Origin of the sequence: Agrobacterium sp. Ap1 (genome assembly GCF_017313375.1) — a bacterium.
Taxonomy (GTDB): domain Bacteria; phylum Pseudomonadota; class Alphaproteobacteria; order Rhizobiales; family Rhizobiaceae; genus Neorhizobium; species Neorhizobium cellulosilyticum.
In genome coordinates, this window is record NZ_JAFLMY010000008.1 from 55,112 (window position 1) to 250,150 (window position 195,039).

General features: G+C 58.5%; 187 protein-coding genes, 1 tRNA gene and 1 pseudogene (1 of these 189 running past the window's edge). 83 read left to right on the forward strand and 106 right to left on the reverse strand.

From position 1 onward, the window contains the following. The 6 genes from JZX87_RS16925 to JZX87_RS16950 form a co-directional block, all read right to left on the reverse strand. Positions 1-328 carry the 5' portion of a TadE/TadG family type IV pilus assembly protein gene (locus tag JZX87_RS16925; protein WP_206826914.1) on the reverse strand. It extends 191 nt beyond the left edge of the window, so 328 of the gene's 519 nt are visible here — the first part of the coding sequence; it begins with the start codon at positions 326-328; its stop codon lies off the left edge, out of view. Further along, on the reverse strand, positions 325-1,578 hold the full coding sequence (locus JZX87_RS16930) for a TadE/TadG family type IV pilus assembly protein (RefSeq protein WP_206826916.1): 1,254 nt from the start codon (positions 1,576-1,578) through the stop codon (positions 325-327). Before JZX87_RS16930 ends, JZX87_RS16925 begins: the two co-directional genes overlap by 4 nt. Positions 1,579-1,777: 199 nt before the next feature. Further along, a complete protein-coding gene (locus tag JZX87_RS16935; protein ID WP_206826918.1) occupies positions 1,778-2,260 on the reverse strand; it encodes a GFA family protein in 483 nt (160 codons plus the stop codon). 71 nt (positions 2,261-2,331) lie between these two features. Further along, positions 2,332-3,039: a glutathione S-transferase N-terminal domain-containing protein gene (locus tag JZX87_RS16940; RefSeq protein WP_206826920.1), complete on the reverse strand. Its 708-nt coding sequence runs from the start codon at positions 3,037-3,039 to the stop codon at positions 2,332-2,334. Positions 3,040-3,068: 29 nt separating this feature from the next. Beyond that, positions 3,069-3,428, reverse strand: a complete 360-nt coding sequence (locus JZX87_RS16945) for a type II toxin-antitoxin system RelE/ParE family toxin (RefSeq protein WP_206826921.1) — start codon at positions 3,426-3,428, stop codon at positions 3,069-3,071. Positions 3,429-3,433: 5 nt separating this feature from the next. Continuing rightward, positions 3,434-3,685, reverse strand: coding sequence for a ribbon-helix-helix domain-containing protein (locus JZX87_RS16950; RefSeq protein ID WP_206826922.1), 252 nt, complete (start codon positions 3,683-3,685; stop codon positions 3,434-3,436). 126 nt (positions 3,686-3,811) lie between these two features. On the opposite strand from JZX87_RS16950, the gene JZX87_RS16955 reads away from it, so the two are divergent. Further along, positions 3,812-4,204 (forward strand): YciI family protein, encoded by a 393-nt coding sequence (locus JZX87_RS16955; RefSeq protein WP_206826923.1) that lies wholly within the window; start codon positions 3,812-3,814, stop codon positions 4,202-4,204. Further along, positions 4,201-5,454, forward strand: coding sequence for an RNA polymerase sigma factor (locus JZX87_RS16960; RefSeq protein ID WP_206826924.1), 1,254 nt, complete (start codon positions 4,201-4,203; stop codon positions 5,452-5,454). Before JZX87_RS16955 ends, JZX87_RS16960 begins: the two co-directional genes overlap by 4 nt. Positions 5,455-5,549: 95 nt before the next feature. On the opposite strand, the gene JZX87_RS16965 is transcribed toward JZX87_RS16960, so the two are convergent. Further along, entirely contained in the window at positions 5,550-6,713 is a 1,164-nt protein-coding gene (locus tag JZX87_RS16965) for an ATP-binding protein (protein WP_206826925.1), read from the reverse strand. Next, positions 6,710-7,402, reverse strand: coding sequence for a response regulator (locus tag JZX87_RS16970; RefSeq protein ID WP_148145935.1), 693 nt, complete (start codon positions 7,400-7,402; stop codon positions 6,710-6,712). Before JZX87_RS16970 ends, JZX87_RS16965 begins: the two co-directional genes overlap by 4 nt. A gap of 192 nt (positions 7,403-7,594) precedes the next feature. Here JZX87_RS16970 and JZX87_RS16975 point away from each other — a divergent pair, with 192 nt between their 5' ends. Then, on the forward strand, positions 7,595-8,353 hold the full coding sequence (locus tag JZX87_RS16975; protein WP_206826926.1) for a phosphatase PAP2 family protein: 759 nt from the start codon (positions 7,595-7,597) through the stop codon (positions 8,351-8,353). Positions 8,354-8,429: 76 nt separating this feature from the next. Here the strand turns inward: JZX87_RS16975 and JZX87_RS16980 are convergent, their stop codons facing one another. Together JZX87_RS16980 and mqo are read right to left on the reverse strand one after the other, a co-directional pair. Beyond that, complete coding sequence (locus JZX87_RS16980) at positions 8,430-8,729, reverse strand: DUF1905 domain-containing protein (protein ID WP_206826927.1); 300 nt, start codon at positions 8,727-8,729, stop codon at positions 8,430-8,432. A gap of 131 nt (positions 8,730-8,860) precedes the next feature. Further along, complete coding sequence (gene mqo / locus JZX87_RS16985; protein ID WP_286194798.1) at positions 8,861-10,570, reverse strand: malate dehydrogenase (quinone); 1,710 nt, start codon at positions 10,568-10,570, stop codon at positions 8,861-8,863. A 202-nt stretch (positions 10,571-10,772) separates the two neighbouring features. On the opposite strand from mqo, the gene JZX87_RS16990 reads away from it, so the two are divergent. From JZX87_RS16990 to JZX87_RS17005, 4 genes are all read left to right on the forward strand, one after another. Beyond that, the gene (locus JZX87_RS16990) at positions 10,773-11,798 is read left to right on the forward strand and encodes an ABC transporter substrate-binding protein (protein ID WP_394353616.1); all 1,026 of its coding nucleotides are present in this window, start codon (positions 10,773-10,775) and stop codon (positions 11,796-11,798) included. Between the two features lie 17 nt (positions 11,799-11,815). After that, entirely contained in the window at positions 11,816-12,847 is a 1,032-nt protein-coding gene (locus JZX87_RS16995) for an iron ABC transporter permease (protein WP_148145931.1), read from the forward strand. Continuing rightward, entirely contained in the window at positions 12,844-13,605 is a 762-nt protein-coding gene (locus JZX87_RS17000) for an ABC transporter ATP-binding protein (protein ID WP_206826928.1), read from the forward strand. Before JZX87_RS16995 ends, JZX87_RS17000 begins: the two co-directional genes overlap by 4 nt. A gap of 111 nt (positions 13,606-13,716) precedes the next feature. Beyond that, on the forward strand, positions 13,717-14,178 hold the full coding sequence (locus tag JZX87_RS17005; RefSeq protein ID WP_183821320.1) for an SRPBCC family protein: 462 nt from the start codon (positions 13,717-13,719) through the stop codon (positions 14,176-14,178). A 67-nt stretch (positions 14,179-14,245) separates the two neighbouring features. On the opposite strand, the gene JZX87_RS17010 is transcribed toward JZX87_RS17005, so the two are convergent. Next, positions 14,246-15,787, reverse strand: a complete 1,542-nt coding sequence (locus JZX87_RS17010; RefSeq protein WP_206826930.1) for a cation:proton antiporter — start codon at positions 15,785-15,787, stop codon at positions 14,246-14,248. 192 nt (positions 15,788-15,979) lie between these two features. Here JZX87_RS17010 and JZX87_RS17015 point away from each other — a divergent pair, with 192 nt between their 5' ends. Then, complete coding sequence (locus tag JZX87_RS17015) at positions 15,980-17,041, forward strand: LLM class flavin-dependent oxidoreductase (RefSeq protein WP_206826933.1); 1,062 nt, start codon at positions 15,980-15,982, stop codon at positions 17,039-17,041. Positions 17,042-17,069: 28 nt separating this feature from the next. After that, positions 17,070-17,825 carry a type I methionyl aminopeptidase gene (gene map, locus JZX87_RS17020; protein WP_148145679.1) on the forward strand — a complete coding sequence of 252 codons (756 nt, stop codon included), beginning with the start codon at positions 17,070-17,072 and terminating at the stop codon, positions 17,823-17,825. A gap of 47 nt (positions 17,826-17,872) precedes the next feature. Here the strand turns inward: map and JZX87_RS17025 are convergent, their stop codons facing one another. Then, a complete protein-coding gene (locus tag JZX87_RS17025) occupies positions 17,873-18,091 on the reverse strand; it encodes a hypothetical protein (RefSeq protein ID WP_148145678.1) in 219 nt (72 codons plus the stop codon). A gap of 195 nt (positions 18,092-18,286) precedes the next feature. Between JZX87_RS17025 and JZX87_RS17030 the strand changes: the two genes are divergently transcribed. Both JZX87_RS17030 and bacA read left to right on the forward strand, forming a co-directional pair. After that, positions 18,287-19,465 (forward strand): YbfB/YjiJ family MFS transporter, encoded by a 1,179-nt coding sequence (locus JZX87_RS17030; RefSeq protein WP_286194811.1) that lies wholly within the window; start codon positions 18,287-18,289, stop codon positions 19,463-19,465. Between the two features lie 123 nt (positions 19,466-19,588). Beyond that, positions 19,589-20,863 carry a bacteroid development protein BacA gene (gene bacA / locus JZX87_RS17035; protein WP_206826935.1) on the forward strand — a complete coding sequence of 425 codons (1,275 nt, stop codon included), beginning with the start codon at positions 19,589-19,591 and terminating at the stop codon, positions 20,861-20,863. A gap of 435 nt (positions 20,864-21,298) precedes the next feature. Here the strand turns inward: bacA and JZX87_RS17040 are convergent, their stop codons facing one another. The 3 genes from JZX87_RS17040 to JZX87_RS17050 all read right to left on the reverse strand — a co-directional run bounded on the left by JZX87_RS17040 (position 21,299) and on the right by JZX87_RS17050 (position 23,388). Beyond that, the gene (locus JZX87_RS17040) at positions 21,299-21,658 is read right to left on the reverse strand and encodes a VanZ family protein (protein ID WP_206826936.1); all 360 of its coding nucleotides are present in this window, start codon (positions 21,656-21,658) and stop codon (positions 21,299-21,301) included. Positions 21,659-21,785: 127 nt separating this feature from the next. Continuing rightward, positions 21,786-22,790: a polysaccharide deacetylase family protein gene (locus JZX87_RS17045; RefSeq protein WP_206826937.1), complete on the reverse strand. Its 1,005-nt coding sequence runs from the start codon at positions 22,788-22,790 to the stop codon at positions 21,786-21,788. Positions 22,791-22,905: 115 nt separating this feature from the next. After that, positions 22,906-23,388, reverse strand: coding sequence for a hypothetical protein (locus JZX87_RS17050; protein ID WP_206826938.1), 483 nt, complete (start codon positions 23,386-23,388; stop codon positions 22,906-22,908). Positions 23,389-23,927: 539 nt separating this feature from the next. Between JZX87_RS17050 and JZX87_RS17055 the strand changes: the two genes are divergently transcribed. Further along, positions 23,928-24,599, forward strand: coding sequence for a tetratricopeptide repeat protein (locus JZX87_RS17055; RefSeq protein WP_148145672.1), 672 nt, complete (start codon positions 23,928-23,930; stop codon positions 24,597-24,599). A gap of 33 nt (positions 24,600-24,632) precedes the next feature. Beyond that, positions 24,633-26,060 (forward strand): ribosome biogenesis GTPase Der, encoded by a 1,428-nt coding sequence (der, locus tag JZX87_RS17060; protein ID WP_206826939.1) that lies wholly within the window; start codon positions 24,633-24,635, stop codon positions 26,058-26,060. A gap of 325 nt (positions 26,061-26,385) precedes the next feature. Here the strand turns inward: der and JZX87_RS17065 are convergent, their stop codons facing one another. Next, positions 26,386-27,423: a glycosyltransferase family 4 protein gene (locus tag JZX87_RS17065; protein ID WP_206826940.1), complete on the reverse strand. Its 1,038-nt coding sequence runs from the start codon at positions 27,421-27,423 to the stop codon at positions 26,386-26,388. A 235-nt stretch (positions 27,424-27,658) separates the two neighbouring features. Here JZX87_RS17065 and JZX87_RS17070 point away from each other — a divergent pair, with 235 nt between their 5' ends. Next, positions 27,659-28,222, forward strand: coding sequence for a dual specificity protein phosphatase family protein (locus tag JZX87_RS17070; RefSeq protein ID WP_353654204.1), 564 nt, complete (start codon positions 27,659-27,661; stop codon positions 28,220-28,222). Positions 28,223-28,249: 27 nt separating this feature from the next. Here the strand turns inward: JZX87_RS17070 and JZX87_RS17075 are convergent, their stop codons facing one another. Further along, on the reverse strand, positions 28,250-29,164 hold the full coding sequence (locus JZX87_RS17075) for a sugar kinase (RefSeq protein WP_206826942.1): 915 nt from the start codon (positions 29,162-29,164) through the stop codon (positions 28,250-28,252). A gap of 146 nt (positions 29,165-29,310) precedes the next feature. Here JZX87_RS17075 and bglA point away from each other — a divergent pair, with 146 nt between their 5' ends. Further along, a complete protein-coding gene (bglA, locus tag JZX87_RS17080) occupies positions 29,311-30,969 on the forward strand; it encodes a beta-galactosidase BglA (protein WP_206826943.1) in 1,659 nt (552 codons plus the stop codon). 196 nt (positions 30,970-31,165) lie between these two features. Here the strand turns inward: bglA and JZX87_RS17085 are convergent, their stop codons facing one another. The 4 genes from JZX87_RS17085 to JZX87_RS17100 form a co-directional block, all read right to left on the reverse strand. Continuing rightward, positions 31,166-32,407: a saccharopine dehydrogenase family protein gene (locus JZX87_RS17085; protein ID WP_206826945.1), complete on the reverse strand. Its 1,242-nt coding sequence runs from the start codon at positions 32,405-32,407 to the stop codon at positions 31,166-31,168. A 68-nt stretch (positions 32,408-32,475) separates the two neighbouring features. Beyond that, the gene (locus tag JZX87_RS17090; RefSeq protein ID WP_206826947.1) at positions 32,476-33,573 is read right to left on the reverse strand and encodes a carboxynorspermidine decarboxylase; all 1,098 of its coding nucleotides are present in this window, start codon (positions 33,571-33,573) and stop codon (positions 32,476-32,478) included. 151 nt (positions 33,574-33,724) lie between these two features. Further along, positions 33,725-34,258, reverse strand: a complete 534-nt coding sequence (locus JZX87_RS17095; protein WP_206826949.1) for an SRPBCC family protein — start codon at positions 34,256-34,258, stop codon at positions 33,725-33,727. Between the two features lie 21 nt (positions 34,259-34,279). Then, entirely contained in the window at positions 34,280-34,672 is a 393-nt protein-coding gene (locus tag JZX87_RS17100) for an ArsR/SmtB family transcription factor (RefSeq protein WP_206826951.1), read from the reverse strand. A gap of 211 nt (positions 34,673-34,883) precedes the next feature. Here JZX87_RS17100 and JZX87_RS17105 point away from each other — a divergent pair, with 211 nt between their 5' ends. After that, a complete protein-coding gene (locus JZX87_RS17105; RefSeq protein ID WP_206826953.1) occupies positions 34,884-35,726 on the forward strand; it encodes an alpha/beta fold hydrolase in 843 nt (280 codons plus the stop codon). Between the two features lie 172 nt (positions 35,727-35,898). Here the strand turns inward: JZX87_RS17105 and ade are convergent, their stop codons facing one another. Both ade and JZX87_RS17115 read right to left on the reverse strand, forming a co-directional pair. Beyond that, entirely contained in the window at positions 35,899-37,593 is a 1,695-nt protein-coding gene (gene ade / locus JZX87_RS17110) for an adenine deaminase (RefSeq protein WP_206826954.1), read from the reverse strand. An 80-nt stretch (positions 37,594-37,673) separates the two neighbouring features. Next, positions 37,674-38,633: a threonine ammonia-lyase gene (locus JZX87_RS17115; protein WP_206826955.1), complete on the reverse strand. Its 960-nt coding sequence runs from the start codon at positions 38,631-38,633 to the stop codon at positions 37,674-37,676. 98 nt (positions 38,634-38,731) lie between these two features. On the opposite strand from JZX87_RS17115, the gene JZX87_RS17120 reads away from it, so the two are divergent. Continuing rightward, positions 38,732-39,193: an Lrp/AsnC family transcriptional regulator gene (locus JZX87_RS17120; RefSeq protein ID WP_206826956.1), complete on the forward strand. Its 462-nt coding sequence runs from the start codon at positions 38,732-38,734 to the stop codon at positions 39,191-39,193. 97 nt (positions 39,194-39,290) lie between these two features. Here JZX87_RS17120 and JZX87_RS17125 read toward each other — a convergent pair whose 3' ends face one another. The 6 genes from JZX87_RS17125 to JZX87_RS17150 form a co-directional block, all read right to left on the reverse strand. Next, positions 39,291-40,394, reverse strand: coding sequence for a branched-chain amino acid ABC transporter substrate-binding protein (locus tag JZX87_RS17125; RefSeq protein WP_206826957.1), 1,104 nt, complete (start codon positions 40,392-40,394; stop codon positions 39,291-39,293). Between the two features lie 451 nt (positions 40,395-40,845). Then, positions 40,846-41,166 carry an ArsR/SmtB family transcription factor gene (locus JZX87_RS17130; protein WP_112456745.1) on the reverse strand — a complete coding sequence of 107 codons (321 nt, stop codon included), beginning with the start codon at positions 41,164-41,166 and terminating at the stop codon, positions 40,846-40,848. Positions 41,167-41,294: 128 nt separating this feature from the next. Then, positions 41,295-42,011, reverse strand: a complete 717-nt coding sequence (locus JZX87_RS17135) for a HugZ family pyridoxamine 5'-phosphate oxidase (RefSeq protein WP_183821341.1) — start codon at positions 42,009-42,011, stop codon at positions 41,295-41,297. 132 nt (positions 42,012-42,143) lie between these two features. After that, the gene (choV, locus tag JZX87_RS17140) at positions 42,144-43,217 is read right to left on the reverse strand and encodes a choline ABC transporter ATP-binding protein (RefSeq protein WP_206826958.1); all 1,074 of its coding nucleotides are present in this window, start codon (positions 43,215-43,217) and stop codon (positions 42,144-42,146) included. Then, entirely contained in the window at positions 43,214-44,074 is an 861-nt protein-coding gene (gene choW, locus JZX87_RS17145) for a choline ABC transporter permease subunit (RefSeq protein ID WP_183685214.1), read from the reverse strand. The genes choV and choW overlap by 4 nt, the downstream gene beginning before the upstream one ends. Positions 44,075-44,147: 73 nt before the next feature. Then, on the reverse strand, positions 44,148-45,101 hold the full coding sequence (locus JZX87_RS17150) for a choline ABC transporter substrate-binding protein (RefSeq protein WP_206826959.1): 954 nt from the start codon (positions 45,099-45,101) through the stop codon (positions 44,148-44,150). Positions 45,102-45,334: 233 nt separating this feature from the next. Here JZX87_RS17150 and JZX87_RS17155 point away from each other — a divergent pair, with 233 nt between their 5' ends. Both JZX87_RS17155 and JZX87_RS17160 read left to right on the forward strand, forming a co-directional pair. Beyond that, positions 45,335-46,048, forward strand: a complete 714-nt coding sequence (locus tag JZX87_RS17155) for a L,D-transpeptidase (RefSeq protein ID WP_148145653.1) — start codon at positions 45,335-45,337, stop codon at positions 46,046-46,048. 71 nt (positions 46,049-46,119) lie between these two features. Next, positions 46,120-46,491, forward strand: coding sequence for a YciI family protein (locus JZX87_RS17160; RefSeq protein ID WP_286194813.1), 372 nt, complete (start codon positions 46,120-46,122; stop codon positions 46,489-46,491). 21 nt (positions 46,492-46,512) lie between these two features. On the opposite strand, the gene JZX87_RS17165 is transcribed toward JZX87_RS17160, so the two are convergent. Continuing rightward, a complete protein-coding gene (locus tag JZX87_RS17165; RefSeq protein WP_206826960.1) occupies positions 46,513-47,340 on the reverse strand; it encodes an oxidoreductase in 828 nt (275 codons plus the stop codon). Positions 47,341-47,432: 92 nt separating this feature from the next. Here JZX87_RS17165 and JZX87_RS17170 point away from each other — a divergent pair, with 92 nt between their 5' ends. Continuing rightward, positions 47,433-48,341, forward strand: coding sequence for an AraC family transcriptional regulator (locus tag JZX87_RS17170; RefSeq protein ID WP_206826961.1), 909 nt, complete (start codon positions 47,433-47,435; stop codon positions 48,339-48,341). Between the two features lie 10 nt (positions 48,342-48,351). Here the strand turns inward: JZX87_RS17170 and JZX87_RS17175 are convergent, their stop codons facing one another. Continuing rightward, a complete protein-coding gene (locus tag JZX87_RS17175) occupies positions 48,352-49,383 on the reverse strand; it encodes a trans-3-hydroxy-L-proline dehydratase (protein ID WP_206826963.1) in 1,032 nt (343 codons plus the stop codon). Between the two features lie 123 nt (positions 49,384-49,506). Here JZX87_RS17175 and JZX87_RS17180 point away from each other — a divergent pair, with 123 nt between their 5' ends. After that, on the forward strand, positions 49,507-50,034 hold the full coding sequence (locus JZX87_RS17180; protein ID WP_206826964.1) for an AAA family ATPase: 528 nt from the start codon (positions 49,507-49,509) through the stop codon (positions 50,032-50,034). Positions 50,035-50,040: 6 nt separating this feature from the next. Here the strand turns inward: JZX87_RS17180 and JZX87_RS17185 are convergent, their stop codons facing one another. Then, positions 50,041-50,568, reverse strand: a complete 528-nt coding sequence (locus tag JZX87_RS17185; protein ID WP_206826965.1) for an NUDIX hydrolase — start codon at positions 50,566-50,568, stop codon at positions 50,041-50,043. Between the two features lie 105 nt (positions 50,569-50,673). On the opposite strand from JZX87_RS17185, the gene JZX87_RS17190 reads away from it, so the two are divergent. The 6 genes from JZX87_RS17190 (at position 50,674) to JZX87_RS17215 (ending at position 55,869) form a co-directional block, all read left to right on the forward strand. Continuing rightward, complete coding sequence (locus tag JZX87_RS17190; RefSeq protein WP_183821350.1) at positions 50,674-51,318, forward strand: DUF47 domain-containing protein; 645 nt, start codon at positions 50,674-50,676, stop codon at positions 51,316-51,318. Next, a complete protein-coding gene (locus JZX87_RS17195) occupies positions 51,318-52,322 on the forward strand; it encodes an inorganic phosphate transporter (protein ID WP_148145646.1) in 1,005 nt (334 codons plus the stop codon). Before JZX87_RS17190 ends, JZX87_RS17195 begins: the two co-directional genes overlap by 1 nt. Positions 52,323-52,406: 84 nt before the next feature. Continuing rightward, positions 52,407-52,988 (forward strand): thymidine kinase, encoded by a 582-nt coding sequence (locus JZX87_RS17200; RefSeq protein ID WP_183989876.1) that lies wholly within the window; start codon positions 52,407-52,409, stop codon positions 52,986-52,988. Between the two features lie 129 nt (positions 52,989-53,117). Further along, complete coding sequence (locus JZX87_RS17205) at positions 53,118-53,567, forward strand: pseudoazurin (RefSeq protein ID WP_148145644.1); 450 nt, start codon at positions 53,118-53,120, stop codon at positions 53,565-53,567. Between the two features lie 132 nt (positions 53,568-53,699). After that, complete coding sequence (locus JZX87_RS17210; RefSeq protein ID WP_206826966.1) at positions 53,700-54,563, forward strand: hypothetical protein; 864 nt, start codon at positions 53,700-53,702, stop codon at positions 54,561-54,563. 142 nt (positions 54,564-54,705) lie between these two features. Beyond that, positions 54,706-55,869 (forward strand): DUF2333 family protein, encoded by a 1,164-nt coding sequence (locus tag JZX87_RS17215; RefSeq protein WP_206826967.1) that lies wholly within the window; start codon positions 54,706-54,708, stop codon positions 55,867-55,869. A gap of 115 nt (positions 55,870-55,984) precedes the next feature. On the opposite strand, the gene JZX87_RS17220 is transcribed toward JZX87_RS17215, so the two are convergent. The 4 genes from JZX87_RS17220 to JZX87_RS17235 form a co-directional block, all read right to left on the reverse strand. Beyond that, positions 55,985-56,455, reverse strand: a complete 471-nt coding sequence (locus JZX87_RS17220; protein ID WP_206826968.1) for a PAS domain-containing protein — start codon at positions 56,453-56,455, stop codon at positions 55,985-55,987. Positions 56,456-56,488: 33 nt separating this feature from the next. Further along, positions 56,489-57,214, reverse strand: a complete 726-nt coding sequence (locus tag JZX87_RS17225) for a helix-turn-helix transcriptional regulator (protein ID WP_206826969.1) — start codon at positions 57,212-57,214, stop codon at positions 56,489-56,491. A gap of 339 nt (positions 57,215-57,553) precedes the next feature. Beyond that, positions 57,554-58,888, reverse strand: a complete 1,335-nt coding sequence (locus tag JZX87_RS17230) for a GGDEF domain-containing response regulator (RefSeq protein ID WP_206826970.1) — start codon at positions 58,886-58,888, stop codon at positions 57,554-57,556. 121 nt (positions 58,889-59,009) lie between these two features. Then, positions 59,010-59,543, reverse strand: coding sequence for a TIGR00645 family protein (locus JZX87_RS17235; RefSeq protein ID WP_183685211.1), 534 nt, complete (start codon positions 59,541-59,543; stop codon positions 59,010-59,012). A 292-nt stretch (positions 59,544-59,835) separates the two neighbouring features. Between JZX87_RS17235 and JZX87_RS17240 the strand changes: the two genes are divergently transcribed. The 3 genes from JZX87_RS17240 (at position 59,836) to JZX87_RS17250 (ending at position 64,363) form a co-directional block, all read left to right on the forward strand. Further along, complete coding sequence (locus JZX87_RS17240; protein ID WP_206826972.1) at positions 59,836-62,061, forward strand: TonB-dependent hemoglobin/transferrin/lactoferrin family receptor; 2,226 nt, start codon at positions 59,836-59,838, stop codon at positions 62,059-62,061. A 168-nt stretch (positions 62,062-62,229) separates the two neighbouring features. Beyond that, entirely contained in the window at positions 62,230-63,909 is a 1,680-nt protein-coding gene (locus JZX87_RS17245; RefSeq protein ID WP_206826974.1) for a formate--tetrahydrofolate ligase, read from the forward strand. Positions 63,910-64,051: 142 nt separating this feature from the next. Then, positions 64,052-64,363 carry a hypothetical protein gene (locus JZX87_RS17250; protein ID WP_148145635.1) on the forward strand — a complete coding sequence of 104 codons (312 nt, stop codon included), beginning with the start codon at positions 64,052-64,054 and terminating at the stop codon, positions 64,361-64,363. A gap of 6 nt (positions 64,364-64,369) precedes the next feature. On the opposite strand, the gene JZX87_RS17255 is transcribed toward JZX87_RS17250, so the two are convergent. Beyond that, positions 64,370-65,635: an extensin-like domain-containing protein gene (locus tag JZX87_RS17255; RefSeq protein ID WP_286194816.1), complete on the reverse strand. Its 1,266-nt coding sequence runs from the start codon at positions 65,633-65,635 to the stop codon at positions 64,370-64,372. Positions 65,636-65,729: 94 nt separating this feature from the next. After that, positions 65,730-65,975: a hypothetical protein gene (locus JZX87_RS17260; RefSeq protein WP_206826976.1), complete on the reverse strand. Its 246-nt coding sequence runs from the start codon at positions 65,973-65,975 to the stop codon at positions 65,730-65,732. Here JZX87_RS17260 and JZX87_RS17265 point away from each other — a divergent pair. Both JZX87_RS17265 and JZX87_RS17270 read left to right on the forward strand, forming a co-directional pair. Further along, positions 65,962-68,151 (forward strand): anthranilate synthase, encoded by a 2,190-nt coding sequence (locus JZX87_RS17265; protein WP_206826978.1) that lies wholly within the window; start codon positions 65,962-65,964, stop codon positions 68,149-68,151. The genes JZX87_RS17260 and JZX87_RS17265 overlap by 14 nt on opposite strands. A 178-nt stretch (positions 68,152-68,329) precedes the next feature. Continuing rightward, the gene (locus JZX87_RS17270; RefSeq protein WP_206826980.1) at positions 68,330-68,842 is read left to right on the forward strand and encodes a GNAT family N-acetyltransferase; all 513 of its coding nucleotides are present in this window, start codon (positions 68,330-68,332) and stop codon (positions 68,840-68,842) included. A gap of 48 nt (positions 68,843-68,890) precedes the next feature. Here JZX87_RS17270 and JZX87_RS17275 read toward each other — a convergent pair whose 3' ends face one another. Genes JZX87_RS17275 through JZX87_RS17285 form a run of 3 tightly spaced genes read right to left on the reverse strand, consistent with a single transcriptional unit; the run spans position 68,891 to position 70,581 of the window. Then, on the reverse strand, positions 68,891-69,364 hold the full coding sequence (locus JZX87_RS17275; RefSeq protein ID WP_206826982.1) for a cupin domain-containing protein: 474 nt from the start codon (positions 69,362-69,364) through the stop codon (positions 68,891-68,893). A gap of 48 nt (positions 69,365-69,412) precedes the next feature. Further along, entirely contained in the window at positions 69,413-70,093 is a 681-nt protein-coding gene (locus tag JZX87_RS17280; protein ID WP_206826983.1) for a GNAT family N-acetyltransferase, read from the reverse strand. Then, on the reverse strand, positions 70,090-70,581 hold the full coding sequence (locus JZX87_RS17285; RefSeq protein ID WP_183821363.1) for a MarR family winged helix-turn-helix transcriptional regulator: 492 nt from the start codon (positions 70,579-70,581) through the stop codon (positions 70,090-70,092). The genes JZX87_RS17280 and JZX87_RS17285 overlap by 4 nt, the downstream gene beginning before the upstream one ends. A gap of 229 nt (positions 70,582-70,810) precedes the next feature. On the opposite strand from JZX87_RS17285, the gene JZX87_RS17290 reads away from it, so the two are divergent. Beyond that, positions 70,811-71,770 carry a cation diffusion facilitator family transporter gene (locus tag JZX87_RS17290; protein ID WP_206826984.1) on the forward strand — a complete coding sequence of 320 codons (960 nt, stop codon included), beginning with the start codon at positions 70,811-70,813 and terminating at the stop codon, positions 71,768-71,770. After that, positions 71,767-72,231 (forward strand): preQ(1) synthase, encoded by a 465-nt coding sequence (queF, locus tag JZX87_RS17295; protein WP_183989854.1) that lies wholly within the window; start codon positions 71,767-71,769, stop codon positions 72,229-72,231. The genes JZX87_RS17290 and queF overlap by 4 nt, the downstream gene beginning before the upstream one ends. Positions 72,232-72,391: 160 nt before the next feature. Here the strand turns inward: queF and JZX87_RS17300 are convergent, their stop codons facing one another. Both JZX87_RS17300 and JZX87_RS17305 read right to left on the reverse strand, forming a co-directional pair. Then, entirely contained in the window at positions 72,392-73,225 is an 834-nt protein-coding gene (locus JZX87_RS17300; RefSeq protein WP_183821365.1) for a DUF2076 domain-containing protein, read from the reverse strand. 151 nt (positions 73,226-73,376) lie between these two features. Further along, complete coding sequence (locus JZX87_RS17305; protein ID WP_206826985.1) at positions 73,377-73,964, reverse strand: HupE/UreJ family protein; 588 nt, start codon at positions 73,962-73,964, stop codon at positions 73,377-73,379. Between the two features lie 178 nt (positions 73,965-74,142). Between JZX87_RS17305 and JZX87_RS17310 the strand changes: the two genes are divergently transcribed. Further along, the gene (locus JZX87_RS17310) at positions 74,143-74,772 is read left to right on the forward strand and encodes an ATP-dependent Clp protease proteolytic subunit (protein ID WP_246435729.1); all 630 of its coding nucleotides are present in this window, start codon (positions 74,143-74,145) and stop codon (positions 74,770-74,772) included. 134 nt (positions 74,773-74,906) lie between these two features. On the opposite strand, the gene JZX87_RS17315 is transcribed toward JZX87_RS17310, so the two are convergent. After that, a complete protein-coding gene (locus tag JZX87_RS17315) occupies positions 74,907-77,582 on the reverse strand; it encodes a bifunctional diguanylate cyclase/phosphodiesterase (RefSeq protein WP_206826986.1) in 2,676 nt (891 codons plus the stop codon). Between the two features lie 224 nt (positions 77,583-77,806). On the opposite strand from JZX87_RS17315, the gene JZX87_RS17320 reads away from it, so the two are divergent. From JZX87_RS17320 to leuA, 5 genes are all read left to right on the forward strand, one after another. Next, positions 77,807-78,490, forward strand: a complete 684-nt coding sequence (locus JZX87_RS17320; RefSeq protein WP_148145624.1) for a winged helix-turn-helix transcriptional regulator — start codon at positions 77,807-77,809, stop codon at positions 78,488-78,490. Between the two features lie 120 nt (positions 78,491-78,610). Beyond that, positions 78,611-79,456 (forward strand): class I SAM-dependent methyltransferase, encoded by an 846-nt coding sequence (locus tag JZX87_RS17325; protein WP_206826987.1) that lies wholly within the window; start codon positions 78,611-78,613, stop codon positions 79,454-79,456. 264 nt (positions 79,457-79,720) lie between these two features. Further along, the gene (gene eglC, locus JZX87_RS17330) at positions 79,721-81,157 is read left to right on the forward strand and encodes an endo-1,3-1,4-beta-glycanase EglC (protein ID WP_206826988.1); all 1,437 of its coding nucleotides are present in this window, start codon (positions 79,721-79,723) and stop codon (positions 81,155-81,157) included. Positions 81,158-81,267: 110 nt separating this feature from the next. Then, entirely contained in the window at positions 81,268-82,449 is a 1,182-nt protein-coding gene (locus JZX87_RS17335) for a benzoate/H(+) symporter BenE family transporter (RefSeq protein ID WP_206826989.1), read from the forward strand. Positions 82,450-82,802: 353 nt separating this feature from the next. Beyond that, positions 82,803-84,515: a 2-isopropylmalate synthase gene (leuA, locus tag JZX87_RS17340; RefSeq protein WP_148145620.1), complete on the forward strand. Its 1,713-nt coding sequence runs from the start codon at positions 82,803-82,805 to the stop codon at positions 84,513-84,515. 77 nt (positions 84,516-84,592) lie between these two features. Here the strand turns inward: leuA and JZX87_RS17345 are convergent, their stop codons facing one another. The 3 genes from JZX87_RS17345 to JZX87_RS17355 all read right to left on the reverse strand — a co-directional run bounded on the left by JZX87_RS17345 (position 84,593) and on the right by JZX87_RS17355 (position 86,977). Then, positions 84,593-85,447, reverse strand: coding sequence for an anti-sigma factor family protein (locus tag JZX87_RS17345; RefSeq protein ID WP_206826991.1), 855 nt, complete (start codon positions 85,445-85,447; stop codon positions 84,593-84,595). After that, a complete protein-coding gene (locus JZX87_RS17350; RefSeq protein ID WP_206826993.1) occupies positions 85,444-85,926 on the reverse strand; it encodes a sigma factor-like helix-turn-helix DNA-binding protein in 483 nt (160 codons plus the stop codon). Before JZX87_RS17350 ends, JZX87_RS17345 begins: the two co-directional genes overlap by 4 nt. A 91-nt stretch (positions 85,927-86,017) precedes the next feature. Beyond that, complete coding sequence (locus JZX87_RS17355; RefSeq protein WP_206827108.1) at positions 86,018-86,977, reverse strand: metallophosphoesterase family protein; 960 nt, start codon at positions 86,975-86,977, stop codon at positions 86,018-86,020. Between the two features lie 65 nt (positions 86,978-87,042). Here JZX87_RS17355 and JZX87_RS17360 point away from each other — a divergent pair, with 65 nt between their 5' ends. After that, the gene (locus JZX87_RS17360; RefSeq protein WP_206826995.1) at positions 87,043-87,531 is read left to right on the forward strand and encodes an NUDIX domain-containing protein; all 489 of its coding nucleotides are present in this window, start codon (positions 87,043-87,045) and stop codon (positions 87,529-87,531) included. Positions 87,532-87,606: 75 nt separating this feature from the next. Here the strand turns inward: JZX87_RS17360 and JZX87_RS17365 are convergent, their stop codons facing one another. Together JZX87_RS17365 and JZX87_RS17370 are read right to left on the reverse strand one after the other, a co-directional pair. After that, positions 87,607-88,056 (reverse strand): hypothetical protein, encoded by a 450-nt coding sequence (locus tag JZX87_RS17365; protein WP_148145616.1) that lies wholly within the window; start codon positions 88,054-88,056, stop codon positions 87,607-87,609. Between the two features lie 188 nt (positions 88,057-88,244). Beyond that, the gene (locus JZX87_RS17370; RefSeq protein ID WP_206826997.1) at positions 88,245-89,228 is read right to left on the reverse strand and encodes a glutathione S-transferase family protein; all 984 of its coding nucleotides are present in this window, start codon (positions 89,226-89,228) and stop codon (positions 88,245-88,247) included. 300 nt (positions 89,229-89,528) lie between these two features. Between JZX87_RS17370 and JZX87_RS17375 the strand changes: the two genes are divergently transcribed. Both JZX87_RS17375 and JZX87_RS17380 read left to right on the forward strand, forming a co-directional pair. Continuing rightward, positions 89,529-90,029, forward strand: a complete 501-nt coding sequence (locus JZX87_RS17375; protein ID WP_206827109.1) for a GNAT family N-acetyltransferase — start codon at positions 89,529-89,531, stop codon at positions 90,027-90,029. 70 nt (positions 90,030-90,099) lie between these two features. After that, positions 90,100-91,413 carry an MFS transporter gene (locus JZX87_RS17380; RefSeq protein WP_148145614.1) on the forward strand — a complete coding sequence of 438 codons (1,314 nt, stop codon included), beginning with the start codon at positions 90,100-90,102 and terminating at the stop codon, positions 91,411-91,413. A 42-nt stretch (positions 91,414-91,455) separates the two neighbouring features. On the opposite strand, the gene JZX87_RS17385 is transcribed toward JZX87_RS17380, so the two are convergent. Continuing rightward, complete coding sequence (locus JZX87_RS17385) at positions 91,456-92,430, reverse strand: MBL fold metallo-hydrolase (protein ID WP_206826998.1); 975 nt, start codon at positions 92,428-92,430, stop codon at positions 91,456-91,458. Between the two features lie 93 nt (positions 92,431-92,523). Between JZX87_RS17385 and JZX87_RS17390 the strand changes: the two genes are divergently transcribed. Further along, positions 92,524-93,510 carry a LysR family transcriptional regulator gene (locus tag JZX87_RS17390; RefSeq protein ID WP_206827000.1) on the forward strand — a complete coding sequence of 329 codons (987 nt, stop codon included), beginning with the start codon at positions 92,524-92,526 and terminating at the stop codon, positions 93,508-93,510. A gap of 3 nt (positions 93,511-93,513) precedes the next feature. Here the strand turns inward: JZX87_RS17390 and JZX87_RS17395 are convergent, their stop codons facing one another. From JZX87_RS17395 to JZX87_RS17420, 6 genes are read right to left on the reverse strand one after another with little or no spacing between them, the layout of a single operon-like run. Next, positions 93,514-93,927: a GNAT family N-acetyltransferase gene (locus JZX87_RS17395; protein ID WP_206827002.1), complete on the reverse strand. Its 414-nt coding sequence runs from the start codon at positions 93,925-93,927 to the stop codon at positions 93,514-93,516. Between the two features lie 38 nt (positions 93,928-93,965). After that, positions 93,966-94,382, reverse strand: coding sequence for a GNAT family N-acetyltransferase (locus JZX87_RS17400; RefSeq protein ID WP_206827004.1), 417 nt, complete (start codon positions 94,380-94,382; stop codon positions 93,966-93,968). A gap of 2 nt (positions 94,383-94,384) precedes the next feature. Beyond that, entirely contained in the window at positions 94,385-96,451 is a 2,067-nt protein-coding gene (locus tag JZX87_RS17405) for a hypothetical protein (protein ID WP_206827006.1), read from the reverse strand. 12 nt (positions 96,452-96,463) lie between these two features. Then, a complete protein-coding gene (locus JZX87_RS17410; protein WP_206827007.1) occupies positions 96,464-99,307 on the reverse strand; it encodes a DUF4159 domain-containing protein in 2,844 nt (947 codons plus the stop codon). Continuing rightward, positions 99,304-100,221, reverse strand: a complete 918-nt coding sequence (locus tag JZX87_RS17415; protein WP_206827008.1) for a DUF58 domain-containing protein — start codon at positions 100,219-100,221, stop codon at positions 99,304-99,306. Before JZX87_RS17415 ends, JZX87_RS17410 begins: the two co-directional genes overlap by 4 nt. 27 nt (positions 100,222-100,248) lie before the next feature. Then, on the reverse strand, positions 100,249-101,262 hold the full coding sequence (locus JZX87_RS17420; protein WP_206827009.1) for an AAA family ATPase: 1,014 nt from the start codon (positions 101,260-101,262) through the stop codon (positions 100,249-100,251). A 195-nt stretch (positions 101,263-101,457) separates the two neighbouring features. Between JZX87_RS17420 and JZX87_RS17425 the strand changes: the two genes are divergently transcribed. From JZX87_RS17425 to JZX87_RS17435, 3 genes are read left to right on the forward strand one after another with little or no spacing between them, the layout of a single operon-like run. Beyond that, complete coding sequence (locus JZX87_RS17425; protein ID WP_206827010.1) at positions 101,458-102,081, forward strand: DUF1285 domain-containing protein; 624 nt, start codon at positions 101,458-101,460, stop codon at positions 102,079-102,081. Beyond that, positions 102,078-102,728 carry a CoA pyrophosphatase gene (locus JZX87_RS17430; protein ID WP_148145604.1) on the forward strand — a complete coding sequence of 217 codons (651 nt, stop codon included), beginning with the start codon at positions 102,078-102,080 and terminating at the stop codon, positions 102,726-102,728. The genes JZX87_RS17425 and JZX87_RS17430 overlap by 4 nt, the downstream gene beginning before the upstream one ends. Then, a complete protein-coding gene (locus JZX87_RS17435) occupies positions 102,725-103,987 on the forward strand; it encodes a CCA tRNA nucleotidyltransferase (protein WP_206827011.1) in 1,263 nt (420 codons plus the stop codon). The genes JZX87_RS17430 and JZX87_RS17435 overlap by 4 nt, the downstream gene beginning before the upstream one ends. Positions 103,988-104,048: 61 nt before the next feature. Here the strand turns inward: JZX87_RS17435 and JZX87_RS17440 are convergent, their stop codons facing one another. From JZX87_RS17440 to hemF, 3 genes are all read right to left on the reverse strand, one after another. Then, positions 104,049-104,237: a DUF1059 domain-containing protein gene (locus tag JZX87_RS17440; protein ID WP_148145602.1), complete on the reverse strand. Its 189-nt coding sequence runs from the start codon at positions 104,235-104,237 to the stop codon at positions 104,049-104,051. A gap of 110 nt (positions 104,238-104,347) precedes the next feature. Further along, positions 104,348-104,620: a hypothetical protein gene (locus JZX87_RS17445; protein ID WP_148145601.1), complete on the reverse strand. Its 273-nt coding sequence runs from the start codon at positions 104,618-104,620 to the stop codon at positions 104,348-104,350. 127 nt (positions 104,621-104,747) lie between these two features. Then, on the reverse strand, positions 104,748-105,662 hold the full coding sequence (hemF, locus tag JZX87_RS17450; protein WP_206827110.1) for an oxygen-dependent coproporphyrinogen oxidase: 915 nt from the start codon (positions 105,660-105,662) through the stop codon (positions 104,748-104,750). Positions 105,663-105,841: 179 nt separating this feature from the next. Here hemF and JZX87_RS17455 point away from each other — a divergent pair, with 179 nt between their 5' ends. Continuing rightward, complete coding sequence (locus tag JZX87_RS17455; RefSeq protein ID WP_148145600.1) at positions 105,842-106,099, forward strand: hypothetical protein; 258 nt, start codon at positions 105,842-105,844, stop codon at positions 106,097-106,099. Between the two features lie 25 nt (positions 106,100-106,124). Here the strand turns inward: JZX87_RS17455 and JZX87_RS17460 are convergent, their stop codons facing one another. Both JZX87_RS17460 and JZX87_RS17465 read right to left on the reverse strand, forming a co-directional pair. Next, positions 106,125-107,777 carry a Na/Pi cotransporter family protein gene (locus JZX87_RS17460; RefSeq protein WP_206827012.1) on the reverse strand — a complete coding sequence of 551 codons (1,653 nt, stop codon included), beginning with the start codon at positions 107,775-107,777 and terminating at the stop codon, positions 106,125-106,127. Positions 107,778-107,903: 126 nt separating this feature from the next. Continuing rightward, positions 107,904-108,368 (reverse strand): tRNA (cytidine(34)-2'-O)-methyltransferase, encoded by a 465-nt coding sequence (locus JZX87_RS17465; RefSeq protein WP_206827013.1) that lies wholly within the window; start codon positions 108,366-108,368, stop codon positions 107,904-107,906. A gap of 357 nt (positions 108,369-108,725) precedes the next feature. Between JZX87_RS17465 and JZX87_RS17470 the strand changes: the two genes are divergently transcribed. The 3 genes from JZX87_RS17470 (at position 108,726) to JZX87_RS17480 (ending at position 114,718) form a co-directional block, all read left to right on the forward strand. Beyond that, a complete protein-coding gene (locus tag JZX87_RS17470; RefSeq protein WP_206827014.1) occupies positions 108,726-110,579 on the forward strand; it encodes an ABC transporter ATP-binding protein in 1,854 nt (617 codons plus the stop codon). 210 nt (positions 110,580-110,789) lie between these two features. Beyond that, positions 110,790-112,721, forward strand: a complete 1,932-nt coding sequence (locus JZX87_RS17475) for a methyl-accepting chemotaxis protein (protein ID WP_502711321.1) — start codon at positions 110,790-110,792, stop codon at positions 112,719-112,721. A 131-nt stretch (positions 112,722-112,852) separates the two neighbouring features. Continuing rightward, entirely contained in the window at positions 112,853-114,718 is a 1,866-nt protein-coding gene (locus JZX87_RS17480; RefSeq protein ID WP_206827018.1) for an ABC transporter ATP-binding protein, read from the forward strand. A 4-nt stretch (positions 114,719-114,722) separates the two neighbouring features. Here JZX87_RS17480 and JZX87_RS17485 read toward each other — a convergent pair whose 3' ends face one another. Further along, a complete protein-coding gene (locus JZX87_RS17485; RefSeq protein ID WP_206827020.1) occupies positions 114,723-115,667 on the reverse strand; it encodes an endonuclease/exonuclease/phosphatase family protein in 945 nt (314 codons plus the stop codon). Between the two features lie 378 nt (positions 115,668-116,045). Between JZX87_RS17485 and petA the strand changes: the two genes are divergently transcribed. From petA to JZX87_RS17505, 4 genes are all read left to right on the forward strand, one after another. Continuing rightward, positions 116,046-116,624 carry a ubiquinol-cytochrome c reductase iron-sulfur subunit gene (gene petA, locus JZX87_RS17490; RefSeq protein WP_148147486.1) on the forward strand — a complete coding sequence of 193 codons (579 nt, stop codon included), beginning with the start codon at positions 116,046-116,048 and terminating at the stop codon, positions 116,622-116,624. 11 nt (positions 116,625-116,635) lie between these two features. Continuing rightward, positions 116,636-117,970, forward strand: coding sequence for a cytochrome b (locus JZX87_RS17495; RefSeq protein WP_148147487.1), 1,335 nt, complete (start codon positions 116,636-116,638; stop codon positions 117,968-117,970). 20 nt (positions 117,971-117,990) lie between these two features. Then, positions 117,991-118,872, forward strand: coding sequence for a cytochrome c1 (locus JZX87_RS17500; protein WP_206827022.1), 882 nt, complete (start codon positions 117,991-117,993; stop codon positions 118,870-118,872). A gap of 183 nt (positions 118,873-119,055) precedes the next feature. Then, the gene (locus JZX87_RS17505; RefSeq protein WP_148147489.1) at positions 119,056-119,601 is read left to right on the forward strand and encodes an adenine phosphoribosyltransferase; all 546 of its coding nucleotides are present in this window, start codon (positions 119,056-119,058) and stop codon (positions 119,599-119,601) included. 37 nt (positions 119,602-119,638) lie between these two features. Here the strand turns inward: JZX87_RS17505 and JZX87_RS17510 are convergent, their stop codons facing one another. Together JZX87_RS17510 and JZX87_RS17515 are read right to left on the reverse strand one after the other, a co-directional pair. Beyond that, positions 119,639-120,052: an NUDIX hydrolase gene (locus tag JZX87_RS17510; protein WP_183821393.1), complete on the reverse strand. Its 414-nt coding sequence runs from the start codon at positions 120,050-120,052 to the stop codon at positions 119,639-119,641. Beyond that, positions 120,049-120,870, reverse strand: coding sequence for an arginase family protein (locus JZX87_RS17515; RefSeq protein ID WP_206827024.1), 822 nt, complete (start codon positions 120,868-120,870; stop codon positions 120,049-120,051). Before JZX87_RS17515 ends, JZX87_RS17510 begins: the two co-directional genes overlap by 4 nt. 205 nt (positions 120,871-121,075) lie before the next feature. Between JZX87_RS17515 and JZX87_RS17520 the strand changes: the two genes are divergently transcribed. Continuing rightward, positions 121,076-121,687, forward strand: a complete 612-nt coding sequence (locus JZX87_RS17520) for a LysE family translocator (protein WP_206827026.1) — start codon at positions 121,076-121,078, stop codon at positions 121,685-121,687. Here JZX87_RS17520 and JZX87_RS17525 read toward each other — a convergent pair. The 3 genes from JZX87_RS17525 to ychF all read right to left on the reverse strand — a co-directional run bounded on the left by JZX87_RS17525 (position 121,684) and on the right by ychF (position 123,795). Continuing rightward, positions 121,684-122,151: a MaoC family dehydratase gene (locus JZX87_RS17525; RefSeq protein WP_148147493.1), complete on the reverse strand. Its 468-nt coding sequence runs from the start codon at positions 122,149-122,151 to the stop codon at positions 121,684-121,686. The genes JZX87_RS17520 and JZX87_RS17525 overlap by 4 nt on opposite strands. Next, complete coding sequence (locus JZX87_RS17530) at positions 122,148-122,621, reverse strand: MaoC family dehydratase (protein ID WP_148147494.1); 474 nt, start codon at positions 122,619-122,621, stop codon at positions 122,148-122,150. Before JZX87_RS17530 ends, JZX87_RS17525 begins: the two co-directional genes overlap by 4 nt. Positions 122,622-122,691: 70 nt before the next feature. Continuing rightward, positions 122,692-123,795, reverse strand: a complete 1,104-nt coding sequence (gene ychF / locus JZX87_RS17535) for a redox-regulated ATPase YchF (protein WP_148147495.1) — start codon at positions 123,793-123,795, stop codon at positions 122,692-122,694. Positions 123,796-123,976: 181 nt separating this feature from the next. On the opposite strand from ychF, the gene clpS reads away from it, so the two are divergent. Next, the gene (clpS, locus tag JZX87_RS17540; RefSeq protein ID WP_148147496.1) at positions 123,977-124,285 is read left to right on the forward strand and encodes an ATP-dependent Clp protease adapter ClpS; all 309 of its coding nucleotides are present in this window, start codon (positions 123,977-123,979) and stop codon (positions 124,283-124,285) included. Positions 124,286-124,295: 10 nt separating this feature from the next. Here the strand turns inward: clpS and JZX87_RS17545 are convergent, their stop codons facing one another. The 5 genes from JZX87_RS17545 to JZX87_RS17565 form a co-directional block, all read right to left on the reverse strand. Continuing rightward, on the reverse strand, positions 124,296-125,204 hold the full coding sequence (locus tag JZX87_RS17545) for an oxygenase MpaB family protein (RefSeq protein ID WP_502711325.1): 909 nt from the start codon (positions 125,202-125,204) through the stop codon (positions 124,296-124,298). A 121-nt stretch (positions 125,205-125,325) separates the two neighbouring features. Further along, on the reverse strand, positions 125,326-126,054 hold the full coding sequence (gene pth / locus JZX87_RS17550; RefSeq protein WP_206827030.1) for an aminoacyl-tRNA hydrolase: 729 nt from the start codon (positions 126,052-126,054) through the stop codon (positions 125,326-125,328). A 67-nt stretch (positions 126,055-126,121) separates the two neighbouring features. After that, complete coding sequence (locus tag JZX87_RS17555) at positions 126,122-126,850, reverse strand: substrate-binding periplasmic protein (RefSeq protein ID WP_286194825.1); 729 nt, start codon at positions 126,848-126,850, stop codon at positions 126,122-126,124. 167 nt (positions 126,851-127,017) lie between these two features. Continuing rightward, positions 127,018-129,393: a putative bifunctional diguanylate cyclase/phosphodiesterase gene (locus tag JZX87_RS17560; protein ID WP_148147500.1), complete on the reverse strand. Its 2,376-nt coding sequence runs from the start codon at positions 129,391-129,393 to the stop codon at positions 127,018-127,020. 192 nt (positions 129,394-129,585) lie between these two features. After that, positions 129,586-130,194: a 50S ribosomal protein L25/general stress protein Ctc gene (locus tag JZX87_RS17565; protein ID WP_148147501.1), complete on the reverse strand. Its 609-nt coding sequence runs from the start codon at positions 130,192-130,194 to the stop codon at positions 129,586-129,588. Between the two features lie 356 nt (positions 130,195-130,550). Between JZX87_RS17565 and JZX87_RS17570 the strand changes: the two genes are divergently transcribed. Further along, a complete protein-coding gene (locus JZX87_RS17570) occupies positions 130,551-133,337 on the forward strand; it encodes a bifunctional diguanylate cyclase/phosphodiesterase (RefSeq protein ID WP_502711322.1) in 2,787 nt (928 codons plus the stop codon). Positions 133,338-133,368: 31 nt separating this feature from the next. Here the strand turns inward: JZX87_RS17570 and JZX87_RS17575 are convergent, their stop codons facing one another. From JZX87_RS17575 to lgt, 8 genes are all read right to left on the reverse strand, one after another. Beyond that, positions 133,369-133,626, reverse strand: coding sequence for a hypothetical protein (locus tag JZX87_RS17575; RefSeq protein WP_148147502.1), 258 nt, complete (start codon positions 133,624-133,626; stop codon positions 133,369-133,371). A 107-nt stretch (positions 133,627-133,733) separates the two neighbouring features. Next, entirely contained in the window at positions 133,734-134,252 is a 519-nt protein-coding gene (locus JZX87_RS17580) for a Kazal-type serine protease inhibitor family protein (RefSeq protein WP_183821400.1), read from the reverse strand. A gap of 114 nt (positions 134,253-134,366) precedes the next feature. After that, positions 134,367-135,299 carry a ribose-phosphate pyrophosphokinase gene (locus JZX87_RS17585; RefSeq protein WP_148147504.1) on the reverse strand — a complete coding sequence of 311 codons (933 nt, stop codon included), beginning with the start codon at positions 135,297-135,299 and terminating at the stop codon, positions 134,367-134,369. Between the two features lie 128 nt (positions 135,300-135,427). Further along, positions 135,428-136,213, reverse strand: a complete 786-nt coding sequence (locus tag JZX87_RS17590) for a hypothetical protein (RefSeq protein WP_353654205.1) — start codon at positions 136,211-136,213, stop codon at positions 135,428-135,430. 80 nt (positions 136,214-136,293) lie between these two features. After that, a complete protein-coding gene (locus JZX87_RS17595; protein WP_206827032.1) occupies positions 136,294-137,445 on the reverse strand; it encodes a M24 family metallopeptidase in 1,152 nt (383 codons plus the stop codon). Between the two features lies 1 nt (position 137,446). Next, complete coding sequence (gene pgeF, locus JZX87_RS17600) at positions 137,447-138,244, reverse strand: peptidoglycan editing factor PgeF (RefSeq protein WP_206827034.1); 798 nt, start codon at positions 138,242-138,244, stop codon at positions 137,447-137,449. Positions 138,245-138,377: 133 nt separating this feature from the next. Beyond that, a complete protein-coding gene (locus JZX87_RS17605) occupies positions 138,378-139,490 on the reverse strand; it encodes a class I SAM-dependent methyltransferase (protein WP_206827036.1) in 1,113 nt (370 codons plus the stop codon). 15 nt (positions 139,491-139,505) lie between these two features. Next, positions 139,506-140,357: a prolipoprotein diacylglyceryl transferase gene (gene lgt / locus JZX87_RS17610; protein ID WP_206827037.1), complete on the reverse strand. Its 852-nt coding sequence runs from the start codon at positions 140,355-140,357 to the stop codon at positions 139,506-139,508. A 189-nt stretch (positions 140,358-140,546) separates the two neighbouring features. Between lgt and JZX87_RS17615 the strand changes: the two genes are divergently transcribed. The 4 genes from JZX87_RS17615 to JZX87_RS17630 all read left to right on the forward strand — a co-directional run bounded on the left by JZX87_RS17615 (position 140,547) and on the right by JZX87_RS17630 (position 142,931). Further along, entirely contained in the window at positions 140,547-140,807 is a 261-nt protein-coding gene (locus JZX87_RS17615; protein ID WP_183821403.1) for an accessory factor UbiK family protein, read from the forward strand. A 445-nt stretch (positions 140,808-141,252) separates the two neighbouring features. Next, positions 141,253-141,753, forward strand: a complete 501-nt coding sequence (locus tag JZX87_RS17620) for a type III secretion system chaperone family protein (protein ID WP_112456667.1) — start codon at positions 141,253-141,255, stop codon at positions 141,751-141,753. A 2-nt stretch (positions 141,754-141,755) separates the two neighbouring features. Further along, on the forward strand, positions 141,756-142,571 hold the full coding sequence (gene proC / locus JZX87_RS17625) for a pyrroline-5-carboxylate reductase (protein ID WP_206827039.1): 816 nt from the start codon (positions 141,756-141,758) through the stop codon (positions 142,569-142,571). Positions 142,572-142,589: 18 nt separating this feature from the next. Next, positions 142,590-142,931: a tRNA-binding protein gene (locus JZX87_RS17630; RefSeq protein WP_148147511.1), complete on the forward strand. Its 342-nt coding sequence runs from the start codon at positions 142,590-142,592 to the stop codon at positions 142,929-142,931. A gap of 59 nt (positions 142,932-142,990) precedes the next feature. Here the strand turns inward: JZX87_RS17630 and JZX87_RS17635 are convergent, their stop codons facing one another. The 4 genes from JZX87_RS17635 to JZX87_RS17650 are packed head-to-tail and all read right to left on the reverse strand — an operon-like array spanning position 142,991 to position 146,044. Continuing rightward, complete coding sequence (locus JZX87_RS17635) at positions 142,991-143,470, reverse strand: GNAT family N-acetyltransferase (RefSeq protein WP_353654206.1); 480 nt, start codon at positions 143,468-143,470, stop codon at positions 142,991-142,993. Beyond that, complete coding sequence (locus JZX87_RS17640) at positions 143,467-144,846, reverse strand: ATP-binding protein (protein WP_206827041.1); 1,380 nt, start codon at positions 144,844-144,846, stop codon at positions 143,467-143,469. Before JZX87_RS17640 ends, JZX87_RS17635 begins: the two co-directional genes overlap by 4 nt. A 31-nt stretch (positions 144,847-144,877) precedes the next feature. Continuing rightward, the gene (locus JZX87_RS17645) at positions 144,878-145,573 is read right to left on the reverse strand and encodes a response regulator (RefSeq protein ID WP_148147513.1); all 696 of its coding nucleotides are present in this window, start codon (positions 145,571-145,573) and stop codon (positions 144,878-144,880) included. A gap of 9 nt (positions 145,574-145,582) precedes the next feature. Continuing rightward, positions 145,583-146,044, reverse strand: a complete 462-nt coding sequence (locus JZX87_RS17650; protein ID WP_183685845.1) for a MarR family transcriptional regulator — start codon at positions 146,042-146,044, stop codon at positions 145,583-145,585. Positions 146,045-146,323: 279 nt separating this feature from the next. Between JZX87_RS17650 and JZX87_RS17655 the strand changes: the two genes are divergently transcribed. After that, entirely contained in the window at positions 146,324-146,506 is a 183-nt protein-coding gene (locus JZX87_RS17655; RefSeq protein ID WP_148147514.1) for a hypothetical protein, read from the forward strand. Between the two features lie 70 nt (positions 146,507-146,576). After that, positions 146,577-147,233 carry an MBL fold metallo-hydrolase gene (locus tag JZX87_RS17660; RefSeq protein WP_183821406.1) on the forward strand — a complete coding sequence of 219 codons (657 nt, stop codon included), beginning with the start codon at positions 146,577-146,579 and terminating at the stop codon, positions 147,231-147,233. Positions 147,234-147,393: 160 nt separating this feature from the next. Here JZX87_RS17660 and JZX87_RS17665 read toward each other — a convergent pair whose 3' ends face one another. After that, the gene (locus tag JZX87_RS17665; protein ID WP_112456660.1) at positions 147,394-147,609 is read right to left on the reverse strand and encodes a cold-shock protein; all 216 of its coding nucleotides are present in this window, start codon (positions 147,607-147,609) and stop codon (positions 147,394-147,396) included. A 734-nt stretch (positions 147,610-148,343) separates the two neighbouring features. On the opposite strand from JZX87_RS17665, the gene JZX87_RS17670 reads away from it, so the two are divergent. Next, positions 148,344-149,546: a pyridoxal phosphate-dependent aminotransferase gene (locus JZX87_RS17670; RefSeq protein ID WP_206827043.1), complete on the forward strand. Its 1,203-nt coding sequence runs from the start codon at positions 148,344-148,346 to the stop codon at positions 149,544-149,546. Between the two features lie 72 nt (positions 149,547-149,618). Here JZX87_RS17670 and JZX87_RS17675 read toward each other — a convergent pair whose 3' ends face one another. From JZX87_RS17675 to JZX87_RS17695, 5 genes are all read right to left on the reverse strand, one after another. Further along, positions 149,619-152,084, reverse strand: a complete 2,466-nt coding sequence (locus tag JZX87_RS17675; protein WP_286194837.1) for a TonB-dependent receptor — start codon at positions 152,082-152,084, stop codon at positions 149,619-149,621. 111 nt (positions 152,085-152,195) lie between these two features. After that, complete coding sequence (locus JZX87_RS17680) at positions 152,196-153,149, reverse strand: FecR family protein (RefSeq protein WP_206827046.1); 954 nt, start codon at positions 153,147-153,149, stop codon at positions 152,196-152,198. A gap of 2 nt (positions 153,150-153,151) precedes the next feature. Continuing rightward, positions 153,152-153,712, reverse strand: a complete 561-nt coding sequence (locus tag JZX87_RS17685; RefSeq protein ID WP_206827048.1) for an RNA polymerase sigma factor — start codon at positions 153,710-153,712, stop codon at positions 153,152-153,154. Positions 153,713-153,878: 166 nt separating this feature from the next. Continuing rightward, a complete protein-coding gene (locus JZX87_RS17690; RefSeq protein WP_206827050.1) occupies positions 153,879-155,105 on the reverse strand; it encodes a PQQ-dependent sugar dehydrogenase in 1,227 nt (408 codons plus the stop codon). Between the two features lie 165 nt (positions 155,106-155,270). Further along, the gene (locus JZX87_RS17695; RefSeq protein ID WP_206827052.1) at positions 155,271-156,413 is read right to left on the reverse strand and encodes a calcium:cation antiporter; all 1,143 of its coding nucleotides are present in this window, start codon (positions 156,411-156,413) and stop codon (positions 155,271-155,273) included. 219 nt (positions 156,414-156,632) lie between these two features. Between JZX87_RS17695 and JZX87_RS17700 the strand changes: the two genes are divergently transcribed. Beyond that, entirely contained in the window at positions 156,633-156,899 is a 267-nt protein-coding gene (locus JZX87_RS17700; protein WP_206827054.1) for a DUF2188 domain-containing protein, read from the forward strand. A gap of 84 nt (positions 156,900-156,983) precedes the next feature. On the opposite strand, the gene JZX87_RS17705 is transcribed toward JZX87_RS17700, so the two are convergent. The 4 genes from JZX87_RS17705 to trxB all read right to left on the reverse strand — a co-directional run bounded on the left by JZX87_RS17705 (position 156,984) and on the right by trxB (position 160,885). Continuing rightward, complete coding sequence (locus tag JZX87_RS17705) at positions 156,984-158,105, reverse strand: alkene reductase (RefSeq protein ID WP_206827056.1); 1,122 nt, start codon at positions 158,103-158,105, stop codon at positions 156,984-156,986. 47 nt (positions 158,106-158,152) lie between these two features. Beyond that, on the reverse strand, positions 158,153-158,449 hold the full coding sequence (locus JZX87_RS17710; RefSeq protein ID WP_148147669.1) for an ArsR family transcriptional regulator: 297 nt from the start codon (positions 158,447-158,449) through the stop codon (positions 158,153-158,155). A gap of 556 nt (positions 158,450-159,005) precedes the next feature. Then, a complete protein-coding gene (locus JZX87_RS17715) occupies positions 159,006-159,908 on the reverse strand; it encodes a LysR family transcriptional regulator VtlR (RefSeq protein WP_148147523.1) in 903 nt (300 codons plus the stop codon). A 2-nt stretch (positions 159,909-159,910) separates the two neighbouring features. After that, complete coding sequence (trxB, locus tag JZX87_RS17720; protein WP_183821412.1) at positions 159,911-160,885, reverse strand: thioredoxin-disulfide reductase; 975 nt, start codon at positions 160,883-160,885, stop codon at positions 159,911-159,913. 317 nt (positions 160,886-161,202) lie between these two features. Between trxB and JZX87_RS17725 the strand changes: the two genes are divergently transcribed. From JZX87_RS17725 to JZX87_RS17740, 4 genes are read left to right on the forward strand one after another with little or no spacing between them, the layout of a single operon-like run. Continuing rightward, positions 161,203-161,670, forward strand: coding sequence for an Lrp/AsnC family transcriptional regulator (locus JZX87_RS17725; RefSeq protein ID WP_206827060.1), 468 nt, complete (start codon positions 161,203-161,205; stop codon positions 161,668-161,670). 57 nt (positions 161,671-161,727) lie between these two features. Then, a complete protein-coding gene (locus JZX87_RS17730) occupies positions 161,728-162,573 on the forward strand; it encodes a glycosyltransferase (RefSeq protein ID WP_206827062.1) in 846 nt (281 codons plus the stop codon). 20 nt (positions 162,574-162,593) lie between these two features. After that, the gene (locus JZX87_RS17735; RefSeq protein ID WP_206827064.1) at positions 162,594-163,259 is read left to right on the forward strand and encodes a glycosyltransferase family 29 protein; all 666 of its coding nucleotides are present in this window, start codon (positions 162,594-162,596) and stop codon (positions 163,257-163,259) included. 43 nt (positions 163,260-163,302) lie between these two features. Further along, positions 163,303-163,980, forward strand: coding sequence for an FkbM family methyltransferase (locus JZX87_RS17740; RefSeq protein WP_206827066.1), 678 nt, complete (start codon positions 163,303-163,305; stop codon positions 163,978-163,980). A gap of 18 nt (positions 163,981-163,998) precedes the next feature. Here JZX87_RS17740 and JZX87_RS17745 read toward each other — a convergent pair whose 3' ends face one another. After that, positions 163,999-165,021, reverse strand: coding sequence for a polysaccharide pyruvyl transferase family protein (locus JZX87_RS17745; RefSeq protein ID WP_206827069.1), 1,023 nt, complete (start codon positions 165,019-165,021; stop codon positions 163,999-164,001). Between the two features lie 174 nt (positions 165,022-165,195). On the opposite strand from JZX87_RS17745, the gene JZX87_RS17750 reads away from it, so the two are divergent. Then, complete coding sequence (locus JZX87_RS17750; protein ID WP_206827071.1) at positions 165,196-166,116, forward strand: glycosyl transferase; 921 nt, start codon at positions 165,196-165,198, stop codon at positions 166,114-166,116. A gap of 39 nt (positions 166,117-166,155) precedes the next feature. On the opposite strand, the gene JZX87_RS17755 is transcribed toward JZX87_RS17750, so the two are convergent. Together JZX87_RS17755 and greA are read right to left on the reverse strand one after the other, a co-directional pair. Beyond that, entirely contained in the window at positions 166,156-167,250 is a 1,095-nt protein-coding gene (locus tag JZX87_RS17755; RefSeq protein WP_353654208.1) for a glycosyltransferase family 4 protein, read from the reverse strand. A gap of 5 nt (positions 167,251-167,255) precedes the next feature. Next, the gene (gene greA / locus JZX87_RS17760) at positions 167,256-167,732 is read right to left on the reverse strand and encodes a transcription elongation factor GreA (RefSeq protein WP_148147529.1); all 477 of its coding nucleotides are present in this window, start codon (positions 167,730-167,732) and stop codon (positions 167,256-167,258) included. Between the two features lie 241 nt (positions 167,733-167,973). On the opposite strand from greA, the gene JZX87_RS17765 reads away from it, so the two are divergent. Both JZX87_RS17765 and JZX87_RS17770 read left to right on the forward strand, forming a co-directional pair. Further along, positions 167,974-169,206: a putative DNA modification/repair radical SAM protein gene (locus JZX87_RS17765; RefSeq protein ID WP_148147530.1), complete on the forward strand. Its 1,233-nt coding sequence runs from the start codon at positions 167,974-167,976 to the stop codon at positions 169,204-169,206. Continuing rightward, positions 169,206-170,654 carry a UdgX family uracil-DNA binding protein gene (locus tag JZX87_RS17770; protein WP_206827116.1) on the forward strand — a complete coding sequence of 483 codons (1,449 nt, stop codon included), beginning with the start codon at positions 169,206-169,208 and terminating at the stop codon, positions 170,652-170,654. The genes JZX87_RS17765 and JZX87_RS17770 overlap by 1 nt, the downstream gene beginning before the upstream one ends. Positions 170,655-171,049: 395 nt before the next feature. Here the strand turns inward: JZX87_RS17770 and JZX87_RS17775 are convergent, their stop codons facing one another. From JZX87_RS17775 to carB, 3 genes are all read right to left on the reverse strand, one after another. Continuing rightward, complete coding sequence (locus tag JZX87_RS17775; RefSeq protein WP_206827073.1) at positions 171,050-172,255, reverse strand: T6SS phospholipase effector Tle1-like catalytic domain-containing protein; 1,206 nt, start codon at positions 172,253-172,255, stop codon at positions 171,050-171,052. A 114-nt stretch (positions 172,256-172,369) separates the two neighbouring features. Next, positions 172,370-172,828: an SRPBCC domain-containing protein gene (locus JZX87_RS17780; RefSeq protein ID WP_206827075.1), complete on the reverse strand. Its 459-nt coding sequence runs from the start codon at positions 172,826-172,828 to the stop codon at positions 172,370-172,372. 103 nt (positions 172,829-172,931) lie between these two features. Then, the gene (gene carB, locus JZX87_RS17785) at positions 172,932-176,414 is read right to left on the reverse strand and encodes a carbamoyl-phosphate synthase large subunit (RefSeq protein WP_206827077.1); all 3,483 of its coding nucleotides are present in this window, start codon (positions 176,412-176,414) and stop codon (positions 172,932-172,934) included. A gap of 410 nt (positions 176,415-176,824) precedes the next feature. Here carB and JZX87_RS17790 point away from each other — a divergent pair, with 410 nt between their 5' ends. The 3 genes from JZX87_RS17790 (at position 176,825) to ypfJ (ending at position 180,144) form a co-directional block, all read left to right on the forward strand. Then, positions 176,825-177,781: a phosphatase PAP2 family protein gene (locus tag JZX87_RS17790; protein WP_206827080.1), complete on the forward strand. Its 957-nt coding sequence runs from the start codon at positions 176,825-176,827 to the stop codon at positions 177,779-177,781. A gap of 156 nt (positions 177,782-177,937) precedes the next feature. After that, a complete protein-coding gene (locus JZX87_RS17795) occupies positions 177,938-179,149 on the forward strand; it encodes an MFS transporter (protein ID WP_206827082.1) in 1,212 nt (403 codons plus the stop codon). Between the two features lie 89 nt (positions 179,150-179,238). After that, positions 179,239-180,144 carry a KPN_02809 family neutral zinc metallopeptidase gene (gene ypfJ, locus JZX87_RS17800; protein WP_206827084.1) on the forward strand — a complete coding sequence of 302 codons (906 nt, stop codon included), beginning with the start codon at positions 179,239-179,241 and terminating at the stop codon, positions 180,142-180,144. Between the two features lie 421 nt (positions 180,145-180,565). On the opposite strand, the gene JZX87_RS17805 is transcribed toward ypfJ, so the two are convergent. Together JZX87_RS17805 and JZX87_RS17810 are read right to left on the reverse strand one after the other, a co-directional pair. Further along, a complete protein-coding gene (locus JZX87_RS17805; protein WP_206827086.1) occupies positions 180,566-182,344 on the reverse strand; it encodes a diguanylate cyclase in 1,779 nt (592 codons plus the stop codon). 188 nt (positions 182,345-182,532) lie between these two features. After that, the gene (locus JZX87_RS17810; RefSeq protein WP_148147538.1) at positions 182,533-183,012 is read right to left on the reverse strand and encodes a DUF2938 domain-containing protein; all 480 of its coding nucleotides are present in this window, start codon (positions 183,010-183,012) and stop codon (positions 182,533-182,535) included. A 164-nt stretch (positions 183,013-183,176) separates the two neighbouring features. Between JZX87_RS17810 and JZX87_RS17815 the strand changes: the two genes are divergently transcribed. After that, positions 183,177-184,424 carry a TCR/Tet family MFS transporter gene (locus JZX87_RS17815; protein ID WP_206827087.1) on the forward strand — a complete coding sequence of 416 codons (1,248 nt, stop codon included), beginning with the start codon at positions 183,177-183,179 and terminating at the stop codon, positions 184,422-184,424. A 127-nt stretch (positions 184,425-184,551) separates the two neighbouring features. Further along, on the forward strand, positions 184,552-185,949 hold the full coding sequence (locus tag JZX87_RS17820) for an MATE family efflux transporter (protein ID WP_206827088.1): 1,398 nt from the start codon (positions 184,552-184,554) through the stop codon (positions 185,947-185,949). Between the two features lie 36 nt (positions 185,950-185,985). Here the strand turns inward: JZX87_RS17820 and carA are convergent, their stop codons facing one another. Further along, the gene (gene carA, locus JZX87_RS17825; protein ID WP_206827089.1) at positions 185,986-187,191 is read right to left on the reverse strand and encodes a glutamine-hydrolyzing carbamoyl-phosphate synthase small subunit; all 1,206 of its coding nucleotides are present in this window, start codon (positions 187,189-187,191) and stop codon (positions 185,986-185,988) included. Positions 187,192-187,493: 302 nt separating this feature from the next. On the opposite strand from carA, the gene JZX87_RS17830 reads away from it, so the two are divergent. The 4 genes from JZX87_RS17830 (at position 187,494) to JZX87_RS31800 (ending at position 194,028) form a co-directional block, all read left to right on the forward strand. Continuing rightward, complete coding sequence (locus JZX87_RS17830; protein ID WP_206827090.1) at positions 187,494-187,946, forward strand: GatB/YqeY domain-containing protein; 453 nt, start codon at positions 187,494-187,496, stop codon at positions 187,944-187,946. Positions 187,947-188,078: 132 nt separating this feature from the next. After that, on the forward strand, positions 188,079-190,097 hold the full coding sequence (gene dnaG, locus JZX87_RS17835) for a DNA primase (protein WP_206827091.1): 2,019 nt from the start codon (positions 188,079-188,081) through the stop codon (positions 190,095-190,097). Positions 190,098-190,578: 481 nt separating this feature from the next. After that, the gene (gene rpoD / locus JZX87_RS17840) at positions 190,579-192,639 is read left to right on the forward strand and encodes an RNA polymerase sigma factor RpoD (protein ID WP_148147544.1); all 2,061 of its coding nucleotides are present in this window, start codon (positions 190,579-190,581) and stop codon (positions 192,637-192,639) included. Between the two features lie 114 nt (positions 192,640-192,753). Next, the gene (locus JZX87_RS31800) at positions 192,754-194,028 is read left to right on the forward strand and encodes a DUF930 domain-containing protein (protein ID WP_206827092.1); all 1,275 of its coding nucleotides are present in this window, start codon (positions 192,754-192,756) and stop codon (positions 194,026-194,028) included. A gap of 11 nt (positions 194,029-194,039) precedes the next feature. On the opposite strand, the gene JZX87_RS17850 is transcribed toward JZX87_RS31800, so the two are convergent. Both JZX87_RS17850 and JZX87_RS32010 read right to left on the reverse strand, forming a co-directional pair. Next, positions 194,040-194,261 (reverse strand): hypothetical protein, encoded by a 222-nt coding sequence (locus JZX87_RS17850; RefSeq protein ID WP_206827094.1) that lies wholly within the window; start codon positions 194,259-194,261, stop codon positions 194,040-194,042. A 340-nt stretch (positions 194,262-194,601) separates the two neighbouring features. After that, entirely contained in the window at positions 194,602-194,736 is a 135-nt protein-coding gene (locus JZX87_RS32010; protein WP_502711323.1) for a hypothetical protein, read from the reverse strand. 23 nt (positions 194,737-194,759) lie between these two features. Here JZX87_RS32010 and JZX87_RS31805 point away from each other — a divergent pair. Continuing rightward, a pseudogene (locus tag JZX87_RS31805) lies at positions 194,760-194,948 on the forward strand (hypothetical protein); the annotation flags it as partial. Between the two features lie 14 nt (positions 194,949-194,962). Here JZX87_RS31805 and JZX87_RS17855 read toward each other — a convergent pair. Continuing rightward, positions 194,963-195,038, reverse strand: a tRNA-Ile gene (locus JZX87_RS17855). Between the last annotated feature and the right edge of the window lies 1 nt (position 195,039).

A 195,039-nucleotide genomic window follows, 5' to 3' on the forward strand; every position in this document is an offset into this window, starting at 1 on the left:
CGACGCAAGGCGTGTCCGAGGAGGGGAAGTCCGCTGCTGTATCGATCGGCGTCAGTTCCAGCCGCAACGCTTTCTCGCAATTGGCCAGGATGAAGGCTTCGTCACAGACCTTTTGCTTGTACTGGGTGTAGCTCATCGCGGTCGTGCCGATCTGCACGGCGCGCGATGCGCGACTGAGACCACGGTCGAGCATGATCGACTGCGTCATGATCCAGCCGGCCTCAAGCACGGAAAACAGGAGAGCGAGAACAAGCGGTACCAGCAGCGCGAATTCGACGGCGGCACTGCCGCTTCGGTCGGCCAGGTGAAGGCGAAGCCGGCGGGTCACTGGGTCAGTCTCAGCTTCTTGATCGAAATGGAGATCGATTTGAAGGCATCGGTGATGTTCGAGCCGGATGTCGGGTAGTAGTGCGCGGGGCTGGTGGCGCAGTTGGTCATCTGCGTTGTCGCATTGCCTGACACTTCAAAACCGATGGTGAAGATGGTGACACCTTTCGACTTGGCCGTGGTGCAGACATTGGCAAGGCGCGTCGCGTTAGTGGAGGAGGAGGATATTTCCTTGTTGTCCGGCTTCTGGGTTACCGGGCGGCTGTAATCCTTCGGCCGAAACTGCTCGGTAATCGCTCCATCGGTCTTCAGCACGATAACCTTCATCGTATCCGCATCATTGAAGGCGGCGGGTCGATCGGAGAACTTGCTGTCCATCTTTCCGGCCGCCAGCACCGCTGCAAAGACGCTCTTGGCTGAGGGGTTGAGCAGCGTATAGCCCCATTGCATGGCATTCTGGGTGCCGGTGCCGTCATGCATTTCGAGTGCGTCTATCTTGGTCTTCAGTGCGGTTGCATCATTGGAAAGATAAGTGATCGAGGTGCTTTCCATCGGACACCACCAGGGGCGCATGTCGGTTCTGCCGAAATTCCAGTGGGTGAAATGCGGCACCTGGGCGGCGCTCTTGAAGACCATCGGGTCGGCGCCATAGGCGGCATTCGTCTCGCCAAGCTCGAAGCAGGAGGAATTGGAGTGGTCGCGCTTGCCGCCCAGCTTGTCGAACACCGCTGCACCGACATTCACATGGCCGGCGTAAGGCACGATGCTGATCGTCGTGTATTCCTTGGTGTCGTCGGTCAGCATCTGGTCGATGAAGGCTTTTGCCGCCGTTCTCAGGTTCTTGATCCGGTTGTTGCTGATCATCGAGCCGGACATATCGAGCATCAGCGACATTTCGATATTCTGCTTGGCTTCCTGCGCAGTCGAGACGGCACTCACCGTCAGCTTGTCAACGCCGACGAGCTTGATGAAGGACGTGTCGATCGTATAGCTGGCGGAGGCCTTGACGAGGCGCTGGTTGAGGCTGTTCTGCCGCTCGAAATCGAGATTGACTTCATTGGCATAGCTCAGGTTCTTCAGGTAGTCCTGAAGCACGGCCTTGGCCTCGCGGGTCTGCGTCAGCGATGCGGCTGCGAGCACGCCGCGGTCCAGCCCATCCTGAAGCTCGACGCGGATCGTCTCATAACGGGCGACATCGACGCCCGCTCCGCCGAGCGCGATAAGCGGCACCATAGCCAAGCCAAAGATCATGCCCACGTTTCCGCGCGCATCCGCACGGAAAGCCTGAAACCGACGCCAGATCATGAATGCCCCCATCAAATCGTGGAGGATATTCGCGTCCTATAATTTACAAACTCGTGAATAACGCGCCGGGCCCGCAGGCAAATATTAGGGCTTGGTTTCTGACGAGTTACTGAATATTAGGCTTAATATATATCCATAAACATTGTCATATTTCTGTGTTGCCGCCGTCCGCATTGTTCCATTGTGCGAATTCCTTCATCAGCCCTTCGAAGGCATCGAGCGGCGGGAATTCCGGGTAACCGTGCACCGCACCGCTCTGTGCCCAGGGGAATTTCGTCGAGGTGTAGGTTTCAACGAAGGGGGCGAACCATGAGGCATCGTCGAGCATGGTTGGACGCAAGTTGACGAAAAAGTCCATGCCGACCATGCGGGTGAAGATCCAGCTCTTGCAGCGCGGGCAGTGGTAGTGGTGGATGTCATCGCCATGCGCACCGCCGATTACCGGTTCGCCGGCGATCACTTCGAAACCGGCGGTGGGGATTGCTGCCGAGCAGGAGAAGGCACTGGCGCTCATCTTCTGGCAGCCCCTGCAATGGCAGGCCATGGTGATCATTGGCGGGGCAGTGATCTTCACACGCACCTTGCCGCAGCGGCAGGAGCCTTCGGCGGGCAGTTTCATCTGTGGCATGGCTATCTCCTCCATCTTGGGTGAAGGAGATAGCGCAGGGCGGTTGTGAAGTCAGCCGTTCTCAGAGGATATCAGGCGGGGCGTTTCGGGATTTCCAGGCCACGCTGCACGGCCGGACGAGAAAGCCCACGTTCCAGCCATTTCGGCACGTTCTTCAGCTCGTCATAAGCGATAAGCTCACCGGCGCCGTAGAAACCGATCAGGTTACGCACCCAGCCGAGCATGGAAATGTCGGCGATCGTGTATTCGTCACCCATGACCCAGTCGCGACCTTCCAGCCGCGTTTCGAGCACACGGATCAGCCGGGCGCTTTCCTTGGCGTAGCGGTCGCGTGGGCGCTTGTCCTCGATGTCCTTGCCGGCGAATTTGTGGAAGAAACCGAGTTGGCCGAACATCGGGCCGATGCCACCCATCTGGAACATAACCCACTGGATCGTCTCGTAACGCCTTGCCGGATCTGCGGGCAGAAGCTTGCCGGTCTTTTCCGCCAGATAGATCAGGATCGCACCACTTTCGAAAAGTGCCAGCGGTTTGCCGTCCGGACCGTTCGGATCGAGAATGGCCGGGATCTTGCCGTTGGGATTGAGCGACAGATATTCTGGCTCCCAAGTCTCGTCGGCGCCGATATTGATGAAATGCGGCTCATAGGCCAGCCCGGTTTCCTCCAGCATGATCGACACTTTCACGCCGTTCGGCGTCGGGGTCGAATAAAGCTGCAGCACGCCCTTATCCTTTGGCGGCCATTTGGAGGTGATGGGGAAGGCGGAAAGATCGGTCATGGGCAGTTTCCTCACATGTCATTCGAGCTTCAAGACTCATTCGTGTCCTGAGGGGAGATGCGTAATAAATCCTCTGCCAATCTCACCGGCAAATCCATTCGTTCATGCAGAATGCTGATGACACCGATGCGACCGCCCGAGAGTTGGCGGAAGATAATATAGTGATGCTTGTAGCGGCTGAACCAGACGTCGATAGTGAGATCTTTGGGAGCGGACAGCGATGACGGCAGGCGACGCCAGAGGGACTTCTGTCGGGAGATTCTTTCGAGATGGCGATGCAGGCCGATGATATAGGTCTCGGCTTGTGCCTCTCCCCAGGTCGAGACCGTGTCCCACCACATTTGGTCCTGAGCCGCGTCTGCCGTAACGTAGAAAAGATAGGCGGCCATCCAATCTAGGCCCGCTTGTTACGGCGAATGACGTCTGCCGCAGATACCTCTCTGAATTCGCTTTCATCCGCCCGTAATCCGGGTTCGATGTGCTGTTTTAGCCAGTCCCAGGCTTCATCGTTTTTCTGGAGATCCTTGCGGATCAGCGCCCGAATATACTCACTGGCATTCTCATACAGTCCATTCTCGCCTGTCTGCTGGCGGATGTGATCCTGGAGCTTGCCCGTTACACGGACGTGAATGCTTTCCGAAGCCATTGCTTGTCCTTTCATTATGGCCACACTGTCGCAGATATTGCCAATAAATGCGACGCCTAGTTTTTCTGATGCATGCTGTCGGATCGGCGGTTACCTTCTCGTCTTCCAAGGGAGAAGGAGAGAAATATGCTGTATGCCATCCTGTGCTACGCCCATGAGGAAACCGTCTTTGCCTGGTCGAAGGAAGAGGAGGCTTCCGTCATGGAGAGGCTTCATGCGGTGCAGGAGCCGCTGGCGAAGGCCGGCAAGCTTGGCCCGGTCGGGCGGCTGATGCCGACAACGGCAGCGACCACGGTCAGGAAGGGCAAGGAAGAGCCATTGGTGCTCGACGGGCCTTTTGCCGAAACGAAGGAAGTGCTGCTCGGCTTCTATACGGCCGAGTTCGACAGTCTCGATGAAGCGGTGGCCTTTTCGAAAGAGCTGTCAGCGGTCAATCCCGGTTCGAGTTCCTACGAAATCCGGCCCTTCTATGTATTCCATCCGAACGAGATCAAAACGGCGGAAGGCGGATCGTCATGACGGATTTGGCCTATATCGAACTGGCGCTGACGGCGGCGCGGCCGCAGGCGCTTGGTGCTCTTCTGCGCTATTTCCGTGATCTGGATATGGCGGAGGAAGCGTTTCAGGAGGCCTGCCTTCGCGCAATCCGCACATGGCCCGACAAGGGACCGCCGCGCGATCCTGCCGCATGGCTGATCTTTGTCGGGCGCAATAGCGGCGTTGACCAGATCCGCAAACGGGCCAAGAATGAGCCGCTGCCGGAAGAGGCGGCGTTTTCCGATCTCTCCAATGCGGAAGAAGATATCGCCGACCGTCTCGATAATGCGCATTACCGAGACGATATCCTGCGGCTGATGTTCATCTGCTGCCATCCGGACCTGCCGAACACGCAGCAGATCGCGCTCGCGCTTCGGATCGTCTCGGGGCTGACGGTGCCGCAGATCGCCCGTGCCTTTCTCATTTCGGAAAGCGCCATGGAGCAGCGGATTACTCGCGCCAAGGGGCGTGTCGCCAAGGCCGGCGTCGCCTTCGAAACACCGGATGTACATGAGCGCGCCGAACGGCTGAAGACCGTCACGTCGATGATTTATCTGGTCTTCAACGAAGGGTATTCCGCCGGCATAACCAATCCGGACAGCGCTACCTTCTGTGATGAGGCGATAAGACTTGTCCGGCTGCTGCTGCGGATCTTTCCAGCCGAGCCGGAGGTCATGGGGCTGACCGCACTGATGCTGCTGCAGCATTCGCGTGCCGGGGCCCGGTTCGACGAACAAGGCCAGATCGTGCTGCTCGAAGATCAGGACCGCAGCCGCTGGGACAGGCAACTGATCACTGAAGCACTCGCCATGCTCGACAAGGCGATCCGCCACCGCAAGCCGGGACCTTATCAGGTACAGGCGGCGATCTCGGCGCTGCATGCGCGCGCTAGCCACCCGGAGGAGACCGACTGGGGTGAGATCACGCTGCTTTACGAACTTTTGGAAAAGCTCGCGCCATCACCTGTCATCACACTCAACCGGGCCGTTGCCCTGTCCAAGCTCAAGGGGCCGGATGCGGCGCTGGACCTGATCGCGCCGCTTGCGGAGAAGCTCGACGGATATTTTTATTTCCACGGTGTGCGCGGCGCCTTGCTGATGCAGACAGGCAAGAGTGGGGAGGCGCGAATTGCCTTCGACCGGGCGATCACGCTCGCCAATTCGCCGGCCGAATGCGCCCATATTCGCCAGCAGCTGGACAAGCTGAACATGCCGACGGCTCAGACCGTCTAGTCGAGAGTTTTACCGTCACACTGAGCTGACGAAATTAGATTCGTTGAAACCTGCGCTCGATCGTTGAACGGTGCAGGCCCACGATCCGCTCTCTATTAAGGACGCAGGTGGATGGTAACCATAGCCCCTCCGCCTTGCCGATTTTCGAGTTCCAGATGCCCGCCGTGAGCAACTGCAATGGCTTTTACAACTGAAAGGCCCAGCCCCGTGCCGCCCGTTTCGCGTGACCGGGACGGATCACCTCTCCAAAATGGATTGACGGCAACCGCCTCCATATCCTCGGGAAAACCGGGGCCGCGATCAAGCACGCGGATGATTACGCTTTCGTCCGGGAGTCGCTCTGTCTCACAACGCAGCCAACCGCCGGTTTCAGCATAGCGGCTTACGTTTTCCATGAGCGCCAGAACGGCCTGACGAATCCGTGAGGGGTCTGCGGATATGGGGGCGGGGTGCAGGCCTGTTTCGACCTCCAACCTGCTGGCGTCAAGCATGGGCTTGGCCGCCGAGAGAACGTTCTCCACGATTTCCGCCACATCGAGAATCTGGCGTTGCATCACGAGTTGCTGACCGATAGCCAACGACAGGGTGCGCAAGTCTTCCACAATCTTCCCCAGACCTTCCACCTGAAGCAGAAGATCGGCCAAGATTTTTCGATCCAATGGAAAAACGCCGTCGAGCATGCCCTGCAACGCGCCTTGCAGGATGGTAAGCGGTGTACGCAGCTCGTGCGCAACCGCCATGTTGTTGAAATGCAGTCTTTCTTCCATCCTTTCGAGGCTTGTCGCCAGCGCGTTGAATGTCTCGACAAGGCTTGATACTTCGGAAGTCCCGCTCGATGACGCAGAGACGCGAGCTGAAAAATCGCCAGACTTGAGGGCTTCGGCGGCAATCGTCAGATCTTCCAGTGGGCGTGCGATCCGTCTCGCCAGAAAGATGCCGATAACGGCGCAGACTAGGGCCGAAAGCAGGCCGCATATCAGAGCTGCAATCTGAATTTTGAAATCCGCCGGAGCTGCCTGCGCGTCAAAATATTCAACAAGGGTCTTGAGGGAGGCCTCATCCGGAACCCGACCCTCATTCAATATTCTGTATGCGGCCGCTGCTTCCGGCGGAAGACCATCGTTAATGCTCTCGTCTAGGTATTTGGAATACGATGTGACGCCAAGATAGGCGATGCCGACGCTCAGCATGAGCATTGTTGCAATCACAATCGCAGTAAGGGTGGCGAGCGGCAGGGCGCTGTATTTTCTCATATTCATTGGGGATCGGATAAACGATAGCCGACACCGCGCACGGCAGGGAAGAAACCAGTTTCTCCGATCTCTTCCAACTTGCGTCGAAGGTTGGAAATATGGGTGTCTACAGTCCGCACAAGCGCGTCACTTTCAGGCAAGCATGCGTCAAGGATATCGGCACGTCCGAATGCTTGGGTCGGGTGACGGATCATGTGTGCGAGAATCCGGAATTCGCTGAGCGTCAGGGACAAGGGGACACGCTGCCCGCCCCGGTTGATGAAGACCGCGTAGCTGCCGAAATCTACCTCTATCGTACGGAAACGGCGAATGGCGTCCTGCCGCTCTCCCAAAACTCGCCGCAGAACAGCCTTGACCCGCGCAACGACTTCCTGCGGGTTGAACGGTTTCACAACGTAATCGTCGGCACCCAAATGTAATCCGCTCAAGCGATCAATGTCGTCTGCAAGAGCCGTGACCATGATGACCGGCGTGGAACTCGTCTGTCGAAGGCGGGCCAGCACACCAAACCCGTCTATTCTGGGAATGCGTACGTCTAGCAATACAATGTCTGGCTTCAGAAGTGCGTGATGCTGCAGGGCGGTTTCACCGTCAGCGGCCTGCACGGTTCTGAAGCCCTCACGCAGCAGATATCCTTCAATTATCTTTGCTATTGCCGGCTCATCCTCGACGATGAGAACAAGATTGTTATTCATTTTAACGCCTTGCGGCCATTCATCTATTTTACATTGCGCCGCCAATACGTCGGACAATATGGGCTTCCGCAATTGCGGACAATCCTCAGACGGACGGATAACCGATTCCGGACAGGTCCTTGATCCGATCTTCGCCGTTTCTTGACACTCGGGTTCCACCTAGCCGCTGTCCCACAGTCAGGAGAGACCGGCATGCGAAGAACAGAAAACAGCTACTTGTCCGTAGCGTCCGATGACCTGTGGCGGTACGCCCCCCAAACAGGCGTCAATCGAGCGTTGACCGTCATCGCCAGGTCGATAATCTGCGTTAGCTTTGTTTTCATGATATTTCCGACGATCGATCTGGCTGTGTCGCGCTGGTTTGCCAATGGCGCGGTCTTCGTTCTGACGGAACAACCGGTTTTGAAAGGGCTGAGGGATTTCAGCCGCCAGAGCCTGATCTGCATTATCATTGCAATGCTGCTACTTATCGGCTTGCACATCTTCCTGCCAAGACGATACCGGTTCTGCCAACCCCACAAACCACTCTTCGTTCTCCTGAGCTTTTTCGTTGGCCCGATCATCGTTGTTGAAATCCTGAAAGTCTTAATCGGTCGAGCGCGTCCTCGAGATTTGGTCGAATTCGGCGGGAACGCGGACTTTACGCCAGTATTACAGTTTTCCGCCGCATGTGTTCGTAACTGCTCCTTCCCATCCGGAGAGGCTGCTGCTGCTGCTGCTGCGCTTTCCCTTCTGGTGCTCGTTCCTGCAAAGCTGCGCCGGATCGCGGCGATTGCTCTGACGCCGTGTCTTTTGTTTATTGCATTTAATCGCGTTTTCTTCGGCGCCCATTTCCTTTCAGATGTCGTCTTCGGCTGGCTTTTCACAATGCTGGCGATGGTCTGGATTTGGAGATGGATGGAAGCGCGGGCGAACGACATCGACAAATTCTTCGCGAGGACAAGACCTTAGCAGGCGAATAAGGTGCCAGAGCTGTACGAAAGGTCCCTTCGACGGAAAGTTCTGTGTGGGATGTTCAGCGCCTGATTCAGCGCTTCGGCGGACGCAGCGTCATCACGACCGAGATGATGTCGCCGGCGGTAATGCCGGTTTTCTTGCGAACGGCGTCCTTCAAGGGCAGGAAATAGGTGCCCTCCTTGGCGAAGAGTGCCGTGTAGAATTCAGTGCCGGAGATCTTAACGTCTACCGGGATCATGCCCCAGCCATAGGTGAGGAGCTTTGACAGGCGGGCGATTTCGTCGGCCTCATCCTTCGGCAGCGGGGCGAAGAAAAAAGGGGCGGGGCCGCGCCAGTGGATGACCTCGGCTTCGAACTGGATCGCCTTCATGGGCCACCTTTTTTATCGGTGTTTGCCGTTCATCGATGCTTGGCGGTGAAAGGTAGTGCTGTGGAGCCGGAAAGCAAAACGGCCCCGCGTGAGCGGAGCCGTTTCCAGTCTCTTTCGAGATGCGCCGCAGCTTAGAGGGCGATATCCGGAACTTTTTTGACTTCACCGGCCGGAGCAACCGCTGCCGGCTGGCCGTAGCTTGCCGAGTCGATCGTCGGGGCCTTGATGGCGAGCTGCAGGCGCTCTTCGGTTGCTGCCCATTCGCGGACCAGCATGTCCGGGTTCTCGTTGAGCTTCTTGCCGTAGCTCGGAACGATCGTGTGCAGCTTGTCCTGCCATTCCTGGGTCTTGAGCTTTTCGGCAAAGACCTTCTTCAGCACGTCGAGCATGATCGGCGCTGCGGTCGATGCACCCGGCGATGCGCCGAGCAGAGCTGCGATCGTGCCATCTTCGGCAGCGACGATCTCGGTGCCGAGCTTCAGCACGCCGCCCTTTTCGGCGTCCTTCTTGATGATCTGGACGCGCTGGCCGGCCTGCCAGAAGCGCCAATCTTCAGCCTTGGCGTTCGGGAAATACTTGCGCAGTTCGGCCAGACGGTCGTCGTCGGACATCATCAGCTGGCCGGCGAGATACTTGACCAGCGCAAACTCGTCGGTACCGACCTTGGCCATCGGCCAGATGTTGTCGAGCGTGATCGTCGAGGGCAGGTCGAACAGCGAGCCGTCCTTCAGGAACTTGGTCGAGAAGGTTGCAAACGGTCCGAACAGGATGTGGCGCTTGCCATCGAAGACGCGGGTATCGAGATGCGGGACCGACATCGGCGGAGCACCGGTTTCCGCCTGGCCATAGGCCTTGGCGAGGTGCTGGTTGACGATTTCCGGATTGTCGCAGACGAGGAAGGAACCGCCGACCGGGAAGCCGGCATAATCGTCGCCTTCCGGAATGCCGGACATCTGCAGCAGCGGCAGCGCGCCGCCACCTGCACCGAGGAAGACGAACTTCGCCTTGATCGAACCGGCCGAACCGCTCTTGGTATCGTCGAAGAAGACGGTCCAGGTGCCGTCCTCATTCTTCTCTATCGCGGTGACTTCGGAATTGGTGTGCAGTTTGAACGTGTCGCGGCTTTTCAGCGAGGCGACATATTGCGTGGTGATCTCGCCGAAGTTGACGTCGGTGCCGAGTGGGCTCCAGGTGGCGGCGAGCTTCTGGGCCGGGTCGCGGCCTTCGATCATCAGCGGAACCCATTTGGCGATCTCGGCCTGATCGGTTGAGAACTGCATGCCGGCAAACAGCGGGCTCGCCTTCAGCGCTTCGAAGCGCTTGCCGAGGAATTCGATGTTGTCGTCGCCCCAGACGAAGCTCATGTGCGGGGTGGAGTTGATGAATGAGCGCGGGTCCTTCAGGACGCCCGCGTCGATCTGGTGCGCCAGGAACTGGCGGGTGATCTGGAACTGCTCGTTGATGCCGACGGCGCGCGCGATCTGGACGTTGCCGTTCGAATCTTCCGGCGTGTAGTTCAACTCGGCAAGAGCGGAGTGACCGGTGCCGGCATTGTTCCAGCCGTTGGAGCTTTCCATCGCCACGTTGTCGAGGCGCTCGATCATTTCGATCTGCCAGGTCGGCTCAAGTTCGGAGAGAAGCACGCCGAGTGTGGCGCTCATGATGCCGCCACCGACGAGAAGGACGTCGACCGTCTTGTCGGAGCTTGCCTGTGCCCAGGAGGGGATTGCAGTGGTGCTGACGACGGCCGCACCGCCGGCTGCTGAACCGAGAAGCTGGCGACGGCTCAGGTTGAGACCGCTTGCAGAGGCTTTGGATGGGGTGTTCTTGCTGGAAGGCAACGGGAACCTCAAAACTGTTTGTTGCTCCTCCCGGCGCGGTGAATAAGGGAAATATGTTTTAGCGACAAGTGGGCGATGCGGCATTTTGTCAGGATGGCGCAGTGTCGCAGTAAAAAGATGATGAAAACGGTCTTGTTTCAATTCCGGCTCGTGGATATAGCGCGGGGCGCATTGTCGCGCCACTAACTCAGGAAACACCGTCGTGACTGTATCCAAGTCCATTCTGGCCGTATCCGGCTTCTGCGCGGGTCTGAGCCTGCTTGCCATGAGCCCGGCCAATGCCGCCACTACCTATCCACTGACGATCGACAATTGCGGTGCATCGGTTACCTTCAACAAGGCTCCGGAGCGGGCAGTCGGTCTGGGCCAGAACAGCGCGGAAATCCTGCTGCTGCTCGGCCTCGAGGATAAGATGGTCGGCACGGCATTCTGGCCGAGCAAGGTTCTGCCGCAGCTTGAGGCCGCCAATGCGAAGGTCAAGCTTCTGACCGTCGAATTCCCGACCTTCGAGAGCATTCTGGCGCAGAATCCGGATTTCGTTGCCGCCGCGCTGCCGAGCCTGATCGGCCCGACCAGCAAGGTTGCCAAGCGCGAGGATTTCGACAAGGTCGGCGTGCCGTCCTACATCTCGCCGAGCACATGCCTCTCCACCGAAAAAGTGAAGAACGAATATGGCAGCCGAGAGCAGCTTTGGAACATGGACCTGCTCTACAGGGAGATCTCCGAGCTTTCACAGATCTTTGACGTTTCGGATCGCGGCCAAGCCCTGATCGACGATTTCAAGAAGCGCGAGGCCGACCTGCGCGCCAGCGTTTCCAAGGACGGCAAGAAGCTCTCCTACGTCTTCTGGTTCTCCAGCCCGTCGCCGACCGCTGACGCCTATCTCGGCGGCAAGAATGGTGCGTCCGGTTTCATCGCCGATGTGCTTGGCGGCGAAAGCGCCATCAAGACCGAAGCGGAATGGCCGACGCTCGGATGGGAAAGCATCATTGCCACCAATCCCGACGTCATCGTCGTTGCCAATCTCGACCGCAACCGCTGGGAACTCGACAAGCCGGAAGCCAAGATCAAGTTCCTGACCACCGATCCGGCCGTCAGCCAGATCCAGGCCGTCAAGAACAAGGCTTTGGTCGTGATGGACGGCCAGGCGATGAACCCGACCGTGCGCACCATTTATGGAGCTGAACAGGTGGCCGAACAGCTCAAGGCACTTGGTCTCCTGAAGTGAGCGAGGATCGCCGTTCGATACATTCCCAGGGCCAGCAGTTCGTCGTGTTTTCGGCACTGTTGCTGGTCTCGCTTGCGGCGATCGCGCTGGTCGTCGGTGTCAGTGTCGGGATAGGCGATCTGCCGATCCCGCTGTCGACCACCTACGCGGCGATAAGCAATCGGCTGGGCTGGACGGCGATCGAACTCAACCGCATCCATGAGACGGTGATCTGGGATTACCGTCTCAGCCGCGCGCTGGTCGCTGCCTTCTGCGGCGCGGGACTGGCTCTTTCCGGCGCGATCATGCAGTCGCTGCTGCGCAATCCACTGGCGGAGCCTTACGTGCTTGGCATTTCCGCCGGCGCCTCGACAGGGGCGGTGGCGATCGTCATTCTCGGACTGGGTGCCGGTACGGTGTCGTTGTCCGCCGGTGCATTCGCGGGCGCCTTTGCTGCCTTCTTCTTCGTGGCGCTGTTGTCCAACGGCACGCGGGGCGGGGCGGATCGCACCATTCTTGCCGGTGTCGCAGCCTCGCAGCTTTTCAATGCTGCAACTTCCTATATCGTCACGACATCCGGCAATGCGCAGCAGGCGCGCGACGTGATGTTCTGGCTGCTCGGCAGCTTCGGCGGCGTGCGCTGGCCGGAATTCATGCTGGTCTCAGTCGTCGTCGGTATCTGTCTGATCGTCTGCCTGTGTTATGCGCGGGTGCTCGATGCCTTTGCCTTCGGGGATGAGGCGGCCGCCTCGCTCGGCGTCAATGTCGCTTGGGCGCGGATCATTCTTTTTGCGCTCACCGCCATGATGACGGCGACGATCGTCTCCATGGTCGGCACGATCGGTTTCGTCGGCCTTGTCGTGCCGCATGCGGCGCGGTTCGTCGTCGGGCCGCTGCATATCCGGCTGCTGCCGGCCTGCGCCGTGGTCGGGGCGATCTTCATGGTGCTGGCGGATATCGCGTCCAGGGCTCTGATCCCGCAGCAGGTCCTGCCGATCGGTGTCGTCACCGCACTCGTCGGCGTGCCGTTCTTTGCGGTTATCCTCTATCGTTTCCAGAGGGTGTCATGAGCATCAGGACCGAAAATCTCACCTGGAAGATCGGCGCCAAGACTATTCTCGACGGCGTCTCCTTCGAAGCGCAGCCCGGCCAGATGCTCGGGCTTCTGGGGCCGAACGGTTCCGGCAAGACTTCGCTTCTACGGCTGCTTGCAGGGCTGAAGAAGCCGCATTCGGGCAGCGTCACGCTTGAGGGTCGGGATATCAAACGCATCGGCCGCCGCGCGATGGCGCAGCGTGTCGCCTTCGTCGAACAGCATGCGACGACCAATTCCAATCTCAAGGTCATCGATGTGGTCAAGCTCGGGCGGTTTCCGCATCGCTCGATGTTTTCCGGCTGGTCGAAGACGGATGACGATGCGGTAGCGCAGGCACTGGAGCGTGCCGGCATGATCGAGAAGCGCCACGACCGCTGGCAGAGCCTTTCCGGTGGCGAGAAGCAGCGGGCACATATCGCCCGTGCGCTGGCGCAATCGCCGCAGGAGCTCATTTTCGACGAGCCGACCAACCATCTCGACATCCAGCACCAGATCAGCCTGATGCGTTTGGTCTCCAGCCTGCCGGTGACGAGCATCATCGCCCTGCACGACCTCAATCACGCGGCGATGTTCTGCGACCGGCTGATCGTCATGCAAAAGGGCAGGATCGTCGCGTCGGGTGCGCCGGAAGAGATCGTGACGCAGGAACTGCTGCGCGACGTCTTCTCGGTCGATGCACGGGTGGAAACCTCGCCGCATCACGCGCGACCGCATATCCATTATCTGCGATAGTCATTGAGGGCCGGAGAAAAAATCTCAGGCCCTGTCGGTTTCCTGTCTTCTCCTTCGTCCTAGGTTCACCATCCGATGCGATGAACAGGATTTCAGAAGGGAGACAGAACCATGACCGCCACCTATGCGCTGCAGCTTACCCGCGAATTCGACGTATCCGCCGAAAAGCTATTCAAGGTCTGGACTACGCCGGAGCGGTTCGGCGAGTGGTTCTGCCCACTTCCCTGGAAGGTCACCGAAGCGCGCTCGGACCTTCGCCCGGGCGGCGAAAGTTTCGTGCTGATGGAAGGCCCGAACGGCGAGAAGATCCACAATCCGGGCGTCTATCTGGAGATCGTTCCAGGCCGCAAGCTGGTCTTCACCGATGCCTATACCGCCGGATGGGTGCCGTCGGAAAAGCCGTTCTTGACCGGCATCCTCGAATTCGAGGATCTGGGCAACGGACGCTCGCGCTATACCGCGACTGCGGCTCACTGGAACGAAGAGGACATGAAGGCGCATCAGCAAATGGGCTTCGAAGAGGGCTGGGGGATCGTTGCCGATCAGATGGCCGAAGTGGCGAAAACGATCTGAGGAATTCGGAGTCGTTTCAAATGGATATCCCGGCAGCTTGACAGGATGATTCAGCCGCCGGATCCCGTCAGATCTCCTCGATCCGGCGCTGTTCTTCCGGCAGGACGGAAAGTTCGCGCCAGTCGATCTCCTCGAGGAAGAGATTGTATTCGTCGACGGTGAGCTTGTTGTCCTCGCGCAATTGTTCGATGGCTTCGCGCTGGGCATTGATCGCATCGAGCGCCAGCCGGCGATAGGTGGCGAGCGCGGTCGCGCCTTCCGCATGCAGGTTGCCGTGCTTTTCCAGCTTGAAATTGTTGCGCAGCATCTCCGCCTCCGGGCCGGTGGCGGTTTCGAGCTTCATGAATCCGGCCCGGGCGATATGGGCGCGTAGCTTGGTGACTTCGCGCAGGCTTTGCGCCGTCCGGTCGAGGCCGAGCCATCTGATCAGCGGGATGAGTGTCAGTCCCTGCGCCACGAGAGTTGCAAGAACGACGGCGAAGGCGGCAAGCACGACCATGTCACGCTGAGGGAAATCCGCCGGCAGGGCAAAGGCGGTGGCCAGCGTAACGAGGCCGCGCATGCCGCACCAGCCGGCAAGCACCGCCTGTTTCATGGTGGCCGGTTCGGGCCTCCCGGCGCGGCGGGCGTAATAGGCGTGGATGCGGTTGAAGCCGATGCAGACGATGAGCCTGACCACAATGACGGTGACGACGACAAGGCCGGCAAAGGTTATGGCATCGCCCAGATGGCCGGGCTCCATGTCGGACAGGATAGCGCGCGCCTGCATGCCCATCAGCAGGAAGGCCATGACGTTCAAGACGAAGACGGCGGCGCTCCAGACCGCATAGGACTGGACCCGCATGCGGGCCGATGAACGCGCCTCGGACATCTGCGCAAGCGTCATGCCGCAGGCAACGACGGCGAGGACGGCGGAGAGATGCAGTCTTGTGGCGATTATCCAGAGCAGAAAGGTCTGGGCAAACTGCATGACATTGCCGCCGAGCGTGCCGCTGACCGACTGCGTGAGGCGGCGGATCAGGCGGGCGGCGATAATGCCGAAGATGATGCCGCCGGGCACCGCGAGCGCCAGATGTAGGCCGACTTCGGTATCGAGATGACCGGCCGACTGGATCGCAAGCGCCGCATCGAAGATGAGCAGGGCTGCGGCATCGTTGAACAGGCTTTCGCCGCGCAGGATCGTGTCGGTTTCGCGCGGAATCGAAACGGCAGAGAGCATGGCCGTGGCGGCAGCGGCATCCGGCGGGGCGACGATCGCGCCGAGCACCACGGCTGCCGCAAGCGGCAGGCCGGCAAAGGTCGAACCGACCCAGGCGACGGATGCGGCGGTGACGATGACGCCGCCGATGGCGAAGGCGACGAGCGGCAGCCAGAAGCGCTTGGCCGTGCCGAGCGGGAAGTCGAAGGCTGCATCGAGAAGGGCGGGGGCAATGAACAGGGCCAGTGCGGTTGCCGGGTCGATGTTGATCACCGGCGTACCCGGAATGAGCGCCACGGCGGCTCCCGCCAGCGCCAGCATCGAGGGATAAGGCATCCTCAGCCGTCGCGACACCTGCAGAAGCATGATCGCCACAAGGATCAGGACGAGGAGGCTTTCGAAGAAGCTCATGTCATCTCCCGACTGAGCGAATAGGGACAGGTGCTGAACTTGATGATTGTCAGTGATATGGCACCTGAACTTAGGCCAGCTATCGAATTTGTCGAACGGTAAGTTCGATGGTTTGCGGTTTGCGCTTGGAGCCACCGCTCTCTATCTGAGGTGTAGAAACATTCCAGCTTTGTCCAGATGACAGGATCTTCCATGGAACTCGGGCTTCATACATTCGGCGATATGGACGCGGCTGCGCTCGACAAGGGTGTCGAGGGCGCAAGGCGGCTGAAAAATCTTCTCGAGGAGATCAAGCTTGCCGATGAGGTGGGGCTCGATGTCTTCGGGTTGGGAGAGCATCACCGTCCCGATTATGTGATCTCGTCGCCTTCGACGGTGCTTGCTGCAGCGGCCGCGATCACCAGAAATATCCGGCTGACCAGTTCCGTCACGGTCTTGAGCTCCGACGATCCGGTTCGGGTATTCCAGCAGTTTTCGACCGTCGACCTGATTTCCGGCGGGCGTGCCGAGATCATGGCCGGGCGCGGGTCGTTCATCGAATCCTTCCCGCTGTTCGGTTACGATCTGGGAGACTATGACGAACTCTTCACCGAAAAGCTGGACCTTCTTTTAAAACTTCGCGACGAAGAGATCGTCAGCTGGAAGGGGCAGATGCGGGCGCCGATCAACGGGCACGGTGTCTATCCGCGGCCGTTGCAGCAGCAATTGCCGGTCTGGATCGCGGTCGGCGGCACACCGCAATCGGTGGTGCGCGCCGGTTCGCTCGGCCTGCCATTGGCAATCGCGATCATCGGCGGCGAATATCCGCGCTTCAAGCCGTTTGCCGATCTCTATCGCGAAGCGGGCGAGAATGCCGGTCACGATCCGGCGAAATTGAAGACCAGCATCAATGTTCACGGTTTCATTGCCGACACCACACAGGTGGCGGCAGACCAGTTCTACGGTCCGCAGTCGGAAGTGATGAACCGGCTTGGCCGCGAACGGGGCTGGGGGCCGACGAGCCGGGCACATTTCGATCAGGCTCGCTCTGCGCTTGGCAATCTTTTCGTCGGCGAGCCGGAACTGGTGGCCGAAAAGATCATTGCCGCCCACAGCGTGTTCAAGATGGACCGGTTCCTGCTGCAGATGGCGATCGGGCTTATGCCGCACGACCAGATCATGCGCGGCATCGAGCTTTACGGCACGAAGGTGGCGCCGATCGTCAGAAAGGAATTGACCGGATCGGCTGAGCGGGCCACATCGCAGGCGAACTAAAAAGACGAAGACAAGGAAACGACCCGCAATGGTAATCTCCAGTGAAGATGAACTCGACAAGCTGAAAGCGATCGGCCGGCTCTGCGCCCAGGCGATGGAGACGATGGCGAAGTCACTGGAGCCTGGGATCACCACCAAGGAACTGGACGATATCGGCCGCAAGCTGCTTGAGGATAACGGCGCGCAATCGGCGCCCGAGACCTGCTACCAGTTTCCCGGTGCGACCTGCATCAGCGTCAACGAAGAGGTTGCGCATGGCATTCCGGGCGGCAGGGTGATCAAGGCAGGTGATCTCGTCAATATCGACGTTTCTGCCGTGAAGGACGGTTTCTTCGGCGATTGCGGCGCATCCTATGCGGTGCCGCCGGTTCGCCGCGAGATCGAGAAGCTTTGCCGCGACGGCAAACGGGCGCTCTGGACCGGATTGCAGCAGGTGAAGGCCGGAAACAAGATCGCAGGTATCGGCAATGCGATCGGCGCGTTCGCCAAAAAGAACCGCTATACGCTGATCACCAATCTTTCGAGCCACGGCATTGGCCTGACTCTGCATGACGAGCCGAAGGAAATCCCGACCTGGCCGGAAAAGAGCGAGCGCCGGATCATGGAGGAGGGCCTTGTCTTCACCGTCGAGCCGTTTCTTTCGCTCGGCGGCACATGGGCGGAAGATGGCGACAATGACGATCCGTGGACGCTCTACAGCGACCCGAACGCCCCGACCGTGCAATACGAACACACGATCGTCGCGACCAAGAGCGGGCCGCTTATCCTGACATTGGCGAATTAAGGATTGTCATAAGCCGGTCGCGGCGAAAGCGGCGACCGGAAACGCTTTTAGCGAACGCAGGATTCGGCGCGATTGGCCGCCTCGATAGCGCAATAGAAGGCGCTCACACGCTCTTCGCCTAGAGTATCGATCGAGCGGCGCGCATGAATGCGAGCGGCACTTTCCATCAGTTGAGCGAATGCGGCATTGCCGATCAGGTCCGCCTTGCGCAGCTGCGCGATCAGCGGGTCCACCAGCACTTCCGATACGGTCAGGTCACGATCCATTTTGCGCCTCCCGTCTGTTGATTTGGCACGAAGCAGACCATGACGATCATTCGTGTCAACAACAAGACAAATGACCGCATGCGGCGCACCAATTCGTTACTGCACCTGCTTTTCGCGTAGAATCATTCAAAATATTCCGACAACGATGAATAATGCTGATTTGTGCGGCCTATGTTGCGCTGCCATAAGCAGGCCATGGACACGACCCCTCGCTTGAACCTTCGTCTCGTCGGCCTTTCCGGCGCAATCGCCATGGCCGCGGCCATGGGCTTCGGCCGCTTCTTCTACACTCCGGTCCTGCCGGGCATGATTGCAGGGATTCCGATTTCGTCGGCCGATGCGGGTTATATCGCCGCGGGCAATTTTGCCGGATATCTGGCCGGCGCGATTTTGGCGGGGCAGGGCTGGGCGGCCGGGCGCGAACGAGTGATCGCTTTGTCCTCGCTGATGGCGACCGCGATCCTGCTGGCGGCGATGGCTCTCACCACATCGGTGCCGGCATTCGTCGTCATCCGCTTCCTCGCGGGGCTGGCAAGCGCGCTGGCGATGATCCTGACCTCGTCGATCGTGCTTCCCTTTGCACGCAACTGCGGCAGCCGAGGGCATGTCGTGAATTTCCTGCATTTCGGCGGGGTGGGGGCGGGGATAGCACTGTCCTCGGCGCTGGCGCTGATCGTCAATACATCGGCGGGTGATGCGGCGCATGGCTGGCGGATCAACTGGCTGGCGGGTGCCGCGATCACGCTTGCGGCGGTGCTTGTCGTGCAATGGATGCTGCCGCGCCCGCATGGCATGACGGAGCGTCGGGTGGAGCCTGCGCTCAGATGGAAGCTGCCGCTGGTGCTGCTGACGACATCCTATGGCCTGTTCGGCTTCGGTTATGTGATTACCGCGACATTCCTAGTGACGATCGCAAGGCAGGGCGATGCGGGGCCGGTGATCGAATTTCTTGCATGGTTCGTGACCGGCTGTGCCGCTGCCGTGTCACTTCTCGTCTGGCATCCGCTGGCAGTCCGTGCCGGGCTTGCCAGATCCTACACGGTGGCGATGACGGTGCTTGCTATCGGTGTCGTCTGTTCGGTTCTTCTGCCACCGACCGCCGGTGCGCTGTTTGGCGGATTGCTGCTCGGCGCAACCTTCATGGTGATTACCGCCTACGGGTTGCAGCTGGGCGGCAAGCTTGCGCCTGAAAGCCCGCGCCGGGCGCTTGCCGCAATGACGGCGGCTTTCGGCGTCGGGCAGATCGTCGGCCCGCTGGTGGCCGGCTGGGCTGCTGAGAAGAGCGGCAGTTTCGCGCTTCCGACGCTGATCGCGACGGGCGTGCTCGTCGTCTGCGTCGTGCTGGCGGCAATCGTGGCGAAACGTATTCCTTGAGTAGGAACGTGGTTACAAATGCGTAACAAAGCGGTGCGGCCATTGCCGCATCCACGCGATTGCCATAATTTCGCGCCCTAACACCGCACCCCGCAGCTCCGAACTCAGGAAAGCATCCGCTCCGTGTTCCATTCCTTCTTTCCCCGCCCGAAGTTTTTCTTCATTTCCGCGGCCGCCTGGTCATTGCTCTGCATCCTCTCCTGGTATGCAGGCGGTTCCCAGTTGGGCGCATATCTCGGTTTGGCTGCTCCTGAAGGAACTACCCCGCCTATCGGCATTGCTCTGTTCTGGTCCCGGCCGTTCTTGTGGTTCTATATCTACTACGCCGTTGCGACCGCGCTTTTTGCAGCCTTCTGGTTTGTCTATGCACCTCACCGCTGGCAGAACTGGTCCATTCTCGGCAGTGCACTGATCATTTTCGCAACCTATTTTTCTGTGCAGGTCAGCGTTGCGCTCAATGCCTGGTACGGACCCTATTACGACCTCATTCAGCAGGCGCTGGCAAAGACCGCTCCGGTTACGGCAGAGCAGCTCTACGTGGGTCTCTTGGGGGTTGCCGGCATTCTTTTCCTTGCCGTCACGGTCGGTGTGCTCAACCTGTTCTTCGTCAGCCATTACATCTTTCGCTGGCGCACGGCGATGAACGAATTCTACATGGCCAACTGGACCAAGCTGCGCCATATCGAAGGTGCTTCGCAGCGCGTTCAGGAAGACACGATGCGCTTTTCCTCGACCGTGGAGAGCCTCGGTGTAGGTTTCGTCCGCGCGATCATGACGCTGATCGCCTTTCTTCCGGTGCTGTTCACCTTCTCGGAAACCATCACGGAACTGCCGATCGTCGGCGAGATCCCTCATGCATTGGTATGGGCGGCAATCCTCTGGTCGCTGTTCGGAACGGGTTTTCTGGCTCTTGTCGGGATCAAGCTACCAGGTCTGGAGTTCCGCAATCAGCGCGTGGAAGCCGCCTATCGCAAGGAGCTGGTTTACGGGGAAGACCATGAAGACCGTGCAGAGCCGGCAACGGTTGCCCAACTCTTCGCCAATGTTCGCAAGAACTATTTCCGGCTTTACTTCCACTATCTCTATTTCAATATCGCCCGCATATTTTATCTGCAGGCTGACAATATCTACAGCCTCTTCGTGCTGATCCCGTCGATCGCTGCTGGCAAGGTGACGCTTGGTGTGTTCACCCAGATCGGCAATGTTTTCGATCAGGTGCGCGGCTCGTTCCAGTATCTCATCAATTCCTGGACAACGATCGTTGAGCTGATGTCCATCTACAAGCGTCTGAAAGCGTTTGAAGCGGTCATCTATGACGGGGACTTGCCCGCTATCGACCAGCGCTATCTGATGCGCGAAGCCGAAGGTGGCGAGATGGCGGCGAACAAGCCGACATGATCCTCCGTCATAGAAAGCACGCAGTTTTGGCCGCGCCGGATTTGTCGATCCGGCGCGGTTCTGCGTTTCGGGGATCGCGTTGGCCTGATGATCGAGAGTGGCCGGTGCGATCTGCCCGTGTTGGGAATGAGGCAGGCAGATATTCGATTGCATTGGGTGTTTCAGGTTTTGCCTGCCCCGACCGCTTCCGATGGCTTTTGGAGGGCTTGTCAGGCTCTCCGCTCACACCGTCCGCGACCATCACCGGAACCTGGCTCTTCGAACCCGTTGAGGAGGCCGGTTCGCGTTCCCGGTTTCCCATCCGATGACGGGCCGATTATCGCGCCGGTTTTGGGGGCGGGGACAAGGCGGGGATGAAAAAGACGTAAGCGATTGGAATTTGGAATGCCGGAACGCCTGATCGCGGCATTTGTCCACGGTTGGGTGGAAGATTGGTCAGGCCGCGACGGGTGCGCGAAAACGGGCGATCATGCGGTTGAGCGTCCAGCCCATCAGGCAGCCGATAGCAGCGCCTGCGGCCTTGACCACGGCATCATCGAGATGGGCATGCCGGGTCGGCGACAGGTATTGCAGCAGTTCGATGCCTCCGGCGCCGAGGATGACGAGGATGCAGCAAAGTAGCCATTGCCGCGGGTAGGCCAGCATGAAAAGCAGCGCCATGGCGGCAAATGCACCAGCGCGATCGATGTCCACCGAGGCGAAATCCTGCGGGCGCAGGCGTATCGGCGAGACCGTTGCAAAGATGATGGCCGCGAGCGCCAGCCATGGCAGAAGCTTGATCAGGCGTGACGTCATCAGTCGTGTCATGGAATTGTAATACCGTGCGCAGGAGGTGGTCGGAAGCGGCGTAAGCTACCGAGACTAGGGACAAGAGATAAATATCGCGTGAGCGGCAATTTTGCGGCAGTGCAGCAAATAGCGATTATCCGGCGGAATTGCTGGCGTTTGCCGGTGACGAATGGCGCTCACCCAGCATACGGATCGCTTCCGTATAGCTGACGCAGGCGACATCGGCCTTGTTGCAGACTTCCGAGGCGAGCCGTTCCATCGCCCGCCAATAGGCGCCGGCATTCATCTCGACGAAATGCAGGCCGATCTGCATGGGAATGCGATCTCCGTCATACTGCTTGTCGAATGCGGCGCGGAAGGCGGAATAGGCACGTTCCTCGAACTCGGCCGAGCGGCTGGGATTGTCGATGCCGGCCGAGTGGCGGACGAAGAGATTGTAGTCCATGGCGATGATCGGCCTCTGCTGCGGACCTTCGGGGATCAGCGGCAGGCCGAAGCGGATAAGGTCGCCTTTGGTCTCCGGCATCATTGGTCCCTTGGTGACGAGGCTTGCGTCATACTGGAAGCCCGTCTTCTTCTCCGCCTCCGTCATGCCAGTGCTGGTGGAGAAATAGGGCGCGCGGAAACCGCGAATGTCGTTGTCGATGAACTCGCGCCAGCCCTGGGGCTCGTCGGACGATGCGCCGATCGCCTTCCATGCGTTGGTCATCACGTCGTGGAAACTGGTCATCTCGTGCCGCCATTCGGCCTCGGACCAGTCCTTGCCGTCGAAATGGCCGCAGGTGTGGCTCGATATGTCGTGGCCTTCCTGATGCGCCTGCCAGATATGGCCGAGACGTTCCTTGGCCTCGGGAATATCTTGGGCAAAACCGATATTGGAGCGGCCGGCTTTTTTGTCCGGCCCCTGATACCGGGCCTTGTCTGCGCGTGGGATGACCAGCGTGCAGGAAAGAAAATAGGTGAAATGGGCATTGTTGTTGCGGGCAAAATCGCGGCTACGCTGCCAAAGGGCATTCGAGCCCGCGCCGTCAAAGGAGATCATCAGCAACTGCTTTGGCCTTTGCCCCACATCTTGCGCCATTGCACCTGTCGATAAGGTGAGGGCGGCAAGCAGGGTGGCCAAGGGTCGAAGACGCATCACTATTTCCTGATTCTACGAATGAACTGGCAATATCCGAGTGCTCTTGACCAGCGAATAAGGCGAAGCTTTGATTGCCTACACAGAGGATGCCGCTTATCAGCAATCAACGGCATCAGAACCGCAGCCGAAGCCCGATCGTCAAATACTGGACGCCGCCATCTGCATCGCTGACCAAACCATAGCCACCGGACCGATGATGAAAGCGGATGACAAGCTCTCTCGACTTGTTCTCAGGTAATGCGAAGGTGATTTCCGGGGCGAGATAATGCAGCAGCCGGTCGCCACGATCATTGCCTGCGCGGGCCTTTTCCTCCTGCGAAATACCGCTGGCGTAGTTGAGGCCGGTGGAGGCAGCTATGGTCGTGTAGATGTAATCGTTCCAGGGGAAATCGCTGTAGCGGAGAAACAGGGCCGCCCACACTTCGGATTCGTGCATGCTGCCAAACCGCTTGCCGACACCGAGTTCGGTTTCGATCGCAAAACGTTCCCGCCAGAAGCTCGCGACCGTACGGGATGTGGACAGGCCGATGAAACCGCTGTCGCCGTAATCCCAGTTGAAAGGGGAGAGATCACCTCGGAGAAAGATGTCCTCCATGGGTGTTTCGACAAACTTGCCCCCGAAAACCATAACGGCACACTTATCGTCACAGGGGCCGGTGATGCCGTACCACTGCCAATCTAACCAATCTCCGGCCTCTGCAGATAGTGGACACATAAACATTGCCAGTGTGGCAAAAGCCAGAGCTGCGTAAACTCTTTGCATCGAGCCGACCTCCCGAGTCTCCTCTGAGCGATCGCAATGACGAGATGCAGTCTGTCGGCACGAAGGCGGCAATAAGAGCTAAACACTGGCCGTCATGTCCAGAGATGCATGTCATTGCGCGAAATTTCGCCTTCGAAAGCATACGCTAATTGATTGTGGCGGCAAGGGGCAGAGTAACGCGTCCGTGATCGGTGGGTTTCGAGCTTTATCAGTGCGTTGCTTCAATAAGCTCTCTCGTTTTGCATGGGGGGCCTTACATCCTAAGGAAAATAGGCTAGAAGGCGCTTTCCCGACCAATTGTTTGCCTCAGGCGGAGCTTTGGCCGGACGACCGACCCAGGATTGGCCCCTTGACGCGGGCCGGAGACTTCGATGGCGCATAACGACGACAGTTTTTTCCGTGAAGTGAACGAAGAGCTTCGCTCAGACCAGTTGAAGAACGCCTGGAGGCGTTACGGCCGGATCGCGATTGGTGTCGCGGTGGCGATCGTCATCGGTACGGCTGCCTGGCGCGGTTATGAATATTGGGACAACCATGCCTCTTCGCAGTCTGGCGACCGCTTCATCGCGGCTCTGACGCTTGCTTCGGAAGGCAAGAACGACGAGGCGCTTTCAGCCCTCGCTGCAATCGAGAAGGATGGCACGGGCGCCTATCCGGTACTCGCAAAGATGCGCGCAGCTTCCGTGCAGCAGGCGAAGGGTGATGCAGCTGCTGCCGTCGAGATCTACCGCCAAGTTGGAAACGACAATGCAGCGCCACAGGCTGTCCGCGATCTCGCCAAGATGCGCGCCGCCTTCATTCTGGTCGATACCGGCACTTACGAGCAGGTTGCGGCCGAAGCGGAAATCCTTTCGGCGCAGGGCCATGTTCTGGCCAATTCCGCACGCGAAGCGCTCGGCCTTTCCGCCTACAAGGCCGGAAACATGCCGCAGGCCAAGCAGTGGTTCCAGCAAATCGTAAACGATGCGGGCGCACCTCGCAATGTTGTCAACCGCGCGCAAATCATGCTCGACAATATCGCCGCCACCGGCAAGGCGCCCTAATTCCGTTGCGGATAAGGGCTTGAGGAAAACACTATGAGCTTCACCGTCGCCATCGTTGGACGTCCGAATGTCGGCAAGTCCACGCTTTTCAACCGTCTGGTTGGCAAGAAGCTGGCGCTTGTCGATGACACGCCGGGTGTTACCCGCGACCGTCGTCCGGGCGATGCGAAGCTCGTTGACCTGCGTTTCACCATCATCGATACGGCCGGTCTGGAAGAGGCCGGTGCCGATACGCTCGAAGGCCGCATGCGCGCCCAGACGGAAGCCGCGATCGACGAGGCGGATCTGACGCTGTTCGTCGTCGATGCCAAGTCCGGACTGACACCGCTCGACAAGACTTTTGGCGAGCTGCTGCGCCGCTCCGGCAAGCCGGTCGTGCTGGTTGCCAACAAGTCCGAAGCCAAGGGATCGGATGGCGGCTTTTACGATGCCTTCACGCTCGGCCTTGGCGAGCCGGTTCCGATCTCGGCCGAACACGGCCAGGGCATGATCGACCTGCGTGACGCGATCGTCGAGGCGATCGGCAAGGAACGGGCGTTCCCGGAAGACAGTGACGATGATGAGGCGATCACGGATGTCGACGTCCGCGATTCGGTTCTCGGCGACGAAGCTGACGATGACGCGGAATATGACGAGACCAAGCCGCTGCGCGTCGCTATTATCGGCCGACCGAATGCCGGCAAGTCGACGCTGATCAACCGTTTTCTCGGGGAAGACCGGCTTCTGACCGGGCCGGAGGCGGGTATTACGCGCGATTCGATCTCGGTCGAATGGGACTGGCGTGGCCGCACGATCAAGATGTTCGATACCGCCGGGATGCGTCGCAAGGCGCGGGTGACTGAAAAACTCGAAAAGCTGTCCGTCGCAGATTCACTTCGGTCGATCCGCTTTGCCGAAACCGTCGTCATCGTCTTCGATGCGACGATCCCGTTCGAAAAACAGGACCTGCAGCTCGCCGACCTCGTTTTGCGCGAAGGCCGTGCCGCCGTGCTCGCGTTCAATAAATGGGACCTGATCGAAGATCCGCAGGCGGTTCTGGCCGAGTTGCGCGAAAAGACCGAACGGCTCTTGCCGCAGGCGCGCGGCCTGCGTGCCGTGCCGATTTCCGGCCAGACGGGCTATGGCCTCGACAAGCTGATGCAGGAAATCGTCGCCACTGACAAGGTTTGGAACAAGCGCATCTCGACGGCCAAGCTCAATAAATGGCTGGAAGGAACGCAGGTCCAGCATCCGCCACCGGCAGTTTCCGGCCGCCGTCTGAAGCTGAAATACATGACCCAGGTTAAGGCGCGCCCGCCGGCCTTCATGGTGTCCTGTACACGTCCAGATGCTTTGCCGGAAAGCTATATCCGCTACATGATCAACGGATTGCGCAATGATTTCCAGATGCCGGGCGTACCGATCCGCATCCATTTCAAGGCAGGTGACAACCCGTTCGAGAACCGCAGGAAGAAGCGCTAAGCTTCTTCACTGGCGGATCTGAACCGCTCCCGATATCGCTGAGGTCAACCATCAGGACGTCAGCTTGCACTTTTTAGTAAATCGTGATGCACTGCATCTCTGGCTTGTGCGGTTGGAGGACCTGCAAGCCGGATTTCGATCGGGCTGCCTTGCAGCGCCGATTCATGATCGGGAGGATCATCATGATTGCTGTGGGTCTCGTCGCGGCTATCTGTCTTGGTGTCGGCAGCGTTTTCTATTTTCGCCAGCGTGACGGGAATGGCGGCTGAACCGCTGTAATCCTAAAACTCGTTGAAGTGCCTATCGCATCTGCGATGATGGCAATTCATTCTGCTGCGGGCAACGCGCGGTTGGCCTGGGCTTTGAGGACATTGCCGAGAAACTGTTTCGAGGCCGCTTCCCAGGTGTAGCTGCGGGCAAGCCGGCTTGCGTCCTCGCGACGGCAACCGAGTGCTCTCAGGCATGCGGCCTTGAGATCGTCATCCAGCGCACCTGCGCCGGAACCTTGCTCGATAATGTCGACCGGTCCCATGACCGGATAGGCTGCGACGGGAACGCCGCTCGCCAGCGCTTCGAGAATGGTGTTGCCGAACGTGTCGGTCTTTGACGGGAAAACGAAGACGTCTGCCTGGGCATAGGCGCGGGCCAGATCCTCACCGGTCTTCATGCCGGTGAAAAGCACGTTCGGATAACGTCTCTTCAGGTCCGCGAGCGCCGGGCCATCACCGACCACGACTTTTGAGCCGGGCAGGTCGAGATCGAGAAAGGCGGGGAGGTTTTTTTCGACCGCAACGCGACCGACGGTCAGGAAAATGGGGCGAGGGAGATCGAAGGGACGTTCCTCAAGGTTCATCGGGTGAAACGTGGTCTGGTCGATGCCACGGCTCCAGCGCAGGAGATTGCGGATGCCTATCCTTGATAGTTCGCGCTCGAGGCTCGCGGTCGCGACCATGCAGCCATTGCCGGCATTGTGGAACCAGCGGACAAAGGCCTGCATCCAGCGGATAGGAACAGGAAAGCGGGCTGCCACATATTCGGGAAAGCGGGTGTGGTAGCTGGTCGAGAAAGGCATGCCGTTCTTCAGGCACCAGCGGCGGGCCATTAGGCCGAGTGGCCCTTCGGTGGCGATATGGACGGCGGTCGGCAGGGTCTTTTCGATTGCGCCAGCGACCTGCGCAAAGGTGGTGACCGAAAGCCGGATTTCTGGATAGGTGGGGCAGGGGATATTGTGAAAATCCTTCGGCGTGACCATGACCACCTCGACGCCCATGCGGGTCAGTTCGCGGTTGGTGTTCTCGATCGAGCGGACGACGCCGTTTACCTGCGGGTACCATGCATCTGTCACGATGGTAATTCTGGTCATGCGTGGCCCAAAGCCTCGTTGCCGATCCGGTGGTCGCTTCCTTGGCGACTCGCGCGAAAGGATGCGGTTACAGCCCTCTATCGGCAAAGTTCATGACAGGCGGATGAAGCATGCCCCGAAGGTCGTTGCATGGGGCTCCTCATCGCCTTCTCATCTGGTTAAATGATGCGGACCGTCATTTCGTGTTTGCAGTGCTGCAGATGAAGTCTTATCTCAGCGGCATATGATGTTGTGAGTGACTTCAGTGACCCTGCGTTCGATCAAGATTGCCGCTGCCGTTCTTATCGCCCCGATTGCCGCTATCGGCATCCATATGGGCGTCAACCAGATGATCGGTAATTTCCATGAAGTCATTCCGGGCGAGCTTTACCGCTCGGGCCAGCCGGGTGACGCGCAGATCGACAAGGCGGCGACGCGATACGGCGTCAAGACGATCATAAACTTGCGCAATGAGCGCCGCGGGGATTGGTATGAGGAAGAGAAGGCGTCGGCCGAAGAGAACGGCGTTACGCTGATCGATTTTCCGCTAAGCTCCGGAAAATTCGTGCCGGTCGAACAGAGCGAACGGCTGGCCGAAATCATGAGGACGGCAGAAAAGCCGATCCTGATACACTGCGAACACGGCGCCAACCGCACCGGGCTTGCATCGGCAATCTATGTCGGTGCGGTTGCCAAGCGTAGCGAGCTTTTCTCCGAACTGCAGCTTTCACCCTATTACGGGCATATCCCGATCCGCGGCATCGGCCGTTATGCGATGTACCAGTCCTGGGACGAGTTCGAAGAGACGATCGGTTTCTGACCGTCTCTTCTTCTCTATTGGTCTTCGTTACTTCGGCAGCAGATCCGGGCTGATCAGTGCGCCGTGATGGCAGATGACGGTGGATGCGACAGCGGCACCATAAGCGGCTGCTTCTGCCGGTGTGCCGCCCTTGGCGAGACTGGCCAGAAAACCGCCGTTGAAGCTGTCGCCGGCGCTTGTCGTGTCGACGACCTTGTCGACCTTGACCGACGGGACGTGGTCGACGGGCGTGGAACCGAATGCCAGCGTAACACCACCTGGGCCATCCTTGACCACGACGTTCTCGACACCCAGTGCCTTGTAGCGGGCAATCGTTGCGGCCACATCCTTGTCGCCGAAATGAACGGCTTCATCGTCGAAGCTCGGCAATACGAGCGTCGAGGCGCGGGCGCCGTCTTCGATCGTCTTCAGCATATGGTTCTTGTTTGGCCACAGGCGCGGGCGAATGTTCGGGTCGAAGACGACCGTCTTGCCGGACGCCTTGGCTCGGCGGGCCTCCGCGAGAAGCGTATCGACTGCTTCCGGTGCCAGAATGCCGAGCGTGATGCCGGAGAAATAGATGATCTGAGCACTCTCCATCGCGGCACGCAGGTGATCGGCGTCGTCGGCCAGCTTCTTTGCTGCAGCCGTGTCGCGCCAGTAGCTGAAGGTGCGCTCGCCGTCCTTCAATGTGATGAGGTAGAGACCGGGCGTCTTGCCAGCAATGCGCAGGATCTGGCTGGTGCCGATACCGGCGCCGTCCATCATGGCGAGCATTTCATTCGACATCGGATCATCGCCGACTGCGGTGAAATAGTCGATCGACCAGTCTGAAGGGAAGCAGGCGCGGGCATACCAGGCCGTGTTCAACGTATCGCCGGCAAAGCCCTTGCGCAGCAGGCCTTCACCCGCCTGCGACAGTTCCACCATGCATTCGCCAATAGAAAGAAGTCTGCCTGCCAAAATATCGTCCCTCCGGTAAAGTCCTGTGGTCGCATAAGCTTTCGCACCGTGTCTGACAAGTCCGTGCGGGGGGCTCAATACGCGTTGTCTTTTGTCGCAGGGGCTCTAGGTTGGGGCTGGAACATCGCATAAGGGAGCATGATCGTATGGCGACGGAAGTGCAGAAGAAAGCCGTAGGCGCAGGCACGGACTGGTGGCGCGGGGCGGTGATCTACCAGATCTATCCGCGTTCATTCCAGGACACGACCGGCGACGGACTAGGCGATATCAAGGGCATTACCCGGCGTCTGGCCCATGTCGCCTCGCTTGGCGTCGATGCAATCTGGCTGTCGCCCTTCTTCACCTCGCCGATGGCCGATATGGGCTATGACGTTTCCGATTATTGCAATGTCGACCCGATGTTCGGCACACTTGCCGATTTCGACGAGATGATCGACGAAGCGCACCGGCTGGGCCTGAAGGTCATCATCGACCAGGTAATCTCCCACACATCCGACCGGCATCCGTGGTTCATCGAAAGCCGCACCAGTCGCACCAATCCCAAAGCCGACTGGTTCGTCTGGGCCGACCCGAAGCCGGATGGGACCGCGCCGACCAACTGGCTCTCCATCTTCGGCGGGCCGGGCTGGGAATGGGATGGCGTGCGCAAGCAATATTACATGCATAATTTCCTGATTTCGCAGCCGGATCTCAACTTCCACAATCCCGAGGTTCAGGACGCGCTGCTGGATACGGTGAAATTCTGGCTCGATCGTCGGGTGGACGGGTTCCGGCTCGATACGGTGAACTATTATTTCCACGACAAGCAACTGCGGAACAACCCGCCGATGGTCTATGACACCGATGGCGCGGGCATGGAGACCGATACCAATCCGTATTCGATGCAGAACCATCTCTACGACAAGACGCAGCCGGAAAATATCGCTTTCCTGAAGCGGCTTCGGGCATTGCTCGATACCTATGATGACCGGATGACCGTGGGTGAGGTGGGTGATGGACCGCGCTCGCTGAAAACCCTTGCGGAATATACGACCGGCAGCGACAAGCTGCATATGTGCTACACGTTCGACTTTCTGGGCCCTGCCTTCGATGCGGGTTACATCCGCAAGATCATGACGACGGTGGCGGACACGGTGAGCGAAGGCTGGGTCTGCTGGGCTTTTTCCAATCACGATGTCATCCGTCACGTCACCCGTTTCATCGAGACGCCTGAGGAACAGGATCGGGTCGCCAAGCTGTCGATCAGCCTGATTTCGGTCTTGCGCGGTTCGATCTGCCTATATCAGGGCGAGGAACTGGGGCTGACCGAAGCGGAGCTTGCCTTCGAGGATCTGCGCGATCCCTATGGCATCCGCTTCTGGCCGGCCTTCAAGGGCCGCGACGGATGCCGTACGCCGATGGTGTGGGAGGCAAAGGCTCCTCATGCGGGCTTTACCGAGGGTTCCACGACATGGTTGCCGGTGCCGAATGAGCATGCCGCCCGCGCGGTCGATGTGCAGGAGAGGCTGGCGACATCCGTGCTCGCTCACTACCGGGCGACGCTCGCCTTCCGCAAGGCGCATGCGTCGCTCGTCGATGGCGACATGGCGTTCATCGAGACCAACCAGGATCTGCTGGCCTTCACACGCGAGAAGGACGGGGAGCGGCTGTTGTTCGTGTTCAACCTGACACGCGAGAGGCAGAAGTTCACGCTGCCGGCACGGTTCGCTTCCGTGACGCCGCTGGACATGCCGGGTTTTGTGTCGCGGCTGGAGAACGAGGCGGTGGTGCTGGATGCAGTGGACGTGTTCTGCGCACGGGTTTGAAGGCTAACTTGGAAGGCGGGCGCCAGTTTGCCACGCTCTTATCCTCGGGCTTGTCCTGAGGATCTGACCGTATCACCAGAACTGGGACGGCAGTAGATCCTCGGGACAAGCCCGAGGATGACGACCTATCAAATGGAAAGGCCCGCGATCGCTCGCGGGCCTTTCTTTAATTCAGCATGTAAACAACGCCTGCATCTCAATCGAAATGCAGTTCGCGCTCGCCCTGTTCGTCGCGGATGCAGGTCTGCAGGCCGATCTTGTTCAGGATGTTGAGGAACGGGCGCGGTGCCAGTTCTTCGACGTTTGCCATCTTCTTTACGTCCCATTCGCCGGTGGCGACGAGCATCGCTGCTGCGACCGGCGGAACGCCTGCGGTGTAGGAAATGCCCTGGCTGCCGACTTCGTTGAAGGCTTCCTTGTGGTCGGCGACGTTGTAGATGAACACCGTGCGTTCCTTGCCGTCCTTCGTACCCTTGACGAAGTCACCGATGCAGGTCTTGCCTTCGTATTCCGGTGCCAGCGACGACGGGTCGGGCAGGCAGGCTTTTACGACCTTGAGCGGCACGACTTCGGAACCGTCGGCCAGCTTGACCGGCTGTTCGGAGAGCAGGCCGATGTTCTTCAGGACGGTGAAGACGTTGATGTAGTGATCACCAAAGCCCATCCAGAAGCGCACGTCGGCGCCGTCCATGTTCTTGGCCAGCGAATGCACTTCGTCATGGCCGCAGAGATAGGCGCGACGCGTGCCGACGACCGGCAGGTCGTAGTCCTTGCCGATTTCGAACATCTTGTTGACGTTCCATTCGCCGCCCTGCCACGAGTAAACCACGCCGGTGAATTCGCGAAAGTTGATTTCCGGGTCGAAGTTGGTGGCGAAATATTTGCCGTGGCTGCCGGCATTGATGTCGACGATATCGACGTCGGTGACGGTGTCGAGATATTCGTCCTTGGCCAGACGCGCATAGGCGTTGACGACGCCCGGATCGAAACCGGCGCCGAGGATGGCGGTGATGCCCTTTTCCTCGCACTCAGCAGCGCGCTTCCACTCGTAGTTACCGTACCACGGCGGGGTCTCGCAGATCTTGTTCGGCTCTTCGTGGATGGCGGTGTCGATATAGGCGACGCCGGTATCCATGCAGGCGCGTAAGACCGACATGTTCAAGAAGGCGGTGCCGACGTTGATGACGATCTGGCTGCCGGTCTTCTCGATCAGGGCCTTGGTGGCTTCAATGTCGAGCGCGTCGAGCGCGTGACCTTCGAGCACGCCTTCCTGCTTCATCGCCTTCTTTTCGTGAACCGAAGCGATGATGGCGTCGCATTTCGACTTGGTGCGCGATGCGATATGGATGTCACCAAGGACATCGTTGTTCTGCGCACACTTGTGGGCAACGACCTGTGCGACGCCGCCGGCGCCGATGATGAGCACGTTCTTTTTCATTCTGGGGACCACTCCTTGCGTCCAATCGTCAGAAAGTCTTGTCCTGAGGGCTCCTCGAGCCCGGATAATCAGGAAAGGCTCTGTTCGTAGTCCGTGTAGTCAAACTCACGGACCGTCCTGAGGCTGCCATCCAGTTCCCGGATGGCGATTGCCGGCATTTTCACGCCGTTAAACCAGTTTTTCTTGACCATCGTGTAGCCGGCAGCATCCTGGAACGAGATGCGGTCGCCGACCTTTACTTCTTCGGGGAAATCGAATTCCCCGAAGATGTCTCCGGCAAGGCATGACTTGCCGCAGACCATCGCACGATGGGGTCCCTGGTTGGGGTGAACCTTGGCATTCTCACGATAGATCAGGAGATCCAGCATGTGCGCTTCGATGGAACTATCCACCACGACAAGGTTCTTGCCGTTGTAAAGCGTGTCGAGGACGGTGGTTTCCAGCGTCGTCGATCTGGTGATCGAGGCTTCGCCCGGCTCCAGATAGACCTGGACGCCATATTCGCCCGAAAAACGCTTGAGGCGTTCGGCAAACTGGTCGACCGGGTAGTCGTCGCCGGTGAAATGGATGCCGCCGCCGAGCGAGACCCATTCGGCCTTTTTCAGGAGCGGTGCGAACTTCTGTTCGATATCGCCGAGCATGCGGTCGAACAGGGCAAAATCCTTGTTCTCGCAGTTGTTGTGGATCATGAAGCCGGTGATCATGTCCATGACCGGCTCGACCTTTTTTAGATCCCATTCGCCAAGGCGCGAGAAGGGGCGGGCCGGATCGGCGAGGTCAAAGGACGATGATGATACGCCGGGGTTGAGGCGCAGGCCGCGGGTGATGCCGGAGGACTGGCTCTCGAACCGCTGCAGCTGGCCGATCGAGTTGAAGATGATCTTGTCGGCGTGCGACACGACCTCGTCGATCTCGTAATCGGCATAGGCGACGGAATAGGCGTGGGTTTCCTTGCCGAAACGTTCGTGGCCGAGGCGGACTTCGTTGAGCGACGAGGAGGTCGTGCCGTCCATGTAGTCGCGCATGAAATCGAAGACGGACCAGGTGGCGAAGCATTTCAGCGCCAGCAATGCCTTGGCGCCCGACTTCTCACGCACAGTGGCAATCCGTTCCATGTTCTGGAGCAGCTTGGACTTGTCGATGAGGTAGTAGGGAGTCTGCAGCATTTCGCGTGATCGGCCTTCTTACGGTTCTTCTAAAACTTGAAGGGGCCTATTGCCTGACGTAGATGACATCTTCAAGACCCCATGGCTTTTCGGGGTAAAGAAAAGCCCCGCAGCGAGGCTGCGGGGCGCGGTGTTTTCGAATTTCTACGTTTCATTCGGGGATAAGCCGTTCGTATTCCTCACGCAGTTTCAGCCAGCCCTGCCAGAAAGGTTCCGGTTTGCGGCCGGAGGCTTTGGCGGCAAGAATATCGAGATGCATGTGCCAGCCGGCGCCGACCATGGTCATGTTTTTGCGGTCAGAAATGCGCTTGTGGACGAGGGTGAGAAGGACGTCCGAACCTATCGCCTTCAACTCGATCGCCACTTCGCCGCGGGGCGGCCAGGTGAAGGCCAGGCGGTGGGGGGCATCGAAGAGGAGGATATCGCTGGTCATCCGCTGTTCTTCCGGAAAACCTTCCGGGCGTGCCTCCGCTCCATCGGTCAATTCATCGTTACGCCAGACGAGTTCGAACGTGCCGCCGGCTGTTTCCGGCATGATGCCCGAGGCAAGCCATTGGCGGCGCAGGTCGCTATCGGTCAGGTAATCCCAGATCCGCTCGATCGGGCCGGGCAACTTACGCTGAATGGTGATCTCGGCAGGTGCCGTCACGGTTCCATATTTTTCCAATAGATTCATGCTGTTCATCGGTCTTCTCCCAGTTTTGATTCAGGTGTCATTTCCAGGTTTCGATGGGGGCATCTTGGCGTTTTGATCGGCTGCGGCCTTGCGAGCGTCGTCCTGCTTCAGCAGGTGCTCCAGCGCATCCAGACGAGTCGTCCAGAAATGTTCGTAGAAAGAGAGCCATTCATGTGCGGTGGCGAGCGGACCGGGATCAAGCCGGCAGAGATGGGTGCGGCCCTGGATTTCCCGCCGCACCAGACCGGCGCCTTCCAGCACCTTGATATGTTTCGATGCGGCCGCAAGCGACATGGCGTGCGGTTCTGCCAGCTGCCCGACCGTGCGTTCGCCTCGCGTCAACTCGCGCAGCATATGGCGACGGGTGGCGTCGCTCAGCGCATGGAAGACGATGTCGATTTCGTGAGTGTGTAATTCAATCATGTGGTTGAATGTGTGCCTCTTTATTTTGATTGTCAACCGATTGGTTTAATATTTGCGAAGTGGGGGAAGTGAGTTCGCATTTCAGCCCTTTGTACCAATTCCCAAACGCGACAAGCCGTCATATCGTGACGCCGCGCCGGGGGCTGGGACAGCCACGTGCCGCAATAAAAGACTTCGCATGCATTTTGCCAGATCAACTTGAGGGAAAATCATGAGCAGCAGTTTCATCACCACCAAGGACGGCACGCAGATCTTTTACAAGGACTGGGGATCGAAGGACGCCCAGCCGATCGTCTTCCATCATGGCTGGCCGTTGTCCGCCGATGACTGGGATGCGCAGATGCTGTTCTTCCTTCACGAGGGATATCGAGTGATCGCGCATGACCGGCGCGGGCACGGGCGTTCCAGCCAGACGGCAACCGGTAACGAGATGGACACCTATGCCGCCGACATGGCGGAACTTGCGGCGCATCTCGACTTGAAGGGCGCAATCCATGTCGGCCATTCGACTGGAGGCGGGGAGGTGACGCGCTATGTCGCCAAGTTCGGCCAGCCGCAGGGGCGTGTTGCCAAGGCAGTACTGATCGGGGCGGTGCCGCCGATCATGGTGAAAAGCGACAAGAACCCCGGCGGGTTGCCGCTCGAAGTGTTCGACGGGTTCCGCAAGGCGCAGGCGGCGAACCGGGCGCAGTTCTTCCTCGATATCCCGACCGGCCCTTTCTACGGCTATAACCGGCCGGGAGCGGAGGTTTCCGAAGGGGTGATCCGCAACTGGTGGCGGCAGGGCATGATGGGCGGCACCAAAGCCCATTACGACTGCATCAAGGCGTTTTCGGAGACGGATTTTACGGAAGACCTCAAGGTGATCGATGTGCCGGTGCTGGTGATGCACGGGACGGATGACCAGATCGTGCCATTCGAGGATTCCGCGCCGCTCTCGTCCAAGCTTCTGAAGAACGGGGTGCTGAAAGTCTATGACGGGCTGCCGCATGGTATGGCGACGACGCATGCGGATATCATCAATGCCGATCTGCTGGCGTTTTTTAAGGGGTAGGCGGACGTTGCTGTGGTTTGCCCCTCACCCTAACCCTCTCCCCGTAATGACGGGGAGAGGGGACGTGGCCGATTTCGGCACTGAGGTTGCGGCTGGTGTCCTTCTCCCCGCTTGCGGGGAGAAGGTGCCGGCAGGCGGATGAGGGGCTTTGGGTGAGGCGAATTTGGGCCCCTCAAATCAGCTGGAACTTGTCGACATCCACCATACCCATATCCGAAATCTTCAGGTGCGGGATGACCGGCAGTGGCAGAAATGCGACCTGCAGGAATGGCTCTTCCAGAGTCGTTCCAAGGGCATAGGCGTGTTTTCTCAAGTCGTGCAGCGTGTCGCGAACCCACTCATACGGTTCGAGGCTCATCAGTCCGGCGATGGGAAGCGCGATCTCTCCCGTCACCTTGCCGTCCTCGACGACGACGAAGCCGCCGTTGATTTCTCCCAGCCGGTTGGCGGCGAGCGCCATGTCGTCTTCGGAGACGCCGACGACGCAGATATTGTGGCTGTCATGGCCGACTGTGGAGGCGATCGCGCCCTTTTTCAGCCCAAAGCCCTGAACGAAGCCGTTGGCGTGGTTGCCGTTCTTGCCGTGGCGCTCGATGACGGCGACCTTGATGATGTCGCGGTCAAGATCGACGCCCGCCTGGTTGCCGGCGGCGGGAAGGCGGTAGCGGCGGTGTTCGGTGATGATTTTTCCGGGCATGACGCCGATGACCGGGGTTTCCGATTCCGAATAGGGGACGCCGAACTGCATGGCCTGGACGGGACGCGCCTTGACGCTGTCAAGGCCGACCGGGGCGATCGGCTTGCGGGTGGCGAAGAGTTCGTCGGTCACGCGGCGGCCGGCGGAGAAAACGATCTCTGCCTTGCAGTTTTCGAGCGTGTCGACAATGACGAGATCGGCGCGCCAGCCGGGCGCGACGAGGCCGCGATCGGTGAGGCCAAAGGCTTTTGCTGCCGAGATCGAGGCGGCGCGATAGATTGCAAGCGGTTCGACGCCCGCCTTGATCGCTGTGCGGATCATGTAGTCGAGATGGCCCTGTTCGGCGATATCGAGCGGATTGCGGTCGTCGGTGCAAAGCGCCAGATAGGGCGACAAGCGCTCGGTGATGATCGGCATCAGGGCTTCGAGATCCTTGGAGACCGAGCCTTCGCGGACAAGCACGTGCATGCCTTTGCGGATCTTTTCGAGCGCTTCTTCGGCGGTGGTGCTCTCGTGTTCGGTGCGGATGCCGGCGGCAAGATAGCCGTTCAGATCATTTCCACGCAGCAGCGGGGCGTGGCCGTCGATGTGATCGCCGTAAAAGGCATCGAGCTTGGCGAGGCAGATTGGATCCTTATGGATGACGCCCGGAAAATTCATGAATTCGGCAAGGCCGATGACCTTCGGGTGATCGCGGAAGGGCAGAAGCTTTTCGATCGGCAGATCGGCGCCGGCCGTCTCCAGATGCGTGGCTGGTACGCAGGAGGAAAGCTGGACGCGGATATCCATGATCGTTTCGAGAGATGAATCGAGGAAATAGCGGATGCCTTCTTCACCGATGACATTGGCGATCTCGTGCGGGTCGCAGATCGCGGTCGTCACGCCATAGGGCAGGACGCAACGGTCGAATTCGTGGGGCGTGACGAGAGAGCTTTCGATATGCAGATGCGTATCGATGAAGCCGGGGACGACGATCTTTCCGGAAATGTCGATCTCGGTCTTGCCGGTGTAATCGCCGCAAGTGCCGACAATACGATCGCCGCAGATGGCGATGTCTGAGGCGACAAGCTCACCGGTGACGAGATCGAAGAATTTGCCGCCTTTCAGCACGATATCCGCGGGCTCGCGGCCGGTGCCCTGATCGATGAGGGTTTCGAGGCGCGTGGTCATGGGGTGCTCCTGGCAGTTTCGATTCCCCCTACTTAGCCCTTCAATGTGAAAACGGGGAGAGGGAACCGGAAATACCCTGTTTATGGCGCAGTGACCCTGACATTGCCGCCGCAGAGTATCGTGGCGACGGTCTTTCCCTTGAGGCTGACGCCGTTCTCGATCAGGCCTGCAAGGCCGGCAACGCCTGCCTCTTCGACGACGAGGCCGTAATGGGTGAGAGAGAGAGCTCGCGCGCTGCGGATCGCCTCCTCGCTGACTGCCCAGACCTCATCGACGGTCGTCTTCATGCAATCCAGCGCATAGGCGACGCATTCGCGCACGGCGATGCCGTCGGCGGCGGTATCGGCCGTTTCTGTCGAGACGAGCCGGCCGGTTTCCCACGACTGTTTCATTGCCGGCGCATTGGAAGCGACGATGCCGATCACTTTGCAGGCCGGTGCCTTGGCCCTGATCCAGGTGCCGATGCCGGTCAGTAATGCGCCGTTGCCGAGCGGGACGATGATTGCGTCGAGAGTGATCTTGTCTTGCGACAGGCGCTCGGTGATTTCCAGCGCGATCGTGCCGGCACCTTCGGCGATGGTGCGCAGGGCGCCGTCTTCGACGAAAGGGCAGCCGTGTATGTCGGCGTAGGCGCGGGCGGCGGCCTTGGCGGCATCGAAATCATCACCTTCGAGCCGCACTTCCGCTCCGAGCCGGCGCATAGCCTCCACCTTGCCGGGATTGGCAGTGGTGGCGGAGAAGATCACCACCTTGCGACCGCGGGCGCGGCCGGCATAAGCGAGGCCCTGGCCGAAATTGCCGGCCGAGGCGGAAACGACCGGATGATCGCTAGGCTGCTCGCTCTGCATCCACCAGTCGGTGCCGCGGCCCTTGAAGGAGCGGATAGGGTTGAGCGTTTCCACCTTGGCGAAGGGCCGCAGGCCGAGTTCGGCATTGGCCGGCTGCTGTTCGATCAGCGGGCTGTTGGTAAAAACCGGATCAATGGCGCGGAAGGCGGCCAGAATGCCGTCGGCGGAGGGAGCGAGCTGTTGTTGAGTCATTTCAAAAGCATGGCAAGGAAAAGCTGGCGTTATTCCTGAAGATATCGGAGCATGCGGAAATATCTCCCGATTAGCGATTTGAGATGGGAAAATTACCCATGGCGTTGACCAAGGCGGACCGCAATATCCTCAGGCTGATGCAGCAGGACGCTACCATCACGCTGAGCGAGCTCGCCGAGCATGTCGGGCTGTCGCCGTCCTCGGCACAAAGGCGGCTGCAGAAGCTGCGCGAGGACAAGGTGATCCTGCGCGATGTTTCGATTGTCGATCCGAAGAAAGTCGGCGGTGCGGTTTCGATGCTGGTCGAGGTGGAACTGGAGCGTGATCGGCCCGAGCTTCTGCCGCCTTTCCAGCGCTGGGTGGCGGAGACGCCGGAGGTGCAGGAGGCTTGGGGCACGTCCGGGCGAGGGGATTATACGCTTGTGATTCTTGCTCAGTCGGTGGATCACTTCGATGCGCTGGCCGACCGGATGATGGAGCTCAATCCGAATATCCGCAAATTCACCACCAGCGTGGTGCTGAAGACGCTGAAACGCGGGCTGGTCGTGCCGGTGGAGTGATGTCGCAGCGGGCTGATGGGGTTTCCCTGTGGCGGTGATGAACCCCAAACGAAAACGGGCGCCCGAAGGCGCCCGCTGACTGTTTTTTCGGATACGATTACTCGGCGGCGACGATCTTGCCGCCTTCCCACTTGTAGAGCGAGAAGCTCTGCGAGGTGAGGTCGCCGGTTTCGCCGTAGGTGAGCTGGCCGATGGCGGTCGGGATGGCGGAGCCGTCCTTCAGGGCTGCGGTCACGGCTTCTACGTCTTCGGCGGTCTTTGCCTTTTCGATGCCGGCCTTGATGACCTGGACAGCGGCGTAGGCATTCAGCGTGAAGGCTTCGGCCGGGATGTTCTTCGCGGCGAGCGAATCTGCTGCGGCCTTCGAATCCGGGCTCTTCAGGGCGTCGGATGCGTTGGTAAACAGCGTGCCGGCTGCCGCTTCGTTGCCGATCGTCCAGTATTCGGAGTTCGACAGGCCGTCGCCGCCGATGATCTGGGCATTGAGCGAGAGATCACGCAGCTGGCGGGCCAGAAGTCCGCCTTCCGGATGGTAGCCGCCAAAATAGATCACATCGACTTTTTCCGACTTCAGGCGGGCGGTCAGCGCGCCGAAATCCTTGTCGCCGGGGGTAACGGCTTCGTTGACCACTTCGGTGGTGCCGCCTGCGTTCAGGGTTGCCTTGAAGGCGTCTGCGAGGCCCTTACCGTAAGCGCCCTTGTCGTTGATGATGGCGACGCGCTTGTCCTTGAGCTTGTCGAGCACGTATTTGGCGGCAACTTCGGCCTGCTGGTCATCGCGGCCGCAGGTGCGCAGAACGTTTGCGAGGTCACGCTTGGTGAGATCCGGCGCGGTTGCGGTCGGGGTGACCATGAGTATGCCGTTTTCGGCAAGGACGTCGGAAACGGGAATGGAAACGCCCGAGGTGACCGGGCCGACGACGAAGTGAATGCCTTCGCCGACGATCTGGTTGGCGGCGGAGACGCCCTGCTTCGGTTCGCCGGCGTCGTCGGCCAGTTTCAGCACGACCTTTTCGCCAAGAATGCCGCCTGCCTTGTTGATGTCGTCAACGGCCGTCTGCGCGCCATTCTTGACCTGATCACCGTAAGCGGCGACCGGGCCGGTCAGCGGTGCGATGAGGCCGATGGTGATGTCGGCATGAGCTATCGGCGCAAAGGCCAGCGAGGCAGCAAGTGCTGCCGTGATTGTCTTCAATGTCATGTCTGTCTCCTTGGGGCATCGGCAGAATTCTTTGGCGGGCCTCCCTGGCCGCCGTTCACGACGTTCGGCGCGTCCTGCCGCAGCCGCAAACGCGGCGTGCAGGATTGGACGTACAAAACCTCGGCCTCAGCGCGGCCATGTTTGGCTCGCGCATCCGGCAGCAATTTTTGTAGAAATCTTGAGGCCGTCGCGCAAGAAGATAACCGAAACTGCGACACTTCGGTGGGGATATTTCAAGGCGAGGTTGAAGAGATGCGGGGATGACCTGCGTCTGCAAATTCAGCACTACTCGCAGGGCGCTGTTGGATCTCGCCACGAAGCGACGCCGGAGATCAAGCGATGCCCGGTGTATTCGATATCAATCAGACAATCCCTTGTTGGCGATTTTGATGCACAAAAGCAAAAAAGCCCGGGTGTTGCCCGGGCATTTTTTTAGACCGATCCAAAAGGATTATGCAGCTGCGGAGGTTTTCCGCTCGGCGGCAATGTAGATGTCCTCAAGACTGTCGAGGATCTTCAGCACAGATTCCGAAGAACTGGAATAATAGATCGTCTGTGCGTCGCGCCTGGTCTTTACCAGCTTTTGTGCGCGAAGCTTTGAGAGATGCTGTGACAAGGCAGACTGGCTCAAGCCGACGCGCGTCGCCAGTGCACCCACTGCCACCTCTCCCTTAACCAGGCAGCAGAGAATCATCAGCCGCTTGGGGTTGGCCATTGCCGACAGCAGGCCCGCTGCTGCGTTTGAATGCTCAGAAAGTGCTACCTTATCCATAAGTTCTCTTCACCTCGTCTCCAAAGTGGCCGCGCAATTCACCAAATATTCTTATCCGGTGATGTTAGGCGGCACAGGCGGAATTTGTACATCCCCTAAATTTCGGGTAGTTCAAGCTACATTTTAGTTTATTTGCAGATATAATGTATGACGTCTTCCGGCAAGTCTAGTCGATGCTGAAACTCGTGCCGGACGAGTACATCGCTCGAAACGAGGTCAATCCCGGCGGGATCAACCAATCCGAATCTCCAATTCTTGTCTCCAAGCCCCAGGCGATGCGCAAAATTCGCAGCTTCCAAAGGCTTTTCTGCCAGTTCGTTCTGCAGTTTCAGCCACGATGATTCGTCTGCCGAGAGCGGAAAAAGCAAATCTTCGCCACCCAATGCATAGGCGCGCCCGAAGCCTCCGTTCAGCGACGCTTGAACGGGAACCAATCGGTAAAACCTGAAATCAGGAAAATCGACGTAGAGTTGCGCCTTGGCATGGCGTCTCAGGAAACGCGCGCGAATCCTTTGATGGATTACGCTGTCCCTGGCAACCGGCTGGGCCTCGCAGAAAACGGTAATACGGGCATGGGCCAGCGGATCACCCTTACCCGGTTCGCCTGCAAGCAGCGAGCAACGAGAATCGTCCTTCAGGCCTTTGGTGTGGCCCGAGAGGGCAGAAACGAGCACGACCGGAACACCATCGAGATCGATGGCGGTCAGCGCCCTGCTCACGGATGGAAAGCCGGTTACCGGATCAAGAACACCGAGTGACATGTAGCGTGCACTGCGCAGAAGCGTGCGAGCAAGCTCGCGTGCCTCGTCATCTGTCGGGCGCAATAACTGGGCCTGTTCGGCCATCCGTCACTCTCTGGTTGAATTTCGAGGTTTGAATTTTGATAATGCTTTATTTTCATATCATTTAATTCGCTGCCGCAAAAGAGGCCTTGCCGCGTCAAGTTTGCGCACCATCTACTTGCGGTTAACGTTCATCTATCCACGGTTGTCGCGCAGCCGATGCCGTGTGAGGCCGGTGACAACATCATCGGCGGTTATCGAGCCGACCACGCTGCCGTTATCAACGATGGCGATGGTGCCGCGCTGACGAGCCAGCCCATCCATGATGTCGATGAGAGGCGTATCCGGAGAGGCGGAAGCGGAGATCGGGACCGCGCTTGTCGCGGCCGAGACGCCTTTCGTCATGATGTCGCCCGCCGTCAGCATGCTGATCGGGTTCATGTGGCGGACGAAATCGGCGACGTAATCATCAGCCGGATCGCGGACAATTTCCTGCGGCGTGCCGCACTGGATGATCTGGCCGCCTTCCATGATGGCGATGCGATTGCCGATGCGGAAGGCTTCGTCGAGGTCATGGCTGACGAAAAGGATCGTCTTTTTCAACCTGTGCTGGAATTCCAGCAATTCATCCTGAAGTTTCGTGCGGATCAGGGGATCCAGCGCCGAAAAGGGCTCGTCCATCAGGAGGATGGGCGCGCCGGTGGCGAAGGCACGGGCTAGGCCGACTCGCTGCTGCATGCCGCCTGAAAGCTCTCCGACGCGCCGGTCCGCCCATTGGCTGAGGCCGACCAGTTCAAGCTGTTCGCCGATTCGCCGCTTGCGCTCCGTTTCCGATACACCCGCAAGTTCGAGGCCGAAGCCGACATTTTCGGCAACCGACCGCCACGGCAGAAGTCCGAACTGCTGGAAGACCATGGAGACCGTGTGCATGCGCAGTTCGCGCAGTGTCCGGGCGTTGGCCCTGTAGGGATCGACCGGGCCGGCGGGTGTCGCGACGCTGACGTTGCCGCGCACCACGGGAGCAAGGCCATTGACTGCGCGCAGAAGCGTGGACTTGCCAGAGCCGGAAAGCCCCATCAGGACGAGGATTTCTCCTTCGCGGATCGACAGGGAGGCATTCGAGACGCCGACGACGATGCCGGTCTGAGCACTGATCTCGTCGCGGCTTCGGCCAGCATCGAGCAGCGGCAGCGCGGCTTTAGGCTCGTTGCCGAACACGATGTCGACATTACTGAATGTGACGCAGTCTCGGGTCGAGTTGACGGTCATGGCGCATCTGCCTTTCCGCTCTTGAATAGGCGATCGAGGATGATGGCGAGGATGACGATGCAGAGCCCGGCTTCGAAGCCACGGGCGATGTTGACCGTATTAAGCGCCCGCACGACCGGAACGCCGAGGCCGTTTGCGCCGACGAGCGCGGAAATGACGACCATGGACAGGGACAGCATGATGGTCTGGGTCAGCCCGGCCATGATCTGCGGCATCGCGTAGGGGAGTTCCACCTTGCGCAGCACCTGGCCGGATGTGGCGCCGAATGCGACGGCCGCTTCGGTGAGCGCCCCCGGCGTGGAAATGATGCCGAGGCGGGTAAGCCGGATCGGTGCGGGAATGGCGAAGATGACGGTGGCAATCAGGCCCGGCACCATGCCGAGGCCGAAAAGGATGAGTGCGGGGATGAGATAGACGAAGGTCGGGATGGTCTGCATCAGGTCGAGGACCGGGCGCATGCCCTGATAAATCCATTCACGCCGTGCCGCTGCGATGCCGAGCGGTATGCCGATCGCCATGCTGACTACGGTGGCCGCCAGCACGAGCGCCAGCGTCTCTGTCGTTTCCTTCCAGTAGCCGAGATTGTAGATCAGCAACAAGCCGAGACAGGTGAAGGCTGCGACGCCGAATGAGCGGCGCAGGCCGTAGGCAAGGGCGGTGAAGATCGCGATGAGCAGAAACGGGTGCGGATATTGCAGCACCGCCAGAAGCGCGTCGATCACCTTCGACAGAATATGCGACAGCCAGTCGAAAAACCAGCTTGCATTGCCCGTCAGCCAGTCGACGGCATTTTTCGCCCAGTTGCCCAGGCGCAGCTTTCCACTCGAGTCAACGAGCCAGTCGGGTAGCCAGTTCACGTCCGGTACCACCTCAAAATATTAAACGGGCTTGGGGACAAGGGCCGGAGAACCGGCCCTTGCCGTCGAACGATCAGAGACCGAGTTCTGCCTTGACGGCATCAAGGCCCGGCTTGCCGTCCTTGGTCGTGACACCGGCCAGCCATGGCTCGATCGCTGCGCCATTGGCCTTCAGCCAGTCGGTCGCAGCGACTTCCGGCTCTTCTGCGTCATTCAGGATGCCGCCCATGATCTCGTTTTCCATCGGCAGCGAGAATTTCAGGTTCTTGATGAAGGCGCCGACATTGGGGCATTCCTCGGTGAAGCCGGAGCGCACGTTTGTATAGACTTCCGCACCACCGAAATTCGGACCGAACACGTCATCGCCGCCGGTCAGATAGGTCAGCTTGAAATTGGCGTTCATCGGATGCGGTTCCCAGCCGAGGAAGACGACCGGTTCGCCGGCCTTGTCTGCACGGGCGACCTGGGCGAGCATGCCCTGCTCGGAGGATTCCACCACTTCCAGCTTCTTCAGGCCGAACGTGTCCTTCTCGATCATGCCGAGGATCAGGCGGTTGCCGTCATTGCCCGGCTCGATGCCGTAGATCTTGCCGCCGAGAGCGTCTGCATGAGCGGCGATATCCTTGAAATCCTTGATGCCGAGTTCGGCGCCTTTGGCATTGGTGGCAAGCGTATATTTCGCGCCGGTGAGATTAGGCCCGAAAGATTCGACCGACTTTTCGGTCAGGAACGGACGGACGTCGGCTTCCTGCGTCGGCATCCAGTTGCCGAGGAAGACGTCGATATCCTTGTTCTTCAGCGACGAATAGGTGACGGGCACGGACAGGACCTTGATGTCTGTCTGGTAGCCCAATGCCTTCAGGAGAACGGAGGCGGTTGCGGTGGTTGCCGTGATGTCTGTCCAGCCGACATCGGAGAAGCGGACGGTGCCACAGGCGGCCGGCTCGGCAGCGGATGCGCTGGCAGCAAAACCGGATAGAGCGGCAGAGACGGCGACGGTGAAGGCCAGCGATTTATGGATGCGCATGAAGTGCTCCCGTTCTTTCTTGTTCCCGGCCATTATCAATAACTTCCTGTTGCAAGCAAGCATGCGCGTTTACGCCGCAGGACACAGGTCATTTGCGACATTCAGTCCGGTATCGGCAAAATTGTCACGATGAGGCGCTTGCTAAGCCCGATGCCCCGGTTGTGACTTGATCTAACTCATGTCAGGGCGGATAGAAGCTGATCGTTATCTGCTCAATCCCGGAAACAACATTGATGCCCACTTCTTTTTCCCTGTCGCGACGAAGCTTCGTGCTTGGTTCCGTCTCCATGACGGCTGCACTTGCCGGCTGCAGCACCACGAGCCAGCCGAATGTCGTTCCGGTCGCAGCGCAACGGCCGATCGGTCCTCCCGATGAGGCAGAGCTGCAGGCGCGTTATGCGGCTGTGGAAGACGGTGGATACCAGCTTCCGGCCATACCGTATCAGCAGATCGACCCGAAATATTACCGGCAGCGAGTGATCGATCCGACAGGCGAAAAGCCGAACACGATCGTCGTCGATACCCCCAACCGATTCCTCTATGTCGTAGAGCCGGGTGGTACGGCGATGCGTTATGGCGTCAGCATCGGCCGCGATGGTTTTATGTGGGAAGGCGAGGGCGTCATCCAGTGGCGGCAGCCCTGGCCGCGGTGGAAGGTGCCGGACGAGATGGTTGCCCGCCAGCCGTCGCTGGCGCGCTATTCGGTCAAAGCCGGTGGTATGGAGCCGGGCATCAAGAACCCGCTCGGTGCGCGCGCGCTCTATATCTTCAAGGATGGCCAGGACACGCTTTATCGCCTGCACGGTTCGCCGGAATGGAAGTCGATCGGCACGGCGGCATCATCCGGTTGCGTGCGCTTCGTCAACCAGGATATTCTCGACCTCTATACCCGCGTTCCCTACCATGCCCGTATCGTCGTGCATCAGGGATCGCTTCGGACGGCCTGACGTCCAGATTTATAAGGCAGCGTGTCGGATTTTTATCCGGCCGCTCGTCCTCCGCGTGAAAGGAAGGCAGAATGCCTTCCGCTCTGCTGGAGGAGAAGATCATGACACGTTATCTGGTCGCCATTCACCACCCCGACGATTACGATCCCGCCGCCTTGGAAGACGAGGCGATGCATCGCGATATCGACGTGCTCAACGAGGAGATGCTTGAGGCCGGTATCCGGTTGTTCGTCGGTGGTCTTCATCCAGTCGCTGTTGCGAAATCGTTGAAAGCCGGGCCGGGCGGCGAGGTCGAGATTACCGACGGGCCTTATCTGAAGACACGCGAACATGTCGGCGGCTTCTGGGTGCTTGAGGCGGCCGACATGGATGAAGCGCTCGAATGGGGACGCAAGGCCGCGATCGCCTGCAAGGCGCCGGTCGAGGTTCGCGCGTTTCACTGACGCGGAGACGGTCAGGGCCGATCAGCCATCTGTCGAGATCGTCACGGCCTTCCAGTCATCGATCTCCTGCTGTAGACGGGTGATCCTCTCGGAGACAAATTTCAGCGCATCGCTGCCGAGCAATAATTGCGGTGGTGGTGCATCGGACTGGATCACGGTCAGGACGGCAGCAGCAAGCTTGGCCGGGTCACCCAGTTGCCTGCCGCTTTTTTCCTGCCGGGCCTGGCGAATCGGGTCGAACAGCGCGTCATAGTCAGCAATAGACCTTTCGGTACGGATCATCGAGCGACCTGCCCAGTCGGTACGAAACGAACCGGGGCAAAGCGTGGTGACATGTACGCCGAAAGGCGACATTTCCGAGCGCATCACCTCCGAAATGCCCTGGAGGGCGAACTTGCTGCCGCAATAATAGCCTATGCCGGGCATGGTGATCATGCCGCCCATGGAAGTGACATTGACGATGAAACCGTGGCGTCTCTGACGGAAGCGCGGCAGGAAGGCTTTGGCGACGGCGACTGCGCCGAAGACGTTGACATCGAACTGGCGCCGCATCTCTTCGATCGAGGATTCCTCCAGCACGCCTTCGTGGCCATAACCGGCATTGTTGATGAGAACATCGACGGGGCCATGATCTTTTTCAGTCTGTTCGACGACGGCGGGTATGCGGTCGAAATCGGTGACATCGCAGAGTGTGGTGTGAATATCCGGCAGTTGCGCGACAAGGCTTGCCCTGGAAGCTTCGGACCGGACTGTGCCGATGACGGTGTGGCCTGCGGCGCTGGCGGCGGTTGCAATGGCAAGGCCGAAACCCGAATTGGCTCCGGTGATGAAGAATGTCCTATTCGTCATGAGACGCATCCTCGATTGATCGTGGACTTGGCAGATAATATGATATTCCTATGTATTCGACGGTGGATTCTCTGAGAAGATTGCCAATTCCTATGAATGCGTGTGATGACATGTCCGGCCGGGAAAAATTGGTCAGGCTGGCCGCGGAGCTTGCTACTCGCCATGGTTACAATGCCACTCGGCTCGAGAGCGTGAGGCTGCTGCGCAGTGAAACCGTGCTCAATGACGTCCCGGTTCTCTACAGACCCGGAGCAGTGTTCGTGCTGCAGGGATGCAAGCAGGGGATGCTCGATGATCAGATCTATCTGTATGACGAGGAACATTATCTTGCCGTCTCGATGCCGGTTCCGTTCAGGATGGGATCGGTTGCCAGCAGCGAGCATCCGCTTCTCGCCGTCTATGTCGAGTTCGACATGGTGCTTGCCGCCGAGATCGCTGCACAGGTTACGGAGCATATCGATATAGGAGCAGGCAGGCCGCGAAGCCTGATCTCAAGCAGGATGGATGCCGGTATTGCGGACGCGTTGCTGCGGTTGCTGACGGCGCTTGGAGATCCCATCGAGGCTACCGTTCTGGGGAGCGGCATTCTTCGCGAGCTTCATTACCGGGTGCTTGTCGGCCCGCAGGGCGGCGCGATGATCGCGGCTCTGCAGCAGGACGGAGCAGCAGGACGCGTTGTCCGAAGCCTCAAATTTCTCAGGGAGAACTACGGCGCAGGTATCTCTGTCGTAGACCTGGCGAGCAATGCCGGGATGAGCGTGCCGTCCTACCATAGTCATTTCAAGGAGCTGACCGGGAGCAGCCCGATACAATATGTCAAGGCGATGCGGTTGCACGAGGCGAGGCTGATGATTGCGCGCCGCGGCAAGATCACCGACGTGGCCACATCGGTCGGATACGCGAGCACCTCGCAATTTGCGAGAGACTTTCGGCGACATTTCGGGCGCACCGCGTCTGAGGAAATGAAGTGGGTTCGCCATCATCTGGGTGAGGTGGAGTGAGGACGATTGCCTATTTGAGCATCGGCCAGGTATCGGAAAGCTTGTAGCCGCCGGGGAAGGGGTCGGAGGGATCGAGCATCAGTTGAGAGGTGCCGCTTATCCAGGCACGGCCGGTGATCGAGGGGATGATGGCCTTGTTCCCGGCGATTTCCGTTTCCCTGACGATCTCTCCGACGAAGCATGTGCCGATGATCGAGATGCCGGTCAAGGTTTCGCCTTCCTTCATCTGGCCGCGTGCGTGAAGCAGGGCCATGCGTGCCGAGACGGCAGTGCCGGTCGGAGAGCGGTCGATCTTGCCGGGCTGGATGGCGACGACGGATTTCGCCGTGAGTTCGCCGTCCTCATGATATGTTTTGCCGGCAAACAGGCAGAAGGAGATGTGGTTCCAGCCGATGTCTTCCGGATGCGAAAAGCCCAACTGCCGGTTTGCCTCATTGGTGATCCTGATGCCGGTTTCGGCGATCAGCCGGGCATTTTCTGGAATGAGATCGATGCCGATCTCGTCAGGATCGACGACGACGAAGCTGTCGCCGCCATATGCGGTATCGACCGTGATGGTTCCGAGGCCCGGGACGTCGAGCGATGCGTCGAGCTTCTGGGCGAAACTCTTGACGTTGGTGACGGTGATGCGCTCGGCCTTGCCGTTTGCGCATTCGACCTCGACCTCGACCAAGCCGGCTGGCGCTTCCAAAACCATTTTCGTAATGGGTTCGGTCATCGGGATGATGCCGCTGTCGAGCAGGACGGTTGCGACGCAAATGGAGTTCGAGCCGGACATGGGCGGCGTGTCTTCCGGCTCCATGATGATCCAGCCCATCTGGGCTTTAGGGTTCTTTGGCGGCACGAGAAGGTTGACGTGGCGAAAGACGCCGCCGCGCGGTTCGTTGAGAACGAAATTCCGCAAGGTCTGGTCTTTTGCGATAAAGCGCGACTGTTCCCAGACCGTATCGCCCGGAGGCGGTGCGACGCCGCCGACAATGACATCCCCGACTTCGCCTTCGGCATGGCAGGTGACGATGTGGATGATTTTGGATGAACGCATTGCTTTGTCCTTGGAGATGTCGGGTCGCTTTTCGGAAGAGCTTTGCTTGACGGCGCCGCACTTTCCGCATTCGCAAATATGCTAACCAGCAATTGCTGGTGCGACAACGCATGGAGGATTTGCATGGACCGGTTCGTGGTGATTTCCGGATGTTCGGGTGGGGGAAAGTCCACGCTTCTGGCGGAGCTCGGTGCTCGTGGATTTTCCGTGGTGGAGGAGCCGGGACGGCGGATCGTAAGGCAGGAAATGCAAGGCGAGGGGAGATCGCTGCCCTGGGTGGATCTTGCCGCCTTTGCGCGGCTGGCGATCGATATGGCGGTTGCCGACAGGCAGGCTGCTGCCGGGAATACAGGCTGGACGTTTTTCGATCGCGGGCTGATCGATGCCGCCGTCGCATTGGAACAGGTGACCGGAGAGCCCATGGCCAAGCGATGGAATGAGATCCATCCGTATCATCCGGCGGTTTTCATGACGCCGCCATGGCCGGAAATCTATGAAGGTGATGCCGAGCGGCAGCATTCGCTGGATGATGCGGTTGCGGAATATGAACGCCTTGCCGCAGCTTATCCCAAACTCGGCTATGAGGTGACGGTCCTGCCGAAGGTCTCTGTTGTCGAGCGTGCCGATTTCGTCCTTTCCGCTCTCGGTTGAGCGGCGCTATTTCTTCTTCGGCTTGAAGTCGATGATCAGCGATTTGAGTTCGACTTCCCGGACGCGATATGCGGCTTCACTGGGTGAAAGCCAGGCAATCTCTCGCTGGCCGCGTTCCTTGAAGTTCTTTTCGACCTCCGTCACCTCGACCTGGAAAACATCGACGACACAGGGGGCGACATCGCCATTGTCCAGCCATTTTAGATAGGTGTAGCGGCCGACCGGCTTCTTTTTCGCATCTCCGCGCACACCTGCTTCCTGGAAGGCTTCGATCTCGGCCGCCTCGTGCGGTTGTTTCTTCTTCATCGGCCAGCCTTTGGGAATTACCCAGCGGCCGCTGTCCCGCGATGTAATGACAAGTATTTCGATGGCGTTGCCATCACCCGCCCAGCGAAAGCAGAGCGCGCCATATTGCTGGCGAAACTCTCCGCTGAAAAGCTTCTCCGGCATCTGGGCAAGCTGCTGCAGCAGCGTCCGTGGCTTCGGGCTCTGTTTGGGGTTTTGCGACTTCTTGTCTTTGGTGACAGGTTTCATATCCCGTCTAAATGCCGATTTTTGCGGTTGATTCCAGTCGTCCGATGGCTTTTATGACAGTTTTGTGACGGCCCTGATGTTGGCGCCGCAGCAGGGATTATTGTGATGATGAGTATTTTCCGGAAGTTGATGCCGCGCGAAGACAAGTTCTTCGACATGTTTTCCGAACATTCGCGGACCGTCGTAGAGGCGGCCGAGGCGCTGGGCGAGCTTCTCAACGGAAAGGATGTCGATGCGAATTGCGAGCGTATCGTCATGCTCGAGGATCGTGCGGACGATATTACGCGCGACGTTCTGCTTGCAGTCCGTCGCAGCTTCATCACGCCATTCGATCGCGGTGACATCAAGGATCTCATTCAGTCGATGGATGATGCGATCGACATGATGCACAAGACGGTGAAGACCATTCGACTGTTCGAGCAGTCCGAATTCGATCCCCTGATGCGGCAGATGGGCGAAGAGGTGGTCAAGGCGGCGCATCTTGTTGCGGAAGCCATCCCGCTGCTCGACAAGCTTGGCGCCAATGCGCAGCGCCTCAGCGCGATTGCGGAAGAGGTGATGCGTGTCGAAGGCCGCTCCGACGATCTGCACGACCAGGGTCTCAAGGACCTCTTTCAGCGGCATGGCGCTTCCGGCAATGCCATGGCCTACATGATCGGCAGCGAGATCTACGGCGAACTCGAAAAGGTCGTCGACCGCTTCGAGGATGTCGCCAATGAAATCAGCGGTATCGTGATCGAGAACGTCTGATGGACCTGACACTCGCCTTTCCGCTGCTGGTCGGTTTGATCGGCATCGCGCTGTTCTTCGATTTTCTCAATGGCCTGCATGATGCGGCAAACTCGATCGCGACGATCGTTTCGACCCGCGTGCTGAAGCCGCAATATGCGGTGGCCTGGGCCGCCTTTTTCAATTTCATCGCCTTCATGTTCTTCGGCCTGCATGTGGCCGAAACGCTTGGAACCGGCATCATCGATCCGGGCATCGTCTCGCCTGCGGTCATCTTTGCGGCGCTGATGGGGGCGATCATCTGGAATATCGTCACCTGGATATTCGGGATCCCGTCCAGTTCTTCGCATGCATTGGTCGGCGGGCTGATCGGCGCCGGGCTTGCAAAGGTGGGGATTTCCTCGATCGTCTGGGGTGGCTTCCTGAAAACCGCGGGTGCGATCTTCCTGTCGCCGGCAATCGGATTTTTCCTGGCGCTGGTGCTGGTTCTTACCGTCTCCTGGATTTTCGTGCGCCAGACGCCGTTTGCGGTCGACCGGACCTTTCGCATCATGCAGTTCGTTTCCGCCTCGCTCTATTCGCTCGGCCATGGCGGCAATGATGCGCAGAAGACGATGGGGATCATCGCAGTGCTGCTGTTCAGTCAGGGCTATCTCGGGTCGGAGTTCTACGTGCCCTTCTGGGTGGTCATCACCTGCCAGTCGGCCATGGCGCTCGGCACGCTGTTCGGCGGCTGGCGGATCGTTCACACGATGGGATCGAAGATCACGCGGCTTAATCCCATGCAGGGATTTTGCGCCGAGACGGGAGGGGCGCTGACGTTGTTCGGTGCGACATGGCTCGGCATTCCGGTTTCGACCACGCACACGATCACCGGCGCGATCGTCGGTGTCGGTGCTGCGCGGCGCGTCTCAGCGGTGCGCTGGGGGCTTGCCGGCAATATCGTGATCGCCTGGATCGTGACCATGCCGGCTGCGGCCCTGATCTCCTATCTGACCTATCATATCGTGACGCTGTTCGGCTAAACGGCCGCGAGCCACCCGCAAAAATCTGTGGTTATCCGGCGGCCTGTCTTCCGCTTGCCGCCGGAGGGTAAGAAAACGCCTGTCATGGCCAAGCTCTATTTCCATTACGCGACGATGAACGCCGGCAAGTCGACCATGCTCTTGCAGGCCTCCTACAATTATCGGGAACGCGGCATGCGCACGGTGATCTTCATCGCCGCGCTGGATGAGCGAGCCGGCAAGGGTAAGGTCGCTTCACGCATAGGGCTTTCTTCCGAAGCTATTCCCTTTGGCCAGAGCGATGATCTTTTTACGGCCATCGCTGACATGCACACACAGGAACCGATCGCCTGCGTTTTCGTCGACGAGGCACAGTTTCTTTCGGCAGAGCAGGTATGGCAACTGGCGCGGGTCTCGGACCGGGTCGGTATTCCCGTCATGGCCTATGGTTTGCGCACCGATTTTCAGGGCAAGCTTTTTCCGGGGTCGTATGAACTGCTGGCGATTGCCGACGAGTTGCGGGAAGTCCGAACCATCTGTCATTGCGGCCGCAAGGCGACGATGGTCGTCAGGGTCGACGAGGCAGGCGAGGTGATCCGCGAGGGCGCTCAGGTCGAGGTGGGCGGCAATGAGAAATACGTTTCACTTTGCCGGCGGCATTGGGAAGAAAAGATGCGCTGCGACTAAGCCCTCGGCGCCAGCCCCCTAAAAAAACGGGGAGGCTTCGTTCTATTGACCAATGTCAAAGCGCCAAAGTCCTGCAGCGGTAAAACGCACTCATCGCGGTCGTGCCGCGGACCCTCGCAGGAGAATTCGATGATCAGAACGATACTGAAGACCGCCACGCTGGCTGCTGGCGCGGTTCTGCTGGCTTTGCCGGCACTGTCCGCCGAAATCGAGATCAAGATGCTCAACAAGGGCTCTGACGGTCAGGCAATGGTCTTCGAACCGGCCGCCGTGAAGGCCGCTCCGGGCGATACGATTAAGTTTGTCTCTGTCGACAAGGGGCACGATGCGGCTTCCATGCCAGGTCTGGTTCCGGAAGGTGTGGCCGATATCAAGGGCAAGATCAGCCAGGATCTGGTTGTGACCGTCGATCAGGCCGGGGCCTATGTCTTCAAGTGCACGCCACATTTCGGCATGGGCATGATTGCGCTCGTTGTCGTCGGTGACGCACCATCCAACATTGACGCAGTCAAGGCCGCCAAGATGCCGAAGAAGGCAAAGGAACGCCTCGACGCCGAGATTGCAAAGCTCGGTCTCTGAGCTTGCCGCTTTTCAAACCAGAACTTTTCATCACCTAAGCATTCCCCTTTTTATCACCTAGTTATTATTGCAGGGCCGCTGTCGTCAAAATGCGCAGCGGCCCTATTTCTTTCTCCGGGCAGGGAGGAAGAGATGAAGGTAGAGAGTTCCACTCGCTTCGAGGACACGGTGGCCGAAATTCGCGCCGGTCTGAAAGCTGTCGTTGAAGCCGGCACGCATTTGCTGGCAGTGATCCCCGGGCCGATGAGCACGCCGCGGCTGCTGCAAGGCGACGCTTTTGACGAACTTGGCGCGCGACGCTTGGCACTGCTTATGCTGCAGAAAAGCGTCTATCCCGAACTCGCTGCACATGTGGCAGAGATCGGCGCTGCCGTGGACGAGCAGCGGGCAATTTTCAACGACAGGGAAACCCCGCTGGCGAGTGACCTGTTTCTCGGCTTGTTTTCCAGAAAAGCAATGCGCCGCCGGATCGAAAGGCGAGCAGCGAGAGCCGGTGGGGTCGAGCGGTTGCGGACGATCCTTGGCCGGGCGGACAGGCTGGCGGGGCTTATCGAGACGCATCGCCAGACCGTGATCGGCCAGCGGATAGCGGCTGAAGACGCGCTGACAACGCTCGCAGCTTTCAAGGTGAGTGACGTGGCGGGAGTGTCAGCGAGGCTCGGCGAAGGGAATGAAGGCGCAAGCGAATACGGTCCGGCTTTCGAAAGCATGATTGGCCTGGTCGATCCGGTTTCGCGTGCCTTTAATAGCGGTGTGCGTGATCTGAACCTGCTTTTGCAGAAGCTTGGCTTCGATATCGAGAACCTTCTCGATCTCTATTCGGTCATGCTTTCCTTCGATCGTGAAAGGGAGGCGCATAGCCTTTCGCCTGATGCCTATCCGCACCTTTCCAGGCCGGTCTGGCGCCTCGGAAACGGTCTTTTGCCGGGCGCGAGGCTCGATCGCAGCCGGCAGAGGACCGATATCGCATTTGCCAAGCGTTTCGAGGATGCCTGAAATATCGGCTGTGAAGCCTTCAGAAACGGGAGTGCGACGTTATCCCTTTCGAATTTGTTCCAGTCCTGCCTATGGCAAGTGTTGTAGTCGATGGATCGGCATCATATGTCAGCGATGACCGATCGGCTTCCAGGAGGACTAGATGCGCGACCAGATCACCGGATTCTTCAAAGGCGTCGCTGCTGCCATCGGGCGTGGCGTCCGGATATTGGTCGCGTGGTTGATTTGGCCGCTGATGGCGGCGCATGGCTGGTATCGCGGACGCCGTCTCTGGGTGAAGGGTCCGATTGCGATCTTCGCAGTGCTGCTCGTTGCCTTATACGGTTATTTCATCTGGCAAACGCAGGTCTGGCGCGGTTTTGATCCGAATTTCGTTGACACCTATCGATGGAACGAGCGCAACATGCCTGCCGGCCAGGAGTTGCCTGTACCCGGTGTCGAGGCTCAAGCGCAGGCGCAGACTGCCGGCACGTCCGGTATAGCTGCCGCCAAACAATGCCAGACATCCGCTATCGCGGATGCGGCGGCCGATCTCACCGACATGAACGTCAACAAGAATGCGTGGATATCCTCCATGCTTCTCTACCGTCTCGGCTTTTTCGGGATGGACTGGGACCATACGCCTTTCCTCGATAACAAGGCGTCGTTCCAGCGCGGCGTGAACCAGGCCGTGCGCCGCACCTCGGTGGAGCTGGTCGATACGCTGGCGCGGATGCGGGGAACTTCTGGCGTCAATACCAATCTTCAGGATGCGCGCAGCAATCTGCAGTTCGACGAATATTCCTGGTATTTCGGATTGAGCCCGTTTGGCCCGAAGACGCCGACGCCGAGCTATTATCGGGCGGCGATCAACAGCCTGCACAAGTTCAACACCGAGCTGGGCAACTGCTCGGCAACATTCGACAGCCGCGCCGACAATCTCGTGCAGTTCATTGACCGTGTGGCGAACGATCTCGGCGGCACGTCTGCCATCCTTCGCGAGCGTTCGGAAAACTATAACGGCGGTTGGTTCGACACGCGGGCGGATGACCGTTTCTGGTTCGCCTATGGGCAGATTTACGGCTATTATGCAATTCTGTCTGCTGCTGGCGCTGATTTCTCGCAGGTCATTCGCGAGCGTAATCTCGCTCCGTTGTGGACCGACATGCTGAAACAGATGCAGGCAGCGCTGCGCATCCAGCCGGCCATCATTTCAAACGGTGCCGAAGATGGCTGGATCATGCCGACCCATCTTGCGGTGATGGGCTTTTATACCCTACGTGTCCGCTCCAATCTGGTGGAGATCCGGCTGGTGCTCGACCGCTAAAGCTCGTCGCGATCTTCCAGATTCGCTTGCCATGGTTTCGCTCTTTGCGTTTACCGCATGTCTTTATCCCGAAAGGGGTGACCATTTTCGGAAGACACGAGGTAAAGCAAGTTGGTCAGCCCTTGAGAAGATCTTCGTCGGGGATGAAACCGATCTTCGTACTTGCCTGTGGGAAGAGTTCGTATGTCATGCCGATGACGTCACCCTGTCCCGCGCCGTCTGCGCGGAATTTTCCGACGCTGCGGACGAACTTGAAGTTCGTGGGGCCTGTCTTTACCCGATAGAGATTGTGGAAGGTCAGTTGCGAGGCGCTCGCGCGCTCAAAAGTTTCCATCATCACAGTCAGGTCATCGGGATGGATGGCCGCACTGAGCCTGACAAGATCAAGTGGTCCGTCGCAATGCGTAATTCCGAAAATCTGGCAGTATTCGATCGTGCCGAATAGATGGCCGCTGTCGACGTTGAAGCGCCAGAAGCCGCAGAGGCGAAACGAGCCGACAAGTTCCAGAACTTCCCTATCGCTCAAGCCGACAAGCTGGTGTTGGGCCTCGTAAGGTTTGCGCGAATGCTCGATCCAGGATGCCAATTTCAGTTTTTCTCCAGCCGGGGCTGCTTTGATCTATGCAATAAGCCTAAGTCTGAGAGCCTTCGCTACAAGCTGGGTGCGGTTGACACAATCGAGTTTTTTGATGGCGTTGGTCATGTAGGCGTTTACCGTGTGATCGGACAAGGTGAGTATTTGGCCGATCTCGACCGAGGTTTTGCCCTGAGCTGTCCAGCGCACCACTTCGAGTTCGCGAACTGTGAGGGGAGAGGGCGGTGCCTTGCGTTCGTTGCGCCTGATCTTTTCGAACATATCGAACGAATGCAGGGTGATCATGCCGATCTCGTTGAGCTCGACCTGGGTGAGGCGAGGGCGGGCGCCATCGAAGCGCATGATGAAGCGCTCGCCTTCAAGTGAATGAAGTGTCATTGCGACACTGGTGATCAATCCATAGCGCCGCTGAAGATCTTCGATAGCGCTGTCGACAGGGAAGGGGCGAGATTGAAGCGGATCCCCAATAGACCAGCAGAACGGTAACTTCGACTGGATGATGATATCGGCAAGAGCGCATTTTTCGAGCAGGCGCTTGCGGTCGAATTCCGCAAAATACGGCTCAGGAATGCTGCTTTGCACAATCATACGAGACAGCAGCTTTTCGTCGGGATTATTCAGCGACAGCAAGGTGATGTGCTGCAAACTGAATTCATGCGTAACCCGTCGCAAGGCCAAAAATAGACCTTCTTGCGAATGGGCCGCAGATATCTCGCTGCTCAGCACCGACTGCCGTTCGTGAGTTATCATCAGTTTTTCGGGTTCAAAGGAGCTATGTTATTGTTAATAAATATACTACTTACGTTTAATAGCCAGCGGAAAGTCGTCTAAATCCCACCAGTTAACAACTTTTATGACATGTGGTCATGTTGTTTATTTGATTTCAGTCACTTATGGGCAAATGCCGCGCATGGGAAAATAAGCTCGCGGCCGCTTTTCTTAACGTAAAGCCGGAAAGCTGCGCTTCGCCGAGTATTCTGAAGCGATGGCTTGCTGCAATGCATCGAGCATTCTGCAGGAGGTGTGGCAGGCTATCACGCAAGAAGCCGATGCCCTTGGCCAAGGGATAAATGCGGTCTCACGTCAATTCTAGCCGCCCGCGGAAGCAATCGCATTGATCGCCTCCGGGATCGTGAGCGTGGAGTAAACCCGATTTCTTCCGTTTGCCTTTGCCAGATAAAGAAGCTGGTCGGCTGCGTTGAGCTGGTTCTCAAAGGTTTCGCCCGGCTCGAATTCGACGACGCCTATGGATATTGTCGCTGATATGGAACGGTTACCGACCTCGATCACACGCTCTTCGATCCTTTTGCGCAGTTCTTCGCAGAAGGAGTGTGCCTGAAACGCGTCCAGCTGGCTCAGGCATATGGCGAATTCCTCGCCGCCGATGCGGGCAGGCATGTGCTTTGCCGGAATGCACATGTCAGCCATGACGAGCGAAATCGCCTGCAAGACGGCGTCGCCGGCATCATGGCCGTAGGTGTCGTTCACGGTCTTGAAGTGGTCGATATCGAGAAGGGCGATCGAGCCTTGCGTGGCGTCCCTGCCATGCTGGCGCGTGGTCGAGAAGAAATGGCGCCGGTTGGCGAGGCCGGTGAGATAATCCTGTTCCGCCAGGCGCCGGAGATGATTGAGCTGCGTCAGTGTCTCGACATTGTTGTCGATGCGGCATTTGAGCTCTTCATGGACGAAAGGCCGATAGATGAAATCCGACGCTCCGGCTTTCAGGAAGCTCGCAGACAGAAGCCGATCCGACGAGGACGAAATGCCGATGATGCGCAACTGTTCGGAATTACGCGTCTGGCGAATACGGCGGGTCAGCTCGTATCCGTCCATGTCTGCCATGTGGTGGTCGGTGATGACGAGATCGATCGTCTCGTCGCTCGTCAGAATTTCAAGTGCCTGCCTGCCCGAGCGCGCTTCCAGAACGTGGAAATTCTGACGGCTGAGGATTTCGACGAGTTCCGAACGGGCGGCGCGGGCGTCATCGACAACAAGTATCTTATGGGCGCTGTTGGCAAGGATACGGCTGACGGTCTGCACAACCTTGTCTACCGTTTTTGTGCCGTCCTTGACGATATAGTCGACGATCTTTTTCCTGGTGCAGCGCTCCCTTGTGTCCGCATCGAACATTGCCGTGAAGACGATTGTTGGAATTTCCTCTTGCAGCAACATGTCGAGGATTTCGCCATTGGGGGCATCGGGAAGGTTGAGGCCGGTCAGGGCAAGCAGGAACGTGCCTTCGGCGATGTTCTTACGGGCCGCCGAGAGGGAGCCGCAACGTGTGACGGTGGCGCCTGTTTCCTCTTCCAGTCTTTGGGTGAGCAAGGTCGAGAGCGCGACGGAATCCTCGACGAGAAGTATCCTTTCCCCCTGCTTCAATCGCAGCCCGTTAATGGAAAGCAAATTCTCGCGGCCAACCGTCATGTCTTTCTCCAGTGCAGTCTATGCATCGGATAAGCGACATGGATTACGAATCAATTATTCAGTTCGAGACTTTGCTCCTGCGGCGGTACTTCTGCCCGTGGCGAAAGGCCGCGAAAGTACATTAAAGATGCGCTTCGTGCTTGCCTTCGTTCTTGTCGGCCTTGGTGGCGGCCATGATCCGTTCCAGCCAGCCGAGCATAACGGCGGAGACGACGAAGGCAAGGTGGATGATCGTATACCACATCAGCTGCCCATCGGTGTATTGAGCGGCATTGAGGAAGATCTGCAGCAGGTGGATCGAGGAGATCGCGACGATCGAGGATGCGACCTTGATCTTGAGGCTGCCGGCATCGAGCTTTCCGAGGAAGGAAACGTCCGCTTCCGCCTCATCGAAGCGGCTGACGAAGTTCTCGTAACCCGAAATCATCACCATGACGATAAGGCTTGCGACGAGCGCTGCGTCGATCAGGCCGAGCATGGCGAGGATCATTTCGGCTTCGCCCAGCGTGAAGACGTTCTGGGCGACCTTCCAGAACTTGAAGGCAAAGGAAAGCGCATAGACTGCCAGCGCGGCGACCAGGCCCATGTAAAAGACGACCAGCAGCCAGCGGCTTGAGAGGATGATCTTCTCGACCAGCAGTTCCAGCGATTTCATCAAGTGCGCTCCGGCTTAATCAGGGGTGCTTCACATAATAGGCCAGAGGTAGTTCCGGCAAGACCGGATACGCCGTGCTTTGTTGCATTTTAATCACTTGGAGTGGATCACAGAAACATGATTCATAGAGTCATGTTTTAATAATTGACAACGATAGTCATGTTTTCTAATGGCATGAATAAGGCAGATTTCAGCTGCCCGCCACATTTTCGACAGATTTTAAATTGGTCCGCCGTTTCCATCGTGCTTTCGTGCGAGGGGTGATGACGTGCGGCCATATAAAGGGATAGCTATGGCCAGCCGGCGTCTTCGATCGATCCTTACCACCTGCACCGCTCTCGCGCTGCTTTCGATGGCTGCAGAAGCATCGGCGCAGCAGGCCGAGCAGAGCGGAACGGCCCTTGAACCCATTGTCTTGAAAGGGAAAAGGGTAGCCAAGTCAGGTGATGCTGAGAACACTCCCACAGCTACGGAAACGACCGAAGCCCAGCTTGAGAAGAAGCAGGTTCAGTCTATCACTGATCTCGGCCGATCGATCGATCCTGGCGTGAACTTCAACCGGGCAACCAATTCGGTAAATATCCGAGGACTTGAAGGAAATCGCGTCACGACCTTGGTCGATGGCATTCCGCTCAGCTATCTGCGGGACAACGCCCGAGGAACCAGTGGTGGAGCTGACAGTGTAGACTTCTTCTCCCTTGCCACCGTCAATGTCGTTAAGGGGGCAGATAGCAGCCGGATCGGTGATGGTGCGCTTGGCGGAGCGCTTCTGTTCAGGACGCTTGAACCAGACGATCTTATCAGCGAAGGCAAGGATTGGGGCGGCAAGGTCGGGACTGGTTTCGACAGCGCGGATCACAGCTGGTATGGCGGCGCGGCGATCGCAAAGCGGATCGAGAATACCTCCGTTCTGTTCCTTGGAAGCTATAAAAAGGGTCACGAGCTGGACAATCGCGGTAGCGTCGGCGGCTATGGAGGAGACCGTACCAAAACCAATCCGGCTGACTATGATCAGTATAACATGCTGTTCAAGCTGCGTCAGGACGTCGAGGGTGGTCACCGATTCGGGCTGACGGCGGAACGGTTCCGTTTCGACAAGGATATCGACCTGAAACAGGCGCAGACGGCGACCGGCAACTATCGGCCCGGAGGCAAGCATACGTCAGGGGAGGACAACGAGCGTACGCGGGTGTCGCTGGATTACGAGTACGAGGCACCCGGTACCGACGGTCTGATCGACGCCGCCGAAGCAACGCTCTATTGGCAGAAGCAGGAGCGCGTAGCCAGCCAGGATTCGATCCGATTCGGAAGCCTTGCCGGCCCGTTCATACGAAACAATGAAATCTCCGAGGCTGGCTTCGGCTTCAATGGTTTCCTGGACAGCGGCTTTGAAGCAGGATCGGTCAATCATACAGTTACGCTTGGGACGAGTCTGTTCTTCTCCAAGGCGGAGCAGTATTCCTCTGGCGTTGACTCTTGCGACACGATCATCCCGACGCCGTTCGCCTGCAGCATGCTGCACACTAACCAGTCGGATATGCCTGACGTCGATAGCTCGAAGGTAAGTGTTTACGCACAAGACCGGATGGTGTTCGGCGATAGCGGGTTCTCGTTGACGCCTGGTATCCGTTTCGACTGGTACGACCACTCTCCGAAAGACACGCCCGCTTATCTGAGCAATCCTGCAACGCCGGTGCTTCCCAACGGTTCGAGCGACAGCGCGTTCTCGCCCAAGATCCTCGCGGAGTATCAACTCAACAAGGACGTTACCCTGTTTGGTCAATGGGCGATGGGCTTCCGTTCCCCGACTTCCAACGAAATGTACCTGACCTATGGCGGTGTCGGCAGCTATCTGTCGATCGGCAATCCGGATCTCGAACCTGAAACCAGCAACGGGTTCGAAGTCGGTGCACGCCTTGGCGACGACGATTTCGGTGGTTCGGTTAACCTGTTCTACAATCGCTACCGAAACTTTATCGATAGCCGATCCTACTCGAGCGACGAAATCACTGCTGCCGGATATAATCCCGCTGACTTCCCGTTCGGCGTCACCGGTTACCAGAATATTGCCCGCGCGAAGATCTACGGAGCAGAATTCAGCGTCCACAAGAGCTTCGTAAATGGTTTCAACACTCGCGCTGGCCTGGCCTTTACGCGTGGTGTCAACATGGAAACGGACCGGTATCTCAACTCGGTTGCGCCGCTCAAGGCCATCGTCGGCATTGGCTATGCAACCGAGACCTGGGGCGTGGATGCCTTGTGGACCGGGGTAAAGGGCGTCTCAGACAAGTCCACGGCAAGTTTCAAGGCTCCGGGTTACGGTCTGGTCGACCTTACAGCATGGTGGGAGCCGGAGCAGGTCAAGGGCCTGAGCATCCGCGCCGGTATCTATAACGTCTTTGACCGCAAATACTGGGATGCGCTTAACACCAAGGATGCCAACGTCACGGCTGGAGCGGAAGACTACTTCACCGAGCCGGGCCGTTCGTTCAAAATCTCTCTGACCCAGCGGTTCTGAACACAGTTCCTTTAAATGCCTCCAGTCGAGGGCGGTGCGAGTGATCGTATCGCCCTTTTTCTTTTGGATCGGCGGTGGACGCCGAAAGCCTGCTATTCACAGTGCGGGCGGGCTTCGGTAAAGCATGCCACACAAAACGTTCCTATCAGTCGCCAAGAGGGAAGCCGGATGGCAGATGTGAAGTCGGATATCGAAATTGCCCGAGCGGCGAAAAAGCAGCCGATCATTGTCATCGGCGAAAAGCTCGGGATTTCGTCCGACGATCTCATTCCATATGGCCACGACAAGGCGAAGATCAGCGCCGATTTCATTGCTTTACTTGAGGGCAAAAGAGACGGCAAGTTGATCCTCGTTACCGCAATCAACCCGACGCCGGCAGGCGAAGGGAAAACGACGACGACAGTTGGTCTTGGCGACGGACTGAACCGGATCGGAAAAAAGGCGGTCATCTGCGTGCGCGAGCCGTCGCTCGGCCCCTGTTTCGGCGTCAAGGGCGGGGCGGCCGGCGGCGGTTATGCGCAGGTCGTGCCTATGGAGGATATCAATCTCCATTTCACCGGCGATTTCCATGCGATCACGTCTGCGCATAATCTGCTTTCGGCGATGATCGACAATCACGTCTATTGGGGCAACGAGCTCAATATCGATATCCGTCGCATCACCTGGCGGCGAGTGATGGACATGAACGATCGGGCGCTGCGCGAAATCGTCATGTCGCTCGGCGGTGCGAAAAACGGGTATCCGCGCGAAGGCGGCTTCGACATCACGGTTGCCTCCGAAGTCATGGCTATCTTGTGTCTTGCCGAAAACCTCAGCGATCTCGAGCGCCGGCTCGGCCAGATCGTCATCGGTTATCGCTTCGACCGCTCACCGGTCTACGCGCGTGACCTGAAGGCCGACAAGGCGATGGCGGTGCTCCTGAAAGACGCGATGCAGCCGAACATGGTGCAGACGCTGGAAAACAATCCAGCACTCGTGCATGGCGGTCCGTTCGCCAATATCGCTCATGGCTGCAACTCCGTGATCGCCACCAAGGCGGCGCTGAAGCTCGGCGATTATGTGGTCACCGAAGCAGGGTTCGGGGCGGATCTCGGGGCGGAAAAATTCTTCGACATCAAGTGCCGTCAGGCGGGCCTGAAGCCCGATGCGGCCGTCATCGTCGCGACCATCCGGGCGCTGAAGATGAATGGCGGGGTGAGGAAGGAAGATCTTTCTGCCGAGAATATCGAGGCGCTGGTGCGCGGGTGCGCCAATCTCGGCCGCCATGTCGCCAATGTGCGCAAGTTCGGCGTACCGGTGGTCGTCGCCATCAATCACTTCATTTCGGATACGGATGCCGAGATCGCCGCGATCAAGGATTATGTCGACAGGCTGGGCGCCGATGCGATCGTTTGCCGCCATTGGGCAGAAGGGTCGGCGGGTATCGAGGAGTTGGCCTACAAGGTGGTCGAGCTTGCCGATGGTGGACAGGCAAAATTCCAGCCGCTTTATCCGGACGAGACGCCGCTGTTCGACAAGATCCAGACGGTTGCTTCGAAAATCTATCATGCAGGCGAGGTGACTGCCGACAAGGCGGTGCGGGATCAACTGAAGGCGTGGGAGGAGCAGGGTTATGGCAATCTGCCGGTCTGCATCGCCAAGACTCAATATTCCTTCTCTACCGATCCAACCCTGCGCGGCGCGCCGGAGGGGCATGTCGTGCATGTTCGCGAAGTCAGGCTTTCCGCCGGTGCGGGTTTTATCGTGGCGATCACCGGCGAAATCATGACCATGCCCGGTCTGCCGCGGTCGCCATCCGCCGAACGGATCTTTCTCAATGACGAGGGGCAGATCGAGGGGCTATTCTGATAATATTGTTCAGGTCGATTGCCGTTTGAAACGAATATATCAAGCTGTGGGAAAGCATCGCGGGAACCTGAGCTTGAATTCGGAATTGATGATGCGCAGGATGGGCAAAACCGATCCTCGTTCATTTCGTGCGGAGAGTTTCATGTCGATCGTATTTGGGAAATATTCTCTGTCCATCGCCGCAGTCATGGTGTTTGGCGCTGCCGCTGTATTGCCGGCCGGTGCGGCCGATCTCGTTCGGGGCTATTATCCACCGGCGGCAAAAAGCCAGCGGCATTATGTTCGCACGGCTTATGCCAATGAGGAATGCGGTCTGTTGAAGGTCACGCAATCCGGATATTCGCGGATCGTCCGCATATGTTCACCGGTGCTCGATCTGAGGCCTGCTCCGACGAGAGGCACTTCGAGCGGCGATGCCGGCAATGGATCGTCCTTCACTGTTACGCAGCAGTAAGCCCCTTTACCGGCAATAGCGATAACCACCGTTTCGCTCGAGGATGTCCAAGTGAAGATGGTCTTCGTGCGATGCGTCGCTACCTGGTGACAGGACGGTGGTGAAGTGCAGGCATGCTCCGGCAGTGGCGGTGCGCTGGAATGCGCCTTCCAGCGTCGAATCTTCCGTTCTCGGTTTCATCTCGATCTTTTCGCCATTGTCGAGCTTGAAGGCTGCAACATCATAGGCATTGCCGCGAGCGTGTTCGGAAATTTTTCCGGTCGATGCACTGTTTCTTAAACGGCACTGGTAGGTAGAGCCGGGTACGAGGCCGACGATCTTGCGGCCCGGCATGGCGATGGTCATGGCGGGCTGGACCGTGTCTTTCAGCCAGTGGGCCATGGTAAGCGCCGTCTTGCAGCGCATGGTCGCGCCGCCGAGATCGACGCCGGGCAAGACTTCCGCCACATCGATCGGATGCTCGATGCCGCAGCCATTGCCGTCGTCGATAGGATCGTTTGTTTCGAATTTTGCACCGATCGCCTTCAGGTCGGCCAGGCAGGCCTGCAGCTCCTGTGGATCCTCTTTTACGAGAGGCGGGGGAGGCGGCGTCTCGGCCTTTTCCGGTTCGCCTGCCTCATCCTGCTTGCCGTCAGGTTCTGTTTCAGCCTGAGCGGGTTGTTTCTCTGCTGGCTTCTCCGGTGATCCGGGTTCGGCGCCGTCCGATCTGGCGGCCGCGGTGTCGGTTTCGGGCTTGGGAAGCGGTGTGGGAACCTCGGCCTCGCGCGTCGGTTCGGTGGCGGTCGAGGGTTGTTCGACGACTGGGGGCTTGGTTTGGTCTTCGGTCTCCGACTTTGCGGGTGAAGAAGCGGCTCTCTCGTCGGGCTTGGCGAGGTCGGACTGCGCCGGTTTGTTTTCAGCACTATTCGTCTCGGGTGGCGCTGCCTGTTCTTCGGACTTCCGGTTTTCGGCCTCGCCCGGTTTGTCCGCAGGCAAAGGCGTCTCGGGCGTCGCCTTCTGTGCGGTTTCGGCCGGTTTTTGAATGGGTAAGGGAACGGATGCGAGCGGTGGCGGTTTGGGGATGGCATTGCGCGACGTGTTGCGGCTACGGGTTCTCGCCTTCTCTCTGGTCGAAGACTGTTTGCGAATGCCGGTATCCTTGAGGAAGCGGTCGATGACGTTGACCTCGACGATTTCGGCGCTCCTGCCCGGCAGGGCCGGCCGTTCGGGCGGCAAGGCTGCACCAAGCATGAGAGGTGCGGCAAGCGCGATGAGTAAGGTTGACCGCTTCATTCCCTGTCTGTCCTCCGGACCGGTTCTGCACTGTGCTTCGGCGCAACGGATGCCGGGCGAGAGGGGCAACGCGGATCGACCTGTTTTGGTCGCATCACAGGACAATATTTTTGTGCTTGCGCGGTATGTCCTGCCACGCTAACAATTCCGCCCATGACGATTTCGATGAACAACAACGGTAACTGGTGGTGGGCACGCTAACGCGGCCTTGACCAGTCATGTCCATCGACAAGACCAGACCAAGCCGCCCGAGAACCGAGGCGGCTTTTTTATTGGCCGCTTTGCGGGAACCGGGCGAACCAGATCGAAGAGGCAAGGGCATTACAATGGTGACGATCATTCGCGAGGACGGTTCCGAGACCTACGAGACGCGAGGCGGCATAACCGTCAGCCGGGCTCGCCGTCCGGCGGAATATGCAACGGCAATCTCGTCTTATGTCGACAGGCTGGATGAGCGCCGCGGTGCTGTATTCTCGTCGAACTATGAATATCCGGGCCGTTACACGCGCTGGGACACGGCGATCGTAGACCCGCCGCTCGGGATCACCTGCAATGGCCGCAAGGTGTGGATCGAGGCCTATAACGAGCGTGGCGAAGTCCTGCTCGGCTTCGTTGCCGACAGGCTCGCCGGTGTCGAGGATTTGACGCTTGGCGAGCGGACAACCTGCCGCCTCGACTTGACGGTCAACCAGCCGTCCCGCGTGTTTACCGAGGAAGAGCGCTCGAAGATGCCGACGGTGTTTACCGTTTTGCGCGCGATCGTTGACCTCTTCTATTCCGAAGCCGATTCTGCGATCGGCCTGTTCGGCGCTTTCGGTTACGACCTTGCCTTCCAGTTCGACGCGATCAAGCTTGCCATGCAGCGGCCGGAAGACCAGCGCGACATGGTACTGTTTCTTCCCGACGAAATCCTCGTCGTCGACCACCATGCAGCCAAGGCCTGGATCGACCGCTACGATTTCGCCAAGGGTGGCGTGACGACCGAGGGCAAGGGCCAGGACATCGCGCCCGATCCGTTCGTGCGCACGACGGTGACGCCGCCGAAGGGCGATCACAAGCCGGGCGAATATGCCAAGCTCGTCACCGAGGCGAAGGAGAGTTTCCGTCGCGGCGATCTGTTCGAAGTGGTTCCCGGCCAGAAATTCATGGAACGTTGCGACAGCAAGCCTTCCGAGATTTCCAACCGGCTGAAGGCTATCAACCCATCGCCCTATTCCTTCTTCATCAATCTCGGCAACCAGGAATATCTGATCGGCGCATCGCCGGAAATGTTCGTCCGCGTTTCGGGCCGCCGTATCGAGACCTGCCCGATCTCGGGCACGATCAAGCGCGGCGAGGATGCGATTTCCGATAGCGAGCAGATCCTCAAGCTGTTGAATTCGAAGAAGGACGAGTCGGAGCTGACGATGTGCTCCGACGTCGACAGAAACGACAAGAGCCGCGTCTGCGAGCCGGGTTCGGTAAAGGTGATCGGTCGCCGGCAGATCGAGATGTATTCGCGGCTCATCCATACCGTCGACCATATCGAGGGCCGCCTTCGGCCGGACATGGATGCGTTCGACGGGTTCCTCTCCCACGCATGGGCCGTCACCGTGACCGGTGCGCCGAAACTGTGGGCGATGCGCTTCATCGAAAGCCACGAGCGCAGCCCGCGCGCATGGTATGGTGGCGCGATCGGCATGGTCGGCTTCAACGGCGATATGAATACGGGCCTGACGTTGCGCACGATCCGCGTCAAGGACGGCATTGCCGAAGTGCGCGCCGGGGCGACGCTGCTCAACGACAGCAATCCGGAAGAGGAAGAGGCAGAAACCGAACTGAAGGCATCGGCCATGATTTCAGCCATTCGTGATGCGCGCGCCGGCAATTCCGGCAAGGTTTCCCGCGATGTTGCCCGTGTGGGCGAGGGGGTGAAGATCCTGCTCGTCGACCACGAGGACAGTTTTGTTCATACGCTCGCCAACTATTTCCGCCAGACGGGGGCGACGGTTTCCACCGTGCGCACGCCAGTGCCGGACGAGGTGTTCGACCGGATCGATCCCGATCTCGTCGTGCTGTCGCCCGGACCGGGCAATCCGAAGGATTTCGACTGCAAGGCGACCATCAAGGCGGCGCGGGCGAAGAACCTGCCGATTTTTGGCGTGTGCCTCGGCCTGCAGGCTCTTGCCGAGGCTTATGGCGGGCAGCTTCGGCACCTCGCCATTCCGATGCATGGCAAGCCGTCGCGTATCCGGGTGCTGGAGCCGGGGATCGTCTTCTCCGGCCTTTCGAAGGAAGTGACGGTCGGCCGTTATCATTCGATCTTTGCCGATCCGGCGACGCTCGACCGCGATTTCATCATCACCGCGGAAAGCGAGGATGGCACGATCATGGGCATAGAGCATGCCAAGGAACCGATCGCTGCCGTGCAATTCCACCCGGAATCGATCATGACGCTCGGCGGAGATGCCGGGATGCGGATGATCGAGAATGTCGTGGCGCATCTGGCCCGCAAGCGTGAGACGAAGGCGGCGTAAGTTTCGTCGGCCTGTGCAGTAAAAATTGCCCCTCACCCTAACCCTCTCCCCGTAAACGGGGAGAGGGGACGTGCCTCGATTGAGGCGAGGAGAGTGCGGCTCGCGTCCTTCTCCCCGTCCTTACGGGGAGAAGGTGCCGGCAGGCGGATGAGGGCTGCTACAAAGACAGCGGAAGATAATGACCAGCACTGAAAACTCCACAATCGTCATCGAGCCGATACGGGAAGATCATATCGAGGGGTTTCGCGATGCCCTCGACATCGTGGCGCGTGAACGGAAATACCTGATCTTTCTCGAGGCGCCGCCGATCGAGGCAATGCTGGCCTTCGTTAGGGGCAATATCGCCGGCGGTCATCCGCACATGGTGGCCGTAGCGGACGGCAAGGTCGTAGGATGGTGCGATATAAGGCGTGGGAGCCGGGATGCCGAGGCGCATTGCGGCACGCTCGGCATGGGCATCATTCCCGGTTATCGCGACCATGGGCTCGGCAGGCGGCTGATTACCGCCGTGCTCGATGCCGCAAGGGCGGCTGGCCTGCATCGGGTGGAGCTCAACGCACACGCGGACAATTTTCGTGCCATCGCTCTTTACGAGCGGGTGGGCTTCGAGCACGAGGGAATTGCCCGCCATGCGGTCAGGATCGACGGGCATTATATCGACAGCGTCAAAATGGCGTTGCTCTTCGAGTGACAGTAACTCGGCGGCCTGATGATGTTTCGTTGTTGGGCCGGACTTGGCTCAGCCAGGTGACAGGCCCATGGCGCGCGTGGTCTCGTTGACGATGCCGAGGCGCGCCTCGATTACCGCGATCTTTTCCGGCGTATCGGCACAGGACGTTTCAATGTCGATGAACAGCTGCTCGCAGCCGCCCGGCGTCACTATGGCAAACATCTGGCCCGGCTCGTCGCTTATGTTTTTCCAGCTGTGCCGGACGTGCGGTGGCAGGGCCACCACCGTGCCGGGTGGCGCATCGAACTCTTCCTCGCCGCACTGAAAGAGGTAGTGGCCACGGATTACGCGGAAAATCTCGGTTTCGCGCGTGTGCATATGCGGAGCAGGACCTTGGCCGGGCGGCGTAAAGGTTTCCCACATGCCGAAGGCGCCGTTGGTTTCGGCTGCCGTGGCATGAATGACGATCTTCGCGCCGAATGGTGTTTTTGCTATCCGCTCATCGTCCGGGCGAGACACGATCGCCGTCTGAAAGATCGACATGTCTGCCTCCTTTGCTCGTGCCTCTTTTATCATGGAGCTGACTGGCGGTTAATCCTTGCGTTTTACGACCCGAAAATTCATGTCGCTGCGGATGGCAAAGCCGAGCGAGCGGTAGAGGCCGACAGCGCCTTCGTTGTGCTTGTAGGCATGGAGATAAACGGTTTCTCCGCCGGCAGAAATCTCGCCGGCGACGAAGCGCAGCATCAGTTTGCCGAGACCCTTGCCCTGGCAGTCCGGGTGGACGCAGAGGCCGCTCAATTCGGCAAAACCCGGCTGACGCATGCGCTGGCCGCCCATGGCGACGAGCCGGCCATCGATGCGGATACCCCAGAAGGTGCCGAGCGACTGCGCTCTCAGGGTGAACGGGCCGGGCTTGGTCAGGGTTGCGAGCGCCAGCATATCGGCTGCATCATGTTCGCCCAGTTTTACGATGCGAGGGTCTTCGATACGCTCGAACGGCTTGTCGGCCAGCATCTGCACCAGCGTGGCATCGATGATGGTCTCAAAACCGGGGAGGGCGGGGATCAGGCCCGCTTCTACGAGAGCCATGCTTTCGCCGGCCAACGGCAGGGCCGTGATTGTGGCGATGCTTTCCGACGTATCGTCCTGCATCGCGGCGAAGGGCACGATTGAGGGGGCGTAACGTTTGGCGAGCGGGGTGCCTTCGGCGAAGGCCGAATGGACGGTGGCCAGTGCGTTCCAGGCTGGGCGATCGAGGAGATGGGTCATTTCGTTTCCTTGTCTTTATTCATGCGCTCGATCAGCGGGCGGTGCTTGAGGCCGTCTTCGATGGATGCGAGTTGCTCCAGGAAGGAGCCGTCGAGATCGGTGCAAAGGTTTCTGACGGCGGCTTCGACGCCCGGCCAGACCTCGCGGGTGGAATAGTCGACGAGATCCTGTCCTGCCTTGGTCAGCGAGACCTGCTTGCGGCGCTGGTCTCCATCGCTGACGGACAGGTCGAGCAATCCTGCCTCCGCCAACTGGCCGATCGTGCGCGTGGCGCCCGGCTGCGATATGCCAATGACATCGGCAAGTTCCCCGACCGTCAGCGGCCCGTTGCGGTCGATCGCTGCAAGAAAGGGATAATGTGCTGCAGGCAAATCGATGCCATGCTGCTGCATGATCAGCTGGGTATTGGCCTGCACCATTTCCCCGAGGCGGCGAAGCCTCGTTCCCAAGGTAAGGTAACCGAAGTCTTTGACGATGTCGTGAGGCATGCATACCTCTCCATGATTTTGTATAACTAGTTATATAAACTGTTATGCTTTCTTGCAAGGAGATTTGATCCTGAAAGCGCTTTGACAAAACCGACGCTCTGCGGCATATGCTCACTCATCCGAAACCGCTGCTGCGAGACCGCTCGCCGTGGCGGTTTCGTCGTTTCAGGGCATGGCTTCTGCAAGTCATTCTCACCAGCAAAAAGGCGTCTGGATAATGGCGCAGCGAATGAAGGACAAACCGGTGAACACGGCGCTTAACAAAGATCGAGCCATCATCGAGCGGCTCGCATTCTGGGGTATTCCCATCTCGATCGGGGTGATGGGGCTCAAGATGCTGGCTTGGTGGGTGACGGGTTCCGTGGCGCTGCTTTCCGACGGCATGGAATCGCTGGTCAATGTCACGGCCGCATTCATTGCGTATTTCGTCATCCGATACGCGCAGCGGCCGGCCGATCACGACCACCAGTTCGGCCATCATAAGGCGGAATATATCTCGGCGGTTGTCGAGGGTGTGTTGATCATCGTCGCTGCTATCCTGATCATTCAGGAGGCCTGGGGTGCACTCTTCTCGCCGGAAGCCATGCAGGCACCATGGCTGGGACTTGCGATCAACGCCGTCGCGGGCGTCATCAACGCCATCTGGGCGACGATCCTAATCCGGGTCGGGACGGCACATCGTTCTCCAGCACTGGCGGCTGATGGTCATCACATCATGTCGGACGTGGTGACGTCGGCGGGTGTCTTTATCGGTCTGATCCTCGCGGTTTTTACCGGTTATGCGATCCTCGATCCGCTGCTCGCCATTCTCGTTGCGATCAACATTCTCTGGCAGGGATACAAGGTGATCTCGCATTCACTTGGCGGGTTGATGGACAAGGCGCTGGAGCCGGATGAAGAAGCGGCGGTGCGCGATGCGATCACGGCGCATTCGGCTGGTGCGCTCGGGGTTCATGACCTCAGATCCCGGCGGGCAGGAGCGGCCGCCTTCATCGATTTTCATCTGGTCGTACCGGCTTCGATGACGGTCGGCGAGGCACATGATATCTGCGACCGCTTGGAAGATGCGATCAAAGAGGCTATTCCCGGCGCCACACTGGCCATTCATGTGGAGCCCGAAGGCGAGCGCGCCCATGGACAGAAGGTCGAAGTCGAAGGACATACAAGCCTGGAAGGAATGGGCGAATGACGATGACGGATGTCAGCGGGCTGTCGCAGCTCGGAAAACAGGTAGACGCACCGAAGAGCCCGGAAGAGGCCGTGCTGGAGCGTGTGCCGAACAGCAACCAGGGCATGGATTACGTGACGCGCTTCACCGCGCCGGAATTCACTTCGCTCTGCCCGATGACCGGCCAGCCGGATTTCGCCCATATCGTCATCGACTACATTCCCGATGCCTATCTGGTCGAATCCAAGTCGCTGAAGCTGTTTCTGACCTCGTTCCGCAATCACGGCGCCTTCCACGAGGATTGCTCGGTCTATATCGCCAAGCGGCTGGTCGAATTGCTTCAGCCGAAATGGCTGAGGATCGGCGCTTACTGGTATCCGCGCGGTGGCATTCCGATCGACGTGTTCTGGCAGACGGGCGCCGTGCCGGAAGGCGTGTGGCTGCCGGATCAGGGCGTACCGACCTATCGCGGACGTGGGTGAAGAACGGTCCGGCGCAGCCGGAGCAATCGATCCAGTGAATCGATTGCAGTGACGAACGCACCGAGCCAAAGCGAGGGGCTGGGATAGGCTGCCGCATTGGCGGAATAAGAAAGCGCCGGAGCATCACTGCCCGGCGCTTTCTCGTTGGTGGCTTTATCGATCAGACGTCGAAGCTATCGTCGTTACTGTCGAAGTCGCCATTGTCCTGATCGGCATCGTCATTCGAATAGCCGGCCTGCTGCCAAGCGTCGTTGTCATTGTCGTTGTTGCCATCGTCCGACTTGTCCGATGCCTCGCGTATCGCGTCGTCGCCATAATAGTTGTTGACGACGGTTTCCTCGACTGCCGGCTGCTCGGAGGCACCGAAGGAGCTGGCGCCGGCGAGCGGGTTGCCGAGACCTGCGCCCGCCATGTGGTTGCTGAAAATGCCTGACAACGAATTGGCAAGCAGCATGCCGCCGGCGACCCCGGCTGCGGTGCCGAGTGCGCCGGTGAGAAAGCTGCTGCCGGCTGACGGTCCGCGAGAGGTGCTGCTGTTCCATGGCCCGGATGGTTGAGGGGCGGATGCCTGTGAGCCATAAACTGGAGGAGCGCGGTAACCATCGTCGTAACCGCGAGGGCCTTCGTAGGTCGGACGGGCGCCCCACGGACCGGAGGTTGGAGCGGACGATTGCTGGACCGGCGCCTGGGCGCGCGATTGCTGCGATCCGAAGATCGAGCTGAGGAAGCCACCGCCCTGTTCCGCCTGGCGATTTTCGCCCTGCGCGGCTTCCAGCTCATGGACGCGGTCTTCCAGCTCCCGGATACGGTTGGATGCCGCTTCCAACCCCTTTTCCTGAACGACAACCGCTTGGGCCAGATAATAGGTCGCGTAGGGCTGTTTGCGGGTTTCCTGATCGATCAAGTCTTCCGCATCCCGATCCCGCGGTGTTGCCGAGGCGGTACGGACGCGTTCGAACAGGGAATTGAGAAGCTGACGTTCTTCCGGTGACATTCTTGCCTCCTTGGGCATTTGGGCTGTCCAAGGAGGTAAGCGGCGATTGCGGCATTTCAAATCGCCGCAAGATTAAATCTCGGTAATGCGCAACTCTCTGTTTGGTGCGATTGCGAAGGCAGGACAGGGTTCAACCTTTGCCGGAATTGCTTCAGCCCCCAAATGCAAGCGACAGGCCGAGAAGCGCGGTGATGCCGCCGAGAATGCGGGCGACATAAGGGCTGAAACGCGAGATGCCGAGGCCTGCGGCAATGCCGGCGAGGTGCAAAAACGCAGTTGCGATGACAAAGCCGGCGCCGAACTGGAATGCGCCTGCAGAACCGAGTTCACCGCCATGGGCATGGCCGTGGAAAAGAGCGAAGACGGCGACGATTGCAGCACAAACGGCTGTCGGCAGGCGAACGGCGATGGCGACAAACAGGCCGAGGGCGATGACGGAGGCCAGGATCGCGGGTTCTACGAAGGGAAGTTCAATGCCCGACAATGCGAGGGCAAAGCCGATCGCCATCGTGCCGACGAATGCCGAGGGAACGATCCAGAGCGCCTTCCTGTTGCCACCTTGAGAAATCTGGGCAGCCCAAAGTCCGACCGCGACCATAACGAGGATGTGGTCCATGCCGAAAAGCGGGTGCGAGAAGCCGGCCATGAAGGAGCCATGCTCTTCCGGATTGAGATGGGCAAAGGCGGGTGCTGTCGCTGTGGCAAAAATGGCGGCGGAGAGCGAAAGGCGTCTAAACATTATGGTCCCCTCAGATTCTGTCTGACTTTAAAATATGATCGAAGATAGGGCGCAGAGCTTTCCGATGTCCATCACAATTGCCAACTGGTCGCCGAAGGTTTCTACGTCATTCACCTTATAGGCGGCCTTAGTCGTGGCTTGCTGCCACTCTCCATTGTTTTGTGGCCGCGAACACATTATGTCCGATGTTATGAATCCCATGCAGGAGACACTGACTGTGCTGAACGACGAAGACGACAACGACGACAAGACCAAGGAATTGCCGCTCGGCAAGGAAACAGAGGCGAATCTTTTCAAGTCGCGCTCGATCTTCATCTACGGTCCGATTACCCAGGAACTGGCGCAGAAGGTCAATACGCAGCTCGTTGCGCTCTCCGCAGCCAGCGACGAAGATATTCGCATCTATGTGAACTCCCCCGGCGGCCACGTCGAATCGGGCGATTCCATCCATGACATGATCAAGTTCATCAAGCCGAAGGTCTGGGTTATCGGAACCGGCTGGGTGGCTTCCGCAGGCGCGCTGATCTATGCAGCCGCGGCGAAGGAACGCCGTATCTCGCTGCCGAACACGCGCTTCCTCATCCATCAACCGTCCGGCGGCACGCGCGGCATGGCATCCGATATCGAGATCCAGGCACGCGAAATCGTCAAGATGAACGAGCGCCTGATCAAGATCTTTGCCAAGGCCACCGGCCAGACCGAAGAGAAGATCGCCAAGGACATCGACCGCGATTACTGGCTCTCTGCCGAGGAAGCCGTCTCCTACGGTCTGGTCTCGAAGATCGTCACATCTCAGAGCGAAATCTGAGATAGCGCTTCGGATCATTGAAACACAAAAGCCCCGCCAGCTTGCCGCTGGCGGGGCTTTTGTGTTCAAGGTTTGCAAATCTTTCATCTTGCAAGATTGGAGCCGGAGGGCGCCTAAATGGCTTGCCTGCACGGTTACCCGTCGGCACATTGCCGCGTCTCCCAGTTTTCAACGAAGGTTATGAACTCGGCAGCGGCAAGGGGCTTGGAAAAAGCGTAACCCTGCAAGACGTGGCATCCGAGGCCGCGCAGAATTTCAATATGTTTGCCGGTCTCCACACCCTCGGCAACGATCTCGATATCCTGCGACCGCCCGATTTCGATGATCGAGGCGACAAGTCTGCGCTGGGATGCAGAATCCTCGATCGGCGAGATCAATTTGCGGTCTATCTTCAATCGCTTCGGCCCCAGCTCGATCAGGCTCACGATCGAGGCGTGACCGGTGCCAAAGTCGTCGATTTCGATGTCGATACCGAGCGACTTAAGCCGAGTGATTGCCGTACGCAGGTCTTCATCGTGGTCATCGAATGAGATGGATTCCAGAAGCTCGAAAGACAGGCTGCCCGGAGAAAACTGCAGGTCTGCCAGCCGGTCGAACATGCGGCCGTCCTTTATTCTCTGCGCCGATATGTTGACCGAAAGATGCGGCACATCCAGACCGAGCGCCTTCCAGCGAACGGACTGGAAAAGCGCCTTTTCAAGAATCACGGCATCAAGATCGGCTGCGCGATTCAGGCTTTCGGCAATATCGAGAAAGCGATCAGGTGCAAGAGTGCCGCGTTGCGGGTGTTGCCATCGCGCGAGTGCCTCGACGCCGACGATCTGCAACGTCCGTGCATCAAACTGGGGTTGGAAATAAGGGATGATCTGATCGTGCTCCAGTGCCGTCAGGAACTCGTCCGACATCGTTTTGCGAAGCACCGCAGCCATACGCAGTTCGTCGGAAAAGATCTCGAAGCGGTTGCGCCCGCGTTTTTTAGCTTCGTAGAGGGCAATGTCCGCATTGACGAGAAGTTCGCGAGGCTCCTCCATCGATGCCGTCTGGCAGGATATTCCAGCGCTGCAGCCGATACGGCACTTGTGGCCGCCGATTTCTATCGGCCGGGCAAGCGACCTGACGATTGCCTGCGCAAGTTCGCGCGATCGACGTTCGACGCAAGGGCCGCTGGTGGCGATGACGAATTCGTCACCGCCTACGCGTGAGGCGAATTCATCCGGTGTGACAAGGTCGAGGAGACGTGCCGTTGTCTGCCTCAAAACCTCGTCGCCAGCGGCGTGGCCGAACGTGTCGTTGACTTCCTTGAAACGGTCGAGGTCCACGTGGATGAAGGCCAATCGATGGCTCTTTTCCGCCTTGCCGCTACCCGCTTCCATGAACTGGTCCAGAAAGCGCCGGTTGGGGAGGCCGGTCAGAGCATCATGGAGGGATTGATGTTCCAGCGTCCGGCGCGTCGCCCTGAGCTGTGTATTCTGTTCTTCTGCCCGAGAACGCGCCTCGCGCAATTCTGCTTGCAGCAGCATATCCTTGGTCACATCCCAATTCGCACCCACGATCCGCATTTCACGGCCTGCCGTGCTATAGACCCTGCCATTTGCACGGATGTATCTTATCTCTCCGGTCGGAGACACGATGCGGAATTGAGTGATGTAAGGAACGCCTTCAGCCACCGTCTGGAGCAGTTCTTCCTGTGCGGCTTGAATGTCGTCCGGGTGGATCGTTTTTTTCCAGTCTTCATAGAAAAATGCGTCCCGATCCGGTGAGCCATAGTACATTTCGCGCATCCGGCGATCCCAGATAAGCTTTCCGGATTCGGGATGGTATTCCCACACGCCAATGCCGGAGGAGTCGAGGGCAAGGCCGAGGCGATGTGAGACTTCCTCCAGTTCCTCCTCACGCTGCTGCAGTATGATGAGATTACGGTGCCGCTGCCTCATCAGCAAACCAGCCCATATCAGCGGCGCAATGATGCCGATGGCAACCATGGCGGCGTAGATCCGGGATACGAAAATTGCCGGTGGTTCCTGAAGCCATCCCCCTTTGGGGACCGCGGCAAGGTACCAGGTGTCGTATCCGAGTTCGATGCGCGTACGCACCGCGTCGTCGACGAAGACTGCGGGATCGCCCACAAAGACATCCTTGACGGAGGGTTGCGGTCGGCGCGCGATAGCTATGTTGAGCGTCTGTTGATCGGAGTTTATATTGCTGTCCCGATACAAGCGCTCGGCGTCGATCACGGCCGAGACAACACCCCAGAAATGACCGTTTCCAATAGAAAATACCGGATAGCGTGCCAGCAGGCCGTGCCCGCCCTGCATGAGCTTCACCGGACCTGCAATTGTGGTCTTGCGCCGTTTTATGGCTTCGAAAACAGAGCCGGACTGTTTCGGGTTGGCGTTATAGTCCTGCCCGATCAATTGCTTGTTTTCATCGAATGGATAAACGTTCTGCACCACGAGGTTTGGAGCCGCTACGACGTTTCGCAATTGCGACGGGACACTGAAGATACGTTCGGACAGGGCGCTGAATTGCGCTTGGGTCATATTCGGATTGGCGGCGATTGCTGCAACAAGTCCCTGAATGAGGTTTACGTTGCCGTGAATTTGTGTTTCCAGGCGAGCGGAAACCTGCGCAAGGCGCTCGGAGGCAACAAGTCTTTGTTCTGCCAGAAAGCGCTCATGCTCTTCGTTGTCCGATTGAACAAATCCGATGGCGACTGCAGCAATGACAACGATTGCGGGAATAAAATAGCTCAGGCCAAAAGCCTTCTGGATCGGCCGCATCGATTTGTCCGAATGAGAAAAAGTAGCCATCGAATATTCCGGTCTCATGATGGCAAAGAGTTGCAGAGAAACTTTAATATTATGCTTTTCTAACCGTCATTTGGCGTGAAATATGGTCACTTTACTGTAGACTGAATATCGCTTCAGTGATTGTCTGCATCCATTCCGTGTTTTGTTTTTCGCTGCGCGCTACAGTTTATGGACTGGACCGTGCAAACCCAGAGGCGCATACTTTCCTGCCGGGAGGTTTGGCGATGAAGGACGACGGATACAATCAGTTTTGCCCGATCGCCAAAGCCTGCGAACTTATCGAGCCGCGCTGGACATTGCTGCTGCTTTCCGAAATGTGGTCCGGCTCAACGCATTTCAACGAAATCCGCCGCGGCGTGCCCGGTATGTCGCCGACGCTGATGTCCAAGCGACTTAAGCAAATGGAGGTAAGCGGGCTGGTGACCCGCTCGGCAAACGAGCGGACCGGCGAGATCACCTATATCACCACCAGGATTGCAGACGAACTTGGCCCTATCGTTCGGGAGCTTGGTCGCTGGGCACACCGGAATGTCGACGCCGATGTGACGCTCGAAAATCTCGATGCGCGGCTTTTGATGTGGAATATGCGCCGCAAGATCGATGCCGAAGCGCTGCCCAAGCGCAGGCGCAGCGTTATCGAGTTCAATTACCCCGAGCTGCCTCGGGAGGAACGTCACTATTGGCTGGTCAACAAGCCGGGGCAGCCGATCGACCTTTGCCTGATCGATCCGGGTTACGATGTCGATCTTTATGTCACCGCCGAACTGAAGGCGATGACGGCGGCGTGGATGGGGCTTTCGGGCCTGAAGGCGGAGATTGAACAGGGGCGAATTTCATTGATCGGCGACGCAGACATCGCCTCGCGGATTGATGACTGGATGGTGCGCAGTTCTTTTGCCACCTGCTGATCCGGTGCATTTTCTGTATCGGGTCCGGTTCATTTTCTACACTGGAGCAACCGGCATAGACTGAAGCATCCTCCAATTATTGCCCGCGTCATTGGGCTCTTCGACATGGGAGGAAAGACAATGCAGACAGCAAATCTGGACCTTGCGCATCCCGCCGCGCCAGCGGGAGCGGATTTCAACGCGGTCAAGGCGCGCCAGCAAGGCGCCTGGGCTTCGGGCAATTACGCGGTCGTCGGCACGACCCTGCAGATCGTCGGCGAGAGGCTTTGCGAGGCGCTTGATCTGAGGGCCGGCGAAACGGTGCTGGATGTCGCTGCCGGAAACGGCAATGCGACGCTCGCAGCGGCACGGCGTTGGTGCATCGTCAGCTCGACCGATTACGTGCCGACGCTTCTGGAACAGGGCAGGCGGCGCGCCGAGGCGGAAGGGCTCAGCGTCAATTTTCAGACGGCCGATGCCGAGGCGCTACCCTTTGCCGATAATCACTTCGATGTCGTGCTTTCCACGTTCGGAGTGATGTTCACGCCGGACCAGGAAAAAGCGGCTTCTGAATTGCTGAGGGTATGCCGCAGGGGAGGGCGTATTGGTCTTGCGAACTGGACGCCGGACAGTTTCATCGGGCAGGTGTTCAAGACGATCGGCCGGCACGTGCCGCCTCCGGCAGGCCTGCGCCCACCCTCGCTCTGGGGGACAACCGATCGATTGAACGAACTGTTCGGGTCTGCAGCAGGCGTTTCCGCAAGCCGGGAGACTTTCGTCTTCCGCTACCGTTCTCCAGGCCATTGGGTCGAGGTGTTCCGCACCTGGTACGGGCCGGTACACAAGGCTTTCAGTGCCTTGCCAACAGAGAAGCAGGCCGTTCTGGAAAGAGACCTGCTTGACCTCATCGAAAGCTTCAATCGGGCTGAGGATGGGACGATGGTAGTACCCAGTGACTATCTCGAGGTCATCATCGCGAAGCGTTGATGACCGGCGGGCCGGCGTCTGCAAACGAGGATGCAGGCGTTTACGGCGCCGTGTGCCGATTGCGGCGCACGGCGCCGGCCAGCTGTTCCAATTGCGCACAGGTGTTTCAATTCGATAAGAAAAGGCTGCCTGTTAGGCCGGGCTTAACTGTGTAGCCCGTTTGTCCGGGAAAATGACGCGTTATTGAAAATCTGAGCGGGTGAGGCTGTTAGGCTGTGGGTGGGAGGAACTTGGAGGATAGCCACTCAAACAGGAGCAGTTTCAATGACGAACTCCATTTCGAATGCGCTCGGTGTCGCACTTTATTACAGCGCAGGCTCGACTGCCTGGTTTTCCGCAACGGGCTCCGGACCGATCCAGTACGGGACTGCAGGCAATGACTCCATGTGGGGCGACAGTTCCGTCAACGTCACGATGACGGGTGGAACAGGTGACGACATCTACTACCTCTATTCCAGCATCAATCGGGCTGAGGAAAAGCCTGGCGAAGGTGTGGACACGATTGATACCTGGATGAGTTACACTCTTCCGGAGAATTTCGAGAATCTGCGGGTAACCGGCGACAACCGTTATGCTTTCGGTAATTCCGCCGACAATATCATCCGAGGCGGATCGACCCGCCAGACGATCGATGGCGGGGCGGGAAACGATGTGCTGATCGGTGGCGGTGGCGCCGATACGTTTATTATTTCCAAGGGCAACGGGACCGATCTCATTACCGACTTCAGCGGCGATGATACGATCCGGCTCGATGGTTACGGCGTCACGTCATTCGATCAGCTGATCAGTCAATCCTCCCAGCAGGGGACGAATCTCTGGCTCAATCTGGGCAATGGCGAAAGCGTCGTCTTGGCCAATACGACAGCTGACGATCTCAGCGCCGACCAGTTCGAACTCAACCTCGATCGATCGAACCTGACGCTCACCTTCAACGACGACTTCAATTCGCTTTCCCTGTACGATGGTCAGGACGGTGTGTGGGAAGCGAAATACTGGTGGGCGCCTGAAAAGGGGGCTTCGCTGCATACCAATGGCGAGCAGCAATGGTACGTCAATCCTCTATACGGACCGACAGCGTCAGCAAATCCGTTCTCGGTGACAGACGGCGTGCTGACGATCCGGGCAGAACAGACACCCGATGCGCTTTCCGGCGAAGTCGAAGGTTACGACTACACGTCCGGCATGCTGACGACCCATGCGTCCTTCGCGCAGACCTACGGCTATTTCGAAATCCGCGCCGACATGCCGGACGAGCAGGGGGCATGGCCCGCCTTCTGGCTGTTGCCCGAGGACGGCTCATGGCCGCCGGAACTGGACGTGATCGAAATGCGCGGACAGGACCCGAATACCTTGATCCTTTCGGCTCATTCGAACGAAACCGGTAAGCAGACTTCAGTCATCAACAACGTTGCGGTGGCCGATACGGAAGGGTTTCACACCTACGGTCTGTTGTGGGACGAGGATCACATCACCTGGTATTTCGACGATGTAGCGGTGGCGCAGACGGATACTCCCGACGACATGCACGATCCGATGTACATGATCGTCAACCTGGCGATCGGCGGCATGGCGGGCACACCTTCGGATGGGCTGCCCGACGGGTCGGAAATGAACATCGACTATATCCGCGCCTATTCGCTCGATGACCTAGAGGCAACGAATGCCGCATCCGCTGCACAAACCAGCGAGTGGCTTCTCTGACCGTGTTTGTCTTCGGCGAACGGTTTTGACGTGACGAGGCTTGCAAGGGGCTGAGGATTTTGATCTGCAGGGATCAGATTTCCACCCCTTGCCAGGCTTTTCGGATACCCATGCTCAAGGACTTTTCTCCCTCGGCACTGACGATGGGGCTGCTGACAGCCTTTGTCGGTTTCGTCAGCTCCTTTGCCGTCATCATGCAGGGCCTTCAGGCGATGGGCGCATCGCCTGAAGAGATTGCGTCGGCGCTGCTGGCCGTCTGCATTGCGCAAAGCGTGCTCACGGTGTTCTTTTCGCTTCGCCACCGGATGCCGATCATGATGGCCTGGACAACACCCGGCGGTGCGCTTCTGGCGGCGACCGGCGCGATCGAGGGCGGGTTTCCTGCGGCGGTCGGGGCCTTCGTGCTTTGCGGCGTGATGATCACTCTTTCCGGCCTGTTCCGGCCGCTCGGGCAGATGATCCGCAAGATCCCGGCGCCGATTGCCAATGCGATGCTGGCCGGCATTCTTCTCAGCCTCTGCCTTGCGCCGGTAAAGGCCGTCGCCTTCAATGCCGCGCTCGGGCTGCCGATCGTGCTGACCTGGATGGTCGTGGTCTCGCGCTGGCGGCTCTGGGCGGTGCCGGCGGCGCTCGGTGCCTTCGCGCTTGTGCTGGTCTTCGGCGTCGATCTGCCCGATGACGTGTTCGGCCAGATCGGCGCTGCGATCCATCCGAACCTGATCTGGGTGCCGCCTCTCTTCACCTGGCACGGATTTATCTCGGTGGGGTTGCCGCTGTTCATCGTCACCATGGCATCGCAGAATATTCCGGGCATCGCGATCCTGAAGGCACATCACTATGAGCCGCTGCCGGGACCGCTGTTCGCCTCGACCGGCATATTCTCGACCATCATCGCTTTCTTCGGTAGCGTGCCGGTGAACCTTGCGGCGATCACGGCGGCGATGTGCGCCAGCGAGGACGCGCATCCCGACCCCAAGCGGCGCTATTGGGCAGCCGTTATCGGCGGAGCGACCTATACGGTGCTCGGGCTGATCGCCGGGGGGATTATCGCCTTCGTCTCGATGGCACCACCGATTCTGTTGCAGGCGGTCGCGGGCCTCGGATTGATCGGCGCATTTTCGAATGCAGCCTTTGCTGCATGGCGCGAGCCCGAGACCCGCGAAGCCGCTGCGATCACCTTCCTCGTCACTGCTTCGGGCGCCACATTTGCCGGGATTTCCGGGGCTTTCTGGGGGCTTGTGGCCGGTGCCGTGATGATCGGCCTTTCTAAGGTGATGAAGAAATCCGCCTGACCGGAGGCGTACCGGAAGCGCGAAAGCCGTTCTTGCCGGATGGCTGATGTATCGCTATACATCTCCCCATGACCATGACAGGCGCGATCATGTTTGACCGTTTTGCCGCCCGCAGCACCGCTGCCGGGGCGACGGTTTTCGCGCCTCTCTCGCTTCTTAGCCTCGACCTTACACTCGGTTGCCGGGTCCGTTGAGGAGCGCCCGGCGGCCGAAAAGCCAGCCGGCGTAAGTGCTCCTCGCATCAAATCCCAGATAATGAAACCGGACCACAAGAGGTCCAAAACCCGCAGTCGGATGGTCGAGAACGGCATCGAGCCAAAATGCTCCTGCGGATGCGAGTGAAGGACGAAGACATGGACAACAAGATTTCCGCATCGGCAAAAGGCATGCAGTCCGCGGGCGTGAAGTATCGCGCCTATCCGACGATCAACATTCCGGACCGCACTTGGCCGTCGAAGGCGATCGAGAAGGCGCCGATCTGGTGTTCGGTCGACCTGCGCGATGGCAACCAGTCGCTGGTCAACCCGATGGGCCATGACCGTAAGGCGCGGATGTTCAAGCTGCTTCTGGACATGGGGTTCAAGGAAATCGAGATCGGCTTCCCGTCCGCATCGCAGACCGATTTCGATTTCGCCCGCTGGTGCGTGGAAGAGGGTGGCGTGCCGGAAGATGTATCGCTGCAGGTGCTGGTGCAGTGCCGTCCGGAGCTGATCACCCGCACCTTCGAATCGCTGGAAGGCGCGCACAAGCCGATCATCCATTTCTACAACTCGACGTCCGAGCTGCAGCGCCGCGTGGTATTCGGCAAGGATGTGCACGGTATCAAGCAGATTGCCGTCGATGCCGCAAAGATGATCACCGACATGGCGGCGAAGGCCGGCGGCGGTTACCGTTTTGAATATTCCCCGGAAAGCTTTACCGGTACCGAGCTGGATGTGGCTCTGGAGATCTGCAACGCGGTGATCGAGGTGGTGAAGCCGACGGCCGACAACAAGCTGATCCTCAACCTGCCGTCGACCGTGGAAATGGCGACACCGAACATCTATGCTGACCAGATCGAATGGATGTGCCGCAATATCGACAACCGCGAAAACGTCATCATCTCGGTTCATCCGCATAACGACCGCGGTACCGGCATTGCCGCGACCGAGTTGGCATTGATGGCGGGTGCGGACCGCGTCGAGGGCACGCTGTTCGGCAATGGCGAGCGCACCGGCAATGTCGACGTCGTGACGCTGGCGCTGAACATGTTCACGCAGGGCATCGATCCGGAACTGGATTGCTCCGATATCGAGCGGATCAAGGAGGTCTACGAATATTCCAACGAGATGGTCATTCCTGAACGCCATCCTTACGTCGGCGAGCTGGTCTATACCGCGTTTTCCGGCTCGCACCAGGATGCGATCAACAAGGGGATGAAGGCGATCAAGGTGGCCAACCATCCGGTATGGGAAGTGCCCTACCTGCCGATCGACCCGCAGGATGTCGGTCGTTCCTATGAGGCGATCATCCGCATCAACTCGCAATCGGGCAAGGGGGGGATCGCCTATATCCTGAGCCAGGATTACGGCCTGAACCTGCCGCGCAACCTGCAGGTGGAATTCCGCGAGGACATCCAGCGGATCACCGATGAAGAGGGCAAGGAACTGTCTTCGAAGCGCATCCACGAGCGCTTTATGGAGCGTTATGTGGAGCAGTCCGGTGCGCGTCTGAAGTTCGTCGATCACCACACATATCCGTCCGAGCCTCACCACAAGGGCGTGCGGGTCGTTGCGGCGGAGATTATCGACAATGGCGAGACCAAGCGCATCGAAGGCAAGGGAACCGGGCCGATCGACGGGTTCATCAATGCGCTGTCGATCTATCTCGGCATCGACCTGTCGGTGAATGATTATTCCGAACACTCGCTGCAGCACGGCTCGAACGCTTCGGCTATCGCCTATGTCGAGATGCAGCATCCGGGTGGCAAGCTGTTCGGTGCCGGCGTCAACACGAATATCGTCACGGCCTCGCTCGATGCGATCGTGTCCGCGGCAAACCGGGTGTTGGAGGAGAGGGCGCGGTAGGCGCCTCTCGTTCCGCATTAAATCAAAAAGCCGCTGCGGGAAACCGCAGCGGCTTTTTTGTTGAACTTGAAAGGTCGTCAGATGAGGCCGGCAGCCTTTGCGGCGATCTCGTCGAGATCGGCGGCCGAAGACGGGGCGACGATCACATAGGTGGCAAGCGGGGTGCTCCAGGATACGAGGCTGGTGTCGAGGCGGATGTCCTCAATCGGCTTGGTCGTTTCTGGCCGCGCTCTTGAGAAGGTCAAAGCCAGAATGTCGCCTTCATTGTCGCCGGTGGTGCGGCGATAAAAAAGTACGCCGGTCGGGGTGTTTTCAGCCGTGACCAGACGTGCGCCGACGAAGGCAAGCCCGCTATCGGTGAGGTCCGGAATGCGGAAGCCGACGCCGGTGCCGGTGGTCAGCCATTCGAGGATATCGGCCGGCTTGTCCGCGCCGATTTCCACCAGCCGGTTCTGCTGGCGGCTGTAGAGGCGGAAATGGGAAACGATATCGTCCAGCCAGTCGCGTTGCTGGAATGCCGGGCTTGCCAATGCCTGCGGTGCGTGAGAGCCATCCGGTCGAGCGCCGATCATGTAGCCCAGGCTGCCGCCAACCAAGAGCGTCAGGGCGCAGGCCGACAGAGCCTGCAAGCCCGAAGGACGAAAGGCCCGGTTGCGGCGGGAGGATCCCGGAAGCCGTACCGCCTTGCGGGGCAGGGGGGCGTTCTTGATGCTGCGGACGAGATCGAGCGGCACCGGCTCCTTGAGCATTTCTTCGAGAAGAAGTCGGCCGGTCTGGCTGCCGCGTTTCAAATCGTCGTGCAGTGCGCGGGCATGCGGATCGTTGACGAGCAGGGATTCGACATCCTGACGCTCCGTATCAGACACCTGGCTATCGACAAACGCGGAAAGACGACGTTCCATCGCCGATGGCTCCTTATTTGCCATAGTCACGCTCTCTTTTCCGCAAAACCAGGCGGTTGGGAGGAAAGTGCCAATCGTGCGGCACAAAGGCGTGATGAGACCAGTTCCGGCGTGACGCCGAGGATCGATGCTGCCTCAGAATAATCGAAACCTTCGACATCAACGAGAAGAAGCGTACTTGCCAGCCCCTCAGGCATGCCGAGGAACGCCTTGGATTCACAGCCGCTAAGGCCAGTTGCTTCGGCATTCTGCTTTGAGAGCGGCTCCTGGCGGTTGCGTTTGCGAAGCTCGTCGCTCCAGCCGATCCTGATCTGATTGAACACCCAGCTTTCCAACCGGCATTCGCCTTTCCAGTGATGGCTTTTGAGAATGACGCGGGCAGAGACTTCGCGCACGAGGGTGTCCGCTGCATTCGCATCTCCGGTCAGCGTCTGGGCGAACCGCCGCAGCCGCGGCAGCAAAGCCACAAGGTCACGACGGATATCGGTTGAAACTGCTGGCGGATTCATCAGAGGAATATGGCCTTTTTGCTCTCATTCGAATGAATGCTTGAAGGTACTAACTATGAATCGATTGTGACGATTCTGCAACAAGCATCTCCTAACCTTGCAGAACTCTTGCCGCTTCCTCCACCGAGAACTGTAACGGTGCCTCACCGTAAAAGATCTTGGTCTCGTCGAGATGGATGCTGTCGCCGCTTTCGGTCAGTCCATAACGCTCGCAACTGAGGTTCCATGCTCCTGCCTTTCCGGACAGGTTGAAGAGGTTGTAGGCGGCGCGCGGCTTGTGTCCGCCGGGACCTTGCGAGGCCGAGGCGATGCCGACGACAGGCACCGGCCGATCATGGGTCCTCAGCCAGTAGACGGTGTTGAGATGTGTATGACCATGCAGGATGAGTTCGGCGCCGCCGGTTGAAATGGCCGCGGCAAAGCGTCGGATGCCGATCATCCGTTTATGCGAGGATGCAGCTCCCTGGATCGGTGGGTGATGGATCAAGACGATGCGGAACAGGCCTTCCTCGCCGGCCTTTTTCAAAAGATTGACTGTCTCGCGGGCCTGTCTGGGGCTGAAAAAGCCGGAGGCGGAGAAGGGAGGCGTGGCGTTGGATGTCGAGCAGCCGATGATAGCCAGCGGCCCGCGCTGGCGATAGGTTGGGAATATATGGTCGTCTTTCGGCCATTCGCCCGGGTCATCATCGCTTTTGATGAACGGGTACCAGGCCGCGACCGATTTATCATGGGCACCGGGTACGTAAGCGTCGTGGTTTCCGGGGACGACGGTCGTGTCTTCAGGATCTCCGATTGTGTCCAGCCATTCCCTTGCCAGTCGGGTCTCGATCTTGGTCGCAAGATTGACCAGATCACCGGTAATGAAGAGCTGATCGGGATGGCGGGTCTTGAGATCGCTCAGCAAAAGATCGAGTGTATTGACGAACAGATGCTTGCGCCGGTTTCGATGCCAGTTGATGAAGCCGGTGATACGCTTGGACATGAGTTCCCGAACCGACAGTTTCGGCAGCGGTCCCAGATGGATGTCGGAAATATGGGCGAATTTGAACATGGCCCAGACATAACGCACGAAACGGAAATTCGTTATGAAATTTACGCGAGCGGAGCGGAGAGCAGATGGGCGCTACCGGCATAGCTGAGATCGGGACATGGCGGACGCGTATCGTGGTCTGGCTGCTGCATCGTTTTTTCCTTGTTTCCCGCGGGATGACGATGGGTGTTCGCGCAGCCTGCTTCAACGCGCAGGGCGAGATCTTTCTGGTGCGTCATACCTATGTTCCGGGCTGGTATCTGCCGGGCGGCGGGATGGAACATCGCGAAACGGCGCTTGAGGCTTTGGTCAAGGAATTGCGCGAAGAGGGCAATCTGGTAATGACCGAAAAGCCCGATCTCGTGAATGTCTATTACAACCGCAGAGCCAGCAAGCGCGACCATGTGCTGTTTTACAGGGTCACCGTCGAGCAGATGGCACCGCGCCCGCCTGACCGGGAGATTGCCGAAAGCGGGTTCTTTGCGCTGGACGCGCTGCCGGAGGACGTGACGGATGCGACGCTCAGGCGGCTGCGAGAGTTGAGCGGAGAGGCCGAGCGCGGGGATTTCTGGTGACGGGCCTGATTATCCGCCGCCTCGGAGCGGTTGTCCGAGACGGTGGGGGATGATGTTGTGGGCTTGCGATCGGCGTCAGCTTTTCAGAGCCGTATTGCACAGGCTCCAGTAACCACCACCTTTCTGGATCCACTTGAGGTCGCCGAGCGTGCCGTCGTCTTTGTTCTTGTGATAGGTGTCGACGCAGGTCTTGAGCCGGGCCTTGGCAGGCGTCTCGCTCGAATATTTCTTGTCGATCGCATTCGGGAAAACGACGCTCTTCGGGGCCTTGGTTGTTGCCTTTGCCGGCTCCTTCTCTGTCGTCGCGGCAACTTCCTTGTCGTCGGCTGCGTCTTCGGCGGCAGCGTCTGCGCCGCAGAACTTGGCGCGGTAGTCGTTCCATTTGACGTCCTTGGCGGAACCGTCAGCCTTGGCGGCCTGATACTTGACGCTGCATTCCTTCATTGTGAGTGCGGACGCCGGGGTCACGAAAGCTGCAGAGGCGAGCAGAGCAAAGGATGCAAGAATGATGGTGCGATTGGTCATTGGGGCCTCCAAGTGCATAATTGCGATCGGGGACTATGAACCGGCCATTTACATTGTCAATAAATCTCTAAATTAGTAAAATTCAATCCAGTTTTGCGGCCCGGCCCATGTCGACGGTCTCTCAAGGCGAATATCTTTGTCGCGGCCAGGCGACCGGTCGGTGATGTTGGTGAAGACTACGGAGCGTTTCAGCCCCCAAGTCTCTCGCGACCATGAGCTGCCTCGAGATCCAGTGCTGGTCCGATAGGAACGATGCCGGTCGGATTGATGGTCTTATGGCTGCCGTAGTAGTGGCCTTTGATATGGGCGAGGTTGCAAGTCTCGGCGATGCCGGGATGCTGATAAAGATCCCGCAAATATCCGGAAAGGTTCGGATAATCGGCAATGCGGCGAATGTTGCACTTGAAGTGGCCGACATAGACGGGATCGAAGCGCAAAAGCGTGGTGAACAGGCGCCAGTCGGCTTCGGTAATCTTGTCGCCGAACAGATAGCGGCTTGTTTCGAGGCGCCGATCCAGCGTGTCGAGCGTTTCGAACAGCGCCGTGACGGCTTCCTCGTAGGCTTCCTGTGACGTCGCAAATCCCGCCTTGTAGACGCCGTTATTGACCCGGTCGTAGACGATCGCGTTGAGTGCGTCGATTTCCTGTCGCAAATCGGCGGGATAGAAATCGAGGTCCGAGCCTGTCAGGCCATCGAAGGCGCTGTTCATCATGCGGATGATTTCGGCGCTTTCATTCGAGACGATGGTATTCTGCTGCTTGTCCCACAGAACTGGTACGGTCACGCGGCCGGAATAATGCGGATCGGCCTTGAGATAGACCTGATAGAGATAATCGGTGCCGAAGAGATCGTCGCCGGTTGCGCCGTCGCGTTTTTTGAACTCCCAGCCGTTTTCCAGCATCAGGTAGTCGACGACGGACACAGAAATGAGGTCTTCGAGCTTCTTGAGCTTGCGGAAGATCAGCGTGCGGTGCGCCCAGGGGCATGCGTATGAGACGTAGAGATGATAACGTCCGGCTTCGGCCTTGAAACCGCCTTTACCGGATGGGCCAGCTGCGCCATCCGCCGTGACCCAGTTGCGAAACTGCGATTGCGATCGCTCGAAACGCCCCTTGGTTGCCTTCGTATCGTACCAGACATCCTGCCATTTGCCGTCAACGAGCCTGCCCATGGCGCTCTCCTTCTTGTTTCCCGGATAGATACGGCAAGGGCTTGAGATTGCGAGACGCAATTTTTCGAACAGTGCGTTTTTGCATTGGACGGGTGAAAAAAATCCTGCTAGTTGGCTTTTCACATTTTTGTGGGATACCTCAATTACATGACCGAAGCACGAGCACTGCGACGACGCTGAAGATCGACCAAGACGCCAGACGAGGCGTCATCGACTTCGCATGTCCTGTCCGCTCATTTTTACGGCTTCGGTTCTCCCATGTCTTCATCTGCCTCTCTGCACCTTGTCGCCCGGAAATCTCTGGCAAAGCACGATCTCGTCTATCTGACGGAAGACGCATCGCATGATGCGGCGATCGAGCTGATCAATGAGGAAGCTTTCGGGCCAGGCCGTCATGTGCGCGCCGCCGCGCGGATCCGCGAGCAGGGGCCGCATGACCGGTCGCTTTCCTTCATTTGTGCCGATGACGGCGAGACGATTGCTTCCGTTCGCATGACCCCGGTTCTGGCCGGCACGGTGAAGGGGCACATGCTCGGGCCGCTTGCCGTGCGGCCGACACACAAGAACATGGGCATCGGCCGGGAGTTGGTGCGGATCGCGATCGAAGCGGCAAAGCGCAAGGGTTCCGAAGGCGTGATCCTGATCGGCGATCCGCCCTATTACATGCCGCTCGGCTTCGAGAAGGTGGCCTATGACGCGCTGGCGTTTCCGGGGCCGGTCGATCCTGCGCGGGTGCTCGTCGTGCCGCTTGCCGCGGATGTGCATTCTCAGCTCAAAGGCGACATCTGCTGGCGTAAATAACGTAAATCAACTATGCATTTCGCATCGCCGGTAAATAGGGGAACCGGTGCCTCATGAAGAAGGCAGTGGGATGAGAGCAATTACGGTGGACGAGGCGCTCGACCGCGCCGGCGCTGGACGATACCAGCGTAGACTGATCGGGGTTTTTGGCCTCGTCTGGGCGGCCGATGCGATGCAGGTACTGGCTGTCGGGTTTACCGCGGCATCGATCGCCGCCAGCTTCGGGTTGACCATTCCCGAAGCCTTGCAGACCGGCAGCGTTTTCTTTCTCGGCATGTTTCTCGGTGCAATGGGATTCGGCCGCCTGGCGGACCGGATCGGCCGTCGTAATGTGCTGATCATCACCGTTTCCTGCGATGCGTTATTCGGCCTGCTTTCAGTTTTCGCACCCGACTTCACCATTCTCCTGATCCTCCGGTTCCTGACAGGCATTGCCGTCGGGGGCACACTTCCGGTCGATTACGCGATGATGTCGGAATTCCTGCCGGCGAAAAATCGCGGGCGCTGGCTGGTGGCGCTGGAAGGGTTCTGGGCGATCGGCACGCTGATTGTGGCACTTACTGCATGGATCGCGAGCGTCGCGGGCATGGCCGATGCCTGGCGTCTTATTTTTGCCGTGACCGCGCTGCCGGCGCTGATCGGGATAGGGATGCGTGTTCTCATCCCGGAATCGCCTATCTATCTTTTGCGCACGGGCCGAAATGCAGAAGCGCGAGAGGTGATGGACCGGATACTGACCGTCAATAACGGCAAGGGGCTCGCCGATGACGAAGAGATTGCCCCGCCGATGGCATTGGCGCGCGAAGGCATTTTCTCGCCCGCCTTGCGCCGAACCAGTGTCATCATCCTCGCCATCTGGTTTCTGGTGTCTGTCTCCTATTACGGCATTTTCACCTGGATGCCGGCGAAGCTCGCAAGCGAGGGCTTCGGCTTCGTTCGCGGTTACGGTTTTCTGGTTCTGGTGGCGCTTGCACAGATTCCCGGTTACGCACTGGCGGCCTACGGTGTCGAAAAATGGGGCCGCAAGCCGACGCTGACGGGCTTCTGCATCCTGTCTGCTGCCGGGTGCCTGCTTTTTGTACTCGGCTCCGGTTCTGTCGTCATCGGAACCTCGCTGCTCCTCATGAGCTTTGCGCTGCTTGGCACATGGGGCGCGCTTTACGCCTATACGCCGGAACTCTTCCCGACACGCTCGCGCGCCACTGGCATGGGGGCGGCCGGCGCGATGGCGCGTCTGGGCGGTCTGCTTGCACCTTCGGCGATGGTCTATGTGGTCAGCCACGGGTTCGGCCTGACGATCGGCATTTTTGCCGCTCTTCTTGCCTTGGCGGCCGTGGCGGCATTGATGATCCGGGTCGAGACGCGGGACGTCTCGCTCTCATGACGATTTCAGGCACCGCCTTGTCCGGCGGTGCCTGAATTACATTCAGTAATTGGCGCTGTAGAGCAGCGGTACCCAGTCGTAATTGGTCTCGCCCCGCCGAACGTGGCCGATGCCTGGGAAAGCGTGGTGCGCACCAGCGACCATATATTTCTGGTCAGCCGCTTCGGCAAAGGCAATCGCACGCGTAGCGGCCGCCTGTTTCTGGTCGACATCGAACTCGACAGTGATCTCCGGCCGATCATATTGCAGCACGTCGCCATGGGCGATATCGCCCCAAAAGACGATCTTCTCGCCCTTGCTTTCAATCGCTATGGCGCTGTGACCCGGCGTGTGGCCCTTGCGCAGGACGGATGTGAAGCCCGGAATGGGAGCGGCGTCATCCGCAAAGGTTTCGAATTTTCCCGCCGCGATATAGGGGCCGACGGCTGCCTCTGCCTGTGCGATCTGTGGGCCGAGACCCGGATCGGATTTCGCCGCAGCATCTGCTTTCAGCCAGAAGTTTGCCTCGCGCTCGTTGACGTGAAGCACGGCATTTTCGAATACGCGCTTGCCGTTCCTCGACAGGCCGCCGGAATGGTCGGCGTGGATATGGGTGAGGATGACATCATCGATTTCGCTCGCCTTGTAACCGGCCGCTTCTATGTTGGCGACAAGCTTGCCAAGCGATGGGCCCATCAGATCGCCGGTACCGGCATCGATCAGGACAAGGCGTTCGCCTGTGTTGACGAGAAAGGCATTCACAGAGGTTTCCGTCGGGTTTTTCTGGAAGTAACCGGCGAGATAGGCCTCGGCATCCTTCTCTTCTATGCCTTCATAGATCCTGGCCATGGGAAGCGCCACTGTGCCGTCCGACAGGGCGGTGACTTCGTAGTCGCCGAGCTTTAGTCGGTAGTAACCTGCCGCCTGCCTTCCGACGATTGGTGCTTTGGCCAGAACAGCCGAGGGAAGGGCGGCGATGGCACTGGCGGCGAATGTCAGGCTGGCTGAGGTTTTGAGGAGAGCGCGGCGGGTCTGCATGGAAGAACTCCAGGTTGGTATGAAAGGGTGGTCTTGAACTGACCTGGAGAGCACGTATGTATCGTTGTATCAGCAAACAAATCGATGCGGCTCATGACTACTATCGATCATTTCAATCTGCGCTCTTTCGACCTCAACCTGCTCGTCGCCTTTGATGCTTTGATATCCGAGGGTAGCGTTACCAAGGCAGCGAAGCGGTTGAAGATCCAGCAGCCGGCGATGAGCCATTCGCTTTCGACCTTGCGTGTTCTGCTTCAGGACGAGTTGTTCATTCGCGTCGGTCAGGTGATGCAGCCGACATCACGCGCGCGAAGCCTTGCGGTGCCGGTGCGTCAGGCGTTGAAACAGGCACAGCTGGCGCTGAGCGGCGGGGATGCGTTCGATCCTGCAACCGAAGAGCGGACATTTCGTATCGCCATGTCGCCCGAGGTGGAGCTGCTGCTGATACCCGACCTTACGGCCCGTCTGCGGCGGCTTGCACCGGGCATCCGGGTTTTGGCGCGGGTGTTTCCGTATGAGGCGATGGATCCGTCACTCGAGGATGGCAGCATCGATCTTGCGGTCGGCTGTACCTATACGCAAACAAGCCGACGGTCTTTCGAGACGCTTTACAAGACCGAATTTGCCTGCTGCCACAATCCCTATCTGCTGACGCTGTCCAAGACTGTCGGCCTGGAGGCCTATCTTGCGGCAGAACATGCAACGATTTCCCAGAACGAGACGCTGCAGGGCTGCATCAAGGATGCGCTTGAGATTGCCGGCGTCGAACTCAATGTCGTTACCGCGGCACCCGGCTATATGTCGGTTCTTTCCGCGGCGCAGAGCAGTCCGCTGATTGCGACCGTGCCCAGCCGGATTGCCGAGCGTTACGCGCCACTGCTCGGTCTGGATGTCAGTCCGCTGCCGGTATCTCTGAGTTTTCCGCCGGTCAACATGGTCTGGGCAAACCATGCGGATGGAGATCCTGCCAATGCATGGCTGCGGCAGCAGATCCGCGATGTCTTTGCCTCCTCCGGTGTTCTTGACGACGACAGAAAACGTGCCTCGCAAATGGCGGAGCCGGAGTTGGAAACCGCCTAGATTTCAGAACATTTTGGCGAGCCATGTCACCACATGACCGCCGGAGAGCGCGTCGAGTTTGCCGATCTCTGTGTAACCGAGCTTCCGATAGAGGCTGAGCGCTTCCGGGTTCATCGTGTCGATATAACCGCCGATACAGCCACGCTTGCGGGCCTCGTCCTCGGACATGGTCAGCATGCGGGTGGCAAGTCCCTGACCGCGCAGGTTTTCCGGGATGTAGAGCATCGAGACATAAAGCCAGCCGCGGCCGGTATAGCCGACGAGGCCGCCGCTGATTTCGCCACTGTCATCGTAAAGCGGGATTGTCAGTTCGCGGCGGTTACTTTCGCCGAAGGTGGCGATGTTGAAGGCGCGCAGTTTCTGCAGGATTGCGTCTTCCTCCAGCGGCGCGATGCCCTCGGTCACTTTCAGTTCCATTCGGATGCACTCCTCCCAAAGAGGAGCGCATCGATAAACTAAAGCGTCTTTTTAAGGAAGGTGCGGGTGCGCTCGCCGACAAAGGCGGGCAGTTCTCCAAAGATCTCGTAGCCCTGGCGCTGATAGGTTTTCAGGGCCTGCGGGTTGAACGTGTCGATCCAGGCACCCCGGCACCCGCGACGACGGGCTTCGGTTTCCGCCTGCTGGAGAAGTGTTGCGGCCATGCCCTGGCCGCGCAGCTGTTCGGGAATGAACAGCAACTGGGTGAACAGCCAGCCCCAGGATGTGTAGCCCGAAAGGCCGCCGATGGTCTTTCCCTCTTCATCGCGGATGAGAACGGCAAGCGGGATACGATCGGCCGGGCCGACATCCTGTTCGTTATAGGATGTCAGGCTTTTCAGGATGGCATCGAGATCTTCGCCGGAAGGCGAGGCCGTGACGTCGGTATGGGCCACAATCACCGTCCTTCACGCCACCACATGGCAGCGACCGCAAAGAGGAGCGCCGAGAGGCCGGCGAAACCGGCAAACAGCGGCAGGCTGTTGACGCCGCGCAGGACGCTCTCGTCGGTCATGCGGATCGACATGCGGTTGGGATTGCTGACGCGGATCTCGCCACGAACCGGCAGGATGTCCGGCAGGGTGATGTTTTCGCCTGAGGCGACGCGGGTAACGAGGCCGTGGGTCTTTTCCGCATAGGGTTTCAGCGTCTCTTCGGTCGAGATCATCGCCTTGAATTCAGGCGCATCGACTGCGCCGACATGGACGAGCGTCGAGAACTCACCATTCGACACCTGGAAGAGGCCGACTTCATCCATGCGGCGTTCGAAGCGGTACTGGCCCGGTTCTGCCTGCGTCATGGCGATGGTCTCGGTGCGGCCTGAAGGGAAGCGGACGGTTGCCGGGCCGGGATCGTCGCCGATCGTCTGGCGTGTTGCTTCCAGCGTGCGGCCGGAGGAGCGGGCGGTCAGCGCTTCCTCTTCCAGTTCCGGTTCCTTCATCAGCCAATGGGCGATGCGGCGATAGAGCGCCACATGCGGGCCGCCGCCTTCGAAACCACGTGCCCAGAGCCAGCCCTGATCGGACAAGAGCATGGCGACACGGCCCTGACCCTGGCGGTTCAGGACGAGAAGCGGACGGTTGCCATCGCCTTCCATCACCGTCTGGCCGCGCGGCTGGTCGACATCGATGGTGCGGAACCAGCGGCCCCAGGCGGGCGGCGTCTGGCCCGAGCCATCGAGACCGCGTGTGACGGGGTGTTTCTGGCCGATTTCGGAGAGATGTGGGTAGAAACCAGCGCTATGAATCTCACCGGTCGGGGAGGCGGGAAGGACCTGTTCGAGCGGGGTGAGTGCGATCGAATCCTCGCTTGCATGTTCCGGGCCTGCTGCGATCAGCAGCGCGCCGCCATTCTGCACATATTGCGAGATGTAGTCGTAATAGAGGATCGGCAGCACGCCGCGATGCTTGTAGCGGTCGAAGATGATCAGGTCGAAATCCTTAATCTTCTCGACGAAAAGCTCGCGGGTCGGGAAGGCGATCAGCGACAGTTCGTTGATCGGCGTGCCATCCTGTTTTTCCGGCGGACGCAGGATGGTGAAGTGGACGAGATCGACCGAAGCGTCGGATTTCAACAGGTTGCGCCAGGCGCGCTCGCCGGCATGCGGTTCGCCGGAGACAAGCAGGACGCGCAGGTTCTGGCGGATACCGTCGATGACATGGACAGCGCGGTTGTTGGCGGTCGTCACTTCGCCCGCAAGCTCGTCAACGGAAAACTCCATGACGTTGTTGCCGGCGCGCGGAACCGTGAAGGGGAAGGGCGTGTTGACGCCCGGCGAGGCGCGGAACGTGGCGATCTGGTCGCCGTTCATGCGCACGGTCACCTGGGTCGGTGTGTTGGTGGCGCGGCCGTCATCGACGACGCGCAGGGTCAGTTCCTGCTCTTCGTTGACGATACCGAAGCGCGGGGCGCGGACAACTTCCACGCGCCGATCGAATTCGTCCGGTTGTCCCGTGATCAGACCGTGGACGGGGGCGTTGAAGCCGAGTTCCTGATTGGTGCCGGGCAGATCGTGAATCTGGCCATCGGTAACGAACACGGCAGCACCGAGCCTTGCCGGCGGCACGTCGGACACGGCGGAACGAAGAGCGGTATAGAGGCGGGTCGAGGGCGTGTCGCTATCCGGGTCGTCGGCGACTTCGACGATGCGGGTCTCGATATTCGGGTAGCGGGAAAAGCGGTCGCGAAGTTCGGCCAGCGCCTCGTCCGTCTGGCGTTTGCGCTCATCCGTCTGCTGGCTCTGGGAGCGATCTACGACGATCGGCACGATGGTCGAGAGCTGTTCACGGTCTTCCTGCAGCAGTGTCGGGTTGGCGAGCGCGAGGAGCAGGAAGGCGAGCGCCAGCGTGCGCAGGCTGGCACCCCGGACGCGGCGCCAGAAAGCCAGCGCGCAGAGGATGAGCGCGAGGATGCCGAGACCGATCAGAACGGGCCATGGGAAGAAGGGCGAAAACTCAAGGGTCATCGATGCTCTTTCCTACTGGCCAAGCCGTTCGAGAAGGGCAGGGACATGGACCTGGTCGGCCTTGTAGTTGCCGGTCAGCATGTACATCATGATGTTGACGCCGGCGCGGTAGGCGTATTCGCGCTGCATGTCGTCCGGGGGAACCGTCGGCAGGACCGGTGCTCCCTGCTGGTCGACGGCCCATGCGCCGGCCAGATCGTTGCCGGTGATCATGATCGGCGAGACGCCGTCACCGCCGGAGGAGACCTGGTTGGCGCTGTTGCGCGCGTCCTGACGCGCCTCGACCCAAAGGGCGCTGCCATTGTAGCGGCCCGGGAAATTCGTCAGCAGATAGAAAGACCGCGCGAGGACGTGGTTTTCCGGCACCGGTTCGAGCGGCGGAATGTCGATATTGGCGAGAATCTGCTGCAGCCGTTCGCCATTCGGCGTGCTGCCGCCACCGCCGAGTGAGGAATACTGGTCGCGGGTATCGAAGAGTACGGTGCCGCCGTTGCGCATATAGGCGTGAATGCGCGAGATCGCGGCCTGCGAAGGCATCGGCGCATTTGCGGAAATCGGCCAGTAGATGATCGGGTAGAAGGACAATTCGTCCTTGGTGATGTCCAGACCGACGGGCGCGCCGGGCTCCAGCGTCGTCCGATAGGTAAGGAACTCGGTCAGACCCGCAAGCCCCTGTTCGGAAATGCGATCGACATCGGCTTCGCCGGTCGTGACATAGGCGAGATGGGTCGTGTCGAGATGTTCGAGGATCTGTTCGTCTCCGGCTTTCGCACCGCTGCCTTCCGGCATTTCCTGTGCGGAAACCGGGTGAGGCTGGAAGGCGAGCAGACCGAAAGCGATTGCGGCGATTGCTGCCGTTGCAGCACCTAAGCGACGGCGCGATCCCTTCGGCAGGCGGGAAAAGGCGCCGTTGATGAAGAGCACGATCAGGCTGTCGAGAATGAGCATTGCGAAGGCGGCCGCGAACAATGCAGGGCGCAAGGAAACCGCTTCACCACCAGCGAGACCTTCACGCGTGACGGCGCGGCCTATCGGGGCGGGATCGAAGGCCGCGAGTTCTGCACCGGGCGGCAAGAGGTTGACTGCGGAAAAACCGTCTTCGATGCCGTAAAGGCCCGGAGGATGGTCGAAGGTCGCAGAGGCTGTTTCTCCGGCGCGGATCATGATCGGGCGCACGCCGCTGGTTTCGGTCGAGAGAAGGCCGTCAGCGGTCAGCAGGCGATAGGCGGGAAGCGTTGCGGCTGCGTTCTCGGAACCTGCCGATGCGGTTGTAGCACCTCCGGCGCGGGCCATCTGGACGACACGGCGCAGCATTTCAACGAAATTGCCAGAGAGCGGCAGGTTCGACCAGGTGGCTTCGGCGCTGGTGTGGAAGAGAACGAGGCGACCGGCATCGACATCACGGGTGGTCACAAGCGGCGTGCCATCGGCAAGGCTTGCCCAGGTGCGCTCGGCAAGATCCGGCGTCGGTTCGGCAAGAACCTGGCGGGTGACGGTAATATCGGTTGCGCGCGGCATGCCGGCGAAGGGGCCGAAGGTCGGGAAGTCCGCCAGCGACTGCGGCTCCGACCAGGACATCGCGCCACCGAGTGCACGTTCGCCCTGGCGCAGCCTTACCGGCACAAGCGGATCATCGGCGGGGGCGGCCGCTAGGCGCGGACCGGCAAAACGGATCAGCGTGCCGCCGCGGGCGATCCAGCGTTCCAGCGGCTCATAGGTTTCGGCCGGAAGGCGGCCGACATCGGCCATGATGATGGCAGACGGGTTGTTTTCGAGGATCTGCGGGATCGCAACGGCAAGGTCTGCCGTATTGGTCTGGATGATATCTGCATAGGGCGAAAGCGCCCGGTTGATGTAATAGAGCGGCTGCAAAAGCGGCTGGAAATCGCTGCCGCTTTCACCGGAAATCAGTGCGATGCGGCGGCGCTTGAAACCGTCGTCGAGCAGATGGGTGGCGCCCGCGGTGGCGAGGCCCTCGATGCTGAGGCGGGCGAAATCGTTGCGCAGTTCGAAAGGTGCGGAGATTTCAGCCGTCGCGGTGCCTGAGCCGGCTGCAAAATCGACCGTACCAGCGGCGAGTGAGCGGCCTTGCTGGTCGAGTGCATTGACCGTCAGCTGTTGCGGAGCGGCGGTATCGAGGCGGGTCGCGGTGACGGCCATGGTTTCGGAATTGTTGGTGGCGCCGGTGAGTGCCACTGCGCCACGACCTTCGCCTTGGTAGAGACGAACGTCATTGGGGGCGAACGCGGCAAGGGCCGTCATCGCGTCATTGTCTCCTGGAGCGGCGATGCCGTCGGAGATCAGCGCCACGGTTCCGAGCGGGTTGCCGTCGAGCGCTTCCTGTAGTGTGCGGATGGCGCGTAGGCGATCGGGAACAAGCGGCTTCGGCTCGGCAGCGGCAAGCTTGTCGCGGGCGCCAGACGCAGTGCCGGCAGTGGGCTCGTTGTTCGTATCGGCGGTGAAGGTCAGCGAGACCGGAACGTCGGCGCTTTCAGCCTCGTCGATCAGCATGGTGGCGGTTTCGACGCGGCGTTCCCAGTCGACCGAGCTCGACCAGCCATTGTCGATGACGAGCGCCAGCGGGCCATTGGCATTGAGCGAACTGGCGCGCGGGTTCATGACCGGATCGGCGATCGCCAGAATGACGGCGGCTGCAAGCAGCATGCGCAGAAGCGTAAGCCACCAAGGGCTCTGGGCCGGGGTTTCCTCGCGCTTCAGGACTGTTGCGAGGATGCGAAGCGGTGGAAAGACCTCCGCTTTCGGGCGCGGCGGGGTGAGGCGCAGCAGCCACCAGATGACCGGCAGCGACAGGAGCCCGAAGAGGATCAGCGGATTGGCGAAGGCAAGCGCGTTCATGTGCGGCCTCCCGGGAATGTCGCGGGCATGCCGGACAGTTGGCTGTGAACGGCAACCAGCGCCTCGGAAGCGAGATGATCGGTGCGGTGGAAGGTGAAGCTCCAGCCGAGACGGCGGAGACCTTCGCCCAGCGCTTCGCGGCGGGCGAGATAGGCTCGCTGGTAATCATCGCGGATCTTTTCGGCGCGGCCGGAGGTGAGTTTTTCGCCCGTTTCCGGATCGGTGAATTCGGTGCGGCCGGTATAGGGGAAGGTCTCTTCGGCGGGGTCGGCGACTTCGATGACATGGCCGCGCAGGCCGCGTTTTCCAAGCGGCGAGATGCGTGACATGACGCTGTCGGCATCATCGAGAAAATCGCCGATCAGGACGATATCGCTCTGGCCTCTGATCATCGCGGTTTCCGGCATGCCTGTGGTCGGTGGCGCATGCATGATGGCGGTCGCCAGCCGTTCGGCGGCGTTGCGGGCCGAGACCGGCTCCATGATGCCGGGACACCCGATGCGTTCGCCGGAGCGGGCAAGGATTTCGGCAAGCGCCAGCATCAGAACGAGTGCGCGGCTTTCCTTCGAGACCATGGCGTAGGTCGACTTGTACATCATCGACGGCGACATGTCGGCCCAGAGCCAGATCGTGTGGGCAGCTTCCCATTCACGGTCGCGGACATAGGTATGGTCGTCGCGGGCGGAGCGGCGCCAGTCGATGCGCGACAGGCTCTCGCCTTCGGCGTAAGGCCGGAACTGCCAGAAGTTTTCGCCCATGCCGCGCTTGCGCCGGCCATGCCAGCCGGCGATCACCGTATTGGCGATGCGCTTTGCTTCCACCATGCAGTCGGGCACGAGTGCCGCACGCGCCTGGGCGCGGGAGAGGACTTCACTGCTGGGTGTCTGCTCGACGATCTGGCCGATTGATGCCACGCATTGTCCTTTCGAAAGGCCGGGATCTTATCCGCGGGCCTGCTTTACCAATCCGGCGATCACGTCGCGCACCGACATGCCTTCGGCACGGGCGGCGAAATTCAAGGCCATTCGGTGTTCTAGAACCGGTTCCGCCAGCGCGTAGATATCGTCGAGCGAGGGAGCGAGGCGACCCTGATAGAGTGCGCGGGCACGGGCGGTCAGCATCAACGACTGGCCGGCGCGTGGGCCAGGACCCCATGCGACATGTCGGTCGGTATCGGCATTGCCGTGGCCAGGGCGGGCGGAGCGAACAAGCGACAGGATCGCGTCGACCACCTTGTCCGAGACCGGCATCTGGCGGATCAGCATCTGGATTTCCTGCAGGCGGGTACTATCGATGACGCCGCGCGGCTTGGCTTCGGCAAGACCTGTCGTGCCGAGCAGGATCTGCCGTTCGGCATCGAGGTCAGGATAGAGGACATCCACCTGCAGCAGGAAGCGGTCGAGCTGGGCTTCCGGCAGCGGATAGGTGCCTTCCTGTTCCAGCGGGTTCTGGGTGGCCAGAACATGGAACGGGGCGGGGAGATCGAAACGCTGGCCGGCGACCGTGATGTGATATTCCTGCATGGACTGCAAGAGCGCCGACTGGGTGCGCGGCGAGGCGCGGTTGATTTCGTCGGCCATCAGCAACTGGGCGAAGATCGGGCCCTTGATGAAGCGGAAGGAGCGGCGGCCGGTTTCATCCGTATCCATGACTTCGGAGCCGAGAATATCGGACGGCATCAGGTCAGGCGTGAACTGGATGCGGTTGGAATCGAGGCCGAGAACGGTGCCGAGCGTGGTGACGAGCTTTGTCTTGGCGAGGCCCGGCACGCCGACGAGCAGGGCATGGCCGCCGGACAGGACGGCGAGAAGCGTGTTTTCCACCACCCGTTCCTGACCGAAAATGACCTTGGCGATTTCCTCGCGGACGGCGGCGATATCGGACAGCGCCTTTTCGGCGGCAGCGACGATTGCCTTCTCGTCAAGAACGGCCTCGGTTGGATTCATCACGCCCATGTCGTTCTCCATAATCAAGGTCGATATTCATCTGCCGGTCGGGTGTCCGCCCTCAGCACGAGTCGTTGCACCGCAGCAAGTACATTAGCCTCAGAAACTATTACCCGAAATAAGGCTGACAAGCTCGTTCCGAATGACTATCTCGTGAGGAATGATCGCGACGGTCAACGATTAATTTCGAACCGGGACTGAATGATGGCAGCAGAGACGATAAATTCGGCGCCCGACGCCGCCGGCCTTGCGGCCCTGATTTCGCGCGCTGCCGAGCAATCGGGAGGCAAAAGTCGCGGATTGCCGCCGGTGGAGAAGTGGAATCCGCCCTTTTGCGGCGATCTAGACATGGAAATCCGGACTGACGGCACATGGTTCTATATCGGAACGCCGATTGGTCGGGCGCCGCTTGTGCGGCTGTTTTCGACCGTCTTGCGCAAGGATGACGACGGCAGAACTTATCTCGTCACGCCTGTGGAAAAGGTCGGAATCCGCGTCGTCGATGCACCGTTCGTGGCGGTCGAGATGCAGGCGGGAGAGCGAGATGGCGCCCCGCTGATCACATTTCGCACCAATGTCGGGGATGTCGTCGAAGTCGATGCTGTCCATCCATTGCGGTTCGAGATTGTTGGTGAAGAGCGGCAGTTGAAGCCCTATGTGCTGGTGCGCGGAAGGCTGGAGGCGTTGGTTTCTAGAGCTATGATGTATGAGTTGGTCGCGCTCGGGGAGACGATCACGATCGACGGGATAGAGATGTTTGCGGTTCGCTCAGCGGGCGAGGTCTTTCCGATCATGCGGGCGGATGAACTGGAGCGGCTGGCATCATGAGTGACCTGACCATCGATGAGACAGCACCGTTTTCAGCCGGAGAATTCCGTCGCCGGGCGCTGCATCAAAGCGGCAGGCCGCTCGATGCGGCCTGGGGGGATCACGGCGATCATCGGCTCAATCCGCAGTTCGTTCAGTCGGCGCGCGATCTCAAGCTGCGCGATGCGGCGGTGCTTGTACCGGTCGTCGATGATGGAAACGAGGCGAAGATCATCCTGACGCAGCGGACGGCAAGCCTGCGCAAACATTCTGGCCAGATCGCCTTTCCGGGCGGTGCCATCGATCCCGAGGATGCTTCGCCAGAACAGGCAGCGCTGCGCGAGGCGCGTGAGGAGATCGGGCTTGATCCCCGTTTTGTCGAGCCATTGGCGCGGCTGCCCAACTATTATGCGCCATCGGGTTTTCGCATCACGCCGGTGCTTTCCGTGGTCAGGCGCGGTTTCGAGCTGACGCTCAACCCGACCGAGGTGGACGATGTGTTCGAGGTGCCGCTGTCGTTTTTGATGAACGCGGCCAACCATCAGCAGGGCAGCCGCCAGTTCAACGGGACCGAGCGGCATTTCTATCTGATGCCCTATGAGGACCGGAATATTTGGGGGATTACCGCCGGTATCCTCCGTACGCTTTATGAAAGGCTTTATGCATGACTTCTGTGGCTGGCGAGACCTGGTTTCAGGACACGGCCCTGCAACGTGTGATGGCGCTGCTGAATTCCGATGGTGGCGAGGCGCGGGTCGCAGGCGGCGCCGTGCGCAATGCGCTGATGGGGCTTGCTGTCGCCGATGTCGATATCGCGACGACGCTTCGGCCTGAAGTGGTGGTCGAGCGGGCGAAGGCTGCCGGTATCAAGGCGGTGCCGACGGGTATCGAGCATGGCACGGTGACGCTGGTCGTCGAGGGCCGTGGCTTCGAGGTGACGACGCTGAGGCGGGATGTCGAGACCAACGGACGCCATGCCGTTGTCGAGTTCGGCACCGACTGGAAGGCGGATGCCGAACGGCGCGATCTGACGATCAATGCGCTTTATGCGGATGCCAATGGCGAGGTGATCGATCTCGTCGAGGGGCTGAAGGATATCGAGACGCGCACGGTGCGTTTTATCGGTGACGCCAGCCAGCGGATCGCGGAGGATCATCTACGCATCCTGCGGTTCTTCCGTTTCTTTGCCTATTATGGCTCGGGACGGCCGGATGCGGATGGCTTGCGTGCCTGCGCGCGCGACAAGGACATGCTTTCGAGCCTTTCGGCCGAGCGCGTCTGGACCGAAACGAAGAAGCTGCTCGGGGCACCCGATCCATCACGGGCCATGCTCTGGATGCGACAGGCCGGCGTTTTGACGGCAATCCTGCCGGAGACGGAGAAATGGGGCATTGATGGCATTCACGCTCTCGTTGCTGCTGAACGGGCGATCGGCTGGAAGCCAGAGCCGCTGTTGCGGCTGTCGGCGATCGTGCCGCCGGATGTCGAGCGGCTCGAAGCGCTTGCAAAGCGGCTGAGATTGTCGAATGCCGACGCGTTGAAGCTGCAACAATGGGCGGCAACGCCCATGCCACCGGATGAGGTAACGGATGTCGGTTTCGCACGGCTTCTCTACCGGCATGACCGGCTTGGCATGATATTCCGACTGAAACTGGCGCTTGCTTCGACCAGGGCGGTCGCCGAGGGCGATCCGGTGGCTATGCGCAAGAGCGCGAGGCTTTCTCAGCTTCTGTCCAAGGCAGAAAAATACCAGAAACCGGTCTTTCCGCTTTCGGGGGGCGATGTAATCGCTGCGGGCGTTCCGGCTGGAAAACGGGTTGGCGAGATACTCAAAGAGCTTGAGGAGTTCTGGATCAGCCGCAACTTTTTGCCCGAGCGGCCCGAACTGGCCGCCCGGTTGGCGAATATGGCCAGCGGCCAAAGCTAACCGCTAAGCCTTCAAGCAAGTCGCCGTCGCCAAGTCGCTGCACCATCTTGCGCGGCCTGTTTCAGGCTGGCGCGATCTCCTCGTTGCGGATACGTGCCTTGATGTTTTCCACCATGTTTTCGCGGATTATCTGTTCACCGTGATCGCTTCGCATATGCGCGACGGCGCGGCGCACGATCTCCGCGTCTTCTTCCGCGCGCGTGTGCCACTGGCAGCCGGGCACAAGCGTACCGCATTCAAAAAGCCGCATGGCCTTTACCTCCCTATGGTTGATGTCGGCCGCCCCGCATCGGGCGACCGAGAATAAACCGTCAGAATGCGTTGAGGTTCCGAAGCAAGGTCTCTGGTCAAGGACCGGAGCTAATCCCGGATGGCCCAGGACTGGAAAACCGAACCCGCTGGCGGGTTGACGGGCATCGACGGGTTCTCATCGGTTGCCGATGCATCCGGCTTGAAGCCGGCCAACTGGCGCTTCACCTGCGCAATGCAGAAGGAAAGAGGGAGTTCACCCCCGCTTTTTACCCGCATCTCCGTTGCAAGACGGTCAATGAGTTCGGACTTGCTTGGTGTTTTGGAGTTTGCGTCGCCTTCAACGGGGGCGACGGATCGAGGCATGCTATTCGATGTAGTCATCGGATACTCCTCCCAGTGTATTTTCACAAACTAACACCGGGAGAGACGATTCGTGTATGACATTTATCAAATGTACGATGCCGTACGAAAAAAAGTTCGTGAGCGATCGTGATCACGCTGGCTGTGGTTACGGCCAGCGTACCGCCGGGGGTAGGGAAGAGAGGATCGATTCCACATTCCCGCCCGTCTTCAATCCGAAGATCGTGCCGCGGTCGTAAAGCAGGTTGAATTCCACATAACGGCCCCGGCGTACCAGCTGTTCGTCACGCTGTTCTTCCGTCCAGGGAGTGTTGAAATTGGCTCGCACGATGCGCGGATAAACGAGGTTGAAGGCGCGTCCGACATCCTGAACAAAGGCGAAATCGGCATTCCAGCCGCCCTTGTCTTCCGAGGACTGCAGCCAGTCGAAAAAGATGCCGCCGATGCCACGTGGCTCGTTGCGGTGTTTCAGGAAGAAATACTCGTCGCACCATGCCTTGTAGCGCGGGTATTCAGCGACGGCCTCATGGCGTCTGCAGGTGATCTCCATGGCGCGGTGGAAGAGCTGGGTATCCGGGTCTTCCTGCGTCCGGCGGTCGTTCAACATCGGGGTGAGATCGGCGCCCCCACCGAACCAGTTGCTGGAGGTCACGACCATACGAGTGTTCATGTGAACGGTCGGGACATTGGGGTTGACCGGATGGGCAATCAGCGAAATGCCGGACGCCCAAAAACGCGGGTCTTCCTCCGCGCCGGGGATCTGGTTGCGGAAGTCCGGTGAAAATTCGCCATGGACGGTGGAGGTATGGACGCCGACTTTTTCGAAGACGCGGCCTTCCATCATCGACATGCGGCCGCCGCCGCCTTCGCCTTCATGGCGCAGCCAATCCTTGCCGACGAATGCTCCGGGGGGCTGGTCAGAAAGAGAGCCTGTCAATTCGTGCTCAAGCGCTTCGAACGAGGCGCAAATCGTATCGCGCAGGTTTTCGAACCACGCACGGGCTGCCTGCTTCTTATCTTCGATATCCTCTGGCAGGCCTTTCGGCAGGTTCGGTCGTTCCATCATGCGTCCTCTCGTCATTTTGCGGTCGATTCGGCTCCTCTTTCCCCGCCATACCAGCAATGGCTTTAATGGGCTATTCTACCAGCCATTTCACGGCTTCCCATCCATTGAAAATCGGACTCGCAAAACGTGCGAACCACGCTTATCTTCGTTTATTAGCAAGGTGCGGAGAGGCTTTCATGGCGAAATTCACACCACCGCCGCTCGACGGCTTGAAGCGGCGTATCGACCGCCACCGGCAGCATATGGCCGGCCAGCGCTCCGGCATGTTCGTGCGCGAAACCTACCAGATGTCGCGGGTCGACGCGCGCGAAAAGGCGCGGGAATGGTTTGAGGAATTTCCCAAGGCTGCCTACTGGACCGAGGTGGAAAGCTGGCGGCAGCTGGAGGGTGACCAGATCGAGTTCACCATGCGGCGCCTGCCGAGCGCGGACTAACCACATACGGTGCTAATCTTTGATCTCAGGATCGTTTTTCCGCCTGCCTCAGTCTGCTTTCGATGAGCGAGCCGCTTTCATCCAGAATGGGATGAGCAACCGAGACGATGTGGGCGTTGATGCGTTTGAGATCGCGAAGCATGTCGAGATGTATCGAGCTCGTCTGCAGGCTTTCAAGCCTGCCTGATCTCAGACGTTCGAGATGGCTTTCCGCTGAGCGTTTTTCCAGCCGCCGGACATCGACCTTTATCTCCATCAGTCGCCTTGCAAGGTTGACGTCGCCGGTGACGAAGACCGTCTGGGCAGTGCGCAGATTGTCGATCGTGAGATCAAAGAGATCGGCCAATTCCTTATAGCCGTCATCGGAGAATTTCAGGCCCTTTTCGATCTTCTTGCCCAGTTGGTCGCAGAGACCCTTTTCGATGATATCGCCCATATGTTCGAGGTTGATGGCGTAGTCGATGATGGCGATCGAACGTCGGGCATTGTCGTCGCCCAGTCCCTTTTGTCCCAGTTTCGACAGATAGAGTTTCACGTCCTGCTGCAGCCTGTCGACACGGCCTTCGAGGAGGGCGATCTCCTTCAAGGGCGCAAGATCGTTGTGCTTGAAGGCATTTTCGGTGCGGATCAGCATGCGTTCGATCTGATCGCCGACACCCAGAACTTCACGCGTCGCATTGGCGAGTGCGCGGATGGGATCATCCAGTTCGTCCGGATCGAGGAATTGCGGGCCTGTTTCCTTCTCTGGCTCCTCAGGGATCAGGCGGGTCATGAGATCCGAGATCAGGCCGCCGAAGGGCCAGGCGATGATTGCCAGAAGAAGGTTGAAGGCGAGATGCGCGTCGACCGGGAGTTTTTCGGGCGAGATCGGCAATGTCTGCAGAAGATCAGCGGCTATGCCGGCAAGCGGGAGAGCAAGAGTGCAGCCGATGGCGCGGACAAGCAGGTTACCGCGCGTGATGCGGCGTGCTTCGGGCGGGCTGGTCAGCGTAGCGACGACGGGAGGGATCGCGCCGCCGAGATTTGCCCCGAGAATGAGGACAACGACCAGTCCCGGCGAGGCGATGCCGCTCGATGCCAGCGACAGGACCAGAATGACGATCGCGAGGCTTGATGAGGAGACGAAGGCGAGAGCGGCGGAGAAGAGGAGTGCAACCAGCCAGCTGGAATCGAGCAGGTTCAGAAATGCTGCAAGTGCTGGCGATTGCCGCATCGGTTCAGTCGCCAGCCCAAGAACCTGGAGCGACAGAAGCATCAGGCCGATACCGATCAGCGCCGTACCGAAGCCTTTTCGAGCGGCGGAGCCGTTGCGCAACAAAATCACACCGACGAGCAGCAGCAGAGGCGCGAAGACCTCGGTTCCTGCCGCGACCAGCCAGGCGGTGACGGCCGTGCCGATATTGGCGCCGAGCAGTACGATCTGCGCCATGCGCGGATTGACCAGACCGCGTTCGGCAAAAGAAGCTGTCATCAGCGCGGTGGCGGTGGAGCTTTGCAAGGCGATCGTTGCAACGAGGCCGGACAGGAGGGAGCGGAGACCGCTTTTCGTGCTGTTGGCGAGCCCGGTTCTAAGCCTCGCGCCAAAGGCGCGGGTCACACCTTCCTTTACCTGTGCGAGGCCGAAAAGAAGCAGTGCGACTGCACCCAGGATATTGATGACGACGAGCGTCGATTGCACTCCAAACTCCCCGAAATGATCATGGAAAACAGAGGGCGATTCCGTTGCCGGCTAATGAATGATAGACCTTTTCCGTAGGTGATCAAGCCACCGCGCGCGACAGATTTTTGGGTTTTCGCGAAGTGCCTATGGTTGCCAGGATGTCTGGCGCATGGCTTCCCCGGCAATCATCGCAGCGGACATCGCCACATTGATGGAGCGTTGCCCTTCTACCATCGGGATCAGGATACGGCCTTCTACCGTATCGTGAACGTTTTCCGGCACGCCGGCGCTTTCCCGGCCGAAAAGCAGGATGTCGTTCGGGTGATAGGCAAATTGTGTATAGGGCTCGGGCGATTTCGTCGTTGCAAGCACAAGCCTGCGTCCGGCCGACCTGCGCCATTCATCGAACTGAGCCCAGTTGACGTGGCGGGTGAGTGAGACCGCCGACAGATAATCCATCCCGGCGCGTTTCAGGTTGCGATCGGAAATATCGAACCCTGCGGGCTCGATGATGTCGACGCCGAGGCCAAGGCAGGCGGCAAGGCGCAGGATCGTGCCAGTATTACCGGGAATGTCAGGCTGGTAAAGGGCGATGCGCAGGTCGGTCATGCCCTTTGATTAGCGGAGATGATGCTTGCCGCTCAAGTCCTTTCAGCCATTCGGATGCGGGGATGCGGCTGATTGGGTCTTTTCAATTTTGCCGCGAGCGTGTAGAAGGGCGGCCTGTTTAACGCCCATTACGGAGGCCTACATGGATATGACCGTGCTCTCGCGCCTCCGTCAGTCGGATACTCGTCTGGCCTGAGGCGTTTCGCGGTTCACGCAAAGTCTCTTCTTCACTGATCCGCTTTTTCTGATCCGTTCGTGGCCGCTTGAGGCCACGCCTGATTTTTCTCTCAGTGTCGCAGTCGGGCAGCTTTTCGCCGCCGGATCGCCTGAGAGACGTCCGTCTGCCGGAGCTTATTGATGTTTTCGTGGTTTGAACGCCGTCTCAATCCTTATCCTGACGACCAACCGACATTGCCGCCCAAGGGGCTTTTGGCATTCTGCTGGCATTATACCAAGCCAGCTTGGCCGTGGCTGCTTTTGCTTGGCAGCTGCTCACTGCTCATCGCCGTGGCGGAAGTGCTGCTTTATCAATTCCTCGGCAATATCGTCGACTGGCTGGCCTCAGCCGATCGCCAGACCTTCCTGAGCGATGAGGGCGGCAAGCTGATCTGGATGGCTGTGCTGGTGCTTGTCGGCCTGCCGCTCGCCGGGGCCGTCCACACGGTGACCATGCACCAGGTGCTTGCGGGCAATTATCCGATGATCGCGCGCTGGCAGATGCACCGCTTCCTGCTGCGGCATTCGATGGCCTTCTTTGCCAACGAATTTGCCGGTCGCGTATCGACCAAGGTGATGCAGACCTCGCTTGCCGTGCGCGAAGCGACGATGAAGATCATCGACGTCTTCGTTTACGCGATCGGCTTTTTTGTCTCGATGCTGGCGCTGGTGGTTGCCGTCGAGTGGCGGCTGGTGCTGCCGCTGATCCTGTGGTTCGTGTTCTATGTGCTTATCCTGCGCTACTTTATTCCCAGGCTGCGCAAGCTTTCGAGCGAGCAGGCCGATGCGCGCTCAATGATGACCGGGCGGATCGTCGACAGCTATACGAATATCGGCACGGTAAAGCTGTTTTCCCATGCCGGCCGCGAGGAGAGCTATGCCAAGGAAGGAATGAACGAGTTCCTTGGTACGGTTCACAGGCAGATGCGCCAGATCAGCCTTTTGAACATCTTCGTCGATCTCAACAATGCGCTCACCGTGTTTGCCGTTGCCGGTCTCGGGATCTGGCTGTGGATGGGGGGCGGCGTCAGCGTCGGTTCGATCGCGGTTGCCATCGGCCTTGCGATGCGCATCAACGGCATGTCGCAATGGATCATGTGGGAAGTAACCGCGCTGTTCGAGGCTATCGGCACGGTCTATGACGGCATGAACATGATGACCAAGCCGCATGATGTGACGGACGCGAATGGCGCTCGCCCGCTTGCGACCAAGAAGGGTCACATCCTCTATGAAAACGTCCGCTTTCATTACGGGAAGAGCAAGGGCGTGATCGACGGGCTGACGCTCGACATTGCTGCCGGCCAGAAGGTCGGCCTGGTTGGGCGTTCCGGCGCCGGCAAGACGACGCTGATGAACCTGCTTCTGCGCTTCTACGATCTGGAAGGCGGCAAGATCACCATCGATGGTCAGGACATTTCGTCGGTGACGCAGGACAGTTTGCGCGGCATGATCGGCGTGGTGACGCAGGATACATCGCTGCTGCATCGTTCCATCCGCGACAACATCGCCTATGGCCGTCCGGATGCGACCGATGCCGAGATCATCCAGGCTGCAAAGCGGGCAAATGCCTTCGAGTTCATCGAAGGGCTGTCCGACCTGCAGGGGCGTACCGGTCTCGATGCGCATGTGGGGGAGCGGGGCGTGAAGCTTTCTGGCGGCCAGCGCCAGCGTATCGCAATTGCCCGCGTGTTCCTCAAGGATGCGCCGATCCTGGTGCTCGACGAGGCGACATCGGCGCTCGATTCAGAAGTGGAGGCTGCGATCCAGGAAAACCTGTTTGCGCTGATGGAAGGCAAAACGGTGATCGCGATCGCGCATCGGCTGTCGACGCTGACCGAAATGGACCGCCTGATCGTGCTCGACAAGGGGCGCATCGTGGAGACCGGAACCCATGAGCAACTGGCGTCCGGCGGTGGTATCTATGCCGATCTCTGGCACCGTCAGTCCGGCGGTTTCCTGGGCGACCAATCGACGGAAGACGAGGCGGCGGAGTAATCCGCCGTTTCCTTTTTATGGGGCTCGCGGGCGAAGCCGCTGCGACATAATGCGTAAGGACAAATACACGCCCAGTTCTTTTTAGGGGTATTCGTTGTCGCACTTTTTTCGATGCCATCAATTAGCATCGGCTGGTAAGCCTTTGTTTATCTGTAACTGTCAGGGATGCGTATGGTGCATGGCACCATTGCGTATTGTTGATGGTTTGAGATGATGAACACGATAAAAATCAAATTTCTTCTACCCGCCCTTTTCGGTATCACCGTTCTCATCCTTATTGTTCAGGGCGCATTGGGCATGCGATCGGTCGCGCAGATCGAGACGCAGGCGGACACGATCGGCCGGCGCATGGAGCGCGCTCTCCTGATCGCCAATATGGATCGTGTATTGTCAGATGTCCGGCAGCTTTATCTGATGACGCTTGCCGCGCCGAATGCCGCCGAGAAAAAGCAGATGATCGAGCGGCTTCAGGCGGCCAACAAAGTGCGTGCCGAAGCTTTCGACAATTACGAGCAGGGCATCACTATCCCGGCTGCGAAGGAAAAATACGCAGCCCTGCAGAAGCTCGTCGCCGATTATGACGCCATGGGCGCTCAGTTCGTCCAGCTGGTCAGCTCGTCGCGAGTTTACGAAGCCAGGGATATGATTGCCCAGATGGTGCCGAAGGGTGCCGAGGCCAGCGATGTGCTCAAGGGCCTGATCGATGACAACAAGGTTCGCAGCGTCGAGGACGGCCGGATCACCAAGGAGATGGCGCAGTTCGTCTATGTCTCGACGATCATCGGCGTTCTCTTTGCCGTTGCGATCGCTATCGGCGCAGCCATGCTCAGCCTTTTCCGCGTGACGCGCCCGATTACGGAAATCACCGATTCCATGCAGTCCCTGGCTGCGGGCAACAATCAGATCACCATTCCTTATGCCGGTCGCGCGGATGAAATCGGCGACATGGCAGCTGCTGTTGCCGTTTTCCGCGACAATGCGCTGGAGCGGGTTCGTCTTGAGGAACAGACCGAAGCCAACCGCTCGATGGGCGAGCGGGAGCGGATCGCCAACGAGGAGCGTAAGGCGCGTGAGGCGGCCGAAGTGTCGTTTGCCGTGGAAGCTCTGGCAGGCGGCCTGAAGAACCTTTCCGATGGTAACATGACGGTTCGTCTCGATCAGCAGTTCGCCGGTCAGCTGGATCAGTTGCGTGTCAACTTCAACGAATCGGTCGGCAAGCTGCAGACCGCACTGCGTTCGGTCGGCGACAATGCGCGAATGATCGATGCAGGTGCGAACGAAATCCGTTCTGCGGCCGACGATCTTTCCAAACGCACCGAACAGCAGGCGGCTTCCGTCGAGCAAACCGCTGCGGCGCTGGAGGAGGTGACGACGGCGGTGAAGGATTCGGCTGTGCGTGCCGGTGAAGCAGGCAAGCTGGTCGATCAGACGCGCGTCGGCGCCGAGCGCTCCGGCGAGGTCGTTCGCCAGGCCGTTGCCGCGATGGAAGCGATCGAGCAGTCCTCTGCTGAGATCGGCAACATTATCGGTGTGATCGATGACATCGCCTTCCAGACGAACCTGCTTGCTCTCAATGCCGGTGTCGAGGCGGCCCGTGCCGGTGAAGCGGGCAAGGGCTTTGCCGTTGTCGCGCAGGAAGTCCGCGAGCTTGCCCAGCGTTCTGCCAATGCCGCCCGCGAGATCAAGTCTCTCATCACCAAGTCCGGCGAAAAGGTGCGGGACGGCGTGACGCTGGTTGGTGAGACCGGCAAGGCGCTGGAGACGATCGTTTCCGAAGTGCAGCGGATCAACACCAATGTCGGCTCGATCGTGGTTTCGGCCCGCGAGCAGTCCACCGGTCTTTCCGAGATCAGTACTTCGGTTCATCACATGGACCAGGGCACGCAGCAGAACGCAGCGATGGTGGAGCAGACGACGGCGGCAAGCCACAGCCTTGCGACCCAGGCCGCGGCGCTGACCGAATTGCTGGCGCAGTTCAATCTCGGTGAAGGCACAAGGGCGGCCGGAACTGCGCCGCGCGCAGCCACGCCTGCATCGCGCCCGGCTGCTTCACCGGCTCGTGCTCTTGGCAACTGGATCGCTTCGGCGTTCGGTGGCGGTTCCTCCGCTGCGGCTGTGAAGCAGGAATGGTCGGAATTCTAAGTTTCGCCTCACAGAATCCGAACAAACGGCGGCTTCGGCCGCCGTTTGCGTGTCCGGCTCCCGGATATCCTTGCCGAAATGTAATCTCGGTGCCCTTTGCCGCATTGCGGAACCGGCATATATCCGTTGCCATGGCCATTACCCAGTTCTTCCGTTTTTTCGAGACACGTATTCGCCCCTTTGCCGAAAAGGGAGACCTGCGGCCGCCGGAAGGAACGATTGCCTTTATCTGGTTCTATGTACGGCAGGCCAAGACGCCATTTCTCGCCATGCTGGTTCTCGGTGGGCTGACGGCTGCTATCGAGGCGGCGCTGTTCTGGTTTGTCGGCCGTCTCGTCGATATTCTGGCCAGCATCGATCGCGCGCAGGGATGGGACGGTCTTCTGGCCGCGCATGGCTGGGAACTTGGCGGGATGCTGGTGCTGATTGGCGTCATACGCTTCCTGGTGACGTTGGCGACCGCGCTTGTCGATCAGCAGATCATCACGCCGGGGTTCTATAATCTGGTTCGCTGGCAGTCCTATCAGCACGTGGCGCGGCAATCCCTGTCCTTCTTCCAGAACGATTTTGCCGGACGGATCGTGGCAAAGGTCTGGTCGGGCGGGCAGGCGGCGGGCGACCTTGTGACCTCGCTGATGGAAAGTGTCTGGTTCGTCTGCATCTATTCGGTGTCGATGCTGATGCTGGTCGGCGGGCTCGACTGGCGGCTGGCGGTGCTGGTGCTGGCCTGGGTGGCCATCTTTGCCGCGCTCGCACGTTTTTTCGTGCCGCGTATCCGCTACCATTCGAAGGAGACGGCGGAGGCTGCCTCGATGCTATCGGGCCGGATGGTCGACGCCTATAGCAATATCCAGACGCTGCGCCTGTTCGGTCGCGACGAGGCGAATGACCGCTACATGCGAGAGGGCTTCAACACGTTTCAGTCGACGACGCTGATGTTTACTCGGTTCATCACCGGCGTTCGGGCATCTATGGCGCTGCTATCGGGTGTGATGATCACGTCGATGGCAGCGCTCTGCATCCATCTCTGGCTGCAGGGCAATATCAGCGCTGGTGCGGTCGCCTTCACGCTGGCACTGGTGCTGCGGCTGAATTTCTTGCTTGGTCGCCTGATGACGCAATTCAACGGGATCATGCGCAATTTCGGTACGGTACAGAACGCGGCCGAGCTGATTTCTCAGCCAATCGGGTTGACCGATGCGCCCAGCGCGCAGGCGCTCAAGGTCGAGCGGCCGCAGATCCGGTTCAATGACGTCAGTTTCCACTATGGAAAAGACAAGGGCGTCATCGATCATCTGAATCTGACCGTTCGTGCCGGTGAAAAGGTCGGCATTATCGGCCGGTCGGGAGCGGGCAAGTCGACGCTCGTCAATCTGCTCTTGCGGTTCTACGACCTGGAAGGCGGCCGGATCGAGATCGATGGCCAGGATATTTCCAAGGTCAGCCAGGAAACGCTGAGAGCGCAGATAGGCATGGTCACTCAGGACACGTCGCTGCTGCATCGCTCTATCCGCGACAACATTCTTTTCGGCCGCCCGGATGCATCCGATGCGCAACTGCTTGCCGCGTCTGAGAAGGCGCAGGCGGACGAGTTCATCGCCAATCTGGTGGACCAGCGCGGGCGCAGAGGTTTCGATGCGCATGTGGGCGAACGTGGCGTGAAGCTTTCGGGCGGGCAGAGGCAAAGGATCGCGATTGCCCGCGTCATGCTCAAGGATGCGCCGATCCTCATTCTCGACGAGGCGACCTCGGCGCTCGATTCAGAGGTGGAGGCCGCAATCCAAGCGAGCCTCGACGGTCTCATGCAAGGCAAGACAGTGCTTGCCATTGCCCATCGTCTATCAACAATTGCCATGCTCGACCGCTTGATCGTGATGGACAAGGGGCGGATCGTGGAAGAGGGGACGCATAGCGAACTGGTTTCCGCAGGCGGCCTTTATGCCGAACTATGGTCACGCCAGACAGGCGGCTTTCTTGCCGCCGATGCCGCACAATAGGTCTTCACTGGTTGCTGATGACGAGATCTGCCATCAGTCCTGCATGATTTGACCCATAGGCGCTTGGCAGGGTGGAGATAGATCTGATCTTCAACGGCGCCCGGACATAGACATGGTCGATCGGCAGTCCGAACTTGCCGAGGCTGACAGGCCATGTCGGTGGTTCATATGATGCAGTTCTAAGCCCCGTCCAAGTAAAGAAGCTGCGGATATTGGGAGCCAGTGACGAGGCGTTGAAATCACCCGAAAGGACAAGCGGGCCTTGCATCTTTTCCATGGCGAGGGTGGCTTGCACCAGCTCTACGGTCTGGAATTCATCGAAATAGGGTTTCGTCGTGTGGATCCCGGCAATATTGACCTTGTGTCCTCTGATTTCCGTTTCGGCCAGAATGAAGCGGTCGCTGAAGAGTGTGCTCAGGCTTCGGATCGTTCCTCGCTCGAGCGGTGTTTTCGACAACATCAGCTGATCGCATCCGGCGGTCAGAACACCGCAGCCAATATGGTAGGGATAGCTCGAGCCAAGCAATGAGAGGTGCGCCTCAAGTGGTTCGGCTTCCATGATGTTGACGACATCGGCGCCCGAATTGGCGATCATCCTCGCAATCGCTTCCCCGTTTTCCTCATTTTCCTTGAGGATATTGAAGGAGAGCAATCTGAAGCTCGGGGCATTGGCGTCGTTTTCCATCGCCATCCCTGTGTATTCCCGCCCCATGATTACGGCATGTCCGGCAAGGGCCAGCGATCCGGCGAGCAGAAGCAGGGAGACGATGTTGCGGTGGAGAGCTAGCGCAAAAATCATGCTCAAGCTGCATGCCACGGCCGCGTGAAATTGGAGGCTGTGAAGCGTGGCGAACATCCAGTGTGGATGCAGGTATCGCGTGCCGGTTGCCAGCATTACGAGCGACACGATGACGCAGATTGCAACGGAAAGGATCTTTCTTGAGGTCATGATCGAGTCCGAAGCTTCACTTGATTGATGAATTAGCACGCGCAAATGTCTCTTGCAACGCAACATGTTTGCTTCTCATGGCTGCGAAATGCGCTTGATCCAAATCAAGTTCCTCATTGATATCGCAGGTTAAATCATGGCCGCTGCATAGTGTCGCAAGACAATGTTGCAGTGCCCTGTCGATTACATGCCAAAATAGAAATCGTGTTCCTTCATCCGGTCGTAGGCCTTGCCAAGCGGCAAGTTTATCTGCGATCAAATCAAAGATCGCACTAGCTTGCTGGGGAATCGGTGTTCGATCTATGGTGACGGAGGTTGACCACAGCCAGGAGGAGGCATGCGGATGACAGGGACATTGCATGAGAGGATGGTTGAACCGTGAGTGAGCATAATCCAAGTGAAGGAACGGTGAGCGAACCCACGCGCCGCGATTTCCTCTATCTGACGACCGGCATGGCCGGCGCTGTGGGTGCTGCGGCCGTTGCATGGCCATTTATCGACCAGATGCGCCCGGATGCGTCGACACTGGCACTCGCCTCGATCGAGGTGAATGTCGCAGCGCTGCAACCGGGCATGTCGCTGACCGTCAAATGGCGCGGCAAGCCGGTATTCATTCGCAACCGTACGCCCAAGGAACTAGAAGAAGCCAATGCCGTTCAACTGTCCGACCTGAAGGATCCCGTCGCCCGCAACGCCAATATCGCGGCGGATGCAGAGGCGACCGGCCTCGACCGGTCTGCCGGCGAAGGCAAGGAGAACTGGATCGTGATGATCGGCTCCTGCACCCATCTCGGTTGTGTTCCGCTTGGCCAGTCCGGCGATTTCAACGGATGGTTCTGTCCCTGCCATGGCTCGCATTACGATACTGCGGGCCGCATCCGAAAAGGTCCTGCACCGCAGAACCTTGCAATTCCGACATTCGCATTCGCAAGCGATACCGTGATCAGGATCGGGTGAGGGGCTGACATATGAGTGGACATTCGTCTTATCAACCGTCGACGGGGATCGAACGGTGGATCGACCAGCGGCTGCCTTTGCCGCGCATGGTGTATGACAGCTTCGTCGCCTATCCGGTGCCGCGAAACCTGAATTACGCCTATACATTCGGTGCGATGCTCTCGGTGATGCTGATCGTGCAGATCCTGAGTGGCGTCGTGCTTGCAATGCATTACACAGCCTCGACGGCCGAAGCTTTCGTCTCGGTTGAAAAGATCATGCGCGACGTCAATCATGGTTGGCTGCTGCGGTATATGCATTCCAACGGTGCGTCATTCTTCTTCATCGCGGTTTATCTGCATATCGCCCGCGGTCTTTATTACGGTTCCTACAAGGCGCCGCGCGAAATCCTCTGGATTCTTGGTGTCGTCATCTACCTGCTGATGATGGCAACGGGCTTCATGGGATACGTGCTTCCCTGGGGACAGATGTCTTTCTGGGGCGCAACCGTCATCACCGGTTTCTTCACCGCCTTCCCGTTGGTCGGCGAGTGGATCCAGCAGTTCCTGCTCGGCGGCTTTGCCGTCGACCAGCCGACGCTGAACCGGTTCTTCTCGCTTCACTACCTCCTGCCGTTCATGATCGCCGGCGTCGTCGTGCTGCACGTCTGGGCTCTGCATGTCACCGGCCAGACCAACCCGACCGGCGTCGAGGTGAAGTCGAAAACCGATACAGTGCCTTTTACGCCCTATGCGACGCTGAAGGATGCTTTCGGCGTGTCGGTCTTCCTGATCGTCTATGCGTGGTTCATCTTCTATATGCCGAACTATCTCGGCCATCCGGACAACTACATCCCGGCCGATGCCCTGAAGACACCGGCGCATATCGTGCCTGAATGGTATTACCTGCCGTTCTACGCGATGCTGCGTGCGATCACCTTCAATGTCGGCCCGATCGACTCGAAGCTCGGTGGCGTGCTTGTGATGTTCGGCTCGATCATCATCCTTTTCTTCCTGCCCTGGCTCGATACGTCCAAGGTCAGGTCGGCAGTCTACCGTCCCTGGTACAAGCTGTTCTTCTGGATCTTCGTTGCCAATTCGATCTTCCTCGGCTGGCTCGGCGCCATGCCCGCAGAGGGTGGCGGGTTGATCTCGCTGCTGTTTGGCGGCGATCTGAAGGGCAATTATGTCGGCTATTCGCAGCTCGGCACGCTCTATTACTTCGGCTTCTTCCTGGTGATCATGCCGCTTCTTGGCCTGTTCGAAACGCCACGGCGAATTCCGAACTCGATCACCGAAGCGGTGCTGGAGCAGAAGAGCAAGAAGGCAGGTTCGGATACGACCGAACCGGCCAAGGCCACGGCGTGAGCGCGGAGAGGGATCGACACATGAAAAAGCTTGCTACAAGCCTTCTCTCCCTGGCGCTTCTGGCCGGATTGGGCGTCGCCCAGGCCAATGCGCAGGAAAACCACGAGGCCGCCGGCGCCGAAGCCCATGCGGAGGGTGCTACACCGCATTATCCGATCCACCATCCAAAGAATGTAAAATGGAGCTTTGCCGGACCTTTCGGCCATTACGACAAGCAGCAGCTTCAGCGTGGTTTGAAGGTCTATACGGAAGTCTGTTCCGCCTGCCATTCTATGGAGCTGGTGCCTTTCCGGACGCTGGGCGATCTCGGATATTCGGAAGCACAGGTGAAAGCCTTTGCCGCCAACTATCAGATCCAGGACGGACCGAATGACGATGGCGAAATGTTCGAACGTGCCGGCGTGCCGTCCGACCATTTTCCGTCTCCGTTCCCCAACCACCAGGCCGCCGCGGCGGCCAATAACGGGGCTGCACCGCCGGACTTCTCGCTGCTCGGCAAGGCACGCGGTATCACGCGCGGCTTCCCGCAATTCGTCGTCGATATCTTCACCCAGTATCAGGAAGGCGGCCCCGACTATATCTACTCGCTAATCACCGGCTATCAGGAGCCGCCAGCGGGTGTGGAGGTGCCGGAAGGTGGGCATTACAATCCCTATTTCGCCAATGCCGCCTCGCTTGCCATGGCCCCGCCGATCGCAGACGATCAGGTGACCTATGACGACGGCTCGCCGCAGACGGTGGACCAGTATGCCAAGGACATTGCTGCCTTCCTGATGTGGGCTGCGGAGCCGCATCTGGAGGAACGCAAGCGGACCGGTTTCATGGTCATGGTATTTCTGGTGATCTTCAGCGGGCTCATTTACCTGACGAAGAAGTCGGTCTATGCCAATAAGGAACATTGATCCGAAGCCGGGTCAAAGATAGAGAAGGCGGCTTCGGCCGCCTTTTTCATGTGCGCATCTTCAACAGGCCGCTCGTTCGACTGGTACGGAAAGATCCTGCCGCAAGACGACGGAGCTTTTTTACGCAATTCCGGATGCAAAACCGGTTCCCACTTTTGCTGGAATTGCTTTAACAGGGTTATCATGACTGCCTCGACCAAAGACATTCTCGCCGCTGCGATCCGTTCCATTCCGGATTATCCCAAGCCCGGCATCATCTTTCGCGATATCACCACGTTGCTCGGTGATGCGGCGGCCTTCCGTCTGGCGGTGGATGAACTGGTCAAACCCTACGAAGGAATGGGCGTCGACAAGATCGCCGGCATGGAAGCGCGTGGCTTCATTTTGGGCGGCGCGATGGCACATCAGCTTTCGGCTGGTTTCGTGCCGATCCGCAAGAAGGGCAAGCTGCCCTATCGCACGGTCAGCATGGCCTATGCGCTGGAATACGGTACCGACGAGATGGAAATCCATGTCGATGCGGTAAAGCCTGGCGAAAAAGTGATCCTCTGCGACGACCTGATCGCGACCGGCGGTACTGCTGTCGGCGCCGTCAAGCTGCTGCGCCAGATCGGTGCGGAAGTCGTCTCCGCCTGCTTCGTCATCGACCTGCCGGATCTCGGCGGTCGCAAGAACCTCGAAGCGCTTGGCGTCGAGGTTCGCACATTGGCCGAGTTTTCCGGCCACTGACCTTTTGCAGGCCATGGCATAGTTCAAGCGCGTCGGGCTAACCCCCGGCGCGTTTTTGCAGATAAGCGGGCAGGATGTGGTGCTCGGTTAGTTCTGCCATAACAACGTCGCCCGGTTTCTCCGGATCTATCCAGCGCAGTTCCTCGATCTCGGCGGAACTGGCGATATGGGCATCTCCGCTCTCGATCAGAAAGACATCGGCGGACACGGTAAAACCCGCTTCATTGGCTGCGGGTGCCTCGAAATGGCCAAGCGGGTGCAGGTCGTCGAGCGATGCGTGCAGACCTATTTCCTCCACGAGTTCGCGCAGAAGAGCGGATGCCGGGCTTTCCTGTGGCTCGATCTTGCCTCCGGGCTGCATGAAGGCCGTGGTTGCCCGTTTGCGAACGAGAAGCGTTAAGCCATCGGTGCGGATGATAACGGCGGCTGCGATGCGGATTGTCTGCGTCATGTGGTCGAGCTTTCGAACAATAGCGGTGAGACGATATTCGCGATGAAATCCAGGACTTTCTCATCTTTCGACCATTCGCCGGACGCTTCGAATTCCGCGAGTTCGATGCCTAGGATCCGGTGTGTTGGAAGAGCGGAGAAAATTTCCCGGAGCGTATCGGGCAAGAGACCATCGGCAATCGCGTAGGCGGCCGGAATATGTCCGGGTTCAAGTAAGTCCCAGTCGACATGGATCCATATCTCCCGATCGCCGATTTCGGAAAGTATCGCCTGCGGCGTCGCGGTTGATGGGGGAATGATGCGCAGCCCGGCCTGTTTCATCAGGTCGGATTCGTCGGGATCGATATCTCTTCCGCCGACGACGATGACATTTTTCGGATCGATACCGCTGCCGTGGCCGCTCTCCCACATGCCGCAGGCTGCTGCCAGAACCATGCCGCCGAGATAACCGCTTTCCGTCGTGAAAGGCGTGTTGAAGTCTCCATGGGCATCGATCCAGAGGACGACCGCTTCCGGATGCGCCCGTGCTGCGACCGGCAGAGAGGCAAGGCTGGCGGCACAGGTGCTGGCGACCATGAGTGGGCGATTGCCGCGATCGATCGTTTGCGAGATCGCCTGCCGTAACTCCGCCAGTGTGACGTTGGCCTCGGCAAGTGCCAAAGACCAATGGTCATCGCGTGCCGGTGAAATCTGGCCGATCTCGAGTGGTGCAAGTCCGGTGAGGCTGGAAACCAACTTTGCCGTCAATGCGGCTCCGGGAATGGCACCCGATGTCCGGTCGGCGATGCGTCCCTGCGAGACGATAAGTTCAAATGTCATGACAACCCAGGCTGATGATGCGGGAAGGAGGTTTTGCGCGGCTCTGCGGAGAAGAATAGTTCGTGATATTCTGCTGGATATAGCGATAGCCGTGCTTATGGCAAACTCAATTTTGACGCTGTTCCGGTTCTTCTGTTCCCCCAAATCCTTGGGGTTGTGAGAGAAGGCGGCGTTGATAGTCTTTCATTTTCCGAGGGAGAATCAGATGGACGTCACTGCGCTTGCCGGCTTTGCTGCCGCATTTCTCTTCTTCGCGGCCAGTCCCGGTCCGGATAACGTGACGATCGTTGCCCGTACCGTCGCACAGGGCGCCTTGTCGGGGATAGCCTATGGGGCAGGGACGTGCACCGGCATTCTCATGTTTCTGGCGCTGGCGGTTTTCGGCCTGTCGGTCGTCGCCAGCGAGATGGGTGTCGTTATGACTGTCCTGCGCTATGGCGGCGCGATCTATCTCGTGTGGACGGGGATCAGGCTCTGGATGGCTGAACCGGTGGTGCCGGCGCTTACGCCACAGGCGAATGGAAGCCTGTTCGGTGCCTATCTGACCGGCGTGGTTCTCAATCTTGGCAATCCCAAGATGCCGCTGTTCTATATCGCGCTGTTGCCGAATGTTGTCGGTACCGGGTTAGCCGTTGCTGATGGCGTGATGCTGGCCATGATCATTCTCGCCGTGGAAGTCGTCGTCGTGGGCGGGCATGTGGCGCTTGCCAGCCGCGCACGGCATGCGCTTCGCAATCCCCTTATCGTGCGGTGGGCCAATCGCGCTGCGGGGTCAGTGATGATCGGCGCAGGCGCTGCCGTGGTCGTTGCACGTTAATCGAATTCCAGAACGGTGCTCTCGAAGCGCAGAACGGTTTCGCCCTTCTGGTTGACGCCCTGATTGGCCGTCAGGTTGATCGACGTTCCTGGCCGCGACATCAGTGGGCGGCTTTCGATGAGCGTGACCGAATAGGTGATCGTATCGCCGGCATAAACGGGCTTCAGCCATTGCAGTTTCTTGAAACCGGGCGAGGGGCCGAGTTTTGGAGGTTCGATGCCTTCGGCTAGAAGCCGGGCATGTTCCTTGGCCCAGTAGGCGATAAACATCTTCATCCAGCCTGCGCAGGTATGCCATCCGGATGCGCACAGGCCGCCAAAGACAAAGTTCTTTGCTGCTTCCGGATCGGTATGAAAGGGCTGGGGATCGTATTTCTTTGCGAAGGCTATGATGTCTTCTGCGGTGAAGAGAAGCGAGCCGGTGACGACCGTCTGGCCGGGTAGGGAGACGTCGGCGAGTTTCATGCCCTGTCTCCGGCGGTTACTGTTTCGTCGGCAGGGCGGGCGCGGAACATGATCGGGTTTTCGCCGCGCATGACGATTTCGTCGTTCTGGTTGATGACCTCGTGGAGAAATTTGACGAGGCCGAGACCGGGGCGCGAGCGAAGCGGACGTGCCTCGATCACCGTCGAGCGGCCGGAGAGCGTATCTCCCGCAAGAACGGGCTTTTTCCATTCCATGAATTCGATGCCGGGAGAGCCTTCCGACGAAGACTTCGCCAGCCAGCCGTCATACATCATGCGCATGAAGAGGCTTGCCGTGTGCCAGCCCGATGCCGCCAGTCCGCCGAGAATGCTGGCCTTGCCGGCCTCTTCGTCAAGATGCATCGGCTGCGGATCGAATTCGCTGGCGAATTCGATGATTGCCGCCGCATCGAGCGTGCATGACGCAAGCGGCAGAACGCGGCCGGGGGTGAAATCCTCGAGGTAAAGCATGGTGCGCCTCGGCAATGGAGAATGAGGCTACGGTCGGGAAACTCCCGGCCGTAGCGCATGGTTTTCGATCTTAGGTGTTGAAGCGGAAGTGGATGACGTCGCCATCGTTGACGACATATTCCTTGCCTTCGTCGCGGCCCTTGCCTGCTTCCTTGGCGCCGACTTCGCCCTTATAGGCGATGTAATCGTCGTAGGAGATGGTGAAGGCGCGGATGAAACCGCGTTCGAAATCGGTATGGATGACGCCAGCGGCCTGCGGTGCCTTGGTGCCGCGACGGATCGTCCAGGCACGGCATTCCTTCGGGCCGACGGTGAAATAGGTGATCAGGTCGAGCAGGTGGTAACCTGCGCGGATCAGGCGGTCGAGGCCGGCTTCTTCAAGGCCAAGTGCGCCGAGGAACTCCTTGGCTTCCTCATCGGGAAGCTGGGCGACTTCGGATTCGATCGCGGCCGAGATGATGACGCATTCGGCGCCCTGAGCCTTTGCCATTTCGGCGACGGCCTTGGTGTGCTCGTTGCCATCGACAGCATCGCCTTCGGCGACGTTGCAGACATAAAGGACCGGATGCGAGGTCAGGAGGTTGAGGCTCTTGAGGATCTCGATCTCTTCCGGTGCCAGCGTCTTCAGGAGAATACGGGCCGGCTTGCCTTCGTTCAGAAGCTTGATGACTTCTTCCATCACCGGCAACTGGGCGATCGATTCCTTGTCCTTGCCGGTGGCTCGCTTGCGGGTCTGTTCGACGCGGCGCTCCAGGCTTTCGAGGTCGGCGAGCATCAGCTCGGTCTCGATCGTGTCGGCGTCGCCAACCGGGTTGATCTTGCCCTCGACATGGGTGATGTCGTCATCTTCGAAGCAGCGCAGCACGTGGACGACGGCGTCGACTTCGCGGATATTGGCAAGGAACTTGTTGCCCAAGCCTTCGCCCTTCGATGCGCCGCGCACGAGGCCGGCGATGTCGACGAAGGAGATGCGGGTCGGGATGATTTCCTTCGAACCGGCGATCGTCGCAAGCTTCTGCATGCGCGCATCCGGAACAGCAACTTCACCGGTGTTCGGCTCGATCGTGCAGAACGGATAGTTCGCAGCCTGCGCGGCAGCCGTCTTTGTCAGTGCGTTGAAAAGGGTGGACTTGCCGACATTGGGCAGTCCGACGATACCGCATTTAAAGCCCATCGGGGATGAAACCTATCGTTTAACTGAGTTTGCAGTGGCTATGGGGGAAAGTGCCTTGCGGGTCAAGGCTTGCGATATTCTGCATCCGTCTCAGGAGACGCTATGGCTTGAAATCTTCCTGCTGCGGCGCAAGATAACTCATATGCCCGATTGAGGCTTTCCTCACATGGAGGTCAAGCTGATGGCCGAAGATACGGTTCTCGCCCCGAAAACGAAATCGAAACCAAAGCTGGAGCGGCCCAAGCTCTACAAAGTCATATTGCTGAACGACGACTACACGCCGCGTGGGTTTGTTACGATGGTACTTAAGGCCGTTTTCCGTATGAGCGAGGAGACGGGCTTGCGGGTGATGATGACCGCTCACCGGCTTGGTTCCTGTGTGGTCGTCGTCTGCGCAAAGGATATTGCCGAAACGAAGGCCAAGGAGGCGGTGGATCTCGCGAAGGAAGCGGGCTATCCGCTGATGTTCACCACCGAGCCGGAGGAGTAACTTCTCCCGGCTATTGTGTAATCGGCCGATAGAGGAAATCATCGGGCAGACCCAGCCTTCGGCAAGCCTGGATCGGTGGAGAGAATTTGAGCACCAGTCTATCGGCCGTGCGGGCGGCAATTTTCACGGTGGCGCGTTCGAGATGCGTCAATGACCATTTGCGGCCAAGCTCCAGCCGCTGCCTGATCCACTCCGGCAGGATCTCGATGGCCGCCTTGAGCAGGAGCAATTGTAGCGGGCGTGCCGGCCCTGGAAGGGCTGAGACCGTGCGCATGATGTAGAGAAATTCGCCGAGGATGGGTGATGGTTCAAGCCGCGAGCCCTTGGAAGCGAAGAGCAGGTCGAGTTCCATCTGGGATGCAGGCGCGCCACGTGCGCCGTAAAGCTCTGCGGCTGGTCGTGCCTCGCGGAACAGGGAAGCGCGTTCATCTGCGGACAATGGCCGCACAAATCGGTGATATGCCTGCATGAAGCCGAAGCCGGCGGTCGCCTGCACCCAATCCAGCAGCTCGCGATCGTTGGCGTTGTAAGCCTCACCATTGCTGGTGCGCCCATCCACCCTGCTGTGGCGCCGTACGACGCCGGCAATCATCGCTTCAGCCTGGCTGCGGGCGCCATAGACTGTAACCATGGCCGCCAGACCTGTTCGCTGGAGGCGTGTCAGTGCATCGTGTCGGAAAGTGCTGTGCTGCCAGACGCCGTCACGAACCTTGGGTTCTGCAAATTCCAGCAGGACGGCGGCAATTCCGCCGATGAACAAGGAGATCTGATTCTTGAAGATACGCCAGGAGACCGAGTCCGCAGCCGTCAGTGCCGCTTCCCCTTTTGGGGTAGAGAAGTCGATGGTCGGACCTGCACTGTTGATAAGCCGTGCGGTCGTGCGATCTATCCGGTCATGCAGCAGGCCGGGAAGAGGCAGGGGGCAGTGTGATGAAACATCGAGAACTCCTTTTCGCGGGAAAGCGGAAAAGGGACATTTGTTCCAGTTTATGTGATTTATTGTCGTATTTTAGGGCCGTTTCAAGTGCGCGCGCTTCAACTCAATTTTCCTTGCCTCCGAACATCTTCTTCAGCATTTCGGCCATCGGGCCAGATGTCGGCAGGTTCGGCTTTCCGCCATTGCGAGCCTGACGGATGTGGGATTGGCCCGCAGATTTTGGGGGCTGCGGCTGTTTTGCCGCCGGTTTTTCCGGCTCCGGCTTGCCGCCTACGGCAAGCGTCAGCTTGTTCATCAACTGCGAGTCCTCGCCCTTGACCAGCATCCCGGCATTGTCGGCGATCGCGTCCATCAGCGGTTCCAGCCAGACCTTGTCGGACTTGGCGAAATCTCCCAGGACATGTCCGTGCACCAGTTCCTTGTTTCCGGGGTGACCGATGCCTATGCGCAGCCGGCGATAATCCTTGCCGCAATGGGCGTCGAGCGATTTGATGCCGTTGTGCCCGCCGTGGCCTCCGGCTGTCTTGAGTCGCGTTCTTCCCGGTGGCAGATCGAGTTCATCGTAGATCGCGACGATATTTGCCGGCGTCAGCTTGTAGAAGCGCATGGCCTCGCCAACGGCCTCGCCCGAGAGGTTCATGAAGGTCTGCGGCTTCATCAACAGAACCTTCTCGCCGTCGATCTCGCCTTCCGAGATCACTGCCTTGAACTTCTTCGACCAAGGCGAAAAGCCCGCACGTCGCTGAATGGCGTCGACAGCCATGAAACCGACATTGTGGCGGTTGCCTGCGTATTGCGCTCCGGGATTGCCAAGGCCAGCAATGATCAACATTGAAACTCTCCGTCTTTCTGCGCTCTGTCACCACCGCGAAATGACGGCACTGTCAATGTCTATGTGTCTATTTTTCCCACAAGCGGAGGGGCTTCAGTCCGTAGCGCCGGAGAATTTCATCCTGGCCTTTTTCGCGGATGAGTGCATCCAGCCCATCCTGCATGCGGGTGATCATGTCATCGGGCATCTGCTTGTTGCAGGCCATGCCAAAGTGACTTTCCGAAAAGGGCAGAGCGATTTCCACCGGCTTTCCCTCGAGTTTTAGCCTTTCAAAGATGTTGTCCGACATCGGCATCATGTCAACGCGTCGCTCCAGGAGCTTGTTGAGCGTGATTTCGAAATCCGAGCTCAGATCGATCGAGGGAAAACCTCGTTCGCGCAACAGGGTCTCCGTGAAGTCCGCCCGGTGCGTGCCTATTGTGTAGCGCTTGGCTTCGTCGAGTGTGCTTGCCGTAACACTCGACCCCTTAAGGCGTACCAGTACATGCCGGCTGATGCTTAAGGGCGTCACCCATTTGAACCGGTCTTCCCGTTCTGGAATACGCGCAGCGGAAAAGGCGCAGTGCATGGGCAAGGTCTCGGCCAGGGTGATTGCTCTTGCCCAAGGCATTATCTCCATCGTGAACGGAATACCTGCCTTCCCCATCAGAGCGGCGACCTGTTCTACACTGGACCCGCTATATGTTCCGTCTGCGTTACGATAGATGAACGGAGGATATGATTCAGTCGTGAGCGTCACCGCAGTCTGGGCAAGGGCGGGTGCTGTCGCTCCGAGCATGCCGATCAGTGCAATCATCATCTTCATCGCGGGCCTCCGAAATGTTACTGGAAGCGTCGTGCCTCGAAGCTTGAGGCGCTCTGTCATATGCGCTCTGTACGCTTCATGTCTCAATATCACCGCTTGTTCCTACACATGCACAACTGCGCAGTTGGCATGCATATCTAATTGTGACACTTCGCCGTTCAGCTGGCGAGCGATGCCTTGCTGGGATGTCCAGAAAAATCTGCCAGCAAGTCATTGATTTCGCGAGGCCTAGAGAAGTGGTAGCCCTGTGCGTAGTCGACGCCGATCTGCATCAGCTGTTGCCGCTGCTGCGCCGTTTCAACGCCTTCGGCCACGACCTTACACTGCATCTGGTGCGAAATGGTCGTAATGCCTTCGATCAGCATCCGGCTTTTTCGCTCCAAATCGCTGTCACCACCAAGGAGCGACTGAACGAAGGATTGATCAATTTTGACGATATCGACAGGGAACCGGTTCAGATAGCTAAGAGATGAATAGCCGGTGCCGAAATCGTCCAAGGCGATGCGGCAACCGAGATCGTGCAGCTCGGAAAGAGTTCTGCGAATCTCCGGGTCGTCATGCATCAATACAGCCTCGGTGATTTCGATCACAAGGCGGGCCGGCAGGATTCCCCCTTCACCCAGCATTCTGGTCAGGCGCGCGGGAAGGCAGCGTTCGAATTGCAAGGGCGAAAAGTTCACGGCGACATATGTGTCGCCAAGGCCAGGAAGGCGAGAAACGCGATTGAGATTGGCGATTGCATCTTCAAGAATAAGATTGCCGATCGCGGCAATCGATCCGTTTTCTTCCGCAACGCTGACTAGCGGACCCGGGGGAAGCAAGCCCTTGCGAGGGTGGCGAAGACGCATGAGTGCTTCGAACCCGACCGGTATGCCAGTTGCCATGCCTACGATCGGCTGAAAATGCGCTTCGAACCAGTTGGCTGCAATTCCTACTTCGATGTCGCTTTCAATTTCGGCTTTTTCCCTGGTTCTTGTCAGGATAGCGGGATCGTAGACTCTGGCGCCGTTCTTACCGTCACGTTTGCGGGCATACATGGCCAGATCGGATTTCTGCAGCAGTTCGGCGGCAGTCGCTGCGTGTTGCGGATAAAAGGCGACACCCACGCTGGCGCTCAGCCTTATGCCGGTTCCTTCGATACGAAACGGCGATTCGAACATGTCGATAATCTGCTGGCACAGATCAGCACTGCGGCTTTCGGCGTCCGGGCCGGCGATTACGATGGCGAATTCGTCGCCGCCAAGTCTGGAGACTGTATCCGTGTCGTGCAGCATGGGTTGCAACCTTACAACGAACTCCTGCAGAACGAGGTCGCCCGCTGCGTGCCCATGATTGTCGTTGATCGCCTTGAAGCGATCGAGGTCGACAAAGAGGCAGGCGAGCTGGGTCGCCATCCGGTCGGCTTCGACGATATGACGGTCCAGAGCGGCTTCGAAACCCTGCCTGTTCAGCAGTCCCGTCAAATGGTCGGTTATCGCCTGCTGATGGTTGCGGAATTCGGATTGCTTCAGTTCGGTGACGTCGGTCATGACACTCAACGAGCCGGCAAGATGGGTGGTGGTTGCGCCAAGATCAGCTTCGGCGATCAGGACATCAAGGATGCGGCCGTTCTTGCACAGGAAGCGTACGGTAATTTCTATCGTAACGCATTGGGCCGCTGTGTGCCTTCTGCGATTTTCAAAAGAAGCACGGTCTGGGGCGAAAAGGAAATCCGAAAAATGCTGTCCGATAACTTCTTCTCGCTGGTAGCCTGTGGCCAACAGCCAGTAGTCGCTCACGGCAGCCACTGTGTCGCCCGCGGTCAATGAGAACAGCATTGCCGGCGTGAGGTTGTAAATTTCTATCGTTTGCTGATGGGCTCGTTTCAGTTCCTTTTCCTCGCGCTCCAGAAGGAACTGCATCTCGTTGAAACTCTTTGCCAATCTCCCCATCTCATCGGCGGAGCGCCAGTCTACGTGGTGTCGCGAGCCAAGTCTGCGGGTGGCCTCGATTGCGGCTGTCAGACGTGTCAAAGGGCGAACGACCATGATCCTGTTGCCGAAAACGGCAGCGCCGAACACGGTCAGGATAGCGATGATGAAAATGGATATGAACGCAAACTCGATCTGATGCAGGCCCGAGAACCAATTGGCAACCGGGACGTAGATCGTCAAAGTGCCGACTTCACGAGGTCCCTGCAGGGATCGATAGATCACCGTCTGGCTGCGCGCTTCGAGAGTATTGAGTTCTGGCGCTCCGGCAACAGCCTCGAAGACGTTGAGCTTGCCCGTGGTGTCATTGATCTGAACGGCGTGGACCATCTGATCAAGCAGCATCATTTGTGCGACCTGGCTGATGCTGTCCAGATCCAGGTCCCATAGCGGTTTTCCGAGTGCCTGGGTGTTGCTGTTCATCACGACATCAACATGCTCACCGATGCTCTGGGAAGCCTGCTGGGACGAAAGGGCGAGGAAGAGCGTAAAAAGCGGAGCCACGACGACGAGAAGCGCGCCAGATATTATGGCAATGAAACGACTCTCAACAGAATGAGTCATTTGTTTTCCCCGGCCCAATATTGCTCTTTTTAAAATACCACCCCGTATTTCCCCACTATCCTTCCACCCAAATGTTTAAACTTCCCTGACACGTTCTCCCAAATATTGCCGAGATGCATGATCTGTGAGCCGTGATAAAAACAAAAAAGCCCGCCGAAGGGCGGGCTTTCTGTCTCAATCGAAGAATATCTATTATTCTTCGGAAGGAGCAGCAACTTCTTCTTCAGCAACACCAGCAGCCGGAGCTACGAGCGTGGCGATGGTGAAGTCGCGGTCGGTGATGACCGGGCGCACGCCCTTCGGCAGCTTGACGGCCGAGATGTGCATGCTGTCGCCGATCTTGGCACCGTCGAGGTCGACGGTGATGAATTCCGGGATGGCGTTGGCCGGGCAGTGGAACTCAACCGTGTGACGGACGATGTTCAGGACGCCGCCCTGCTTGATCGCGGACTTGTCTTCGTTGACGAAGTGAACCGGAACGTCGACGGTAACTTCGGTGTTGCCGGAGACGCGCAGGAAGTCGACGTGCATGGTGAAGTCACGCACCGGATCCAGCTGGTAGTCCTTCGGCAGGACGGTGTACTTCTTGCCATCGAGATCGATGGTTGCAATCGTCGTCATGAAGCCGCCGGCGTGAATACGCTTGGTGACCTCATTGGTGTTGAGGGCGATTGAAATCGGGGCCTGCTTGTCACCGTAGATGACAGCGGGAATAAAACCGTTGCGGCGAAGTTCGCGGGAGGACCCCTTACCTACCCGTTCGCGCGCCTCGGCCTTGAGCTCGTAAGATTCCTGGCTCATGGCATTTCCTTTCGAGGTTATTTGGAGAGTTCAGTCGATCAAAAATGGTCGTTCTGAACCGGAAGGCGTGAAACGCACTTCATCCGCATTGCCTCCAAGGGTGTCTACGCGGACGCGCCCCTATAGTACAATGCCCCCTGTGACGCAAGGGTTTCGTGAATATGACAACATGTTGTATTCCTGCGGTCGCACAGCTACCTGTTGCGGGATATTTGCTCGCTGTTGATCCTAGGTAGGCCCCTCTTGCAAGATTGTTAAGTAAATTTCTTCTGGTTCAGCCGAAAACTGCAAACTGAGCCAGTAAGTATCGGATTTGTTAAATATACGACGTCGAAAAGCATCATCGATCTCAAGGAATGAAATTGATGTATGGCGTCGTCACTTGCCTGGTGCAGGAACACAATCTGAAGCTCGTGCTTGTGGCCGGCATGCTTTGCTTTCTGGCAAACCTTGCAACGGTGTCATTCATCGGTCGGGCACGGGAAACAAATCGTGCTGCGCGTATAACCTGGGCCGCGGTTGCTGCAGGAGCCGGAGGATTCGGCATATGGGCAACGCACTTTGTCGCAATGCTCGCCTATGATCCGGGGCATACTTTCCGCTTCGACTTTGCACTGACGCTGGTTTCACTGGGGCTGGCTTTCATGGCCACCTTTGCCGCGGCCGCCATCATTCTCATCATTCCGACGCGTTCCGCGGCTGCAGGGGCGGGTGTTGTGTTCGGTGCGGGAATTTCCTGCATGCACTTCACCGGGATGTCTGCCATCGAGTTTGCCGGCGCGATTGTCTGGGATCGTTCGCTGGTGGTTGCCGCGATTGCTGTGGCCATACTTATGGCGCCGATAGGCTTTGTCATTGCGCTATCGAGAGGCGCAAAGGCCGTCGTCCTGGCTGCGGGCATTTTGTCGCTGGCGATTGTATGCATGCACTTTATCGCCATGGGAGCGGCAACTTTCGTTCCTGATCTGTCCATGGCAATCGAAGTTGGCTCGATGTCAAAGCCGCTGATGTTATCGACGATCGTCGTCGTGTCCTTGTCGCTCATCGGGTCGGGGGCGACAGCCGCGATCGTTTCGAGCCGCGCCGCGCGATCGTCCAAGGCCAGCGAGAGGAACTTCCAGCTGCTCGTTCGTGGCGTGACCGATTATGCGATTTACATGCTGGATCCAGCAGGCATCGTGACGAACTGGAATGCCGGTGCCGAGCGTGCAAAGGGATACGCCGCAAAGGAAATTATTGGCCAGAGTTTCGCGCGTTTCTATTCGCGTGATGATCAGGCTGCGGGGATGCCCCAACTGGCCTTGTCAACGGCGCGCGAGAGCGGTCGTTTCGAAGCTGAAGGAAAGCGATACAGAAAAGACGGTACGTGGTTCTGGGCGCATATCGTAATCCAGCCGGTCCGTGATGAGGACGGCGTGCTGATCGGTTACGCCAAGATCACGCGCGACATAACCCGACAGAAACAAGACAGCGACCGCATCGCTCAGGTCACACAAAATCTGGATCTAGCGCTGGAAAACATGAGCCAGGGCATCTGCCTTTTCGACCGTCACGAAAGGCTGATACTTTGCAATGGACGTTATCGCGAGATGTTCAAGTTTCCGAAAGGCTTCGTTACGCCTGGGATCAGTTACTGGGACATCGTGCGCAAGGGTTATGAGATGTCTTACTTCGACCCGCAGGATGCTCTGACGCGCGCGCAAAAACACTACAATCGCTATATGTCTGCAGTGAGATCAGGGCAGCGTGGCATCGTGCACCGCACGGCCGGTGGACAGACATTTCGCATTGGACTGAACGTGCTCACCGACGGGGGCTGGGTTTCGACCTTCGAGGATATCAGTGAACAGGTTCGCTCCGAGGAGCAGATCGCCTTCATGGCTCGTCACGACAGCCTGACGCAACTTCCCAACAGAGCCGCTTTCATGAGCCATCTGGAAAGCGAGGTTCTGCATGCGGAGAGTTCCGGCCATCGGCTGGCGGTGATCGGTATCGATCTGAACAGGTTCAAGCAGATCAACGACCAGTTGGGACATGGCGTCGGCGATGCCGTGCTCAAGGAAATTTCCCGCCGCATGCTCAGGGTCATCGGGGCCAATCAGATCTTTGCTCGTTTCGGCGGTGACGAATTTGTGGCGGCCATGCGATATGACGAGATCGGCGAAGTCAGTGTGTTGCTGGATCGCATGATGAGCGAATTCAACCGCCCCATGGATGTCGAGGGACATCGCCTGAGCACCGGTGCGAGCATGGGCGTTGCACTCTATCCGAATGACGGACAGTTGCCGGAGGCGCTCATTGCCAACGCCGATCTTGCGATGTATCGCGCCAAAGGATCGCTATCCGGCCAAGTCTGCTTCTACGACGTGGAAATGGATGAGGCCGCCCGTGACCGCACCAAGATGGCGAAGGAGCTTTGGGTCGCCATCGAGGAGAAGCAGCTTTACCTGAATTATCAGGTCCAGAAGTCTGTTTCCACGGGAGAGATCACCGGTTACGAGGTGCTGCTGCGCTGGCGTCATCCGGAGCGAGGCCTCGTTTCTCCTGCAGATTTCATACCTGTTGCGGAGGAATGCGGCGCCATCCTGCCAATCGGTGAATGGGTGCTTCGCGAGGCTTGTCGTGAGGCGGCCGGCTGGCCCGTCGCACACAAGATTGCAGTCAATCTTTCGCCTGTGCAGATCGCACACACGGACATGCCGGCGCTCGTCCATCGGGTTCTGATCGAGACGGGATTGAAACCTGGCCGGCTGGAACTGGAGATTACCGAAAGTTCGATTTTCAGCGACAAGCAGCGGGCGCTGCATGCGCTGCGGGCAATCAAGGCGCTCGGTGTCTCCATCGCCATCGATGATTTCGGCACCGGCTATTCGTCATTGGAGACGCTTCAGTCCTTCCCGTTCGACAAGATAAAGCTCGACCGCAGCTTTCTGGCCGATGTCGAGAGGAGCGAGGAAGCGAAAGCAATGGTCCGGGCCATTCTGGCTCTGGGACAGGGATTGCGCATTCCGGTTCTTGCCGAAGGCGTCGAGACGTCGGTCCAGCTGGACATCCTCAGGCAGGAAGGTTGCCATGAGGCGCAGGGCTATCTTCTTGGGCGACCCATGCCGATCGACAAGCAAAACCTCACCGAGGCGGCCTGACCGCCTTGGGTGACGGACTGAGGCTGCGGCATCAGCGGCGGGCTTCGCCGCCCGGTGCGTAGACCGACTTCTGCTCGAAGCGGAACTTGAAGCCGCAATCGCTGCAGCGGATCATGTGCTTGCGCGGGTCGGTGGAGGCAAATTCGGTGCGAAAACCCTTAGGGAGTTCATCGATACGGAAATCCCGGTTGGCGGCGCGCTTGTCATCGATTTCGGAAACTTCGGCAAAACCGGTATTGCCGCACTGGGAACATTCGAGCTTTCGGGAATAGCGGTCGCGGGCGGCCATGCAGGACTCCTTGGATATACCGGACCTACATAGTCAACGTGTTTGCCGAATGCAAAACGCCGGGACGATTGCCCCGGCGTTTTGCTGTTGTCTTCCAGCGATTTTTATCAGCGGCGGCATTCGCCGGATGAAATGATCCCGAAGCCGGCGTTGTTTGCCTCGCAGGCATTGGGGAAAGTCTGGTTGCGGCCGCCGCGCTGGCCGCAGACGGGTCGGTATTCGCGGGTGCAGATGCCGCCGGGCTGAGGGCGGCCTGGATTGCCCGGCCTGTCCCAATCGGGACGGTCGGGTCTGCCGGGGCGATCCCAATCAGGCCTGTCAGGCCGGCCGGGGCGATCCCAGTCCGGACGATCCGGTCTGCCGGGGGCTCTGCATTCGCCGGAACCGACGACACGGAAGCCGCGCGCATTTGCCTGGCAGGAATTGCCGAAGGTTTCCAGTCGTCCGCCTCTTTCGCCGCAAACCGGGCGATAGTCCATGGTGCACATCTGCGGGCCGCGGTCGGGGCGGGGAGGTGGGTAATATCCTCCCGGGCCGGAGGGCGGGCCACCTTCGACGCAGGCCGAAAGAAGCGGTAGCAGTATAAGAAGCGGCAGCTTTGCCATATGGGTCGATATGAATGACATTCGTGATTCCTCCCCGTTGAATTGAGATCAATCTAAAACATCGGGCCGAAAATCGATATCGACTTTCGGCCCGAGTGAAATATTCGGATATTTACGTGTGACTGCTGGAAGCAATCAATCGAACAGGCTGGAAACGGAGGATTCCATTGCCGTGCGGTTAATCGCTTCGCCGAGAAGCTGCGCCGTCGAGATGACGCGAATGTTCGGGGCGGATTGAACTGCCGTCGTCGGCTGGATACTGTCGGTGATGACCAGTTCCTTCAGCTTGGACGAGGAAATACGGGTGACTGCGCCGCCGGACAGAACGCCATGGGTGATATAGGCGGTGACGCTGGTGGCGCCGTTCTTCAGCAGGGCTTCAGCCGCATTGCAAAGCGTACCGCCGGAATCGACGATATCGTCGATCAGCAGACAGTCCTTGCCGGTCACGTCACCGATGACGTTCATGACTTCCGATTCACCGGCACGTTCACGACGCTTGTCGACGATGGCGAGCTGGCAATCGAGACGCTTGGCGAGCGAACGGGCACGCACCACGCCGCCGACGTCGGGCGAAACGACCATGACGTTGTTCAGGTCGTAGTTTTCCTTCACATCGCGCGCCAGGATCGGCACGGCGTAGAGGTTGTCCGTCGGAATATCAAAGAAACCCTGGATCTGGCCTGCATGCAGGTCGAGGGTCAGAACGCGGTCGGCGCCTGCCTCGGTGATCAGGTTGGCGACGAGCTTGGCCGAGATCGGTGTGCGCGGACCTGCCTTGCGATCCTGTCTTGCATAACCGAAATAGGGAAGCACCGCCGTGATGCGCCGTGCGGACGCTCGCCGGAACGCATCGATCATGATGAGCAATTCCATCAGGTGATCGTTGGTCGGGAACGACGTGGACTGGATGACGAATACATCCTCGCCGCGCACGTTTTCCTGAATTTCTACGAAGATTTCCTGGTCTGCAAAACGCCTTACACTGGCTTTTCCGACTGGGACATTGAGATAGCTGCAGATCGCGTCGGCCAGATGCCGGTTCGAATTGCCTGCGAAAACCTTCATTTCGGTCCGCCTGTATTGAAGCTGGATGGGGGCCTTTTACCGCCGCTGCCCTTGAATGCAAGAGCGTTTTCCAAATGCGCACGCAATTTTATGAATGAACTGTGACTTGAGGCCCTAAAAAGCCCTTTTCACAGTCGCGATGCCGTTTGCCGCCAGTCGAGATAACCCGATATGGTCTTGTCCGCAATCGACTGCATGACGGATGCCGGTATTGCCGCCCAGGGATCCGGTCCTCGTGCGGAAAGTGTTTCCTGCCCCTGCATCCGGTGCAGCCGCGCGCCGCCATTGTCGAGAACGTCCCAGACATAGACGACCGTCACCTTGCCATCATCGGAGAGGGCGGAGAAATAGCCCTTCAGGATGTGTTCGGTGTTGGTATCTGAAGAAGATCTGATGCGTACACCGCTTGTGCGAGCGGCGACTGCAAGCTGGCGCGAAAGAGGTGTGACGGCTTCGACCGGAGCGCCGATGATTGGAAGGAAACGGATCGTTCCAGCGCTTTCAGCCGATGTCGATGGCAATTCCGCCTGATGTGCCGGGGAGGCGATCGGTGGGTTGCCGGAGGAAGGTGCCTCTATCTGGCCGTTGGCGACTTGACCTTGCCATTCCGGCGGTGGGCCTGAGGAGGATGGCGAAATGGCCTCGCCGTCGTCCAGAGCTCGGGCCTGGCTATCCAGGGTATTGCCCTGTCTATGGGCATAGATATTCGAGGCAGGTGGAGCGGATTGAATCGGCGAGGCGTTATCGGTTCCGACCATTCGATCGGTATCGGCCTGGGTGACCGGGCTGGAGGTTCTCTCCGTTCCGCCACCGATATCGACCTGCGGCGTCAGGGCATCGGTCGTATTGCAGGCTGAAAGCGCGAGCGAGAAGGCAAGAGTTGCAGCGATATGCCATGATCCCGATCGCTGCACCCATTTACCTCTCTAATCCCCGCCTGCTTACGAGCTTAGAGGTGGGGTTTCGGATGTGTCAATTGCGGGAAATGGTGCAGTCAGCAGACGATCAGGTCGAGGCCTCTTCGTGATAGCGGTTCCGGCGCACCTTCGGTCGTCAGATAGGTGTGACCGAGCGTCATTGCCGTGCCGCTATCGGAATCCATGATGATCATGTGGACAAAGAGTGTCATGTCGGGAAGTATTTCCTGCTGATTGCCGACATGGAACATCTGCTGCTCCATCCAAGACGGCGAGAAGCGGGCACCGAGCGAGTAACCGCAGGCGTTCAGCCGGTGGCGGGAAAGGCCGCGTTCATCAAGGATGCGGGCATGGGTGTCGAAGACATCGCCGAAGGTGTGGCCGGGGCGAAGCACTTCCTCGATCGCCTGGATGGTTTCCAGGCAGGCCTTGTAGAGCTCGCGGTGGCGGAGCGACGGCTCGCCGATCACGACCGTACGCATCATGGCTGCATGATAATGCGCGGAGGCGCCGGCCCATTCGAGCGTCAGCTGGTCATTGGCTTCGAGCTTGCGCCGGCCGGCCTTGTACCTGCACAGAAGCGCATCCTCGCCGGAGCCGATGATGAATTCGTTGGCCGGATAATCGCCGCCACCGGAAAATACCGCGCCCTGCATTGCGGCCAGAATGTCTGCCTCATCTCCGCCGGCCTTGATCAACGGAAGGGCCGCATCCAACGCATCGTCTGCCAGTTCGGCTGCACGCCTTGCATAGGCGATTTCGGCCGGGCTTTTGATCAGGCGCAGACCGCCGACGAGATAGGAGGCGTCGATCAATTGACCGAACGTGGAAAGCTGGTTGTCTATGAGGCGCGCGACGCGGCCGGTCATGCCATGCGTATCGTATTCAATGCCGATTCTTGCTCCGAGCAGATCCATGTCGCTCAGGAGGTTCTTCAGGTCGAGCGTAGGGTCGGCATTCACCCGATCGACCCAGATGGAAATATTCTCGATGATCGAAGTCTGGCGTGCCTGACGCAGATCTGCCGACCGTGTCAGCAGCGTCATGGACCCGTCCGCCTTGACGATCAGCGTTTGGAAAAAGCAATAGCCGAACGTGTCATAGCCGGTGAGCCAGTACATGCTTTCCTGTGCAAAGAGCAGCACCGCATCGAGCTTCTGCTCCTGCATCTCGGCGAGAAGCCGGTTCAGGCGGGCGGAATATTCGTCGCGTTCGAAGTGCAAGGCCATATCAATCCTCCCGAATCGTGATCGCTGAAATCTGGCGGCCGTAGTCCGGCTCTTTTGCGTGAGTAGTGCGTCGATAGGAAAAGAAACGCTCGGCGTCCGGATAGGTGTCCAGGTTCAGGTTTTCTGCCTTTACGCCGGCATCGGTGAGACGCTTGATGGTCATTGACGGAAGGTCGAACATCGCATGGTGCTGCTTCACCGAGGGGGAAAAGAAGATTTCGTAGGAAGGATTGGCAGATTTGAAATTGGAAACGAATTCTGGTCCCACCTCGTAGCTCTTTGGTCCGATCGATGGGCCGAGAACAGCGGTAATGCGGCCGCGATCCGCGCCGAGCGAGACCATGGCTTCGATGGTGTTTTCGAGCACGCCGTGGAGCGCACCTTTCCATCCGGCATGGGCGGCACCGATCACGCCGGCCTCAGCATCTGCAAACAGGATCGGGCCGCAGTCGGCCGACAATACGCCGAGCACGATGCCCGGAAGATTTGTCACCATCGCATCGGCTTTGGGCCTTTCGCTCGCTGCCGATTGTTCGTCGACGATCACGACATCGGGAGAGTGGACCTGATGAACAGTCGCCAGCCGGTCCAGCGGCAGGTCAAACCATGCGGCAACACGGGCGCGATTCTCAATGACCCTGTCGCGGTCGTCATCGGAGCCTATCCCGACATTCAGGCCTGCATAGATGCCTTCGGAAACGCCGCCCTTGCGGGTGAAAAAGCCGTGCCGGATGCGTGAGCCTGCCCGTTCGCGTAGCAATTCGCTTTCGATCGGCAGCGGCAGGTCGTTATTCGGCATAAGCGTCCATCCTGTTGATTTTACGAGATAATGCACGCGAATGCGGCTGTTTGCGCCGGCGAGAGTGGCGCAGAAGACGCCAATCTGTCAATGCGGTTCGGCTAAAGCGCGTTTGCGCGACAGGCCTTGATGATCAGTCAACCGGGCGGAACGGCATGAGTTTCAGGGCGGGGCTCGAAACGGCGATGACCTTGAAGAGTTCGCCCATCTTTCCCGCACCTTCTCCCGCCAGGCGATCGACCGCGGCGCCGATGAGGCGTTGCTCGGGGGGATCCTTATCGCGGGCAAGAGCCGTGGCGCGTTCGGCAAGGCCGAGGCCGTAGAGAAATTCGCCCTGACGCAAACCCCCATTGAGATGAGCGCCGCTTGCGAGAGCCACCTTGGCAAGGTCTTCGAAATCAACATGGCTGGTGAGATCCGCTTCGCCGGGATGGGCGAATGGCGGGTCGAACTCGTGGTTCATCACGGCCTGCAGTGTATCGCCGAAGCCGGTGACCATGTGGCCGTAATCGATAATCAAGGCGGTGCCGCCGTGTTGCCCCAGACGCTCGCAGAGGGTCTGCATGACAGCCTGGCGGGCAGGGGCGACTTCAAAGATCGTTCCGTCCGGAACCGCGCCGGTATGAGATGGAAGGAGTACCGGATCGACTGTCGCGACACCGGCGGCGAATGCGAGCTCATCATTGATATCCAGGCCGATCAGCCGCTCGCGGAAACCGGTCGGCGTCTTGATGAACTGGCGGATCGGGATAGCGTCGAACAGCTCGTTTGCGGCGATCAGGCAAAAACCTTCCGGGACATCCTCGAAACTGTCGTGCCAGTTGATCATCGTTGAATAGGCTTCGAGCGTCACTCGCTGGACGCCACGTAGGCGCTCGCTGGTTTCCACCAGATGTACAGTCATCCGCTCGAACAGGGCGGGCGAGATCCGTTTGATGACGCGCAGCATGTCGGCCATCATCGTGCCGCGGCCGGGGCCGATCTCGACGAGGTGGACATTTTCAGGCGTGCCGTGCTGCTGCCAGGCATGGACCATGAAGATGCCGACCATCTCGCCGAACAGTTGGCTGATTTCCGGCGCGGTGATGAAATCGCCGTGACGGCCGAAGGGTTCGCGCGTGCGGTAATAACCGTATTCAGGATCGGCGAGGCAAAGCGCGAAATAATCCGTAACGGTGATGGGACCGTTTGTCCGGATCAGATTCTTGATCTTTTCGGCCAGGGGAGTGGTGTTGGGAGTGCTCATGGCAGACTCGATCCCTCATGCCTTGGCGGTACGGGCCGCAACGAGCGCCCGAAGAGCAGCCCAAAGACCAATCAGCACCATCGGGCATGATAGGACCATGCCCATGGTCAGCCAGTTCGTGCCAAGAAGATAACCCAGCTGCGCGTCCGGTTCGCGGAAAAACTCGACGAAAATGCGCGACAAACCGTAACCCATGACAAAGATGCCTGCGATAAGCCCCGGCTTCTTGAAAGCCTTGATGCCGAAGATCAGAGAGGCAAGCAGGAGGAGAAGGACAATTCCTTCCAGTGCGGCTTCATAAAGCTGGCTCGGATGCCGGGCAAACGGGCCGCCGGTGGGAAAAACAATCGCCCAAGGGGCCGAACTCAATCGCCCCCAGAGTTCGCCATTGATGAAATTAGCGATGCGACCGAAAAGCAGGCCAATCGGTACGACGGCAGCGATGATGTCGAACATGCTCCAGACGGGGATCACGTTCTTGCGAGCAAACAGGATCATCGCAACGATTGCGCCCATCAGGCCGCCATGGAAGGACATGCCACCGTTCCAGATCTGGATGATGCGGATCGGGTTTTCCATCATGACGGGCAGGTCGTAGAACAGGACATAACCGGTGCGCCCACCGACCACGATGCCGACGGCAATCCAGACGAGGAAGTCGTCCAGATGCGTCTTTGTCATCGGTGCGGCATCGCCTTTCCACAGCGTCGGCCGGTCGATCAGCTTGCGGGCATAAAGCCAGCCGATGATGATGCCGGCGACATAGGCAAGGCCATACCAGTGAACGGCAAGAGGCCCGATGGCAAATGCTACCGGATCGATATCTGGAAACGGCAGAATGGCGAGAAAATTCAAGGCTTCGTACAATGTTTGTTCCCGGTTTGACCGACCTTGGCGGACCATGGCCTTACCAAAAGTGGCGGTCAAGCCGGAATCGTGCAACCGGTTACCACAGTAGTGGATGGAGCTTGCAAGAGACCGCCGCTGGCCCTACTTCCTTGTCATGGACTTAATGATATGCCGGGGCATTTCCGCCGGCTTCAAGGAGATGACGACATGTCGACCGGGACCAATCGTATTTTCGACGACTTCGCAAAGATCATGACCGACGCAGCGGGCGCTGCCCAGGGTGTTCGCAAGGAGATGGAAACTGCCTTTCATGCGCAGGCCGATCGTTTCCTCAATAGCATGGACGTGGTCAAGCGCGAGGAATTCGAGGCAGTGCGCGAGATGGCTGCTCGCGCTCGCGACGAGAATGACGCGCTGAAGGCCCGTATCGAAGCGCTCGAGGCTAAGCTGGCTTCCCAGCAAGGCTGATTGCAGAGCTGCCTGTCTTCCAGAATCGTTTCGGCCTCTCATGTCCGCATGGGAGGCCGATTCGTATCTGTCATTAACTTTTCCGTGCCGAGTCGGGACGATGTCCCCTCGTGGTGAGATGTGAATGTCCTCAAAAAACTCCCCCCTGTGGACACTTCCGAAAAAGCTAAGCGACAGAGTCAGTTACCCATCTCCGCTGATCTCCAATACGAACCAACCGAGTGCGTAACCCACCGAAATAATGGGGGGAGGGGGTAGAAGCTAGAAGTGGTCTAGCTACACTGATTTTAAATGATGATTCGAAACGGACTGGTAAGCTCCAGGCAGGGTTAGAGCGTTAATCTGGCGGCGCCGTAAGATCATCGGGAGTGTTGTTTCCGGTTAATTGTTTCGCGTGTTGGCGTATCTCGCAACGTCGCATTCATTCCGGTCGAAAAGGTGCCGCATGAGCCTGATGGAATTGGAAATTGAACGTCAATCGAATCCGGTCGACATGATCGAATTCGTCGCTGCGTCCAACGACTGGACGTTTGAACGCTCCGGCGAAGACGAAATTGCCATGACCGTGGAAGGTCGCTGGACCGACTACCACGTGTCATTTTCCTGGATGGAGGATTTCGAGGCGCTGCATCTGGCCTGTGCATTCGATCTCAAGATCCCCGATACGCGCATGAACGAGATCCTCCGCCTGCTGTCGCATGTGAACGGCCAGACGCTGATGGGCCATTTCGATCTGTGGCGTCAGGAGGATGTGATCATTTTCCGTCAGTCGCTGCTTCTGGCCGGCGGTGCTGAACCAACCAATCAGCAGGTGGAAGTGTTGCTTTCCAGCGCGCTGGATGCCTGTGAGAGCTATTATCAGGCATTCCAGTTCGTCGTCTGGTCGGGTATGGAAGCCAAGGCTGCCATGGATGCGGTTCTTTTCGAAACTGTTGGCGAGTGCTGAACATGGTGGCTGGCAGCGGATCGATCGTGCTCGTCGGCGCCGGCAATATGGGCGGCGCCATGCTGTCCGGCTGGCTGGACAAGGGTGTTGCAGGCAACCGGATCACAGTCGTCGATCCGTCTCCTTCGGAGAAAATGCAGGCGAAAATTTCGGCAGCAGGCGCAAAACATGCGACATCGCTGCCCGAAGGCATGATCGCCGACATCCTTTTCCTGGCAGTCAAGCCACAGATGATGGATACGGTTCTGCCGCCCTTGAAAACAACTGTTGGCGGCAAGACGGTTGTCGTTTCCGTCGCGGCAGGCAAGACACTCAACTATCTTCAAAGCCATCTTGGTGATGCGGCCATGGTCCGTGCCATGCCGAATACCCCGGCGATGATCGGCCGCGGCGTGACTGGCGCTTTCGCCAATCAGCGTGTCAGTGATCAGCAGCGTCAGGCTGTCGATGAATTGCTCAGGGTCAGCGGACCCGTTGAATGGGTCGCAACCGAAGCCGACATCGACGCCGTGACGGCGGTGTCGGGCAGCGGGCCTGCATATGTATTCTATCTCGTCGAGTGCATGGCAGAGGCGGGTCGCAAGTTGGGCCTGCCGGCGGACCTCGCCATGCGGCTCGCGCGGGAGACCGTCTCGGGGGCTGGTGAGTTGTTGAACCAGTCCCCGGAGGACGCGTCTCAGCTTCGCAAGAACGTTACGTCGCCGGGTGGCACGACGGCTGCAGCGCTTTCCGTGCTGATGGCGGATGACGGTATACAGCCGATCTTCGACAAGGCGATTGCCGCCGCACGCACACGGGCCGAAGAACTGGGCAGCTGAGCAGATAAGGTAGCAGGCATGGCAGACGAGATTACATACGGGGATTTCGAAAAGGTCGATATCCGGGTTGGAACCATCGTCGAGGCCGAACCCTTTCCGGAAGCTCGCAAGCCTGCTTACAAGCTGAAGATCGATTTCGGTCCCGAGATTGGTGTGAAGAAATCATCTGCGCAGATCACCGTGCACTACACGCTGGATCAGCTAATCGGTCGTCAAGTTCTCGGTGTCGTGAATTTTCCGCCGCGCCAGATTGGTCCGGTTCGTTCCGAAGTGCTCACCCTGGGCTTCGAAGACGATAATGGGGCGATCGTGCTTGCCTCGGTTACGCAGGGTGTTCCGAACGGGCGCAAGATGATGTGAGCTGGCGACGGAAGCTCCGCTAATTCACATTTCGTTTTCATGTAAATTACGGCGCCTGATTATGTTTCCGTGCGTGCTGCGAGAAGCCGCATCTGAAAACCTGTCTTAGATTGCTCAAATCCAGCAGCGAGATAGAAGTCCAAAATCTCGCGCCGTTTCGAGCCAGTCATCAGCATCACCTTATAACAATCGGCCTTCCATGCTGCGTCCGCGGCATGTTGGAGGATCCGTTTGCCAAAACCCCGATTTCGAAAACCGCGGTGTGTGACGACATTCTCGATCAGGCCATATGATCGACCGCCTCGCGTGAGGTTGGGGATCACGACAAGCGTGCATGACGTCGCCAATACGCCGTCTGCCAAACCGATGACAATCATGCTGCCCGCATAGGCTTGAAACCGTTCAAATACGTCATGCGCCAATTCGAGGTGGGGCTTATCATCCCCTTCGGCCAGATGTTGATACAGTTCGATCAGGGCAGGTAGATCGCTCTGATCTGCTTGCCTGATGTCCAGGACCGTCTCATCCAAATCGTTCACGCCGGTATCCGCACGATCGCCCGCAAGCCGCCGCTCGGGCTTTCTCCCAGTGTGACGTTGCCGCCGTGCGCGCGGGCGATGTCGCGGGCGATGGCAAGGCCGAGGCCGGTGCCGGAACTGTCCAAATTCCGAGCCTCATCTAGCCGGTAGAAGGGTTTGAAAACCTCCTCGCGTGATTCCGCCGGTATGCCTGGGCCGTCATCGTCCAAAGTCAGGGTGAGCCACTTGGCGCTATGTTTTGCGTGAATGTGCAGCGTCTTGGCATAACGCTCGGCGTTGGATACCAGGTTGCCTGCCAGGCGGGCGAAGGCATTTGGCCTCACCGCGATTTCATCCTCGCCGTCGATTTCGTAGGTCAGTTTGCGACCGCGCAGTTCGAAGTCACTGCGGAAGCGCTCCAGCAATTCGCTGAGCTTTAGTGTTCCGAAATCCTCTTCCGCTTCGCCCTTGGCGAAGGCCAGGTAGCCTTCCAGCATGGACTGCATGTCGTTTACGTCTTCGGTCATGCCGGAGAGTTCCGGTTTATCGCCGGCAAGCGCCAGTTGCAGCTTGAATCGGGTGAGGATGGTGCGCAGGTCGTGGCTGATGCCGGCGAGCATGGCGGTGCGCTGTTCCATCTGCCGTTCGATGCGCTCGCGCATCTGGATGAAGGCGAGGCCGGCGCGGCGAACCTCGTCTGCGCCACGAGGTGAAAAGCCTTCCGTCTTCTGGCCCTTGCCGAAACTTTCGGCTGCATTGGCGAGTGAAAGAATGGGGCGGATCTGGCCGCGCAGAAACAGAATGGAGATCAGGACAAGGACTAGCGCAATGCTGACCATCCAGACCAGGAAGATGTGGGTGTTGGAGGCGTAGGTAGACCCACGGCGAACAAAAACCCTGAGTACGCGCTGATCAAGTTTGATGCGGATCTCGACGAGTTTGCTGTCGCCGACCGTATCTAGCCAGAACGGCATCTTGATCTGTTGGGTGATCTGGTCGGTCAATATGCTATCCAGTATCGAAAAGAAGGGCCGCGGCCGGGGCGGCGGCAATTGCCCGTTCTCCTCCACAGCGATCGTCAGGTCCAGTGTCTGGTCTGCTATCCGCGTGATTTCATTGTAGTTGCTGTCTTGTGGGTAGCTGCGAATGACCTCGATAATGGCCGCAATATCACGGACGGTGCCATCCGAAAGGCGCTCGGTGACCATGCGCCAGTGCCGTTCCATGAAAACGGCTGCGACCGCGGTCTGCAGTAACAACATGGGCAGGATAACGATCAGCAGCGAGCGGGTATAAAGCCCCGTCGGCAGCCAACGTCGCAGCCAGCGCGTTAGTGGACGCCAGCCCGGAATGCTGAGCGCTGCCGCGTTCTGTCTCAGCGTGTCGAAAAACGCCATTGCTTCTCCATTGCCGACCGTTCCAGGTCGACTAGTCGATGCTCAGCCTGTAGCCGATGCCTCTAACCGTCTGAAGATAGACCGGATTGGCCGGATCGTCTTCTATCTTCCGCCTGAGGCGATTTATCTGCACGTCGATCGTTCGCTCCCCGACATCGGAATCATCACCGATCAGTTCATGGCGCGGGATGGTATCTCCAGCGCGCATGGCAAACATGAGCATGATTTCCTGTTCCCGGTCCGTCAGTCGAATGGTTTCAGCCGCTCGACGCAGTTCCTTGCGGGATATGGAGAAAGTGAACGGTCCGAAGATCACCTGCTCGATCTTGGGTGTCTCGGACGCGCTGCGGCGCAGAATATTGTTGATGCGCAGAACCAGTTCGCGCGGGTCGAAAGGTTTTGCCAGATAGTCATCGGCACCGGCTTCCAGCCCTTCGATGCGGGCATCCGCCTCGACGCGCGCCGTCAGCAGGATAACCGGGATCGTCTTCTTTTCGTAAAGCGACTTCGTCAGAGACAAACCGGATTCACCCGGCATCATGACATCCAGAATGATCAGGTCGAAATGCAGACCTTCCAGCTTGCGCCGCGCTTCCGCCGCATCGCCTGCGATGGTAACGCGAAAGCCCTGTTCCGCAAGATAACGGTTGAGCAGGTCGCGGATGCGCTTGTCGTCATCGACGATCAGCAGGTGAGGTGCATCATCTGTCGGCGGTGTTCTCGTCATAAGGGCATCCTACACATCATCGGCGGGCGGCAGGCTTTCGTCGCGGCCTCGCATTTTCTTCAGGAATTCCTTCACTGCCTCGCGATTGCCCGGCGTCAGGTCTTCCATGGCATGGGCGATGCGCAATGATTGCGGCTCCGATAGGGCAAGCGACAATTCCCGGCCGGCCAAGGTGGGGTAGAGCCGCCGCTCGCGCCTGTCCTTCGCTCCCGCCATCTGGCGAATGTAACCGGAATCGATGAGGTGCTTCAGGACGCGCGAGAGACTTTGCTTGGTAATCTGCAGCGTTTCCAGAAGGTCGCTTACCATCAAGCCGGGATGGCGGCTGACGAAATATACGACGCGGTGATGCGCCCGACCCATGCCTATCCTTGCCAGAATGGCATCCGGATCGGAAATGAAATCGCGATAGGCGAAAAAGAACAATTCGATAGTCTCGAAGTCGATCCGGCTTTCATCGACTGCCGGCATTGGCAGCTGGTCTTTCCTGACGGGTTTGGCCGCCATTGATCGAGACACGTTCAGTTCCTTTCTACGGTGCGGCGTGGAATGCCGCGCCACATACCCCTGCGATTGTAATGCGTCGTGCTCGATAAAGCGCGATCGGCTTGAACAATCAACAGAATTTGTGTGATTTCGACCGAGATACTCTGCGAACGGCGTCGATCCTATCAGCTTCGGTTTACACGGAGCGATGGAACCTTATGGCGTGCCCCTCATTAAAACAGCCAGAGACCTTGGAGAGTTTTAATGCAGACATATTCAGCCTTGCCGCCGATCACGATCGACAGACCCCAGCCGCATCCGCTGCGGGCTGTGTTCGTAACGGTGATTGCCCTAAAGCTCGTGGTATGCGCTTTTCTTCTGGCCAACGCATCGCTCGCTCCTCCGGTCGCGGCTGACACACGCTACATGGTTGCTGCCGACGAGTGAATTTCTGGCTGCTTTCTGTTGCTGCAGGCGATATATCCGGCAAGGCGTAATCAAGCCAAGGTCGGAGATCATGGGAAAACTTCAAGCCGGGATCATTCCCGTCACTCCGTTTCAGCAGAACTGCACAGTATTCTTCGATGACGAGACCCGCGAAGGCGTGGTGGTGGATCCCGGCGGCGACGTATCGCTGATAGAGCAGACGGTGCGTGAGAATGGGTTGTCGATCAAAGAGATATGGATCACCCACGGACATATCGATCACGCTGGCGGAGCAGACGAACTTCGCGAAATCCTGAATGTGGAGGTCATCGGACCACACGTGGACGATCTGCCTTTACTCGAAAGGCTGGAGACGCAGGCTCAGTCTTTTGGTGTCAGGATGGAGGCGCGTAATCTTGTTCCGGACCGCTGGCTGTCCGAGGGAGATATTGTGTCTTTTGGCGAGCATGTTTTCGAAATCTATCATTGCCCTGGACATGCGCCCGGGCACGTCATCTTCTTCAACCGCGCACAGCGCTTCGCGCATCTGGGGGACGTGCTTTTCAATGGCTCGGTAGGACGGACGGATCTGCCGGGGGGCGATCATCAGACCCTTCTCAATTCGATCAGGGAAAAAGTCCTGCCGCTTGGCGACGATGTCGGTTTCCTGTGTGGTCACGGTCCAGGGGGACGTATTGGCGAAGAGCGCAGAAACAATCCCTATCTGCAGGATATGTATTCGATCTAGGAATAGGGGCCGCGCGCCACATTCTACAATCTTCGAATGCGCGAGATCACGTCGAGATTACTGCGTTTTACAAGGAGTGTGAGGCGCAGGATCTAAATCTATGGCATAAAAAAACCCGGCAAGACTGCCGGGCTCCAACTTGGGTCAAAGCCTCACAGGCTTAGCCGTCGATCTGCAGGTTAACGGCCTTAGGGCCTTTCCCGCGGCGATCCGGCTCCGTGTCGAAGCTTACTTTCTGATTTTCGGAAAGACCGGACAGGCCAGACGCCTGGACGGCAGAAATGTGGACGAAGATATCGGCGCCGCCATTATCTGGCTTGATGAAGCCGAAGCCCTTGTCGGTATTGAAGAATTTTACAGTGCCAGTTTCGGCCATGCAGCAGGTCCTTTTCTTTCTGTCCGTGTTCAGCGGCGGACAGCACAACACTATTGCCCCCAAAGGGGGCGGCGGCAGGCAGTTTTAAGAAAGGGTCCCTGTGTTACCGCGGAGAATGGCAGGAATAGATTTTTTCAAATTGCCCCCAAGTTCCCCGCCCGAAGTTTTGGCGACTTCGGATCGCATTATTATAGGTCTTCCCATGCTCGTAAATTGCCCGAACGGGGGCAGATTGCTGTGTTTATAGGGAATTGGCAAGAAAAAGTTTTGCGAAACTGCGCCGTGAAGTTGAAAAGGCATTGCCTCGGAAGCCGTTGGAACGTAGGCGTTTTTGACTGGTGGACAGCTTTGGCGCTATGAAATCCATCCAACCATCATTGATTGTATTCAACAATGTGCGGGTTTGGCACAGTGAGTGGATTGCGACTGGTGGATCCATCTTGTCCGATGGAAGCGTCTCGACACCGTTTGCTGATCGGTTACCCGCTCATAAATTGGCCGCATTTTGGGATGTGCAATTCCCTTTCTTCCGGTTTTGCACGGGGAGCAACAATAGGTTGCGCCTGTGGGTCACTCGGCATTAACCACCACGATGGTGGCCTGATTGAGTGTTCACGGAGTTTGATAGGTCGTATTCAAGCTTTCCGCTTGAAAGAGCGGGCCTCATTCGACATACAACTTCGGGCGATTTTTTTGACCTTCGCCGCGTTGCAACAGCTCTCAGGACCTCGATTATGGCCTTTCTTGCCGATGCCCTCTCCCGTGTAAAGCCGTCCGCCACCATCGCCGTTTCTCAGAAAGCGCGCGAGCTGAAAGCGAAAGGCCGGGACGTAATCGGTCTTGGAGCCGGCGAGCCGGATTTTGACACGCCTGACAACGTCAAGCAGGCGGCGATCGACGCGATCAACCGCGGCGAGACGAAGTACACGCCGGTTTCTGGTATTCCGGAACTGCGCAAGGCCATTGCCGCGAAGTTCAAGCGTGAAAACGGCCTCGACTACGATTGGCAGCAGACGATCGTCGGTACCGGCGGCAAGCAGATTCTTTTCAACGCCTTCATGGCAACACTTAATCCGGGTGATGAAGTTGTCATCCCGGCTCCCTACTGGGTTTCCTATCCTGAAATGGTGGCGCTGTGCGGCGGTACGCCGGTTGCCATTTCGACAAGCCAAGAAAACGATTTCAAGCTCACGGCTGAAGAGCTAGAAAGCGCCATCACCCCGAAGACGAAGTGGTTCATCTTCAATTCGCCGTCCAACCCGACGGGCGCTGCCTATAGCGCGGCCGAGCTGAAGGCTTTGACCGACGTGCTGCTCAAGCATCCGCATGTCTGGATCCTGACCGACGACATGTACGAGCATCTCACCTTCGGTGACTTCAAATTTGCAACGCCGGTGGAAGTCGAGCCGAAGCTCTATGATCGCACGCTGACGATGAATGGTGTGTCGAAGGCTTATGCAATGACCGGTTGGCGTATCGGTTATGCAGCCGGTCCGCTGCCGTTGATCAAGGCCATGGACATGATCCAGGGCCAGCAGACCTCGGGTGCATCGTCGATTGCCCAGTGGGCGGCCGTCGAGGCGCTGAATGGCCCGCAGGACTTCGTCGCCAAGAACAAGGCGATCTTTGAAGGCCGCCGCGATCTCGTCGTGTCGATGCTGAACCAGGCCACCGGCATTGTTTGCCCGAAGCCGGAAGGTGCCTTCTACGTTTATCCGTCCTGCGCCGGCCTGGTCGGCAAGACGGCTCCGTCGGGCAAGGTTATCGAGACGGACGAGGATTTCGTTTCCGAACTTCTGGAATCGGAAGGCGTTGCCGTCGTTCACGGTTCGGCCTTCGGCCTTGGTCCGAACTTCCGCATTTCCTATGCGACTTCGGAAGAGCTTCTCGAAGAAGCCTGCAAGCGTATCCAGCGCTTCTGCGCTGCCTGCCGGTAATCGCTGACTACCTTTTACGAAAAAGCCCGCCGGAAACGGCGGGCTTTTTTGCGTTTGCGATCTGCGGCGGCTTCAGAAGCGACGGCTGAGCGAAATCTTAAAGTTACGGCCAGGCATGGCGGTAATGCCATCGTTTAGATAAGGCTCGTATTTCTTGTCAAAGATATTCTCGATCGCCGCGTGCAGCTCGGTATCTTTCATGAAACCTTGCTTCGGCGTCCAGTCAAGGAAGATGCCATGCACCGCATAGCCGGGGCTTTCGGGCCGGGCGTAGGTGGAACCCATGAATTGCCGGATAGGTGTCTTGTCCTGCGCCTTCACAAAGGTGCCGGTCCAGCCAAAGGACAGGTCGTGATCAGGCATTTTAATGCCGAATGTAAGGTCGGCCGTAGTCGGGGCCAGATCGTTTAAATAGGTCCTTGGTCCGCGAATGTCGTTGACGGCGCCATGCCGAGTACCTGTCATCATCGAGAAGCCGAGATCCGCGAACATCCAGTCGGTGTCATAGTGTGCCTGGATCTCAAGGCCGGTCGTGTAGTAGGCGGGCACGTTCCAGTACCAGTCCACTCCATCGGCACCCATGCCTGACAGATTTCGGCTGCCGAAACGCCGCGCTACCGGATTGGTCACGTGGTTGTTGAAGACGGCGACCCGCGTGGAGAGCGTATCTCCGGATGTGATCACGTCATCAAAGTTGAAATCGACGCCAAGATTGATTGTGTTGTTTCGTTCAGCCTGCAGTTCCCGGCTGGTTGCTGGTGCTGAGCTGAGTGCGCTCTGGTTGGAATATAGTTCGTCGATGTTGGGCGCGCGCATGGCATAAGCCCAATCGGCGAACAAGCGTATATTCGGCGTCGCAGTCCAAGCCAGGCTTACAGCCGGAGTGAAGCCATGATGATCGACTGCCGAAAAATCGTGGCCGGCTGCCGGATTGTTGTAACGCGGAGCAGCGTTAGGAACGCCTTCCGAGCGCACCCAGTCGAAGCGCAATCCCGGTGTCAGGGTCAGGCTATCGGTCAGGTTGATCGTATCGCGGATAAAAGCGGAAGCGGTGTCCTGCGTGCCTTCTGGCATGAAATACGGTGCGTAATGCCCATAATTATAGTCTGGTTTTGTGCTGTTGGCGATGTCGAACATGGAGATATCACGCTTGTGAGCGTTGTATTGCAGGCCATAGTTGATGCTGTGCTGCATTCCGCCCAGAGTGAGATCCGAGGTGTTTTCCAGTTCCAGATGAATGTCGGAGTAAGCTGCGTCGTTTTCCAGTCCGCCAACGGAAGCAGCTGGACTTTGATCGCCCGGGCGGGTCGCGTGCTGGCGCGTTGAGGAGTAGCTCGCCATGAAATGAGGATTCCAGAGTGCGCTGTCACCGGTATACTTATAGTCGAAAGTTGTGGTCAGATCCTTGAGTTCACGCCAGGCCAACCGGCGCCTAACCGCTTCCTGATAACCGTATTTTTTGATGTCGCTTGCATTGACTTCGAGTTGTCCGCGGATTGCAGCGACCGGTCCCCAGTTGTTGCTCTCACCATAGAGCAGCGATGTCTTGATCTCGTGGCCGTCGAACTCCGCGCCGAATTTACCCATGCCTGAGGCGAGCTTCTCATCGGAGAACAGATAACGCTCGCCCCCGCCGATCCGCATGTCATCGCCCTTGCGCCACGTCAGAGAGAGGATGCCGTCATAGGTAACCGGGGTTCCGAAATCCGAGCGACCGTAGAGTGCGCCGGTTTCCAGGAACTGCCTGTTGGCCGTCTGGTAGGCGGTCTTGCCGTAGAAACCCCAGGTCTGGCCGGGCTTCAGCATATCGGCCGCATCCTTGCTTTCCATTCGGATCGTGCCGCCGAAGCCGCCATTGCCGTAACGCACCGATGTGGCGCCCTTGTCTATCTCGACGCGTTTCAGCAATTCAGGCTCAACGAAGATCGTGCCCTGATCGTATTTTTCGAAATTTTTCGGAGCACCGTCGAGCAGGACGCGTGTATCGGTCTGGCGGGAGAAGCCACGGATGGAGATGGTCTGCCCCTGAAGCCGCACGCCGCCGCCCATGGAGACGCCTGGCGTGTGTTTTATGAGTTCGGGAATGCTGGCAGCCTGTATTCTCGCCATCGATGCCTGGTCGATCGCTGATTTGCTCGGGTCCCCGTCGCCATAATAGCGGCTGCCGGTGAGAATGATCGGCTCCAGAGCCGTCTGTTCGCCAGATGTTGCATCCGCTCCGCCTGCCTCACTCAAAGTCACCATTGACGTGCCAGAGTAGCGATATGAGATGCCGGTGCCGACCAGGAGGCGAGATAGCGCCGCCTCCACGGTCAAGTTTCCAGAAATGCTCGCTGTCGAGACGCCCTGTGTTACCGAAGCGTCGAAAGCAATCTGTAGCCCCGCCTGTGCCGCGAGAGCATTGAGTGCTCTGGTCAATGTACCAGCAGGAATATCAATTGAAACGGTGGCGACTTGCTGGGCGCGTGTCGCCTCGACCGTCGAAAATAGTGCGGCACCGCTCAAAAGTACGGCAAGTATCCGGCGCTGTCTGTGCATGCTGCTGTGTGTCGTCGAATGTGTCATAGGCCCCCGGACCTGTCCGTTGAAATGTACTTCTGCGCGGTTGACGGGCGGGGACGCGCTTTTGGGACAGGGCGAAGAAAAAAATTACCGTCGCAGGACCGCGAGGTAGGGACCGAGCCGGGTAATCCGGATGCCGATCGCGTTCGCAAAGGCGTCAAGGGCCGCATCGGGATGCGCCAGATCAAGGCTTCCCGAAATCCTTCTGTCTGCGAGATCGGACTGCGCGATCACTATCCTGCCTGGAATGTAGCGATCGATCCGCTCCACCACCAAAGACAGCGGGGTGTTGTCAAAAACGATCCTGCCCTGCCTCCAGGCGGTCGCGGTGTCCATATCTGCCGCCTCTGCGACTTGAAGACGGCCATCGGGATCGTAGGAAATCTGCTCACCTTCGTGGAGCCGATGCGCCCGATCGCCGTTTTCGGAGGCGACCATGACGGCGTGCTCGGTGACGACCACCATTGTTTCCCGCTTCGTGAGGTTGATATCGAAGGCAGTGCCGAGTGCGGTTGTCGTGCCTTTGCCCGCTTTCACAACGAAAGGGCGCGTCTGATCTGCTGCGACCTCGAAAAAGGCTTCGCCGCGCAAGAGGGTTATCCTGCGCTCGTTTGGCAGGAGATGGATGGCTATTGCGGATTCGGCATTCATCTCGACCTTGGAGCCGTCCGCCAGAGTTACGATTTGTTTCTGGCCCGTGCCTGTCATGACATCTGCGCGCAAGCGCATCGGCCCATCAGCCAAGGTGAAAGCTATAGACCCAGCTATAACCAAAAGCAGACCCGCTACGACATTGCGTGGGCGCAACAGCGGCTTGTGTGCCGCATTTCGGGCAAAATCCAGATCATTGCTCAGAAGATGGCTGGCATCGCCCATGGCGCGGCGCGCGCGGTCAAAAATCTGGCCTCTGGCTGGATCCTCATTCAGCCAATGTTGAAATCGCTCCTGCAGCGCTGCATCATCCGGATACTCCTGAAGCCGCAACATCCAGTCGACCGCCTGTGCGCGCAGTTTCTTCTCGTTTGCCTTCGTGTCCACCATGCTCAAAGCGTATCTTCCAGCCGATCCAGGCAATGGAGATAGGCCTTTCGCAGGTGGCGGTCGACCATGTTACGGCTGATTTTCATGCGCTCGGCAATCTCGTCGGCAGAGAGCTTGCCGACACGGCTTGCGATGAAGACGCGTCGCCGCTGCAACGACATTTCCATGATCGCCGCTTTCAATATACCCAGCCGATGTTCAAGATCCATCGCATGGTCTGGCGAGGCGATTGATGCGCCGACGGCCAGAGCCTCCTGCTCGGTTCCTGAGAACAGGCAGGCTTCGAAGCGTTCCCGCCGAAATCGGTCGATGCCGAGATTGATGCAGGCGCGTATCAGGAAGGCTTTCAGCGACGCCTTGTTTTCAAGAGCGGCGTCCTTCTGGCGCAGACGAATGTAAAGGTCGTGGACGATCTCCTGTATGTTTGCAGGATTGTGGCCCCGCCGTCGCACGCTTCCACAAAGCTCGTCGTAATAAGCAAGAATAGCCCGATCCAGCAGCGGGTTTTCACCGGCCGAAGAGGCATGTTCGCTAGCAGAGGAGGCGCGAAAATGCGCTGTCATGAGAAACTCGGATACGAAGGCCGAAGGGTGAGCACCGTCTCTTAGATGACGGGAAAACCTATTGCAATAAATATGATGATTTTAATCATGTTTATCGTCGACCGACGTATGATGACGATCATGTCGACATCGGGCGGCCTGATCCCGCCCGATGTCGAGGCAATGCCTAAGCCTTTGTAAGCTTGATGATCGTGGATTTTCCACCGCCCCGTTGTTCGGTAACGGCATAAACTGCCCCGTCCGGCCCAACCTTCACGTCGCGGATGCGGGCGTTGAGCGGTACGCGTTCTTCATAAGCGACCTTGTCACCATTCATGTGCAAAACGACGACGCCTTGGCTGACCAGCCCTCCAACCAGGAAGGCATTCTTCCATTCGGGAATGGCGTCGCCGTCATAAAAGGCCATGCCCGAGGGGCCGATTACCGGGTCCCAGTAGTAGACCGGTTGCTCGGTTTCTGCTTTTTCCGTAATGCCGCTGCCAACCGCGTTTCCGTTATATTCAACGCCGTAGGTGACTTCCGGCCAGCCATAGTTCTTGCCGGCCTCCGGCCTGTTCAGTTCGTCGCCGCCGCGTGGGCCGTGTTCGACGGTCCAGAGGCGTCCCTGAGCGTCCAGAGTGGCGGACTGCATGTTGCGGTGGCCGAGGCTCCAGATTTCCGGCTGGGCGCCATCCGTATTGATGAAGGGGTTGTCTGGAAGGGCCTTGCCGCTAGCGTCAATCCGGAAGACCTTTCCAAGCCCGCTGCCGAGCTCCTGGGCTTGAACGCGTGGCTGGCGGTCTGAGCGTTCCCCAACCGTCACGTAAAGCTCGTTGTTCGGGCCGAATGTGAGGCGCGAACCGAAATGCGAGCGTCCGTCGTAACTCGGTGTCTGACGGAAGATGACACTCACGTCTTCAAGCTTGCCGCCGCCATTATCGTCAGCCACCAGTTTCGCCGAGGCGACAGATGTGCCGTTTCCGTCCTCGCGTGGTTCCGAGAAGGAAAAGAAGATCATGCCTGATGTTGCATAATCCGGTGCGAGTGCGACATCGAGCAATCCGCCCTGACCTCCAAACGCCACTTCGGGTACGCCCGCGATTGCCGGACCGGCGTCGCCTTCCTGAGAGATGATATGCATGGCACCCTGTTTGGCGGTGACCAGCATGCGCCCATCGGGCAGGAACTCCATCGCCCACAGATGCGGCAGATCATCCGCAAAAACTTCGGTGCTGATCTTCGGCATTGTTGCCGGTTGCGGTGCGCGCGTCTGATTTTCGAAGGATGGCTTTTGGTCCGGGGCGTTGGCGCGGCCCGTTTCTGCGGGCTGGCCAGTGGTCTGGGCGAGAGTTGGAGTGGAGATGAGTGCGGATGTAATAGCCGTGCAGGCCAGCATGAGGGTGAGGCGTTTCATTCTATCTCCCTTTGAAATGAACTCCTGGATGGAGATAGGCGTTTGCGCCGAAAGGGCCGAACACGTGTCGATCAAGTTTAGTTTATGACGCCGGCGGCAAGGATGGAGCATTGATGGATTGAATCCGGAAACCTTTTCAGGTGTTTGATACTGCTTTTCTTTTCGTCATAAGCCTAGGAAAGTCAGCATGACGAACGTGGCGAAGAGCACGAAATGCGTCATGCCTTCGATCGCGTTCGTCTGCCCGTCATTGAGGTTGATCGCCGCAACAATGAGAGTGATTGCGACCATGACCGTCTGGACCGGTGTCATCGCCATGAGGAAAGGCTGACCGGTGTAAAGCGCAATGGCCTCCATGACCGGTACGGTCAGGATGACGGTGGAAAGAGATGCGCCCATGGCGATGTTGACGACTGATTGCATGCGGTTCTTGAGCGCCGCGCGCAGTGCAGTCAGAATTTCGGGTGCCGCCGAAATCGAGGCGACGACAACAGCCATCAGGGCAGGTGGGGCGCCTGTTCCCTCCAGCCCTTCATTCATGAAGGCTGACATGAACTCGGCGAGAACGCCGATAATCAGGACACCGACCAGGATGATGGCAATGGAAAGGGTTGCAGATTCCTGTTCTCCTTCGGTCTCCGCAGCCGGCTTGGGCGGGGCATGCGTGGATGCGGCAGTAGAGCCGACACTGGAAGTGGCTGCAGCCGTGGCCTGGCCGCGATAGCTGTAGCTGAAGAAATAGCTGTGGGTGCCGACCTGCATCTTGAGGAAAAGCGCATAAAGGGCCACCATCGCAAAGATGGTGAAGGCGGAATAATAGTGCCATTTGGCTTCCGGAATGAATTCCGGGACGATCATGGATATGCCCATGGCCGTCAGGATCATGGCACTGTAGGTGCGGCTCGAATCGTCGTTATAGGGCTGCTCCCCGTGCCTCAAGCCGCCGAGCAGAGCCGCGAGCCCGAGAATGCCGTTGATATCGAGCATGACTGCCGAATAGATCGTATCACGCACCAAGGTTGGCGAGCTGCTGCTTCCCATCATGATTGCAAGGATCAACACCTCCACTGCAACTGCGGAAAGGGTGAGGATCATTGTGCCGTAAGGGTCGCCGACCTTATGGGCCAGGACCTCCGCATGGTGTGCCACACGGGTGGAGGCCATGACAATCACGACGATAAGCGCGCAGGCCGCGATCATCGACACGAATTGTCCTTGCTCCAGCAGTGTGTGTTCGAACAGGTAGGAGAGGATCGCAAATCCGAATGCGATAAGAAGAAAGCTCTCCTGTTTCAAAATTGCCGTCATCTTGAATGCGCTCCTGTTCGTGCTGATGATCTAACGCTGCGGTGCAGCGCATCAAGAACCCTTTGATAAGAGGGTGAGCATTTGCGCTATTTGGACGATAATGCCATTATTTCTTCTGTGGCCTGGAACTCTGTTGCGGTCTTTTGCATCTTCACCACGGTGCCGCAGGCGGACAGATGTCCGATGTGTCGTGATGCGGCCACGCGTTAAGGAGGATTTATGACCAAGGTCGTTTACAAGATCGTGCCGCATGACGGCGGTTGGGCCTATCGTCTCGGCGATGTTTTCTCCGAGACTTTTCCAAGCCGCTCAGATGCTATGCAGGCTGCGCGCATCGTGGCGGCGGAACAGCAGGTCGGCGGCGAACCGGAAGAGATCAGCTGGCAGGACGACAAGGGTGTCTGGCACAGTGAACACAGCGACGGAGGCGATCGCCCGGAGGCTGAGGTTCAGGATGGTGATGGCGAGCAGGTAGGTGCGCGCTAATCCGCGTGTGATCGTCATGAACTCGGGTTCGCCAATGACAGAAAAAGGGCCGCGTTAAGCGGCCCCCGGTTTCGTTGATTGGTTTCAGGCAGCCGTATCGAGGTTGGGATAATCGGTATAGCCTTTGGCGCCACCGCCGTAGAGGGTGGCCTTGTCCAGCTCGTTGAGCTCAGCGTTCGTTTGGAAGCGCTCTACGAGATCCGGGTTGGCGATGAACAGCTTGCCGAAAGCCACTGCATCGGCATATCCGCTTTCCACGGCCTGCTCGGCTGCGGCCTTGTCGTAGCCATTATTGACCAGCCATGCTCCTGACCCACCGGCTTTGCGAAAGATATCCTTCAATTCCTGATAATTGAACGGCTTGCCGCCCTGGGTGAAATCGCGATCTCCGCCCGTTGCGCCTTCTATGACGTGAATGAAGGAAAGGCCGCGCGAGCCGAGTTCCTTGATCAGGTGGTTGAATACGGCCTGTGGCTGGCTCTCTGTGATACCGTTTGCAGGCGTGACCGGGGAGAGGCGGATGCCGACCCGGCCGGCGCCGATTTCCTTGGCCACGGCGTCGACAACTTCTAGCGCGAAGCGAACGCGATTTTCGATCGAGCCGCCGTATTCGTCCGTACGCTGGTTGGCGCCGTCCTTGAGGAACTGGTCGATAAGGTAGCCGTTTGCTCCATGGATTTCCACGCCGTCAAAGCCGGCATCGATTGCGGCGCGTGCGCCCTTTGCATAATCGGCGACAATTCCGGAAATTTCGGCGATCTCCAACGCACGCGGAGCCGAGGTCTCGGCGAAGGCGCCATTTCCATTTTTATCGATGATGTAGGTCTTGCCGCCAGCCGGGATTGCCGAAGGGGCGACGGGTGCTGCGCCATTCGGCTGCAGCGAAACGTGCGATACGCGGCCGACATGCCAGATCTGCGTGACGATCTTTCCGCCCTTCTTGTGAACGGCGTCGGTTACCTTTTTCCAGCCGGCGACGGCTTCTGGAAGATAGAGGCCCGGCACGTCGGCGTAACCTTGGCCCTGTTGTGTGACCGGCGTGCCCTCGGTGATCAGAAGGCCTGCAGAGGCGCGCTGTTCGTAATAGGCTGCGTTGAGATCGTTCGGGATTGCCTTGGGCGAGCGGTTGCGCGTGAGCGGCGCCATGACGATCCTGTTGGCCAGCTGGATGTCACCAAACTTCACCGGGTCGAAGAGTGTGGTCATTGTGAAAGTCCTTTTACCTTTGGCATTAGGGGAGGAGGGGAGCTGGATCAGAGTGTCGATTTCAGCTCATTCAGGAAGGAAGCGATATTTTCTTCGTCGCGGCTGTAGAATGCCCACTGGCCGATGCGGTTCGTCTTCAGCAGTCCTGCCTTTTCGAGCGTGGCGAGGTGGGCAGAAACCGTCGATTGCGACAGGCCGCATTTCTTTTCGAACTGGTTGGCGCAGATGCCCATTTCCAGCGGGTGAGCCTGGTCGCAGAAATGCTGTTCAGGTTCTCGCATCCATTCCAGAAACGACACCCGTACCGGGTGAGCCAATGCCTTCAGGATCTCCGTCTTGTCTATCATCATCGTGTATCGCCTCCAGTCGATATGTAGATCGGATTTTTCCGATTTAAAGAGGCAAAAAAATCGGGCCAACGGATTTCTCCGCGGCCCGTCAAGTGTGAAGGTCAAAAAACCTCCAGAGGGGAACAGTCGACGCGGATGGCGGGAAACCATCGTGTCATCGACTGATATCAATATGGGGTTGTACACTGCTCCACACAAGGGGCTTGGTGAAGATATTAAACGCAGAGAGATGATTATTGCTGCAGCAGATTGGCGCAGCTTTGTGCGGTTAGCTACAAAAGGGCAAAAAAAGAGGGCCACCGGATCGCTCCAGGGCCCTTTGAAGTGTGAAGGTCAAAAATGAACCTCCAGAGGGGAACAGCTGCTGCGGTGGAACTGGGAGGAAAGCCACCATGTGCATCAGCTGAGTGCGATATGATGGTTTTTTGTGCATTGTGCAATCATATTTTGTGCAGGACTGCCATGCTTTGGGCGCATGGCTTTGTCTTAAAACTTGCATAAATGCAAGAGTCGGGCAGCAACGCGTTGGATTTGCTTTGTATGCCGGGATTTAGAAATTCCAGTTTCTGGCTTTCGTGACGATAAAGTCGCGGAAGGCCTTAAGCTTCGCCGCGTTCTTCATTTCATCCGGATAGCAGAAATATGTGTCGAAGGTCGGAATGTCGGCATTGATGGCCAGCTGAATCAGCCCCGGATCCCGTCCAACGATATAATCCGGCAAAACGGCGATGCCGATGCCGAGCAGGCAGGCTCGCTTGATTGAGGTCTGGCTGTTGATCTGCAGATGCGGGGCGCGCGTGTTATCAGAGTTGCGGCCAGCATATTCGAGCCAGTTTACATCGAGCAGATAGTTTGGCGCGGGTTCGCCGAACGTGATGATCCGATGGTTGTCGAGATCTTCGACGGTTTGTGGCTCACCGAAGCGGTTGATGTAGGACGGTGCCGCATAGACATGCATATGCACAGTGAAGAGCTTGCGCTGGATCAGATCGGATTGCTGCGGCTGGCGAAGCCGGATGGCGCAATCGGCATGGCGCATGTTGACGTCGACTTCCTCGTTGTCGAGAATCAGCTGCACAGACATTTCCGGGTAAAGCTGCAGGAATTCCTGCACCTTGTCGGTGAGCCAGCCCTGGCCGAGGCCGACCGTGGTGGTGACGCGCAGCTTGCCGGAAGGCTTGTCCGTCGTTTCCGTCAACTGAACCTTGACGGTTTCGAGCTTGAGCAGGACATCGTGGGCGGTGCGATAGAGCAGTTCGCCCTGTTCGGTCAGGATCAGGCCGCGGGCATGGCGGTGAAACAGCTTTACGCCCACGTCCTGTTCAAGGGCGCTGACCTGGCGGCTGATCGCCGACTGGGACAAATGCAGCTTGTCGGCGGCATGCGTGAATGAACCGGCTTCGGCTGCCGCATGAAAAATGCGCAATTTATCCCAGTCTAAAGGAACGCCCATGCTTACTCCGCAGCTATGGAGACCGGCTGGATGCCGGCCAGGTAACGCTCGGCCTCAAGAGCGGCCATGCAGCCCATTCCGGCCGCGGTGATCGCCTGCCGGAAGGTGTCGTCGGTCACGTCGCCTGCTGCAAAGATGCCAGGCACGTCTGTTGCGGTCGAATCGGGCGCGGTCCAGAGATAGCCGCCTGCCTTCATCTTGAGCTTGTCCTTGAACAGTTCCGTTGCCGGCGCATGGCCGATGGCGACGAAGACGCCGTCGATCGGCTGTTCGGTGATTGCGCCGGTCAGCGTATTGCGCAGCTTGACGCCTTCCACGGAAGGCGGAAGCGGTGGCTTGGCAGGCTTGCCGGTAATCTCGTGGATCTCGGTGTTCCACAGGACCTTTACATTGGGGCGCTGGAAGAGGCGTTCGCGCAGGATTTTTTCCGAGCGGAACTCGTCACGGCGATGCACGACGGTGACCGACTTGGCGATGTTCGACAGATAAAGCGCTTCCTCGACGGCCGAGTTTCCGCCGCCGACCACGATCACATCCTTGTTGCGATAGAAGAAGCCGTCGCAGGTAGCGCAGGCCGATACGCCAAAGCCCTGGAAATGCTGTTCGCTTTCAATGCCCAGCCATTTTGCCTTTGCGCCGGTCGCAATGATGATCGTGTCCGCAGTCCAGACTGTTCCGGAATCGGTTTTGACGGTGAAGGGGCGGGCGGTCGTCTCGACTTCGGTCACGAGGTCGTTGACGATCTCTGCGCCCACATGGGTTGCCTGCTTGAGCATCTGCTCCATCAGCCAGGGGCCTTGGATGGGATCGCCGAATCCCGGATAGTTCTCTACATCCGTGGTGATCATCAACTGGCCGCCCTGTTCCATGCCGGCGATCAAGACCGGCTTCAGCATGGCACGTGCTGCATAGATGGCTGCGGTGTATCCGGCGGGGCCTGAACCGATGATCAGCACTTCCGTGTGACGAGCGGACATGAATATTTCCTTTCAAGCGCGGATATGAACTCCGCCCCATATAGGAAGGGCGTTTTTGCTCTGCCGCTTTTTGACTGTCATCTAATGTCGATCCATGCGTCAGTGCAAGGGCAGGCTTGCATTAACAACAGGACAGTTGGTCGCGAGCGTATGGCGTCGAGAACCGGATTTGGCATGCGGATTGTAACAACGTCTCCAAATATCCCTGCGAACTTTGCCTGCAACATCTGGTGCGCGGTTCCGCGGGGCTGTATTTGCTTACGCCTTGCGTTAAACGCTGTTTCGATTAAAAGCCATCCCATCCAAGGGGGAATACCGTGCTCCGCGCCGATCTCGATGCCATCGATATAAAGATTCTGAAGGAGCTCCAGCAGGACGGGCGCATCACCAATGTGGAGCTCGCCGAACGTGTCGGCATTTCCGCACCACCCTGTCTTCGGCGTGTGCGCAAGCTGGAAGAGGCCGGTATCATCGAGGGGTATCACGCGCTCCTGAACGGCCAGAAACTCGGCTTCGACCTTACTGCCTTCTGTATGGTCGGATTGAAGCGTCAGTCGGATGCTGACCTGAAGGGATTTGCCGCCACGGTGCAGCAGTGGCCGCTGGTGCGGGAGGCTTGGATGGTGAATGGAGACAGCGATTTTCTGTTGCGCTGTACCGCAGAGAACCTGACGCAATTCCAGGACTTCGTTATCGAGGTGCTGACTGCTGACGAACATGTCGATACGGTGAGGACGATGCTGACCATCCGGCAAGTCAAACAGTTGGGTTTGGTCGAAGTGTAATTCGCATCATCTTCACGATCACAAGAAGATGTCGCTCGAAGTCCGCAGGTATTGGAAATGCTGACGCCCAAGAACACCCTGATTTGCATATTCTCGTATAATATGGGGGTTACGCTGGAGCGTTGCATCCAATCGACGCTGAGGATGTGCCCGGGCTTCGATCTGGCTATTGTGGATGATCAAAGCGAAGACAACGAGACCCGCTCGGTTCTAGAGCGCCATAAAAACGAATTCCGCTTTTTTTCCATTTCCCAAGCGAAGAAAGAAGGCAAGAAGCACGGCAACCTCTATGAGAATATTCAGTCCATGTGCGATCTGGCTCTCAGAGAGGGCTATGAATACATATTCCTCGTTCAGGATGACATGCAGTTTGTGAGGCCGCTGGACGAGAATATCTGCCGGCAGTATTCCGATCTGTTCGCGGCGAACGAGAACGTCTTGCAGGTCGATCCTCGTTTCCTGCGTAGAAGCGAGCAGTATGAAGTTCTCGAGGAATTAAAGGCCTATCAGTTCGCAGAAGGTGATCCGCGCCGCTCCTATGCGGATGTGGGTATATTACGTCTTTCTATCTTGAAATCGCTGGCTTGGACTTTCCGTGCCAGCGAGGGAGAAAACAAGCGGGCGCTGGCGGAGTTGGGCTACGTCCGGCTCTTCCCATATTCGCCGATCATAACGCACGTTCCGTTTCCTGTTACCTTTCGAAACGGAAAGAAGAGACCTGCCAAATTCCTCTTCTATCGTGGAGAATACGAGTTCCACGAAATGACGCCGAGCGAACAGCAGTCCATGGATAGCCGGCCTATCCAGGCAATACCTTATTTTCGTAAATATCTGCGCCCTAAAAATATGGTATTCGCGCGTCTGGTATATGCCTTGGTGACCGATGGTTCCGCATTGCGCTGATGTCGATTGAGAGGCCCGCCATGAATAGCAAGATCTCTTGGGAAACGCTCTGCGGCTACCTGAGAAACAAGGCCGTAAAGAAAAGCGGAAGGATGGTTGGGCGAATCCGACGGGCGTTGGGAATGACCTATCGATCTCCTGTTGATGAAGGGCAGCTTTTTGCACTGCTGGATGGAAAGTCCGTCGCCCTTGTGGGAAATGCGCAAAGTTTGTCGCAGAAGGTGCAGGGACCTGAGATCGATGCCTGCGATGTGGTTATTCGATGCAATCGGGCTCCGATCCCGAATGTAGCTTCGCATGGCGCACGCACCGATTTCATCGCGACAAGCACTGAACTTGAAGAAAGCATCATGGCCGAGAAGGGGGCAAGCCATATCTTGTGGATGTCTCCGCCACGTTACGCCCTGCCTGGCTGGATTGTTCGTTGCCGAGGTTTTTTCCTCTATCCGAAGAGGCGCCACGAGGTCCTGTCTCGCGAGGTTGCCCGACCTACAACAGGATTAATGGTCATCGATTTGCTGAGTGCTTCGCCGTGCCGGTCGGTTCTGTTGTTCGGGTTCGACTTCTTCAAGACCGGGTCCATCTCCAATATGCCAACAAAGACGGCGATACCCCACAATGGCGATGCTGAGGAAAGTTTCGTACGGACACTTATCGCAAAAGATACAAGGTTCATTCTGAAGTGAACTGCCGGGCATGCCTGCCAAGCATATCGCTTTTGGACATTACATGAAGGAAACCATGCAGAAGATTGGCGAATTTTGGGTGCCGGATATTGACGCGGCTCCGGGCGATAATTTCGAGAAGAGCCGCCGCGGTTTCGAGCAGAAGGCCGGTGTTCAGATCGCTCACCTTGAGCGCGCGCTTGAATTTGTTCCGGGCCGCCTGGTCGCCGTTGACGGAGGGGCCAATGTCGGTTCATGGACCAAGAAAATGGCGCAATATTTCAGCGCCGTTCATAGTTTTGAACCCAACCCCGACGCATTTGCCTGCCTGGCGCGCAATGTGGATGATTGGGGCGTGGCGAAAATTGCCACCGCATATGCAAAAGGTTTGTCCGACCAGCATGAATTCGTTTCCATCGGCACCAAGGAAGGTGCTCGCACGGTTACGGGAAAAATTGTCGGCAAGGGCGATATCGAATGCATAACGATTGATAGCCTTGGCCTTGCAGAATGCTCTTTTCTAAAATTAGATCTCGAAGGTTATGAGCACCGTGCCTTGGCCGGTGCCGCGGATACCATTCGCCGCTGCAAGCCTTGGATACTCGTCGAGAACAAGCAAACCAATGTGGAGAAGATCCTCGGCGGTACGAAAGCAGAGAAATATCTTAAAAAAGTCGGGTATGGGTTGGTCGAGAAAATTGGCGAAAAACAGATCGATTGGCTGTTCCGTCCACCAGTTTGAAGGGCATTCAGCTTATAGCTAGATCCTGGCGTTTTCGGCAATGCTTCGAATTTCGTCGAAAACCTGGTCTGCCTTAAGCTTGCATTGGGCAAGGCCGTCTTCGATTTTCTGGCGCTCGGTATCCGAATAAGCTCTGCTATCGGGATCGGCCAGTCTCTCGCGCAGGTCGGTCAGCGTTATAAGTCGGCTTTTGCCGAGGTCGAGATCGTTCAGAAGCGCTTCAATCTTCCAGGAATTCGAATCCAGGGCCAAAAATGGCGTCTGGGTAAACAGGCAGAAGCAGATGGAGTGAAACCTGCCTGTGACATGAAGATAGCTTCGCTTCAAATCATCAATGAAGTCTGCTTCTGTCTTGTTGAACAGAACATTTCCGTGGCGTCTGGCAAAATTTGCGGCGTGAAGCCGGATATAGGCTTCACGCATGGCTTTCAGTGGCTGAGGGAAATGCGGTTTACTTGCCTTGATCGTCGTTGTGATGGGTAAAAGACGTGCTTCAGGGTATGTGGAGGCAATAGCCAGCAGTTCTCTTGATATTTCCTTGGATATGGAATCGCCGATCGTCAGAAGCTCTCTTTTGGCCGGCTGTTCCGCCAACATCCCTTCGGCGAGCGACAAATCCGGCACGAAAGTGACTTGGCGCCCAATTTGTTCTCGGACGACTTCCGCACTCCAGGAGTCACGTGTGGCGATCAACGCCATTTTATCAAGATATCTGTCCCAGGTCGCCGGATTTTCCTGATAAAGCGTGTTTATCAATACGACCGGCTTTGTGCCGCGAACGGGGTGATCCACGACCTTGAGAAGTCTTTCCCCCGCCTTGGCACCATGATGCAAGGTACCTTCGCCGTTAATTACGATAATGTCGCTTTGTGCCATTGCAGCCAGAAAATTCCGGTCCTTTTCCCAATCATTTCTGACCAAGCTCGTTGCTCGAACGGTTATGCCCTTCTCTGCAAGCTTTTCTTCGATGACACGCATCACACGGAAGCAGCCGAAATGATTGTCACCACGTGTGTCGTTCAGGATGACGGCTTTCAGCATGATGGAGGATACCTTCCGCATTTGCGGTTTTAAGCGACTCATTGGACTGACATTTAGGTTGGGTGCTCGCTCAGTATCAAGCGATGGACATCTCCAGTGTCCGATTATTCTCAATGCCCTTGTGCTGATTGGTGTGATTGGCCACAAGAACGCCGTGGAATTAAGAGGAAGCATATGAGGCGGGTTTCAGAACGACCACTAAGGCGCTCCATAGCAAAACTAATTATATCTGCTCTGGGTGGAAAATCCTGGCGGCACGCTCAGGACTGGTTGCCGGGATTGCAGCTCGACATACCTCAAGAAAAAGGCAGGGCCGGAGAAGTACGTTATCGCGGCTCGATGGTGTCCAAACTGTTCCATCCGGCTGTGCTTGAGAAAGAAATTAAGTCTGCGGTCTACATCGTTGGCTCGGGGCCATCCGTAAAAGGATGTGACCTTGGCGGTATCGAAGCCGGAACGTGTATTTTACTTAACGGCGCTATCAACCTCATTCGTGATCCAATATCGACACCGCTTGCCATCGCGATCGAAGATGAGCGGTTCGTCTGGCGCCATTTCGATTTGATGCGCGAGAAGATCACTCACAATGTTATTTGCCTGTTCTCGACCAGTGTGATCCGCGCTATCTGCGAAATCGACAGGAGCTGGCTTGGTGATCGGCGCATTATTCTGATCAACGACATTCGCAAGCCTTACCGTCTTCCCAGGCGAAGCAATGCGGATATTGCCGATTTGGATTTCGTTCGCCTGAATGGGGATCGTTCCGCAGGAATTTCCCTGGCGCCTGAACGTGGGGTATTTCAAGGTGGATCCGTCGTAATCAGTGCGCTGCAGTTCGCGATATACTGGAGGCCGGCGGAGATTGGCTTTTTCGGTATCGATATCTCGAATGCGAATAATCCGAGATTCTATGAGAAGGCCGGCGATATGGCCAAGAGCGGTCTTGTTGAAGGGCAGAAACGTATTCTTGAGCATGTCACGCTCGCCAACGAGGTTTGCTCGGAACTGGAGATCAAGCTTTCAAATTTTTCGAAAATATCGGCTCTGCGCGAATGCGGGCTCGGCTATGACGATCGCTTCGCGTGCGGAAAATAATTCTGCTGACATATTATAGAGTGCATGCCTTCTGGGGCGTTACGGAGATGCAGCGCTTTCATAAACGGCTCCTAGTCGGCGAATTTCGTGCTCTATACGGAAATTCGTTGTGACGTGCTGGAGGGCACGGGTGCCGGCTTTCTGGCGACGCGCATCATCGTCCATGAAATCTGCCGATGCTGCCGTCATCGCTTCCAAGTCAGCGAGAACAATTGTACCGGTCTCGTCATTTCCGGTTACGATCAGTTCTGGAAACGCGCCGACATCGGTGGCGACAACCGGGACGGCGGTTGCCATCGCTTCCAGCGGAGTAAGCCCAAAGCCTTCCCAGCGCTGGGGGGCGACGAAGAGGTCGAGGGTGCGGTACCAGTCGTTGATATTGGTGTGTTCGCCGACGAAGAGGATGCGATCGGCGAGGCCGGCGTTGGCGGCCTTTTCCATCAGCTGTTTTTCGTAGTCGACATGCGGGCCGGTGGCGCGGCCGGCGATGATGGCGGTCCAGTCGGGGCGCGTGGGCAGAAGCGCGATCATCGTGTCGACGAAAAGATCGGTGCCCTTCTGATGACGGACCCGGCCGAAGCAGCCGACGAACTTTTGTTTCGGATCAAGGCCGAGCGCCGTGCGCGCGGCAGCCTTGTCTTTCGCCGGTGAGAAGCGTTCGGTGTCGATGCCGTGCATGACAACGGTATTCGGCACATTGAGATAGGTGGCGGTGCGGCCGCTGGTGGCGACGACGGCGTCCATCTTCGAGATCAGCCATTTTGTCCAGCCGGTGTGGCGGCGTTGCGAGGCGGAGGTGAAGACGATCGTCAGCGGCATGCGCAACACGTCGCGCATGATGATCGCCGGCAGCATCTCGACATTGCGGCGGGCGTGCCAGACGCGGTTCTTTTTGCCGCGCGGCGGGCGCCGGAGGCTCAGAAGATCACGAAAGCGGATATGCGGGATGGTATCCGGCAGGCCCGGTCCAAGAGCCGCCACCTTGTAGCCAAGGGCGCGTTGAACAGGAATCAGCTGGATGATCGTGCTTGTCACACCGGACAGCCGCCGCTTGAAGTTAGGTGCTATGACCTCGACTTCACCGATATCGACGACTGCCGGATTGTGATGGATGTTATTCTGGCCCTCGGCCACGGCGATCAGCCCCAGGAAACGGAAAGGATCTCGTAGGCCTTGGAGCCGCCAGGCGCAACGACTTCGATCGATTCGCCTGCTTCCTTGCCGATCATGGCGCGGGCGATCGGGGAGGAGATCGAGATGCGACCGGCCTTCACGTCGGCTTCCTGATCGCCGACGATCTGGTAGGTCTTTTCCTCTTCGGTATCTTCGTCGACCAGTTTTACAGTGGCGCCGAACTTGACCTTGGAGCCGGACATCTTGGAAAGGTCGATGACTTCTGCGCGGGCTGTCAGGTCTTCCAGCTCGGTAATGCGCCCTTCGTTGTGGCTCTGGGCTTCCTTGGCAGCGTGATACTCAGCGTTTTCCGAAAGGTCGCCATGGGCGCGCGCTTCCGCAATCGCTTCGATGATACGGGGACGCTCCTCCTGCTGCCTCCAGCGCAGTTCTTCCTGCAGCTGGACAAAGCCGTTCTGCGTCATCGGTACCTTTTCAACCATTTTCTTGTCCTTCAGGGGCGTGCCCGCGGATGCCGCGAACACAAAAAGAAACAGGTTCCGGAGCGTGAACTTCGGAACCATCGCAACGTCAAAATGTAGGGTCACTATATCAGAATTTCGATGTCCCTTACGAGGAATTTCGAAACCATGCCATATCTCCCGCGTGCCGCATGTGATGTGAACCGCGCCCGTTTGTCAATCTCTTGACAGCGGCAACGGGAACATATAGTGAACATACGCAATGAAGAAATCGCTGAAAGAACGATTGGCGATCCTTTCGGACGCCGCAAAATATGATGCTTCCTGCGCGTCGAGCGGGACCGTGAAGCGTGATTCGTCGGCAAGCGGAGGGCTCGGTTCGACGGAAGGATCAGGTATCTGCCATGCCTATGCGCCTGATGGACGCTGTATCTCGCTTCTGAAGATACTGCTTACCAACTTTTGCATTTACGACTGTGCCTACTGCATCAATCGTTCTTCCAGCAATGTGGAGCGTGCACGTTTTACGCCGGAAGAAGTGATCTGGCTTACGCTCGAATTTTACCGCCGCAACTATATCGAGGGCCTTTTTCTGTCTTCAGGGATCATCCGCTCATCCGATCACACCATGGAGGAGATGGTGCGGATCGCCAGGGAATTGCGAACGATCCATAACTTCCGCGGGTACATCCATCTGAAGTCTATCCCTGAAGCTTCTGCTCATCTGATCGAGGAGGCGGGGCTTTATGCGGATCGTCTTTCGATCAATATCGAATTGCCGACCGACGCCGGGATCGGGAAATTCGCACCGGAGAAGCAGCCGGCGAACATCCGTCGCTCAATGGGGAATCTGCGACTGAAGATCGAGGAAATGGCGGAGCCGACATTGCAGACCAAGCGGCGGCGCAAATTCGCACCGGCGGGGCAGAGCACGCAGATGATCGTCGGGGCGGATGGTGCCTGCGATGCCACGATCCTTGGCACCAGTGCCAGGCTTTACGGAAGTTATGGATTGAAGCGTGTCTATTATTCGGCCTTCAGTCCCATCCCGGATTCGTCGAAAAAGCTGCCGCTGATCAAGCCGCCATTGATGCGTGAACACCGGCTCTACCAGGCCGACTGGCTCTATCGTTTCTACGGGTTCGACATTGAGGAAATCACATCGGGACGTGATGGAGGAATGCTCGATCTCGATCTCGATCCAAAACTTGCCTGGGCATTGTCTCATCGCGATCGGTTCCCAGTCGATGTCAATCGTGCAGATCGCGAGATGTTGCTCAGGGTTCCGGGTTTCGGCACCAAAGCGGTCAACGGCATTCTGTCGTCTCGGCGGTTCCGAAAACTCAGGCTGGATGATCTGAAGCGACTGAACGTGTCGCTCCGGAAGATACAACCCTTTGTCATCTGTGACGGCTGGACGCCACACCGGCTGGTCGACCGGTCTGATCTTCGCGCCATGTTTCAACCCAAGCCGGAGCAACTGTCGCTATTATGATGTTTCGCTATTCCTTGCGGGGGCGGGGCGATCTTGATGAATGGCGGGATGCGGCCCGGGGTTTCATGATGGCCGGAATTACACCTGAATTCATCGAATGGCGGACGATGGACGATGCTGACGGCCTGTTCGGCTTCGACGACAACAGACTTCCGCAGCCGGCAAATCCGCCACCGAAAATCAGTGTGCAGCCTTCTTTCATCCGGTTGGCCGAGGCGGTTCTCTGCCATTCCGATCCAACCCGATTTGCACTTCTCTATCGGCTGCTGTTCAGGCTCTTCCATTCGCACGGTCTGCTCAACATGGCGACCGATCGTGATGTGGCCGCGGCGCGTCAGCTCGCGAAGTCGGTGGGGCGTGACTATCACAAGATGACGGCTTTCGTGCGCTTCAAGGAAATTCCGCTGCCGGAGGGGAAGGTGGGGCGGCGGCGCTTCGTGGCGTGGTTCGAGCCGGATCACTTCATCGTCGCTCGTGTGGCGCCCTTCTTTCAACGGCGATTTACCGACATGGACTGGTTGATTGCCACGCCCAAGGGGTCGGCTTCCTGGGATGGCGACGAATTGAAGGTGAACGACGATCCTGCACCAAGGCCAGATCTGCGTGATGAGACCGATGATCTCTGGCGCACCTATTATGCTTCCATCTTCAATCCGGCGCGATTGAAGGTGAAGATGATGATGGCCGAGATGCCGAAGAAATACTGGAAGAACCTGCCCGAGGCGGAACTCATTCCCGGCATGATCGCCAAAGCAGAGGCAGATGTGCTTGAAATGGCCGTCAAGCGGGCGAGCGAGCCTTTGCCGTTCCATCATCGCATACAGGAGGCCGCGGCGAGGGTGCCGACGCAGCCCCTTCCTGCTGTGGGCACACTCGCTGCGGTCAGCGAAGCTGCACGTTCCTGCACGCGTTGCGACATCCATTGCCTAGCAACCCAGACGGTGTTTGGAGAAGGGCCAGCGGATGCAGATGTGATGGTGGTCGGCGAACAGCCCGGCGACCATGAAGATCTGGCGGGGAGGCCGTTTGTAGGTCCTGCTGGAACGCTATTCGATGAGGCGCTGAAGCTCGCTGGGATTGAGCGCGACAGGCTTTATGTGACCAATGCAGTGAAGCATTTCAAATATCAGCCACGTGGGAAAAGGCGTATCCACCAGAAGCCTAATATGGGGGAGGTTCGGCAATGCCGCTGGTGGCTGCGCCAGGAACTGGAACTGGTAAAACCGAAACTTATCATTGCAATGGGAGCGACGGCGCTCTTCGCTTTGACCGACATGCGGCAGAAGCTGGCAGATGTTCGCAGCGAGCCAATCGCAATGGAAGAAGGCAAGACGCTATTCGTTACCGTTCATCCATCCTACCTACTGCGTATTGTTGATGAGGATTTGAAAGAGAAAGAGATTGCCCGTTTTCGCGAGGATTTCGCGTCGGTTAAACGGCTCATGTGAGCTGCAATCAGGTTATCAACAGGCGCATGCTGCATTGCGGTATCGTTTCGGAGCGTAAATGGTGCAATGCGAGACATGGCGGCGAAAAAATCCAGCCGTTGGTTTTTACCTTTTAACGTTCCCCTCGAGTGCTTCAAGACAGGTGGAAAATTCACCCTTAGCGTTGTTCCCGGACCAACCCCTGGAGGTGCCGCCCGATGACGAGGCGGGTCGCAAGTCTAATCATGTCAGTCTGCGTTGCTTTTGCGATGTGGACGACGCTGGCTGTCGCGTCACTTCTGATGTGGAAATTCCTCCGGGATTATTCCGGATGAATGGGTCCATGATGGGCCAGGCCGCCTTTGCGAAAGTGGAGGCGGCCAATCGCCGGTCAGTCAGCTCGGGAGAGGTATCCATCAATCCACAAAGAATGGGTCTTTCGGTAGATTGGGCGGATTATAACCGCCGCCTTCCATTCGGATGCGTACCGAACTGTGCAGCATGGCTCTCTCTGGAATAAAACGACGATCCCGGAACGGGATATAAATCGAGCGACTATCGCCCCGCTTGCGCCATGAGTTTTCAGGTACGCGACGAGGAAGATACTCCAGCGGTTTCCAGCCGAGGCTCATGGAATCGTGCAGGTCTGCTGTTGCGTTCAGGCTGACATATCTGTTGCTACGTTGTCCTTTGACAATATCTTCAACGGTTTGGGTTCGATAAAGCAAGCCCGTTGGTTCGGTCTCTCTGATCATCCATTCGAGTGGAATCTTGACTTGACCGCTGTCCGGCTCAGGATAGCCGCCGCCGACATCGCCATGCACGCCCGCAAACCAGACTTGTTTGAAATTCTGTTTCCCCTTCACTTTCTTGAATGGGCTGCCTCTGTAGTCCTGATCGGGGATCCATAATTCTGGCTGAAACATCGTGCGACGTTCATCTATGGCCACGGCATGGCGTACCCATTCGACGCTGGGATTCATATTGGAAAAAGGGTGCGTCTTCATCTGCACCCAATGCTTGCCCGGCTCTATGACGGAGGCAACCGTATCGAACAGGCCGAGCAGCTTGATTGGCGGGCGCCCGGTGCGCAGTGTTCGCTCATAGAGACGCATCGAGGCGAAGGCCGAGCGTCCCTCATCTTCCTGAAGTTTGTCGTGGTCAACCTCTTCCTGGACGGGGATGCCCTTATAGGTGTTGTAGGCATAATCCAGGAGGTTGAGATGCTGGCGGCTCATCAGGCCGAGCGCGTGGATGAAGCCAGCTAAAACCCTTGCGGAATATGCTCCGCGGCTAAATCCGAATATGTAAATGCGGTCACGATCCATGTGGCTGCCATTCGTGTCTTTTGTCCCAGGATCGTAATTCTCGATGAGAAAACGGTAAGCTTCCTTGATGTTCTGGTCCATGCCCCAGCCAGTGGCCAGTCCCCAGATCTCGATCGTATTGCGATAAACCTTCGACCAGGCATTGCTGGCGCCGAATGTGCCTACGCCGGGATCGTAATAGACGATCTGCTGTTCCGACCGCTCCAGCGCTCCAAAGAGGCGCAGAATATTGGTGCGATCCGCTGAAATCTCGTTCGATGTGCCATCGAACAGAATGACGATGTTCTTCGACATGAAATCCCCTCAACTTAGTTAAATCAAGTTAGGGTGCATTTTCTTTATTTGCAACTGAAGGTTTTGTTTTTTAGTGGCTACATGCCTTGCATGTATCGCCGTATAGCTTTGGTATCAGCGGCGCTTTTTTATGGTCGAGAGCACGGTTTCCAGCCGGTCTAAATTCTGCTCATTGGCGGCAGAGAGAAATTTCTCGATATCGCGATTGTCCTGGGTGTCTTCGAAGGACATGCGCCAGGTAAGGCGTGTTCCGTTTTCATCGTCGTGGTAGCCGATCTCAAGGCCGAATGCGTGCATCGGTCCGTGATGAAACGCAGCAATACGCTCATCCTGCAGGATCTCGTCGAACGTCCAATAATTCTCGAAGTCGGTGTCGCTGGAGGATGTCATGACGATCACCCATGTGCCGCCATCGACGAAGTCGAATTTCTCGATGCGGTTGGTGAAGCCGTGTGGTCCCCACCACTTTTCCAAGAGTGTCTTATCTGAAAAAGCTCTGAACAGCGTAGCGCGGTCCGTGGCGAAGACACGTTCGTTTTCGATGACAAGCGAGCGGTTCACATCATCGACCATGGTCTTCCTCCGTACCTACATCGGTTAGTCAAGTCATCGACCAGGTAGATAGCGGAGCGAAAAAGAGCCGGTCAACAGGAACGCTGGCCGGCTCGTATATTGCTTAGAAGTAGGCCTGCAGCGGGCGAACTTCGAGATTGCCGGCTTTCAGCGCCTTGATTGCCATGGCCGCGGCTTCGGCACCTGCCATGGTCGTGTAATAGGGCACTTTTTGCATCAGGGTGGCGCGGCGCAGCGATTTCGAGTCCGAGATCGCCTTGTTTCCGTCGGTCGTGTTGATGACCAACTGGACCTGACGGTTGCGAATGGCGTCCTCGATATGCGGACGGCCTTCCAGTACCTTGTTGATCTTGGTGGCCTCGATACCGTTTTCGGCCAGGAAGCGCTGGGTGCCACCGGTTGCGAGAACCTTGAAGCCTATTTCGGTAAGGATCTTGATTGCCGGCAGAACGCGATCCTTGTCAGAGTCGCGGACGGAAACGAACACCGTTCCTTCGCGCGGAAGTTCCACGCCGGCGCCGAGCTGCGATTTGGCGAATGCCAGCGCGAAGTCGGTATCGAGACCGATGACTTCACCGGTCGAGCGCATTTCCGGACCGAGCAGCGTGTCGACGCCGGGGAAACGCGCGAACGGGAAGACAGCTTCCTTGACGGCGATATGCTTGAGGTTGCGCGGATCCGGCTTGGTGCCGTAGGCGCTGAACAACGGGTCGAGCTTTTCACCTGCCATGGCGCGGGCTGCGATCTTGGCAATCGGTGCACCGATCGTCTTCGCCACGAAGGGGACCGTACGCGAGGCGCGGGGGTTGACTTCGAGAACGTAGACCGTGCCATCCTTGATGGCGAACTGGACGTTCATCAGGCCGACGACATTGAGCGCTTTGGCCATTGCCTTGGCCTGGCGTTCCAGCTCGTCGATCATTGCTCCGGAAAGCGTGCGCGGGGGCAGCGAGCAGGCGCTATCACCCGAATGGATGCCGGCTTCCTCGATATGTTCCATGATGCCGGCGATGAAGACGTCCGTGCCGTCGCAGAGGCAGTCGACGTCGACTTCGATGGCGTTCGACAGGTAGCTGTCGAACAGAAGCGGGTTCTTGCCCAGAAGCGTGTTGATCTGGCCGGTCTTGTCGTTCGGGTAGCGCTGCTTGATGTCTTCCGGAACCAGTTCCGGCACCGTGTCGAGCAGATAGGTCTGCAGCTGGCTTTCCGAATGCAGGATCTGCATGGCGCGGCCACCCAGAACATAGGAGGGGCGCACGACCAGCGGGAAGCCGATCTCGGAGGCGACGGTGCGGGCCTGTTCGACCGAATAGGCGATGCCGTTGTTCGGCTGCGTCAGGTCAAGCTTCATCAGCAGCTTCTGGAAGCGGTCGCGGTCTTCGGCAAGGTCGATCATGTCAGGCGCGGTGCCGAGGATCGGGATGCCGTTCTTTTCCAGCGCTTCGGCAAGTTTCAGCGGGGTCTGGCCGCCGAACTGGACGATAACGCCGACGACTTCGCCCTTTTCCTGTTCTGCCCGAAGGATCTCGATCACGTCTTCAGCCGTCAGCGGTTCGAAGTAGAGGCGATCGGACGTGTCGTAGTCGGTCGAGACGGTTTCCGGGTTGCAGTTGATCATGATCGCTTCATAGCCTGCATCCTTCAGCGCGAAGGCGGCATGGCAGCAGCAATAGTCGAACTCGATGCCCTGGCCGATACGGTTCGGGCCACCGCCGAGGATGACGACCTTCTTGGCGGTGGAGACTTCGGCTTCCGAGCGCAGTTCACCGACGAAAGGCGTCTCGTAGGTCGAGTACATGTAGGCGGTCGGCGAAGCAAATTCGGCGGCGCAGGTGTCAATACGCTTGAAGACCGGGCGCACGTTGAGTGCGTTACGATGTTCGGCGACTTCCTTCGGGCGCTTGTGGGTGAGCGAGGCGAGGCGGGCGTCGGAGAAGCCCATGGCCTTCAGCATGCGCAGGTTTTCGGCGTCTGCCGGCAGGCCATGCTCGCGGATGCGGGCTTCCATGTCGACGATCGCCTTCAACTGGGCGATGAACCACGGGTCGATCTTGCAAGCTTCGTGGACTTCGTTTTCGGTCATGCCGAGGCGCAGCGCCTGGGCGACCTGGCGCAGACGGTCCGGCGTCGGGGTGCCAATCACAGCGCGGATGGCATTGTGGTCGTCACCTTCACCAAGGCCGGGGATCTCGATTTCGTCGAGGCCGGTCAGGCCGGTTTCCATACCGCGCAGGGCCTTCTGCAGCGATTCAGCAAAAGTACGGCCGATCGCCATGACTTCACCGACCGACTTCATCGCGGTGGTCAGGACCGGCGAGGCGCCCGGGAACTTTTCGAAGGCGAAACGCGGGATCTTGGTGACGACATAGTCGATCGACGGTTCGAACGAAGCAGGCGTCGCGCCGCCGGTGATGTCGTTGTCCAGTTCGTCGAGCGTGTAGCCGATGGCGAGCTTGGCCGCGACCTTGGCGATCGGGAAGCCGGTGGCCTTCGAAGCCAGCGCCGACGAGCGCGAGACGCGCGGGTTCATTTCGATGACGACGAGGCGGCCGTCATCCGGGTTGACGGCGAACTGTACGTTCGAACCGCCGGTTTCAACGCCGATCTCGCGCAGGACCGCGATCGAGGCGTTACGCATGATCTGGTATTCCTTGTCGGTCAGCGTCAGGGCCGGCGCGACGGTGATCGAGTCGCCCGTGTGGACGCCCATCGGGTCGATGTTTTCGATCGAGCAGATGATGATGCAGTTATCCGCCTTGTCGCGGATGACTTCCATTTCATACTCTTTCCAGCCGAGGACCGATTCTTCAATCAGCACTTCGGTGGTCGGCGAGGCGTCGAGGCCGGAGCCGACGATCTCGAAGAATTCCGAGCGGTTGTAGGCAATGCCGCCGCCGGTGCCGCCGAGGGTGAAGGACGGGCGGATGATGGCGGGCAGGCCGACGACGTCGAGCGCCTGGGCGCCGATCGCCATGGCATGTGCCATGTAGCGCTGCTTGCGGTCGCTCTCACCTAGATTCCACTGGTTTTCAAGCGCATCAAGCGCCTTATCCAGTTCGGCGCCGGAAAGCTTGCCCTTCAGTTCCGCGCGGGCAGCCTCGTGCTTCTTGCGGTCGGCATCCTTGATTTCTGTGGCGTTGGCGAGCATCGACTTCGGTGTCTCGAGGCCGATCTTTGCCATCGCCTCACGGAAGAGGGCGCGGTCTTCGGCCTTGTCGATGGCTTCCGGCTTGGCGCCGATCATTTCGACATTGTAGCGATCAAGCACGCCCATGCGCTTCAGGGACAGCGCGGTGTTGAGCGCAGTCTGGCCACCCATGGTCGGCAGCAGTGCGTCCGGGCGCTCCTTGGCGATGATCTTGGCAACAACTTCCGGCGTGATCGGCTCGACATAGGTTGCGTCGGCGAGGCCCGGATCGGTCATGATGGTTGCCGGGTTGGAATTGACCAGGATGACCCGGTAGCCTTCTTCCCTCAGCGCCTTGCAGGCCTGGGTGCCGGAATAGTCGAACTCACATGCCTGGCCGATGACGATCGGACCCGCGCCGATGATGAGGATCGATTTGATATCTTGGCGCTTTGGCATGGTCTCTATCCGCTCTTTGTCTGCGCGAAAAACCGGCACGGGGCGTGGGTAGCTCCGGTCGGGTCACGTGCGCATCATTTTTCTGGCTAGACGCGGCTTATAGGCAAATGTGCGGCCTATGAGAACCCCATAAATCGGCAAATCGACAGGAATCGTGGTGGATTGACGCCGCGGGCATAATCGAAAGTTAATTACTCGGGAATACTTGGGTCTCCGGGGTATTTTCAGAATTCTGGATTGTTTTTTTGACTGGGGGACAAGTCATGTCTGCAGGATATCTGCGATCAATTCCGATTTTGACTGCTGTTGATGTGCTCAAGCGCCTGCGTTCCGATGCTTATTTCTATATTATAACGTTATTATACACTTTATTCGCCATCTATTTGGCGTGGTTTGGTGGCTTTTTTCCTATGTTGTCTCACGATCTCTACTTTGGTCAGTGGACAAAGGTGTTTCTGATCGTCATGCCGGTGATTGCGATCTCCTTCGACATGTTTTGGCTGGTGCATCGCTTCGATCGCCGGCGTAGACTGGCTTTCCGTCGGATTTTTTCGGCGAAGAGAATGGCCGGGCTGATTTCCGGCGTCTTGCTGCTGGGAGGACTGATGTTCTTTCAAGGCAGCTTCACGTCAATCAAGAACATGTTGCCTGCCTTGCGCGGCGGGTTCATCGATGACCGTGCTCAGGCGGATATAGATGCGTGGCTGCATTTCGGCGTCGATCCCTGGATCTTGCTCCATTCAGTGCTTGGGCAGGACTGGGTCAGGAGCGTCATCGAATTCAACTACAACGTTCTCTGGTTCATTCTGTGCTTCGGCGCCCTGTTCTTCGTTGCCACGTCGCCATCGGCCGACGGGATCAGAAAACGTTATCTGCTGCTTTTCGCTTTCGTCTGGATCGGCTGTGGCAATATTCTCGCGGGGCTGTTTCTTTCGGCGGGGCCGGCCTTCTATGGTGCGGTCGTCGGCGACCAGGCACGGTTCGCCGGCCTCATCGCTTTCTTGAGCCGAGGCGACGGAGTGAGTTCTGCTGCCGAATACCAGACCTATCTTTGGGCACTGCATGAGAGCGGCAGCGCCGGTTTCGGCAGCGGTATTTCCGCCTTTCCGAGCATTCATGTCGGCCTGATCACGCTGAATGCGCTTTTCCTCAATGGCTACTCCCGCCGTCTCGGAGTGGTCGCCTTCGCCTATGTCGCATTCATCCAGATCAGTTCGGTTTATCTCGGCTGGCATTACGCGATTGATGGTTATGTCTCGATGACCTTGGTTGTCGCCGCCTATTACGCTTTGACGGCGGTCCTGAAGCGTCGGTGGGAGCGGACGCATCCCACTGTGACCGTTCCTTCATTGCCGGTTGCGTCATAGCGGCTTTCTTGCCGGAAGACGTATTACGTAAACCGTACCGCTCGTGGCATGGCTGGCATGGACAGCCGAACTCACCGGTACTATTCCTGCCGTTCATCAAGAACACATGCGGCAGGAACTTCGGACGGCAGCGTCCGTTGGCCGGGAGAGAATTTCATGGCTGATGCAACATCAAAGCCGACAGCAAGCGCTGCGGCAGAAAAGACAGTGCTGCCGATCATTCTGGCGGCGAGTTTCTGCCATATGCTCAACGACATCATGCAGTCGATGATCTCGGCGATCTATCCGATGCTGAAGGCGGACTTCCATCTGGACTTCTGGCAGATCGGTATCCTGACACTTGCCTTCCAGTGTACCGCTTCCCTGCTGCAGCCGGTCATCGGGATTGTCACGGACAAGAAACCTTATCCCTATTCGTTGCCGGTCGGCATGGCATCGACCTTCTTCGGCTTGCTCTTGCTTGCATGGGCGCCGACCTATGGAATTCTGGTGGTTGCTGCCGGTCTTGTGGGCATCGGTTCGGCCGTCTTCCACCCGGAGGCCTCGCGTGTCGCGCGGCTAGCCGCGGGCGGGCGTTACGGTTTTGCGCAGGCAACCTTCCAAGTCGGCGGCAATTTCGGCCAGTCGATCGGGCCGCTGCTTGCCGCCTTCATCATCGTGCCGATGGGGCAGGGCAGTGTCGGATGGTTCTCTGCCATGGCGCTTCTCGGCATCATCGTCCTGACCTGGATCGCCCGCTGGTACAAGGCGCATATGGCCGCCAACAAGGGGAAGAAGAAGGCTCTCGGCGCTCATAACCTGTCGAAGAACACGGTCGTCATCGCGCTTGTCGTGCTGACCATCCTGACCTTCTCGAAGAACGCCTATATGGCGTCGATCAGCAGCTATTACACCTTCTTTGCGATCGAGCGGTTCGGGGTTTCGGTGCAGATGTCGCAGATCATGCTGTTCGTATTCCTCGGTGCAGTGGCACTCGGCACCGTTGTCGGCGGTCCGATCGGCGACCGGTTCGGCTCGAAAGTGGTGATCTGGGTCTCGATCCTTGGCGTGCTGCCGTTCACGCTCGCCATGCCTTACGCAAACCTGCCGCTGACGATCATCCTCTCGGCGATCATCGGCTTCATCATGGCCTCATCTTTCCCGGCGATCATCGTGATGGCGCAGGAGCTGGTGCCCGGTCGTGTCGGCATGATTGCCGGCATCTTCTTCGGTATCGCCTTCGGTGTCGGTGGTATCGCGGCGGCAGTGCTCGGCGTGCTGGCGGATAGCCACGGGATTGTCTTCGTCTACGGCGTCTGCTCGTTCCTGCCGGCGATCGGATTGCTGACGGTGTTCTTGCCGAGCAAGAAGCAGCTGAAGGTGGCGTGAGGGCATTTCGCCAATCCCTCATCGCCTTTCCTCGCCGTTGCGCTATATTGTCCTTTCTTAATACATGAAGCCGTCGAGGAGTGGGCAATATGGAATGGAAGGGTCGCCGCCAGTCGGACAATGTCGAGGATCAGCGCGGGGCTTCCATGGGAGGGAGCCCGTTCGGTCGCGGCGGGATGCGTATCCCGATCGGGGGCGGTCGAAGAGGCGGCGGTGGTCTCAGCATCGGCGGCATTGTCGTCGTGCTGATCATCTGCTGGATCACCGGCATCAACCCGCTGACGCTGCTTTCAGGCGGCGATATCGGCTTTGATGGCGATGGCAGCTCGCAGCAGACGCAACAGGGCACGCCGGCCAATGACGAGATGACCGCCTTCGTGCGCACGGTTCTCGCCGATACCGAAGACACATGGTCGGAAATCTTCAAGTCTTCCGGACAGGCATATCAGGATCCGACACTTGTGCTCTTTTCGGGCCAGGTGCGCTCGGCCTGCGGCTTTGCCTCATCGGCTTCCGGACCGTTCTATTGCCCGGGTGACCGCAAGCTCTACCTCGACACGACATTTTTCAACGAACTCTCGCAGCGTTTCGGTGCTTCCGGCGATTTTGCCGAGGCTTATGTGATCGCGCATGAAGTCGGTCATCACGTTCAAAACCTGATCGGCGTGCTGCCGAAGTTCAACCAGATGCGCCAGCGGATGAGCGAGACCGAGGCGAACCAGATGTCGGTGCGCGTCGAGCTGCAGGCGGATTGCTTTGCCGGCGTGTGGGGCAAGCGCACTGATCAGAAGGGCTTTCTCAGCCAGGGCGACCTCGAGGAGGCGCTCAATGCCGCGCAGCAGATCGGTGACGATACGCTGCAGAAGCGGACGCAAGGGTATGTCGTGCCGGAAAGCTTCAACCACGGTACCTCCGCCCAGCGGATGCGCTGGTTCAAGCGCGGTTTCGACAGCGGCAACATGAATTCCTGCGATACGTTTTCGGGGGATGTCTGAGGGGCTGCAGACACATATTTTCACGCAGCAGATGCGGCCCTGCCGGGTGGCCGGCGGGGTGATTTCTATGCGGGAGTGGGGCAGGCGTCGTCTGTGATGGTTTGGTGGTAGGCATTTGCCTGCCCCGACCGTTTGCTGCTTTCCGTACGAGACTTGTCAATTCCCGTCTTTCCGGCATTCGCGGCCATCATCGAAAACCGGGTTCAGACCCGTTTTAGGACTTCCGGTTCGCGAACCCGGTTTCCCGCCCGATGACGTGATGATTGTCGCGGAAGCTTGCGGGGCGAGGATGAAAAACGCGCTGCATTTCCGTAAAAGACTGAAATTGCCGGCATGTTTTTTCGCCGAAACCGAAATCATCCCCGATCAGGTCAGGTGGGGTTATGTTTTTCGGTTCGGTTGCCGGATGGGGCGTCAGACATCATTGCTGATCAAGAGCGCCGTCCTGGATCCATCGGTTGCGACCATTCCTCTTGGCTGAAAGCAAGGCGCGGTCTGCCCGTTCCAATACGGTCGATATGGTGCCGGCTTGCGGGGATGTCGAAATGCCAAGGGAAATGGTGACGGGATCGAGCAGGCGTCCACGATATGACACGGGGGAGCTTTCGACGGATTGCCTCAACTGCTCGGCGATCTTCTCGGCATCTTCCGCGGCCAATCCCGGTAAAAGGACGGTGAATTCTTCGCCGCCAAACCGAAACACGTCGCCCTTGCCGGTCACGACCTCCGACAGGATACGCGCGACATATTGCATGACAGCATCCCCGGCATCATGACCGAACTGATCGTTGAAGCGCTTGAAGTGGTCGATATCGATCATCAGGCATGCAAGCGAGGCGCCGGGCTCTTCGACAAGCCGATTGAGTGCCTCATCGAGAGAGCGGCGGTTCATCAGTCCCGTCAGCGCATCGCGTTTCGCCATGCCAACAAGGCGTTGCCGAAGCTGCAGGTTGGCGACCGCAAGGCCGACGTTTTCCGCCAGCAGCTCGAAATAGAGGCGATCGGCAGGTGAGGCGTGATTGTGGACAGACGTTTCGAGATAGAGGAGCCCCACGATCTCTCCCAGCGCAGTGAGCGGGATGCACAGATTGCTGTTTTCGGCCATGTGGATGTGGTGGCAGATGACGTCGTCACCATCAGGCTCGCTGAAATGCGGACGGCCACGCCGCAGCGCCCAGCAATCGTCGATCGAAAAATGCAGTTCGGATGCGGCGGGATCAGACCACTGTCCCAAGGAGTGAAGGGTCGATCCCTGTTCCTTCAGGATGAACAGGTGGCCGGCGGCATCCGGAAAAATCTGCGGCATGAAGCGCGAGACGACATCCGAAAGTTCCTCCTGGTTCTGGCAGGCCTGCACCCGATGCATCATCTGCAACATCAGGTCCTTCATGCGCTGATCCTTGCGGCGTTCGGCGTCGAGGCGCTCCCTTTCCAGGCCATTGTTGCGGAAAATCTGGATGGCGTGGTTCATTTCGCCGATCTCATCCCGCCTCCCGTCGTCCAGAACCTCGACATCGTAATCCTGGCGTGCCAGCCGGGTGACGACGTTGCTCATCCTGATCAGCGGCAGCGCCACGCGCCGGCTCAGGACAAAATAAAGCACCGCCAGAAACATCAGCGCCGTCAGAACCAGCATGGATTTCGCGATGTTGCCGAAGAAGTCGCTTCGGGCCTTGGCCGCATCAACCGCGACCTGCGAACGTGCGGTAACACTGGCTCTCACCGCTTCGACTTGCTTCAAAAGCTCGGTGTGCAGGCGATAATGCTCGTCACCAAATAGAGTCTGTTGAGCGTCATTCTGCCGGCCAGCACGATAGGCGCTGATGGCTTCCTTTTCGATCGCGTCGATAGCATCTGCCGCATTTCGGATGCGGTCGAACATCGTCTTTTCTTCCGGCGAGAGGCCGAGGTTGGACAGCTTTGCGATACTGCCTTCAAGATGTCCTTCCTGATCGTCATCCACGTAGAACCGTGCGAGATGCTGTTCATCGCCGCGCATGACATAAAGACGTGCCTCGTCTGTGCGGCTCTCGGCAATGACGGCCAGTTCTTCCGCGAGATCGTCAATCTCAAGATGTTGCTGGATCGCCGTGCGCTCCTGCGACGCGCTTCTCGCGGACAATATGAAGGTGGAGGCCGATATGGCCGTGAGAACGAGGGTTACCGCATAGGCAAGATGTGTGATCGTACTCAGTCGCATCCTGAACCGCCATCTGTTCGCCGACGCAGAATGTTTCACAACGTCGGGCAAGGGTATTGCGCGCCCATTTTAATTCGTCGTGATAAACGGGAAGTCAACGATTGCAGATCTACCTGAGATGGTGCGGCGGATCAGGCACATCGTTGCCGTCATCTCATGCGGTTCAGACGACGGCGTTCAGTCGGGTATCAGCGGATCAGCAGCGCCGTTGCGTATAGTCCGAGTGCGAAAACCGTGTGGGCGACGAAGTTCAGCAGCCTTACCTTCTTCGGGTTAGGCGTTTTCGATGCCGCCCAGCCGAGGCCCATGCCGGGCTGCATCAGGAACCAGCCAGCGCCGATCGTCACGATGCCGAGAACCCAGGCGGGCAGGAACGTTGGGGAGCGCATCCAGTCCGGTCCCATGATCAGGACAAGAATGACACCGTAAAGGATGCCGACGGCATAGTGGCCGATCCAGCCAAGTGCCAGTTCATGACGATAAGGTTCTGCGGTTGCAATGCTGTCGTGGAAGACCTTGCCCTTTGCCAGATGCCGGAACCAGCGGCCTGCGGGCGCCCAGTTCGGCTTGGGCTGCTGGTAGACGAAATGCAGGACAAGCGCCCAGATGTCCATAAGCACCGTTGCCCCGATGCCGATCAATATGCCCTGCCAGATCAACTCAATCATTACGCTCACCCCCTGATTGCCGAAGGATATAGGCGCGATTCCGTCATCGCCCGCATCAGAAATTTTGAGATGTTCCTGTATTGTTCCGATTTTCTTTTTCCGTTATGTAGTCGTCCCGGCGATCCGATCGTCTTTTCCAGGTGAGATGTTGAGAGAGGCATTCGATGCTCGAACCTAAATCCGTCCGCCGTGGCCTGTTTCTCGTCTTCGTCATTCTGTTTCTGGATGTCATCGGTATCGCGATTATCATGCCGGTCCTGCCGGCCTTCCTGCAGGAACTGACAGGGGATGATGTCAGCGCTGCTGCGATCGACGGTGGTTGGCTTCTGCTGATATATTCGGCGATGCAGTTCCTCTTTGCGCCGCTTATCGGCAATTTGTCCGATCGCTTCGGGCGCCGGCCGATCCTGCTCATCTCGGTGCTGACCTTTGCCATCGACAATCTTATCTGCGCCGCCGCGACCAGTTTCTGGATGCTTTTCATCGGCCGTGCGCTGGCCGGATTTTCAGGCGGCAGTTTTGCCACCTGTTCCGCCTATATCGCCGATATCAGTAACGACCGCACGCGGGCACGCAATTTTGGCCTGATCGGCATCGCCTTCGGGGTTGGCTTCACGATCGGACCTGTGATCGGCGGCCTGCTCGGAGAATTCGGACCGCGTGTACCGTTTTTGGGGGCCGGTCTGCTGTCTCTCGCCAACTTTATCGCGGCATGGTTCCTGCTGCCGGAAACACTGGAGCGGCACAACCGGCGGGCTTTCGACTGGCGACGTGCCAATCCGCTTGGGGCGCTGCGCCAGATGCGCCACTATTCCGGTGTCGGCTGGATATTGCTGGTGATGTTTCTCTACTGGCTTTCTCACGCCGTTTATCCGTCCGTCTGGTCCTTCGTCTCGACCTATCGCTACGGCTGGAGCGAGGCGCAGATCGGATTGTCGCTCGGCCTGTTCGGCATTTGCGCGGCGCTGGTCATGGTGTTTGTCCTGCCTCGCCTCATTCCGGTTCTCGGCGAGTGGCGAACGAGCTTGCTCGGGATCTGTTTTTCCTGTCTCGGTCTCGCCGGCTATGCCTTCTCCTGGGAAGGCTGGATGGTCTATGCCGTCATCCTGTTGACGACGATCGAGAATGTTGCCGATCCCGCGCTGCGCAGCATCGCCTCGGCCAAGGTGCCGCCGTCGGCGCAAGGGGAATTGCAGGGTGCGATGACGAGCATGACCAGTCTCACGACCATCATCGGGCCGGCTATATTCACCCAGCTTTTCAGCAGGTTCACCGGGGAGGGCGCGATCGTCGAATTTGCCGGTGCGCCCTACCTGATGGCGGCCATCTTCATGGCGTGCGCAGCGATCGTGTTCGTTGCGCGCATATCGCGAGATACCTCTGCCGCTCGTGCGATCCATCAGGTTTCGTGAAGTAAGTCGCACAAAAACTGCTGGATGGACCGCCAGCCTTGCCCGGAAAACCTGCCGCCTTTATAGGCAAAGTGCTGCGCCGCTGACCATTTTCTGGAAGCGGCCTTTTCTTTTATCGAGGTTTGAAATGTCGAGTTCGCTCAACACGGTCGCAATCGAAAGCCGGGAAAGCTCGTGGGCGGGACATCTGCGCGCCACGTTTGCTCTTGGGATCCCGCTTGTCGGCGCGCAGCTGGCGCAGATGGCGACCCATACGACCGACGTCATCCTTGTTGGCTGGCTCGGTACCACGGAGCTTGCATCCGTCGTTATCGCGACACAGGCGTTTTTCATTGTCTTCATCTTCGGCACGGGCTTTACCAGCGCCGTCATTCCGCTCGTTGCGCAGGCCCTCGGCCATAATGACAAGGTGGGTGTCAGGCGTGCGGTTCGCATGGGGCTTTGGGTCGTTATTGCCTATTGCGCGCTGATGGCGCCGATCCTCTGGTTTTCCGAGCCGATCCTGCTTGCGCTCGGCCAGGCGCCGGATGTGGCGGCGAATGCCCAGGGTTATCTGCGCATCGCGCAATGGGGCATGTTCCCGGCGCTCGGCCTGTTCGCGATCCGCAGCTTCGTGACCGGGCTCGAGAAGGGCAGCATCGTTCTCTATGTCACGCTCGGGATGTTCGCGATGAACTTCGTGGTGGCCTATCTGACGATCTTCGGCCATTTCGGCGCACCTCGGCTTGGTATCTACGGTGCAGCCCTTGCGGCCGTCTGCGCCAATCTTACCGGCTTCATCATCATCATCGCCTATGTGCAGATGCATGAAGCGACACGGGCCTACGAGATATTCGTGCGTTTCTGGCGCCCTGACTGGCCGATCATTCGCGAGGTACTTGTCCTCGGTCTTCCGATCAGCTTCACCATTCTCGCCGAAACCAGCCTGTTTGCGGCCGCATCGCTGCTGATGGGAATGATCGGCAAGCTGGAGCTTGCGGCCCATGGTATCGCGCTTCAACTGGCGTCGATCGCCTTCATGATCCCGCTGGGGCTGGCGCAGGTGGCGACCGTTCGTGTCGGGCTTGCAAACGGTCGCGGTGATGATCTCGGGGTGAAACGGGCAGGGATCGCGGTTCTGGTCGTCAGCGTCGTTTTCGCGATCGTCGGCAGCATTCTTTATGCGGCGTTCCCGTTCTTCTGGGGGGGGCTGTTTCTGGATACGACTCAGCACGATGCCGCTGCCGTGCTGGCGCTTGCCGCGCCGCTGATCGTGATTGCCGGGGCATTTCAGTTGGTCGATGGTCTGCAGGCAGTCGGCGCCGGGCTGCTGCGCGGTCTCAAGGATACGAAAATCCCGATGATCCTTGCGCTGATCGCCTATTGGCCGATCGGTTTCGTCTGCGCCTATGTCTTCGCCTTCCCGCTCGGTCTCGGCGGCAAGGGTGTCTGGTTAGGCTTCGTGCTGGGACTTGCCGCTGCCGCTATCTTCCTATGCGTCCGTTTCTGGATGCTGGTGAAGCGCCAAAAAGAAATGGCCCGCTGAAAGCGGGCCATTCGAAAGTCTCTAAAAATCTGATGATCAGCGTTCGGCGAGAGCCGGTTCGCCCTTCTTTTCGCGCACCAGATTGATGAAGCGGCGGAAGAGATAGTGGCTGTCCTGCGGGCCCGGCGAAGCTTCCGGGTGGTGCTGGACGGAGAAGACCGGCTTGCCGGAGAGGCGCAGGCCGCAATTGGTGCCGTCGAACAGCGAGATGTGAGTCTCTTCAACGCCTTGCGGCAGTGACTTCGAGTCGACTGCGAAGCCGTGGTTCATCGAAACGATTTCGACCTTGCCCGTCGTGTGGTCCTTGACCGGGTGGTTGGCGCCGTGATGGCCCTGATGCATCTTTTCGGTCTTGGCGCCGAGTGCGAGACCCAGCATCTGGTGACCGAGGCAGATGCCGAAGGTCGGGATGTCGGTCTTGATAATCTCCTGGATCACCGGCACGGCGTATTCGCCGGTTGCAGCCGGATCGCCCGGGCCGTTCGACAGGAATATGCCGTCCGGCTTCAGCGCCAGAATGTCTTCGGCGGAAGTCTGGGCCGGGACGATCGTGACTTTGCAGTCGAGACCGGTGAAGAGGCGCAGGATGTTGCGCTTGACGCCGTAATCGATGCAGACGACGTGATACTTCGCGTCTTCGGCCTTCAGTTCGCTATAGCCTTCGTTCCAGACCCAGGGCTTTTCAGTCCACTGCGAGGACTGGCCGGATGTGGCTTCCTTGGCGAGGTCGAGGCCTTCCAGGCCGCTCCATGCCTTGGCTTCGGCTTTGAGCGCCTCGATGTCGAAGACGCCATTCGGGTCGTGGGCGATGACGGCATTCGGTGCGCCGTGTTCGCGGATCCAGGCGGTCAGCGCGCGAGTGTCGATGCCGGACAGGCCGATGACGCCGCGGCTCTTCAGCCAGCCATCGAGGTCCTTGGCTGCACGGTAGTTGGACGGGTCGGTGATGTCGGCCTTGAAGATCGTGCCGACGGCGCCGCGGCGTGCAGCCGGCGTCAGGTCTTCGATATCTTCGTCATTGGTGCCGATATTGCCGATATGCGGGAAGGTAAAGGTGACGATCTGGCCGAGATAGGATGGGTCCGTGAGGATTTCTTCGTAGCCGGTGAGCGCCGTGTTGAACACGACTTCCGCCGGAACCTTGCCGGTCGCGCCGATGCCGGTGCCTTCGATGACAGTGCCATCCGCAAGAACGAGGAGGGCGGTGGGCTTCTTAGGTGTCCAGGGAGCGGAGCCGGTCATGTTTATCCTTCTGACCCATCGTTCCCGTCTCGGCGAAGACAGGCTGCAGGGGTTCATGTTGTCGCAGAAAAGTGCGCAAGCGTCATCGCCGGCGGCTCTTCAATCCAAATGTCGTGCAGGTGCGGGAAAATAAACAAAGGCTAAGGCGCGGTCAATGTCATCCGTTAAAGAATCACCCTCAATCGCCGCGGTTAGGTGGGAAAAGATTGATCGGCCCCGTCGCCTGATCTATCACCGCCTTCAACGGCCCTCATTTGGGCGCTGCGGGACGTGTCGGCCCGCCATGACGGAGAATACTTCAGATGATGCGCGAAAAGCTCACCGAATCCATGAAGGAAGCCATGAAGGCGAAGGACAGCCGCCGGCTTTCCACCGTTCGCCTGATCCAGAGCGCGGTCAAGGATCGCGACATCGCCAATCGCGGCGTCGGCAAGGATGCGGCTACCGACGATGAAATCCTGCAGATCCTGCAAAAGATGGTGAAGCAGCGCGAAGAATCGGCCAAGATCTACGAGGATGCAGGCCGCGCCGAGCTTGCCACCCAGGAGCGTGAAGAAATCGATGTGCTCAAGACGTTCATGCCGGAGCAGCTTTCCGACGAGAAGGTCGGCGAGATCGTTGCGGCCGTCGTCGCCGAAATCGGCGCTGCCGGGATGAAGGACATGGGCAAGGTTATGGCTATCCTGCGCGAGCGTTATGCCGGCCAGATGGATTTCGCCAAGGCTTCCGGCGTCATCAAGGCGAAGCTGAGCTAAGGGCGGCGCTGCCGTATCGAGTTATCGCTGCGCCTGTGGGCGCCGCAATCGTTTTTACAAAGGGCTGTGAATACCGGGCAAGAAACATCTTGGCCGTGGTGCAGCCCGTGACTTCCGCCTATATGAGTAGACATGCGCTTTTCAAACACGTTCCTAGACGAGATACGCGACCGCGTGCTGATCTCCACCGTGATCGGCAGACGTGTGACGTGGGATCGGCGCAAGACGAATGTGTCACGCGGGGACTATTGGGCCTGCTGCCCCTTTCATGGCGAGAAAAGCCCGAGCTTTCATTGCGAGGACCGCAAGGGTCGGTATCACTGCTTCGGTTGCGGTGTATCGGGTGACCATTTCCGTTTCCTGACAGATCTTGAAGGGCTGAACTTTCCTGAAGCCGTTCAGCAGATCGCCGATCTTGCCGGCGTTGCCATGCCGCAACCCGATCCGCAGATGGAGAAGCGCGAGAAGGAGCGGACCTCGCTGCAGGACGTCATGGAAATGGCGACGCTCTATTTTCAGGATCAGTTGCAGAGTGCCAATGGCGCCAAGGCGCGGGCCTATCTTCGTGATCGCGGATTGACCGGTCGGACGATCGAGATGTTCCGCCTGGGGTATGCGCCCGAAAGCCGCAATGCCCTTAAAGAATATCTTGCGGGGAAGGGCGTGCCGAAGGAGCAGATCGAGGCTTGCGGTCTTGTTCGCCACGGGTCGGATATTCCTGTCTCCTACGACTATTTCCGTGATCGCATCATGTTCCCGATCCTGTCGTCGCGCGAGAAGGTTATTGCCTTCGGCGGCCGTGCCATGGCTGCGGATGCGATGGCGAAATACATGAACTCGCCGGATACCGAACTCTTTCACAAGGGACAGGTGCTCTACAATTTTGCGCGTGCAAGACGGGCAGCGCAGGCGGCAGGTGACCGGAAGCAGAGCGGCGCGCTGATTGCCGTCGAAGGCTATATGGACGTGATCGCGCTTTATCAGGCGGGCGTCGAAAATGCTGTCGCGCCGCTCGGCACGGCGCTGACGGAAAACCAGCTCGATCTTCTCTGGAAGGTAAGTCCGCAGCCGGTACTCTGCTTCGATGGCGATGGCGCCGGTATCCGCGCGGCCAATCGTGCGGCTGATCTTGCCTTGCCGGCGATCAAGCCCGGAAAATCGGTCAGCTTCGCGCTTCTTCCCGATGGCAAGGATCCGGACGATCTGGTGAAAAACGAGGGCAGGGAGCCATTCGACAGGGTTCTGTCGGAGGCGCGACCGCTTGTCGACATGATCTGGCAGCGGGAGACCGCGGGCTCCGTATTCGATACGCCTGAGCGGCGGGCGGAGCTCGATGCCCGGTTGAAGCAGATCATCTCGGTGATCGGCGATGAGAGTGTGCGTTATCATTATCAGCAGGATATTCGCGGCAGGCTCGGTTCCTTTTTCAGCCAGTCGGGCGGGGCAGGTGGTGAGCGTCGCCAGAATTTTCAGCGCAACAACAATGCCGGACCGGGGCGCAAGGGTGGGCGCGGCGGAGCGCCGCAGGGCGGATCGGTGGTGGCCGGCGCGATGATCGAAAGCGGCACGGCCGGAAGCGCCCGGCTGAACCAGATGCTGAAGCTTTCGTCCCAGGCGCGCCCTGCGCTGCGCGAAACCGTTCTGGCGCTGACGATCGCAAACCATCCGCAATTGCTGCTCGACGAATATGACGAGATTTCGTCTGTCGATTTCGAAAACAAGGATCTGCAGCGGTTTTGGTCATCGCTGCTCTCGATTGTCGGTCAACTCGGGACAAAGCTCTCTGTTGAGGCGGTTCGTGAAGGGCTTGTCGCTGAAGGATTTTCCGATCTGCTTTCGGCCATGACCCAGCAGGTGCGCAACGCCCGGCTCTGGACGGCGACGGAGGAGGCCGACCCGCAGGATGCCTTGCACGCTTATCGGCAGACACGGGCGCTGCATTCGCGCAACAAGGAACTCCGATTGCAGAAAATGGAACTGCGGCGCGAAATCGAGGAATTGACCGCTGACGAGGAGGAGCGCGGCGAAATTCTCTTGAGGGCGCTTTTGGAGATCCAGAACGAAATCACCCGGCTTGAGGCGCAGGAGGCAATCATTGACGGTTTCGGCGTTCTTTCCGGACGGGTCAAAGGCGCTGCGGTCAGCCATTGATTGTCAGAAAGACTGTGGAGGCGGTAATAGCTGATGCAAAATTGCCGAGGTTTGCTGATTTATCCGGTTTTTTGATCTGAGGCGGTTTCGCACGCTTGCGTTTTGATCAACCCTTGTCTTATGGGAAAACCTGCCTACATACTCGACGAAACTGGTGAACATGCCTGGCACGGGCAGGTGTAACGCGTCTTTTTCCAATTTTCCGGTGTAAATGTCGGGGAAAAGCTTGACGGATCGTTAATTTGTGGGAATCACCATTTCAAGGCAAGTTAGGCGGATTAGGGCAGTTGTGTCGGTGCTACCGGCAATCCGAGACATATGGTCTTTGCAAGGCCGTCGTCTGTGGTAATTCGGAATTAAAGGTCATTCCGTTACGAGTGGGCAAGTGATTCGCGGTTAGGGTATGAAGCCTTTAACCGCCAGCCATCAACGTGGCCCATCTGGTGCGGCGCAGTGGCGTTCAGGGAAAGTGACGAAATACATGGCAACAAAAGTCAAAGAAAACGAAGAAGCCGAGAACGAACGCGAAGCCTCGCATGACGGTCCGCTTCTCGATCTTTCTGATGACGCGGTCAAGAAGATGATCAAGGCCGCGAAAAAACGCGGCTATGTGACCATGGACGAGCTGAATTCGGTTCTGCCTTCGGAGGAAGTAACCTCCGAGCAGATCGAAGACACGATGGCGATGCTGTCCGACATGGGCATCAACGTGGTCGAGGACGAGGAGGCCGAGGACGGCGCCAGTCGCGACGACGATGACAGCTCCGATGGCGACGACAACGAAAGCGAAAGTGGCGAACTGACAACGTCCGGCGGCACCGCCGTCGCGACTGTCAAGAAGAAAGAGCCGACCGACCGAACCGACGATCCGGTGCGCATGTATCTGCGCGAGATGGGATCGGTCGAGCTTCTGTCGCGCGAAGGCGAAATCGCGATTGCGAAGCGCATCGAGGCTGGCCGCGAAACCATGATCGGTGGCCTCTGCGAAAGCCCGCTGACCTTCCAGGCATTGATCATCTGGCGCGACGAACTCAACGAGGGCACGACGCTGCTGCGCGAGATCATCGATCTCGAAACGACCTATTCCGGTCCGGAAGCCAAGGCGGCGCCGCAGTTCCAGAGCCCGGAAAAGATCGAGGCCGACCGCAAGGCTGCCGAAGAGAAGGAAAAGAGCCGCAAGGCCCGCATGTCTGCTGCCAATGACGACGATATCACGTCGGTCGGCGGCGATATGCCGATGGAGGAAGAGGAAGAGGACGACGATGAGTCGAGCCTGTCCCTTGCTGCCATGGAAGCGGAACTGCGTCCGCAGGTCATGGAAACGCTCGACCTGATCGCCGACACCTACAAGAAGCTGCGCAAGCTTCAGGACCAGCAGGTCGAGGCGCATCTCTCCTGTTCGGGCACGCTGTCCTCTGGCCAGGAGAAGCGCTACAAGGAACTGAAGGACGAGCTGATCACGGCAGTTAAGTCACTGTCGCTCAACCAGAACCGCGTCGATTCTTTGGTCGAGCAGCTCTACGACATTTCCAAGCGCCTGATGCAGAATGAAGGTCGTCTGCTGCGTCTTGCCGAATCCTATGGCGTCAAGCGCGACAGCTTCCTTGAGCAGTATCAGGGTGCCGAGCTCGATCCGAACTGGATGGAATCGATCGGCAATCTTGCAGCCAAGGGCTGGAAGGAATTCGCCAAGGCCGAGACCCGCACGATTTCGGATATCCGTTCGGAGATCCAGAATCTTGCGACTGAAACCGGCATTTCCGTTGCCGAATTCCGTCGCATCGTGTCGATGGTGCAGAAGGGCGAGCGTGAAGCGCGTATCGCCAAGAAGGAAATGGTCGAAGCCAACCTTCGCCTCGTCATCTCGATCGCGAAAAAGTACACGAACCGTGGCCTGCAGTTCCTCGACCTCATTCAGGAAGGCAATATCGGCCTGATGAAGGCGGTCGACAAGTTCGAGTATCGCCGCGGTTACAAGTTCTCGACCTATGCGACCTGGTGGATCCGTCAGGCGATCACCCGTTCTATCGCGGACCAGGCCCGCACGATCCGTATTCCGGTGCATATGATCGAAACGATCAACAAGATCGTTCGTACCTCGCGCCAGATGCTGCACGAGATCGGCCGCGAGCCGACGCCGGAAGAGCTGGCCGAAAAGCTGGCCATGCCGCTCGAGAAGGTCCGCAAGGTGCTGAAAATCGCCAAGGAGCCGATCTCGCTCGAAACCCCGGTGGGTGACGAAGAAGATTCGCATCTCGGTGACTTCATCGAGGACAAGAATGCGCTTCTGCCGATCGACGCCGCCATCCAGGCGAACCTGCGCGAGACGACGACCCGCGTTCTGGCCTCGCTCACCCCGCGTGAAGAACGCGTGCTGCGTATGCGTTTCGGCATTGGCATGAACACGGACCATACCCTGGAAGAAGTCGGCCAGCAGTTCTCGGTTACCCGTGAACGTATCCGTCAGATCGAAGCCAAGGCGCTCCGGAAACTCAAGCATCCGAGCCGCTCCAGGAAGCTCAGGAGCTTCCTGGACAGCTAGCCCTGGGGCAAGCTGCGGTCGTTCCTCGACAGCTAAGGCTTTCGGAACGGTCTTCAACTTATCGGCATATTGCCCGGCAGATGAAAGTCTGCCGGGCTTTTTGTTGTTCGCCATGTGCCGCAGGGACTTCATACCGCCGTTCTTTCATCCTACATCGGTGGCATGCAGGAAGGATCGCAGAAGCCACGTCACAAGCTTTATGGAGGCATTGCCGCCTCTGTCGCCCTGCATGTCATCATTGCGGTGGCTCTCTTCGTGCGCCTACCTGCCGCCGAGATGCAGCCACCTCAGGAGGAAAGCGTTTCGGTCGAGATCGTACCGCCGCCGGAAGAGCAGCCGGACGAGGAAAAGCCCGCGGAGCAGGAGCAGGCGTTGAACCTGACCATGCCGGAGCAGAAGCCGGAAGAGCAGCAGGCGCCGCCGCCAGAGCCAGAAAACACGCCCACCGAGGAGGCCAAGGCCGAGCCGCCTCCACCTCCGGCTCCGCAAGCACCAGAAGAAAAGGTGGAAGCCGAACAGCCACCACCTGCAGAGCCGCCGCCACCGACTGAAGAGCAGGCGAACGAGGAGCCGCCACAGGCGCCGCCATCCGAGCCCGCCCCCGCGGACCAGCCGCAGAACAACGAGCAGCAGGAGGCGAATGGCCGCCCGCTACCGGTTCTTCGCCCCGTGTTCGAGTTCGGAGAAGACAGCAAGGGATCGGGCGTTTCTACCGACGGCAATGCAGCCGAGGAGGGAGAGGTTGCGAAAGCCGAGGATCGGGATCCCGAAATCCCGCCAGAGGCAGCCGAAGAGACGAGCGAGGCAGCGGCAAGCGAAGCCGAGCCTAAGGCCGAGGCCGGGGCAGCGGCGCCGGCCCTGCCACAGGATGTTGCGCCGCCTTCTCTTGAAACGGCCCATGCAGATCCGCTCGCAACCAGCGATGACGGCACGATCGAAGGCATCCTTGCCGATATTGCGGCAGAGCCGGTGGAGAAGCCGCCAGAAAAGGAAAAGCCTGCCGAGGATGAAGCTTCGAAGGCCAAGCCGATGAAGGAGGCCAAGCGCCTGTTCTCGCAGACGGATACGTCAGATGCCTCGGCGACGACGGCGATGGCCAATATTCCGCGCGGTGTGCGGGCGAGCCAGCTCTGCACCACGGAATTAAGGGAACAGTTGCGGCATGGTTCTCCTGCGTATCAGCCGGAAATTCTGCCGTCCTATTCGCTGCCGCAGGGAAACGTTCTCGATATCCGCAGCGCGGCCTTCCGGGCCGGTGCGCAATGGTATGACGTGCGTTTTCGCTGCGAGATTGACGACGGCGCGACGAAGGTGGTGTCCTTCGGCCTCGAAGTCGGCGGCGCGGTGCCACATAACCAGTGGAAGGCCAGGCGGTTTCCCGAGTTCTGATCTACCGCTTATCAGGTCTCTGCCTTGTCGAGCATCTGGACCAGTTCGCGGATGACATCCAACGCTTCGTTCAGCACAACCAGTATTTCATCCGAGGGGGTTGAATCGAGATTTTCAATTGCATCGGTAAGCTTTGCCACGATGTCCGTGCTGAGTGTTGTTGCGTTTGCTGCCATGCCGAACCCTCTGCCTGCTGATTGCAACCGAAGGAAAGTGCCATGCATGGTGCTCAAGTCAATGGTTCCGGCGTCTCATATCGCTTGAAATCCAACCTTCATAATGGGGGAGAAGATAAAACTGGCGGATAAGACGTGCGGCAGAGGCGATGAGGAACAGGCCTGCGGCGATATTGAAAAGGCGCTGGTTGTGGGAATGACCAGCATGTGATCGAGGCGGGCGAAAATGGACATGAGGTTTCCGGTGTAGAGAAGCCTCTCTTGCTCCGTGGCGAAGGTCCGCTGGTCCCTGAGAGGTGCGCCGTTCGACGGCGGGATAGCGCCACCACCGGCGCCTGCCTCCGTGCCCCCACCCAGCCGGCCCCCGAAGTCTTCGCGGCATTTGTATTCGACGCTGTCAACGTTGAAGCTGACACGTGCTGAACTGCGGACCGGGCTCGCCGGTCAGATAGGCGTACTCCAGGCCGTTTATAATGGCCGGATCGGCTGCGAGATACCACGCGTCCAGATCAGTGAAGCGGTCTTCCACCACGATTTCGAGTGCGAGGATTCGGGGGTAGAGCGACGACTCGTCAACTGATGGAAATGCTCGGGCATTACGATATCGAGCATGCAGAACTGTACAGCCGAGAAGCTGCGCAAGCGATTCTTACCCGAGATAGCATGAACAAGGTCACTCGGCTTGAGCAACGCCGGAAAAAAAGGTGGCTAACCTTGCCAGTTAATTGGAGTGCAAGTCATTGAAATTATATGAGAAATGGTGGGCCCGGAGGGACTCGAACCCCCAACCAAGCGGTTATGAGCCGCCGGCTCTAACCATTGAGCTACAGGCCCT

Bases quoted from the DNA above. Each gene is read 5' to 3' on its own strand.
- JZX87_RS16930 (WP_206826916.1), bottom strand. From the start codon at position 1,578: ATGATCTTTGGCTTGGCTATGGTGCCGCTTATCGCGCTCGGCGGAGCG.
- JZX87_RS16935 (WP_206826918.1), bottom strand. From the start codon at position 2,260: ATGCCACAGATGAAACTGCCCGCCGAAGGCTCCTGCCGCTGCGGCAAG.
- JZX87_RS16940 (WP_206826920.1), bottom strand. From the start codon at position 3,039: ATGACCGATCTTTCCGCCTTCCCCATCACCTCCAAATGGCCGCCAAAG.
- JZX87_RS16945 (WP_206826921.1), bottom strand. From the start codon at position 3,428: ATGGCCGCCTATCTTTTCTACGTTACGGCAGACGCGGCTCAGGACCAA.
- JZX87_RS16950 (WP_206826922.1), bottom strand. From the start codon at position 3,685: ATGGCTTCGGAAAGCATTCACGTCCGTGTAACGGGCAAGCTCCAGGAT.
- JZX87_RS16955 (WP_206826923.1), top strand. From the start codon at position 3,812: ATGCTGTATGCCATCCTGTGCTACGCCCATGAGGAAACCGTCTTTGCC.
- JZX87_RS16960 (WP_206826924.1), top strand. From the start codon at position 4,201: ATGACGGATTTGGCCTATATCGAACTGGCGCTGACGGCGGCGCGGCCG.
- JZX87_RS16965 (WP_206826925.1), bottom strand. From the start codon at position 6,713: ATGAATATGAGAAAATACAGCGCCCTGCCGCTCGCCACCCTTACTGCG.
- JZX87_RS16970 (WP_148145935.1), bottom strand. From the start codon at position 7,402: ATGAATAACAATCTTGTTCTCATCGTCGAGGATGAGCCGGCAATAGCA.
- JZX87_RS16975 (WP_206826926.1), top strand. From the start codon at position 7,595: ATGCGAAGAACAGAAAACAGCTACTTGTCCGTAGCGTCCGATGACCTG.
- JZX87_RS16980 (WP_206826927.1), bottom strand. From the start codon at position 8,729: ATGAAGGCGATCCAGTTCGAAGCCGAGGTCATCCACTGGCGCGGCCCC.
- JZX87_RS17000 (WP_206826928.1), top strand. From the start codon at position 12,844: ATGAGCATCAGGACCGAAAATCTCACCTGGAAGATCGGCGCCAAGACT.
- JZX87_RS17005 (WP_183821320.1), top strand. From the start codon at position 13,717: ATGACCGCCACCTATGCGCTGCAGCTTACCCGCGAATTCGACGTATCC.
- JZX87_RS17010 (WP_206826930.1), bottom strand. From the start codon at position 15,787: ATGAGCTTCTTCGAAAGCCTCCTCGTCCTGATCCTTGTGGCGATCATG.
- JZX87_RS17015 (WP_206826933.1), top strand. From the start codon at position 15,980: ATGGAACTCGGGCTTCATACATTCGGCGATATGGACGCGGCTGCGCTC.
- map (WP_148145679.1), top strand. From the start codon at position 17,070: ATGGTAATCTCCAGTGAAGATGAACTCGACAAGCTGAAAGCGATCGGC.
- JZX87_RS17025 (WP_148145678.1), bottom strand. From the start codon at position 18,091: ATGGATCGTGACCTGACCGTATCGGAAGTGCTGGTGGACCCGCTGATC.
- JZX87_RS17030 (WP_286194811.1), top strand. From the start codon at position 18,287: ATGGACACGACCCCTCGCTTGAACCTTCGTCTCGTCGGCCTTTCCGGC.
- JZX87_RS17040 (WP_206826936.1), bottom strand. From the start codon at position 21,658: ATGACGTCACGCCTGATCAAGCTTCTGCCATGGCTGGCGCTCGCGGCC.
- JZX87_RS17045 (WP_206826937.1), bottom strand. From the start codon at position 22,790: ATGCGTCTTCGACCCTTGGCCACCCTGCTTGCCGCCCTCACCTTATCG.
- JZX87_RS17050 (WP_206826938.1), bottom strand. From the start codon at position 23,388: ATGGAGGACATCTTTCTCCGAGGTGATCTCTCCCCTTTCAACTGGGAT.
- JZX87_RS17055 (WP_148145672.1), top strand. From the start codon at position 23,928: ATGGCGCATAACGACGACAGTTTTTTCCGTGAAGTGAACGAAGAGCTT.
- der (WP_206826939.1), top strand. From the start codon at position 24,633: ATGAGCTTCACCGTCGCCATCGTTGGACGTCCGAATGTCGGCAAGTCC.
- JZX87_RS17065 (WP_206826940.1), bottom strand. From the start codon at position 27,423: ATGACCAGAATTACCATCGTGACAGATGCATGGTACCCGCAGGTAAAC.
- bglA (WP_206826943.1), top strand. From the start codon at position 29,311: ATGGCGACGGAAGTGCAGAAGAAAGCCGTAGGCGCAGGCACGGACTGG.
- JZX87_RS17085 (WP_206826945.1), bottom strand. From the start codon at position 32,407: ATGAAAAAGAACGTGCTCATCATCGGCGCCGGCGGCGTCGCACAGGTC.
- JZX87_RS17090 (WP_206826947.1), bottom strand. From the start codon at position 33,573: ATGCTGCAGACTCCCTACTACCTCATCGACAAGTCCAAGCTGCTCCAG.
- JZX87_RS17095 (WP_206826949.1), bottom strand. From the start codon at position 34,258: ATGAACAGCATGAATCTATTGGAAAAATATGGAACCGTGACGGCACCT.
- JZX87_RS17100 (WP_206826951.1), bottom strand. From the start codon at position 34,672: ATGATTGAATTACACACTCACGAAATCGACATCGTCTTCCATGCGCTG.
- JZX87_RS17105 (WP_206826953.1), top strand. From the start codon at position 34,884: ATGAGCAGCAGTTTCATCACCACCAAGGACGGCACGCAGATCTTTTAC.
- ade (WP_206826954.1), bottom strand. From the start codon at position 37,593: ATGACCACGCGCCTCGAAACCCTCATCGATCAGGGCACCGGCCGCGAG.
- JZX87_RS17115 (WP_206826955.1), bottom strand. From the start codon at position 38,633: ATGACTCAACAACAGCTCGCTCCCTCCGCCGACGGCATTCTGGCCGCC.
- JZX87_RS17120 (WP_206826956.1), top strand. From the start codon at position 38,732: ATGGCGTTGACCAAGGCGGACCGCAATATCCTCAGGCTGATGCAGCAG.
- JZX87_RS17125 (WP_206826957.1), bottom strand. From the start codon at position 40,394: ATGACATTGAAGACAATCACGGCAGCACTTGCTGCCTCGCTGGCCTTT.
- JZX87_RS17130 (WP_112456745.1), bottom strand. From the start codon at position 41,166: ATGGATAAGGTAGCACTTTCTGAGCATTCAAACGCAGCAGCGGGCCTG.
- JZX87_RS17135 (WP_183821341.1), bottom strand. From the start codon at position 42,011: ATGGCCGAACAGGCCCAGTTATTGCGCCCGACAGATGACGAGGCACGC.
- choV (WP_206826958.1), bottom strand. From the start codon at position 43,217: ATGACCGTCAACTCGACCCGAGACTGCGTCACATTCAGTAATGTCGAC.
- JZX87_RS17150 (WP_206826959.1), bottom strand. From the start codon at position 45,101: ATGCGCATCCATAAATCGCTGGCCTTCACCGTCGCCGTCTCTGCCGCT.
- JZX87_RS17155 (WP_148145653.1), top strand. From the start codon at position 45,335: ATGCCCACTTCTTTTTCCCTGTCGCGACGAAGCTTCGTGCTTGGTTCC.
- JZX87_RS17160 (WP_286194813.1), top strand. From the start codon at position 46,120: ATGCCTTCCGCTCTGCTGGAGGAGAAGATCATGACACGTTATCTGGTC.
- JZX87_RS17165 (WP_206826960.1), bottom strand. From the start codon at position 47,340: ATGACGAATAGGACATTCTTCATCACCGGAGCCAATTCGGGTTTCGGC.
- JZX87_RS17170 (WP_206826961.1), top strand. From the start codon at position 47,433: ATGAATGCGTGTGATGACATGTCCGGCCGGGAAAAATTGGTCAGGCTG.
- JZX87_RS17175 (WP_206826963.1), bottom strand. From the start codon at position 49,383: ATGCGTTCATCCAAAATCATCCACATCGTCACCTGCCATGCCGAAGGC.
- JZX87_RS17180 (WP_206826964.1), top strand. From the start codon at position 49,507: ATGGACCGGTTCGTGGTGATTTCCGGATGTTCGGGTGGGGGAAAGTCC.
- JZX87_RS17185 (WP_206826965.1), bottom strand. From the start codon at position 50,568: ATGAAACCTGTCACCAAAGACAAGAAGTCGCAAAACCCCAAACAGAGC.
- JZX87_RS17190 (WP_183821350.1), top strand. From the start codon at position 50,674: ATGATGAGTATTTTCCGGAAGTTGATGCCGCGCGAAGACAAGTTCTTC.
- JZX87_RS17195 (WP_148145646.1), top strand. From the start codon at position 51,318: ATGGACCTGACACTCGCCTTTCCGCTGCTGGTCGGTTTGATCGGCATC.
- JZX87_RS17200 (WP_183989876.1), top strand. From the start codon at position 52,407: ATGGCCAAGCTCTATTTCCATTACGCGACGATGAACGCCGGCAAGTCG.
- JZX87_RS17205 (WP_148145644.1), top strand. From the start codon at position 53,118: ATGATCAGAACGATACTGAAGACCGCCACGCTGGCTGCTGGCGCGGTT.
- JZX87_RS17210 (WP_206826966.1), top strand. From the start codon at position 53,700: ATGAAGGTAGAGAGTTCCACTCGCTTCGAGGACACGGTGGCCGAAATT.
- JZX87_RS17215 (WP_206826967.1), top strand. From the start codon at position 54,706: ATGCGCGACCAGATCACCGGATTCTTCAAAGGCGTCGCTGCTGCCATC.
- JZX87_RS17225 (WP_206826969.1), bottom strand. From the start codon at position 57,214: ATGATAACTCACGAACGGCAGTCGGTGCTGAGCAGCGAGATATCTGCG.
- JZX87_RS17230 (WP_206826970.1), bottom strand. From the start codon at position 58,888: ATGACGGTTGGCCGCGAGAATTTGCTTTCCATTAACGGGCTGCGATTG.
- JZX87_RS17235 (WP_183685211.1), bottom strand. From the start codon at position 59,543: ATGAAATCGCTGGAACTGCTGGTCGAGAAGATCATCCTCTCAAGCCGC.
- JZX87_RS17240 (WP_206826972.1), top strand. From the start codon at position 59,836: ATGGCCAGCCGGCGTCTTCGATCGATCCTTACCACCTGCACCGCTCTC.
- JZX87_RS17245 (WP_206826974.1), top strand. From the start codon at position 62,230: ATGGCAGATGTGAAGTCGGATATCGAAATTGCCCGAGCGGCGAAAAAG.
- JZX87_RS17250 (WP_148145635.1), top strand. From the start codon at position 64,052: ATGTCGATCGTATTTGGGAAATATTCTCTGTCCATCGCCGCAGTCATG.
- JZX87_RS17255 (WP_286194816.1), bottom strand. From the start codon at position 65,635: ATGAAGCGGTCAACCTTACTCATCGCGCTTGCCGCACCTCTCATGCTT.
- JZX87_RS17265 (WP_206826978.1), top strand. From the start codon at position 65,962: ATGGTGACGATCATTCGCGAGGACGGTTCCGAGACCTACGAGACGCGA.
- JZX87_RS17260 (WP_206826976.1), bottom strand. From the start codon at position 65,975: ATGATCGTCACCATTGTAATGCCCTTGCCTCTTCGATCTGGTTCGCCC.
- JZX87_RS17270 (WP_206826980.1), top strand. From the start codon at position 68,330: ATGACCAGCACTGAAAACTCCACAATCGTCATCGAGCCGATACGGGAA.
- JZX87_RS17275 (WP_206826982.1), bottom strand. From the start codon at position 69,364: ATGTCGATCTTTCAGACGGCGATCGTGTCTCGCCCGGACGATGAGCGG.
- JZX87_RS17280 (WP_206826983.1), bottom strand. From the start codon at position 70,093: ATGACCCATCTCCTCGATCGCCCAGCCTGGAACGCACTGGCCACCGTC.
- JZX87_RS17285 (WP_183821363.1), bottom strand. From the start codon at position 70,581: ATGCCTCACGACATCGTCAAAGACTTCGGTTACCTTACCTTGGGAACG.
- JZX87_RS17290 (WP_206826984.1), top strand. From the start codon at position 70,811: ATGAAGGACAAACCGGTGAACACGGCGCTTAACAAAGATCGAGCCATC.
- queF (WP_183989854.1), top strand. From the start codon at position 71,767: ATGACGATGACGGATGTCAGCGGGCTGTCGCAGCTCGGAAAACAGGTA.
- JZX87_RS17300 (WP_183821365.1), bottom strand. From the start codon at position 73,225: ATGTCACCGGAAGAACGTCAGCTTCTCAATTCCCTGTTCGAACGCGTC.
- JZX87_RS17305 (WP_206826985.1), bottom strand. From the start codon at position 73,964: ATGTTTAGACGCCTTTCGCTCTCCGCCGCCATTTTTGCCACAGCGACA.
- JZX87_RS17310 (WP_246435729.1), top strand. From the start codon at position 74,143: ATGTCCGATGTTATGAATCCCATGCAGGAGACACTGACTGTGCTGAAC.
- JZX87_RS17315 (WP_206826986.1), bottom strand. From the start codon at position 77,582: ATGGCTACTTTTTCTCATTCGGACAAATCGATGCGGCCGATCCAGAAG.
- JZX87_RS17320 (WP_148145624.1), top strand. From the start codon at position 77,807: ATGAAGGACGACGGATACAATCAGTTTTGCCCGATCGCCAAAGCCTGC.
- JZX87_RS17325 (WP_206826987.1), top strand. From the start codon at position 78,611: ATGCAGACAGCAAATCTGGACCTTGCGCATCCCGCCGCGCCAGCGGGA.
- eglC (WP_206826988.1), top strand. From the start codon at position 79,721: ATGACGAACTCCATTTCGAATGCGCTCGGTGTCGCACTTTATTACAGC.
- JZX87_RS17335 (WP_206826989.1), top strand. From the start codon at position 81,268: ATGCTCAAGGACTTTTCTCCCTCGGCACTGACGATGGGGCTGCTGACA.
- leuA (WP_148145620.1), top strand. From the start codon at position 82,803: ATGGACAACAAGATTTCCGCATCGGCAAAAGGCATGCAGTCCGCGGGC.
- JZX87_RS17350 (WP_206826993.1), bottom strand. From the start codon at position 85,926: ATGAATCCGCCAGCAGTTTCAACCGATATCCGTCGTGACCTTGTGGCT.
- JZX87_RS17355 (WP_206827108.1), bottom strand. From the start codon at position 86,977: ATGTTCAAATTCGCCCATATTTCCGACATCCATCTGGGACCGCTGCCG.
- JZX87_RS17360 (WP_206826995.1), top strand. From the start codon at position 87,043: ATGGGCGCTACCGGCATAGCTGAGATCGGGACATGGCGGACGCGTATC.
- JZX87_RS17365 (WP_148145616.1), bottom strand. From the start codon at position 88,056: ATGACCAATCGCACCATCATTCTTGCATCCTTTGCTCTGCTCGCCTCT.
- JZX87_RS17370 (WP_206826997.1), bottom strand. From the start codon at position 89,228: ATGGGCAGGCTCGTTGACGGCAAATGGCAGGATGTCTGGTACGATACG.
- JZX87_RS17380 (WP_148145614.1), top strand. From the start codon at position 90,100: ATGAGAGCAATTACGGTGGACGAGGCGCTCGACCGCGCCGGCGCTGGA.
- JZX87_RS17385 (WP_206826998.1), bottom strand. From the start codon at position 92,430: ATGCAGACCCGCCGCGCTCTCCTCAAAACCTCAGCCAGCCTGACATTC.
- JZX87_RS17390 (WP_206827000.1), top strand. From the start codon at position 92,524: ATGACTACTATCGATCATTTCAATCTGCGCTCTTTCGACCTCAACCTG.
- JZX87_RS17395 (WP_206827002.1), bottom strand. From the start codon at position 93,927: ATGGAACTGAAAGTGACCGAGGGCATCGCGCCGCTGGAGGAAGACGCA.
- JZX87_RS17405 (WP_206827006.1), bottom strand. From the start codon at position 96,451: ATGACCCTTGAGTTTTCGCCCTTCTTCCCATGGCCCGTTCTGATCGGT.
- JZX87_RS17410 (WP_206827007.1), bottom strand. From the start codon at position 99,307: ATGAACGCGCTTGCCTTCGCCAATCCGCTGATCCTCTTCGGGCTCCTG.
- JZX87_RS17420 (WP_206827009.1), bottom strand. From the start codon at position 101,262: ATGGGCGTGATGAATCCAACCGAGGCCGTTCTTGACGAGAAGGCAATC.
- JZX87_RS17425 (WP_206827010.1), top strand. From the start codon at position 101,458: ATGGCAGCAGAGACGATAAATTCGGCGCCCGACGCCGCCGGCCTTGCG.
- JZX87_RS17430 (WP_148145604.1), top strand. From the start codon at position 102,078: ATGAGTGACCTGACCATCGATGAGACAGCACCGTTTTCAGCCGGAGAA.
- JZX87_RS17435 (WP_206827011.1), top strand. From the start codon at position 102,725: ATGACTTCTGTGGCTGGCGAGACCTGGTTTCAGGACACGGCCCTGCAA.
- JZX87_RS17440 (WP_148145602.1), bottom strand. From the start codon at position 104,237: ATGCGGCTTTTTGAATGCGGTACGCTTGTGCCCGGCTGCCAGTGGCAC.
- JZX87_RS17445 (WP_148145601.1), bottom strand. From the start codon at position 104,620: ATGACTACATCGAATAGCATGCCTCGATCCGTCGCCCCCGTTGAAGGC.
- hemF (WP_206827110.1), bottom strand. From the start codon at position 105,662: ATGGAACGACCGAACCTGCCGAAAGGCCTGCCAGAGGATATCGAAGAT.
- JZX87_RS17455 (WP_148145600.1), top strand. From the start codon at position 105,842: ATGGCGAAATTCACACCACCGCCGCTCGACGGCTTGAAGCGGCGTATC.
- JZX87_RS17465 (WP_206827013.1), bottom strand. From the start codon at position 108,368: ATGACCGACCTGCGCATCGCCCTTTACCAGCCTGACATTCCCGGTAAT.
- JZX87_RS17470 (WP_206827014.1), top strand. From the start codon at position 108,726: ATGTTTTCGTGGTTTGAACGCCGTCTCAATCCTTATCCTGACGACCAA.
- JZX87_RS17475 (WP_502711321.1), top strand. From the start codon at position 110,790: ATGATGAACACGATAAAAATCAAATTTCTTCTACCCGCCCTTTTCGGT.
- JZX87_RS17480 (WP_206827018.1), top strand. From the start codon at position 112,853: ATGGCCATTACCCAGTTCTTCCGTTTTTTCGAGACACGTATTCGCCCC.
- JZX87_RS17485 (WP_206827020.1), bottom strand. From the start codon at position 115,667: ATGACCTCAAGAAAGATCCTTTCCGTTGCAATCTGCGTCATCGTGTCG.
- JZX87_RS17495 (WP_148147487.1), top strand. From the start codon at position 116,636: ATGAGTGGACATTCGTCTTATCAACCGTCGACGGGGATCGAACGGTGG.
- JZX87_RS17500 (WP_206827022.1), top strand. From the start codon at position 117,991: ATGAAAAAGCTTGCTACAAGCCTTCTCTCCCTGGCGCTTCTGGCCGGA.
- JZX87_RS17505 (WP_148147489.1), top strand. From the start codon at position 119,056: ATGACTGCCTCGACCAAAGACATTCTCGCCGCTGCGATCCGTTCCATT.
- JZX87_RS17510 (WP_183821393.1), bottom strand. From the start codon at position 120,052: ATGACGCAGACAATCCGCATCGCAGCCGCCGTTATCATCCGCACCGAT.
- JZX87_RS17515 (WP_206827024.1), bottom strand. From the start codon at position 120,870: ATGACATTTGAACTTATCGTCTCGCAGGGACGCATCGCCGACCGGACA.
- JZX87_RS17520 (WP_206827026.1), top strand. From the start codon at position 121,076: ATGGACGTCACTGCGCTTGCCGGCTTTGCTGCCGCATTTCTCTTCTTC.
- JZX87_RS17525 (WP_148147493.1), bottom strand. From the start codon at position 122,151: ATGAAACTCGCCGACGTCTCCCTACCCGGCCAGACGGTCGTCACCGGC.
- JZX87_RS17530 (WP_148147494.1), bottom strand. From the start codon at position 122,621: ATGCTTTACCTCGAGGATTTCACCCCCGGCCGCGTTCTGCCGCTTGCG.
- ychF (WP_148147495.1), bottom strand. From the start codon at position 123,795: ATGGGCTTTAAATGCGGTATCGTCGGACTGCCCAATGTCGGCAAGTCC.
- clpS (WP_148147496.1), top strand. From the start codon at position 123,977: ATGGCCGAAGATACGGTTCTCGCCCCGAAAACGAAATCGAAACCAAAG.
- pth (WP_206827030.1), bottom strand. From the start codon at position 126,054: ATGTTGATCATTGCTGGCCTTGGCAATCCCGGAGCGCAATACGCAGGC.
- JZX87_RS17555 (WP_286194825.1), bottom strand. From the start codon at position 126,850: ATGATTGCACTGATCGGCATGCTCGGAGCGACAGCACCCGCCCTTGCC.
- JZX87_RS17560 (WP_148147500.1), bottom strand. From the start codon at position 129,393: ATGACTCATTCTGTTGAGAGTCGTTTCATTGCCATAATATCTGGCGCG.
- JZX87_RS17565 (WP_148147501.1), bottom strand. From the start codon at position 130,194: ATGAGCCAGGAATCTTACGAGCTCAAGGCCGAGGCGCGCGAACGGGTA.
- JZX87_RS17570 (WP_502711322.1), top strand. From the start codon at position 130,551: ATGAAATTGATGTATGGCGTCGTCACTTGCCTGGTGCAGGAACACAAT.
- JZX87_RS17575 (WP_148147502.1), bottom strand. From the start codon at position 133,626: ATGGCCGCCCGCGACCGCTATTCCCGAAAGCTCGAATGTTCCCAGTGC.
- JZX87_RS17580 (WP_183821400.1), bottom strand. From the start codon at position 134,252: ATGTCATTCATATCGACCCATATGGCAAAGCTGCCGCTTCTTATACTG.
- JZX87_RS17585 (WP_148147504.1), bottom strand. From the start codon at position 135,299: ATGAAGGTTTTCGCAGGCAATTCGAACCGGCATCTGGCCGACGCGATC.
- JZX87_RS17595 (WP_206827032.1), bottom strand. From the start codon at position 137,445: ATGGCCTTGCACTTCGAACGCGACGAATATTCCGCCCGCCTGAACCGG.
- pgeF (WP_206827034.1), bottom strand. From the start codon at position 138,244: ATGCCGAATAACGACCTGCCGCTGCCGATCGAAAGCGAATTGCTACGC.
- JZX87_RS17605 (WP_206827036.1), bottom strand. From the start codon at position 139,490: ATGAGCACTCCCAACACCACTCCCCTGGCCGAAAAGATCAAGAATCTG.
- JZX87_RS17615 (WP_183821403.1), top strand. From the start codon at position 140,547: ATGTCGACCGGGACCAATCGTATTTTCGACGACTTCGCAAAGATCATG.
- JZX87_RS17620 (WP_112456667.1), top strand. From the start codon at position 141,253: ATGAGCCTGATGGAATTGGAAATTGAACGTCAATCGAATCCGGTCGAC.
- proC (WP_206827039.1), top strand. From the start codon at position 141,756: ATGGTGGCTGGCAGCGGATCGATCGTGCTCGTCGGCGCCGGCAATATG.
- JZX87_RS17630 (WP_148147511.1), top strand. From the start codon at position 142,590: ATGGCAGACGAGATTACATACGGGGATTTCGAAAAGGTCGATATCCGG.
- JZX87_RS17640 (WP_206827041.1), bottom strand. From the start codon at position 144,846: ATGGCGTTTTTCGACACGCTGAGACAGAACGCGGCAGCGCTCAGCATT.
- JZX87_RS17645 (WP_148147513.1), bottom strand. From the start codon at position 145,573: ATGACGAGAACACCGCCGACAGATGATGCACCTCACCTGCTGATCGTC.
- JZX87_RS17650 (WP_183685845.1), bottom strand. From the start codon at position 146,044: ATGCCGGCAGTCGATGAAAGCCGGATCGACTTCGAGACTATCGAATTG.
- JZX87_RS17655 (WP_148147514.1), top strand. From the start codon at position 146,324: ATGCAGACATATTCAGCCTTGCCGCCGATCACGATCGACAGACCCCAG.
- JZX87_RS17660 (WP_183821406.1), top strand. From the start codon at position 146,577: ATGGGAAAACTTCAAGCCGGGATCATTCCCGTCACTCCGTTTCAGCAG.
- JZX87_RS17665 (WP_112456660.1), bottom strand. From the start codon at position 147,609: ATGGCCGAAACTGGCACTGTAAAATTCTTCAATACCGACAAGGGCTTC.
- JZX87_RS17670 (WP_206827043.1), top strand. From the start codon at position 148,344: ATGGCCTTTCTTGCCGATGCCCTCTCCCGTGTAAAGCCGTCCGCCACC.
- JZX87_RS17675 (WP_286194837.1), bottom strand. From the start codon at position 152,084: ATGCACAGACAGCGCCGGATACTTGCCGTACTTTTGAGCGGTGCCGCA.
- JZX87_RS17680 (WP_206827046.1), bottom strand. From the start codon at position 153,149: ATGGTGGACACGAAGGCAAACGAGAAGAAACTGCGCGCACAGGCGGTC.
- JZX87_RS17685 (WP_206827048.1), bottom strand. From the start codon at position 153,712: ATGACAGCGCATTTTCGCGCCTCCTCTGCTAGCGAACATGCCTCTTCG.
- JZX87_RS17690 (WP_206827050.1), bottom strand. From the start codon at position 155,105: ATGAAACGCCTCACCCTCATGCTGGCCTGCACGGCTATTACATCCGCA.
- JZX87_RS17695 (WP_206827052.1), bottom strand. From the start codon at position 156,413: ATGACGGCAATTTTGAAACAGGAGAGCTTTCTTCTTATCGCATTCGGA.
- JZX87_RS17700 (WP_206827054.1), top strand. From the start codon at position 156,633: ATGACCAAGGTCGTTTACAAGATCGTGCCGCATGACGGCGGTTGGGCC.
- JZX87_RS17705 (WP_206827056.1), bottom strand. From the start codon at position 158,105: ATGACCACACTCTTCGACCCGGTGAAGTTTGGTGACATCCAGCTGGCC.
- JZX87_RS17715 (WP_148147523.1), bottom strand. From the start codon at position 159,908: ATGGGCGTTCCTTTAGACTGGGATAAATTGCGCATTTTTCATGCGGCA.
- trxB (WP_183821412.1), bottom strand. From the start codon at position 160,885: ATGTCCGCTCGTCACACGGAAGTGCTGATCATCGGTTCAGGCCCCGCC.
- JZX87_RS17730 (WP_206827062.1), top strand. From the start codon at position 161,728: ATGCTGACGCCCAAGAACACCCTGATTTGCATATTCTCGTATAATATG.
- JZX87_RS17735 (WP_206827064.1), top strand. From the start codon at position 162,594: ATGAATAGCAAGATCTCTTGGGAAACGCTCTGCGGCTACCTGAGAAAC.
- JZX87_RS17740 (WP_206827066.1), top strand. From the start codon at position 163,303: ATGAAGGAAACCATGCAGAAGATTGGCGAATTTTGGGTGCCGGATATT.
- JZX87_RS17745 (WP_206827069.1), bottom strand. From the start codon at position 165,021: ATGCTGAAAGCCGTCATCCTGAACGACACACGTGGTGACAATCATTTC.
- JZX87_RS17750 (WP_206827071.1), top strand. From the start codon at position 165,196: ATGAGGCGGGTTTCAGAACGACCACTAAGGCGCTCCATAGCAAAACTA.
- greA (WP_148147529.1), bottom strand. From the start codon at position 167,732: ATGGTTGAAAAGGTACCGATGACGCAGAACGGCTTTGTCCAGCTGCAG.
- JZX87_RS17765 (WP_148147530.1), top strand. From the start codon at position 167,974: ATGAAGAAATCGCTGAAAGAACGATTGGCGATCCTTTCGGACGCCGCA.
- JZX87_RS17770 (WP_206827116.1), top strand. From the start codon at position 169,206: ATGTTTCGCTATTCCTTGCGGGGGCGGGGCGATCTTGATGAATGGCGG.
- JZX87_RS17775 (WP_206827073.1), bottom strand. From the start codon at position 172,255: ATGTCGAAGAACATCGTCATTCTGTTCGATGGCACATCGAACGAGATT.
- JZX87_RS17780 (WP_206827075.1), bottom strand. From the start codon at position 172,828: ATGGTCGATGATGTGAACCGCTCGCTTGTCATCGAAAACGAACGTGTC.
- carB (WP_206827077.1), bottom strand. From the start codon at position 176,414: ATGCCAAAGCGCCAAGATATCAAATCGATCCTCATCATCGGCGCGGGT.
- JZX87_RS17790 (WP_206827080.1), top strand. From the start codon at position 176,825: ATGTTGTCTCACGATCTCTACTTTGGTCAGTGGACAAAGGTGTTTCTG.
- JZX87_RS17795 (WP_206827082.1), top strand. From the start codon at position 177,938: ATGGCTGATGCAACATCAAAGCCGACAGCAAGCGCTGCGGCAGAAAAG.
- ypfJ (WP_206827084.1), top strand. From the start codon at position 179,239: ATGGAATGGAAGGGTCGCCGCCAGTCGGACAATGTCGAGGATCAGCGC.
- JZX87_RS17805 (WP_206827086.1), bottom strand. From the start codon at position 182,344: ATGCGACTGAGTACGATCACACATCTTGCCTATGCGGTAACCCTCGTT.
- JZX87_RS17810 (WP_148147538.1), bottom strand. From the start codon at position 183,012: ATGATTGAGTTGATCTGGCAGGGCATATTGATCGGCATCGGGGCAACG.
- JZX87_RS17815 (WP_206827087.1), top strand. From the start codon at position 183,177: ATGCTCGAACCTAAATCCGTCCGCCGTGGCCTGTTTCTCGTCTTCGTC.
- JZX87_RS17820 (WP_206827088.1), top strand. From the start codon at position 184,552: ATGTCGAGTTCGCTCAACACGGTCGCAATCGAAAGCCGGGAAAGCTCG.
- carA (WP_206827089.1), bottom strand. From the start codon at position 187,191: ATGACCGGCTCCGCTCCCTGGACACCTAAGAAGCCCACCGCCCTCCTC.
- JZX87_RS17830 (WP_206827090.1), top strand. From the start codon at position 187,494: ATGATGCGCGAAAAGCTCACCGAATCCATGAAGGAAGCCATGAAGGCG.
- dnaG (WP_206827091.1), top strand. From the start codon at position 188,079: ATGCGCTTTTCAAACACGTTCCTAGACGAGATACGCGACCGCGTGCTG.
- rpoD (WP_148147544.1), top strand. From the start codon at position 190,579: ATGGCAACAAAAGTCAAAGAAAACGAAGAAGCCGAGAACGAACGCGAA.